This window comes from Asticcacaulis sp. P2_C5 (assembly GCF_056404555.1).
Genome location: NZ_JBFUDU010000001.1, coordinates 230687 through 461372 on the forward strand (window position 1 = coordinate 230687; position 230686 = coordinate 461372).

General features: G+C 61.5%; 188 protein-coding genes and 3 tRNA genes (2 of these 191 cut by a window edge). 112 read left to right on the forward strand and 79 right to left on the reverse strand.

Going from position 1 to position 230686, the window contains the following annotated elements; all coding sequences use genetic code 11:
• A protein-coding gene (locus AC1DXO_RS00930; RefSeq protein ID WP_476976200.1) for a papain-like cysteine protease family protein crosses the window boundary here: on the reverse strand, nucleotides 1-385 show its 5' end (the start). It extends 416 nt beyond the left edge of the window; only the first 385 of its 801 coding nucleotides appear in the window; its start codon is at nucleotides 383-385; its stop codon lies beyond the left edge, outside the window.
• Between the two features lie 176 nt (nucleotides 386-561).
• Between AC1DXO_RS00930 and AC1DXO_RS00935 the strand changes: the two genes are divergently transcribed.
• From AC1DXO_RS00935 to AC1DXO_RS00945, 3 genes are all read left to right on the forward strand, one after another.
• Nucleotides 562-1122, forward strand: a complete 561-nt coding sequence (locus AC1DXO_RS00935) for an ECF-type sigma factor (protein WP_476976201.1) — start codon at nucleotides 562-564, stop codon at nucleotides 1120-1122.
• Nucleotides 1115-3508: a serine/threonine-protein kinase gene (locus AC1DXO_RS00940; protein ID WP_476976202.1), complete on the forward strand. Its 2394-nt coding sequence runs from the start codon at nucleotides 1115-1117 to the stop codon at nucleotides 3506-3508. Before AC1DXO_RS00935 ends, AC1DXO_RS00940 begins: the two co-directional genes overlap by 8 nt.
• Before the next feature lie 147 nt (nucleotides 3509-3655).
• Entirely contained in the window at nucleotides 3656-5386 is a 1731-nt protein-coding gene (locus tag AC1DXO_RS00945) for a tannase/feruloyl esterase family alpha/beta hydrolase (RefSeq protein WP_476976203.1), read from the forward strand.
• Between the two features lie 48 nt (nucleotides 5387-5434).
• On the opposite strand, the gene AC1DXO_RS00950 is transcribed toward AC1DXO_RS00945, so the two are convergent.
• Nucleotides 5435-5896 (reverse strand): hypothetical protein, encoded by a 462-nt coding sequence (locus AC1DXO_RS00950; RefSeq protein WP_476976204.1) that lies wholly within the window; start codon nucleotides 5894-5896, stop codon nucleotides 5435-5437.
• 269 nt (nucleotides 5897-6165) lie between these two features.
• Here AC1DXO_RS00950 and AC1DXO_RS00955 point away from each other — a divergent pair, with 269 nt between their 5' ends.
• The 10 genes from AC1DXO_RS00955 (at nucleotide 6166) to AC1DXO_RS01000 (ending at nucleotide 23481) form a co-directional block, all read left to right on the forward strand.
• Nucleotides 6166-6666: a response regulator gene (locus AC1DXO_RS00955; protein WP_476976205.1), complete on the forward strand. Its 501-nt coding sequence runs from the start codon at nucleotides 6166-6168 to the stop codon at nucleotides 6664-6666.
• A gap of 195 nt (nucleotides 6667-6861) precedes the next feature.
• Nucleotides 6862-7341, forward strand: coding sequence for an RNA polymerase sigma factor (locus AC1DXO_RS00960; RefSeq protein WP_476976206.1), 480 nt, complete (start codon nucleotides 6862-6864; stop codon nucleotides 7339-7341).
• Nucleotides 7335-8321, forward strand: coding sequence for a FecR family protein (locus AC1DXO_RS00965; protein WP_476976207.1), 987 nt, complete (start codon nucleotides 7335-7337; stop codon nucleotides 8319-8321). Before AC1DXO_RS00960 ends, AC1DXO_RS00965 begins: the two co-directional genes overlap by 7 nt.
• A 102-nt stretch (nucleotides 8322-8423) precedes the next feature.
• Nucleotides 8424-11543, forward strand: a complete 3120-nt coding sequence (locus AC1DXO_RS00970) for a TonB-dependent receptor (protein ID WP_476976208.1) — start codon at nucleotides 8424-8426, stop codon at nucleotides 11541-11543.
• 403 nt (nucleotides 11544-11946) lie between these two features.
• Complete coding sequence (locus AC1DXO_RS00975; protein ID WP_476976209.1) at nucleotides 11947-15336, forward strand: TonB-dependent receptor; 3390 nt, start codon at nucleotides 11947-11949, stop codon at nucleotides 15334-15336.
• A gap of 236 nt (nucleotides 15337-15572) precedes the next feature.
• A complete protein-coding gene (locus AC1DXO_RS00980; RefSeq protein ID WP_476976210.1) occupies nucleotides 15573-16898 on the forward strand; it encodes a pectate lyase in 1326 nt (441 codons plus the stop codon).
• A 48-nt stretch (nucleotides 16899-16946) separates the two neighbouring features.
• Nucleotides 16947-18566, forward strand: coding sequence for a family 43 glycosylhydrolase (locus AC1DXO_RS00985; protein WP_476976211.1), 1620 nt, complete (start codon nucleotides 16947-16949; stop codon nucleotides 18564-18566).
• Between the two features lie 2 nt (nucleotides 18567-18568).
• Nucleotides 18569-19567 carry a pectinesterase family protein gene (locus AC1DXO_RS00990; protein ID WP_476976212.1) on the forward strand — a complete coding sequence of 333 codons (999 nt, stop codon included), beginning with the start codon at nucleotides 18569-18571 and terminating at the stop codon, nucleotides 19565-19567.
• Complete coding sequence (locus tag AC1DXO_RS00995) at nucleotides 19564-20469, forward strand: rhamnogalacturonan acetylesterase (RefSeq protein WP_476976213.1); 906 nt, start codon at nucleotides 19564-19566, stop codon at nucleotides 20467-20469. Before AC1DXO_RS00990 ends, AC1DXO_RS00995 begins: the two co-directional genes overlap by 4 nt.
• A 15-nt stretch (nucleotides 20470-20484) precedes the next feature.
• On the forward strand, nucleotides 20485-23481 hold the full coding sequence (locus tag AC1DXO_RS01000; RefSeq protein WP_476976214.1) for a sugar-binding domain-containing protein: 2997 nt from the start codon (nucleotides 20485-20487) through the stop codon (nucleotides 23479-23481).
• Nucleotides 23482-23589: 108 nt separating this feature from the next.
• Here AC1DXO_RS01000 and AC1DXO_RS01005 read toward each other — a convergent pair whose 3' ends face one another.
• The gene (locus tag AC1DXO_RS01005; protein ID WP_476976215.1) at nucleotides 23590-24945 is read right to left on the reverse strand and encodes a GH1 family beta-glucosidase; all 1356 of its coding nucleotides are present in this window, start codon (nucleotides 24943-24945) and stop codon (nucleotides 23590-23592) included.
• Between the two features lie 203 nt (nucleotides 24946-25148).
• Here AC1DXO_RS01005 and AC1DXO_RS01010 point away from each other — a divergent pair, with 203 nt between their 5' ends.
• The 12 genes from AC1DXO_RS01010 (at nucleotide 25149) to AC1DXO_RS01065 (ending at nucleotide 41365) form a co-directional block, all read left to right on the forward strand.
• Nucleotides 25149-26198 (forward strand): LacI family DNA-binding transcriptional regulator, encoded by a 1050-nt coding sequence (locus tag AC1DXO_RS01010; protein WP_476976216.1) that lies wholly within the window; start codon nucleotides 25149-25151, stop codon nucleotides 26196-26198.
• Between the two features lie 149 nt (nucleotides 26199-26347).
• Nucleotides 26348-29215 (forward strand): TonB-dependent receptor plug domain-containing protein, encoded by a 2868-nt coding sequence (locus AC1DXO_RS01015; protein WP_476976217.1) that lies wholly within the window; start codon nucleotides 26348-26350, stop codon nucleotides 29213-29215.
• A 316-nt stretch (nucleotides 29216-29531) separates the two neighbouring features.
• On the forward strand, nucleotides 29532-31037 hold the full coding sequence (locus AC1DXO_RS01020) for a glucoamylase family protein (protein ID WP_476976218.1): 1506 nt from the start codon (nucleotides 29532-29534) through the stop codon (nucleotides 31035-31037).
• Entirely contained in the window at nucleotides 31034-32299 is a 1266-nt protein-coding gene (locus AC1DXO_RS01025) for a sugar ABC transporter substrate-binding protein (RefSeq protein ID WP_476976219.1), read from the forward strand. The genes AC1DXO_RS01020 and AC1DXO_RS01025 overlap by 4 nt, the downstream gene beginning before the upstream one ends.
• Nucleotides 32300-32516: 217 nt before the next feature.
• Nucleotides 32517-33410, forward strand: a complete 894-nt coding sequence (locus AC1DXO_RS01030; RefSeq protein ID WP_476976220.1) for a carbohydrate ABC transporter permease — start codon at nucleotides 32517-32519, stop codon at nucleotides 33408-33410.
• Nucleotides 33407-34237: a carbohydrate ABC transporter permease gene (locus AC1DXO_RS01035; RefSeq protein ID WP_476976221.1), complete on the forward strand. Its 831-nt coding sequence runs from the start codon at nucleotides 33407-33409 to the stop codon at nucleotides 34235-34237. The genes AC1DXO_RS01030 and AC1DXO_RS01035 overlap by 4 nt, the downstream gene beginning before the upstream one ends.
• Before the next feature lie 55 nt (nucleotides 34238-34292).
• On the forward strand, nucleotides 34293-36566 hold the full coding sequence (locus AC1DXO_RS01040; protein WP_476976222.1) for a glycoside hydrolase family 3 N-terminal domain-containing protein: 2274 nt from the start codon (nucleotides 34293-34295) through the stop codon (nucleotides 36564-36566).
• 115 nt (nucleotides 36567-36681) lie between these two features.
• Entirely contained in the window at nucleotides 36682-37404 is a 723-nt protein-coding gene (locus AC1DXO_RS01045; RefSeq protein ID WP_476976223.1) for a hypothetical protein, read from the forward strand.
• A 19-nt stretch (nucleotides 37405-37423) separates the two neighbouring features.
• The gene (locus AC1DXO_RS01050) at nucleotides 37424-38536 is read left to right on the forward strand and encodes a toxic anion resistance protein (protein WP_476976224.1); all 1113 of its coding nucleotides are present in this window, start codon (nucleotides 37424-37426) and stop codon (nucleotides 38534-38536) included.
• The gene (locus AC1DXO_RS01055) at nucleotides 38533-39501 is read left to right on the forward strand and encodes a hypothetical protein (RefSeq protein WP_476976225.1); all 969 of its coding nucleotides are present in this window, start codon (nucleotides 38533-38535) and stop codon (nucleotides 39499-39501) included. The genes AC1DXO_RS01050 and AC1DXO_RS01055 overlap by 4 nt, the downstream gene beginning before the upstream one ends.
• On the forward strand, nucleotides 39498-40454 hold the full coding sequence (locus AC1DXO_RS01060) for a hypothetical protein (RefSeq protein WP_476976226.1): 957 nt from the start codon (nucleotides 39498-39500) through the stop codon (nucleotides 40452-40454). The genes AC1DXO_RS01055 and AC1DXO_RS01060 overlap by 4 nt, the downstream gene beginning before the upstream one ends.
• Nucleotides 40451-41365, forward strand: a complete 915-nt coding sequence (locus tag AC1DXO_RS01065; protein WP_476976227.1) for a hypothetical protein — start codon at nucleotides 40451-40453, stop codon at nucleotides 41363-41365. Before AC1DXO_RS01060 ends, AC1DXO_RS01065 begins: the two co-directional genes overlap by 4 nt.
• Nucleotides 41366-41393: 28 nt before the next feature.
• On the opposite strand, the gene AC1DXO_RS01070 is transcribed toward AC1DXO_RS01065, so the two are convergent.
• Entirely contained in the window at nucleotides 41394-42332 is a 939-nt protein-coding gene (locus AC1DXO_RS01070) for a glucokinase (protein ID WP_476976228.1), read from the reverse strand.
• 154 nt (nucleotides 42333-42486) lie between these two features.
• On the opposite strand from AC1DXO_RS01070, the gene AC1DXO_RS01075 reads away from it, so the two are divergent.
• The gene (locus AC1DXO_RS01075; protein ID WP_476976229.1) at nucleotides 42487-43605 is read left to right on the forward strand and encodes an HPP family protein; all 1119 of its coding nucleotides are present in this window, start codon (nucleotides 42487-42489) and stop codon (nucleotides 43603-43605) included.
• Nucleotides 43606-43611: 6 nt separating this feature from the next.
• Here AC1DXO_RS01075 and AC1DXO_RS01080 read toward each other — a convergent pair whose 3' ends face one another.
• Nucleotides 43612-43950, reverse strand: coding sequence for a hypothetical protein (locus tag AC1DXO_RS01080; protein WP_476976230.1), 339 nt, complete (start codon nucleotides 43948-43950; stop codon nucleotides 43612-43614).
• Between the two features lie 113 nt (nucleotides 43951-44063).
• Nucleotides 44064-44666, reverse strand: coding sequence for a DUF1579 domain-containing protein (locus tag AC1DXO_RS01085; protein ID WP_476976231.1), 603 nt, complete (start codon nucleotides 44664-44666; stop codon nucleotides 44064-44066).
• Nucleotides 44667-44769: 103 nt separating this feature from the next.
• Here AC1DXO_RS01085 and AC1DXO_RS01090 point away from each other — a divergent pair, with 103 nt between their 5' ends.
• Both AC1DXO_RS01090 and agaR read left to right on the forward strand, forming a co-directional pair.
• Nucleotides 44770-45627, forward strand: coding sequence for a LysR family transcriptional regulator (locus AC1DXO_RS01090; protein ID WP_476976232.1), 858 nt, complete (start codon nucleotides 44770-44772; stop codon nucleotides 45625-45627).
• 97 nt (nucleotides 45628-45724) lie between these two features.
• On the forward strand, nucleotides 45725-46519 hold the full coding sequence (gene agaR, locus AC1DXO_RS01095; protein ID WP_476976233.1) for a transcriptional repressor AgaR: 795 nt from the start codon (nucleotides 45725-45727) through the stop codon (nucleotides 46517-46519).
• Nucleotides 46520-46867: 348 nt separating this feature from the next.
• Here the strand turns inward: agaR and AC1DXO_RS01100 are convergent, their stop codons facing one another.
• Nucleotides 46868-47959, reverse strand: a complete 1092-nt coding sequence (locus tag AC1DXO_RS01100) for an amidohydrolase family protein (RefSeq protein WP_476976234.1) — start codon at nucleotides 47957-47959, stop codon at nucleotides 46868-46870.
• Nucleotides 47960-48088: 129 nt separating this feature from the next.
• Between AC1DXO_RS01100 and AC1DXO_RS01105 the strand changes: the two genes are divergently transcribed.
• The 10 genes from AC1DXO_RS01105 to dgt all read left to right on the forward strand — a co-directional run bounded on the left by AC1DXO_RS01105 (nucleotide 48089) and on the right by dgt (nucleotide 65420).
• The gene (locus tag AC1DXO_RS01105) at nucleotides 48089-50155 is read left to right on the forward strand and encodes a glycoside hydrolase family 36 protein (RefSeq protein WP_476976235.1); all 2067 of its coding nucleotides are present in this window, start codon (nucleotides 48089-48091) and stop codon (nucleotides 50153-50155) included.
• 9 nt (nucleotides 50156-50164) lie between these two features.
• On the forward strand, nucleotides 50165-51094 hold the full coding sequence (locus AC1DXO_RS01110; protein WP_476976236.1) for a DMT family transporter: 930 nt from the start codon (nucleotides 50165-50167) through the stop codon (nucleotides 51092-51094).
• A 491-nt stretch (nucleotides 51095-51585) separates the two neighbouring features.
• Complete coding sequence (locus AC1DXO_RS01115) at nucleotides 51586-52896, forward strand: D-tagatose-bisphosphate aldolase, class II, non-catalytic subunit (protein ID WP_476976237.1); 1311 nt, start codon at nucleotides 51586-51588, stop codon at nucleotides 52894-52896.
• Nucleotides 52889-54067 carry an SIS domain-containing protein gene (locus AC1DXO_RS01120; protein WP_476976238.1) on the forward strand — a complete coding sequence of 393 codons (1179 nt, stop codon included), beginning with the start codon at nucleotides 52889-52891 and terminating at the stop codon, nucleotides 54065-54067. Before AC1DXO_RS01115 ends, AC1DXO_RS01120 begins: the two co-directional genes overlap by 8 nt.
• A 116-nt stretch (nucleotides 54068-54183) precedes the next feature.
• Entirely contained in the window at nucleotides 54184-55152 is a 969-nt protein-coding gene (locus AC1DXO_RS01125) for an N-acetylglucosamine kinase (protein WP_476976239.1), read from the forward strand.
• A gap of 687 nt (nucleotides 55153-55839) precedes the next feature.
• The gene (locus tag AC1DXO_RS01130) at nucleotides 55840-59223 is read left to right on the forward strand and encodes a TonB-dependent receptor (RefSeq protein WP_476976240.1); all 3384 of its coding nucleotides are present in this window, start codon (nucleotides 55840-55842) and stop codon (nucleotides 59221-59223) included.
• A gap of 204 nt (nucleotides 59224-59427) precedes the next feature.
• Entirely contained in the window at nucleotides 59428-60930 is a 1503-nt protein-coding gene (locus AC1DXO_RS01135) for a tryptophan halogenase family protein (RefSeq protein ID WP_476976241.1), read from the forward strand.
• A 1-nt stretch (nucleotide 60931) separates the two neighbouring features.
• Nucleotides 60932-61762, forward strand: coding sequence for a spherulation-specific family 4 protein (locus AC1DXO_RS01140; protein ID WP_476976242.1), 831 nt, complete (start codon nucleotides 60932-60934; stop codon nucleotides 61760-61762).
• Nucleotides 61763-61774: 12 nt separating this feature from the next.
• Nucleotides 61775-63697 carry an NPCBM/NEW2 domain-containing protein gene (locus AC1DXO_RS01145; RefSeq protein WP_476976243.1) on the forward strand — a complete coding sequence of 641 codons (1923 nt, stop codon included), beginning with the start codon at nucleotides 61775-61777 and terminating at the stop codon, nucleotides 63695-63697.
• Nucleotides 63698-64091: 394 nt separating this feature from the next.
• The gene (gene dgt / locus AC1DXO_RS01150; RefSeq protein WP_476976244.1) at nucleotides 64092-65420 is read left to right on the forward strand and encodes a dGTP triphosphohydrolase; all 1329 of its coding nucleotides are present in this window, start codon (nucleotides 64092-64094) and stop codon (nucleotides 65418-65420) included.
• A gap of 24 nt (nucleotides 65421-65444) precedes the next feature.
• Here dgt and AC1DXO_RS01155 read toward each other — a convergent pair whose 3' ends face one another.
• The 4 genes from AC1DXO_RS01155 to AC1DXO_RS01170 all read right to left on the reverse strand — a co-directional run bounded on the left by AC1DXO_RS01155 (nucleotide 65445) and on the right by AC1DXO_RS01170 (nucleotide 74224).
• Nucleotides 65445-67559 carry an alpha-N-arabinofuranosidase gene (locus AC1DXO_RS01155; RefSeq protein WP_476976245.1) on the reverse strand — a complete coding sequence of 705 codons (2115 nt, stop codon included), beginning with the start codon at nucleotides 67557-67559 and terminating at the stop codon, nucleotides 65445-65447.
• A 110-nt stretch (nucleotides 67560-67669) separates the two neighbouring features.
• Nucleotides 67670-70807, reverse strand: coding sequence for a TonB-dependent receptor domain-containing protein (locus tag AC1DXO_RS01160; protein WP_476976246.1), 3138 nt, complete (start codon nucleotides 70805-70807; stop codon nucleotides 67670-67672).
• Between the two features lie 526 nt (nucleotides 70808-71333).
• Entirely contained in the window at nucleotides 71334-72962 is a 1629-nt protein-coding gene (locus AC1DXO_RS01165) for a glycoside hydrolase family 43 protein (RefSeq protein WP_476976247.1), read from the reverse strand.
• Nucleotides 72959-74224, reverse strand: coding sequence for an MFS transporter (locus AC1DXO_RS01170; protein ID WP_476976248.1), 1266 nt, complete (start codon nucleotides 74222-74224; stop codon nucleotides 72959-72961). The genes AC1DXO_RS01165 and AC1DXO_RS01170 overlap by 4 nt, the downstream gene beginning before the upstream one ends.
• A 577-nt stretch (nucleotides 74225-74801) precedes the next feature.
• On the opposite strand from AC1DXO_RS01170, the gene AC1DXO_RS01175 reads away from it, so the two are divergent.
• Both AC1DXO_RS01175 and AC1DXO_RS01180 read left to right on the forward strand, forming a co-directional pair.
• The gene (locus AC1DXO_RS01175) at nucleotides 74802-75635 is read left to right on the forward strand and encodes a FadR/GntR family transcriptional regulator (protein WP_476976249.1); all 834 of its coding nucleotides are present in this window, start codon (nucleotides 74802-74804) and stop codon (nucleotides 75633-75635) included.
• A 116-nt stretch (nucleotides 75636-75751) separates the two neighbouring features.
• Nucleotides 75752-76663, forward strand: a complete 912-nt coding sequence (locus tag AC1DXO_RS01180) for a class I SAM-dependent methyltransferase (RefSeq protein ID WP_476976250.1) — start codon at nucleotides 75752-75754, stop codon at nucleotides 76661-76663.
• 304 nt (nucleotides 76664-76967) lie between these two features.
• On the opposite strand, the gene AC1DXO_RS01185 is transcribed toward AC1DXO_RS01180, so the two are convergent.
• Nucleotides 76968-78980: a rhamnosyltransferase WsaF family glycosyltransferase gene (locus AC1DXO_RS01185; RefSeq protein WP_476976251.1), complete on the reverse strand. Its 2013-nt coding sequence runs from the start codon at nucleotides 78978-78980 to the stop codon at nucleotides 76968-76970.
• A gap of 544 nt (nucleotides 78981-79524) precedes the next feature.
• Entirely contained in the window at nucleotides 79525-80700 is a 1176-nt protein-coding gene (locus tag AC1DXO_RS01190) for a sensor histidine kinase (RefSeq protein WP_476976252.1), read from the reverse strand.
• 278 nt (nucleotides 80701-80978) lie between these two features.
• Between AC1DXO_RS01190 and AC1DXO_RS01195 the strand changes: the two genes are divergently transcribed.
• From AC1DXO_RS01195 to AC1DXO_RS01205, 3 genes are all read left to right on the forward strand, one after another.
• Entirely contained in the window at nucleotides 80979-85349 is a 4371-nt protein-coding gene (locus AC1DXO_RS01195) for a chemotaxis protein CheB (RefSeq protein ID WP_476976253.1), read from the forward strand.
• A gap of 427 nt (nucleotides 85350-85776) precedes the next feature.
• The gene (locus tag AC1DXO_RS01200; RefSeq protein WP_476976254.1) at nucleotides 85777-86562 is read left to right on the forward strand and encodes a glucose 1-dehydrogenase; all 786 of its coding nucleotides are present in this window, start codon (nucleotides 85777-85779) and stop codon (nucleotides 86560-86562) included.
• 337 nt (nucleotides 86563-86899) lie between these two features.
• Complete coding sequence (locus AC1DXO_RS01205) at nucleotides 86900-91327, forward strand: PAS domain-containing hybrid sensor histidine kinase/response regulator (RefSeq protein ID WP_476976255.1); 4428 nt, start codon at nucleotides 86900-86902, stop codon at nucleotides 91325-91327.
• 37 nt (nucleotides 91328-91364) lie between these two features.
• On the opposite strand, the gene AC1DXO_RS01210 is transcribed toward AC1DXO_RS01205, so the two are convergent.
• Nucleotides 91365-93053: a methyl-accepting chemotaxis protein gene (locus AC1DXO_RS01210; protein ID WP_476976256.1), complete on the reverse strand. Its 1689-nt coding sequence runs from the start codon at nucleotides 93051-93053 to the stop codon at nucleotides 91365-91367.
• Between the two features lie 494 nt (nucleotides 93054-93547).
• Between AC1DXO_RS01210 and AC1DXO_RS01215 the strand changes: the two genes are divergently transcribed.
• A complete protein-coding gene (locus tag AC1DXO_RS01215) occupies nucleotides 93548-95515 on the forward strand; it encodes a PAS domain-containing hybrid sensor histidine kinase/response regulator (protein ID WP_476976257.1) in 1968 nt (655 codons plus the stop codon).
• A gap of 6 nt (nucleotides 95516-95521) precedes the next feature.
• Here the strand turns inward: AC1DXO_RS01215 and AC1DXO_RS01220 are convergent, their stop codons facing one another.
• Together AC1DXO_RS01220 and AC1DXO_RS01225 are read right to left on the reverse strand one after the other, a co-directional pair.
• Entirely contained in the window at nucleotides 95522-96799 is a 1278-nt protein-coding gene (locus AC1DXO_RS01220) for a cation:proton antiporter (RefSeq protein ID WP_476976258.1), read from the reverse strand.
• 100 nt (nucleotides 96800-96899) lie between these two features.
• On the reverse strand, nucleotides 96900-97784 hold the full coding sequence (locus AC1DXO_RS01225; RefSeq protein ID WP_476976259.1) for a DMT family transporter: 885 nt from the start codon (nucleotides 97782-97784) through the stop codon (nucleotides 96900-96902).
• Between the two features lie 135 nt (nucleotides 97785-97919).
• Between AC1DXO_RS01225 and AC1DXO_RS01230 the strand changes: the two genes are divergently transcribed.
• Together AC1DXO_RS01230 and AC1DXO_RS01235 are read left to right on the forward strand one after the other, a co-directional pair.
• The gene (locus AC1DXO_RS01230; RefSeq protein WP_476976260.1) at nucleotides 97920-98513 is read left to right on the forward strand and encodes a dihydrofolate reductase family protein; all 594 of its coding nucleotides are present in this window, start codon (nucleotides 97920-97922) and stop codon (nucleotides 98511-98513) included.
• Nucleotide 98514: 1 nt separating this feature from the next.
• Nucleotides 98515-98826, forward strand: a complete 312-nt coding sequence (locus tag AC1DXO_RS01235) for a helix-turn-helix domain-containing protein (RefSeq protein ID WP_476976727.1) — start codon at nucleotides 98515-98517, stop codon at nucleotides 98824-98826.
• A 13-nt stretch (nucleotides 98827-98839) separates the two neighbouring features.
• Here AC1DXO_RS01235 and AC1DXO_RS01240 read toward each other — a convergent pair whose 3' ends face one another.
• Both AC1DXO_RS01240 and AC1DXO_RS01245 read right to left on the reverse strand, forming a co-directional pair.
• A complete protein-coding gene (locus tag AC1DXO_RS01240; protein WP_476976261.1) occupies nucleotides 98840-99523 on the reverse strand; it encodes a DUF2306 domain-containing protein in 684 nt (227 codons plus the stop codon).
• Nucleotides 99520-100200, reverse strand: coding sequence for a DUF4386 domain-containing protein (locus AC1DXO_RS01245; protein ID WP_476976262.1), 681 nt, complete (start codon nucleotides 100198-100200; stop codon nucleotides 99520-99522). The genes AC1DXO_RS01240 and AC1DXO_RS01245 overlap by 4 nt, the downstream gene beginning before the upstream one ends.
• Before the next feature lie 192 nt (nucleotides 100201-100392).
• Here AC1DXO_RS01245 and AC1DXO_RS01250 point away from each other — a divergent pair, with 192 nt between their 5' ends.
• The gene (locus AC1DXO_RS01250; protein WP_476976263.1) at nucleotides 100393-101691 is read left to right on the forward strand and encodes a helix-turn-helix domain-containing protein; all 1299 of its coding nucleotides are present in this window, start codon (nucleotides 100393-100395) and stop codon (nucleotides 101689-101691) included.
• A 263-nt stretch (nucleotides 101692-101954) separates the two neighbouring features.
• Nucleotides 101955-102338 (forward strand): hypothetical protein, encoded by a 384-nt coding sequence (locus tag AC1DXO_RS01255; RefSeq protein WP_476976264.1) that lies wholly within the window; start codon nucleotides 101955-101957, stop codon nucleotides 102336-102338.
• A 205-nt stretch (nucleotides 102339-102543) separates the two neighbouring features.
• On the opposite strand, the gene AC1DXO_RS01260 is transcribed toward AC1DXO_RS01255, so the two are convergent.
• From AC1DXO_RS01260 to AC1DXO_RS01275, 4 genes are all read right to left on the reverse strand, one after another.
• The gene (locus tag AC1DXO_RS01260; protein WP_476976265.1) at nucleotides 102544-103005 is read right to left on the reverse strand and encodes a response regulator; all 462 of its coding nucleotides are present in this window, start codon (nucleotides 103003-103005) and stop codon (nucleotides 102544-102546) included.
• A gap of 67 nt (nucleotides 103006-103072) precedes the next feature.
• A tRNA-Gly gene (locus tag AC1DXO_RS01265) sits at nucleotides 103073-103146 on the reverse strand.
• Between the two features lie 195 nt (nucleotides 103147-103341).
• Nucleotides 103342-108840 carry an AAA domain-containing protein gene (locus tag AC1DXO_RS01270; protein WP_476976266.1) on the reverse strand — a complete coding sequence of 1833 codons (5499 nt, stop codon included), beginning with the start codon at nucleotides 108838-108840 and terminating at the stop codon, nucleotides 103342-103344.
• Nucleotides 108841-108842: 2 nt separating this feature from the next.
• On the reverse strand, nucleotides 108843-110030 hold the full coding sequence (locus AC1DXO_RS01275) for a M48 family metalloprotease (protein ID WP_476976267.1): 1188 nt from the start codon (nucleotides 110028-110030) through the stop codon (nucleotides 108843-108845).
• Between the two features lie 389 nt (nucleotides 110031-110419).
• Here AC1DXO_RS01275 and AC1DXO_RS01280 point away from each other — a divergent pair, with 389 nt between their 5' ends.
• Nucleotides 110420-111898 carry a serine hydrolase domain-containing protein gene (locus tag AC1DXO_RS01280; RefSeq protein ID WP_476976268.1) on the forward strand — a complete coding sequence of 493 codons (1479 nt, stop codon included), beginning with the start codon at nucleotides 110420-110422 and terminating at the stop codon, nucleotides 111896-111898.
• 46 nt (nucleotides 111899-111944) lie between these two features.
• Here the strand turns inward: AC1DXO_RS01280 and AC1DXO_RS01285 are convergent.
• From AC1DXO_RS01285 to AC1DXO_RS01310, 6 genes are all read right to left on the reverse strand, one after another.
• Nucleotides 111945-112018, reverse strand: a tRNA-Gly gene (locus AC1DXO_RS01285).
• Between the two features lie 178 nt (nucleotides 112019-112196).
• Nucleotides 112197-113066 carry a sulfotransferase domain-containing protein gene (locus AC1DXO_RS01290; RefSeq protein WP_476976269.1) on the reverse strand — a complete coding sequence of 290 codons (870 nt, stop codon included), beginning with the start codon at nucleotides 113064-113066 and terminating at the stop codon, nucleotides 112197-112199.
• A 20-nt stretch (nucleotides 113067-113086) separates the two neighbouring features.
• A complete protein-coding gene (locus tag AC1DXO_RS01295; RefSeq protein WP_476976270.1) occupies nucleotides 113087-113599 on the reverse strand; it encodes a hypothetical protein in 513 nt (170 codons plus the stop codon).
• Between the two features lie 195 nt (nucleotides 113600-113794).
• Nucleotides 113795-114220 (reverse strand): hypothetical protein, encoded by a 426-nt coding sequence (locus AC1DXO_RS01300; protein ID WP_476976271.1) that lies wholly within the window; start codon nucleotides 114218-114220, stop codon nucleotides 113795-113797.
• Nucleotides 114221-114245: 25 nt separating this feature from the next.
• A complete protein-coding gene (locus AC1DXO_RS01305) occupies nucleotides 114246-115058 on the reverse strand; it encodes a tetratricopeptide repeat protein (RefSeq protein ID WP_476976272.1) in 813 nt (270 codons plus the stop codon).
• Between the two features lie 20 nt (nucleotides 115059-115078).
• The gene (locus AC1DXO_RS01310) at nucleotides 115079-115789 is read right to left on the reverse strand and encodes a S24 family peptidase (protein ID WP_476976273.1); all 711 of its coding nucleotides are present in this window, start codon (nucleotides 115787-115789) and stop codon (nucleotides 115079-115081) included.
• Nucleotides 115790-116017: 228 nt separating this feature from the next.
• Between AC1DXO_RS01310 and AC1DXO_RS01315 the strand changes: the two genes are divergently transcribed.
• From AC1DXO_RS01315 to gcrA, 9 genes are all read left to right on the forward strand, one after another.
• Nucleotides 116018-116416, forward strand: coding sequence for a hypothetical protein (locus AC1DXO_RS01315; RefSeq protein ID WP_476976274.1), 399 nt, complete (start codon nucleotides 116018-116020; stop codon nucleotides 116414-116416).
• Nucleotides 116417-116980 carry a YdaU family protein gene (locus AC1DXO_RS01320; RefSeq protein WP_476976275.1) on the forward strand — a complete coding sequence of 188 codons (564 nt, stop codon included), beginning with the start codon at nucleotides 116417-116419 and terminating at the stop codon, nucleotides 116978-116980.
• The gene (locus tag AC1DXO_RS01325; protein WP_476976276.1) at nucleotides 116913-117308 is read left to right on the forward strand and encodes a hypothetical protein; all 396 of its coding nucleotides are present in this window, start codon (nucleotides 116913-116915) and stop codon (nucleotides 117306-117308) included. The genes AC1DXO_RS01320 and AC1DXO_RS01325 overlap by 68 nt, the downstream gene beginning before the upstream one ends.
• Nucleotides 117309-117331: 23 nt before the next feature.
• Nucleotides 117332-117784: a transcription termination/antitermination NusG family protein gene (locus tag AC1DXO_RS01330; RefSeq protein ID WP_476976277.1), complete on the forward strand. Its 453-nt coding sequence runs from the start codon at nucleotides 117332-117334 to the stop codon at nucleotides 117782-117784.
• On the forward strand, nucleotides 117781-118002 hold the full coding sequence (locus tag AC1DXO_RS01335; RefSeq protein WP_476976278.1) for a hypothetical protein: 222 nt from the start codon (nucleotides 117781-117783) through the stop codon (nucleotides 118000-118002). The genes AC1DXO_RS01330 and AC1DXO_RS01335 overlap by 4 nt, the downstream gene beginning before the upstream one ends.
• Nucleotides 118003-118004: 2 nt before the next feature.
• Complete coding sequence (locus AC1DXO_RS01340) at nucleotides 118005-118277, forward strand: hypothetical protein (RefSeq protein WP_476976279.1); 273 nt, start codon at nucleotides 118005-118007, stop codon at nucleotides 118275-118277.
• Between the two features lie 212 nt (nucleotides 118278-118489).
• Complete coding sequence (locus AC1DXO_RS01345) at nucleotides 118490-119023, forward strand: hypothetical protein (protein WP_476976280.1); 534 nt, start codon at nucleotides 118490-118492, stop codon at nucleotides 119021-119023.
• 93 nt (nucleotides 119024-119116) lie between these two features.
• Entirely contained in the window at nucleotides 119117-119407 is a 291-nt protein-coding gene (locus tag AC1DXO_RS01350; protein WP_476976281.1) for a Dabb family protein, read from the forward strand.
• Nucleotides 119408-120100: 693 nt separating this feature from the next.
• Nucleotides 120101-120661 (forward strand): cell cycle sigma 70 cofactor GcrA, encoded by a 561-nt coding sequence (gene gcrA, locus AC1DXO_RS01355; RefSeq protein WP_476976282.1) that lies wholly within the window; start codon nucleotides 120101-120103, stop codon nucleotides 120659-120661.
• Nucleotides 120662-120663: 2 nt separating this feature from the next.
• On the opposite strand, the gene apaG is transcribed toward gcrA, so the two are convergent.
• The gene (gene apaG / locus AC1DXO_RS01360; protein WP_476976283.1) at nucleotides 120664-121059 is read right to left on the reverse strand and encodes a Co2+/Mg2+ efflux protein ApaG; all 396 of its coding nucleotides are present in this window, start codon (nucleotides 121057-121059) and stop codon (nucleotides 120664-120666) included.
• An 86-nt stretch (nucleotides 121060-121145) separates the two neighbouring features.
• On the opposite strand from apaG, the gene AC1DXO_RS01365 reads away from it, so the two are divergent.
• The 3 genes from AC1DXO_RS01365 to AC1DXO_RS01375 are packed head-to-tail and all read left to right on the forward strand — an operon-like array spanning nucleotide 121146 to nucleotide 123603.
• Nucleotides 121146-122180: a 2'-deoxycytidine 5'-triphosphate deaminase gene (locus AC1DXO_RS01365; RefSeq protein WP_476976284.1), complete on the forward strand. Its 1035-nt coding sequence runs from the start codon at nucleotides 121146-121148 to the stop codon at nucleotides 122178-122180.
• Nucleotides 122181-122225: 45 nt separating this feature from the next.
• Nucleotides 122226-122774: a hypothetical protein gene (locus AC1DXO_RS01370; protein ID WP_476976285.1), complete on the forward strand. Its 549-nt coding sequence runs from the start codon at nucleotides 122226-122228 to the stop codon at nucleotides 122772-122774.
• A 10-nt stretch (nucleotides 122775-122784) separates the two neighbouring features.
• On the forward strand, nucleotides 122785-123603 hold the full coding sequence (locus AC1DXO_RS01375) for an arginase family protein (RefSeq protein WP_476976286.1): 819 nt from the start codon (nucleotides 122785-122787) through the stop codon (nucleotides 123601-123603).
• A 146-nt stretch (nucleotides 123604-123749) separates the two neighbouring features.
• Here the strand turns inward: AC1DXO_RS01375 and AC1DXO_RS01380 are convergent, their stop codons facing one another.
• The 3 genes from AC1DXO_RS01380 to AC1DXO_RS01390 are packed head-to-tail and all read right to left on the reverse strand — an operon-like array spanning nucleotide 123750 to nucleotide 126899.
• Nucleotides 123750-124796, reverse strand: a complete 1047-nt coding sequence (locus AC1DXO_RS01380; RefSeq protein ID WP_476976287.1) for a hypothetical protein — start codon at nucleotides 124794-124796, stop codon at nucleotides 123750-123752.
• The gene (locus AC1DXO_RS01385) at nucleotides 124793-125758 is read right to left on the reverse strand and encodes a glycosyltransferase (RefSeq protein ID WP_476976288.1); all 966 of its coding nucleotides are present in this window, start codon (nucleotides 125756-125758) and stop codon (nucleotides 124793-124795) included. Before AC1DXO_RS01385 ends, AC1DXO_RS01380 begins: the two co-directional genes overlap by 4 nt.
• Entirely contained in the window at nucleotides 125751-126899 is a 1149-nt protein-coding gene (locus AC1DXO_RS01390; protein WP_476976289.1) for a GNAT family N-acetyltransferase, read from the reverse strand. Before AC1DXO_RS01390 ends, AC1DXO_RS01385 begins: the two co-directional genes overlap by 8 nt.
• Nucleotides 126900-127134: 235 nt before the next feature.
• Here AC1DXO_RS01390 and AC1DXO_RS01395 point away from each other — a divergent pair, with 235 nt between their 5' ends.
• From AC1DXO_RS01395 to AC1DXO_RS01420, 6 genes are all read left to right on the forward strand, one after another.
• Nucleotides 127135-127566 (forward strand): hypothetical protein, encoded by a 432-nt coding sequence (locus tag AC1DXO_RS01395; protein WP_476976290.1) that lies wholly within the window; start codon nucleotides 127135-127137, stop codon nucleotides 127564-127566.
• A gap of 11 nt (nucleotides 127567-127577) precedes the next feature.
• Entirely contained in the window at nucleotides 127578-127997 is a 420-nt protein-coding gene (locus AC1DXO_RS01400) for a hypothetical protein (protein WP_476976291.1), read from the forward strand.
• Nucleotides 127998-128292: 295 nt separating this feature from the next.
• Nucleotides 128293-128484 carry a helix-turn-helix transcriptional regulator gene (locus tag AC1DXO_RS01405; protein ID WP_476976292.1) on the forward strand — a complete coding sequence of 64 codons (192 nt, stop codon included), beginning with the start codon at nucleotides 128293-128295 and terminating at the stop codon, nucleotides 128482-128484.
• Between the two features lie 19 nt (nucleotides 128485-128503).
• Nucleotides 128504-129439, forward strand: coding sequence for a TraB/GumN family protein (locus AC1DXO_RS01410; protein WP_476976293.1), 936 nt, complete (start codon nucleotides 128504-128506; stop codon nucleotides 129437-129439).
• Between the two features lie 56 nt (nucleotides 129440-129495).
• A complete protein-coding gene (locus tag AC1DXO_RS01415) occupies nucleotides 129496-130536 on the forward strand; it encodes a TraB/GumN family protein (protein ID WP_476976294.1) in 1041 nt (346 codons plus the stop codon).
• Between the two features lie 92 nt (nucleotides 130537-130628).
• Complete coding sequence (locus tag AC1DXO_RS01420) at nucleotides 130629-131435, forward strand: TraB/GumN family protein (protein WP_476976295.1); 807 nt, start codon at nucleotides 130629-130631, stop codon at nucleotides 131433-131435.
• A 7-nt stretch (nucleotides 131436-131442) separates the two neighbouring features.
• Here AC1DXO_RS01420 and AC1DXO_RS01425 read toward each other — a convergent pair whose 3' ends face one another.
• The gene (locus AC1DXO_RS01425; RefSeq protein ID WP_476976296.1) at nucleotides 131443-131727 is read right to left on the reverse strand and encodes a hypothetical protein; all 285 of its coding nucleotides are present in this window, start codon (nucleotides 131725-131727) and stop codon (nucleotides 131443-131445) included.
• 243 nt (nucleotides 131728-131970) lie between these two features.
• On the opposite strand from AC1DXO_RS01425, the gene AC1DXO_RS01430 reads away from it, so the two are divergent.
• Entirely contained in the window at nucleotides 131971-133173 is a 1203-nt protein-coding gene (locus AC1DXO_RS01430) for an acetylornithine transaminase (protein ID WP_476976297.1), read from the forward strand.
• Nucleotides 133170-134108, forward strand: coding sequence for an ornithine carbamoyltransferase (gene argF / locus AC1DXO_RS01435; protein WP_476976298.1), 939 nt, complete (start codon nucleotides 133170-133172; stop codon nucleotides 134106-134108). Before AC1DXO_RS01430 ends, argF begins: the two co-directional genes overlap by 4 nt.
• 214 nt (nucleotides 134109-134322) lie before the next feature.
• On the opposite strand, the gene AC1DXO_RS01440 is transcribed toward argF, so the two are convergent.
• The gene (locus tag AC1DXO_RS01440; protein ID WP_476976299.1) at nucleotides 134323-134556 is read right to left on the reverse strand and encodes a hypothetical protein; all 234 of its coding nucleotides are present in this window, start codon (nucleotides 134554-134556) and stop codon (nucleotides 134323-134325) included.
• A gap of 192 nt (nucleotides 134557-134748) precedes the next feature.
• On the opposite strand from AC1DXO_RS01440, the gene AC1DXO_RS01445 reads away from it, so the two are divergent.
• The 8 genes from AC1DXO_RS01445 to AC1DXO_RS01480 all read left to right on the forward strand — a co-directional run bounded on the left by AC1DXO_RS01445 (nucleotide 134749) and on the right by AC1DXO_RS01480 (nucleotide 147523).
• Nucleotides 134749-138282: an SEL1-like repeat protein gene (locus tag AC1DXO_RS01445; RefSeq protein WP_476976300.1), complete on the forward strand. Its 3534-nt coding sequence runs from the start codon at nucleotides 134749-134751 to the stop codon at nucleotides 138280-138282.
• Nucleotides 138283-138415: 133 nt separating this feature from the next.
• Nucleotides 138416-141298: an ATP-dependent DNA helicase gene (locus AC1DXO_RS01450; protein WP_476976728.1), complete on the forward strand. Its 2883-nt coding sequence runs from the start codon at nucleotides 138416-138418 to the stop codon at nucleotides 141296-141298.
• 19 nt (nucleotides 141299-141317) lie between these two features.
• Nucleotides 141318-141701, forward strand: a complete 384-nt coding sequence (locus tag AC1DXO_RS01455; protein WP_476976301.1) for a hypothetical protein — start codon at nucleotides 141318-141320, stop codon at nucleotides 141699-141701.
• An 84-nt stretch (nucleotides 141702-141785) separates the two neighbouring features.
• Nucleotides 141786-142838, forward strand: a complete 1053-nt coding sequence (locus AC1DXO_RS01460; RefSeq protein WP_476976302.1) for a DUF2125 domain-containing protein — start codon at nucleotides 141786-141788, stop codon at nucleotides 142836-142838.
• 140 nt (nucleotides 142839-142978) lie between these two features.
• Nucleotides 142979-143782: a chorismate mutase gene (locus tag AC1DXO_RS01465; protein ID WP_476976303.1), complete on the forward strand. Its 804-nt coding sequence runs from the start codon at nucleotides 142979-142981 to the stop codon at nucleotides 143780-143782.
• Nucleotides 143783-143958: 176 nt separating this feature from the next.
• Complete coding sequence (gene hisC / locus AC1DXO_RS01470; RefSeq protein WP_476976304.1) at nucleotides 143959-145071, forward strand: histidinol-phosphate transaminase; 1113 nt, start codon at nucleotides 143959-143961, stop codon at nucleotides 145069-145071.
• Nucleotides 145072-145132: 61 nt separating this feature from the next.
• Entirely contained in the window at nucleotides 145133-146230 is a 1098-nt protein-coding gene (locus AC1DXO_RS01475) for a Rieske 2Fe-2S domain-containing protein (protein WP_476976305.1), read from the forward strand.
• A gap of 159 nt (nucleotides 146231-146389) precedes the next feature.
• Nucleotides 146390-147523, forward strand: a complete 1134-nt coding sequence (locus AC1DXO_RS01480; RefSeq protein WP_476976306.1) for an acyltransferase family protein — start codon at nucleotides 146390-146392, stop codon at nucleotides 147521-147523.
• A gap of 1 nt (nucleotide 147524) precedes the next feature.
• Here the strand turns inward: AC1DXO_RS01480 and AC1DXO_RS01485 are convergent, their stop codons facing one another.
• Complete coding sequence (locus AC1DXO_RS01485; protein WP_476976307.1) at nucleotides 147525-148214, reverse strand: hypothetical protein; 690 nt, start codon at nucleotides 148212-148214, stop codon at nucleotides 147525-147527.
• A 27-nt stretch (nucleotides 148215-148241) separates the two neighbouring features.
• The gene (locus tag AC1DXO_RS01490) at nucleotides 148242-149966 is read right to left on the reverse strand and encodes a tetratricopeptide repeat protein (protein ID WP_476976308.1); all 1725 of its coding nucleotides are present in this window, start codon (nucleotides 149964-149966) and stop codon (nucleotides 148242-148244) included.
• A 174-nt stretch (nucleotides 149967-150140) separates the two neighbouring features.
• Between AC1DXO_RS01490 and ruvC the strand changes: the two genes are divergently transcribed.
• The 3 genes from ruvC to ruvB are packed head-to-tail and all read left to right on the forward strand — an operon-like array spanning nucleotide 150141 to nucleotide 152358.
• Complete coding sequence (gene ruvC / locus AC1DXO_RS01495) at nucleotides 150141-150707, forward strand: crossover junction endodeoxyribonuclease RuvC (protein ID WP_476976309.1); 567 nt, start codon at nucleotides 150141-150143, stop codon at nucleotides 150705-150707.
• Entirely contained in the window at nucleotides 150704-151321 is a 618-nt protein-coding gene (gene ruvA / locus AC1DXO_RS01500; protein ID WP_476976310.1) for a Holliday junction branch migration protein RuvA, read from the forward strand. Before ruvC ends, ruvA begins: the two co-directional genes overlap by 4 nt.
• 2 nt (nucleotides 151322-151323) lie before the next feature.
• Complete coding sequence (gene ruvB / locus AC1DXO_RS01505; RefSeq protein ID WP_476976311.1) at nucleotides 151324-152358, forward strand: Holliday junction branch migration DNA helicase RuvB; 1035 nt, start codon at nucleotides 151324-151326, stop codon at nucleotides 152356-152358.
• On the opposite strand, the gene AC1DXO_RS01510 is transcribed toward ruvB, so the two are convergent.
• From AC1DXO_RS01510 to AC1DXO_RS01525, 4 genes are all read right to left on the reverse strand, one after another.
• Entirely contained in the window at nucleotides 152355-152819 is a 465-nt protein-coding gene (locus tag AC1DXO_RS01510; RefSeq protein WP_476976312.1) for a DoxX family protein, read from the reverse strand. The two genes, ruvB and AC1DXO_RS01510, sit on opposite strands and share 4 nt — an antisense overlap.
• Before the next feature lie 9 nt (nucleotides 152820-152828).
• A complete protein-coding gene (locus AC1DXO_RS01515; protein WP_476976313.1) occupies nucleotides 152829-153551 on the reverse strand; it encodes an HvfC/BufC family peptide modification chaperone in 723 nt (240 codons plus the stop codon).
• Complete coding sequence (bufB, locus tag AC1DXO_RS01520; RefSeq protein WP_476976314.1) at nucleotides 153544-154383, reverse strand: MNIO family bufferin maturase; 840 nt, start codon at nucleotides 154381-154383, stop codon at nucleotides 153544-153546. Before bufB ends, AC1DXO_RS01515 begins: the two co-directional genes overlap by 8 nt.
• A gap of 141 nt (nucleotides 154384-154524) precedes the next feature.
• Nucleotides 154525-154788 (reverse strand): BufA1 family periplasmic bufferin-type metallophore, encoded by a 264-nt coding sequence (locus AC1DXO_RS01525; protein ID WP_476976315.1) that lies wholly within the window; start codon nucleotides 154786-154788, stop codon nucleotides 154525-154527.
• 210 nt (nucleotides 154789-154998) lie between these two features.
• On the opposite strand from AC1DXO_RS01525, the gene AC1DXO_RS01530 reads away from it, so the two are divergent.
• Nucleotides 154999-155541 carry a sigma-70 family RNA polymerase sigma factor gene (locus AC1DXO_RS01530; protein WP_476976316.1) on the forward strand — a complete coding sequence of 181 codons (543 nt, stop codon included), beginning with the start codon at nucleotides 154999-155001 and terminating at the stop codon, nucleotides 155539-155541.
• A complete protein-coding gene (locus tag AC1DXO_RS01535) occupies nucleotides 155534-156187 on the forward strand; it encodes an NrsF family protein (protein ID WP_476976317.1) in 654 nt (217 codons plus the stop codon). Before AC1DXO_RS01530 ends, AC1DXO_RS01535 begins: the two co-directional genes overlap by 8 nt.
• Nucleotides 156188-156196: 9 nt before the next feature.
• Here AC1DXO_RS01535 and AC1DXO_RS01540 read toward each other — a convergent pair whose 3' ends face one another.
• The 7 genes from AC1DXO_RS01540 to AC1DXO_RS01570 form a co-directional block, all read right to left on the reverse strand.
• Nucleotides 156197-156715 carry an RES family NAD+ phosphorylase gene (locus tag AC1DXO_RS01540; RefSeq protein WP_476976318.1) on the reverse strand — a complete coding sequence of 173 codons (519 nt, stop codon included), beginning with the start codon at nucleotides 156713-156715 and terminating at the stop codon, nucleotides 156197-156199.
• Nucleotides 156712-157194 carry a type II RES/Xre toxin-antitoxin system antitoxin gene (gene parS / locus AC1DXO_RS01545; protein WP_476976319.1) on the reverse strand — a complete coding sequence of 161 codons (483 nt, stop codon included), beginning with the start codon at nucleotides 157192-157194 and terminating at the stop codon, nucleotides 156712-156714. Before parS ends, AC1DXO_RS01540 begins: the two co-directional genes overlap by 4 nt.
• A 91-nt stretch (nucleotides 157195-157285) precedes the next feature.
• A complete protein-coding gene (locus tag AC1DXO_RS01550) occupies nucleotides 157286-158524 on the reverse strand; it encodes an ROK family transcriptional regulator (protein WP_476976320.1) in 1239 nt (412 codons plus the stop codon).
• A 235-nt stretch (nucleotides 158525-158759) separates the two neighbouring features.
• Nucleotides 158760-160259 (reverse strand): TolB family protein, encoded by a 1500-nt coding sequence (locus AC1DXO_RS01555; RefSeq protein WP_476976321.1) that lies wholly within the window; start codon nucleotides 160257-160259, stop codon nucleotides 158760-158762.
• Nucleotides 160260-160596: 337 nt separating this feature from the next.
• Nucleotides 160597-161535: an alpha-E domain-containing protein gene (locus AC1DXO_RS01560; RefSeq protein ID WP_476976322.1), complete on the reverse strand. Its 939-nt coding sequence runs from the start codon at nucleotides 161533-161535 to the stop codon at nucleotides 160597-160599.
• The gene (locus tag AC1DXO_RS01565) at nucleotides 161532-162992 is read right to left on the reverse strand and encodes a circularly permuted type 2 ATP-grasp protein (protein ID WP_476976323.1); all 1461 of its coding nucleotides are present in this window, start codon (nucleotides 162990-162992) and stop codon (nucleotides 161532-161534) included. Before AC1DXO_RS01565 ends, AC1DXO_RS01560 begins: the two co-directional genes overlap by 4 nt.
• 139 nt (nucleotides 162993-163131) lie before the next feature.
• Nucleotides 163132-165072 (reverse strand): class II glutamine amidotransferase, encoded by a 1941-nt coding sequence (locus tag AC1DXO_RS01570; RefSeq protein ID WP_476976324.1) that lies wholly within the window; start codon nucleotides 165070-165072, stop codon nucleotides 163132-163134.
• Between the two features lie 157 nt (nucleotides 165073-165229).
• Between AC1DXO_RS01570 and AC1DXO_RS01575 the strand changes: the two genes are divergently transcribed.
• Nucleotides 165230-168529 (forward strand): transglutaminase family protein, encoded by a 3300-nt coding sequence (locus tag AC1DXO_RS01575; protein ID WP_476976325.1) that lies wholly within the window; start codon nucleotides 165230-165232, stop codon nucleotides 168527-168529.
• A 66-nt stretch (nucleotides 168530-168595) separates the two neighbouring features.
• On the forward strand, nucleotides 168596-169510 hold the full coding sequence (locus AC1DXO_RS01580) for a tetratricopeptide repeat protein (RefSeq protein ID WP_476976326.1): 915 nt from the start codon (nucleotides 168596-168598) through the stop codon (nucleotides 169508-169510).
• A gap of 78 nt (nucleotides 169511-169588) precedes the next feature.
• On the opposite strand, the gene AC1DXO_RS01585 is transcribed toward AC1DXO_RS01580, so the two are convergent.
• A complete protein-coding gene (locus AC1DXO_RS01585; RefSeq protein WP_476976327.1) occupies nucleotides 169589-170044 on the reverse strand; it encodes a hypothetical protein in 456 nt (151 codons plus the stop codon).
• Nucleotides 170045-170723: 679 nt separating this feature from the next.
• Between AC1DXO_RS01585 and AC1DXO_RS01590 the strand changes: the two genes are divergently transcribed.
• From AC1DXO_RS01590 to AC1DXO_RS01620, 7 genes are all read left to right on the forward strand, one after another.
• Nucleotides 170724-171233: a hypothetical protein gene (locus tag AC1DXO_RS01590; protein WP_476976328.1), complete on the forward strand. Its 510-nt coding sequence runs from the start codon at nucleotides 170724-170726 to the stop codon at nucleotides 171231-171233.
• 24 nt (nucleotides 171234-171257) lie between these two features.
• Complete coding sequence (locus tag AC1DXO_RS01595) at nucleotides 171258-172142, forward strand: SIMPL domain-containing protein (protein ID WP_476976329.1); 885 nt, start codon at nucleotides 171258-171260, stop codon at nucleotides 172140-172142.
• Between the two features lie 10 nt (nucleotides 172143-172152).
• Nucleotides 172153-173016: an SIMPL domain-containing protein gene (locus tag AC1DXO_RS01600; RefSeq protein WP_476976330.1), complete on the forward strand. Its 864-nt coding sequence runs from the start codon at nucleotides 172153-172155 to the stop codon at nucleotides 173014-173016.
• Between the two features lie 58 nt (nucleotides 173017-173074).
• Nucleotides 173075-173956: an SIMPL domain-containing protein gene (locus AC1DXO_RS01605; RefSeq protein WP_476976331.1), complete on the forward strand. Its 882-nt coding sequence runs from the start codon at nucleotides 173075-173077 to the stop codon at nucleotides 173954-173956.
• Nucleotides 173956-174927, forward strand: a complete 972-nt coding sequence (locus tag AC1DXO_RS01610) for an SIMPL domain-containing protein (protein ID WP_476976332.1) — start codon at nucleotides 173956-173958, stop codon at nucleotides 174925-174927. The genes AC1DXO_RS01605 and AC1DXO_RS01610 overlap by 1 nt, the downstream gene beginning before the upstream one ends.
• A 20-nt stretch (nucleotides 174928-174947) precedes the next feature.
• Nucleotides 174948-175847 carry an SIMPL domain-containing protein gene (locus AC1DXO_RS01615; protein ID WP_476976333.1) on the forward strand — a complete coding sequence of 300 codons (900 nt, stop codon included), beginning with the start codon at nucleotides 174948-174950 and terminating at the stop codon, nucleotides 175845-175847.
• 455 nt (nucleotides 175848-176302) lie between these two features.
• Nucleotides 176303-178012, forward strand: coding sequence for a hypothetical protein (locus AC1DXO_RS01620; protein ID WP_476976334.1), 1710 nt, complete (start codon nucleotides 176303-176305; stop codon nucleotides 178010-178012).
• Here AC1DXO_RS01620 and AC1DXO_RS01625 read toward each other — a convergent pair whose 3' ends face one another.
• A complete protein-coding gene (locus AC1DXO_RS01625) occupies nucleotides 178013-178567 on the reverse strand; it encodes an alpha/beta hydrolase (RefSeq protein ID WP_476976335.1) in 555 nt (184 codons plus the stop codon).
• A 173-nt stretch (nucleotides 178568-178740) separates the two neighbouring features.
• On the opposite strand from AC1DXO_RS01625, the gene AC1DXO_RS01630 reads away from it, so the two are divergent.
• On the forward strand, nucleotides 178741-179676 hold the full coding sequence (locus tag AC1DXO_RS01630; protein ID WP_476976336.1) for an alpha/beta fold hydrolase: 936 nt from the start codon (nucleotides 178741-178743) through the stop codon (nucleotides 179674-179676).
• A gap of 10 nt (nucleotides 179677-179686) precedes the next feature.
• Here the strand turns inward: AC1DXO_RS01630 and AC1DXO_RS01635 are convergent, their stop codons facing one another.
• Together AC1DXO_RS01635 and AC1DXO_RS01640 are read right to left on the reverse strand one after the other, a co-directional pair.
• The gene (locus AC1DXO_RS01635) at nucleotides 179687-181660 is read right to left on the reverse strand and encodes a sialate O-acetylesterase (RefSeq protein ID WP_476976337.1); all 1974 of its coding nucleotides are present in this window, start codon (nucleotides 181658-181660) and stop codon (nucleotides 179687-179689) included.
• Between the two features lie 135 nt (nucleotides 181661-181795).
• Nucleotides 181796-185617, reverse strand: coding sequence for a hypothetical protein (locus AC1DXO_RS01640; protein WP_476976338.1), 3822 nt, complete (start codon nucleotides 185615-185617; stop codon nucleotides 181796-181798).
• 189 nt (nucleotides 185618-185806) lie between these two features.
• Between AC1DXO_RS01640 and AC1DXO_RS01645 the strand changes: the two genes are divergently transcribed.
• The 6 genes from AC1DXO_RS01645 (at nucleotide 185807) to AC1DXO_RS01670 (ending at nucleotide 190673) form a co-directional block, all read left to right on the forward strand.
• Nucleotides 185807-187000, forward strand: coding sequence for a patatin-like phospholipase family protein (locus AC1DXO_RS01645; protein ID WP_476976339.1), 1194 nt, complete (start codon nucleotides 185807-185809; stop codon nucleotides 186998-187000).
• 211 nt (nucleotides 187001-187211) lie between these two features.
• A complete protein-coding gene (locus AC1DXO_RS01650; RefSeq protein WP_476976340.1) occupies nucleotides 187212-187910 on the forward strand; it encodes a tetratricopeptide repeat protein in 699 nt (232 codons plus the stop codon).
• 133 nt (nucleotides 187911-188043) lie between these two features.
• A complete protein-coding gene (locus AC1DXO_RS01655) occupies nucleotides 188044-188967 on the forward strand; it encodes a tetratricopeptide repeat protein (protein WP_476976341.1) in 924 nt (307 codons plus the stop codon).
• 166 nt (nucleotides 188968-189133) lie between these two features.
• A complete protein-coding gene (aqpZ, locus tag AC1DXO_RS01660) occupies nucleotides 189134-189826 on the forward strand; it encodes an aquaporin Z (protein WP_476976342.1) in 693 nt (230 codons plus the stop codon).
• A 76-nt stretch (nucleotides 189827-189902) separates the two neighbouring features.
• A complete protein-coding gene (locus AC1DXO_RS01665; protein WP_476976343.1) occupies nucleotides 189903-190052 on the forward strand; it encodes a hypothetical protein in 150 nt (49 codons plus the stop codon).
• A 546-nt stretch (nucleotides 190053-190598) separates the two neighbouring features.
• Nucleotides 190599-190673 (forward strand) — tRNA-Val (locus tag AC1DXO_RS01670).
• Nucleotides 190674-190951: 278 nt separating this feature from the next.
• Here the strand turns inward: AC1DXO_RS01670 and cpdR are convergent.
• Nucleotides 190952-191308, reverse strand: a complete 357-nt coding sequence (cpdR, locus tag AC1DXO_RS01675; RefSeq protein WP_476976344.1) for a cell cycle two-component system response regulator CpdR — start codon at nucleotides 191306-191308, stop codon at nucleotides 190952-190954.
• A 136-nt stretch (nucleotides 191309-191444) separates the two neighbouring features.
• Between cpdR and AC1DXO_RS01680 the strand changes: the two genes are divergently transcribed.
• Nucleotides 191445-192311 carry an N-formylglutamate amidohydrolase gene (locus AC1DXO_RS01680; RefSeq protein ID WP_476976345.1) on the forward strand — a complete coding sequence of 289 codons (867 nt, stop codon included), beginning with the start codon at nucleotides 191445-191447 and terminating at the stop codon, nucleotides 192309-192311.
• Between the two features lie 286 nt (nucleotides 192312-192597).
• Here the strand turns inward: AC1DXO_RS01680 and AC1DXO_RS01685 are convergent, their stop codons facing one another.
• Entirely contained in the window at nucleotides 192598-193404 is an 807-nt protein-coding gene (locus AC1DXO_RS01685; protein WP_476976346.1) for a DUF599 domain-containing protein, read from the reverse strand.
• Between the two features lie 213 nt (nucleotides 193405-193617).
• On the opposite strand from AC1DXO_RS01685, the gene ppa reads away from it, so the two are divergent.
• The gene (gene ppa, locus AC1DXO_RS01690) at nucleotides 193618-194154 is read left to right on the forward strand and encodes an inorganic diphosphatase (RefSeq protein WP_476976347.1); all 537 of its coding nucleotides are present in this window, start codon (nucleotides 193618-193620) and stop codon (nucleotides 194152-194154) included.
• 68 nt (nucleotides 194155-194222) lie between these two features.
• Here the strand turns inward: ppa and AC1DXO_RS01695 are convergent, their stop codons facing one another.
• The gene (locus AC1DXO_RS01695) at nucleotides 194223-194990 is read right to left on the reverse strand and encodes a prephenate dehydrogenase/arogenate dehydrogenase family protein (protein WP_476976348.1); all 768 of its coding nucleotides are present in this window, start codon (nucleotides 194988-194990) and stop codon (nucleotides 194223-194225) included.
• A 158-nt stretch (nucleotides 194991-195148) separates the two neighbouring features.
• A complete protein-coding gene (locus tag AC1DXO_RS01700) occupies nucleotides 195149-195868 on the reverse strand; it encodes an EF-hand domain-containing protein (protein ID WP_476976349.1) in 720 nt (239 codons plus the stop codon).
• Nucleotides 195869-196249: 381 nt separating this feature from the next.
• On the opposite strand from AC1DXO_RS01700, the gene AC1DXO_RS01705 reads away from it, so the two are divergent.
• Together AC1DXO_RS01705 and AC1DXO_RS01710 are read left to right on the forward strand one after the other, a co-directional pair.
• Complete coding sequence (locus tag AC1DXO_RS01705; RefSeq protein WP_476976350.1) at nucleotides 196250-196828, forward strand: EF-hand domain-containing protein; 579 nt, start codon at nucleotides 196250-196252, stop codon at nucleotides 196826-196828.
• An 84-nt stretch (nucleotides 196829-196912) separates the two neighbouring features.
• Nucleotides 196913-197392 carry an EF-hand domain-containing protein gene (locus AC1DXO_RS01710; protein ID WP_476976351.1) on the forward strand — a complete coding sequence of 160 codons (480 nt, stop codon included), beginning with the start codon at nucleotides 196913-196915 and terminating at the stop codon, nucleotides 197390-197392.
• Between the two features lie 11 nt (nucleotides 197393-197403).
• Here the strand turns inward: AC1DXO_RS01710 and AC1DXO_RS01715 are convergent, their stop codons facing one another.
• A complete protein-coding gene (locus tag AC1DXO_RS01715; protein WP_476976352.1) occupies nucleotides 197404-197847 on the reverse strand; it encodes a DUF805 domain-containing protein in 444 nt (147 codons plus the stop codon).
• 100 nt (nucleotides 197848-197947) lie between these two features.
• Nucleotides 197948-198151, reverse strand: a complete 204-nt coding sequence (locus AC1DXO_RS01720; RefSeq protein WP_476976353.1) for a hypothetical protein — start codon at nucleotides 198149-198151, stop codon at nucleotides 197948-197950.
• A gap of 117 nt (nucleotides 198152-198268) precedes the next feature.
• Here AC1DXO_RS01720 and AC1DXO_RS01725 point away from each other — a divergent pair, with 117 nt between their 5' ends.
• On the forward strand, nucleotides 198269-198613 hold the full coding sequence (locus AC1DXO_RS01725) for an MmcQ/YjbR family DNA-binding protein (RefSeq protein WP_476976354.1): 345 nt from the start codon (nucleotides 198269-198271) through the stop codon (nucleotides 198611-198613).
• Here the strand turns inward: AC1DXO_RS01725 and AC1DXO_RS01730 are convergent.
• The 3 genes from AC1DXO_RS01730 to AC1DXO_RS01740 form a co-directional block, all read right to left on the reverse strand.
• Nucleotides 198603-199517, reverse strand: a complete 915-nt coding sequence (locus AC1DXO_RS01730) for a VOC family protein (protein WP_476976355.1) — start codon at nucleotides 199515-199517, stop codon at nucleotides 198603-198605. The genes AC1DXO_RS01725 and AC1DXO_RS01730 overlap by 11 nt on opposite strands.
• Before the next feature lie 8 nt (nucleotides 199518-199525).
• On the reverse strand, nucleotides 199526-200677 hold the full coding sequence (locus AC1DXO_RS01735) for a Gfo/Idh/MocA family protein (protein WP_476976356.1): 1152 nt from the start codon (nucleotides 200675-200677) through the stop codon (nucleotides 199526-199528).
• A gap of 243 nt (nucleotides 200678-200920) precedes the next feature.
• Nucleotides 200921-202090 (reverse strand): SGNH/GDSL hydrolase family protein, encoded by a 1170-nt coding sequence (locus AC1DXO_RS01740; protein WP_476976357.1) that lies wholly within the window; start codon nucleotides 202088-202090, stop codon nucleotides 200921-200923.
• Between the two features lie 164 nt (nucleotides 202091-202254).
• Here AC1DXO_RS01740 and AC1DXO_RS01745 point away from each other — a divergent pair, with 164 nt between their 5' ends.
• Nucleotides 202255-202698, forward strand: a complete 444-nt coding sequence (locus AC1DXO_RS01745; RefSeq protein WP_476976358.1) for a response regulator — start codon at nucleotides 202255-202257, stop codon at nucleotides 202696-202698.
• Here AC1DXO_RS01745 and AC1DXO_RS01750 read toward each other — a convergent pair.
• From AC1DXO_RS01750 to AC1DXO_RS01780, 7 genes are all read right to left on the reverse strand, one after another.
• Nucleotides 202695-203606 carry a surface lipoprotein assembly modifier gene (locus AC1DXO_RS01750; RefSeq protein ID WP_476976359.1) on the reverse strand — a complete coding sequence of 304 codons (912 nt, stop codon included), beginning with the start codon at nucleotides 203604-203606 and terminating at the stop codon, nucleotides 202695-202697. The two genes, AC1DXO_RS01745 and AC1DXO_RS01750, sit on opposite strands and share 4 nt — an antisense overlap.
• Nucleotides 203607-203665: 59 nt before the next feature.
• On the reverse strand, nucleotides 203666-205144 hold the full coding sequence (locus tag AC1DXO_RS01755) for a tryptophan halogenase family protein (protein WP_476976360.1): 1479 nt from the start codon (nucleotides 205142-205144) through the stop codon (nucleotides 203666-203668).
• Nucleotides 205145-205163: 19 nt separating this feature from the next.
• Nucleotides 205164-206195 carry a cupin-like domain-containing protein gene (locus AC1DXO_RS01760; protein WP_476976361.1) on the reverse strand — a complete coding sequence of 344 codons (1032 nt, stop codon included), beginning with the start codon at nucleotides 206193-206195 and terminating at the stop codon, nucleotides 205164-205166.
• Nucleotides 206195-206923 carry a SapC family protein gene (locus AC1DXO_RS01765; protein ID WP_476976362.1) on the reverse strand — a complete coding sequence of 243 codons (729 nt, stop codon included), beginning with the start codon at nucleotides 206921-206923 and terminating at the stop codon, nucleotides 206195-206197. Before AC1DXO_RS01765 ends, AC1DXO_RS01760 begins: the two co-directional genes overlap by 1 nt.
• Before the next feature lie 88 nt (nucleotides 206924-207011).
• Complete coding sequence (locus AC1DXO_RS01770) at nucleotides 207012-210125, reverse strand: TonB-dependent receptor (protein ID WP_476976363.1); 3114 nt, start codon at nucleotides 210123-210125, stop codon at nucleotides 207012-207014.
• A 642-nt stretch (nucleotides 210126-210767) separates the two neighbouring features.
• Nucleotides 210768-211544, reverse strand: a complete 777-nt coding sequence (locus AC1DXO_RS01775) for a LytR/AlgR family response regulator transcription factor (RefSeq protein WP_476976364.1) — start codon at nucleotides 211542-211544, stop codon at nucleotides 210768-210770.
• Entirely contained in the window at nucleotides 211541-212761 is a 1221-nt protein-coding gene (locus AC1DXO_RS01780; RefSeq protein WP_476976365.1) for a sensor histidine kinase, read from the reverse strand. The genes AC1DXO_RS01775 and AC1DXO_RS01780 overlap by 4 nt, the downstream gene beginning before the upstream one ends.
• A 151-nt stretch (nucleotides 212762-212912) precedes the next feature.
• Between AC1DXO_RS01780 and AC1DXO_RS01785 the strand changes: the two genes are divergently transcribed.
• From AC1DXO_RS01785 to AC1DXO_RS01805, 5 genes are read left to right on the forward strand one after another with little or no spacing between them, the layout of a single operon-like run.
• Nucleotides 212913-213794 (forward strand): sulfurtransferase, encoded by an 882-nt coding sequence (locus AC1DXO_RS01785; protein ID WP_476976366.1) that lies wholly within the window; start codon nucleotides 212913-212915, stop codon nucleotides 213792-213794.
• A 1-nt stretch (nucleotide 213795) separates the two neighbouring features.
• Nucleotides 213796-214308: a YeeE/YedE thiosulfate transporter family protein gene (locus tag AC1DXO_RS01790; protein ID WP_476976367.1), complete on the forward strand. Its 513-nt coding sequence runs from the start codon at nucleotides 213796-213798 to the stop codon at nucleotides 214306-214308.
• A complete protein-coding gene (locus AC1DXO_RS01795; protein ID WP_476976368.1) occupies nucleotides 214305-214856 on the forward strand; it encodes a YeeE/YedE thiosulfate transporter family protein in 552 nt (183 codons plus the stop codon). The genes AC1DXO_RS01790 and AC1DXO_RS01795 overlap by 4 nt, the downstream gene beginning before the upstream one ends.
• The gene (locus AC1DXO_RS01800) at nucleotides 214853-215431 is read left to right on the forward strand and encodes a rhodanese-like domain-containing protein (RefSeq protein WP_476976369.1); all 579 of its coding nucleotides are present in this window, start codon (nucleotides 214853-214855) and stop codon (nucleotides 215429-215431) included. The genes AC1DXO_RS01795 and AC1DXO_RS01800 overlap by 4 nt, the downstream gene beginning before the upstream one ends.
• Nucleotides 215425-216801 (forward strand): aminotransferase class V-fold PLP-dependent enzyme, encoded by a 1377-nt coding sequence (locus tag AC1DXO_RS01805; RefSeq protein WP_476976370.1) that lies wholly within the window; start codon nucleotides 215425-215427, stop codon nucleotides 216799-216801. The genes AC1DXO_RS01800 and AC1DXO_RS01805 overlap by 7 nt, the downstream gene beginning before the upstream one ends.
• A gap of 3 nt (nucleotides 216802-216804) precedes the next feature.
• Here AC1DXO_RS01805 and AC1DXO_RS01810 read toward each other — a convergent pair whose 3' ends face one another.
• From AC1DXO_RS01810 to AC1DXO_RS01820, 3 genes are all read right to left on the reverse strand, one after another.
• Nucleotides 216805-217287, reverse strand: a complete 483-nt coding sequence (locus tag AC1DXO_RS01810; RefSeq protein WP_476976371.1) for a polyhydroxyalkanoate granule-associated phasin — start codon at nucleotides 217285-217287, stop codon at nucleotides 216805-216807.
• A 69-nt stretch (nucleotides 217288-217356) separates the two neighbouring features.
• Nucleotides 217357-219882: a polynucleotide kinase-phosphatase gene (locus AC1DXO_RS01815; protein WP_476976372.1), complete on the reverse strand. Its 2526-nt coding sequence runs from the start codon at nucleotides 219880-219882 to the stop codon at nucleotides 217357-217359.
• A complete protein-coding gene (locus AC1DXO_RS01820) occupies nucleotides 219879-221279 on the reverse strand; it encodes a 3' terminal RNA ribose 2'-O-methyltransferase Hen1 (protein ID WP_476976373.1) in 1401 nt (466 codons plus the stop codon). The genes AC1DXO_RS01815 and AC1DXO_RS01820 overlap by 4 nt, the downstream gene beginning before the upstream one ends.
• On the opposite strand from AC1DXO_RS01820, the gene AC1DXO_RS01825 reads away from it, so the two are divergent.
• Nucleotides 221260-221553: a hypothetical protein gene (locus AC1DXO_RS01825; RefSeq protein ID WP_476976374.1), complete on the forward strand. Its 294-nt coding sequence runs from the start codon at nucleotides 221260-221262 to the stop codon at nucleotides 221551-221553. The two genes, AC1DXO_RS01820 and AC1DXO_RS01825, sit on opposite strands and share 20 nt — an antisense overlap.
• Nucleotides 221554-221696: 143 nt before the next feature.
• On the opposite strand, the gene AC1DXO_RS01830 is transcribed toward AC1DXO_RS01825, so the two are convergent.
• Entirely contained in the window at nucleotides 221697-222083 is a 387-nt protein-coding gene (locus tag AC1DXO_RS01830; RefSeq protein ID WP_476976375.1) for a hypothetical protein, read from the reverse strand.
• Nucleotides 222084-222085: 2 nt separating this feature from the next.
• Nucleotides 222086-223765, reverse strand: a complete 1680-nt coding sequence (locus AC1DXO_RS01835; protein ID WP_476976376.1) for a methyl-accepting chemotaxis protein — start codon at nucleotides 223763-223765, stop codon at nucleotides 222086-222088.
• A 325-nt stretch (nucleotides 223766-224090) separates the two neighbouring features.
• Between AC1DXO_RS01835 and AC1DXO_RS01840 the strand changes: the two genes are divergently transcribed.
• The gene (locus tag AC1DXO_RS01840) at nucleotides 224091-225509 is read left to right on the forward strand and encodes a hypothetical protein (protein WP_476976377.1); all 1419 of its coding nucleotides are present in this window, start codon (nucleotides 224091-224093) and stop codon (nucleotides 225507-225509) included.
• Nucleotides 225510-225512: 3 nt separating this feature from the next.
• On the opposite strand, the gene AC1DXO_RS01845 is transcribed toward AC1DXO_RS01840, so the two are convergent.
• From AC1DXO_RS01845 to AC1DXO_RS01870, 6 genes are all read right to left on the reverse strand, one after another.
• Nucleotides 225513-226217, reverse strand: a complete 705-nt coding sequence (locus AC1DXO_RS01845; RefSeq protein WP_476976378.1) for a peptidylprolyl isomerase — start codon at nucleotides 226215-226217, stop codon at nucleotides 225513-225515.
• A 196-nt stretch (nucleotides 226218-226413) separates the two neighbouring features.
• Nucleotides 226414-228063 (reverse strand): chaperonin GroEL, encoded by a 1650-nt coding sequence (groL, locus tag AC1DXO_RS01850; RefSeq protein ID WP_476976379.1) that lies wholly within the window; start codon nucleotides 228061-228063, stop codon nucleotides 226414-226416.
• A 93-nt stretch (nucleotides 228064-228156) separates the two neighbouring features.
• On the reverse strand, nucleotides 228157-228447 hold the full coding sequence (gene groES, locus AC1DXO_RS01855) for a co-chaperone GroES (RefSeq protein WP_476976380.1): 291 nt from the start codon (nucleotides 228445-228447) through the stop codon (nucleotides 228157-228159).
• A 119-nt stretch (nucleotides 228448-228566) separates the two neighbouring features.
• Nucleotides 228567-228800 carry a helix-turn-helix domain-containing protein gene (locus AC1DXO_RS01860; protein ID WP_476976381.1) on the reverse strand — a complete coding sequence of 78 codons (234 nt, stop codon included), beginning with the start codon at nucleotides 228798-228800 and terminating at the stop codon, nucleotides 228567-228569.
• On the reverse strand, nucleotides 228800-229300 hold the full coding sequence (locus AC1DXO_RS01865; RefSeq protein ID WP_476976382.1) for a hypothetical protein: 501 nt from the start codon (nucleotides 229298-229300) through the stop codon (nucleotides 228800-228802). The genes AC1DXO_RS01860 and AC1DXO_RS01865 overlap by 1 nt, the downstream gene beginning before the upstream one ends.
• Before the next feature lie 11 nt (nucleotides 229301-229311).
• Nucleotides 229312-229803 (reverse strand): DUF2975 domain-containing protein, encoded by a 492-nt coding sequence (locus AC1DXO_RS01870; RefSeq protein ID WP_476976383.1) that lies wholly within the window; start codon nucleotides 229801-229803, stop codon nucleotides 229312-229314.
• A 132-nt stretch (nucleotides 229804-229935) separates the two neighbouring features.
• Between AC1DXO_RS01870 and AC1DXO_RS01875 the strand changes: the two genes are divergently transcribed.
• Nucleotides 229936-230304 carry a hypothetical protein gene (locus AC1DXO_RS01875; protein WP_476976384.1) on the forward strand — a complete coding sequence of 123 codons (369 nt, stop codon included), beginning with the start codon at nucleotides 229936-229938 and terminating at the stop codon, nucleotides 230302-230304.
• A 339-nt stretch (nucleotides 230305-230643) separates the two neighbouring features.
• Here the strand turns inward: AC1DXO_RS01875 and AC1DXO_RS01880 are convergent, their stop codons facing one another.
• Nucleotides 230644-230686, reverse strand: partial view of an exonuclease domain-containing protein gene (locus tag AC1DXO_RS01880; protein ID WP_476976385.1) — the 3' end only. The gene runs 2090 nt beyond the window's last position; 43 of the gene's 2133 nt are visible here — the last part of the coding sequence; its start codon lies beyond the right edge, outside the window — the gene reads right to left on this strand; its stop codon occupies nucleotides 230644-230646.

Sequence of the window (230686 nt, forward strand, 5' to 3'; positions counted from 1 at the left end):
CGATGATCTGCTGCGACACGGCGGCCCAGCACCACACCTTGGTCTCCTGGCTGATATTCTCGATCGGCAGGTCGACCGGGGCCATGCCGTAGGGAATGCCGCCGTCGGTCTGGGCGAACTGGGTTTCAGGGTCTTGCGGCGTCAGGCGCGACTCCGGATCCGTCATTTCGGGCGTCATCATCTGCTGCATCGGCTGCATGATCTGGTCGCGCATGTCCTCCATCTGGGCATTGAACGCGGCCTGTTGCGCCAAGGACAGGCACAGGGGCAGGGCAGCGATCACCAGATAACGCCATGGCCCAAGCGCGGGGTGACCGCCCATGAGGCTGAAACCGGATTTGGGAAATATGGACATATCGACCCCGCCGTAGCTGCGGTCGGACATAACCGCTTCAACAGGATCAGCGTGGCGGTGGCGCAAAACGGATCATGGGCAGATCAAATTTCTTTTGATGGATGCGCGACAGACCGAGTGAGGCTCGCTTTTTCTTCGACAAAAGCGGGGAAACGTGATGTAAATCAATACGCAACGACAGAGTTCGACGCCGCAGGGACGGTGACATGCCGGAAGAACCGCAGACGCTCGTATTGATGGGACGGTGGCGCGAAGGCCAGCCGCAGGCCCGCGACCAGCTGCTGAGCCGTCTCTATCCCGAACTCAGCCAGATCGCCGCCGCCCGCCTGCGCAAGGAATATGCCTCGTCCCTGTCGACCGGTGACCTGATCAACGATGTGGTTCTGCGCCTGATGCAGGTCGAACGGATCGACGTCACCGACCGCGCCCACCTGATCGCCCTGGCCTCGCGCATGATGCGCAACATCCTGATCGACTATGCCCGCCAGAAACAAAGCGACAAACGCCACCACCACAAGGTCGAACTGACCACCCGCATCGAAGGCGAACAACGCCTTGACCTGAATTCGCTCGAAACCGCGCTAATACGTCTGAAGGGCATAGATCCCGCCCTGATGGAACTGGTGGAAATGCGATATTTCGGCGGAATGACGATAGAAGACATAGCGGTGGTAAGCGGCCTTTCGGAAGCCACGGTCAAGCGGCGCTGGGCCACGGCGCGCGCCTGGCTGACCGACGCGCTGATGAATCCGGTGGACCATGCCTGAGCCCTCGTCCCTGGAGGTCGAGCGCGAAGCCCTGGTACTTTTTGAACAGCTGCTCGATATCGAAGACACGGAGCGTGCCGCCTGGATCGAAGCCCAGACCCTTGACCGGCCGCGCCTGCGCGACCGCCTGCTGGCCCTGGCCCAGGCGGATTCGCTGATCAGCCTGAAAACCGGGGCGGCCGTCGAAAGCGTAGAACCCGAGGACGAGCCCGACCATATCGGCGCCTATCGCCTGACCGGCCTGATCGGGCGCGGCGGCATGGGTTCGGTCTATCGCGGCGAACGCATGACCGGCGACTTCACCCACGTCGTCGCGGTCAAGATCGTCAAGCGGGGCCTGTTGTCGCAATCCCTGGTCGGGCGGTTCGAACGTGAACGCCAGATGCTGGCGCAACTGGCCCATCCCCACATCGCCCAGCTTTACGATGGCGGCGCCATGCCCGACGGCTCGCCCTTTATCGTCATGGAATATGTCGACGGTGTGCCGCTGTTGCAGTGGGTAGCCGAACACGCCGCACCGCTGGACCGCCGTCTGGGCGTGTTCGAGGACATGTGCCGCGCCGTCGCCTTTGCCCATGGTCACCTGATCGTCCATCGCGACCTGACGCCGTCCAATATCCTGGTCACCCGCGACGGCGTGGTCAAGTTGATCGACTTCGGTATTGCCCGCCCGGCCGACGAACTGGGCTCGGGCGGCCATTCCCGCGCCACGGCCAGCCTTAGCCTTACGCCAGGCTATGCGGCGCCGGAACGGCTGACCAGTACGGAAGTCACCACCGCGGCCGATATCTATTCCCTGGGCCGGCTGCTCGACAAGCTGATCGAGGATGCCGAAGACAAGCAACCCGAACTGGAAGCTATTGTGACCCGCGCCACCGCCCATGCGGCGGCCGAGCGCTACCCAACGGTCGACGCCCTGCGCAGCGACGTCGCGGCGTGGCGCGCCGGCCGGCCGGTGTCTGCCTTCGGCGGCGGTCGCGCCTATGTCTTCGCCAAATTCGTCCGCCGCAACCGCTATGCCGTCGGTGCGGCCTGCGCCGCGGGCGTCGCCGTCATCGTCGCCTTCGGCCTGGTCCTGATGGCCAATCATCGCGCGGAACTGGCGCGCGCCGAGGCGGAACGGCGCTTCACCGAGACGCGCGCCATCGCCACGACCCTGTTATTCGACGTCTATGACGAGGTCAGCAAGGTCCAGGGCGCGACAAAGGCGCGCGAAATCCTGGCCAGGACCGGCGTCGACTACCTCGAAAAACTGGCCGACGACCGCAAGGCGCCGGTCGATGTCCGCATCGAAGCCGGCAAGGGCTTTATCCGTTTGTCACAGGTGGTGGGCGGTGGCCAGGAGGGCACGCTGGGCCGGTACAAGGACGCCACGGCCCTGCTCAACCGCGGCGAGGCGGTGCTGAAGGCCGTCCATGACGAGAACCCGGGCAATGCCGATGCGGCCGCGGCCTATGCCGGGCTTCTGGTCGAACAGTCGGGCAATAATCTCTATAATGACAGCGATCCGGCCAAGGCCCGCGCCCAGGCGATTGCCGCCGAGGCGATCCTGAAGGACCGGGCGGCAACCCATCCGAAACTGGCCAATACCTATATCCAGGCGATCCAGGCCGAGGGCGATTCCTGGGCATGGGACGACGATTACGTCAAGGCGCGCGACGTGCTGCAGCGCGCCGACGCCTTCTACAAGAGCCTGAGGCCGGAACTGCAGTCGGACCTGACCGTGCTGGGCGGGCGCAGTTCATCGCTGCGGCTGCTGGGTGAGGCCTATCACAAGACGAAAAATGTCGAGTTGGCGCGTTCCACCCTGGCGCAGAATGTCGTGGTCAACCGCGAGCGCGTGCGGCGTGATCCCAACAACCCCAAGGCCTTGCGTGGCCTGATCCTGGGGCTGCGCTACAGTGGCATCGTCCACCGCACCAATATGCGCGACGCCGAGGCTCGAGCAGCCATTTCGGAGTCCTACAGCCTGGCCAGCCAATGGCATCAGCGCGACCCGGCCGATGTCGGCGCGCTCGAACTGGTTTCGGCGACGGGCGATGTCTATGCCCAGGTCCTGACCGACCTGAAGCAGTATGACGCAGCGGAGAAGGTCAGCGACGAAGTCATCGCTGTCCAGCGCCGCCGTGTTGAACTGGCCGGCGACGCGCCGTTTGCCCTGCGCAGCCTGGCGGCGACCCTGATGACACGTGGCGGCAATTTTTATAATGCCGGCCGCTATGACAAGGCGTGCGAGGCCTGGGTGCAGACGCGTGACAGCTATGCGCTGCTCGACAAACGCGGCCAGTTGACGAAGAGTGACCGCGACAACGGCTATGCCGAGGTAAAGGACTTCCTGGCCAGGGCATGCCACCCGCCGCATGACGGCTTGGGGGATGATGTGTGACGGTTCGAGCACGTCCAGCCTGGAACGGGTAAAGACTGAAATTGACAAGCGCATCAATCTGGGCTTTGATTATGTTTCATAACAAATATATTGCCAGGCCGACCGTGCATGTTCGGTTTATCGCGTCCAATAGGACAGGGAGACCTCATGAGACATCGACATCGCTACATCGCGGTCGCCGCCATCGGTTTGGCGACGAGCCTGGCCATCGCTACCGGGGCGCTCGCCCAGGCCTCTTCTTCGGCCATATGCGCGTCCTTTGCCGGCCAGGCGATCGCTTTCGAAGATCATAGTGTCCGCCTGGTTTCAAGCGTCGCGGTTGCGGAGGGTACACCTTTCAGCGTCGCAGCCGGGCCCGGTGTGAGCATACCCGTCAACCTGCCGGCGCACTGTGACGTGACCGGGGTCTTGCAGGAACGCAAGGGGATCGACGGTCAGGCCTATGCCATACATTTCCATATGCGCCTGCCGGTTAACTGGAACCATCGCTTCCTGTTCCAGGGCGGCGGCGGCACCGACGGTGACGTCGGCAATGCGCTTGGCGTGTTGCCGGGAGGACAGCCGGCCATTAACCTGGGTTTCGCCGTCGTCAGTCAGGATGCCGGACACGACAACGCGACCAACAGCGATCCCGCGAAAAACGGTCAGGCGGCCTTTGGTTTCGATCCCCAGGCGCGGCGGGATTACGGACGCACCTCCCTGAAGGCGGTCGCCGACGCGGCCAAAGACGTGATCAAAGCCTTCTACGGCCAGGCCGCGCAATACAGCTATTTCCTGGGCTGTTCCAAAGGCGGCCAGGAGGGCATGGTCTTCGCCCAGGACTATCCTGACGAATTTGACGGAATTGTCGCGGCGGCTCCGGGCTTTGCCCTGCCGCGCGCCGCCGTTGCAGAAGCCTGGGACGTTCAGGCCTTCGGCAAGCTGGTCAGGGTACCGGGTTCCGAAGGCTTCAGCTTCACGGCCCTGTCCGGCGCCTTCTCGTCTTCCGATCTCGATCTGGTCCGCAACGCCATTCTCGACGCCTGCGACGACAAGGACGGCCTGAAGGACGGCATCGTGGCGGACTATCCGGCCTGCACCGACGAAGCAGTCCTGCCCCGGTTGCAGGCGCTGGTATGCGACGACGTCAAGACCGCCACCTGTCTGTCGAAGGACCAGGTCACGGCCCTGATAGACTCGCATAAGGGCCCAAGGGACAGCGCCGGACATGCGCTTTATGCCGGCTGGTTCTGGCCGGCCGGCATCGCCGGCGAAGACTGGAGACTATGGAAAATCGGCTTGAGCAATGGCCAGTTGCCGGCCCTCAACCTCATTCTGGGCGGACCGGCCCTGGCCTCGATCTTCATGACACCACCGACAGCCCTGGGGCCCAACCCGCAGGCCATGGTCGACTATCTGACGCGGTTCGATTTCGACACCGACGCGCCGAAAGTCTATGCCATTGCGGCGCCTTACAGCCATTCCGCCTGGGATGACATCAGCGCGCGGTCACCGGATCTGTCGGCCTTTCGCAAGCGCGGCGGCAAGATGATCGTACCACACGGCGATTCCGACCCTGTCTTTTCGCTCAAGGATACGCTGGACTGGTATGGCCAGGTCGATGCGCTGAACAACGGCGCGGCCGCGAGCTTCGTCCGGGTATTCCCGGTCCCGGGCCTTTGCCATTGCGGCGGCGGGCAGGCGACGGACGGCTATGACGCTTTTAGCGCCTTGGTGGCCTGGGTCGAGCAGGGAACAGCGCCCGACTATCTCGTTGGAACCGCCTCACCTGCCATGCCATGGCCCGGGCGCCAGCGCCCGATCTGCGCCTATCCGAAGATTGCGCGCTACGACGGCAAGGGCGATGCGGAAAAACTCACCAGCTTCGTCTGCACCTGATTGGACACGGCGCCGCTTCGCAAGTTCAGCCGGTAGACCGTGTGGTGATCAGGCGGGGATGGTCAGGCGGGCTTCGAGGGCGGTGAAGTCGACGGCGCCTTCGCCGTCGCTGCAGCGCAGGAAGAGCTCGTGATCCGTCTCCGCGACGCGCATGCCGGCATTGCCCAGCCAGGCCTGGGTAACATCGGCGCCGGCGATCTGGCTGCGCCAGATGTTCCAGACCTTCAGGGTCAGCTTGCGGCGCGGTGCGGGCTTGAACCGGACCTGCACCGCCTCGGGGGCCGTGTCAGCCCAGATCAGCATCTGGGCGGCTTCGACGTCATTGATCACGAAAGTGCCGCCAAAGGTCTTAAGCGCCAGGCCCTGAACGGGTGACGAAGCGGACTTCAAAAGCTGCAGGGTCAGGGCGGCGGGGGCGGGGATTTCATAAAAAGCGTAAAGGGGTTCGTCTTCCCAATCGATGCGCCAGGCTTGCGCCGCCGCGAACATGTCGGCCAGTGTCGTTGTCATCGGGAATCCTGAAGGGGTGGCGCGGCCGGGAGCGGTGTGATCCCTGATGTCGGTGTGAAGCGCCCGGCCTGTCACCGTAGAAGGTGATGAGGTCGAAGGCAAGGACCGCATCGACGGGGCCGGGTGCGGGCGATGGCGAGATCGCATGCCGATCAGGTCCGAAGCCAACACATATCGACGCAATCGTATCGAATAAAGATTACTTTACCGCCATACACTTATCCATATTACGCAGTTGATGTACATTTTCGCGAACGGAGCGGATGCCGATGTCTACCATTGCCGAACGTACAAACCTCCCGCAGGTCCTCCTTGTCGAGGACAATTCGGGAGACGCGACCCTGATGAAACTGGCCTTCCGTCATGCCAGTATGCCCGCCCATATAACCGTCGAGTCATCCGCCGAACTGGGTCTTAAAATGTTGCGGCGGCAGGATGAGTTTGCCGGCAAGGCCTTGCCGGATATCATCCTGCTGGACCTCAACCTGCCGAAAATGCACGGGCTCGAGTTCCTGGCGCGGGTAAAGGCGGATGAGGCCTTGCGAAATATCCCGGTCGTTGTCCTGAGCAGCTCGAATGCCGAGCGTGATCTGGCGTCCGCCTACCAGGCCTATGCAAATGGTTTCGTTGTCAAACCCATCTCGCTCGATGATTACGACAATCTGGCCCAGGTCATCGAGGACTACTGGTTTGGGCTTATGCAGACACTGCCGAGGCCTGATGAGATGGATATGGCGAACGTCCCGGATCGCCGACGCAGCACGTTTTAGGCGGTATCGAAAAACGCGCAGAGACATTTCACAGGTCCTGTCCAAGGGCGCCCGATATTGAGCCTTTGATCCCTCCGAGGCGGGGCACCACATTGAGGCTGCGGGTGGGTTGTCATAATATTCACGCGATATTCAACCGAACCTGTCAGGTTTTGCCTTTGCGTACGTCTTATAGGCAGGACCGGGAACAGGCGGATGCCGACATTACAGGGAATGCTCGAAAAGGCTCGCCGCGCGTTGTTGCGGCGCGGCGTCCTTGTGCAGGATGCTGACGACCTGGTTCAGGACGCTTTCCTGCGCGTCGAGGCCTATGAGCGCAATCAGGCTGTACGTTCACGCGAGGCGTTGCTGGTCACGGCGGCGGTCAATCTGTCGCTGGATCGGGCCAGGCGGCGTCGGGACTCACCGTTCGTCGACATGGCCGACGGCGTGCTTGCCGTCGCCGACAACACGCCGCCGCCGGACGAGATCATCCGGGCCCAGGCGCGGCTACGGCGGGCGGCGGAGGGGCTGGACCAGCTGCCGGACAAGACGCGCCGCATTCTGCTCAGCCGGCGGCTGGACGGGACGAGTTTCAAGGCTATAGCGCATGCTGAGGGCATGACCGTCGCTGCCGTGGAAAAACAGGTGGCCCGGGCAACCCTCGAACTGATGAAGTGGATGGACGGATGGTGAGGCGTGAGACAGTTGAGCAGGTACGGGCCGAGGCGGAAGCTGCGGCGTGGCTGGCCCGACTTCAGGCGGATGAACGCTCGCCCGAGACCGAAGCCGCCTTCCGCGCCTGGCTGCAGACCGATGCCTCCCACGAGGCGGCGTTCGAACGGGCCACTGATATCTGGGAAATGCTCCCTGGCGCTGCCGCTGTCCGAGTCGCGACAGCGGCGAATGATGATCGGTCAGCCCGCATGGATCGGGCCGGCCGTCCGCAAGGGCGTCGCGCCTTTGCCGCCGTCGCTGCCATGTCTGTCGCCGCCATCATGGCGGCCGGCGCCCTGTGGGTTACGCGGCCAACAGTCTACGAGACCTTGCCGGGTGAACAGCAGGTGACCACCCTGCGTGACGGCACCCGCGTCTCGCTGAACACTGACAGCCGGATTACGGTTGCCTATGACCGGAAGACGCGCCGTGTGGCGCTGGACCGTGGCGAAGCACTATTCGACGTCAAACATGATCCGGCTCACCCCTTTATCGTCACGGTGGGCAAGGATCAGGTCCGGGCCCTGGGCACGTCCTTCCTGGTGCGGCGCAATCCCAACCAGGTCGCTGTCACCCTTATCCGTGGCAAGGTCGAGGTGTCGCGCAAAATGGAAGATGGCGCGGGCGGCCACCTGGTCAGCCTGGCCATCCTGTCGCCCGGCGAGCGCCTGACCCTGGGGGAGGACGGCCAGCCCGCCCTGGACCGTCCGGTCGTCGATGCCGTCACGGCCTGGCGGCATGGCGAGGTCATATTCTCCAACATTACCCTTCGCGAGGCTGCAGGCGAATTGAATCGCTATGGACAGGTCAAGATCGTCGTCGCGGATCCTGAGGTGGCGGCCTTGCGTGTGTCGGGCGTTTTCGAAACCAACGACGCGGCGGAATTCGCTGTCGCCGTCGCGCAGATGAACCGGTTGCATGCCCGCCGTTCGGGTGGAACCATTGTCCTGTCGCGGTGAGGCTTTGGTGGCGTTTGAGCTAAAATTATTGTCGGATTTGGGAGGCTGATCCGTCTCATTTTCAAGGGGCCCGTTCCAAGATGGCTCCATAACAGGCAGGATATGGGAAGCTACGCTCTGATCATGAGCTTGAATGCCGCACTGGCCTTGGCCCTGATGACCGCACCGGCGGCGCAGGCCCAGGTCGTGTTCGACATTGACCTGCCATCCCAGCCACTGGCCCAGTCCCTGACCGCGTTGGGATCCAAGACCCACGCCAATGTCATTTTCCCGCCCGAAGCGGTGGCGGCCCTCCAGGCGCAGGCCATACGCGGCGCCTATACGCCCCTAGGCGCCCTTCAGGTCCTGCTGGCTGGGACGAATTTGGACGTGACCGTGACGCGTGGCGGTTCCTATATTGTGGCCGTGCGGCCCGCGGCCAATGCGCCGGCGGTCGTGACGCCTTCAACCGAAACCCAGACGTGGAATGACGCGCCGCCACTTACGGTGATCGTCAAAGGCTACCGCCAGAGCCTGGCCCAGGCCCTGCGCTTTAAACGCGCCGCAACCGGCGTCGTGGATGTGGTCGTCGCCGAGGACATGACCAAGTTTCCCGATAACAACCTGGCCGAAGCCATCCAGCGCATGCCCGGCGTTGCCATTACCCGGGACCAGGGTGAGGGCCGCAGCATCACCGTTCGTGGCCTGGGCCCCGACTTCACCCGTGTCGAGATCAACGGCCTGGAGGCCCAGGCCGCAACCGATGGCCTGGCCGAGGGTGTCAACCGGGGCCGTGGTTTCGACTTCAATGTCTTTCCGTCGGAACTGTTCAGCCGTGTCGATGTCATAAAAACCTCGAGCGCCGACCAGCCGGAAGGTTCCCTGGGCGCCACGGTCAATCTGACGACGCCGCATCCCTTCGACAAAAAAGGCTTCCGGTTGGCAGCTTCGGCCCAGGGCAGCTATCATGACCTGGCCGACCGCTGGGGCAGCCGTTCGACCGCCCTGGTCAGCAATACCTTTGCCGGCGACCGCGTGGGTGTGCTGATCTCGGCTGCCTCGTCCTACGCGCCGCTCGAAATTCAGGGCGTCAATAGCGGCGGCTGGAACCAGGGTACGGCCGACGGCGGTTTCTGCCGGCCGACATCGGGGACGGGTGGCCTCTGTGATGTGCCGACCCAGGACCTGGCGGGCGCGACGGCGGCCTTTGCCGCGGTAAACAGGCCCACGACCTATGTGCCGCGCTTCTATCGCTATACCAACCTGACCGGCCACACGGAACGCTTCGGCCTGACCGGCAGCATCCAGTGGCAGCCGTCGCCGCGAACCCTGGTGACCGCCGACCTGCTGTATTCCCAGTTCCGTACCGAACGCAGCGATCATTTCCTCGAGGCAATAGGCTTCAGTCGTGGCGCTTCCCAGGGCGGGAAGCCCGAAACCGTGCCGCTCGAAGCGGTGGTGGATGGCGACAACACCCTGGTCTATGGCCGCTTCGACAATGTTGACGTCCGTTCGGAGGTCGCGGTTGAGAACTTCACCACCATATTCAAGCAGGGGTCGCTCAGCCTGCACCATGACATCAGCGACCGGATCCATTTTGACGGCATGGTCGGCGCCTCCTATTCGAAGTTCGCCAATCTCGAAGTGTCGGCCCAGATCGACCGTTTCAATGTCGATGGTTACAGTTTCGATATCCGGCCAGGGGGGCAGGATCGTCCGGTCATCAACTACAATTTCGACGTCGCGGACGTAGCGAACTGGTATTTTGGCCCGCGCGTCACCCAACCTGGCGGTACGGGCGCGACAGGTCCGGAACTGCGGCTGCGGCCTAATTTCCTGCATAATGGTTTCAGGATCGCCCAGGCCCGGTTCAGCTATGATCTGGCGCCAGGATGGCGGGCGGTGGTGGGCGGCGAGGGCAAGGACTATAGCTTCCGCAGCATTGTCTATCGCCTCGATCAAGGGGAAGCGAATTTCCCCGCCCCTGCCGGTGGGCTCGCCGGCCTCACGACCCAGGTGTGCGGCCTGTCCGACATCCTCCCCGCCGGTTATGGGCCGCCGTGCTGGACCCTGCCGGACATCGATGCCTTTGTCGATCGCTACGACCTGTACGCCAATACGGGGCGTAGTTCTGTGTCGACGACCAATGCGGCGGCGCGCGGTTTCAACCAGGCGGTCTTCGAGAGCGACCGGTCTGTGTATGCCGTTGTCGAATTCCGCGCCACCGCGTGGGGTTTGCCGGTGCGCGGTAATGCCGGGTTGCGCCAGGTGCGGACGAAGCAGGTGTCGGAATTCTTTGCCAACGTGCCGGTTACCGTCGATCCCTCCGGCTACCGCCTGACCCAGGTGCGCCGGAGATATACGGACAATCTGCCGTCGTTCAACCTCGCCGTCGATACGTCGCGCGATACGGTCCTGCGCTTCAGCGCCGCCGAAGTCATTGCCCGGCCGCCCCTGGCCAGCCTCGCGGCGGAAACCAGCGTCCAGGTCAATGGCGGCGCACGCCGGATCACAACGGGCAATCCGTATCTGGAACCGTATCGCGCGACCAGCGTCGACCTGTCGTGGGAATGGTACCCTTCGTCCGGGGCCGCGGCGGCGGTCGGTTTGTTTCACAAGGACATATCGACCTATGTCCAGACCCTGACCCATGTCGCGCCCTACGCCTCGACTGGTCTGCCGGACTCGCTGCTGGCCAATACGGGCGCGATGGTCAGCGACGACTTCGTCATCCAGAGCACGGTCAATACGCCCGGCGGCCCCCTGTCCGGTATCGAAATCAGCTACCAGCAACCATTCCGCCGCCTGCCGGGTCTTTGGTCCGGCCTGGGGGTTCGGCTCAACTACACCTATGTCAACAGCCGCATCAACTACTACACGACCTCGGCCCTGGGCGGCGTCACGGTAACCGCTGACCTGATCTATCTGTCGCGCAACTCATGCAATGCGACCCTGTATTACAGCAAGGGACGTTTCGAGGCGCGCCTGTCGATGAACTACCGCGATGAGTTCCTGACCTCTGTGCCAGGGACCTACAATACCGACGCTTCGGGCGTCGATGCCGCCACCTATTGGGATTTTTCGTCGAGCTATCGGGTGAGTGACCGGGTCACGGTCACCCTCGAAGCCATGAACATCGCCGACCAGCCGCACGTCAACTGGAACGATTCCACCGTGCGCCGCGTCGGCGATTACCGCCTCAGCGGGCGCCGGGCCTATGCCGGGCTCCGCTACAGTTTTTAATCATGACACGAATGAAAGCCGACACATATCCATGACGACAAACCATCCGATCTAGACCCTCGAACCGGCGCCAAGTCGATCGAGAAATTTGCAAGTACAATTAAAAATGACGGCGCGGTCATTTCAGTAACCTTTGCGAATTGTCGCAAGGGTCGCTTGTCGTGCCGAAATTACTGAGTATAAAATGTTGTATTAAAGTACATATAAAAGCAATAGTGTGTCTAAAAAATCATATATGTCTAAATTTGAGCAATGAAGGCTCAAATGGTCGCCATTTTTGCTTATGCACTATTTTATATTGCTAAAAATATGATAATGAAATATCAATGACACCGGTGTCCACCAGGCGTCATGCACAGCAAGTGGCAGTTATCGCCACGTCGGGAAAAACAGGAACATCATCATGACAACGACAGTTCGACGCCTGGGGAGCAGGGGCAATCTTTTCGGCGCTTCCATGTTGGCGCTATCGGTCTGCGGGCTGCTGCCCGTGACCGCGCAGGCGCAAGATGCAACACCGGCTGCGCCCGCGGCGGCCGACGACACTACGGTGGTGGTCGTCACCGGCTATCGTGCCTCATTGCAGACGGCCATCAACAAGAAGCGCCGTGCCGACGTCATGCTCGACGCCATCAATGCCGAGGACATTGCCGACTTTCCCGACGCCAACCTGGCCGAATCCTTGCAGCGCATCCCGGGGATATCGATCGACCGTGACAATGGCGAAGGCCGTCAGATCAGTGTGCGCGGCTTAGGCGGCGACTTCACCCGCGTCCGTATCAACAATCTGGAAGCCCTTTCGACGGCAGGCGCCAATGACGCCGGCTCCACGCCCAACCGGTCGCGCGCCTTCGACTTCAACACCTTCGCGTCAGAGCTTTTCAACTCTTTGACGGTACGCAAGACAGCCTCGGCCGAAACCGACGAAGGCAGTCTTGGCGCCACGGTCGACCTGCAGACCGGCCGGCCATTCGACTACAAGGGGCAGCAGTTCGCCTTCTCGCTCGAAAACGCCTATAACGATAATGGTGGCACCAACAGCCCGCGCATCACCGGGCTTTATTCCAACCGCTGGCTGGGCGGCAAGCTGGGCTTCCTCGGTTCGGTAGCCTATTCGTCCAAGGTATCGGAAAACGACCAATATCGTCGTGGCGGCGGCTCGGCCGACTATACCTATCGCGGCTCGACCTGGGCCGGCAACGAAATCCCCGGTCGCGCCGGCTTCTCGGCCCCGGTCGGGACGACCTTCGGAAGCGTTATCACCAATCCGGCCGTTATCGCTGCCCAGACGGGGTCTGACCCGGCCGCCTATGCCGTCATGTATCCCAACTGTCCACCGCCCGCGTCACCCGCGCCGACAGCAACGACCGGCGGCTGCAATGATTCCCTGGTCAAGTTCCCCGCCCTGCCGTCAGTCGAACAGCAGAATCTCGAACAGAACCGCCTGGGCCTGACCGCCTCGCTGCAATATCAGTTTTCGCCGCATACGCGCCTGACCGTTGACGGCCTGTATTCGCGTTTCGAAAACATGTCGACCATCTACCAGATTTCTTCGGTCGGCCTGAACCGCAACAATACCAATGCCGCCTACAACACGGCCTCGGCAACCACCAGCATCGCCAACAAGCGCAACCTGTATCCCAGCCTGTGCACCTCACGGGCCGAAGACGCCTTCAACCACGCCGTCGATTGCGGCGAGCAGCTCAATGGCTCGACACCGGCCTTCGCCACGGGCTCCAACGGCGCCCCAGCCGTCCTGGGCACCAATATCTTCTCGGTCAATCGCTACAACCTCGATACCTACGACTACTACAACAACCCCAATTCGGTCGGCTATGTCGCAAGCCCCGACGGAATTGGCTTCCGCAGCGCGCTGATCGGCCGGCCCGCGGTCGACCTGCTGGCCGCCCATGTCACCAACGGCAATGCCGACTACCTGCAGATGCGCAATGTCGACTGGCGCTCAGCCGCCGACCGGGGGCATTACACGACCGAGTTCAACCAGGTCTCGGTCAACCTGACACATGATTTCACCGAGTCCTTCCGCGGTGATTTCACCATCGGCACGTCACGTTCGTTCAACCATTACCAAGGTCTGCTGGTCGAGTTCAATTCGATGGATGCCCCCGAAACCTTCACCTATGACGAACGCGCCGGCGGTGACATGCCGGTCTTCGATCCCGGATTCAATACCGCCGATCCCAGTCGCTGGACGATCGTCAAGGGCTTTTCGGGCATGCGCAACTATATCCGCGATACCGAAAACACCTATGATGGCGTCAAGGCCGACTTCACCTGGAACCTGGACGAACACCTGACCCTCAAATTCGGTGGGGTGACGCGCAGCTACGGCTTCTCGACCAATCAGTTTGAACGGCAGACCGACACGCTGAACCCGACGGAAAAGGAAGCCGGGTTGACGGCGGCCACGCTGGGCAACGTCTTCCAGTTCGGGCAGGGTCTCGATGTACCCGAAGGCACCCTGACGTCCTTCTTCGCGCCGTCGATCGAAAAGTTCTCCGACGCCTTCGGCTTCGATTGCAACTGTATCAACAAGTTCGGCGACTTCACCATTACCGACAAGCGCAATCGCACCGCGACCTTCAGCGTCGACGAAAAGACCAAGGGCGTCTACGGCCAGTTGAACTTCAACTACGACGTCCTTGGCCGTCACATGTTCGGCAATATCGGCGTCCGCCAGGTCAGGACCGATATCAGCTCGAGTGGCCAGACGACGATCGGTGCGCCGATCTACGGCACAAACAGCTATAGCGACACCCTTCCGTCCTTCAACCTGGCCTGGGAAGTCGCCCCCGACTTCATGCTGCGCTTCGGCGCGTCCAAGGTCATGGCGCGGCCGCAACTGGTCAATATGTCGCCGGCGGTCTCGGCTATCAGCATCCCGTCGGCCGGTGAAACCTCCGGGGCCACCCTGACCGTCGGCAATCCGAAACTGAAGCCTTTCCGCGCCAATGCCTATGATTTCAGCGCCGAATGGTATTTTGCCAAGAACGGCCTGTTGTCTGTCGCCCTGTTCAAGAAGGACGTCGGTTCCTATCCGCAGACGGTCCTGTACTCGGCGCCGCTGTCGACCTTCCTGGACCAGAACGCCATCGACGCTCTGATCCTGCAGTACAGCACCAATACGCCGGCGGACAATAACCGCATCGCCTATATCAATGCCGACCACGAGGCCACGGCCCGCCAGTATCGCGATGCCCCCGGCGGCGGTCTGTCCGGTTGGGAACTGAGCTACCAACAGGATTTCAAGTTCCTGCCCTGGTATTTCAAGAACACCGGCGTGCAGTTCAACATGACGCATATCGACTCGAAGCTGACCTATATTCTCGATCCGGGCACCGTCAACGCCTCGACCGGTGTGGTCACCAAGGCGCCGGTCTACGGCACAGGGCCCTGGCTCAATGCCTCGCCCGATGGCATTAACTTCACGGTCTATTATGAAACCCAAAAGTTCAGCGCCCGGGTCTCGGCCGCCCAGCGCAAGGGCTATTACACCACCTATCCCGTCGCCTCAGGCGCCTGCGATCCCGGCCTGCAGGCCAATGGCACACCGTGCGACGGACCGTTGATGAACGAATTCGGTGGGTCCGAGGATACGCTGAATGTCGATTTCGCTATGTCCTACCACGTCAATGATCACCTGACGGCCAGCCTCGAAGGCCTGAACCTGACCAATCAGACGACCAACCGGTATTCGTTTAACCAGCCGGTCGTGCTGCAGTACGGTTCGACCGGCCGGACCATCACCTTCGGCCTGCGTTACAAGTATTAGGCGCGACATCCGCAGGCGTCGCTCCTCTCCCGCGCCGTCTGTGGCCCACCTGGCGGGGGTTTCCGAAAGCCCCCGCCATCTTCTCGCCTGTCTCCGATCCAGCTCCCCGTTGTTCGAATGCCAATTCCTACACAGGCTGGCCAACTGGAGCAGGCCGTGGTTCCCTGTACATGCTGCAGGAAACCCGGCCTGCTCCGTTTTTTCTTCGCGCGTCGTATGACTGTATGATTTCGCCCATGGTCCGTCCCGATCGCCGTCGTCTCCTGTGTGCCGCCGCTGCCCTGGTGACGCCGGGCGCTGTCCTGGCCGCGCCAGCGCCCCGGATCATTCGCGTCACCACGCTTGATCGGGCCGGGCCGGGATCGTTGCAGGCGGCCCTGGATGACAGCGGACCGCGCATTGTCGTCTTCGAAGTCGGTGGCGTTATCGACCTCGAACGTCAAAGCCTGAAAATCACCCAACCCTTCCTCACCATCGCCGGCGAGACCGCGCCGGATCCCGGCATTACCCTGATCCGCGGCGGCCTGCAGGTGGCGACCCACGATATCGTCGTGCGGCATATCGCCGTCCGCCCGGGCAGCGCCGGCATGGCGCCGGGCAGCGGCTTCGAGCCCGACGGCCTGACCACATGGGCGGCAAGCCGTGTCACCATCGACCATTGCAGCTTCACCTGGGCGGTCGACGAGGCCCTGTCGGCATCCGGTCCGCGCTTTGAAGGCGCCGCGGTCGACGACTGGCGGCGCAACACGTCGCACGACATCGTCTTCTCGAACAACCTGATCGCCCACAGCCTGCGCAATGCCAGCCACGCCAAGGGGGCGCATTCCATGGGCTCGCTGATCCACGACAATGTCACCGGCGTGGTGATCCGCGGCAACCTCTACGCCCATAACAACGAGCGTCATCCCCTCGTCAAGGGTGGCGGCCAGGCGGTCGTCGCCAATAATGTCTTCGTCAATCCCGGCCACACCTGCGCGCAATACACCCTGGTCGAAGACCAGTGGGCCGGGCACGATCCGGTCGTCGGGCGCATGGTGCTGCGCGGCAATGTCATGCGCGGCGGACGCGATACGCGACCCGGCCTGGCTATGCTGACCTTCGGCGGCGCGGGCGACCTGGATCTCCACGCTGCCGACAATCTGGCGACCTATTCCGATGCCGCACCTGCGCCAATTATCGGCTATTACCAGGCGCGGTCCGACGGCTATGACGACGGTGGGACGTATAAGCCGAAAGCCTTTATCCGCGCCATGCCGCGCGAAAGCCTGTGGCCGCCCGGCCTGACCTTAATGCAAGCGGAGGAAACCGAACGCCGCGTCTATGCCAATGCCGGCGCGCGGCCGTGGTCGCGCGACCCCATTGATGCCCATATCGTTGGCGAGGCCAGGGCAGGAGCGGGCGGCCTTATCGACAATGAAGACCAGGCTGGCGGCTATCCGGTCAGGCCTTCCACGCGCCGGCCCTTCGACGCATTTTTTGAGCTCAAACGCCGCCGCACGGGCGGCCCCGATGGCTCCTCGCATAAGCTCGGGCGGGCGGTCGCCCTTGCCAAGTTGCAATGAGTTAGCGTCATTGCAACTTGGAATAAACTGTTTTTATAGGAACGCCTGATGTCTGACACCAATCGCCGCGACGCGCTCAAATCCGTTGGCCTGGGCGCCCTGCTGTTCGGCGCGCCTGCCGTGGCCGAGGCGGCGACACAAAAACCGACTGTCGCTACCTGGGCAAAAGGCGTCGAAGGCCAGCGCAGGGCCGATCTGGGTGATGGCCGCTACCTCAATCCGATCATGGCCGGCGACCATCCCGACCCGTCGATCCTGAAGGACGGGTCAAAGGATTCGCCCGACTATTATATGACGTTTTCGACCTTTGACGCCTATCCGGGCCTGGTCATCTGGCATTCGAAGGACTTGGTCAACTGGCAGCCGGTCGGCCCGGCTCTGATGCGCAATATCGGCTCAGTGTGGGCGCCGGAACTGACGAAGCATAACGGGCGCTATTTCCTCTATATCCCAACGAAACAGACGGCAGCGCCGGGCAGCAAGACCACCTCCTGGGTCGTCTGGGCCGACGATATCGGCGGGCCGTGGTCGGATCCGATCGACCTCGACCTGCCCAGCCATATCGATCCCGGCCATGCCGTCGGCGAAGACGGCTCGCGCTGGCTTTTCCTGTCAGGCGGCGACCGCGTCAGGCTGGCCGATGACGGACTGTCGCGGATGGGCGAGCCCGAACACGTCTACGATCCCTGGCACTACCCCGCGGAATGGGACGTTGAAGGCTTCGCGCCCGAAGGTCCCAAGGTTACGCGCCATGGCGACTGGTTCTACCTGATCCTGGCGGTTGGCGGTACGGCCGGTCCTCCTACCGGCCATATGGTCATCGCCGCGCGATCGAGGTCGATTCACGGACCGTGGGAACAGCATCCGCGCAATCCCCTAGTCCGTACTACGTCGCTGGATGAGAAATGGTGGTCGCGTGGCCATGCCACCCTGGTCGAAGGGCCATCTGGAGACTGGTGGGGCGTCTATCACGGCTATGAAAACGGCTTTTGGACCCTGGGCCGCCAAACCCTGCTGGCGCCGGTGACGTGGTCGGCCGATGGGTGGTTCGATTTCGGCGGCGGCGACCTGTCGCAGCCGATCGCCAAGCCGAAGGGCGGTATCGCCCAGGCGCACGGCTTCGCCCTGTCGGACGATTTTACGCGCGACCGCTATGGTATCCAATGGACCTTCTTCAACCCGTCGCCCAACGAGGGCCGGCGTATCAGGCGCGACGGCGGTGTGCTGCATCTGACCGCCACGGGTGAGGCGCCGTCATCCTCATCGCCGCTGGTCATGGTGGTCGGCGATCCCGCCTATGAGATCGAGATGGAGATCGAGATCGACGCCGGTGCGCGGGCCGGTCTGCTGCTGTTCTACGACCAAAAGCTCTATTGTGGCCTGGGCTTCGACGCCGATCGTTTCATCACGCATCAGTACGGCATCGAGCGTGGCCGACCGGCCAATCCGCACGGCCGGCGGATGATGATGCGTGTTCGCAACCAGCACCATATTGTCAGCTTCCATACCTCCGCCGACGGTGTTGCCTGGCAGCGCTTCGACCGCGGCATGGAGGTCTCGGGCTATCACCACAATGTCCGCGGCGGCTTCCTGATGCTGAAACCCGGATTCTACGCCGCCGGAACGGGCGAGGCGCGGTTCAGCAAGTTCAGCTACCGGGCACTGTAGGCATGGCCATGGCCTTGACGCGACGTTTCGTTCTGGCGGGTTCGGCCGCCTTCGTGGCGCAACCGCTGCCCGCCCTGGCGCAGGTGCGGGTTACGCTGCGCGTGCCGGCCGATCATGCGACCGTGTCCGAAGCCGTCGCCGCGCTGCCGGCGGACGGTGGCACGGTCGAAGTCGCTCCGGGCGTCTACCGCGAAAAATGGAGCCTGGCCAAGCCGAATGTCCAACTGACCGGCACGGGTGAACGACCGGACGATGTCGTCCTGGTCTGGGGTGACAGCGCCAGGATGGCCGGAGGCACGGGAAAGTCGGCGTCGCTGACTGTCACCGGCGACGGCTTTGGCGCGCACAACCTGACGATTCAGAACGACTACCATCTTGGCAATACAGAGCCTTCGCAGGCGGTTGCCTTGTCGATCAATGCCGATCGCGCCGTATTGACCCGTGTGCGCCTGCTCGGCGCCCAGGACACGCTTTATGCGGCCAGCCGCAAGCCCGGTGTGCCGTCGCGGCAGTATTTTCACGACTGCTATGTCGAGGGCCATGTCGACTTTATTTTTGGCAATGCCCTGGCCCTGTTCGACCGCTGCCGGGTGCATATCCTGGCGCGTGAACAGGCCTTTATCACCGCCCATAGCCGCACGGCGGCGACCGAGACCACAGCCTATGTCTTTGACCACTGTACTGTAACGACGGCCGGGGCAGTCGATTACTATCTGGGGCGCGCCTGGCGGCCCTTTGCCCAGGTCGTCTTTCTCGATACCGATATCCAGGGCCGCATTCACCCCGAGGGGTGGCGCGAATGGACGCCCGGCAAGACCGAAACCTACACCACGGCGCATTTTGCCGAATACGGCTCGACCGGGCCGGGCGCAAACCCCGCGATGCGTGCCTTCTGGGCCGATGCCCTCGATGCGACCCGGGCGCTGGCCTGGCGTCGCGACAACCTGTTCGCTGGCGACCTTACCTGGCTGCCTGCTCCTCCGGAAAGCAAACGCTCATGAAAGCCTTGTCAATACTCGCGTTTCTGCCCGCGCTGGCCTTTCCGGCGACCGCCGCCGACATCACCATACTGCCCCCGCCACCGCCGACGGAGCAGCCGCCCACCGTCACGGATGCCGCCGCCCGAGCCGCCATCAAGCACATCCACACCAAAAAGATCATCCTGGTCGGCGATTCTACGACCCAGGTCGGCAGCGGCTGGGGCGGCGCCTTTTGCGCCAATCATCTGACGTCCTTCGTTGCCTGTATCAATCTCGGGCGCGGCGGACGCGGCACCTTCGACTATCGCGCCGAGGGCTCGTGGGATCTGGCGCTGTCGGAAATGCACGCGACGGGCTACGATCAGATCTATGTCCTGATCCAGTTCGGCCACAATGACCAGCCAGGCAAACCCGGGCGCTCGACCGACTTTTACAATGAATATCCCGCCAATCTGCGCGCCTATGTCACCGAGGTGCGTGCCGCCGGAGCCATTCCTGTTCTTGTCACGCCCCTGACGCGCCGGACCTTCATCAATGGTTCGCTGCAGGACGACCTGGCACCCTGGGCCACCGTCGTCCGACAGGTGGCGCATGAGATGAATGTGCCCCTGGTCGACCTGCATGCCCGCAGCGCCGCTGCGGTCCAGGCCATGGGCGCACGCGCTGCCATAGACCTGGCCGAGACCCCGCCTGCGCCGGACATTTTGGCTGCCGCCGAAACGGGAACGACGATGAGTGCGCCCAAGCTGCCTGCGTCCTCGCCTGCGGCGACGACCGAAGGGCTGGAAACGCCACAGGGCCATCCGACTGTTGTCTTCGACTACACGCACCTGGGTCCCAAAGGGGCGGCGCTGTTTTCGCAGATGGTCACTTTCGAACTGGCACGGGTCGTACCCGACCTGCGCCTCGACCTGGTGCCCTGACCTGCGGTGAACATCGTGAACCCTATCGACATTCCCGACGACGGTTGGCACATCTGGATCGACCGGCAGGCGACCTGGCGGGACGACCTTATCTGGCTGCCGTCGCAGGTCGACCTGGGCCGTCTGCCGATCAATGCCCCGACCGGCGGCTGGGGCGCCCTGCAGCAACCCGACGCGACAGTCAGCCTTCCGGCCACGGCCGAACAGCATTTCTGGGGTCATTTCGGCCTGCGCCCCTATACCGGGGACGAATATCGCTATGCCCAGGATGACGATGTACCGCAGAACGGCGCGTGGCGCGGCGTGTCATGGTGGTACCGCGACATCGAGATTCCCTCTTCGGCACGGGGACAGCGCGTTCTCCTGCATATTCGCGGGGCGCGCCTGCGCGCCGAAGTCTTTCTCAACGAGCAACTGGTCGGCTATTCGATCATGTCCGAACTGCCGATCGACTGTGATGTGACGGCGGCCATGGTGCCGGGTGCGCTTAATCGCCTGGCCATCCGGATCACCAATCCGGGCGGGCGCTACGACTGGCGCGACTCGACCACCATGATGTGGGGGCAGCTGAAGTTGTTCGCGTCGCACGGCTTTGGCGGCCTCGATCGCGGCCTGTCCCTGACCGTGCATCCCTTGGAAGCCCATATTCGCGAAGCCTGGGTTTTGAACACCGCCGATCCGCACCGCGTCACAGCCCATATGGAGGTCGTGCTGACGGGGGCGCGGCGCCATGTCCCGACCGCTGTCCTGTTCGCTTCAGCGATGAAGGTCCAGCCGGCCGATATAGGGCTGGACGTCGTCGATGTTCGTGACGGAGTCGCCCAGGTCCGTTTTACGGTGTCGGCGCCGCTGGCCGAGCTGTGGGACCTCGACAGCCGCAACCTGTATCATCTGCGCCTCGACTGGGGCGCCGACAGCCGCGTCGTCCGTTTCGGCTTTCGATCGTTTGTCGTCGATGGCCTGGGAAGCAATGCCGTGCTGCGGCTCAACGGCCGCCGCATCAAGCTCTATTCGGCCATTTCGTGGGGCTACTGGGGCTATAACGGCCTGTGGCCGACCCAAACCCTGGCACGGCGCGAGGTCGACGCCGCGAAGGCGCTGGGTCTCAACACCCTGCACGCCCACCGCAATGTCGGCAAGACCGATGTTTTTGCCGCCCAGGACGAAGGCGGCCTGTTGCGCGTGATGGAACCGGGCGGTGGCCGGCACGCGGTGGCGCGCGACCTGAAGCCGGGGGAAAGCCTGTCCGAGGCCGATGTTTTCAGTCGCGCCTATATGGTCGAAAAATGCGTCGCCATGGCCCGGACCTTTCGCTCGCATCCGTCGCTGGTCCAGTACACCCTGCAGAACGAGATCAGCGCCAAACTCAACAATCCCGACGTCCAGGCGGTCCTGAAAGCCATCCACGACACCGATCCCAGCCGGCCGGTCGTGCTCAATGACGGCTTCGTGGCACGCGGCGTCGCCCAGGCCATGTACCTGCCGTATGACGACCACTATTACCGTTCCGATCACGAGACCTGGGGCGGCTGGTGGGTCAATCACCAGGGCGCCGGCGACCAGTGGTACGATAAATTTTACCGGTCGAAGGACGACTACATCCATCGCCAGACAGGGCGCGAATTTATTGTTGAATTCGGCGAGATGCAGGGCTGCGCCGTGGCCGACAACCACGTCAAGATCGTCGCCGATATCATGGCTCATGGCGGAAAGTCCTACGATCTCGCTGACCACCGGGCCATTGTCGAAACCACCTCGGACTTTCTCGACAGATGGGGGTTTCGCAGCGCCTTTCCGACGACGGAATCGCTGTTTCTGTCGATCGGCCGCAAAGCCTACGACGCCTGGCAGCATTATGGCGAAAACATCCGTATCGGCGATACGGTCGATATCGCCGCCATATCGGGTTGGGAGACAACGGCGATCGAGAACCATTCCGGCATTGTCGACAACCTGCGCTATTTCAAGGCCAATCCCGACCTGGTCAAATCGAGCCTGCGGCCCGTCCGTCCGGTGGCCAAGACACGCAAGCTGGCCTTCGAACTGGGCGAAGTGGTCGAACTCGACATCTGGCTGCTTAACGATACCGACACGCAATTGACCGGCACCCTGGCCCTGAGCGTGATTGCGCCCGATGGCCAGGCGACGGCGATCGCCACCTGGCCTGTACCGACGCACGTTCGCGACCAGTACAGTTACCTGCTGGCCGAAAAGGTCGTCACACCGGCCCTGACCCAACCGGGCCTGCACAAGATCCAGCTTGAACTACCGGGCCACTGGACCTCGACCTTTGTGCGCGAGATCTGGGTGACCGATACGCGGCCGACCTTCCCGCGACCGTTACGCATCGGTCTGTCGGGCATTGCCAGGTCATTTCGCGACCAACTGCTCCAGATCGGCGGCGTCAGCTTCGAAGACATGCGACCGGGAGGGCACTATGACGGCATCATAGCCTCGGGTCTAAAAGCCGATGAGATCGAGCGGCGCCAGATCGCCGAGCAGACCGGACTGGAAGCCCAGCCTCAGAAGGGGGAAAAGCCCGCGGTCACGCCCGGCGAACTGCCGCAGGATGTGCTCGATGCCGTGCGCCGCGGCATACCGCTGCTGGCAATGGTGCCCGAAGACGGTCTAGCCGACGGAGTGGCGCGGCAGTTGGCCGGACTGGGGCTCTTTACCTATTCCGGCCAGGTCGGCAATCTGCGCGCGCCGTGGATGGGTAACTGGAACTATGTTCGCGCGCATCCGCTGTTTGCCGGTATTCCCGCTGACCAGGCGCTGAGCGTGCTCCATCAGGTGCCCGGAGAGGCGTCGAACGGCCTTATTGTCGAAGGTGAGGGGATACAGGTGGTTGGCGCCTACAGCCGCGATCATGATCGCCGTAACGGGGCAGCGTGTTTCACGGTCGTGAAGAATGGTATGCGCATTCTTTTCCACCGCATGCCCGACATGGCTGCTCCGTTACAAAGGCGTTTTCTTAGCAACGCGATGATGTGGATGAGCACCCGGCCATAGGGAGGAGCGCAACTGCGGACTCCCACGCATTACAGGTTTTGTGTGTAGCCAGATACCGCCACCGAACGCCGGCCAGTACCGCCAGGCGCATTAAGAAGCACTCGACCCCTAAAGCGCCTCGGCCAGGACCGCACCGTGGCTGGCGATCACCCGGGCATAATAGGCCCCACTATCCTTGGGTGTGCGTTCCAGGGTCTCGAAATTGACGTGGACAATGCCGAAGCGCTTGCAATAGCCGAGCGACCATTCAAGATTATCCATGAACGACCACACCATATAGCCGCGTATATCGACGCCGGCCTGGATCGCCTCGTGCACGGCCAGCAGGTGGCTGCGCAGATAGCCAGTCCGCAAGGGATCGCGCACCCGGCCGTCCTCGGCCACCGGCGGATCATAGAAGGCGGCGCCGTTCTCGGTGATGTAGACCGCGATATCGCCATAACGCTCACGCACCCACATCAGCGTATCGGTCAGGCCCTGCGGATAGACTTCCCAGCCCGTCTCTGTATAGGTCGACTGTGTCTGGCGCACTGCCGACGCTTTCAGAGGATAGGCCGTCTCGTCGGCCTGGGTAACCGAGCGCGTATAGTAGTTGATGCCGACGAAATCGATCGGTTGGCGGATCAGATCGAAATCAGCGGCGTCCCACGCCGGCCAGGCGCCGTTGAAGACCTCGCGCAGTTCTGTGGGATAGCTGCCCTTCAGCGCCGGATCGAGATAGTGCTCGTTCATATAGGCCGCCGCCCGCCGCGTCGCCGCGACATCGGCATTGGACTGCGAGGCCGGATATTTCGGCTCGATATTGACCACCAGCCCAATCTCGTGCCGGCCGATCTCGCGATAGACCCTGACCGCCGCGCCGTGTGCCCGCATCAGGTTGTGCGAGGCTATGGGCGCTTCGAAGCGGTTGCGATGTCCGGGCGCGATGGTACCGTGCAGATAACCGCCGTCGCTGACCACCCATGGTTCGTTGAGCGTCGCCCACTTTTTCACCCGGCCGTCGAATGCCGTGAAGACTATCCGGGCATAGTCGGCGAACCAGTCCGCCGATTCGCGGTTCAGCCAGCCGCCGCGATCGTCCAGCGCCGCCGGCAGGTCCCAGTGAAACAAGGTTACGATCGGCTCGATACCGTGGGCGAGGAGTTCGTCGATCAGGCCGGAATAGAAGGCGAGGCCGGCGGTGTTCACGGCGCCTGTGCCTTGTGGCAGGATGCGCGCCCACGACAGGCTGAAGCGATAGGCTTGCATGCCTAAGCGCTTCATCAGGGCGGCGTCTTCGCGGAAACGGTGATAGTGGTCGCACGCAACATCACCCGTATCGCCATTCGGCATATTGCCGGGTGTGTGGCAGAATCGATCCCATATGCTGGGTCCCTTGCCGTCAGCAGACGGTGCGCCCTCGATCTGATAGGCGGCTGTGGCGCACCCCCACAAAAAACCGTCCGGAAACGCGATTTTCCCCATGTTTCGTCCCTTGACGCCACTGATCGGCCGTGCAGGGAAATCCTTAATGAATCCAGAAACACCGCTGTTGGTGTTAGTGATGCATTAAGGTTTCAGCCCTGCACCATCTTCATGTAAACGCTTACAGGGGCGTTGACAAGATTTTTGTAAACGCTTACAGGGCCTGTGTAAGCGTTTGCGAAGATAGACGTAGGGACGGAAGAATGAAGGGTGCGACCCTCAAGGACGTTGCGCGGGAAGCGGATGTATCGATCGCCTCGGCGTCGCGGGCCATCAATGGCCTGGACAATGTCGCGGAAGAAGTGCGCCGCCGCGTCCTCGAAGCGGCCGGCAAGCTGCGCTACGTCCCGCATGGCGGCGCCCGGTCACTGGTGACCTCGCGGACCAATACGATCGGCGTCCTGCTGCCCGATATCTACGGCGAATTCTTCTCTGAAATCATCCGTGGCGTCGACGTCGCCGCGCGGGCCCGGGGCTTGCACATCCTGGTGTCCGGCTCGCACGGCGATCTCGGCGAGGCCGTGACCGCCGTGCGCGCCATGGGCGGCCGCGTCGATGGCCTGCTGGTCATGTCGCCTTTCGTCGATTCACAGGATCTGGCGGCGGTTCTGCCGCTGAACCTGCCGCTGGTCACCATCGCCAGCCGCATCGGCCGCGTCGAGCAGGGCTCGATCAGCGTCGATAATTTCGGTGGCGGCGTGACGGCGGCCGAACACCTGATTGAACAGGGCTGCCGCACGGTGGCGCACATTTCCGGTCCGTCCAGCAATTTCGAGGCCCAGGAACGCCATCGCGGCTTTATGCATGTCGCCGGCGAGGCCGAGCTCGACCGTGCGCCGCAGGTCTTCGAAGGCGATTTCACCGAAGAGTCCGGCTATCGCGGCGCCAAGGCCTTCCTGGCGGAATGCGCCCAGTCGGGCGAAGCCATGCCGGAAGGCATCTTCGTCGCCAACGACATGATGGCGGTCGGCTGCCTGCTGGCCCTGCGCGAAGCCGGCAAATCGGTACCCGGCGACGTTGCCCTGGTCGGCTTCGACGACATCCCCATCGCCCGCTTTGTCTCACCGCCGCTGACCACATTGCGCGTCGGTATCTTCGACCTCGGCCGGCGAGGGCTCGAGCTTCTGGTTGCGGCCATGGAGCGCGAGGATCACCTGACTTCGATCGAGGAGCGCGGGGAGGGCGAAGGCGTCATCGTCTCGCCCGAACTGGTGTTCCGCGACAGTTCACGCCGGCAAAAACCGGCCACTTAGTTCCAATCACAGCAAGGCGGCATCAGTCCGTCGCATAATGTCACAAGTTTAGGGATAGTCCGCGCTCTCAGGTAAACGTTTACATGGGGCGCCTTGGTTTAGAAAATGGCTCAAGCCCATCAAGGGCAAGCCAACCGGGAGGAGAAGAGATGATTAAGTACCCCACGCGCCGAACCCTCAGAAACGGTGCTTCGGCCCTGGCCGTTCTCGCCGTGCTGACCTTCGGCGTCATGGCCGGCAGCGCACTGGCGGCCGACACGGCCACGCTTCAGGGTCATGCCGCGCCTGGCGCGACCGTGACCGCGACCGATACGGTCACTGGTCAGAACGTCACCGTAACGGCCTCGGCCGACGGCAGCTACATCATTGTCGGTTTGCGTCCCAGCACCTATCACGTCACCAGCGGTGCGGCCGCCGATGACATCATGCTGGCGGTCGGTGAAACCGGCACGCTGGAACTGACGGCTGCGGAAGCCACCACGGTCGTGACGGTCAAGGGCCGCCGCAACAAGGAAGTCCGAACGTCTGAAATCGCCACCAGCGTGTCGCAGAAGCAGATGGAAAACCTGCCGCAGAATGACCGCAACTTCATGAATTTTGCTGCCCTGGCGCCGGGTGTCAGCGTTTCGACCAGCACAACGCAAAAGCAGTTCCAGGGTGGCGGTGTCGGTCCAGACCAGGTCAACGTCTTCATCGACGGCCAGAGCTTCAAGAACTTCTCCGGCCATGGTGGCGTGTCAGGTCAGGCCTTCTCGCGCGGCAACCCGTTCCCGCAGCTGGCCGTGCAGGAATTCAAGGTTTCGTCGCAGAACTTCAAGGCGGAAATCGAACAGGCCGGTTCGTCGGTCATTTCGGCCGTCACCAAGAGCGGCGGTACGGAATTCCACGGTGACTTCTTCTACGAAGCCCAGTCCAAGGACATGATCGGCCAGCCCTTCTTCGAGCGCGGCAATCCGAAGCCCGACTATAATCGCGAACAGTATGGCATCGACATCGGCGGTCCGATCATCCGCAACAAGCTGCACTTCTACCTGACCTATGAAGGCACCAAGCAGAAGAACCCGGGCGTCACCGTCACCGTGCCGGGCAGCGCGGCCAATGTCGCCGGCTCATTCGCCGATCCGTTTACGCAGGATCTCGTTTTCGGCAAGCTGACCTGGTACGTCAATGACGATGACAAGGTCGATTTCTCGATCTTCAAACGCGACGAATCCGATGTTCGTGACTACGGCGGCAACCGGGCCCGCGAAAGCGCGCGCGACATCCGCAGCACGTCCGAACAGTATTCAGTCGAATGGACGCACCGCGGCGAGGGCTGGCTGAACGAAGCGAGCTTCGCCTATCGTGACGACGCCACCGGCACGCCGCAGATCACCAAGTCGGGTCCGCAGATCACCCTGTCCGATGGCACCAACGGTGGCGAAGTGGCCATTCTCGGCCGTCACTTCTTCGCCCAGGATTCGACGCAGAAGCTGGCCACTTTCAAGGACGACCTGACCTTCACGGATTTCGAATGGAATGGCCGTCACACGATAAAGATGGGCGTCAAGGTCGCTGCCACCGAGCTGGCGCGCAATGAAGACGTCTATACCCAGGGCGGCTATTGGGTCGATATTTCGGGCGGCTACACCTACACCAACCTCGCCGCCGCCGCGACAGCCGGCCGGGTCTATAAGGGACAGGTCTCCCTGCAACCCACCGGCCTGGTTACCGCCAAGGACACCATGTTCGGCCTCTACGCCCAGGACGACTGGGCTGTCGACGATCACCTGACCGTCAATCTCGGCCTGCGCTGGGACTACGAAACCAACATGATGAACAACAAGTATGTGACACCGGCCCGGATCGTCACCGCCCTGGCCGGCTACACGAACTGGACGGCCGCCGGCATCAACTATCATGACTACGTTTCGACCGGTAATAACCGCAAGTCTTTCGCGGGTGAATTCCAGCCGCGCTTCGGCCTGTCGTACGACGTCAACGGCGACCGTGACCTGGTCTTCTACGGCGGCTGGGGTCGTTACTACGACCGTAACGCCTATCTGTCGGCCTCGCTGGAAACCATCGTCAACACCCGTCAAACCCCACAAAAGGTGGCGACCCTGACGGTAGCCGAGACCGATCCGGCGAATTTGCGTGCGGAACTGGCGGCCTCGGGCACGCTGGGTGACGTCTGGCTGCTCAACAACAAGACCCGCGTCCCCTACAGCGACCAGATGAACATCGGCGTGCGCAAGCGCTTCGGCCAGATCCAGACCTCGCTGTCGTTTGCCCATAACCGTTCGTACGACGCCTTCCAGTATGTCCGCGGCAACCGCATGCTGAACGGCACCTTCTCGCCGCTCGGCGACGGCTACGTCATCGACAACTTCCCCGCAGAGGGCCAGCTTCCGGGCTACAGCGGCAAGCTGAACATCGGCGCCAATGGTGGCAAGGCCAAGTACAATGCCGTCTTCGTCACGGTCGACAAGCCCTACAACACGGCCGACCATTACGGCTTCTCGGCGACCCTGACCCTGGCCGACGCCAAGAATACCGGCTCCGAGCATGGCTCCGACGAATTCTTCGCCGGCCCGCGCCAGGACGTCTTTGGCTACAGCTACACCCTGGGCGTCGACAAGATGCGCTTCGTGGCTTCGGGTATCGCCGACGGTCCGTGGGGCACCAGCATCTCGGCCCTGCTGACCCTGGCTTCGGGTTCGCCTTTCGGCTCTATCGACGGCCGCGGCCCGAACCCGCCCAATGCCTGCTGTATCGCCAACCTGTCGGGCGTCTATTTCCCGGAAGACAAGCTGGCCTATCAGAATCTCGACGTCCGTATCGCCAAGGACTTCGAACTGCCGAACGGCAATGTCATTACCCTGGATGGCCAGGTCTACAACCTGTTCGACCACGTCAACCGGGCCTATTCGGCCTGGGGCGCCGGCTCGAACTGGGGCGGTGGCCCGGCTATGAAGGAAAATGGCACGGTCGGCCAGGCGCGGTCGTTCCAGGTCGGCCTGAAGTACAAGTGGTAACTACGTAAATCTGATCCCCGTTGAGCCTGGGGGAAGTGATGAGCTTCCCCCTTTTTTCACGGAGTTTAAGACAGCAAGAAACCCCACCACCATCCCTTCGGGATGGTCCCCCTCCCCACGCTTCGCAAGTGCTACGCGCAGGGAGATATAAGAAAAAATAGCGCCGTTCTTTCTTATATCTCCCTGCGCGTAGCGTGGGGAGGGGGACCGCGCGCCCCTTGGCGCGTGGTGGTGGGGTTTCTTGCTTCCTTACTTCGATGCTTCCATAATCTCGCCACCGCAACAAGCGACCCTGCCTTTACCGAGACCCTCAGTTATGACGATCCCATCGCAGTCCCGTCCCGGCACCTCACGCCGCGCCCTTCTCATGGGCGTTGCGGCGCTTTCGCTGGCCGGCTGCATGCCCGCTGCGCGACCGGCCACCCAGCCCGCCATTTGGGACGATACCCTGGCCGACCTGCACAAACGGACCTTCCAGTGGTTCTGGGACACCACCGACGCCACCACCGGCCTGACGCCCGACAACTGGCCCGATCCCGATTTCTGCTCCGTCGCCGCCGTCGGTTTCGCGCTCACCGCCTACGCCATCGGCGTCAGGTCCGGGTACGTCTCACGCACCGAAGCGGCCACACGCACGCTCAACACCTTACGTACCTTCTGGAACGGCCCCCAAGGCGCGCAGACGTCCGGTGTCATGGGCTATAAGGGCTTTTTCTACCATTTCCTCAATATGTCGACCGGTCTGCGCTATGAGACGACCGAACTGTCGAGCATCGATACCGCCCTGTTCCTGGCCGGCGCCCTGACGGCGGCCGGCTTTTTCGACGGCGATAACGACGCCGAAAAAGAGATCCGCCGACTTGCCGTCGCCATCTATGAAAGGGTCGACTGGACCTTCATGGAGCGCCCCAATGGCCTGGTCAGCATGGGCTGGCACCCCGAATCCGGCCTCAAAGATCACGATGCCCAGGGCCTGATTATCCGCAGCTGGGACCGCTATAACGAAGGTATGATGGTCTATCTGCTGGCCCTGGGCTCACCGACCCACGCCATCAAATCGGAAGCCTGGACGTCATGGACAGCGACCATCGGCGGCACCTGGGGAGATAATTTCGGTGAGCCGCATCTGGGTTTTGCGCCGATGTTCGGCCATCAGTATTCGCACGTCTGGTACGATTTCCGCGGCATTGCCGATAGCTATATGCGCGGCAAGGGCATCGACTATTTCATCAATTCGCAGCGGGCCACGGCGGCCCAGCGCAACTACGCCATCAAGAATCCCGGTGGCTTCAAGGACTATAGCGCCGATGTCTGGGGCCTCACCGCCTGCCGCGGCCCGGGCTATGTCAAGGCAAACTATAACGGCCGTCAGGTCCAGTTCCACGAATACGGCGCGCGCGGTCCGCAGACCGGCGACGGTGAGGGGCTCGACGACGGCACGATCGCGCCGACCGCCGCCATCGGCTCGGTCGCCTTTGCGCCGGACATCTGCGTACCGTTGATCCACGCCCTGCGCGATAAATACGGCGCCGATCTCTATGGCGACTACGGCTTCCTCGACGCCTTTAACCCGTCTTTTCCGAAGACCCTGCCATCGCGCACCGGTCATCAGACCGCAAAGGCCGGCTGGGTTGCCTACGAATATCTCGCCATCGACCAGGGCCCCATCCTGGCCATGCTGGAAAACTTCCGTTCCGGCTTCGTGTGGGACACCTTCTGCCGCAGCGCCGTGACCGGTCCGATCGTCAGGCGGGCCTTCACGGCTGCCGGGTTCCAGACCGTCGCCGCCTCGGGGGACTGGCTGAAGGCAGACGCAAAATGACCCTGACGCGGCGTTCCTTCTCCCGTCTTGCCGCATCAGGCGCTTTCGCGTCGGGTGTGGTAGCGTGTGACCGGCGTGCGCCGCTGCGGGTGTGGGCCATGGGCGTTGAAGGCGAGGGGCTGAGCCGCTTCGCCGAGGCCTTTATGCGCGACCATCCGGGTGCGGCCGTGCGCGTCCAGGTCCTGCCGTGGAGCGCCGCTCACGAAAAACTGCTGACCGCCTTTGCCGCCGACGACCTGCCCGACATCATTGCGCTCGGCAATACCTGGGTGGCCGAGTTCGCCGCTCTGAACGCGCTTGAACCGCTGGACGAGCGCCTTAAGTCAAGCGCCATCCGCTTCGACCGCTTCTTCGACGGCGCCCGCAGCGCCGTGACCATCGGCAACCGCGTGCTGGGCGTGCCGTGGTACGTCGATACGCGCCTGCTGTTCTATCGCCGCGACCTGTTGCAGGCCGCCGGATTCGACGCGCCGGCCGTGACCTGGGGTGAATGGGATGAGCAACTGGCCGCCCTGTCGGGTGCGAGACGCGATGGCAAGTACGGTCTGTTGCTGCCGATCAACGAGTACGAGCCCCTGGTTGCCCTGTGCCTGCAGAGCGACGCATCCCTGCTGCTCGACAACGGCACGCGCGGCGGGTTTGCGCAGGCGCCGATCCGCGAGGCCTTCGCCTATGCCGCCTCGCTGTACGAACGCGGCTATGCGGCGCGCCTGATGCATTCGGAGGTCACCGACTACTACTCGGCCTTCGCGCGCGGCGACTTCGCGTTCATGATCACCGGCCCGTGGAACCTGGCCGAATTCGCCCGTCGTCTGCCGGTCGAGGCGCGCGCCAACTGGGCAACGGCCCTGCTGCCGGGACCGTCCGGACCGGGCGCTGCATCGGCAGGTGGGGTATCGATGTGCCTGACCCGCGCTTCGCGCAACAAGGACCTGGCCTTTCGCTTCATCGAACATATGTGCGCGCCCGCCCGCCAGGCCGAGTTCTACCGCGCCGCAGGCGACCTGCCGCCTGACCGCGCCGCCTGGCCGATGGCCGGCTTGATGGATGACGCCCGTGCGCGGCCGTTTTTCGTGCAGATGAATCTGGCCAAGCCTGTGCCCCGGGTGCCGGAATGGGAGCGCATTGCCAATGAGATGACGGCCGCCCTGGAACGCGTTATCCGCGGACAGGCAACTCTGGACGCCGCGCTGAAGGGGCTCGACGAATTCGCCTGGACGACCCTGGCCAAGCGCCGCGCCATGCTGGAGCGTGCGGCATGAGACAGGTTTTTTCGTGGTCAGGTAAGGTGCCCCCTCCGTCGCTTCGCGACATCTCCCCCGCAAGCGGTGGAGGACTGAGTATTTATGGGTTTCTCGCTTGTACCGGAAAAGCAATTACGCGAGTCCTCCACCGTAGCGAAGCGTCACGGGGGAGGACTCGCCGCCTGTCGGCGACGGAGGGGGCATCCTGTCTTCATCCAGGCAAAGGGTGGCGCTCATGAGGCCCATCCGTGATTTTCTCCGCGAACTGTCGCCCGGCCACGTCTTCGTGGCGCCGGCCCTGCTGATCCTGTTCGTCTTCTTTCTGGCGCCGGTCGCCGGGGCCTTTGTGATGAGCTTCACCGACTTCGACATCTACGCCCTGGCCGACCTCAAAAACCTGCGCTTTATCGGCCTGCACAACTATGTCGACCTGCTGACCACGCCCGTCTTCTGGAAAGCCTTCGGCAATACCTGCTATTTCGCCCTGGTCGCCGCACCCCTGTCGATTGCGGTTTCACTCGGTATGGCCCTGGCGCTCAACACCCCCGGCGTCGGGTTGCGACCGGTGTTCCGTACGGCGCTGTTCGGCCCCTATGTCGCTACCCTGGTCGCCGCCGCCGTCATCTGGCGCTACATGCTCGACTTCCACTTCGGCTGGGTCAATCGCGGCCTCGGCATGGTCGGCATTCCCGCCGTCGACTGGCTGGGTGATCCGCACTGGTCGATGCCGGCCATCATCCTGTTCGCCGTGTGGAAGAACTTTGGCTACAACATGCTGATCCTGCTGGCCGCCCTGCAGAAGATCCCCGACGACCTGTACGAATCCGCCCGTGTCGACGGCGCCGGCGCCTGGTCGCGCTTTGTCCACGTCACCCTGCCGGGCGTCGCCCCCAGCCTGTGGATGGTCGCCCTGCTGACGGTTGCCGGCTATTTCCAACTTTTCGCCGAGCCCTATGTCATGACCCAGGGCGGGCCGGCGCAATCGACCTTCAGCCTGTTGTATTTCATGTACCAGGACGGGTTTAAATACTGGAATCTCGGCCATGCCTCGGCCACGGCCTTCATCCTGTTCGCCATCCTGATCGGCATCTCCTTTATCCGTACGCGGTCACAGGAGGCTTTGGCATGAAGTTGCTGCGCCTGACTGCGCCGAGCCTTGTCGCGACCACGGTCCTGACCCTGGCCTCGCTGATCGCCGCCTTTCCGCTGTTATGGATGCTGTCCATGTCCTTCATGCCGGAGGCCGAGGCCAATGCCTTTCCGGCTCGGCTGCTGCCACGCGATCCGACGCTTGCCAACTATGCCGAGCTGTTCGCCTACCAGCATATGGGACGCTATATCCTGAACAGCCTTCTGGTCGCCTGCCTGGCAACCGTCCTGTCGCTGGCCTTCAATGTCACGGCCGGTTATGCCTTCGCCAAGCTGCATTTCCGCGGGCGTGACAAGCTGTTCCAGACCCTGTTGGCCGCCTTGGTCATTCCGGGCCAGCTGACCATGCTGCCCCTGTTTTTCCTGCTGAAAACCCTGCACCTGCTCAACTCCTATGTCGGGGTGGTGGTGCCGTTGGTTGCCTCGCTGTTCGGCATCTTCCTGGTGCGCCAGTACGCCCAGAGCCTGCCCGACGAGATGCTGCAGGCCGCCCGCGTCGATGGCGCTTCGGAATGGCAGGTCTTTCGCCGCATCGTTTTGCCCAATCTGCGCCCGATCATGGTGACGCTCGGGGTATTTACCTTCCTGGCGGCGTGGAATGACTTTCTGTGGCCGCTGATCGTGCTGTCGGACGACAGCTACTACACACTGCCCCTGGCCGTCGCCTCGCTGTCGCAGGAACATCTGCAAGACCAGGGGATGATGATGGCCGGCGCCACGGTTACCATCGTCCCGGTCCTCGCCCTCTTTGTCTTCATGCAACGCCATTACGTCCGCGGTCTCTTGTCCGGGAGCGTGAAAGGCTAAGCATGACCCATATTTTGTATCCCAAATCCCAGTACCGTCAGCAGGAACTACGCCCATGACCGCTTTTCAACCGTCCCGCCGCTTCCTCCTGAAGGGCGCCGTCGCCACGGCCGCCATGACCGCCGTCGCAGCCCCCGCCCTGGCCAAGGTCAGGCCAGCCGCCGACCCCTTCATCGAAAACCTCATCGCCAAGATGAGCATCGCTGAAAAGGCCGGCCAGCTCAGCATCTATGGCGACTCGGTGCGTTTTGATGGCGCGCCGATCAATCCGACGCCGGCCCAGAGCTCGAACAAGCAGCAGGTCCTGGCCGACATCGCCGCCGGCCGCCTGACCGGCGTGTTCAACGGTATCGGCGTCGAGGTTGGCCGCGAGATGCAGAAGACCGCGATCGAACAATCGCCGCACAAGATCCCGATGATCTTCGCCGGCGACGTCATCCACGGCCTGAAGACCCACTTCCCCATCCCGTTGGGTGAAGCCTCCAGCTTCGACACCGATCTGGCCATGCGCACCGCCCGCGCCGCCGCCGTCGAAGCCACCGCGAAGGGCATCCACTGGACCTTCGCGCCCATGGTCGATATCGCCCGCGACCAGCGCTGGGGCCGCGTTGCCGAAGGGGCGGGCGAGGACCCCTATCTCGGCTGCCAGCTGGCGGTCGCCCGCGTCAAAGGCTTCCAGGGGCCGGACCTGAAGGCCGACGATTCCATGCTGGCCTGTCCGAAACACTTTGCCGCCTATGGCGCCGTCCAGGGCGGGATGGAGTACAACACCGCCGATATCCCCGAAACCACCCTGCGCGGCACCCACCTGCCGCCGTTCAAGGCCGCCTTCGACGCCGGCGCCCTGTCGACCATGTCGAGCTTCAACGACATCGCCGGCATCCCGTCCAGCGGCAATCACCACCTGCTGACCGATATCCTGCGCAGCGAGTGGGGCTTCAAGGGCATGGTCGTTTCCGACTATACCTCTGAAGAAGAGATGATCCTGCACGGCTATGCCGCTGACGGTCCCGACGCTGTGGTCAAGGCGCTCAATGCCGGCTGCGACATGTCGATGCAATCAGGCCTATACATGAAACATATCCCGGAACTGGTTGCTTCAGGCCGCCTGACCATGGCCGTGGTCGACGAGGCCGTCCGCCGCGTCCTGCGCGTCAAGAAGGCCTTGGGCCTGTTCGACAATCCCTACCGTTCGCTCAGCCTGGCGCGCGAGGCCAGCGATATCCGCAAGCCCGAGGCTGTCGCCCTATCGCGCGAGGCCGGCCGCAAGTCGTGCGTCCTGCTGAAGAACGATGGCCACCTGCTGCCCCTGCCCAAGACCGGCAAAAAGATCGCCCTGATCGGTCCGTTCGCATCGGATCGCGACAACCTGCCCGGGCCGTGGACGGTCTTCCCGGACTATGCCAACTGCGTCACCCTGGAAGACGGCTTCCGTGCCGTGGTGGGTAATAATCTCACCGTCGCCAAGGGCTCCGACGTCGAAGCGGCCATCTCCGGCGGGATCGATGAAGCCGTCAAGGCAGCTAAAGCCGCCGACATCGTCGTGCTGGCGATCGGCGAGGGCGCCAACATGTCGGGCGAGGCACAGTCGCGCGTTGACATCTCGATCCCCGATCCGCAACTGGCCCTGGCCGAAGCGATCGCCGCCACCGGTAAGCCGGTTGTGATCCTGCTGAAGCACGGCCGCGCCCTGGAACTGGAAGGGGCGGTGAAGAACGCCCAGGCCATCCTGTGCACATGGTTCCTCGGCTCCGAAACCGGCAATGCCGTGGCCGACCTGGTGTTCGGCGATCATGCGCCGCAGGGCCGTTTGCCGGTCTCCTTTCCGCAGGCCTCTGGCCAAGAGCCGTTCTACTATAACCGCCGCGTCACCGGCCGGCCGCAACTGACCGACGACAAGAACTTCAAGACGCGTTATCGCGAAGTCACCAACGACGCCCTGTATCCGTTCGGTCATGGCCTGACCTATGGCGAGGTGGCCTATGGCGCGACCTCGGTCTCGGCGTCGAAGCTGGCGTGGAGCGGCACCCAAACCGTGACGGCGACGGTGACCAATAAGGGAACCCGCGAGGTGCACGAGGTGGTGCAGCTCTATATCCACGACAAGGTAGCGTCGATTACCCAGCCGATGCGCGAGTTGAAAGGCTTCCGCCATGTCGATCTGGCGCCGGGCGAGAGCTTGGCGGTGTCTTTCACCCTGACCCGCGCCGACCTGCTGCTGATGACCGAGACGCTGAAATGGGCGGCCGAACCGGGCCTGTTCGACGTCTGGATCGCGCCTTCCGCTACCACTGGCACAGGGGCGGTGTTTGAGCTGCTGAAGGGGTAGATATTGCCTGCCGATGCAGCATGTGGCTCGCAAAAAATACCTTAAAATCCTCCTCTTGCTAAACCGGGCGTTAAGCGCGTTGCCTTAAGCTACAGGGGAACGAGGGGATATTCCTGTGCTAGAAGCCAGCCAGACCGACACCCAGGCCGGGCCGCCGAAGCGGCGCCAACTGGGTATAGACGACGCGTCGATCGATTTCATGGGCCGCGCCGCCCGCAGCGCGCCGATGCCGGAAGACAGCCTGACGCAAAGTCCAGTGCGCGACATCACCACCGCCGTCCATGCCCTGGTCGGCCGCCTGCGCCAGGTCAATATGGAAAGCCTGTTCCGCACCCAGGGCGTGCTCAGCCAACTGACTGGGGCCGATATCGAAGCCAAGCTGCGCTTCGAACTGGACGTCCGCCAGGTCAGCGCCGACGTCACGGCCCTGCAAGGCCAGTGCTACCAGGCCAAGCGCCTGCGCCACGACCTGCGTCTGACACGGCGCCAGATCGTCGCCGAACAGGAACGCCTTACCCGCATTATTGCCGCTGCCCGCAACGCGGTCTCTGCGGCCGACGACCCCGACCCCGATCTTCTGGTGCGCTTTGAACGCCGGCTGGGCAATCTGATCGCCCTGTCGGCGTCGAATGACGTCACCTGCGCCCAGATCGCCCTGGCTGACAGCAATATAACCCAACTTATCGATCGCGTCGAAGACGTCTGCACCACCCTGTTCGCCCTGTGGCAGCGCGACGCCCTGGCGGTCGCGCAGTCGGCGGTTCCGGTCAAAAAGGCCTCACCCCTGGCCACTGCCTTCCTGCACACCCACGATCAACTCCTCGCCAAGCTGTTTTGAAAGATCTCCGGATATGAACATGCCCCTGCAAACCCGCTCCCTGAGCGAGCCGTCTGAGACTGTGGTCGTTTCCGGCGGCACCGTGGCCGATCCCGCCGAGGTGTCGCGCCTGCTGGGTACGCTGGATATCGCTGCCCCCCTGTCGATCATGACCTTCGGCCGCGACGTCGCCGACCGCACGGCGGCCTATACCGATACCCTGCTGAGCGCGGCGCGGACCAGCGATCTCGACGATGTCGGCGGCCAGCTCAATGCCATCGTCGTCATGGCCAAGGACTTCAACCTGTCCTCGCTCGACGCCAAATGGTCACGCACGCCGATCGTCGGTGGCCTGCTCAAGAAAATCGCCCTGACCAAGGAAAAAATGCTGTCGCGCTTCGAGACCGTCAAGGGCCAGGTCGACGACCTGGTCGACAATGTCGAACGCACCACAAAGACACTGGAAAAGCGCGCCGGCGACTTTCAGGCCATGTATGACGGCGTTCGCGCTGAACATGCCAGCCTGACCGCCCATGTCGTGGCGCTCGAGACCTTCCTGACCCGGGTCGATGCCGATCTGGATGGCATGGCGGATACCACGGACGACCTCGACGCCTCCGAACGCGCCGCCGTTCTGAAGTCTTCGCGCAACGCTCTGGCCAAGCGCGCTGCCGACCTGAAGGTGCTGCAACACAGCGCTCTGCAAACCCTGCCGATGGTTCGCGTCATGCAGGCCAACAATGTCGCCCTGATCGACAAGTTCCACGTCGTGCGCAACCTGACCCTGCCGGCGTGGAAGCGCGCCTTCCTCATGGCCCTGACCCTGGAAGAACAGAAGGGCGCGGTCGGCCTGGCCAATGCCATCGACGACGCCACCAACGCCTTCATGAAGCGCAATGCCGACCTGCTGCACCAGAACTCCGTCGCCACGGCCAAGGCCAACCAGCGCCTGGTGATCGATGTCGAAACCCTGCGCCACGTCCATGACAAGGTCCTGGAGACCCTGATGGACGTCAAGGCGGCCCATGAAGCCGGCGCCAAGCGCCGTGAAGCCCTGACCGGGGAACTGGAAGGCCTGCGCAACGAAATGGCCCAGGGCTATCAGCGTCTGGCCGGCCGCGGTCCGGCGGTTCCGGTTGCGATGGCGCGATGAGCAGCGCCGTCGATGTGCTGAAGGCACGCTGGGAACGCCTGTGCCTGGCCAATGAGGCCGGCTGGCTGGTCTGGCTGCTGCTCGGCCTGGGCACCGGCGCCTTCGGTATCATCTATCCCCTGCGCAATGAAAGCCTGGGGCAGCTGGTCGAGATTCCGCCCAGCCTTGCGGCCTATCTGAACGGCAGGGATATCGACCTTAACATGGGGGCGGCCTATCTCGGCGGCGACCATATCGGCCCGTCGAGCTACCAGCTATTCAACATCATGATCTGCTGCAGCGTCTGTATCGCCGCCCTGCGCGGCCGCTGGTACCTGTATTTTGCCTGCCTGGCGGCCATGCTGATTCCGGCCTCGTGGCTCGGCACTGTCCGTGGCGACCTGGGCGCCATAGCGATTTTCGCCGGCATACTGGCGGCGGGGCGCAGCCTGTTTACCCGGCAATACAAGCCCATTCTTATCCGTTCCGGCGTTGCCGTCGCGATCGCCATACTGTGCGGCGTCACGGTGCTGCCCAGCCGCGGTGGCAACCTGGTGATTCATCGCAAACCCGAGGCCGCCGAACGGGCGTCGGATCAGCGTCTGTTCGGTGCGCTTGACGCCTTGCCGGCGGAATTCCAGCCGCAGGCGCGCTATGTCCGCGCCCAGCTTGCCTATATCCGGCGCGATTGGACGACCCTGAAAGCGATCGGCCCGCTCGATGCCCGCAAGATCGAGCACACACCCTTTACCGCCAGGCGGCTGCAGGTTCTGCGCCAGACCGTCCTTGATCTGGCCCATCCCGACTATACCAACCCCGTCGGCGCGATCACCTGGTGGGTGCATATCGCCCTGCTGGTCCCTTTGATCGTGTTCAGTGTCGTGGTCAGCCGCCTGCGCAGGCGCATCGGCAAGATCACCCGCATGCAGACCGATATGGACGCCTTGCCACCGCTGCGGCACGCCTTGCGAGAGCTTCAGGCGTGAGCGCTCCGGCCCAAACCCTCCCGGCGCTTGCCGTCCTGAAGCGGCGGGCGAATGCCTATGGCTGGGCCTGTGCCTGGCTGGTTCTGCTGGGGCTGTATCTGTTGGTATCAGGCCTGATCAATGGCCTGCCGGACGCCACCAGCCATACCGCCTTCACCTCCATACAGGTTCATTCCAGCCTCCTGGGCTACTGGCAGGCCATGCACCTGCCGCAGAGCGAGCTAGACCTGCGCCAGATCGCCGGTCTTCCCGGCATGTTGTTTGAAGTCGGGCCTGGCGTGCTCGATATGCTGCTATGCCTTCCCATCGTGGCTTGCCTGATTTGGCGCAAATATCTTTTCATGGTGCCGCTGCTCCTCATCGGCCACCTGTCTTTCCAGGCCCAGGCCGTGTGCGCCCACCGCATCGCCTACCACGCTGCGCCGGTTCAGGCCCTGACCCCGGCCGTGACTGCACGCCTTGCGGCGGACGCCTCTGCCGCCGATGCGCCGCCCGCCTTGCTGCTGAAAGGCGGTGGCATGGTTCCCAGTTGCGACCGGGTGATTGCCGGCAAGGACGGCGCGCCAGCGACAATTGCCTCCGACTGTTCGCTGCCCTTCGCCCAGGCCATGCTGCACCATATCCTGATGCAGCGCGCCTATCTGGCGGGCGACGCCACTACCGCGCGGGCGCAATACGACGCCATCGATCCCAACTACATGCTGGAAACCTGGGGCATAGGGTGGCGCGCGGCCATCGTCCGCGAATGGTTGATCGCCGTGGGCCAGCCGCCGAAGACCCACGTCCCGGCCAATGTCATGGCGATTGGTGATGTTCGCAGGCTCAGTCGTCTTTGCCTGGCGGCCGGTGCGCTGGCTCTGAGCCTCGCCGTCCTGGTCCTTGCCCTGGCCGTGACCATCCGGCGCCGCACCCTGCGACTGGCCGACCTGATACCGGCCACGGGGACGGCATGACGCAAACCTATCTCGACCGGCTGGAGACACGCGGCCGTCGCTACGCCGCCGTGGCGCGCTGGACCGGCTGCGTGGCGGTCTTCCTGCTGGGCCTGTCGCCCCTGTATGCCCAGCCGCCGGCCGGCGATCACGCCACTTTCCGGACGATCGAAATCAATCCGTCGCTTGCCGATTACTGGCCGCAGGTCGGGCTCCAGGTCGTCGATCTCGATCGGCGGTGGTTCGGCCCTGCGCCCGGCTGGCTGGTCGAAATCCTGCCGTGGGTACTGTTGGCCGGTTGCGTCGCGGCCGCCGTGGTCTTTGTCATCCGGCGGCGGGTGTGGCCGCTGGTCGCCTTGGCCCTGGCCGGCGACCTGTGCCTAGAGGCCGCAACGGCGACCCGCAGCACCTTCGGAGTCATGACCCTGGACCCAGCGATCATGACGCCCGTGGCGCGGTCGTGGGCTGATGCTGATGCCTTTGGCCGCACTTCCGACCTCGACCGACGGTTGCTACCCAAGGGCATTGTCATCACCAGCATGAACGGTGTCGTCCAGGTTACCGGCAGCTTCAAACACGAGCAGGTCCGGGCGGAACTGCATTATGAACTGATGCAGGACGCCTATCTGCGCGGTGACGCCGCCACCGCCGCCCGGCATCTCGAAGCGCTGCAGCGCGACGACCTGCCGTTTCGCCGCGCGGCCGACTGGCGCCTGTCCGTCATGCGCGAGTGGCTGGAAAGCACTGAGCACCGGCCGAGCCTGGGCACTTATCGTCCACACACCGCGCCACCCCAGTCCGAGCGCACCATATCGTTTATCAGCTTGGTTGCGGGCCTGATCCTGGCCGCCGTGGCCCTACCGGCCTGGCTGCTGGGTCTGACGATCCGCCGCCGCGCTCCGCGGCTGACGCAGTTGGTCGCCCAGCTTTAGTCGTACCCAACTCTAATCATACCCAACCTTAATCGTACAATGTGGCCAGGCCGGTGATTTCCATCTCGGCCGCCTGGGTGCGGAACACAGGAATGTCGCGGACATATTGCGTGAGCGGACCCTTGTCGAGATAACGCCGGGTAAAGACGTCGAGATTGAACAGGTCGCCGGTCATGTCGAGCAATGCGCCGGTCAGATAGACTCCGCCGCTGGCCCCCATGATCAGGGCAATATCCGACGCCATGGCGCCCAGCCATGCCGTCATGGTGTCGATGGCCTCAATGGCGCGCGTATCACCGGCGTGGGCGGCTGTGATGATCTCGGCCGGGGTCAGGCTCGTCTCGGACTCCTCGTCCAGGGCATGCCAGATGTCGCTTAAGCCTTTGACCGAAATGCAGGATTCGCGCGACACGTAGCCGTTCCTGCGACGGATCGCTTCGATCAGTCGCCATTCGCGCTCGGTCTTGACCGGCATGTCCGAATGACCGCCTTCGCCGTGCAGGGCCGTCCAGCCCCCGACCCCGTCGGAGACCAGCGAGGCCAGGCCAAGGCCATGATGGGGCCCCAGCACGGCGATGGCATGGTCGTCATTGACCTCGCCGCCGCAGATCTGGACCTTTTCATTGCGCCGAAGCTGCGGCACAGCCAGGGCGCGGGCGACGAAATTATTGACGAAATTGACGCGTTGAACGCCCAGCAGGCTGCGGATATCGTCGCGGTCGAGGCTGAAGTCGAGACCCTTCAGATGCAATTCGTTGCTCTGTTCCCAACCGCGCGCCGACATTGCCGCCCCCATCAGGGCGGGTTCCTGCCGCTCGGCCAGGAAGGCTCTTACGTTGTCGTCGAAATGCGCCTTGGTGGCGCAGGTGAAACGCGACACCTGATCAGGCCTGTGTCCCGGTGTTGCCAGGCTGACCCCGATCTGGGGCGCCAGCGACAGATCGCACAACAAAACCTGATCACTCATAGACCTACTCCCGACGCAGCTTATTTATAGTCGCCGCTTGGGAATGAATATGGCCCAACTGTCATAACAAAACGCAAACAGGCTTACCTGTACAGTTGGCGTAAAATCCGCTAGGGCAGGGGCAAGACACGGCAAAACCTCCAGGGAAAACGCCTTGAATATCCTTAACTTTATGGCCGGATTCCGGCCGCGTCCGATGGCGGTCAATCTGCAGGAACGCGTGCGCAGTGCGGTCGGTGCTACCCTCGGCATCGGCTTTACCGCGGCGGTCAGCCTGTGGATCGCGCAAGCTATGCACCTGTCGCCATGGCTGGTGGCGCCGCTGGGCGCTTCGGCCGTCCTTGTTTATGCCGTGCCGTCCAGTCCGCTGGCCCAGCCGTGGTCAGTGGTCGGCGGCAATACGATTTCAGCCCTCGCCGGCCTGATTATTTGCAATCTGGTCCCAAATCCAGTCCTGGCTGCGGCCCTGGCGGTCGGCCTGGCCATCGGCGCCATGTTCACGGCCCGCTGCCTGCATCCGCCGGGCGGCGCCATGGCCCTGCTGGTGGTGATGAGCCACACCACGGCGTTTGAATTCGCCGTCTTTCCCGCCCTGACCAATTCGTTGTTGCTGGCCGGTTTCGGCGTGCTGTACAACAATCTGACACGCAAGCCCTATCCCCATCCGCAACTGGCCGTGGCCGCCCAGCCGTCCGGCCTGATGCGCATCACGCCAGGCGACTTCGCCGAGGCCTTGTCGCACCATAACGAGGTCATGGATATCGATGTCGACGACCTGAACCTGCTGCTGCGGACCAGCGAGATGATCGCCTATAAACGCATGGCCGGTGGCCTGACCTGCGGCGCCATCATGACCGCGAAGCCGGTGACGGCGCAGTTCGGCACCGGCCTGCGTGAAGCCTGGTTGATGATGAAGCAGAACGATATCAAGGCCTTGCCGGTAGTTGATCGGGCAGGGCGGATATTGGGGCTGCTGTCGGAGGAGGATTTTCGCCGCGAAAGCGCTGTGCTTGACGCTGCCGATCCGGCGCGCGGTCTGGCGCGGCTGCTGGAACCGGCGGGCACGGTCCATAGCGACAAACCGGAACACGCCGGCCAGATCATGTCGCTGGTCTATGCCCACGTCCTGGCGACCGAACTGGTGGCCGAGGTCATGCCGCGCTTTTCGGAGGGCGACCACCGCCACGTCCTGGTGCTGGACGAGCGCAAGCGGCTACTGGGCGTGATCAGCGCGTCGGACATGATGCGCGCCCTGTTCCATAAGGCGGCGTGAGCGTCTTTACTTGTTACAAACGCGACGGGCATTTTCCTTGGCGATGTCGATCTTCTCCTGCAGCATATCAGCATAAGCCTTGATACCGTCGCGCTCTTCCTGGGTCTGCATGGACTGCCCCATCAGGGCATAGATGGCGCTTTCAAAGCGGTCGGCGGCGTCCCGGTAACTGATGCAGGCATCCGCATAATTACCGGCGTTTTCAGCGTCGATACCGGCGTTATAGGCCGTGATCGCACGATCGGCGATGGCACCCGGGTCCTCCGCCAGGGCAGGGAAGGCCGCGGTGGACAGCATAAGGGCAGCAAGGAGAATATTGCGGCTGTTGCGGAAAACGTGATTCATGATGTGCCTCGAGGCTTCGGGTGGCGGCTTACCCGCCGCATCATGGAAGCCTATCCGCGGTGGAGCGCGCCCGCATCCCCGGAACGGGTGAGGCGGGCGCAGTTGTTCAAAACTTATGGACGGCGTGGGCGGCCCTGGTCGCAGGTTGTCGCAGTATCGGCCCGGGTAAAATCGGCGACCCAGTTGGTCTCCCAGGTTTTGTCGTCATAGGAGAAGGCCTGTTGCCACTGGGCGTGATCGGCATCGATCTTGTCCCACATGTAGCGTACCTTGATCGGCCGCTCAACGTCGTGGTCTTCGGCATAAAACTCACCGTGATTTCCGGTAAAGCCGCCGACCGTCGGGATCGGGTCCAGCCGGCCCGTGGCGCTGCTGACCCAGTAGATCGACCACTGTTTCTTCGCGACGTCGAATGCTCGCAAGGTCAGGCCCGCCCGGTTATGGGTCGGCATATACAGCTCATCGATCGTGGCCAGCCCGCCGAGATAGGGTGTCGCACATAGGGTTGCTGGAAAGGTCTCCCAGTCGGAACTGCCGGCGCCGCGAACCTTCAAACGCTTTTGCACCGTATTCCAGCCGCCGGCAAAATAGTCGAAATCATGCGCGTCACCCGTTACGTTCATTGAGTAGCCGGGCGCAAGATCCGCCGTGTGGCCGGTGGCGGCCGTCAAGGCCAGGACAAGAATGGTCATGGCGGCGGGCAGATATCTGGACATGTGTGGCTCCTGTGATGGGTTGTTGGCGGAAGCTAAATCACGGTCGCACGACGCCATAACGATAAGTCTTGACCTTCATTTGAATCCCAGCTTCAAATGAATCATGCGAAAACCTCAACCGCCGCTGGAATCCCTGCGCGTTCTGGCGGCCTGCGTCCGGCATGGCAATTTTTCGGCTGCGGCTGCCGAAATCGGCATTACGCCCACGGCCGTCAGCCAGCGCATGCGCGCCCTGGAAGCGCAGCTCGGTGTTACGTTGTTCAGCCGTCACGGTCCACGGCTGTCCACAACCGACCGAGCGAGATTATTGGGTGGCGAGATCGAGCGCGCCCTGGCCATACTGCACACCGCGGTCGACGCCTGCCGCGATGCCCCGCCCCCATTGCGCGTCACCTGTGCACCGACCTTTGCGGCGCGCTGGCTGGTGCCGCGGCTGGCCGTTTATCACAGCCGGCCGGGCGCCGAAGCCATCCAGCTGGACGTCACCCAGACTATCTTGCCGCCGGACCGCTATGATGTCGCGATCCGCAGTGGCCCCGTTCCGCCCGGGGAAGGCGCAGCGATACGACTGATGCCGGAGCAAGGCACGCCGATGCTGAGCCCGGCCCTGGCGCCGCCGGACCGCCCGATGACCGTGGCGGATCTGCTGGACCTGCCCTTGATTCCTGACCCACGCTGGGCGGCGTGGTTTCGCCTGGCCGGTCTTGACGATGCCAAACCGAACTTCATCGCTACCCGCTTTCCTGACTATCTGCTGGAAGCTCAGGCGGCGGTTCAGGGGCAGGGCGTCGCCCTGCTGTCGCCGGCCCTCTTCGGCGGGCTGTGTGATGACGGCAGCTTGGTGGCACCGTTCGCACAGGTGGTCGAAGGTCCGGCCAGCTATTGGCTGCTGTGGTCGCAGGCGGCGCCGGAGCCGGACTTTGTGCTCTGGATGAAATCCCTGTTCTCCCCGGGCGCGTGATCCGGCCGTTCAGCCGGTGAAAAGGTGGTGGAATCGGTTGAAGTCGGCCAAGATGTGGTAGATAACGAAACCTGAAACGAAACTATTGGGGATGGACATGGCCGCAACGCCTGGCAAGATTACGCGTGACACGTCTGAGCGCCGGCGGGAGATCACGGCAATGCTGAAGACACGCGGCAGCGTCCAGGTGGTCACCCTGTCCGAGCAGTTTTCGGTGTCCATGCAGACGATCCGCAAGGACCTGCATTATCTGGAAGAATATGGTGTCGCCAAGCGGGCCTATGGCGGGGCAATTTCCGCCGACATGGTGTCGGGCACGGTCGAGCCGCCGATCGAGGCCAAGCAGACCAGCCACATCGCCCAGAAGGAGCGGATCGGCAAGCTGGCCGCTTCGATGATCCAGCCGGGGGATTCGATCATGCTCGATTCGGGTACCACGGCGTTGCAGATCGCGCGTTTCCTGCCCGATGAAGAGGATATTACCGTCGTCACCAACGACTTCGGCGTGCTGAACGCGCTGACCCACAAGCAGAAGATCAAGATCGTCATGCTGGGGGGAGAACTGCGGCGCAAGAACATGGCGTTTTATGGCGCCCAGACGGTGTCGGCCATGGATGAACTGCTGCTCGACAAGCTGTTTCTGGGGGTCGACGGGTTCGATATCGAGCGCGGCATCACCACCCACCACGAGCCGGAAGCCCAGCTTAATCGCAAGATGGTCGCCGCCGCGCGTCAGGTCATCGCTGTGACGGACTCTTCCAAGTTCGGCCGGGTGTGTTTGCACCGGATCATCGACATCAGCGACATCGACGCCCTGGTCACCGATGCCGAGGCGCCCGACTTTTTGAAGGAGGCCGCTGAACGGCTGGATTTCAAGCTGATCGTTGCCTGATATCGACTCCTTGGGCATCGAGCAGGTTTCCATCTGTGCTCGGCTACGTCTGCATTGAAAGTGCCTAATTTTACAGCAATTTTCAACGCGGAAAGCGCGGAAAAGACGGACAAGACGCGGAAAAGGAGCTTGCGGATCGGCTTGTGCCCGAAGGGCCTTTTATGCAACGCGTGTGGTAACGTTCATGAAAAGAAGGCGTTGCGCGCGGTAAAAAACAACACCCTGAATTTCTGCGTCTTTCCGTCTCTTCTGCGCTTTCCGCGTTGAAGATTACTGTAATTTCAATATATTGCGCCGTTGTCCAATGCCGCCCATAAAGATCGCTGGCCAAGACAATGAGTCAGGAGCCTAATCGCCGAAATATTCACGGCGGGCATTGGCGTAGTAGATCTTGTCGATGACGCTTTTTGGCAGGGCCAGGCCTTTCGGATCGCCGCTGATATCGGCGACGTGCTGGGTCTCAGGGGTCGCCAGATAGGTCCAGTCGGACAGCCAGTAATTATGGGCGACCTGCCTGAAGCTGGCGGTATCCTCGCCGGGATTGAGCGTCAGGTCGGTGCCGTACATGATGCGATCCTGGTACTCGATAAAGAAGTTCCGCACCTTGTCGTAGTCGCGGACCGACTGGTACTGGATCTGGCTGATACGCGCCGCCAGTTCGATACTGGCATTGGGGTGAGCATCAAGGAACTTCGCCGCCTCATCGACGCTCCATTCCAGGCTGGCGAAGTGAGCGCCGACGAACTTCAGCTCCGGATGCCGCGTCACGAAGCGGTCGCGCACGGCCATCAGGTCTTCGTAGCGCGGCTGGTCCGGATGGACGTACATGTAGTATTCCGGATGCTCGCTGAAATAGGCGCGGTCGTTGTTGCTGGTCATCTGGTCCATGGCCAGCCAGCAGTTGCGCGGCTCACCCTGGTGGTTGATCAGCACCTTCTTCGCCGAAGCAATGTGCGCGATTACCGGGTCGAGGCCGGGATCGTCGAGCGAGATGTAGTTCCCGGCCGCGTCCTTTTCGACCATGCCGACATTCTTCCAGATCTTCACTGCCACGGCGCCACGGCCGAATTCCTCGTCGAGATGAGCATTGGTCGCAGCCGCCCAGTCCGGCTTGCCAAAGCCCGCCATGCTAAAGGTGGTGGCGACGTGAAAATGCGCCGGGTCTGCGTCGTGGAATGTGTGCGCCACCGCCGCCTGGTCGGCGAGGGACGGAAAGGCCGGATAGTCGACATTGATGCTCAGCAGCTCGAAGCCGTCCGCCTTAGCCGCATCGACAAAGGCGGGGTCGCTGACATTCACATGGACGTGGGAATCGAACTTCTTCACCCGGGCAAAATCCGCCACCGTATAGCCGCTCTGCCCCGGCAAGGTCGCGCAGCCCGTCATCGTGCCCAGGATCGCGGCGGCGGACAGGCTCATAAGCAGGTGGCGTCGGGTCATGTTCAGGCTCCCATAGACACGAAAGGAAAGAAAACGAAATTTAAAAACAATGTTTGACGTCTTTTTGTTTGCCTTTTTAATATGACTTATGCAAGATCAAAAATGAGTTTGGATAATGGAGGGCGGCCGATGATGACGCAATCGATGACCAGCCGGCGCGGACTGGTTGGCCTGCTGTCGGGCACCGCCATTGCTGCCAGTTTGCCGGCAGGCGCCGCCCGCAGCCAGAACGCCGCTGTCGCCACGATCAGTGATTCCGCGATCTCGATCGATTTCGACCTGGGCCTCAACAGCCGTATCCTGGCCCGCCGTGACGGCAAGACGGTGGCGCTGAGCGATTTCGCGCCGTCGGAAACCGTCACCCTGGCCGACGGCCGCACCATCGAGCGTTTCAGCTTTGCCGGTAAGCGCCAGGCACCGCTCAACGATATCCACGGTAAGGGTGTCGCCTATACTGTGCGCGGCGTGTCGGCCGAAGGTCTCGAAAAGACCGTCGTTGTTGCGCTGTACGACCGTTATCCCGGCTTTGCCATCACCCGCGTCACCTATCGCAATACGGGCGCAGCGCCGCTCGCCGTCGCCGCCTGGACGTCGCACAGCCATATGCTGAAGGGCACGTCCTTCTGGTCGTTTTCGGGGTCGTCGCATGGCGATCGCCGCGACTGGGTGCAGCCGGTCGCTGCCGGTTTCGACCAGCCCAACTATATGGGTATGAATGCCTCCGACTATGGCGGCGGCACGCCCATCGTCGATGTCTGGCGCGCCGATGCCGGACTGGCGGTCGGCCATATCGAGACGACTCCCAAGCTGATCTCGCTGCCGCTCATCGCCGCGGCGGCCGGCGCCGGGGTCGGAATCCGCTACGATCATGCCGTGACCCTGGCGCCGGGCGAAGGCTTTGCGACACTCGACACCTTTGTCAGCGTCCATCGCCGCGACCACTTCGCCACACTCGACACCTATCGCAGGGTGATGGCCGACCGCGGCCTGGCGACGCCGAAGCCGCCGGCCGAATCCTATGAGCCGGTGTGGTGCGCCTGGGGTTATCAGCGCAACTTCACCGTCGACGAAATCGAAGGCACGCTCGCCAAGGCCAAGGATGTCGGGCTCAGCTGGGCGGTGCTCGACGACGGCTGGCAGAGCTCGGAAGGCGACTGGTTCCTCGATACGAAGAAGTTCCCGCGCAAGGACGCGGACATGATCGCCTTCGTCAAGTCGATCAAGGCGGCGGGGCTGCGGCCGCGCCTGTGGCTGGCCCCGCTGGCGGTCGATCCGGGCACTGATCTCTTGCACGACCACACCGACATGCTGTTGCTCGACGCCAATGGCGCTGTGCAGGACATTACCTGGTGGAATTCCTTTTACCTGTGTCCGGCCTATGAGCCGACGCGCGACTATTATCGCCGCCTGATCACCAGGATCATCGGCGAGTGGGGCTTCGAGGGGCTGAAGCTGGACGGCCAGCACATGAATGGTGTGGCGCCCTGCTATAACCCGGCACACAACCACGCCAAGCCGGAAGACTCGGTCGAGCACCTGCAGGACTTCTGGAAACTCATCTACTACACGGCGCGCGCCGCCAATCCGAATGCGGTAGTCGAATTCTGTCCGTGCGGCACGTCCTACGCCTTCCATAATCTGCCCTATGTCAATCACGTGCCGGCGTCCGACCCGCTTAATTCGTGGCAGGTTCGCCTGAAGGGCAAGTCGTTGAAAGGGCTCATGGGGGGCGATGCGGCCTTTGCCGGCGACCATGTCGAGCTGTCGGACGGCGGCGATGATTTCGCCTCGACCGTCGGTATCGGCGGCATTGTCTCGACCAAGTTTGCCTGGCCCGGACCAGGCCACGAAAAGGGCCAGAACTACCAGTTGACGGCCGAGCGCGAGGTGCTGTGGCGCAAGTGGATCGGTCTGTATAACGAAAAGCGCCTGTCGACCGGCCAGTACCGCGGCGAACTCTATGATATTGGTTTCGACAAGCCCGAGGCCCATGCGGTCGAGAAGGACGGCAAGCTCTACTACGCCTTCTATGCGCCGACCTGGGAAGGGGCTGTGGAGCTACGCGGCCTGACGCACAAGCGCTATCGCCTGACCGACTACTACAACGGTGTCGCGCTGGGTGAAGTGACGCCGGCAGCCAATCGTATTCCCGCTACGTTCACACGCTTCCTGCTGATCGAAGCCGTACCTGTTTAGGAATTCCTGATGCCAGAATCTCAGCCTACACCCATGCCCGAGCCGGCTTCCGGCCTTGTTACTCCCGCTGCCGGCAAACGCTGGCTGGCCTATGCCCTGGGCGTGGTCGGGCTGTGGGGCCTGTGGGGCGCCCTTACCGGTATCTCGGCCCAAAAAGGCTTTCCCGAAACCCTGACCTATTGCGTCTGGGCCCTGACCATGATCCTGCCGGCGATCTACGTGTTGTGGAAGGCGGGCTGGAAACTCGATCATAATCCGCGCGCCATCATCTACGGCCTGATCATCGGTCTGCTTGGCGCCGGCGGGCAGATGGTGCTGTTCTATGCCGTCAATACCGGTCCAGCCTATCTGATTTTTCCGGTGATCTCTCTGTCACCGCTGGTGACGATTCTGATGTCGGCGGTGTTTCTAAAAGAACGGACAACGAAACTTGGCCTGCTGGGTGTGGTGCTGGCTCTGGTTGCCTTGCCAATGTTCGACTTCTCGCCGGACAAGGGCTTTTCGTTCATGAACGGCGGGGTGTGGTTCCCGCTGGCCTTGATCATCATGGCGTGCTGGGGTGTCCAGGCCTATTTCATGAAGCTGGCCAATAGCTCCATGACGGGAGAGAGCATCTTCTTCTACATGATGATCACGGGCCTGATGCTGATTCCGGTGGCGCTGCTGATGACCAATTTTTCGGCGCCGATCAATTTCGGGTTGGACGGGCCGTGGCTGGCGGCGGGCATCCAGATTTTGAATGCCATAGGCGCGTTATGTTTGGTTTTTGCCTTTCGTTATGGCAAGGCGATCGTCGTCGCTCCCTTGACCAATGCCGGTGGGCCTTTGGTCACGGCTGCGATCTCGCTGGTCGTCGCCCATGTTATTCCAGGTGAATTCAAGATCATCGGGTTGATCCTGGCCTTGATTGCCTCGGCCTTGCTGGCTCTGGCGGCCTGACACTCAGAAAATCGTTCGTGCAACGCGGTGACGGCACGTCTTTTTACAGTGGAATTTTGGATCACGAAAAGCACGAAAAGCAGAAAAGCACGAAGGAAGCGCGCTGAAAAATCTGGCCCGAAGGGCATTTAATAGAGTTCGTGGCCTCAGGCGCGGAATAAAGGCGCTTCGCGCGGGAGAATTTCCACCCTGAGATTCGTGCTTTTCTGCTTTTCGAGCTTTTCGTGATCCAAGATTCCACCATCGAAGACGTGCCGTCACCGCGTTGCACGAACGAAAAATTTCTGCGCGGCAAAAAATGTAGCCGTTCAAACGCTACAGCGGCCATTTTTACCCGTAGTTTCATTATGTGATAATTTTTACGACAAAAACACACTTACAGCACAAATTGTCATTTTTATATGTTTCGTTTTCATTGTTTTAGTTGCGCTGTTGGTTTCGTTGCGCTAGGTTGCCTTTAGAAACACGCACACGATGACAAAGGACGCGTCATGAAGGCCATGCTCGATCTGATCGCCCGCCACAAGGCAGGGCAGGCCACCGGGATTACCTCGGTCTGTTCGGCGCATCCCCTGGTCGTCGAAGCCACTTTCCGTCACGCGCTCAAGGTCGGTTCGGACGTCACCCTGATCGAAGCCACCTGCAACCAGGTCAATCAGGACGGCGGCTATACCGGCATGCAGCCGGCCGATTTCGTCGCCTTCGTTCACGCCATTGCCGATCGCGTCGGGCTGGATCGCCGGCGTATCTTGCTGGGCGGCGACCATCTGGGGCCCAATCCGTGGACGCATCTGAACGCCGACGAGGCGATGCAAAAGGCCGAGGTACTGATCGCGAAATATGTGGCCGCCGGTTTCCGCAAGATCCACGCCGACTGCTCGATGTCGTGCGCCGACGACCCCGTGCCCCTGCCCGAAGACACCATTGCCCGCCGCGCCGCCCGCCTGATCGCCATTGCCGAACAGACCCATGCCCAGGTTGGCGGCGAACCGCCCGTCTACGTCATCGGCACCGAAGTGCCTGTGCCCGGCGGTGCTCACGAAGATCTGCCCGAACTGGAGGTCACCACGCCGGCCGCGGCGCTGGCCACCATCGAAACGCACAAGGCGATCTTTGCCGGACTGGGTTTGTCGGCGGCCTGGCCGCGCGTCGTCGCCACCGTCGTCCAGCCGGGCGTCGAATTCGACCATCACAAGGTGATCGACTACGACCGGCCCAAGGCCCTGTCGCTGAGCCATGCCGTCGACCGCCTGCCGACCCTGGTTTTCGAGGCTCATTCGACCGATTACCAGACGCCGAAGGCGCTGAAGGCCCTGGTCGAGGACCACTTCGCCATATTGAAGGTCGGCCCAGGCGTCACCTTTGCCTTGCGCGAAGCCCTGTGGGCGCTGGACGCCATCGAACGTGAATGGATCGCGGCGGACGCCCGTTCGGGCTTTCGTGACGTGGTGATCGAACGCATGAAGGCCGAGCCGAAGAACTGGGCGAAATATTACCACGCCACCGGCGCCGACCTGCAGTTCGACCTGCAATACAGCCTGTCGGACCGCATCCGCTACTATTGGCCCGACCGCAACATAGCGAAAGCGCAGGACGTGTTGTTCGGCAATCTGACGCAATCACCGCCACCCCTGGCCCTGATCAGCCAGTACCTGCCCGACGCCTATGCCGTCGTGCGCGACGGCGGTATCGCGCCCAGTCCCGAAAACCTCGTCATGGCCCATATAGGCGCCACGCTCGATGCCTATCACGCTGCCTGTAATCCTGTTAAAATGCGTACCCCGGAGTTGATTGATGCCTGACTCGAAGCCCGAAACTGCAACCTTTCTCGGCTTTGACGAAGCCACACTGGAGCGGCTCGGCGGCCTGTGGACGGCGCGCGAGATCGTCCAACAACCCGAGATGCTGCGCCAGACCCAGGCCCTGCTTATGTCGCGCAAGGTCGAGATCGAAGCCTTCCTGGCGCCGCTGCTGGCGCGTAAGGTCCGCGTCATCCTGACCGGCGCCGGCACTTCCGCCTTTATCGGCGCCTGCCTGGCGCCGGCCCTGGCGGCACAGTTGAAGCTGCGTGTCGAAGCCGTCCCGACCACCGACCTGAGCTGCGCCCCGCAGCTCTATTTCGAGGCCGATACACCGACCTTGCTGGTCTCGTTCGGCCGCTCCGGCAACAGCCCGGAAAGCGTCGCCGCCGTCGAACTGGCCGACCGTTTCGTCGCTGACCTGCATCACCTGGTGGTGACCTGCAATGACGACGGCGCCCTGGCGCGCTATGCCTCGGCTTCATCGCGCGGCTTTACGCTGTTGTTGCCCGAAGCGACCCACGATCGCAGCTTCGCCATGACGTCGAGCTTCTCGTGCATGACCTACGCGGCTCTGTCCATTTTCTCCGGCATCGCCGCCATGCAGGACCGTATTGGCGCAATCGCCGAGGCGACCCAGGGCGTGATCGCCGGCTATACGGCGGCCATGAAACAGGCAGCCGGTGAGGGCTATGAGCGTATCGTCTATCTCGGCAGTCATATCTTCCAGGGGTTGGCGCGCGAAGCCGGGCTGAAGCTGCTGGAACTGACCAATGGCGGCCTGGTGACGATGTTCGACTCCCCGCTCGGCTTTCGCCACGGGCCCAAGACCATCGTCAACAACCGCACCCTGGTCGTCGTCTTTTTCTCCAACAATGCCTATACACGCGGCTATGACGGCGACCTGCTCGACGAACTGCTGCGCGACAATGACGCCGCCCGGGTCATCGCTATCACCGCCCAGGACGGGGTCGGGGTCGAGGCCGCCGATACGGTCCGCGTCACCGGGCTGGAAAAGGCCTGGGACGTCGACCTGCTGTTTCCCTACATAATCTGCCCGCAGATCTTCGCCTTTTATGAATCGTTGCGCCACAACCTGACGCCGGACAAACCTAATGCCTCGGGCACGGTCAATCGCGTCGTCCAGGGCGTGCGCATCCACGAGCTGGGTTAGTCTTTTTTAGAGCTCAAGCGCCGCATGGCTCGCGCAAACGTGCGCGGCGGGCGGTCGCCCTTGCCAAGCTGCGATAAGTTATCGCAGCTTGGAGTTACATTTCTGGGATTGTGCTTATGGGGTATCTACTCGGCGTCGACGGCGGCGGCACCAAGACCGAATTCGTCCTGGTCGACAGCGGCGGACGGGTCGTGGCCAGCCATCAGGGTGGGTCATGCTACTACATCCAGATCGGTTTCAACGGCCTGCACGAGCTAATGGCCGAGGGCATAACCGCCGTCCTGGCACAGGTCTCGGCCAGGCCCGACGACATCGACTTCGCCTTTTTCGGCCTGCCGGCCTATGGCGAGGATTCGGTCGCCGAAGCCATGCTCGACGTTGTGCCGGAAGCCGTTCTGGGCCACAGGCGTTATGTCTGCGGCAATGACATGATCTGCGGCTGGGCGGGATCGCTGGGTGGCGCCGACGGGATCAATATCGTCGCTGGCACGGGCTCCATCGGTTACGGCGAACACGCCGGCCGTTCGGCGCGTGGAGGAGGCTGGGGGGAGATATTTTCCGACGAAGGTTCGGCGCACTGGATCGCCATTTCCGGTCTAAATGCCTTTTCGCGTATGGGCGACGGGCGCCTGGCCAAGGGGCCGCTGTATGACATCTTCATGCAGGCCATGGAGTTGAAGATCGATCTCGACATCTGCGGTCATGTCTTCGGCCGCGAGACTCCGACGCGCGACAAGATTGCCGCCATGTCGAAACTGGTCGCCCAGGCGGCAGGGCAGGGCGATGTGGCGGCGTTGCGTATTTTCGATACCGCGGCGTTCGAACTGGCGGCGATCGTCGACGCCATCCGCCATCGCCTGCATTATGCGCCGGGTGAACAGATCGCGCTGTCCTATTCGGGGGGCGTGTTCAACTGCGGGGCCTTGATCCTGGAACCCTTCCGGCGCCATCTGGGCGCCTTGCGAGCGCTGTTCGACCTGCGCCGGCCGCTGTATGCGCCCAGCGTCGGCTCGGCGATCTATGCTGCCCGGGTGCTTGGCCGGCCGTTTGGTACTCAGGCGTTGGCGCAACTGCCGAAGTTGTAAGCTGTTTGCGGACGGCATTGTCGTTCGTGTAATATATTGAAATAACAGCTATTTTCAACGCGGAAAGCGCCGAAAAGTCGGAAAGACGCAGAAAAAGTAAGTAGGCCGAGGTCTTGCCCGAAGGGCTATCATTCCAGAATGTTGGCAACCGAAGCATCCGTAATGCGCTTCGCGCGGTAAAAGCAGCCGCCAAATTGACCTTACCGAACCTCTTTTCCGCGTTCTGTCCGACTTTTCGGCGCTTTCCGCGTTGAAAATATCTGTAAAATCAGAAATTTAGTCGAATAATGTTGCCGAACGCTGACGGCAACACTCCACCCGGCCAAGCGGAAGAGCCCAGGAACAGCATCACTGGCATTAAGTTGTTTTTTGTGCGACGAATTCGCTAAAAGCAATGATAACGCAACCATATATCGCGCGAAAGCGTCAAATACGGCCCTAAATGGCTTGGTATGTGTCAATTATATTACTTTTTTCCGCTAATCGCCATTAATTTCGAAAGATAATGTAGACATATTTCGCAAAAGGCATATTAATCGCAACTCAAGGCACTTCATCGCATGAAAACGAAACAAGTGGGGCCTGGGAATTGCGGGGGCGCTCGTGCCGCAAAATTCCGACTCTGAATTAAATGCCAGCTAATGAGATAGGGACATCACTATGACAGGAACAAGGAACAGCGGGACAATGAACAGGCGGCTCATCAACAGGCAGGCGTCGTATCTCGCCCTGGCCGCCGCCGCGTCTCTCGCCACGCTCTGGGCCGCACAAGGCTACGCCCAGGACGTGCCCAGCGATAATACTGCCGACGAACCGGAAGTCGTCGTGGTCGTCGGCTCGCGCAAGGCGCTGCAGACGGCGCAGGACCTGAAGAAGAACGCCGACACCCACGTCGATTCGATCACCGCGACCGATATCGGCGCCTTCCCCGACAAGTCGATCGCCGAAGCCCTGCAACGCGTGCCCGGTGTGACCGTGGTGCGTTCGGTCAAGGGTGGCGACGTCATGCACTATCCGGCCGAGCCCTCGGGCGTCCTGGTGCGCGGCCTGACCCAGGTCAAGTCCGAGTTCAACGGCCGCGACACCTTCAGCGCCGGTTCGAGCTATGGGCTGAGCTGGGAAGACATCTCACCGGAAATGATGTCCGGCGTCGACACCTACAAGAACTCGACCGCCGAAATGATCGAAGGCGGCATCGCCGGCACGGTCAATCTGCGTACCCGCCTGCCCTTCGACCAGAAGGGCCATCTGTTCTCGGCCACGATCGAGGGTGACTATGGCGACCTGAGCGGCAAGATCACGCCCAGCGCCTCAGCCGTGTGGTCCGATCGCTGGCGCACCGATCTGGGCGATTTCGGCCTGCTCGGTAACCTGGCCTATTCCAATATCCAGACGGTCAGCCAGGGCGCGACGATACCGCGCATGATGCCGTTCGCCGCCGGTACCTATACCAGCCAGATGAACTACATCCCGTCGGGCGTCAGCTACAACAACACCGTCTACGACCGGACCCGCAAGGGCGTGTCCCTGGCGGCCCAATGGGCCAGTCCCGATGCCACCATGAAGGCGACACTGCAATATAACCGCTCGCAATACGACAACGAATGGAACGAAGACCAGCTGCTCAGCTTCTGGGCCTGGGTTGATCCGGCGACGACGACCCATTCGACGGTATGGACCGATGCCAGCCTGTTGCAACCGCCCGACGCGCCGGGCCTCGGTATCAACGAAGCCGGCGGCGGCACGCCCTTTACCTTCGGCAGCGACGGCCTGTTCCAGACGGGTGTCATCACGGCCTCGGCCGGCGGCTGGGGTTACGGCGGCATCGCTGACTGGGGTGTCAGCCCCGTCTCCTATGCGCCCGGCTCGACCGACCAATACGGCACCTATGCCCAGTACGGCATCAACCTGCCGGCCTATAAGCCGTGCCTCAATTCGGGTGTCACCCACGCCAACCAGCCGTGCCGCCTGGCGCCGCAGCTCAACCTGGCCACCCGCTACAGCAATGAAACGCGCGTCGTCGATGACGTGTCGCTGAACTTCGTCTGGTCGCCGACCGAGCGCCTGCGCTTCAATGTCGACCTGCAGCACGTCGTGGCGTCCAACGTCCATTACGACATCACCTATCGCAACAAGACCTGGGCCGATCTCGGCCTCGACCTGACCGGCGAATATCCGAAGCTCTCCTTCCATTCGCCGTCGGGTTACAATGTCGTCGGCGCCAATCCGCTGACCGATTACCGCAACTATTCCAACGAATCCCTGATGGACCACCTCGAGGACAGCAAGGGCACGATGAACGCCCTGAAGATCGACGGCGCCTATCGCTTCGAAGGCAAGTGGCTGGACGAACTGCGCGTCGGTATCCGCAGCGCTGAGCGCAAGCAGCTCAACAAGTGGTCGGCCTACAACTGGGCCAGTATCTCGAGCGACTGGGGCGTCAATCCGGCAGATTCGCTGCATCTCGATGCACCGACCACCTATAATCCGGACGGTTCGGTCAAATTCCAGGGCTATCCCGGCACCTATTGGGAAACCCGGTCTTTCGGCACCGACACGCTGGACGGCGGCCTGCTGGCCCAGAACGACTTCGTCATGCTGAAGCGCGATTATCTCAAGGATATCGCCCTGATGGACCAGACCTTCAGCGCCAAGGCGCAGACGGCCCATGGCGGTACCGCGTCCTCGACCTGGAACTCGATCTGCAACCGTCCGGGCAATACGGCCGGCACCTGCTACACGCCGGGTGAGATACTCGATATCGATCTGAAGACTGACTCCGTCTATGCCATGCTCAAGTTCGGCGGCAAGGACACGGAAATCTTCGGCGGCATCACGCTGAGCGGCAATATCGGCCTGCGCGTCGTCCGCACCCAGCTCGACAGCGCCGGCGCGGTCAACTACGCCGTTCCGTTCACCGCCGGCGACCTGCTGTGTCAGCCCCTGACGCCGGAACAGATCGCCGCCCTCGGGCCGAACCAGTATCCCGTCTCGCCGGGCTGCCTGGCCCTGGCCTCGACCGACGATCAGCACTTCTCCAGCGGCACCAGTACGCCGATGGACGTAAAGACCGAGCACAGCTACAGCCTGCCGAGCCTGAACCTGAAGTTCGGCCTGCCCGACAACTGGATCATCCGCCTGGCGGCATCGCGCGCCATGTCGATGCCCGATATCGGCCTGCTCAAGAACTACATGACCCTGCAACGCAGCTTCCTGCCGCAGTCGGCCATTGCGGTGGGCAATCCGAACCTGGTGCTCAACAGCGCGGGCCAGCCGGTCAGCTACAAGTTCGGCTATGTCGGCAGCACGGGTAATCCGCGGCTGAAGGCGATCCAGGCCGATCAGTTCGACCTGTCGGCCGAGCACTACTTCGCCACCGTCGGGTCGTTCACCTTCGACCTGTTCTACAAGAAGTTCTACGACTACATCCAGAACGGCACCTATGTCGTCCCGATGACCAATGCCGGCGTCACCCGCGACGTCGTCGTCACCGGACCGACCAATGGTGAAGGCGCCAGCATCAAGGGCTTCGAAGTCGCCTATCAGCGCTACTTCACCTTCCTGCCCGCCCCGTTCAACGGTCTTGGCGTCCAGGCCAACTACACGCACCTGCATAACGAAGGCGTCAAGAACAGCCAGTTGATCCTCGACTCGTCGGACGGCAGCACCAATGCCCGCTCGTCACAGTCCGGCATGATCAATCCGGGCCGTCTGGAACAGTTGTCCGACGACTCGTACAACCTGATCCTGATGTACGACAAGGGTCCGATCGGCGCCCGCCTGGCCTATAACTGGCGGTCGAAATACCTCAACTCGGTCAATGACTGCTGTATCGGCTTCCCGGTGTGGCAGGAGGCCGAAGGCTTCCTCGACGGCTCGATCCGCTATGCCATCACGCCGCATATGGAAATCGACCTGCAAGGCAGCAACCTGCTGGGGGCGCGTCCGGTGATCCTGCAACAGGTCAGTGGGCCGACGGATCTCAATCCGAACCAGGAGGTCAAGTTCATGCCGGCCGGCTGGTTCAACTACGATCGCCGTGTTCAACTGAGCCTGCGTATCAAGTATTAAAGCGCAATCCGATAAAGTGGACGCCACTTTTCGGTTAAATTGCGCGACAAAACAAAAGGTTAGAGCGAAATGACGATTCAACATAAAGTCATTTCGCTCTAATACGAACCGTGGCGCCCGCCTCTTTCTCCCTGTTTTTGGGCGGGCTACTTCGGGCGCACGGTGCGAAAACACCGTGCGCCCACTTTTGCGACAGGACATGACATGCAGCCGGGCCATATAAGAAACGTTGTGATCCTGGGTGGCGGGACCGCCGGCTGGATGACGGCCGCCTGCCTGGCCAAGGTTTTCGGACCGACCCATCTCAACATCCGGCTGGTCGAATCTCAGGACATCGGCACGGTCGGGGTCGGTGAAGCCACCATCCCGATGATCAACCTGTTCAACGCCATACTGGGGATTTCGGACGCGGACCTGATCCGCGAAACCGAGGCGACCTTCAAGCTGGGCATCGAATTCGCCGACTGGCGCAAGCTCGGTCACAGCTATTTCCATCCTTTCGGAACCTACGGCGCCAATATGGAGGGGCTGAGCTTCCTGCATTACTGGCTGCGTTTGTCGGCCGCGACCGGTGCGAAGGACTACGGCCAGTTCAACATGGAAAGCCTGGCCGCGCGGCTAGGCAAATGCGGCCATGTCAGCCTGCCCGATGCGCCGCAACTGAAGCTCAACAAGGCCTTTCACTTCGATGCGAAGCTCTACGCCCTGTTTTTGCGCCGTTATTCCGGGGCGCGCGGCGTCGAACGCATCGAAGGCACGGTCACAACCGTCGGCCAGAACGCCGAAAGTGGCTTTGTCGAAACTCTGGACCTGTCCGATGGCCGCCAGGTTTCCGGCGACCTGTTTATCGACTGTTCCGGTTTTGCCGCGCGGCTGATTTCCGGCGCCCTGGGGGTCGCCTTTGATGACTGGAGCCACTGGCTGCCGTGCAATCGCGCCCTGGCCGTGCCGTCGGAACGGGTAGCCGCACCCATCCCCTATACCAGGGCGACGGCGCGCGAAGCCGGCTGGCAATGGCGGATTCCGCTGCAGCACCGCACCGGCAATGGCTATGTCTTCTGCGACGGCTTTATCAGCGAGGACGCGGCGAGGGCGAAACTGCTCGCCAATCTCGATGGTCCGGCCCTTGCGGAACTGCGTCTGCTGAAATTCACCACCGGCCATCGCCGCAGGATGTGGGAGAAGAACGTCGTCGCTATCGGCCTGACTTCGGGATTTCTCGAACCTTTGGAATCGACCTCGATCTTCCTGGTCCAGAGCGCCCTGGCGCGGCTGGTCTCGCTGTTCCCACGCGACGGCATCGACCCGGCCGTGTGCGACAAGTTCAATCACGACATGCTGGCCGAATATGCCTCGATCCGTGATTTCCTGATCGCCCACTACAAGCTGACCGAACGTGACGACAGCGACTTCTGGAACACCTGCCGCACAATGCCCATCCCCGACAGCTTGGCGGCCCGGTTGGGCATTTTCGAGCGCCACGGGATACTGATCGAACAGCCGTTCGACCTGTTCAAGGAAACGAGTTGGTTCGCCGTGCTGATGGGGCAGGGGCTCAACCCGCAGGGTTACCATCCGGCGGCGGATGTCCTGCCCGAGACGGATTTCATGGAGCGCATGAAACACCTGCGCAAGATCATCAACCAGGGCGCTTCGTCCCTGCCCCTGCACGACACCTATCTGACCCAGATCAAGACAGCGAGTTGAGATGAAAGTGTTTCTGTTGACGGCACTGGTTGCCCTGTTGCTGGCCTCACCGACCTATGCCGAAACGCGCCTTGGCGTGGTCAGCTACTGGGGCGGCGAGGTTATCGACTATGACCGCATACCGGACGGCAGCCTGGCCATCCTCAACCCGAGCAACGGCATTTTCGTTTCCGACGGCCAGGGCATGAACGTCGTGCCGTTCGCCGATAACTACAAGGCCGTGGCGCGGCGGGCGACGAAGCACGATGTGGCTATGCTGGGCTATGTCCCGACCGGCTATTTTCATCATGACTGCAATGTCGTCGGCAAGTGCCAGACCTGGACGCGGATCGAAGGCCAGGTAAAGGCCTATTTCGCCGAGATTCCCGGTTTGGCCGGCATCTTTTTCGACGAGGCGGCGCCGGCGGACTGGTCGTGCGAAGCCTATGTCGCGGAGTATCAGAAACTGCGCGACATCGTGCAAACCTACCGGCCGGGAGCTGTGATCGCCTTCAATCCCGGCATGGCCGACCTGTGCGCCGTCACGGCCGCCGCCGCCGGCGAGTTCGTGGTGCTGTTCGAAAGCGACGGCGATACCTTCCGGCTGCAGGACGCCAAGATCCGGGCGGCAACCGAGGCCGCCCGAGCGCGCGGCGTGCGGTCGTGGCTCGTGATCAACACGGTGGCGAAGAAGGCCGAAATGCGGACTGTCGTCGAAGCGGCCAAGATCTATGATCCGGATTTTCTCTATGTCGTCGACGTGAGCGGCGACTGGCAGGCCGGCTACAACACCTATGGCGCGCTGCCGCTCTATTGGCGCGATGAAATCCTGGCCGTTACGGGCAAAAAATAAGAGGAAACAGGGATGATCAAAACCTTCAAACCCGCACTCTGGCTCGGCCTGTTGCTGGTCACCAGCGCCTTGTCTCCCTCGGCCTTTGCCGCCACGGACAGCCTGGCGCCGACCGGCCAGTGGACGGGCAACACCCAGGGCGCGGCGCGCACCCCGCCCATGGGGTGGAACAGCTGGAACGCCTTTCGCACCGAGGTCGACGAGGGCAAGGTGGTCGGCGCGGCCACGGTCCTGGTCGACAGCGGGCTTTCGAAGCTGGGCTACACCTATGTCAATCTCGACGACGGCTGGTGGCTGAAACGCCGCGCCTCTGACGGGCGGATGATTATCCGCACCAAAATCTTTCCATCGGCCGCGACCGGTGGGCCCGACGAGACCAGTTTCAAGCCCTTTACCGACCGGCTGCACAGCATGGGGCTGAAGGTCGGCATCTACACCGATATTGGCCGCAATGCCTGTTCTCAGGCCTACGACCTGCACTCGCCCAACCTGCCGGAAGGGACCGCTGCCGAGCGCGAAGTCGGGCTCGATGGCCACGTCGATCAGGATGTCGACCTCTATTTCCGCCAGTGGGGCTTCGACTATCTCAAGGTCGATGCCTGCGGCGCCGCCAATTTTGCGCCGGGCAGCGACCTGGTCGTCAAGCAGGGCTATAACGGCTTTCCGCCGATCCTTGATGCCCAGTCGATCAACCGCACGGATGTGCCGGCGATCCGCGAGCGTTACCGTCATATCGGCGCTGCCTTGAAGGCGGCGCGACCGTCGGGCGACTTCGTCCTGTCGATCTGCAATTGGGGCACGGCCGACGTCCGTACCTGGGGCAAGGAGGTCGGCAATAGCTGGCGGACCAGCGGCGATATCACGCCCAGTTGGACGCGCATGCTGCATAATTTCGACAGCACGGCCAACCGCGCCCTCTATGCCGGCCCCGGTACATGGAACGACCCCGACATCCTCGATATCGGCCACGGCGAGTTCGACGAGAACCACCTGACCGAGGCGCGCAGTCATTTTTCACTGTGGGCCGTCATGGCCTCGCCCCTGCTGATCAGCTACGACCTGCGGCACGCACCCAAGCCGCTGATGGACATCTGGAGCAATGCCGACGTCATCGCCATCGACCAGGACCCGGCCGGCAACCAGGGCGTCCTGGCCTACGATTCCGACGACGTCCAGATCATCGTCAAGACGATGAGCGACCCTTCGCAAAAGGCTGTGGTGCTGTTCAATCGCGGCAATTCGCCGGAAGAGGTCAATCTGACGGCCGCCCATCTCAAGTTCGACGGCGCGCCGATCACCCTGCGCGATTTGTGGTCGAAGGAGACGTCTGCGATGACGGGGGAGGCGACCTTTACCCTGGCGCCGCATGAGACGCGGACCTTCATGGCCACGGGGCATCGGGCTCTGGCGGATGGTCTCTATCTGTCGGAAATGCCCGGCGCGATCCATGTGGCGGAGGACGGCACGACGATCAAGCAGATCGATCCGACCGTCCACCGCATGCCGGATCCGTGGGGCGGCACGCGTTCGTCCGGCTCGCGTCCGTCCTATACCGGCTGGGGCGGGGCGCGGATCGATGCGACACCGTATGGCCAGAACTTGGCGATCGGTGATACGGGGTTTGCGACCGGACTGGGCCTGTTGTCGAATTCGCGGCTCGAGGTCAGGAACAGCGGTAATTTTGCGCGCTTTGAAGCTAGGGTCGGGGTCGACAATTCGACGTCGAATCTCGATCGGCCGGTGCAGTTTTTTGTCTATGGCGACGGAAAGCTGCTGGCCAAGACGGGTGCGATGAAGTTCGGCGATGCAGCCAGGGTGATCGATGTCGATGTGCGTGGTGTCAAGATCGTCGAGCTGGTGGCGCGCGACGGGCATGCAAAGAACGAACTGCCGGTTGTCATCACCTGGGGCGAGGCGGCGCTGCGGGGGCGGTGAGAGAAGAACGGCTATCGCGTATGGCTTCGAAATCCCCCTCTTCCCGTCTCTTTACGGGGAGAGGGTGGTCCGGAGGACCGGGTGAGGGGCAATCCACGACAGTTGCAATGGTCTGGTTAGCGGTCGATTGACATCGCATATGACAAACAGGCCCTGTCGATCAATTAGACATTAGAAAAGCTCGAATTTGAACTGGCGTGGATGCTATTTCGACCGTGGAATGCCCCTCACCCGGCGCTTCGCGCCGGCCTCTCCCCGTAAAGAGACGGGAAGAGGCGGATTTTAGGAAAGGCCTCGAGCGATAGGTCGTCTCTGGTTAGGCAGCGGGCTCTTCCCTGAGGCGGCGTAAGCGGCAATATGCGCACCTGAACAGCGATTCTGCCGGGAGAGTGACGTGAACTGGAAAGACCTGCTCAATACGACGCGCCTGATGTCGCCCGACTATCCCGAGCGTCCCGGGCGGCCGATGTATATGCAGGACATCGACCGCATCACCTTTTCGGCGCCGTTCCGCCGCCTGGCCAACAAGACCCAGGTCCATCCGCTCTATGACAACGACCATATACACCACCGTCTGATCCACAGCCTGGAGGTGTCCAGCGTCGGCCGTTCGCTGGGCGTCGAGGTCGGACAATGGCTGGTCGACGGCGGCGTTTTGAGCGAAGCCGAACGCGACAAGGTCTCGGGTATCGTCCAGGCGGCCTGCCTGGCGCACGATATCGGCAATCCGCCTTTCGGACATTCCGGAGAAGCGGCGATCGGGGGCTGGTTCGAGGAACGCTGCGACACGCCGCGCGGCATTTTCGCCGAGCTCGACCCGAAATACATGCAGGAATTCCGCAAGTTCGAGGGCAATGCTCAGGGCTTCCGCATCCTGGTGCGCAACGAAATGTACGTCAATGAAGGCGGCATGCGGCTGAGCCTGGGCGTACTGGGCGCCTTCACCAAATATCCGGCGACGGCCAATATCAGCGCCCGCCGTGCCGACGCCTATTGCGGGCTCAAGAAATACGGCCTGTTCGAAAACGACGTCGAGCTGTTCGCCCAGGCAGCCGGCGCCCTGGGATTGCCTAAAGCGGCTTCGTCGCAAGGAACGTGGTGGCGCCGCCATCCGCTGGTCTTCCTGATGGAGGCGGCCGACGACATCTGCTACAACATCATGGACCTGGAAGACGCCTTTATCAGCGGTGACATTACGTTCGAGCAGGCGGACGCCCTGCTGTCGCCCCTGTTCCAGTCCAACCGCGAAAGCACCTACCGATCGAAAGCGGCGCAGATTTCCGCCATGCGTGCCCGGGCGGTCACCGGCGCCATTGCCGCCTGTGTCGAGGCATTCAAAGCGAATTACGATGGCCTGATGAGTGGTGCCTTTTCGTCGTCCCTGATCGAGGTGTCGTCCAAGGCCGAGGCATTCGCCAGGATCCGCGACATCGCACGCGAACGTATATTCAAGGCGACGCGAAAGACGGAACTGGAGGTCTTCGGCCGCAACGCCCTGTACAAGACCCTGGACGGCCTCGTTCCGCTGTTTGACGAGCTGTGCCGGCTGTCGTGGAACGTCGACGCCCTGTCGTCCTATCACAGGCAACTGGCCCGCGCGCTCGACCTGGACCTCCATGGCGTCGACAATGCCTATGACGCCCTGCATGTCTTGACGGACTTTGTCTCGGGCATGACCGATCGTTACGCCGTCAAGGTCGCCGAGATGCTGTACAGCCGATAGACCGATCGATAAGGCCGTGCGACGTCAAGGTTGCTTTGGATCAGACAGGCGATATTCAAATATGACCGTCGAGATTGGCGGGACCGTAAGGGTTTTTCCAAGGTCCAGCCCGACGTCCATTGTGGCGACGATGTGATCGGAGCTTGTCGCACTATTTTGGACATCGGCCGCGTTTCCGGTGATCATCCACCTTTGACCCTCGCCCGTGATTTTTAAATTCCGGAGATCCAGGACCAGGGTTTGCGGGGACAGGGTAGCGTTGACGACGCCAAGGCGCAAACTCTGGCCATCCGGCGCCAGGGCGGCGATGACGTCGAGCGGCCAGGTCGGGCTGCCGGCATTGACTTGCGGATGATTGAAACCAACGACGTACTTGGGATCGGGCTGAGGTGCATTTCCCGACACCATGAGCGGAATAACGCCCTCGCCAAATTGATTGCCATAGAGCTTGAAGACGGTCCCGAGCGAATTCAGTTTGGCCGAGGTGGGCGTGATATCCATGGTGGACGTGCCGGTCGTATGCGCCGTCATGGTCAGGAAATCCGTGTGGCGCAGCATTTCCTGGAAAATCATGCTGTAGGCGAGTGTCGTCCGCAATCCGTTGCGATTGAACCTCGGCCCCATATAGGCATACTCGTCCATCGACATGAAAATGTGGTTCCTGTCGATCTCAGGAAATGTCTTGCGATAATGTTCCCACTCCACGGCCTTCATGCGAACATGATTGGACGGGGAGCGCACATATTCGAGCAATTCATCGGCGGCCGGCGCGTCAGGCCGCTGTTCGCCGGTATCGTACCAATGCTCGGTAATGCCCTGGAATGTGCCGGGTGCGCCGGCCAGCAGGCCGCCTGTCCAATCTTCCTCGGTGCCATAGCGTGTTTCCGCGATGGCGGGCGTCATGTTTATTTTTTCACCATGGCCCTTGCCCTGGTCGGGCATGGCGCCTGACGCGATGATCGTAATACTTGGATCGACCTTGCGCATGGCGGCGGCAAAGTCCTTGTGTTTGATGACGTAGTATTTGAGCTGGGTTACGCCGATCTGCCACATGCCGTAGGGCTCGTTGCCGATGTTCCAAAGCTTGACGCCATAGGGCTCAGGGTGTCCGTTGGCAGCGCGCTTGGCGCCCCATTCCGACGAGGCCGGGCCATTGACATACTCGACCTCTTCGGCGGCGGAATTGGCATCGCCCAGGCCGGCGTTCACGGTGATATAGGGCTCTGTTCCGACGAGTTTTGCGAGATTGAGCCATTCGTCTATGCCGATATCGTTTGTCTGCATGGCATCCCAGGCGTAGTCAAACATCGGGGTGCGCAGGTCGCGCGGTCCGAGCGCCGTATGCCAATCCCAATCCGACAGAAAATTACCGCCTGGCATCCGCCAAAAGCCGGAGTGCAATGAGCGCGCGATCGAAGTCGAGTCCGCACGCCAGCCATCGATATTGTCAGCCGGCATCAATGACACGGTGCCGACATGCAATGTCCCGGTGCCCTTGGCGGTCAGCTCGAAGCGCCCGTTGAGGCTGTCTGCATGGGCTGTGAAATTGAAGGGCAGGCTTTGCCAGCCTGTGGCCGTAGTGGTCAGGTTCACTTCCTGACGATCCGCACTTCCTTCGCCACTTACCAGGGCGATGCGAATAATGGTTCCCACGGGGGCGTCGACCACAACATGACCTGTGTAGGCCCGGTTGCTTTCCAGGCCCAGTCCGGACTGAATGATGCCGGAAGGGTTTGACGAATCGAGATTAAGCTTGACCGATTGCGCACCGACATAGGGATGGCCCGTGTCCATCGTAACGTCGTCTGTCCCGCCGATCCGGTCCCAGTAACGAAGTTGCGAAAAAGGCCGCGCCGGTTTGGCGGGGTCCACTGCAGCCTTGGGGGCGCCGAGCGGAAATACAAATTTCCGGTCATCGAGCATTTCCGACCAGAGCGTGCGCGCAACCAATTGGCCGATGGGCTCAATAAACATGCCGTATTCGTAGCGGCTCACAGCCGGGCTTCGCTGATTGCCGTCGATCGTGACGCTGATCGGCCCTTCCGCCGCCTGGAGCGACGGTGGCAGGGCAAGACCTGCGGACAGACATGCGCCGATGAGAAATACGCGTAGTTGGCAGGCTGCGGGACGTATCGTCATTTGGACTTCCTTCGAGAACCAAAAAGTCGCCCCGCACGAATGCGGGGCGATCAAGTCGTTGGGTAGGCCAGGGGCCTGACTCTGGCAGACGCGGTCAGGCGGCGCGCGGTTTAGAATCTGCCTTTAACGCCGACGGTAAAGTAGCGTCCCATATCATCATGGAAGCCGGCAGTCGGATAGGTGAGGCCTGGGACACCAGCGCCTGGCAATAGTGGTGCGCGTGCATCGCCAATATTGCTGATGTTGAGATAGGCTTCGCTCTTGCCTGACATGAAGTCGAACGACTTGCTGATGGTCAGGTCGATCACATTCATAGATGGCAGGTAAGGGATGACAAAGTTTTGATTATTGCTGGCCACCGAAGGGTCACTGGTCGCCTTTCTTGCCTTGCCAATATATTGATCCTGAATGGCCACTGTCCAGGCGCCGTTGACATAGGACAAGAAGGTCGTTTGCCTGTATTTAGGTTGGAATGCCCATTGCTCAGCGGTTCCAGGAATATTGACCGTCGTATTGGTGGGTTGGACGCTTATCAAGGTTCGCGCAGTAAAGCGACCTGGCAACCAAGACACGACATCTTCCATGGTCCAGCTATAGTTTGACTCGATATCATAGCCACTGATCGTTGAGCTCGCCGCATTGAGAGGTGAACTGAAGATTTTCGTCGGGAAGTTCGCCGCAGTCTTGTAGTTCGGATCCGATGGATTGGTAATCGGGCGCACAGCCAGGGAACAGAAGTTTGACGAGTAGGTCGGCGCGCTGGCAAGACACAGGTTTTGAATAGCCGCATTATTGTAGCTGATATTCGTGATGGCGTCTGTCATATCGGTTTTGTAGTAGTCAACCGACAGGTTAAAGTTATGGATAAAGCTTGGCGTAAAGACGACACCAAGCGTTGTCGTGCGTGCAATTTCAGGCGTCAGGTTTGCATTACCCGAGACTTGAAACTGTGTATTTTGATTCACGCCCGTCAAGAAATCCGAGAAAGTCGACGCCGAAATACCAGCCGGTTGGTAAAGATCGTTCAGGTTGGGCGCCCGAATGTCAACCGACTGGGTGCCCCGCACGTGGAACATCGAGTTAAGATGCCAATCCAGACCAAGCTTCCAGGAATGAACGGCATCAAAGGTTGAATACTTGGTATAACGACCCGCGGCATCCAAGGTCAGGTCGTCAACAAGGGGCAAGTCCTTCAACAAAGGAATGTTGAACTCAAGAGCGGCTTCGTAAACGTTGTTCTTCGCATCAACCGGGTTGTTGACGTTTTGAATCCACAATGCCGGTGCTGCACCCACGCCTGCAGAATTCCCGGTAGCCAAGCACAAACGAAGACCGGTACAATTGACGAAATCCGTCGCCAACGCATTGGTGGTCATCTTGTAGGTCTGGTAACGGATATCTGCCGAAGCCGCGGCTTTGATCTCACCCGCCGGTAGTCCGAAACCCAGACCGCCGCTGATGGAGGCCCCCCAGTCTTGCATGGTCTGTTTCAGGGTCCAGTGAGTTTCCTGAACAAGATAATCATATGACGCCGCCGATGGGCCGTTCGGATCCACAATGTTGGTGGGCACGCAACCCGGATAGAGCGCAGAATAGGCAGCCTGGGTCGAAACCCAGCAGACGACTGTGCCGCTGACATTTACGCCGTTAACAATCGTGCCTGGCGGCGCGATAACCGCATCTAGCGAAGCCAAATACCTGTCGTTGCGTTGGTTGTTTGGGTTCGAGACCGTCAACTCGCTGGAGCTGTTGCTATAGTGGAGATCCCAGTCAAAATTACCCAGCGTCCCCCTGAGACCGGTTTCAAAGTTGACACTTTTTTGATTCGATAGGGTCTTGTAGACGCGGCCTTGTGGACCCGCGTCCTGACCATCGATCTTGTTCCAGATATAGGAGGGGACAGAAAGGTAAGGTGTCGAAGGCGGCGCTGGCGTGGTCGCACCTGGCATCACCGTGCCATCGTAGCTAATCCTGTCCTGGGCTGTCAGCGGGGGGTTTGGCAAGCAGCGATAGCCGGTTGCCGCAGGCGTGCCGCAGGTTATACCGGCACCCAGGGCCGCTTGAGATGTGGGTGACAGATACGGATTGTTGGCAAAGATCGTGCTTGGACGTCCCGAGCCGGACGAGCTCACAACCGTATTGACCCAATCCGACGAGACGTCGGCTTCGGCCAGGCTGATCTGAGCATAACCATGCACATTATCAGAAAAATCATAATCAAACCGGCTGAAGGATTCCTTCATCTCAAGACCTGAGCGGAAGGTGCCGAATTTGACGTAACCACCGTTGCCGCCGCTATCAATGGTGCCGCTTCCCGTAGGTGTACCGCGCGTCAGCGGGCCAAAATTGCCGGGCGAAGTGACGGTGTAGCCATTGAGCGCACAGGCTGAGCCGCAGTTTACAATGCCGGTCATTGGCTGGTTGTTAACGCGGGCAAAGGGCGTATTGGTAAATGGATTCGAGACCGATCCGTTACCTGTCAGAAACCAAACCTGTCCATCCTTGGCGTAAGGACGATCCGTATTGAGGATCTTGTCCTGGTGGCGGTAGCGGAAGGAGGTTTCAAAGTGGCCGCGGCCGTCAAAAAGATCGGTGCCCCACGCCGCGGAGGCCGAATGCTCTTGGCCGTCACCATAGTTGGAAATGCCGGCATCGACCTTATATTTGAAGCCGGTAAAGTTCTCGTCGATGACAAAGTTGACCACACCAGAGACGGCATCCGAACCATAGACGGCCGAGGCGCCGCCGGTGACGATGTCCACACGCTTCATCAGGATTTGCGGCAAAACGTCGATATTGACCGTGCCGTCCTGATTGTTGGGCGCGACGCGGTGACCGTTGAAAAGCACAAGCGTGCGTGAAGGGCCGAAATTGCGCAGGGCGAGCACGTTACCGCCGTTGTTGTTGGCGCCGTTGCCCTGAGTACGCGGGGTGCGGCCACCGACAATTTGCGGCAGCTTGTTCAACGCATCGGGAACGTCGCTGGGCGTGGTTTGTGCCAATTGGTCCGTCGTTATGGCCGTGATCGGTGTCGGTGATTTTTCGTTCGTCTTGATCAGACGCGAGCCCGTCACCGTAACCACCACGACGTCGGCTGGGTCCGTCTGGGCCGCAGCCGAATCAGTAGTGGTTTGAAGCGGTTCGGCAGCGGCGACCGTGCCGGCCATCGTAAGAAGTGCCGCCAGCGACACCGTGCAGGCCAATATCGACCTTTGAGTCCACGTAGTATGTGGATTACCCTTTTTCATCTGAGCTTCCTTCCCGTTGCCCCTGAGGCATTTATTATTGCGGCGCCTTGCCTGTTGTTCAGGCTCTGATGGCGTTTTCGCATCCGGCAAAACGACATTGCCAGCCGATAAGTCAGACCATATGTGCGTGGTCGCAGAGATGCAACAATCAATATGACAGACAAATAAAATCCATACATTCCGTGGCGCATATGTCACGGGGGCGTCCCAATAGGTGTGCTTTATCGCGCCTTCAGGTGGCGAAATTGGAGATTATTTTCGTAAAAATACATTAAATCAATGTTTTATATATGGCTTTTAGTTTCCTTTTGTCGATAATGTAAGAGGGGTTTGGCAAGTTGATTGGCCTGCGCGTCGCCTGCGCAGAGGGTGCGCACGATTTAGTCTGCTTTAATTGACGTTATAAGGTAGGACCTAATTGCCGAATTCAGCCCGGTGGCCGCCCGCCGCGAGGTTTTCGGACCATGGGTGAATATGTCGCCTGACCGATACCCGGGTCATGGCGTGAGCTCTGCCGGCCCTGGCGTTACTCAGGGATATCGGTTTCCTGGTAGCAGAACCCGTCAAAATCAGCGGCGAGACGCGCTCCGGACATGTCCTGACACGCCATACCGACAAAGGTTCCGGTAAAATTCGGTACGATTTGCGGTCCGGCCTCGTCGGACAACTGACTCATGTCCAGGACCGTGCTGAACCAGGTCCAGTCGTCGCCGGCGCGCTGCCGGTAGCCAAAGCGAAGTTCGCCATAGATGACCTCGGCCCTTATCTCGACCGGCCCTTCGGCCAGGGTGCATACCATCGAGGTGGCGATGGAGTCGGCATCCGGAACGTCGGAGATGATGCGCAAATGCCGCCCCGACGTCGCGTCATGGGTAATGCAGCAATAGTGATACTTGCTGGCATTGTAGTAACAGACCAGGCCGGCAGACTGCTGGAAATTCCGTGGCGAATAGTCCACCGTCGTCGTGGCTGTGAAGCAATAGGCCTGCTGACGCCGGGCGACCAGCGCCTGTTCGAATTGGCTTCCCAGGCTTTCGCGCCCGTAAAGGCGCAGAAAACCCGGTCGATCGGTCAGGCTAAACAGTCGCTCCGGCTGCGGCGATCTCAGCCACTGAAACTCGGCCGGTAGTTCCGCATCGTCAAAGTCCCGGTGTATGGCCTCAGGCGGAGGGGGCAGCGTCTCGGATTCTGTCTCAGGCACCGGACCCTGTGCCGTGAGGACGGGCAATCCGCTGCCATCCGCCGTCTCCAGCCAGCCCTCGGCATTCCAGCGCAGGGGCGCAAGCGAGGTTTCGCGGCCCATGACGCAGCGGTGACGGCCCGGCAGGGGCCGGCCGCACAGGTAGGCGATCCACCAGCTTCCATCCGCGGCCTGCACCAGGTCTCCGTGGCCGGCGCGCTGCAGCGCATGGTCCGGGTGTCCGCGCGTTGTCAGAACCGGTCCGGTCGGACAGGCCTCATAGGGTCCGTCGATGTGACGGGACCTGGCCACGGTTACGGCGTGTCCCCATCCGGTGCCCCCTTCGGCAACGATGAGGTAGTACCAGCCTTCACGCCGCAGCAGATGGGGGCCTTCGGTAAAGCCGAGATCCGTTCCGGCAAAGATCACGCGGCGTTCGCCGATCAGCGCTTTTTCGGCAAGGCTGTATTCCTGCAGCACGATGCCGCCGAAATGCTGTTGCTCGGGACGATGGTCCCACAGCATGTTGAGCAGATAGGTCTTGCCGTCGTCGTCATGAAACAGCGACGGATCAAATCCGCTGCTGTTCATCAGGACGGGGTCGGACCATGGCCCCTCGACCGAAGGGGCTGTGACGAGGAAGTTGTGAAAGTCGCGCAAGGCAAGTCCGTTGGCGCCACTGACGGTCGTTCGCCCGTATCTCAGCACGACGGAATAGACGAGATGAAAGAGTCCGTCCTTATAGGTCAGGCACGGCGCCCAGACCCCGCAGCCGTCGGGCACGCCGCGTAAATCCAGCTGGCTGGGTCGCTGCAGCGGCCGATTGACCAGGCGCCAGTGGACGAGATCGCGCGAGTGGTGGATCTGGAGTCCGGGGAACCATTCAAACGTCGAGGTGGCTATGAAGTAGTCATCGCCGACTCGCACGATCGAGGGATCGGGGTTGAAGCCCTTCAGGACAGGGTTACGAATCACGAAAGAGTCTCCACCTTGGCCGACTTCGGTTTGATCAACAGCCAGAGCAAGGCTGCGCCTACCAGATCAAGGCCGCCGATAAGAATGAAAAAGGGTCCGTAGCCGGTCTTTGCGACCAGGAGGCCAATGGCCAGGGATATGAGCAGGGCGCCCAGATTGGCTGCCGTGCCGACCATGCCGGCGACGGTTGCGACTTCACCGCGGGGGAACAGGTCGGACGCCATGGTAATCACATTGACCGACAGGGTCTGGTGGGCAAAGGCGCCGACGCAGAGCAGGGCGATCGCCACATAGGGGCTGGCCACATAGCCGACAAAGGGAACGCAGACCATCATGCAGGCGCCGATCGTAAAGGCCCAGCGGCGCGAATTGACCAGGCTGACGCCGCGGTTTTGAATCCACAGGGCAAGGGCCGGGCCGAACAGGCAGCCGAGGTCCGCGGCGGCAAACGGCAGCCAGGCAAACAGGGCGATATGTTTCAGATCGAAACCGCGCACCGTGCTCAGATATAACGGCACCCAGAAGACCAGCGTGCCCCAGGTGGGATCGGCAAGAAAGCGCGCGATCGCCATGCCCCAGAAATTTCGCTGGGTCAGTATGCGCAAGGGGGAGGGTCTCGGCGCTACGGACTCAAGGTGACTTTCCTGGCCGGCCTTTATGTAGTCATGTTCCGGCTTGGAGAGCTTCTTGTGGCGGTCCGGTGACTGGTAGCAGACATACCACAGCACGGCCCACACCAGGGCGAGGCCACCGGAGATGATAAAGGCGGCCTGCCAATTGTAGCTGAGAATGGCCCAGGCCACCAGCGGCGGCGCCAGCATGGAGCCGACGGACGCACCGATATTGTAAATCCCGCTGGCGAAGCCCCGCTCTTTCGCAGGGAACCATTCCGCCACGACCTTCAGCCCGCCCGGTTGCGCTATGCCTTCCGCGAAACCCTGCAGGCCGCGCAAAAAGGCCAGGCCCTGCCAGTTTGTGGCCAGGGCATGGGCCATGGTTATCACGCCCCAGGCCACGGCGAACAGCGCCAGGCCCAGTTTCAGCTTGACGAGATCCAGGATGTAGCCGGCGATCGGCTGCAGCATGATGCCGAACTGAAAGATGCTGGTAATGACGCCGTAGTTCTTTTCGGTCATGTGCAGCGACGTCATCATGGTCGGTGCCGCGACGCTGAGCGCGCTTCGGGTCAGGTAGTTGATAATGGTCCCGAGCATGACGAGGAAGATTATCCCCCACCTTGTCATTCCTGTGTTCTTAGGCATTCCGCCCTCCCATAGCCGTCAGGCGAAGATCGCTCGAAAAACAGTTCGTGACCAGCTTAACCGCATGCCAGGCAAGATATCTGCGTTGGCTTCAGGGACTTTTTTGCCCGGAGCCAGGTTTGCATCGTCTATCGCTATCACATTATGTCTGATTTTATCAAGCGCTGACAGGCCCAGAAACAAGACAATTTACGACGCGTCAGTCTGCGCTTCAGCCTGTATGCGCTTCAACGCGCCGCGTTTCGGTTGCGGCGGGCGCGGCATAAATCCAAAAATTGTAATTAATTATACATATTTATCAATGCTATGCAGGTTCTGTTTCGAATGCGAGAAAGCTGCGCCCTGCCGGAGGGGCTTGATGGGCCGAACTGGGGCTGGGTCTTTTTCGTTCTCTTACGGCGCGCAATGTTCGCCAAAAAGGTCTTACATATTGAGGTGGATGTTGTTGATGTCAGGCTTATGGGCTATTTCAATATCCGCCAATCAAATATAGCTTTTGACTTACAGTATGCCGAGAGAATCACTATGGCCAAGAGAACCACTATGCCAAGAGAACCACTATGCCAAGAGAACCACTATGAGTGAATCTGGCAGCAAGCGGCTGGCAGCGGACTGGAATGACGAAGCTCTGGGATCGGGAAAACTGGGCGAGCTGCATACGCAGCTGGCGCAAAAACTGGGCATCGATATTCTCGGACGGAGATGGCTGCCGGGCGAGATCTTGCCCAGCGAAGTCGACATGGCCAACATCTATGCAATTTCACGCTCGGCCGTGAGAGAGGCCATCCGGACGCTCGCTGCCAAGGGGATGGTTGAGCCGCGGCGCCGGCGCGGCACGTGCGTTACCGAGCGCACGAAGTGGAACATGCTGGATCCGGATGTCCTCAGCTGGATGTTTGCGTCCAGGCCCGATGACTTGCTCGTCAAGAACCTCTTCGAGATGCGCCTGATCCTCGAACCGGCCGCCGCGCGGCTGGCCGCCCAAAGACGGACCGACGCCCATTTGGCGGCTATGTCGAACGCCTTGAAAATCATGGGGCGGGAGACACTTCTGACTGACAAAGGGCTTCAGGCCGATATCGACTTTCACGCCGCACTGATGGCGGCGGCCGGGAACGAGCAGTTGTCGGCCCTGAACGCGTCGATCGGCGCGACGGTGGCGCTGTCGAACCGCTACAAGATCAAGCACAATATTCTGGGCCGCGATCCCGTCCCGGCGCACATGGCGGTCTATGAGGCCATTGAACGTCGCGACGCCGAGGAGGCCCATTGGTGCATGCAATATCTTGTCAGACTGGCCGTGAAAGACCTGTTGCATATGGATGCGATCGAGGACCTGCCGTCAAAGGCGTTTGAGGACCTACCGTCAAAAGCGTTTGAGGACCTGCCGTCAAAGGCGATCGAGGACTAGAGCGCAAACACCGAATTTATGGCCTCTTTATTTCCGGGCCTAGCCAAAGCCGCCTAATTTTATGTTTGGCGCCCTATGATCGACCTGGTGGAATTTCTGTTGAAAGCCAGGTTGCTATGCCCGACACATCGGTAAGCCATAAGTTTGTCAGAAATCTGTGGCTACAGCAGGGACTCGACCGCGATATGGTCGGCATCGAGATTGGTCCGTGGTTTAGCCCGGTCGTGCCGCGTTCGGACAACTGGGACACCGTCGTCATCGATTTTTCCAGTACGGGGGAATTGCGTGAACGTGCCCGCACCCACAGCTCGGCGGAAATACAGTCCCTGGCTGGAAAAATCGAAACCGTCGATATCGTGTGGAGCGGTCAGTCGCTTGAACGCGAGTTGCTGGCGCTGAACCCCCAGGGTTACGACTACCTGATCGCCAGCCATGTCCTGGAGCACCTGCCGGATCTGATCGCCTTCCTGCAGCAGCTTGAGCATGTCATGAAGCCTGGCGGCATCCTGTCGATCGCTCTGCCCGACCGGCGCATCTGCTTCGACTATTTCAAGCCGCTCAGCATGACCAACGACCTGCTGGCCGCCCACAGACAGCGCCGCACGCGCCATACGCCCGAGACCATTTTCCAGGCGGAAGCCTATCAGAGCTGGCTCGACGGCAGCGCTGCCTGGTCACGCAAGGCCGTTCCCGACGTCAGGCTGGTCAGCACCCTGCGCGCGGCTTATGAGGTGTACCTGGCTGATGTCGCCCTGTCGGAGCAGCCGGACCCGCCCTATGTCGACGCTCACACCTGGATCTTCGTGCCGTCCAATTTCAGCCTGATCATCCTTGAGCTCAACGCCCTGGGGATTATCGATTTTCGCATACGGCGCATCGAAGACAGTCCGGAATGGTCGGAATTCCTCATCCAGCTCGAACGCGGTCCGTGTCTGCTCAACGAAGCCGAGCTCGAAGCCGAACGCCGGCGGTTGTTGGGACAGATGATGAAGGACCAGCAGGGGATACCGGTACAGGTTGTTCGTTAGCCGCAATCAGGATGACGATTTTGGACGGCATCGATTGTCGCGTAATACTATGAAACTACACCAATTTTCAACGCGGAAAGCGCGGAAAAGTCGGAAAGGCGCAGAAATTCAGGATTTAGCTTTACCGCGCGAAGCGCCTACCTGCAGAGTAGGTTGCTAATATCTTGAAATGGCAGCCCCTTCGGGCGCAACCTTTGCCGCTGGCTCCCTTTCAGTGTCTTTCCGACTTTTCCGTGCTTTCCGCGTTGAAAATTGCTGTAAGATCAGTAATTTTCGCGAAAGGTGTAGCCGAACACAATCTGTCCTAGGCCACCGCTGCCCTCAGCTTGTGCTCCACAACGGCCGCAGGGGCGTCGGGCAGCCGGAACGCCTCCTTGATAAAGCGCACATGTTCAGGCCCGAAGGTCTGGCCCCAGTCATCCGGATAGCGCATCCCCAACGCGTTGTTTAAGCGCGTCTCACGGTCGTCGATCCGCTGGATCGCCGCCGCGATTCCGTTGACAAGATCGTCCAGATTAGGCTCCGTCGCGATGACGTTCTTGCACAGCTTGTTGAAATAGGCCTGGTTCTTCACCCCGAAAGTATTGGTGACCACCAAGGCCCCTGAGCCGCCAAGGTCGAAGGGCAGGAGGCTCGGATGGGGCGACGCCATCAGGCACAGCCCCAGATCGAACTGGCCGATCGCCACCTGATAATCCGCCAGGTTCATCCGCTTCATCTGCCGCAATTCGACATTGCGGGCGATGCGGATGGTTGCCTCGCCCAGGCCGACCCCATAGAATTCCCAGCGGTTGCGGGCAAAAATCCCCCGCCGATAGGCTTCGCACAGCGCCAGGGCGCCAAGCTCGAACATGTTGCGATTGACCACCGGCCGCGAATAAAAGGCCAGTTTGTACATGTGTGAATCGTGCGCCAGGAAGGTCTCGGGATCCGGCAGGTATCGTGCGCAGGCATTGTTGAAATAGGTGTGTTTGACCTCACCCGAAGCAAACCGGCCGATCTTGTTTTTGACGAAGGACTTCTGCAGGGCCTGAGACGAAAACAGGGCGTTGAAATTGAACCTGTAGGTTTCGTCGGCGACGCAGAAGGACGACCCACCAGCGTAGAAGTTGGTCTCATAGTCCTGGATCAGGTACAGGAACGGTCGCCTGCCGATCTCGTCCATGATCTTGCGGGCAAAATGGGCGCTGTACCACACGGTCGCCACGCAGTTGTCGTCCGGCGACACCCGAAGCGGCGCCTTGCGTTCGCCGATATAGAGCACCTCCACCTCGTCGAACAGATTGACCATGTCCGGATAGCCCTTCAGCTTCTCGCGGAACTCGGCCTCGTTGTAGTAAAAATTGTCGAACATGACGAGGCGCACATTGAACCCGCAACGCGCGATGAAGCGCGCCACCTGGAATACGCCGAAGAAGCCGGCCGACATCGATTTGAACTCGAACGCCGGCACCAGCACATTGATGCGCGTCTTTTCGTTCGGATCGACCACCACATCGGGCAGGTCGTAGATCCGGTTCAGCATCAGGTGCAGGCGATGACTGTCGTAGGGTTCCTTGAAATTGGCTCTTAGCCCCTCGGCGCGGCCGAATTGCAGGTAGTGGACGATGGCGCCACCGCGATAGGGATAGACTTCGCCCACACTGCTGTAGTTTTCGAGATAGGCGTCCTCATCGAAATTGGTCGGCAGCGCCCCATAACGCTTTTCCAGCGCCGCGATCGCGACGTCGACATTGCCGTAGCGCCCCTGGACCAGCCCCGTCGTCCGGTAGTGATCCAGCGCCTCGTCCGGGCTCAGCTTGGCCGTATCGGCGTAATAGGCCTGGTAGAAGACCGGATCGAAGACGACCGGCGCTTCGTCGGGCTCGCCGCCAAGTTCCTGCTGATAGACACCCTCTGCATCGACATAGGACCGAGCCTGGTGGAAATGCGTCTTCACCTGGTCGAGGAATTGCCGCAGCAAAATCTCGCTGCCCTCTGTCTTGTCGCCCCCATGACCTGATAACGATTCCGCATAGGCGGCGGCGTCGAAGATCGGACCGGGCCGGCGATTTTCCGCCGCCCCGTAGCGGATATAGTGGACCAGGGGATTCAACTGCGTCAGCGCGACGTCGCGATAGGTCTCGATATACCAGGCGCCATCGAAATAGGGATTGGGATTGAAGCCCATACGATGACCGGTTTCGAGATAATGCACCACGGCATCGTCTTGCGGCGAACATTCGGCGCCCGCGGTCAGCCGGTACCATGTTTCGTCGAACAGCCCGGACTCACGGACCAGGGCGACGAACTTATCCTTGAAGAGGACGTTGGACACCAGATTTTTTGCAAAATTGAGTCCGATAAGTGCCTGATGTGCCATACTGATTTTTTGCCATCTCTACTACATGCCGAAGTTTTTTTGATTGTTTCAGGAGTGGCTCGGGACGTTGCCAAAGCCGCTTACAAAGTCCGCCGTTCGCGCTTGGCGTGGTCGGCAGTTGGCAGATCAGGCTCACCTGCCAATGCAATCCGGCGCCGCCGGTCAGACTCGTTCCCCTCATTGGTAGGCCTTAGACTTGCACTGAAAAACTGGCTCGCACCCTCAAACGATCACAATCCGGGTCAAATTTTGGATGCGAGAGGCAGTGTAGTTTACTGGTTTCACGTGAAATCAACTTCCGGGCGTAGCTCTGGCAAGGTTCACGAACGTTAACTGTGTTCAATATGTAGTAAATATTCGATGCCGATGAGTGCCGAAATTAATCACATTTCGGATTTCCAGATTTAATCTTTACAGATTTTTTATCAATCGCAATTTCGGGCCAGTGGGGGTGGATATACTAAAGCAGGCTAAGTACTTCGTAATTTGGCTAGAACGATCACACGCTTTTCAACGCTCTTGGCTGCCTGACGGCATCTGACGGCGCATCCTGCCGCGGCAGGTTGGCGGTAAAGGTTGTCCCGTCCTTCTCCGATGACGTGACATGGATCTGGCCACCGTGGGCGACGATGATCTCCTTGGCGATGTAAAGCCCCAGGCCCAGATTGACGCCGGTGACAACCAATTCGCCCTCGGTTGCGGACTCGGCTCGCGTCAGGGCGTCGAATATGCCGGGCAGCGCGGCAGGATCGATGGGCACGCCGTCATTATGTACGGATATGGTCACGTCCTTATCCGTCCCGCGAACGGTAACCGCAACGGGCGCGCCCTTGAAGCCATACTGGACAGCATTGCCGATCAGGTTCGAAAAGACCTGGCCCATGCGCGCCTTGTCCCACGCTCCATCCAACTCTCCCGAGGCGTGATATTCGAACGTCTGTGCCGGATGCAGGGCACGCATTTCATCGACCAGCAGATTACTGACAAAGCCCATGTCCATGGGCTCGGGGCAGATCGGCAGGCCTGATCCAAGGCGCGCCTTGGTTATGTCGAGCAGGTGAGTGACGATCTCGCTGGCGCGGCCGGCGCTGTCGATGATCTGGGCCTGAAGCATGGCCTGGCGTTCGGACAGCTGTCCGATGCTGGTCGTCAATTGCGCCGACATCAGGACGGCGCCGAGCGGATTGCGCAGATCGTGGCTCAGTATTCCGAGGAACAGATTCCGCGACATATCCAGCTTGGCGGAGTAATCCTGTATGGATTCGATCAGGATCTGGTCGATCGACTCGTTGAAGCGCGTTTGCTCGTGGATATCCTTGCGGGATACATCCTTCAATGACGCGTCCCAGAGATTGATCACACTGGCGCGCAAGGCCCGATATTCCGAGACCATCTGATCGAGGTTAAAGCCGCCGGCATGGCGCAGCGAGGCGTGGACCTCCGCCGCTGTCGGCTTTGGGCTTTTCGGCTTTTCACCGTGTGATTTCTCGATCTGTTCGGATTGCGTCTGAGCGCTTTCAATGTCGTCGGCAATGAAGGCCAGAATTTCCTTGATATGATCGCGCAAGGCGAGCGGCGTTTGTGCGCTGCCGGACGCGATAAGCGTCTTGGCAAAGGCTTCCCATTCCCGAATAATCGCCGTGTTGTTTTCGCGAATAAATATTGCAAGTGCCATCGGTTAGTCCCCGAGACGTGAAGCGACACAAATTATGTTTAAGGCTCCAGATTTTTTTGATCTGTTCGGATCATGACGCCTGAAATCATAGATATGGGCTTATTATATCTTTTCAATCTGGGGTGGGAGGTTCGGAATATACTCAGTTGGGGTATTATGGCTCCCTGTCCTACAGTGTCTATGTTAGACAGAGTCGCGCTACTCCACGCGCGAAATCGGAATAATCGAGACAATTCATGGCAGGCCGTTCGACCAGGAAAAGTGCGGCGATGGCGTCCGTGAGCGACGCCTCTGCCAGGCGACTGCAATTCGTCGTGGTGGGCATAGGCGCCTCAGCAGGCGGCCTTGAGGCGGTGAGCGCCCTGCTGGATGTCTTGCCCGCGAAAAGCGGCATGGCGTTTGTCCTGGTGCAGCACCTGGACCCGACACATGACAGTCTGCTGGTCGAGATACTGAGCCGGCGCACAAAACTGAAGGTTATGGAAGCGCGGGACGGTCTGCGCGTGGCGGGCGATCATCTCTACATCATCCCGCCCGGCGCCTATCTGTCGCTGTCTGCCGGCACCTTGCGGCTGTCCGAGCCGACGGAACGGCACGGCACGCGCCTTCCGTTTGATTATACGCTTCATTCCCTCGCCGAAGCCTACGGACCAAACGCGGTTTGCGTTATCCTGTCAGGCAATGGTGTGGACGGAAGTCTTGGCTTGAAATCCGTCGTCGACAAGGGCGGCATGGTTATTGCGCAGGACCCGAACGAGGCCGGCTACGCCGGCATGCCGCAAAGTGCGATTGCGACGGGCCGCGTCGATCTCATCCTGCCGGTCGCGCAAATCGCTGAGGCGCTGGTCAAATACCAGGTTCAGATGGCAGAGACCGATGCGCCCCAGTACATAGCTGCGGCGAAGAACCCGCCCGAATGCCTGCCGCAGATCGTAGAGCTGCTGCGCGAAAAGACGGCGCAGGACTATTCCCTGTACAAACCCGGCACCCTGTTGCGCCGCATTGAACGCCGGATGACCCTGGCCTCGATGAAGCCCGACAATATGATGGGTTATCTCGACCGGTTGCGCGTCGACGACGGCGAGGCCGTTCAACTGGCCAAGGACCTGTTGATTCACGTCACGGGTTTCTTTCGCGACCCGGCGGCGTTCAAACTGCTGGCCGACAAGATCATTCCGGACCTGATCAAGGCGCATCCGCGCGACATGCCCATTCGCGTGTGGAGCGTCGGTTGCAGCACCGGAGAAGAGGCCTATAGCCTGGCGATGCTGTTTCGCGAGGCTCTGAGTGCGGCCGGGCGGGATAACAGGTTGCAGATCTTCGCCTCGGACGCCGACCCGGACGCGATCGCCACGGCGCGCAACGGGCTCTATTCGACCGAGGTCGAAGCCGATATTTCACCGGTGCGGCTCAAACAGTACTTTTCGAGGGAAGCCGACGGGTATCGGGTCCTGCCGCAACTGCGCCTGTGCGTCGTTTTTACCGTGCAGGACGTCCTGACGGATCCGCCGTTTTCCCGGCTGGATTTTGTGTCCTGCCGCAATCTGCTGATTTATCTTGGTCCGGAAGCGCAGGCCCGGGCCATATCGCTGTTCCACTTTGCCCTGCGCCAGGGCGGGCTGCTGCTGCTGGGCGCTTCCGAAACGCCGGGGTCTGTCGGCGGCCGATTTGAGGTTGTATCGAAGGCGGAGCGCATTTTTCGCCAGGTGGGCCGAAGCCGCCCAGGCGATTTTGGCTTCTCGCGCAACGCCTGGACCGGCATCCGGACCCAGGAGATCAACGAGCCGGCAGCCGCGGCGCCCAACCGGCCGACTGTTGCCGACTTCTGCCGTCAGTGGACGATCGAGACATCGGCGCCGGCAACCGTACTGGTGAACGCAAACCATGACTGCCTCTTCAAGCTGGGGCCCGTAAGCCGCTTTTTAACGGTGCCGGAAGGCGATCCGACAACCAATATCCTCGCCATGGCGCCGTCAGGGCTACAGTCCGCGCTGCGCGCCTGCCTGATGCTGGCCGGCCGCAGTCCTTTAGCGGACCCGGCCAAAGAACCGCCGGCAGGCCCGAATTCTGCACCGGTCACCATGTCCGCCAGCTATGTCAACGCCCAGGGTGACAGGCTGGCTGTAAATATCGAAGTCAGAACCTGTCTGCGGGAAGGTGAGCCGCTTTTCCTGGTCAATTTTGTCGAGCGGCGTCACAGCGTGGATGCATCCAGCCGGCGCGACAAGGGCGCCCCCGACTTGAGTGACGACGACTCCCGTATCCGCGCCCTGGAAATCGAGCTCGAGCGCACCTATACCGAACTGGAAGCCTTGGCCAGGACCTTCGAAATCGCCGGCGAAGAGCAAAAGGCGATCAATGAAGAGGCGTCGTCGGTCAATGAAGAATACCAGTCGGCCAATGAAGAGCTGTTGACCTCGAAGGAGGAGCTGCAGTCGCTGAATGAGGAACTGACGGCCCTGAACAGCCAGCTTCAGGAGACCCTGGACCGGCAGAGGACAACCGCCAATGACCTGCAGAATGTCCTCTACAGTACGAATGTCGCGACGCTGTTTCTCGATCTCGATCTCAATATCCGCTTTTTTACGCCCACGACGCGGTCCCTGTTCAACATCATCGCAACCGATATCGGCCGGCCGCTGTCGGATCTGCATTCCCTTGCCTCCGATACGGCCCTGGCCTCCGACGCGCGGGAGGTCCTGCGGCATCGGGCGCCGGTAGAGCGGGCCATCGAAACATCGCAGGGCCTGTGGTTCCTGCGCCGGGTCATGCCTTATCTGAGCGACGAAAGCAGTGTCGATGGTGTTGTCATAACCTTCACCGACATTACCGAACGCAATCGCATCGCGCGCGACCTGCAAGCCGCCAAACAGGCGGCCGATCTGGCCAATATCGCCAAGACGCGCTTTCTTGCGGCGGCCAGTCACGACCTGCGGCAGCCCCTGCAATCCCTGGCCCTGATCCAGGGTCTTCTGGCCAAGGCGGTCGTTGGCGAGAAGGCGGAACAGTTGGTCGTCCGGCTGGACGATACGATCGAGACCATGTCGGGCATGCTGAACACACTGCTCGACATCAACCAGTTCGAAAGCGGCATGATGCGGGCGAACAAGATCAACGTCCCCGTCAACGAGATCTTCGACCGGCTCAGACACGAGTTCCTTTACCACGCCCAGGCGCGCGGCCTGACCTTCGAGGTGGTGCGGACCTCGCTGATCGTCGTTAGCGATCCGGTTCTGCTGGAGCAACTGATCCGCAACCTGTTGTCGAACGCGATGAAGTATACGCCGGCCGGCGGCGTCGTCCTGGGGTGCCGCCGTCATAAGCACTGCGTCAAGATCGAGGTCTGGGACAGCGGCATCGGCATCAGCGAGACGGACCAGGAGACGATCTTCGAGGAATATTATCAGGTCAACAATGCGGCCCGGGAACGCAGCCGCGGCCTGGGCCTTGGCCTGTCCATCGTCAAGCGCCTGGGCGATGTCCTGGACCATCAGATTTCGGTCCACTCCCAGCCCGGCAAGGGCTCGGTATTTACCATCGAGGTGCGCAGGCTGGAGGTTGCACGCACAGGGGGGAAGGCGGATGGCTCCGGGGCAACGGACAGGCCTGCGCGGGTGAAGACCCTGACGGGCACCATCCTGGTCATCGAAGACGATCCGGAAGTGCGCGGCCTGCTGCAGATTCTGCTGGAAACCGACGGCCACCGCGTGGCTGCGGTGGGGGATGGGCCCGCCGCCCTGCTTTTGCTGCGCCAGGCCGGCCTCGTGCCCGACCTGATCGTGGCGGATTATAATCTGCCCAATGGCATGACCGGCGTCGAGGTCGCTGCACAGTGCACGACCATCCTGAACCACAAGGTTCCGGTCATCATCCTGACCGGCGACGTTTCAACAGCGACCCACGATGCTATCGAGGTGTCAAACGCCGTTCAGATGAACAAACCGGTTACGCCCAGGACCTTGAGCCAGGCGATCCAGTCGCTTCTTGCAACTTCGCGGTCCGTGCCAGTTGGCTCCGTTTCCGGCTCTGCTTCGGGGGGAGTGCCGGCCCTGATCTATGTCGTCGACGACGACCGGGCTATTCGCGACGGCGTAAAATCCATACTGGACGACGAAGGTTTCAGCGTGTCCTGCTTTGCCAGCGCCGAAGCGTTTCTGGCCTCGTATGAGCCCGATCGGCAAGCCAGCATAGTGATCGATGCCGGGCTTCCCGGCATGAGCGGGCTTGAGCTGTTGAAGACATTGCGGGCCGGCGGACATCATCTTCCCGCCCTGATGATAACCGGCAGCAGTGATGTAGCCATGGCGGTTGAGGCCATGAAGGCGGGGGCGACGGACTTTCTTGAAAAGCCCGTCCGGCCGGCAGATCTGATCCGTGGTGTCAGGCGCGCGCTGGCCCAATCGATGGATATCCGTTCGCGTCATGGCTGGCAGGCTTCGGCGGCGCGGCATTTAAGTGATCTTACCGCCCGGCAGCGGCAGATCATGCACATGGTCCTGGCGGGACATCCCAGCAAGAATATTGCGACCGACCTGAAGATCAGCCAGCGCACGGTCGAAAACCATCGCGCCGCCATCATGGCGAAGACCGGCGCGAAATCGCTTCCCGCCCTGGCGCGCATTGTGATGGATGCCGGGGACCCAATATGACGCACATTTTTTGTAACTGCCCAGCCGGGTTAACGCCTTGAGCTTTCCAAGCTGTGGGCGCTCTTCAACTTGAAAAGCAATGAAATTACGGATTATTTCCTTCTCCCCACCTGAGGGGAGAAGGTGGGCCAGAGGCTCGGATGAGGGGTTCTTCTGACCGGGAAGCTGTTCTGAATGTGGAATTTAACCCCTCACCCTGCGCTTCGCGCTTCCCTCTCCCCTCAAGCGGGTAGAGGGGAAATATCTACGATTTTGCTGTTTATGCGACCACTCCTGGCCACTTGGGAGTTACCATTTTTTTCAGCTCAAGCGCCGCATGGCTCGCCGCATAGGCGGCGGGCATGAAGCGTCTTTGGCGCCCTTGCCAAGCTGCGATGACGCTAAGTCATCGCAGCTTGGAATAGGTTTCAATCGGAGGATTTTCGCCATGGCTCAACGTCTGCAGGGCAAGATATGTGTCGTCACCGGCGGCGCCAGCGGTATCGGTGCCGCCATAGCCACCAGCTTTGTCCATGAGGGCGGGCAGGTCGTGGTGACCGACATAGACGCGGAAACGGGCCTCGCCCTGGCCCAGTCCCTGGGCCCGACCGCGCATTTCAAGCGTCTTGACGTCACCCGGGAAGACCAGTGGATCGCCGTGCTTGACGAGGTCGCCGCGGAATTCGGAGGCGTGGACGTCCTGGTCAATAATGCCGGCGTTACCGGCACGGGCGACCGGCCCCATGATCCCGAAACAACGAGCCTGAGCGACTGGCAAAGGGTGCTGCATATCAATCTGGACAGCGTGTTTCTCGGCTGCAAGCATGCTATCCGGGTCATGCGCGCGACCGGCAGGGCGGGCTCGATCATCAACATGTCGTCGCGCTCGGGCCTGGTCGGTATTCCCCATGCCGCAGCCTATGCCGCCAGCAAGGCCGCCATCCGCAACCACAGCAAGACGGTGGCCCTGTACTGTGCGGAGCAGAATTCAGGTATTCGCTGTAATACGATCTTTCCTGCCTCGATCCGCACCCCGATGTGGGAAGCGATGATCCACGGCAAGGCGGAGGAAGCGGCCCTGATAGCCGGCATGCCGTTGCATCGTTTTGGCCGGCCCGAAGAGGTGGCGGCGGTGGCGGTACTTCTGGCGTCTGACGAAGCCACCTATATTACCGGCTCGGAATTCAACGTCGATGGCGGCATCATGGCGGGGACCGCCACGTCACCCAAGTAGCGTGTCGCGACCTGTGCTACACCCGACCGAGATATGCTCGCGCCAGCTGCTCTTTGAGGCGCGACAGCCTTAAGAATATAATAGGCGCTGGGCGAGAATTAAAAAAGAAATACCAAATCACCACATAGAAAACTTATAATAATTATTGCCAAGCTTAAAGCGAGTTTACTTTTTTATAGTCATCGATTGTTAGTATAATGACGACCTGTAAATCTCTGAAAATTGGATGTTTCGTGAATGACCCCAAACCTGTTTGGGGTCATTTGTTATGCTGCCTCCCTTGAGTCCGCAACATCTGATCGCTGAATGAATATGTGGAAGTGATCGGAGCTGTTCCATGACGACGAATTGGCCGGAAGCGGGTCATCAGACCGGCGCTTCCGACACGGCGGAGAGCACGGAGCGCAAGCGCGCCGATGAGGTCCTGCTGCAGACCGGAGCGTTGCAGAACGCCATATTTAACAGTGCGAACTTTTCCAGTATCGCTACCGACGCCAAGGGCGTCATTCAGATCTTCAATGTCGGCGCCGAACGCATGCTGGGCTATACGGCTGCCGAAGTCCTGAATAAAATTACGCCGGCCGATATTTCCGATCCCCTGGAATTGGTGGCACGCGCGAGCGAACTCAGTATCGAACTGGACACCGCTATCTCGCCGGGCTTCGAGGCGTTGGTGTTCAAGGCTTCCCGCGGCATCGAAGATATTTATGAGCTGACCTATATCCGCAAGGATGGCAGCCGGTTCCCGGCGGTGGTGTCCGTGACGGCCCTGCGCGACGCCGACGGGACTGTCATTGGCTATCTCCTTATCGGCACTGACAATACCGCCCGCGAACGGGTCGAAAAGGAACGGCAGCTCTTACTGGAGGCGCAGGAGGCAACCAATGTCACCTTGCGTAACAGCGAAGAAAAGCTGGCCGTTACGCTGAATTCCATCGGTGACGCGGTGATCGCCACCGACGGCCAGGAGCGCGTGACCTTCCTGAACGTTGTCGCCGAACAGCTTACGAACTGGACTCTGGCGGAGGCATTGGGCCGGCCGGTGTCAGAGATATTTTGTATCATCAGCAAGGAAACCCGCCAAGCCGCGACGATCCCGGTGAGGGATACCCTGGCGATGGGCAGGATACACGGTCTTGCCAACCATACCGTCCTGCTGGCGCGGGACGGTCGCGAGTTCGATATCGCCGATAGTTGTGCCCCTATTCGCGACCGCGACGACAAGGTCATTGGCGCTGTGCTGGTGTTTCGTGACGTGACCGCTGAATATGCCGTGCAACAGGCCATGCGCGACAGTACGGCGATGATTCAGACGGTTCTCAACACGGTCGCCGATGGAATCGTCACCCTGCACGCCGATGGCGGCATCGTGGAGAGTGTCAACCGCGCCGCCGAACGCATGTTCGGTTACTCGGCTGACGAATTGATCGGTAAAGACTTCAGCCTGATCATTCCGGAACTTGACCGTGAACAACGCAAAGGTTCGCTCGACTATTACAAGCCGAGCGAAGAGGCGCAGGCTTCGGGCATAGGCCGTGAGGTCATGGGCCGGCGCAAGGACAACAGCTACTTTCCGATTGAGATGGCCGTCAATGAAATGACATTGGGCGGGCAGCGCTATTTCACGGGCATCCTGCGCGACACGACGGCGCGCAAACTGGCCGATCAGGCGCGTCAGGCAAGCGAGGCGCGGTTGGACGGCATTATCGCGTCGGCCCTGGACGCCATTATTGCCGTTGATTCCTCGCAGCGGATCACGCTTTTCAATTCATCCGCTGAAAAGATATTCGGACTGACGTCCGAAGAGGTATTGGGTTCGAGTCTCGACCGCCTTATTCCGCAGCGCTTTCGCGTCGCACACCGGAGTCAGGTAAAGGGCTTTGGCGCAACGAAACTCAGTAACCGGACCATGGGCATATCCGGCGAGATATTTGGCCTTCATGCGGATGGCCACGAGTTTCCGGCCGAGGCTTCCATCTCGCAGCTTGTGGTGAATGGAGAAAAAATCTTCACGGTGATGCTGCGCGACATTACCGAGAAAATTAAGGCGGAAGAGGCCTTGCTCAAGGCGGGTGCGCTGCAAAGTGCCATCTTCAATAGCGCCAACTTCTCCAGCATCGCCACTGACGCCCGCGGCGTTATCCAGATATTCAATGTCGGCGCCGAGCGCATGCTGGGCTATGCAGCGGCCGAAGTGATGAACAAGATCACGCCGGCCGACATTTCCGATCCACTGGAGCTGGTGGCGCGTGCCACGGCTTTGAGCACCGAGCTGGGCACAGCTATCATGCCGGGGTTCGAAGCCCTGGTGTTCAAGGCGTCGCGCGGCATTGAGGACATTTATGAGCTGACCTATATCCGCAAGGATGGCAGCCGGTTTCCGGCCGTCGTGTCCGTGACCGCTCTGCGCGATGCCGACGAAACCATCATCGGCTATCTGCTGATCGGAACGGAGATCAAGGCCGGAGCCCTGCAGAGCGCCATCTTCAATAGCGCCAACTTTTCCAGCATCGCCACCGATGCCCGGGGCGTCATCCAGATATTCAATGTCGGCGCCGAACGGATGCTGGGCTACACGGCCGCCGAGGTCATGAACAAGATCACACCGGCGGATATTTCCGATCCGGAGGAGGTGATCGCGCGTGCCCGCGCCCTGAGCGTCGAGCTTGAAACGCCGATAACGCCGGGCTTTGAAGCCCTTGTTTTCAAGGCTTCGCGCGGCATTGAAGACATCTATGAGCTGACCTATATCCGTAAGGATGGCAGCCGGTTCCCCGCCCTGGTGTCGGTGACGGCCTTGCGGGATGCGCCAGGCACGATCATCGGCTACCTGTTGATCGGCACCGACAATACGGTGCGTAAACGGGTTGAAGAAGAGCAAAAAAAGTCTGACCAGCGGTTGCGCGACCAGCAATTTTACACCCGCTCCCTGATCGAATCCAATATCGACGCCCTCATAACCACCGACCCTTTGGGCATTATCACCGACGTCAACAAGCAGATGGAAGCCCTGACCGGGTGCACCCGCGATGAGTTGATCGGCGCACCTTTCAAGACCTACTTCACCGACCCGGATCGGGCGGAAGCTGCCATCAGCCTTGTGTTGCGGGAAAAGTCCGTCACCGACTACGAGCTGACCGCCCGTGCCCGCGATGGGACCAGGACCGTTGTATCCTATAATGCAACCACGTTTTACGATCGGCATCGCACGCTTCAGGGCGTCTTCGCGGCTGCGCGTGATGTCACGGAACGCAAGCGGGTCGAATCGGAGTTGCGGCATGCCAAGGCCGCTGCGGAAAGCGCCAGCCTGACCAAGTCTGACTTTCTGGCCAGCATGAGCCACGAGATCAGAACCCCGATGAACGCGATCATGGGCATTGCCGACCTCCTGGCCAAGACGCCGCTCAATGAGGAGCAGGACAAATATGTGCAGATCTTCCGCCGTGCCGGCGACAATCTGCTGAATCTGATCAATGACATTCTCGACCTGTCCAAGGTTGAAGCCTCGCAGCTCGAACTCGAGCGGTCAGGTTTTTCGCTGATCGGTCATCTGGAAAAAATAATGGAGATGGTGGCCGCCAAGGCCCAGGAAAAAGGCCTGGTACTGGTATGCACCATCGCACCGAACGTTCCTGCCAATATCGTCGGCGACGCCATGCGCCTGAGGCAGGTCCTGCTCAACCTGATCGGCAATGCCATCAAGTTCACCCAGGCCGGGCAGGTTTCCCTTTATGTCGACCTGGATGAAGGCGCTGCCACGCCGGCGGTCCTGCGCTTCGCGATCACCGATACCGGCATCGGCATTGCCAGCCAGAAGCTTGGGCCGGTGTTCGAACGTTTCACGCAGGCCGACTCATCCACGACCCGGCGCTTCGGCGGCTCGGGGCTCGGGCTGACAATCTGCAAGCGACTGGTCGAACTGATGGGCGGGCGTATCTGGGTCGAAAGCGAAATCGGACAGGGGAGCATGTTTGCTTTCACCATGCCCCTGGACATCTGGGATGAAACGGCGCGCCCCCTGGCTACACTGATCGAGGCGGGTCTTCATCTGAACCTGCGGCCTTTGCGTATCCTGCTGGCCGAGGACTCGCCCGACAACTGCGTCATCACCGTGGCCTATCTTGAGGATACGCCCTACCAGGTGGATGTCGCCGAAACCGGTGCCATTGCGTGCCGGATGTTTGAGAGTGGTCATTATGACCTGGTACTGATGGATCGCCAGATGCCCGTTATGGATGGTTTAACGGCAACCCGGACCATCCGGGCTTGGGAACGCGACCACGGTTTCAAGCCGATACCGATCATAGCCCTCACCGCCTCGGCCCTGAAGGGGGACAGGGAAATGTGCCTGGCTGCCGGATGCACGGACTTCCTGACCAAGCCCATCAAGCAGGAGATCCTGCTAAGCGCGATCAAGAAAAACACCCTGGCCGATCGGCATGGTTCACCTGGCGAACGCGGTCTGGAGCCTATCGTTCCGTTCAAACTGAACCCGAAATTGCTCGCCCTGGTTCCGGCCTATCTGCTGGATTGCGGCAAGACGGTCACCGCCATGCACAGTGCCCTGGACAAGGTCGACTTCGTCACAGTGATGTTTCTCGCGCACAATATGAGCGGTTCCGGGGGCGGCTATGGACATCCGGTCATAACCGACATCGGTGTTGCGCTGGAAGGCACGGCGAAGCGCGCCGATCTCGATGCATCGCGCATATGGGTGGGCGAATTGTCGAACTATCTGTTGTCGGTTGACGAACGGGCGATTTGAATATTTCCGCAAGGCGGAAGACATGGCAGGTCCGCGGTTAGCCCGCGCGAAGCTGTTGAACGAAGGACTTTACCTCGCGCTGAAGGTCTGCCGCCTGACCGGAAAGATTGCCCGACAGCGACATGAGTTGCGTCGAGGCCGCACCCGTCATTTCCGCGGCGCGTCCGACCCCGAAGATATTCTCCGTCACCTGCAGCGTTCCGTCGGCGGCCCGGGCGGTATTGGCGGCAATTTCATTGGTGGCTGCCCCCTGCTGTTCAACAGCAGACGCCACGTTGGAAGAGATGTGTCGAATATCTGCAATCGTGGCAACAATCTTTTCGATCGACTCGACGGTGCGCTGGGTGGCGTTCTGGATCTCGGCCACCTTCTTGCCGATGTCCCTGGTCGCGAGCGCGGTCTGGGTCGCGAGTTGCTTTACCTCGGAAGCAACGACGGCGAATCCCTTGCCTGACTCCCCGGCGCGCGCGGCTTCGATGGTCGCGTTGAGCGCCAGAAGATTGGTTTGCGACGCGATGTCATTGATCAGGTTGACGACTTCGCCAATGCTGTTGGCGGCGCCGGCCAGGGCCCGGATCTCTGTTTCGGTGTTGTTGGCCTCATCGGAAGCTTCAGCCGCAACTGCGGCGGCCCTGCATACCTGAGCATTAATTTCACGAACCGACGCATCCATCTCTTCCGTCGCGGCGGCTACGGTCTGCACGTTGGTCGAGGCCTCTTCAGCGGCGCCCGTAACGACCTGTGCCTGACGTGCCGTCTCTTCCGCCGTCGCTGACAGGCTGTGGGCCGCGTCGGAGACCTCGCCTGAAGACCTTACAAAGGAATCCGCCAGGGCGCCCATCCGGCCCTGAAAGTCGTCGGCTATGGCGTGGCGGGCCATGCGCATGCGTTCGGCATTTTGTGTTTCACTCTCAACCGCCTGGGCGCGCAGGCGTTCCGCCTCCTCAAGCCCCTGCCGGAACAGCTCGGTCGTTCTGGCCATGGCGCCCAGTTCGTCCCGGCGATCCTGTCCGGGGACAGTGAGGGAGAGCTCTCCGTGTGACATGGCCGTCATGGAAACGGTCAAGGCCTTGACGGGCGCGACGATGCCGGATCTCGTCAGCCAGAAGGAAAGGCCCATGATAAGGAAAAGGCCTCCCAATACAGACACATAGGTTACCATAACAGCCTTATTGGCGTCGGATTGGAGCCTGGCTCCGAGCGCGTTATTCTCCTGAACCGTTGCATCCACCATCTTCGAGATGCCACTATTAACCACCAGTATGGGCGGATTACAGCTTTGCGTCATGGCTGCGATCGCCGCTTCACGCTGCCCGGACCTGGCCAGGGAAATGGTTTCCGCGCACGTGTTGGTGAGGGCTGAGTTAAAGTCTTCTTTGAAAGCCTTAAGCGCCTCGGCTTTGCCGGGCATACCGACTATGGCCGTATCGATGCCCTGGTTAAAGGCTGCCTTACCCTTGGCAATATCATCAGACGCCTTGCTGAGTTCCGCGTCGTTGCGGGCTGTGATCAATTTCAGGATCGATCGAACCGTCCAGACACCCTGCCGGCCCGACTGAGACAAGGCGACAGCTGAGCTGGCCGGTCCGGTCAAGGCCTGATCGTAGGCCCTGGAAATGTGCGTCATCTGTGACGAAGAAAAAACAACGGCGCCCACCGCAACGACAGCCATCAGCGCCAATAATGCCAGAACCTTGCCGAGCATGGGTATGTTTTTGAATGACATGAGAATTCCTCAACCTCTATGACCAAAACCCATTCCACTACGTCTGAACAGGATACTGAATGTTCGGATCGTGTTGCTCGCGATCTGATTATTTTTGAGTGTCTTGCGCACGCCTCGAATTCGTTTCGGCATTCACGCAAGGGCCGGTTTCAACAGGCAATATTCTGAGCGTGGTCTGGCTATCCTATTTTTTGGAGTATCATTCTTAATTCCAGATTAAATTTACAGCCGTACGCGCTTATTCGCCGCTGGCCGGGCCTTAATGGACGGCTTGTAGGCGCTGGATCTACGATGGGTTGCAATAATTCATGGGGGGTTGCAATAATTCATGGCCGCGTCGCATGTTTTCGGCCGCTATTGAAGCTATAGATTTACAGCTTCCTTATAATAAATCCGGGCAAACTTATTAGCTTTTCTTAGGGCCTTGATGCTATATTTGGTGACGTCGGCATACTTCAACACTGTTGGTCGATGTCATCTGACCATGGTGTATTATGACGGATAAAGAGTTGCCTCAGGCGGCGGACGCGAAGAATTGGCTTGCCGCCATCGTCAGTTCTTCTGACGACGTGATTATATCCAAAAACCTCGACGGCATTATTCTGACGTGGAACCGGGCGGCGCAGAAGGTTTTCGGTTATACCGGCGACGAAGCGATCGGAAAACACATCAGCCTGATTATTCCGAACGATCGGATCGACGAGGAATATCTGATCCTCGGCAAGGTTCGTAACGGCGAGAGCATCGACCATTTCGAAACCGTGCGCCGTACCAAGGATGGGCGCCTGCTCGATATCAGCCTGACCGTCTCGCCGATCATCGACGACGAAGGCAGGATCGTCGGTGTCTCGAAGATCGCCAGGGACATATCCGCCGCAAAGGCGGCGCAGCGCGCGGCCGCTCACCTGGCCGCTATCGTCGATTCATCCGATGACGCCATCATCAGCAAGGCACTGGATGGCACGATCACCTCATGGAACCAGGCGGCGGAACGTTTGTTCGGCTATACGGCCGACGAGGCCATTGGCCAGCATATCAGCCTGCTGATTCCACCTAACTGCCTGTCGGAAGAGGCGTCGATCATCGGCAAGATCAGGGCCAATGAGCGGCTCGAGCATTACGAAACGGTCCGCCGCACCAAGTCCGGGGACATCGTCGACGTCTCCCTGACCGTGTCGCCCATTCTGGACCAGAATGGCAATGTGGCAGGCGCGTCCAAGATCGCGCGCAATATCAGCGAGCAAAAGCGCACCCAGGTGCTTTTGGCCGAAGCCGGCCGGCGGCGGGAAGAGTTCATGGCCAATATGAGCCATGAGCTTCGCACGCCGATGAATGCGATTATCGGGCTTGGGCACGTTGTCAGCATGTCGGAAGGCTTGCGCCCGCGCGATCGCGAAGCCATGGCCATGCTGCGCAGCAGCGCCGACAGCCTGCTGAAGCTGATCAACGACCTGCTGGACTTTTCCAAGATTGACCGGGGCCAGATCGATATCGAGGAACAGGAGTTTGACCTGTGCGAAACGGCCAACTCCGTGGTCAAGCTGCTCGATGTCAAGGCGAGGGAGAAGGCTCTCTCCCTTGACTACCATTATGAGCCGGAACTGGGTGATCTGTATCGCGGCGACGCGTTTCGCATCCAGCAGATACTGACCAACCTGATCGGCAATGCCATCAAGTTCACGGAACTCGGCCGTGTCCGTGTGCGTGTCATGCGCGGGGCCGCGGTATCGGACGTCGTCTTCGAAGTGAGCGACACGGGGATCGGCATTCCCCTGGCCAAGCAGACGACGATTTTCGACAAGTTCACCCAGGCCGACTCGTCCATGACCCGCCGCTATGGCGGTACCGGTCTCGGTCTTTCCATTACCCAGGCCCTGGTTGACCGCCTTGGGGGGCGCATCGAGCTTATCAGCACGCCGGGCATGGGTTCGACATTTACCGTAACCCTTCCGCTTGTACGGGCGCCGGCCAACCCCGCCAGCGCCGCGCCGTCGGTGCAACGCAACACCAGAAATATACTGGTCGTCGACGACTATCCGGCCAATGCGGTGGTGATGGGCAGTATTGCCGAGCACCTGGGCTATGGCTATGACGTCGCCGTCAACGGGATGGAAGCGATAAAGCGTGTCGGGGAAACGGCTTATGACATTGTCCTGATGGACGTGCAGATGCCGGGCATGGATGGATTTGAAGCGACGCGGCGCATACGGCAGCTCGAGCTCGAGAAGGGTTTTCCCGCCGTGGCGATCGTCGCCGTCACGGCGCATGTCCGATCGTCCGACCGGCAACAGTGCCTGGACGCCGGCATGGTCGATTTCATTCCCAAGCCCTTCCATCCGGAGCAGATGGGGGCCTTCCTCAAGCAATTTGTCCCGGCGGGTTCAAGGTCGGCTGAAGCGGACGGCACGGGCGCTCCGATCATTCACTTCAGCGATCATCACGTGCCAAGATCACGGGCGTAGAGCGGGTCACGCCCCGGTCTGCGCCTGGTCTTCGGCCTGTTTCGTCCACCTGATGATCAGCTTGCCGATCGTGCCGCCCTGCACCAGCACAGCGAACAGCACAACGACATAGGTCGCCGCCAGTATCATAGTCTGGCCGCCACCCAAAGACAGGGCCAGGGCGATCGAGATGCCGCCGCGCAGGCCGCCCCAGACAAGCGTCGGCATGGCCAGCCTGCCCAGGCGCTGGAACGGATGCAGCACGATCAAGGGACCGGCGACGGACAGGGCGCGCGCGACCAGGACCAGGGGAATCGCCGCCAGGCCGATCAGGAGCAGGCGCCAGTCCGCCGAAATCGCGATAACTTCGAGACCGATCAGCAGGAACAGGACGGCATTGAGGATTTCATCAATCAGCGCCCAGAATTTCATGACATAGTCGCGCGTCGCGTCGCTCATGGCCTCGGCCACGGCGGCATTGCCGACGATCAGGCCCGCCACCGCCATGGCCACAGGACCGCTGACGTGCAGCACGCTGGCCAGGCTGTAGCCCCCCATGACGAGAGCCAGGGTGATCATGACCTCGATATTGTAGTCGTCGATGCTGCGCATCGCGACATAGGCAATGGCGCCCGTGACGAGTCCCAGGACGATGCCGCCGCCTGTTTCCTTCAGGAAGGCCAGACCGGCATGGGCGAGAGAAAAATCGCCGCCGCCCGCCGCGGCCGCCAGGACGATACCGAACACGACCACGCCGATGCCGTCATTGAACAGGCTCTCACCCGCCACCGTCGCCTGCAGGGTCGGCGGGACGCAGGCGTGTTTCATGACGGCCATGACCGCCACGGGGTCGGTCGGGCTGATCAGGGCGCCGAAGACCAGGCACCACAGGAACGATACCGGCAGGCCGATGAGCTGGGTAATGACATAAAAGCCCGCGCCGACCATGGCGGTCGACAACAGGGTTCCGATCGTCGACAACAGCAGGATATGCCAGAAGCCGGCCTTCATGTCGGTCCAGTTGATGTGCAGGGCGCCGGCGAACAGCAGGAAGGACAGCATGCCGTTCATCAGGGTCGTGTGAAAATCGATGCGGCTCAGGAAGCCGGTGACGAGCGGCGACAGGCCGAGATCCGGCACCAGGCGATCGGCGGCGACGACAAGCAGCGACGCGACGGCACCCATAAAGGTCAGGCCGACCGACGCCGGCAGCTTGAAGGTCCGGTGATTGATGTAGCCCAGGACGGCCGCCAGCACGATCAGGACGGCGGCGGCATCGAACGGGCTCAAATGGGATATTGTCATGTCACAAGGACTTTCACGGACGCCCGTTCGACTATAGGACGACCGGCGCGCCGTTTTCAGCCAAAATCGGCATGGACCTGCCGATTTTCGCCGGCCTCCATTATGGCTGGGCCGGCTCGGTCAGGTGCAGCCACACGCCGAAAGCCATGAGGGCCCCGGCAACCAGCAGTCCCAGGGTCCATGGCTCGTGCAGGAAGGCCAGACCGATGACGGCCCCGATGAAGGGCGCGGTCGAAAAGTAGGCGCCGGTGCGCGCGGCGCCGATTTCGCGCAGGGCGAAGACAAACAGGACCAGGCTGGCGCCATAGCCCAGCAGGCCGATGACCAGGGCGAGGCCTGTTGTCCCCGGCGAGGGCAGGTGCGCGCCGATGATCAGGGCCAGTGTGACATTGGCGACGCCGGCGATGACGCCCTTGATACTGGCCAGGGTCGGCGCATCGACATGCGAGATTTTCGATGTGCAGTTGTTGTCGATCGCCCAGCACAGGCAGGCACCGGCAACCGCCAGTGCGCCGGTGACGCCGGCATGGCCGCCGAGTCCGCGCAGGGCTAGGATGACGGCGCCCAGGAATATGGCCAGCATGCCCCAGCCGATCCGCCGGTTGAAAGGCTCGCGGAAAACCAGCCACGCTATGACGGCCGTGAACACGCCTTCGAGGGTCAGCAACAGCGATGCCGCGGCGCCGGAGGTGCGCGTGAGGCCGGACATCAGCAGGGCGGGGCCCAGGGCGCCACCGAACAGCACCGTCGCTGCCAGCCACGGCAGGTCGGTCCGTCTCAGCGTCGCCCCGGCGTTTTTAAGGCTCGTGAAGCGGACGATGGCGACGCCGCAACCCGAGCCGAGATACAGCAGACCGGCCAGCATCAGGGGGTCGACGCCGCCAATGATGGCCTTGGCGGCCGGTGTCGAGGCGCCGAAGAGCAGGGCGGACAGCAGCGCAAAGATGCCGCCGCGTTTTACGTCACCCAGTTTAAACTGAACCATCGCTGTTCCTTAAACGCCACGACCAGATCCGTCGAGGCTCATGATCGAACAGGTTCGACCGATGACTCTTTTTCGTCATTCGCAGCGTTAATTTGGGGCAGCATCTATCTTTGAAGACACATCGTGAGGCATTCCATGCATAAACTCATTCTGCAGATGCAGGTTTCCGTCGACGGCTATGTTTCGGCGGCGGCGCCCGGGACGAACTGGCAGGTGTGGAACTGGAGCGATGACTGGACGTGGGACGCAGCCCTGCGCCGCGAATTCAACGCCACGCTCGCCAGGGCCGGAGGGGTCCTGCTCAGCCGCCCCATGATCGAGGAGGGCTATCTCGACCATTGGACCGGCGTGGCGTCGAGGCACCCCGATGACGACGATTTCGCCTTTGCGCGGCGGATTGTCGCCGTGCCGAAAATCGTCGTGACCAACAAACTTGATCGTCCGCACTGGCCCGCTACGCGTATCGCGCATGGCGACCTCATCGACGCCGTGAACGCCGCCAAGGCATCATCCGAGGGCGATCTGGTGACGTTCGGCGGAACCGGGTTCGCACGCGCCCTGCTGCGCAACGGACTGGTCGACGAGTTGCAGCTGTATGTCAATCCGGCGGCGATCGGCGCCGGGTCGAAACTGTTCGACGATGCCGGGCTGATGCGTTTTACGCCGCTTGAGGCAACGGTCTATGAATGCGGCATCGTTGTCGTCAAATACCGTCCGCTGTCCGCCTGAGATGGCGAGCGCGGGCCGACGTCAAAGGGTAGACGCCAGGACGCCCGGTCGGGTCAGACGTCGCCGAGGATGTTTTCCATGCGCGTTTCACCCTTTATCGGTACGCCCATCTGATGTTCGTAATCAAGCGCCGCCCGGCGAATATGTGCGCAGGGCGAGACTGGACGAATCGCGACGCTGTCTCGAAACGTCCAGTCTTGAATGGAAGGCGATCGCCGCGCGTTGCGGGATTGAAGCGGAAACGTTTCGTCGCGCTTTCGTACGGGAATACGGGATTTCACCGCAACACTATGCCGCGAGAAACAAGGCGTGACGGCACGTCTTTTTTATCCCGGCGCCTTGCTATGCGCCCTGTTCACCAGCACACGAAACAACCAGAACAGCATTGCGCCGACCACCAGTACGGCCGGAACGGACAGCACGCCGCTGGTGCGAATGGCCTGCGGGAAGACCTGGGTCTGACCCTCAAAGAAGGACGAGGCGGCAATATACAGCGCCAGGCACATGCGCCACAGGTGGCGCGCAATGCGATGGCGGCCGGTGGCGCCCCGTCGCACAATAACGCTTATGTCGAGCATGACCGCCAAAAGCGCCACGCCTCCCCAGAAAAAATACACGCCGGCGGGAATGGCGTAGTCCTTGGCATATTCCTGCAGATGGCCGGTTGCCACCTTCTGTCCGATCGCCAGGGCGGAAAAAGCGACACCTGCGCCGACCACCGCGGCGATCACATCGAGACGGCTGACAAGGGGCGTCCTGGGCTTTACGGCGAACCAGGCGGTAAGGACCAGGTAGGCGGTCAGGACGCCGACAATGACGGTCATCAGGTTCGGCATGTACCAGGCCATGCACGTCCCGCTGGCCGCCATGCCCAGCATGGCGATGACGAAGGCGGCGCCGGCGGCCCTGTGTCCCGGGCTGCCCTTGCGCAGCACGAGTGCCGCAGTACCGCCGATCAGGCCGATGCCGCCTGAGGCTATGTGAAACAGGAGAAGGGGGGACGGGCTCATGACTTCACCTGTGCGCGGGTATTGATCCCCAGTATCAGAAGCCACAATCCCATGATCAGTTCATAGGCAAGCGCCAGCGCATAGCTCAGCTGTATCTGGGCGGCGTATTGGGGCAGGAAGAGGGTGGCAAGGCCGCCGGCCAGCAGGATGGCATAGGCCAGCAGGCCAAACGCCGACAGTCCCTGTGGAACCAGGTTCGATTTGAAAAACAGATAGCTGAATACCAGCGAGCCCAGGCTGATAAAGACGACGACCAGGACATAGGCCGACTCGCGCGCCATCAGGAAGAGCGCGCCGAGTGCAGGGGCAGCGTCACCGCCGACGACGTCCAGGGCGATAAAGGCCATCAGGACAGCGACTGTGCCGAGCGTAATGGCGCCCGATCGCCAGAGGAGGCCCAGCAAGGCCAGATTGTTGTCGACGGACCTGACCGTTATGTACAGGCTGACAATCAGCAGGACATCGGCGGCGAACATGACCAGGTCACCCACCAGTCCGGCGCGAAACAGGTCCTGGTGGCTGGCGATGTTGAGAACGGACTGCCGCACGCTGTCGGGGTCGAGGAGGACGCTGTCGACCAGTATCCAGGTGAGGAGGGCGGCGGTGGTGGTCAGCAGATAGGCAAGGCCTGCGACCCTGTCGTAAGGTTTTGCCGGGTGGCGAACGGGGATGGTCACATAAGGTCTCCGCAGTGATGTGGGCCGGTCGGGGGAATCGCGGTAAACCGCTGCACCGTCCTTGCCCTGTCACGTCACGTCCATCGTCCTGACCTGTAGGTTCGGACGCTTTTTTTGGCTATGGAAGCTAGGGTAGGCTGAAATGTCTTTGCTTTACTGAACCAGGAAGGCGCCAGAGTGATCGCTGCGCATATGACGTCTCTCATCAACTACGGCCTGCCCGCGCTGGGTATCGGTGTCGGCATGACCGTGCTGGCCCAGCTCGGCCTGCGCTGCAAAAGCGCTGCCCGGCAGGACCGGCGGCCCATCCTGGCCATGGCTGTGTTCGTGACCGTCGTCATGATCGACCTGTATCTCGGCACCGCCGATATCAATGCCCCGAGCGCCGAGGTGGCGTGGCGCCTCAGCCTCGGCCTGGCCCTCATGCCCGCCCTGCCGTTAAGTCTTTGGGTCTATGTGCGCAGCCTCACCGAGATGACCCTGGCGCAGGATGGCCCAGATTCAGACCCAGGCCCAGACCCGCGCCCAGACCTGAGACGCCACCTGGTGGCGCCGTTGATCGCCGCCATAAGCGTGCTGCCCCTGTTCGCCTTGTCGGCGCACGCCAAGGCCGCCCTGGTCGCAGGCGTGTTCGTCAGGGAAGAACTGGTTCTCGAAATCATCGCCCTGGTCGGGACCCTGGTCAGCTGGGGGATCTGGATCGTGATGCTGGTCGTCTACGGGATCGCCATTGTGCGCCGGCTGGTTAGTCATCGCCGTCGTATCCGCGACCTCTACTCCAATCTCGCGCCCGTCGACCTGCGCTGGGTTCACGTCCTGATCGCCTGTATCTCAATCGCTATTGTGCTGACGCTGGCCGACCAGGTCTCGTCCTTTGTCCTGCAGCGCTCGCTGGCCACGCCGGCGACTGGCGTCCTGTTCGGTATCGCGATCCTGTTCGTTTTCGGTATCTTCGGCCTGCATCAGGACGCTTCCATGCCCCATTGGCGCGGTCGTGATGGCGACGGGTCGGACAGAGATGCGCCGGAAAGGGATGGGCAAGCGCCGGACGAACCAGCGCCGGATAGACTAATCCCGGGTGGGCCTGGGGCCTGCGCGGCCGGTCCATCCTATGCGCGCTCAGGCCTGGACGAAGACGATTGCCGCCGGGTCGTCGGGCGGCTAGATGCGCGCATGCAGCAGGATCGGCTGTGGCGTGATCCGTTCCTCAATCTGTCGGGCCTGGCGCACAAGGCCGGCGTCAAGCCCAATGCCATCAGCCAGGCGCTCAACACCCATCTCAGCCGCAACTTTTTCGATTACGTCAACGGTTGGCGCATCAACGAGGCCTGCGAGCGGTTGCGCGACAGCGACGACAGCGTGATTGGGGTCAGTGAAACTGTCGGCTTCAATTCCAAGTCGACCTTTAACGCGGCCTTTAAAAAAGCGACCGGCCAGACGCCGACACAGTATCGGGCAGGCTCCGCGGCCAGACGCCCTGACAAGCCGTAATTTGTAAGACATGGATTGGCGGGATCTGGTGGAGCCCCGGCGTCGTTTTCCCCTGTTTTCTCTCGGCGATGGTCGCTTCAGGTTTGACACTGCCGCGATGAAAATATATGCAGTGTACTGATGAATTTCCAGCTCATGTTTTGTTACTGGGTATAGCCGGGAGCGTGCCCAGGAAGGCCTGACGGGCAACGGTCGAGCCTTCGTTATACCCTGGTCCAGCAATAGGGGAGGCGGAACGGCCGTAAGCGTCCGGTGACTGCGTTTTGTCTCGCCGTCGAACTGGGCGAAGGTCTGGACATAATTCCGCAGATATCATTGACAAAAAAGCTGAAAATAAGATTCTGCGCATCCTTAGCAAAGGTGCCAGCCAAATGGGGCGCGGAAAACGCCAGATGATAATGGGAACCATGGGCGCAGTCGCATCCATGGGAGGCTTCTTTTGGTACGGTATCACTTACCATGTCTTCGGCGGCCAATTCAGAAGTGACGCGAAAACTTTCATATTCTTTGGCTGGATATTGCTTGCATTCTTCTGTTTTGGCTTCGCCGGAGACGGAATAAAAGGTGGTTTAAGGACTGCTGGATATTTTGCGGGGCTGGCGCTGGCGGCGCTTTGCGTCGGCGTATTGCTGGGCCACTATCGATAGCGCGCCTTTGAACCGCCCGCCGGTAATGGCCGGCCGCTGCGAATTGCCTATGGTTAATCGGGATTCGGGGCACCACAGCTAGTGGTGAACAAAGCCGGAACCGGTGCGAATATCTGATTCTTACACGTTTTGTTTTCGCGCCGTTCCGTGACTCGGGCCGATGTCGTTAAGGTTCGCCGGCCTTGGCGGGGATGTAGGGTAGCCATCAATAGAAGATGGTTATGCCGTCGTCGCCGCGCTGTATTTCACCGTCGCCGAACCAGCAGCTGTTGATGAAGGTTCCGATCTTACGGTAACCGGTCAAGTCGGATGGCTTCAGGATATAGCCATCGGCCCTGAGTGTCCTGGCATTGCCGATATCGTCGGGCAGACGGGAACTGGTCAGCACGATGACGGCAATGTCGTGCAGCCAGGCTTCGGCCCTCAGATCGGCGAGCAAGCTCAGGCCGCTCTTTCTGGGCAGGTTCAAATCCAGAAGGACAAGGCCATAATAGTCCGGAGGCGATTTGGAGATCATCTCGGCCGCGGTTTCCGCGTCGTGCGCCGCCTCGACCTCGATGGCCGGATTGGCCTCCATCAGGCCGCGTTTCAAAAGCAGAATCTCGGCGGCGTTGTCTTCGACAATGAGAACGCGCAGGCAATCGTTTTGAGGCGTGTCAAGTTGCATGGACGACCATTTCAGACCCTGGCAAAACGCATTTACGACGGGGTTGGTTGCACGGCCAAACGAATATTGGAGCGGGTGAAGGGAATCGAACCCTCGTATTCAGCTTGGGAAGCTGCTGCTCTACCATTGAGCTACACCCGCAATCACAAGGCTTTGCGTTAGAGTTTTTCCTAGTGCCACAACGATGGCTGCGCCGTCAACACAAAGGCGGTGGATTTCAAGGTCATCTGGTCTGCGGGCGTCAGTCGATGTCATAGCCGCAGAGCGACAAAGCTTTATAAGCTGTGGATACTGGGTCTGCAATGGTTTGCGATGGCCCGGCAAATGGCATTTGATTCATGTTTCCTGATAGCCCTTGCGCGTTTTTTCCAGTGTCAGTTTTACAGCTTCACGCCGGGCGCGGTCCTCGTCATCAAAGGTCTTGAGCACGCGCTGGCCGTTGGTGCCGATCCGGCCGAACTCGACGATGAGGTCGCAGCCGTTGACGCCGACACGCCAGAACTTACTCGACGTGCCTTCGACAAACTGGAACTCCTTCATGCTGGCTGCGACCGCGCCAGCCGGCGCAGGCGGCAACGCGTCCATCGGCAGATCGGGAAGGCGTGGTTCGGGTGCCGCTGCCGGCGGGCGGGCCTCGGCGGCCAGGGTGACGCCGCTGAACGGATCCTTGTCGGCCAGGTCCCAGCTGGAGCGGGTCAGTTCCTGCTCGATCCGATCGATTATCGCAGACCGCCCGCGCCGCCACGAGGCCACCGGAACATCGAGCACGCGCCAGCCGAAGGCACGAAGTATGGCCGGGCGGAAGACGAAGCGTTCCTCGACCGAGCGTGACTCAGGATCGTCGCGGTCCAGCAACAGGCCAAGGGCATAGCCATCGCCGGCGGGGTTGACGATTGCCAGGTCGCAGCGGAAGCTGGCGCCGCCGACGTGTTCGTGCACCACGTAGCCGCGGTCGCGCAAGGCCGTCGCAATGGCTTCACGGACGGAATCGTCAGGCAGGTCGCCGCCAAAGGTGCGCGCCGCGTCGGGGTTCAGCGTGCTGAGCACAGCCTGGGCATGATCGTGCGCCCCGTTCGATTGCGCTTCGGCAAAGGCCAGGAAGCTGCGCAGGGCCCGGGCGCCGTCGTTGTGAACATTGGTGATCGCCTCGGGCGCGATGGTCGAGATGATCGCCATGTGGCGGCGCGCCCGGCTGAAAATGACGTTGAGGCGCTTTTCGCCGCCGCGTTGGTTGATCGGACCAAAGTTCATCACCATGCGGCCGTCGCGACCCGGCGCGTAGCAGACGCTCATCAGGATGATGTCGCGCTCGTCGCCCTGGACGTTTTCCAGGTTCTTGACGAACAGGCCATTGAACTGCCCGTCGTCCTCGCGAACATATTCCCGCTCGAGCGCTGCCGCAAAGGCGCTGTCCTCGGCAGCAAGCCGGTCCAGCGCCGTTTCGATCTCATTCTGCTGGGCTTCGGAAAAGGCGACGATGCCCAGGCTTTCCCCGGTCGCCCGCAGCAGCAGTTCGCGGACCAGACCGGCGATATAGCGCGCCTCGGGCACATTGCTCCGGCCTTCGTAGAGGCCGTCGGCGATGCGGTGCGCGGAAATGGGCATGGCCAGCAGGCGGGTAACGGCGGCGCGCCAGCCGGCTTCGTCGTCAGACTGGGCCGCCACCGGCACCTCCACCACGGCGCGCAAGGTGCGATCGGGGATGGTGACCAGTTGCCCGCTGTAGAAGGCGGCGTTGGAGAAGCTGATCAGGGCTTCGAAACGGCTGCGATAGTGCCAGGCCAGGAGTGTGGCCGGCAGGTTGCGCGCCGCCTGGTTAAGCAGGCTGTCCGCATCGAGCAGGATGGAGATGGTTTCGCCGTCTTCCCAGGCCTGGACCTGCATGTCGTCCTCGTCGAGTGAGGTCGAAAAGAAGCTGGTCGGCGGCAGCTGCATCTCGTCGCCGACGATGATCACCTGGTTGGACCGGCACAGGGCGGGAACCGCCTCTTCGGTCGGAATCTGACTCGCTTCGTCGAAGATCACCACGTCGAACAGGTCGGGACTGAGCGGCAAGGTGTCCGAAACCGACAGCGGACTCATCAGCCAGATCGGCTTCAGGTCATTGACTACCGCGCCGGGATCGCCACTGGCCAGGTCGCGGATCGAGCGATAGCGCATCGACTTGCCGAACTCGTGCTCGAGCTCGCGGCGACCGGTGGCATAGGCCTTTTTCAAGGCGCGTCCGGCATTGTCGAGCTGGGTCACCGACTGTTCCGAGACCTTGACGTGATCGCGGAACTGGCGATGCAGGGTCGCCTTGATCGCCTCTGCATTCTCGTCGCGCAGTAGGGCGCGGGCGGCGTCGGCGCGGCGTGAGACGGACACCAGGCGTTCGATATCGAAGCGCCGCACGTCGGGGCGTTCGCGTTCGAGCCGCGCAATGGCTTCGTCGACGACCAGGGCTTCGATGTCGAGCAGCGGCAAGGCCAGGGCGCGCAGAGCGGTGGTGACGCCGGGGTGCGCCTGATGCAGTTCGGCCAGGGCGGGCAGGAGATCAGGCAGGTCGTCCAGGGCTTCGCGCAGGTCGCGAAGTGCTTCTTCGAGCTGGTCGAGGGTAAAGCGCGCGACACCGTCTAGCCCTTCGGAGAGGCAAGTGGCCAACTGGCGCAGGACATCGGCGAACTGCGCCTCACCGGCCAGGACGTCGCGCGGGCGGCCCGATTGCTGCGCGCCTTCGATCAGCCGGCGGCGGGAGGTATCCAGGCGATCGAGGCCGGACAGCTCAGCCCGCAGCGCCATCAGCCCGGGCACATCGTCCGAGTGCAGGCGCTCGCCCAGTTCGACCTGGGCCTGGGCCAGTTCAGCGGAGGCCGCCTGGTGCGTGGCGAGCTTTTCGAGCACGGACGACACGCTCGGGGTAACCGCGTGGGCGGAGAAATCGTAACGAGCGTGCACGGTTTTGTGCAGGCTCCGCCAGGCGCCGCTGAACAGCCGCAGGAAGGAGCCTTCCTTGGCCCGCGCCAGGTCGAGAGCGGCCTCGGTATCGCCGGGGTCCAGCGGATCGCGCCAGTTGGCTGCCTCGGCCGCGGCGGCGTCGCAACGCGCTTTCAGCCGCTCGATGCGCGCGACATCGGCCTGGACGCGCTCCGACGCCTGCGATGCCGGATCGAGCAGGTCCAGGGACCGGGCGAGGCCGGTTTCGACCAAGCGCTGGGCCAGGCCCGCGATCGCCGTCGCTTCGTCCAGCGGTGTCGCGCCATTGACCACCAGGCTACCACCTTCACGCCAGCGATCGAGCCGTTGCAGCAGCCGCTCCGCCGTGTCGATCATCGTCTCGGCCCGGGCAAAGGGGCGCGCGTCGGCGATCGTCGTGGCATTGATCCGGGCAAAGGGATGGGCGGCCAGGCTGGTCTGGCCGGACAGGTCGCGTACCGCGCGGAAGGTGCGTTCGGCCATGGGTCGTGCCGCATCCCACGCCGCAAGCGGCGGAAGCTGTTCGCGCAAGCCGTGCGCGATACCGGCCGGCGCCGCGGGCAGCCGGGCTGCGCGGCGGACAATTGCGCGAAGGCTTATCGCGCCCGTCCCGGCGCCGACCGCGGTATCGTACTGGGCGATGGCGGCGAGATGCTGTTCCAGGGCGGACACCGTCCGCCCGCGGGTCTTGCGCCTTTGGTCGAGCCCGTCGGCTGTCTTGCCCCAGGCCTCGTAATGCCCTTTGAGGTCGGCGATAAAGGTCTTCTTGTCTTCCTGGGAGTCGTGGATGATGCAGGCCAGCCCGTCGAGCCCGGCCTGTCCGAGGCGGTGGAAGACGACGTCAAGCGCGGCCCGTTTTTCGCAGACGAACAGCACGCGTTTCCCGCGCCCGGCATAGTCGGCGATGAGGTTGGTGATGGTCTGGGACTTGCCGGTTCCCGGCGGCCCCTGGATGATAAAGCTGCGGCCGGTGCGGGCGAGGCCGACCGCCGCGTCCTGGGTCGCGTCGGCGGCAACGACGTTCCACTGCTCTGCGACCGGCAACAGCGGCGGCATCTCCTGCGCAAAGGGGCGCGGCTCGATCGAAAAGACCTGGTCGAAGGCCGGCAGGGCCTCGGGCCGGTCGATAAGTTCGGCATAGTCGCGGACCAGCGACATCTTCTTGTAGTTCAGGTTGGCCAGGGTCACCTGGGTCAGGTCCAGCTCCCAGGCAAATTTGTGGCCGTCACTGCCCCCCCGGGCGTAGCTCAGCGCCTCGGTTTCGGCATGATCGGGCGCTGCGTGATCGGGTCTGGGGCGCAAAGATCCGCCTGAGGCGATGCGCTGGGGCAGAGGCGAGGGCCTGACGAACTTTTCAAACAGGGCATGGCCCAGCGGCCGGAAATCGTCGCGGGCATAGCTGAAATCCGTCCGGGTGCTGACCGCCTGGCGACCGGTATTGCGGCGCTTGTTGAAGCGATTGACGCGCTGGACGGCCTTGCGATGGATGAGCTGGATCTGCGGCTTTTCTTGCAGGTCGAGGCGCACGCCCGGCTCGCTGGCGTGGATCTGGCGCAGGATATCGGCATGGACCTCGCCCAGGCTGACCTTCGCCAGGTCGATCTCTTCGGGGAGCTCGATCGCGTAGAGCTGGCGCAACATGTGACGCAGGGCCGGATTGAATTCGGCGACCGTGTCGGCGCAGCGGACAACATACTGGTCGCGCACGCCCTTGGCCTTGCTGACCTCAGCCGGCAGCCACAACAACGGCGAGGTGATGCGCTCGTTCGGCGCTTCCTTCAGGTTATGCCAGTGCAGGAAGGCGACGACCAGCCGGAGGTGGCTGAAGCCGTATTCGGCGCGATCACGGCGGGTTTCCTGAATGAGTCGGTCGAAGGCGCTCGACAACTGCGGCTGATCCTCGAAGCGAAGCCATGGATTGAGCGGCGTCGGCTTGCCCGACAGGACGGTGTCGACGAAGCGGCCGGTCCAGGTACAGAGCTGCTCGGGCCGGATCGATTCGATGCGCATGACGATCGGCATGCTGGCTTCGGTCAGGTTGACGTTGGACTGGGTCGAGCGGAAATGGATCAGCTTGTTGCGGCGCGACAGGTCGAACAGGCGGTCGCGCAGATGGGCCAAGACTGCACCGCGCCGGTTGGCCACGCCGTGATTGGCGGCCAGCACCTTTTCGACGTCGAGCGCGACCGGCTGATCGCGATAGGTTTCCAGCCGGCGCGCCAGCTCGCCCATGTCGGTCGCGCGTTCGTGGCGGTTGAGCGTCGTCGCTTCGAGGATGATCGAGGCCAGGACCGGATGGAGCCGCGGCGCTATGGCGAACAGGTTCGACCGGTGCATGGCGAACCGTTCGACGTCGCCGGCATCGCTGAGGTCGATACCGCAGGCGAAGGCGGCCATGATCATGCCGACCAGGAAGACGTCGGTGATTTCGTCGTGGTGGCCCAGTTCGATTTCCCAACTGCGCAGGCCGGTCAGGTAGACCGGCTTGGAAATCGTTGTGTCTTCACCGCCCGGTGCGCTTAGATCGTCGACCTGTGTGCCGCTGGCTTCGTCGTTGGTGACGCGGTATTCGCCGATGATCTTGAGCGCGGTCGACACCTTGGGCTGGACGCGGTCGATGGCCGCCAGATGGCTGGAACGCGCCTGGCCCGACGGATTGACCAGTTCGAGCCTTCCGTCGGCTGTCTCACGGATTGTGCCCAGGGTCAGGTCGGCAACCGCGCCCTGTTCGTGCAGGGCCGCCACCTGGCGCATCAATCCGGACATCAGGTGGATGATGTCCTCCGGCGGCAGGACATGGTCCAGTCCGGCCAGGGCTTCGCTTAGCTTGCGTGGTGCGGCGGGGGTAGGGGCGGAGGTGTCGGGTTCGTCTTCGCGCATGGTCAAACCGCCTTCGCCGCGCGGACCACCAGGCCGTCGGTCGCCCTTTTGGTCCATTTGAGATCGCGTTTGAGGGCGGCCTTCAGCTGGTCGACGGCGCCGATCGATTGGGCGGTCTTGGCGGCCAGGATCATCAGGTCATCGGTAAGTTCGGGGTCGCACATGGCGCAATCGAACATCAGGGCGATGAAATAGTCGCGGGTGGGATCATCGATGCGGTCCGGCCCGATCCGCGCCAGATCCAACGGCGCTTCGCCCGGGCGGAATTGCGGAAAATAGCGCCGCACCTGGGTCAGCACCGCGTCGTCGGCATCACCGTCGGGACGGACGAAGCGGGCCAGAAAGCCGCGCGTCATGTCTTCGAGCTGGCGCTGGCGCAGCAGGTCGAGGGCCTCGATCGACACCGGCCCTCTCAGCCTCTGCTCGATCCACGACTCGGTCTCCTCCGCACCCTGCCACCACAGCTCGAGCGCCCGTGCGCGCAGGAACGATTCCGGGTGGGAATAGCCGGCCGACTTCGGGTTGCCGGCTTCGAGTTCACGGGCCTGGCGCAGATAGGCGGCCGGATCGACCGAGGTCAGGCCGGTCATGACCTTGACCAGCATCGACACCGCCGGCGCCACATCGCCGACGGCGAGGGCGGCGCCGCGATCGGCATACAGTTCGGTGTGCAGGCTGAGCAGCCGCGCGGTTTCGCGGTGCGACGGCGTGGCGTCGGGGAAGGACAGGGCGAGGTCGAGGACGCGGCTGGCGATGTAGTAGGCGCCGTTATCGGCCGACCAGAGCTTGTAATGGGCCAGTTCGTGACCGAGCAAGGCAAGCAGCTCGTCCGGCGCCAGCCGTTCCAGCGTCGGGCCGGAGAAGACGAGGTGGACTTCGCCGGGAATGTAGTAGAGTGCTGCGTTCATCGTGCCGTCGCCGGCCTGGTAGAGCGTGACGGGCGCCTCGACGCCCAGCTTTTGCATGGCGGTGGCGCAGGCGGCGAAGACGGCGGGGTGGCTGTCGGGTTCAAGCCGATAGGTTTCGCGCAGCATGCCTTCGCGCACCTCCTGCGACTGCTGCAGCCGGACATTGGCCGAATTCGCCCAGTCCCAGACCTGGGGTTCGTCACGCCTGAGATAGGCGACGAGGTCGCTGTGATAGCTGAGCGGCGTCAATGCGTGCTGCGCTGCCGAATCTGCCGCTTCCATATCTTGCCCCCCTGCGTGCCGCGAATCCGGGAATCCTAATGAAAGGAATCGATACCTGCCAGCCCTTAATCATCGGTTGCGGTGGGAAACCAATTGAGGGGAACGCGTCGGGACCCGCACTCCGGTACAATCCGCGTGTCGTTAGTCATTTGTGTAGACAGAATTAAGGGTGTAAGTCACGGTTGAGTTCCACGTATCCACTGCATCTTGAGATTATTTGGCTACATAAGCGGCCAGAAATGTCCGAACACGCGGAACAGATTGAACGGCCGGAGGCCCCTGAGAGTCCAGAGCAACCCGAGCGGCCGGAAATAGCCCTGCCTAGGATTCATTTAAACGGCCGACGGATCGCCGACGGTACCCGTTATGTTCAAGCGGAAAGACAACGCATGCGGAATTTAGGTCTATCCCTGGCGATCATGGTCGCCATTTCCTTGGCGGCCCTCGGCTCTCCAGCGGGCAGCCAGACGGCAACCAATCCCGCCGCTGAGGCGGCGCAGACGGCTCAGCTTCCACCGCTCAGCGACTTTGTCGGGACCTACGCTTACCAGGGCGGCACCATCGAGATCGTCGCGCCTGATGGGCTGGTCGCGGTGCTGGACGGCGGCAAATACCCGCTGCGCCGCAAGACGGCGGATGTGTTCGTCAACGGTGGCGGCGCGGATGTCACCTTCCATCGCGGCCCCGATGGCGTCGTGACCACCTTTGAGGACAATACGGGCCTCAACCGGCGTCTGTCCGCCCAGGTCTCGGCGAGGACTAAAGCGGGGTTCCAACCCCGGCCTCCAGGCTCGCCGCCCTATCGCTACCGGTCGCCGCGTAACCTGCGCGACGGAATACCCGTAGGCGATGTAGCCAAGTCCGGCCTGGGCGCCGAGGCGGCCGGTCGCATCGTCGCCGGCATCCTCGATAAGACCTGGGGGGACGTTGACAGCGTGCTGATCTTCCAGGGGGGCAAGCTCGTGTTGGAGGAATATTTCTACGGCTATGATCGCGATACGCCGCACCAGCTGCGCTCGGCGACCAAGTCGGTGGTCGGCGCCGTTGTGGGCGCGGCGGTCGCCAACGGGGCCGTCACTTTGGACGAGCCGGTCTTGCCCCGACTCGGCTATGCGAACCTCGCCAATCCTGACCCGCGCAAGTCCGCCATCACCCTGCGCCATTTGCTTACCATGCAGTCGGGCCTCGATTGTGACGACCATGTGGCCGGCTCTCCCGGCGGCGAGAATCAGCTCTACGACACCCCCGACTGGATCCGCGTGATGGTTGACCTGAAAATGGTCGAGACCCCCGGCACGGTGGGCCATTATTGCACCGGCGCTGTCTTTCTCGCCGGTCGCGCGGTAGAAAAGGCGACTGGCCGCGCTCTGCCCGACTATGCGCAGGAGCACCTCTTCAGCCCCTTGGGCATCCGCCGGGCCGACTGGACCTGGAACCACGACCTGACCAGCGCTGACAAGCAATTCGGCATGATGTCCATGCGTCCGCGCGACATGCTGAAGTTCGGCATGCTCTACGCGAATGAGGGGCGATGGGGTAAGAAACAGGTCCTGCCCGCCGCCTGGGTGAAGGACTCTCTGGCATCGCTCAGCACGGTCGAGAACACCGCCTACGGCTACTACTGGTGGCGCATGTCTGTGCAGGTCGCGACACCGGACGGCCCCCGTCGCGTCTACATGAGCGCCGCGCAAGGCAACGGCGGCCAGAAAATTTACCTCGTACCCGAGCTCGACCTGATCGCCGTCTTCACGGGCTCGCGCTACAATACCGGCGACGCGCCTCCGAACAAGATCATGGCCGGTGTGGTGCTGCCCGCCCTGCTGCAGGCGCGCGGTGTAAAGGGAGATGTAGGTGCGCCAGCCCATTGATGCCGCCTCGGCCTCGAAGCTATCCTTATCCGTCGGCCGACAAGTTTGGAGCGGGTGAAGGGAATCGAACCCTCGTATTCAGCTTGGGAAGCTGCTGCTCTACCATTGAGCTACACCCGCAATCACAAGGCTTTGCGGCGGCAGTTTTCCTAGAGCAAAATGACTTTAGAAAGAATCGTCATTTTGCTCTAACTCTTTGCTTGGTCGCGCAATTTAGCCGAAAAGTGGTATCCACTTTATCGGATTGCGCTCTAGTGCGACAGGGATGGCGGCATCGTCAACATCAACGTGGCGGATTTCAGTCGATGTCATAGCCTGAGAGCGACAAGGCTTTATAGGTCTGTGGATATTGGGTCTGCAGCGTGTGGCGGTCGGCGAGATCGGGCCGCGTTTCGCGGAAACCACCGACGGCGCCCTTGCGGACCTTGAGGTCGTTGATATCGCCATTCCAGTTGTCGATACCGATACGCTGAAATTCCCTGGTGCGGCCGGTACGGCTGACCTCGACCTCGAACGCCTGCATCTGTTCGAAAGACGAGGCCTCCAGCGCGCCTTCGAGGGCCGTGCGGTCAATCGGCTGGTCGCCGAGAAACTGCAGCAGCTTCGTGAATTCGGCCTGCGGCTCGCGGCGCAGTTTCGCATATTCCAGAAGAATCTTGCGCCCGCTGTGGCGGTCGAACAGGTCCAGGTACAGCTGGTGCACCGTGCTGATACGTTCGATGCCGTAGATGGGCGAGGCAATGAAGTCGTCCAGGGTGCCGCTGGGGACGCATTCCATAAACCTGTCAGGGTTCAGCCGCTTGATGAAGTAGTAGTAGGAAATGACGATGTCACGCGGGTCGCGGATCAGCAGGATCAAGGGTTTTTCAAGGAGCAGGTCCTCGTATTCGACAAAAGGCGTGCCTTCACGGCCTTCGAACAGGTCGAACCAGCCGGCCGTGAAACAGATTTCCGGCGTTGCGTCCGTCGGCGGGATGGTGCGTGATTTCAGGCTGAATTCGTTGCCGAAGGCCTTGGTCAGATAGGTCTGCAGAAACCAGCGGACCCAGGTGCGCCCGGCCTTCGGGATCGACAGGAACAGGACATCGCTGGCCGCCAGCCAGGGCGTTATCTTGTTCCTCCGGGCCGTGACGGCGGGATCTTCATCCGTCAGACTTGCCTCATTCATCCTGGTCTCCGTTCGACTGGCTATGTGCTTACCACCTTGGACGCGCCTGTACATAAAATCAATCGGGCGGCCCTGGCGGGGAAGCGCCACGCAGCGACGGCGTGCGGGGCGTAAAAAGCGTGGAGATAGGTCGTCTTGCACGCCCCCGACAGGCAGCCGGTTATCTGCGCGCCGGCTGCGCCGAAATCGCCAAACGTGATGATGCCGGCAATGAAGCGGTTGATCTCACCCGGTTTACCGAAGCCCGGCTGGCCCGCCATGTCGAACACCACAATGTCGCCGAGTTTGGCGGCGGAAGGCGTGATTGGGTTCAGTGGAAGTGCTGTGCCGTCACGGCTCCAGAGCGCGTCGATGGTGATGGGGGCGCCGATGCCGGCTGCCACAGCCATGATATGACCGGCGCAATCCAAAGTGCCCGAGCCGGCGCGGCCGCCGAATGCGCCCGTCGTGCCACGACAGGCCAGGGCCCAGGCGGCGATCTCGGCGCCACTGATAGATGGGGTGAAGGTGGAAGCGGGGGAATAGGCGTTCATGGTCATCTCCGGCGCTGGAAATGACCATAAAGGCGGAAGTGTCCGCCGTCAAGAAAAAGCGGAAATAAACGCGTATATTTCCGCTTTTAGCGGAAAAAAGCGTAGTCCCGTTCTCTGCGCTTCACTTAGTATTCGCTTGCCCTCGGGCGGTCGGCACGTGCCGCCCCGCCCCGCGTGGCAGTGAGGTATAAGTCATTACGGTTTCGGGCCGCCCGGCGGGGCATCGCCGCCGTCTTCGCCGTCATCCGCGTCACCGTCTTCGTCGTCGCTGATCTCGAAATCTGCGTCGGATGGTGGCGGGAAGGGATAGGGCCACACCACCGGGGCTGCGGCCGGGGCCGGGACGTTCTCAACGTCACGACTGCAGAAGCGGCAAACCTTGGCTTCGCGCTTGATCCATTCGGCGCAGTGTGGGCATTTCAGATTGCCGGCGGCGATCGCCTTGTTGTCAAGTGCCGCGCCGGTGGGCTGGAGGACCAGGCTGTGGATTAGGGCCACGATCCACAGCGCCATGCCATAAAGCCACCAGGTCACGAAATCGCGGCCTTTGCTGCTGGCAATAGCGGCAGGAATCAAGCCTATTACGGCAAGAATGCCAAGCCAGAGTAAAAGAACTTCCATATTCAAACCCCACTTATAGTTGGCATCATTCGTGCATTTCGAGCCAGGCCACGGCCAGGTCGCGGCCTTGCTTTTGCTGAGCGGGCGTCAGTCCGGGTTCGATGATTTCAAGGGTACCAGGAGGACCGCCGAGACTATCCGAGATAACCGCCCATTTTTCAGCCTGAATGCTATTCCTGGCAACGCCATCTCCAAGAGCATAGGCGCTGGCGACGAAGTAGGCGCCTGTCGGGTCACCAGCTTCCGCCGCTTTGACATACCAGGAAAAGGCAAGCTTGTGACCGGGATCCGGCCGGACACCTCCGTCATAGAAGTTGCCGAGAAGTACCATCTTTTTGGTCTCGCCGTGCTCGGCCTGGAATGCGGTCAGGCCAAAGAACGACTTCTTACCCGACGACGACTGATAGGCATCTTTGGTGATAAAGGCGGCAAGCGTGGGCTGGGTATACAATTGGTCACAGGCCGTTTGCAGCGCCGCAAATCTTGCTTCCATCCTGTTAAAAACCGCCGGCGTGTTTTTGGAAAACGGTTCAAATGTAAACCTGACCACATTGGCTTCACTGGCGGCCACCGACTGCTGCAAGATGTCTTGTATAGCCGCGCCGCTATAACCAGACGCCCTTAACCGATCCATAGCCTCATCGATGCCCTGCTGAACAACCTCAGGATCAACATCGAAGCCGATGGCCACGCACGCCCCTAACTGATGGACATGGGACGCGAGTGCGCGGAGGTCGGCTTCGTACCGGCTGGCCTTCGTTGTAAGCGGGCCAGCCCAGGCACTGGACGCCGCGGCGGAGAGCAGGGCTATAAGCCCCGCGGTCATGATACGCTTCATCGATACCCCCTCTGATCATGTTAAAGCCGTCTGGCCACCCAAACCACCCGACCTACGATATTCACCACATCGGCATTGACCGTATACTGGTTGTGCGCCTTGTTTTCCGAAATAAGCACAACCTTTGGAGGCTGGCTATAGGGGATCATCTCGAGCCGTTTAACCACGGTGGCCGAGCCGTCCCAGATGACGAATATGCCGCCCGACGCCGGATTGTTGTCGCCGTGGTCGACAACGACGCGGTCGCCCGTGCGCAGCAAGGGCTCCATGCTGTCGCCGCGGACCTCGACCATGGACAGCGCGCCCGGTGACAGGCGCAGTTCGTTCTCGATATAGGCCCGGTTGAACGGCCACTCGGCCTTCAGCGCTTCGCGGTCGATGACATAGCCGCCGCCGGCCGACACCTTGATGTCGTATTCGGGCACGGTCAGAAAGGCCGAGGCATCGCCCTTGCGCACCGTTGGGCGGTCGTCGAAGTCGGGAAAATGCGCATTGGACTCGTCTTCCATGCTGCGGGCCAGCCAGTCGGTCGTGACGTCCAGGACCTGGGCCAGCTTTTCCAGGTTTTCGCCATACACGCTGCGTTTCTTGCCGATCAGGATGTCGCGAATGAAGTCCTTGCCCAGGCCGGCCTCGATCGAGGTCGGATTGGGACGCTTGTTCAGGTCCTGAAGGCGCTGGCGCACCCGGGCGGCGAACGGCGTGTCGACGATTTCTGTAATCAGGTTCATGACGGAACCATCCGCTTCCGTGTTTCGGAGGTCAAGGCGTATTTTTCCGCTTGTAAACGCGTAAAAATCCGCTTATTATCCGCTTAAGGCCAAAATATACGGATATTTTCGCGAAATAGCGCGGAAGTACGGCCGCAATGTCCCTTCTCAATAATCATGGAAGCGAAAATGCCCCCTTTTGATCCCATACCGTCAGGAACAAAACATGAACACAAGTGCGTGATCGAGATGGATAACAGTCTCATGACGCCTGTCCTGTCGCGCTGCATCGACGCGCGGCAGTGGCAACACGTCTCCGCCATGACCGGGCTGAGCGAACATGCGGTCCGCCTGGCCTTTGATCCCGGCTATGGCGAGCCGAAACGCAAGGCGCCGCTTTTCTCGTCACCGGCAAAAAAGCCAATCCCGAGGCGGCGCAAGGTCGGGCGCAACACGTCGGCGACGGCGGAATGGACGGCAGGCGTACGTGCGCGCGCAAAAGGCCTGGGGTGGTCGATGGCCGATCTCGCCCGGGCCGCCGGGATGGAACATCAGTCGCTGCGCACCATGATGGCGCCGTCCGGCCACATGACGGCGGTCAACCAGGCGCTCGTCATCTCGGTCCTGGCCCGGGCTGAAAATACTTAGATGCGCGCGCCCTACATCCCCTTTTATGTCGATGACTTCGACGGCGCGACGGCCCACCTGTCGCCGGCCGAGGAGGGCATCTACATGCGGCTGATCAAGCTGGCCTGGCGCTCGCCGGGCTGCGGGTTCGCCAACGACCTGGCCCTGATTGCGCGCAAATGCCGGGTGACGGTGGTCGAGGTCGAGCCCGTGCTGAACGAGTTTTTCAAGCTGTCGCGCGGCCGTTGGTTTCAGCCGCGGCTAAAGCGCGAACATGACAAGTTGGCCAACACAAAACGGGAACTCTCGGAGGCCGGTCGGCGCGGTGGTTTTTCCAAAGCTTTGAAACAGAAGGGGAAAAACTCTGGCCAGGCCACGAATTTTTTGAAGCAACCAGAACCAGAAGCAAAACCAGAAGCAGAGGAGGTGGGGACACCCCATGGCCGCACTTACCGCACATCGGCCCAACGCAACGAGGCCAGCACAGTCGATGCTTTCCGCCAGGTGTTTGGCGGACTTGCCTCTGGCGCGCCTCAGCCTGACGCAACTGCTGGCACAACCGAACCGGCCGGCCCTGGTGGCTGAGGCCGAACGCGTCCTGGCGGCCAATGCCCCCGCCGGCGAGGCCGAGGTCGGGCGCGTCATCTTCAATCTGCTGATCATGTACGAAAGCTTCGATCGCCGCGCCGCGCCGTCGAAGACCCTGGTGGTCGAGCAGTGGCGGCGCAGCCTGACCGGCTGGCCGCTCGATGTCCTGGAAAAGGCCGCCCAGAGCTGGATCAACGGCGAGAAAGCCTCCTTCACACCCCAGCCCGGCGACGTCGTGACGGCCTGCGAACGGATCGGCGGATTCCGCCGTTCCCTGGCCCGCAAGGCGTCGAACTTCCTGCAGATCCAGCAGGCGCAACCGTGAAAATTCATAGGAAAGAAACCGACATGAGCAAGCCAGAGCACAGCTTCATCACCGACCGAACCGTTATCCGCAGCCAGGGCGTTGATCCGTCCGTCTGGCCAAGCGCGTGGTATGTCCTGCGTCACAGGACGGACCCGCGGGCGATCGCCCTGATGCTGGCCGACATGGCCGCCGAGGGCTTCGACGCCTACCTGCCCCAGCTGTTGGTGAAACGCCGGGTGATGCGTAATCGCGTTCTGTCGTCGCGCAAGGAATGGCTGTCGGAGCCGCTGTTCCACGGCTATCTGTTCGCGCGGCCGAACGGCAAGCCGGCGCGCCTCGGCAAGAGCCTGACCCAGGTCTATGCCATCGAAGGCTGCCGGCCTGTCGGACGGGCAGCCCTTTGTCATCACGCTGAACCTTTACTTCACGACCGGCCTGACCTGCGTGACGTCGGCCGTGATGGATGTAACCTTCGGATACAGGTAAAATCATGAAACTCGATCTTAAAACCTTCGTTGTCTGGTCGCTGGTCGGCATGTCCGTCATGGTGCTGCTCATGACCTATGCGGCGGGCTGGCGCACCGGGGACTTCGCCGTCTTTTACGAAATGGCCAAGCAAATCATCGTTTCCGGTCTGGTCGGTGCGGTCATCGCCAACATCCTGGTCGGATCGCATCGCGCGCCGGCCGAACCGCCCAGGGAGGACGCCTAAACATGAACGCGACAATTCTCCTGTCGATCGTCAGCGTCGCTGCCGGGTGGTTCTGTACGGTTGCCCTGGTCATCGTCTGGGCGGTCAGGCTTGAGGACAGGGTCAACCTGATCCAGGCCAGATGCGACGCGCTGAAAGAGGGCGACATCAATCTCCAGCGCCAGGTCGAAGACTACCGCAGCCATACGGATGGCAAGATCGACAAGCTGGGCGACGATATCAAGGCACAACTGGCCAGGATCTATGACCGCCTGGACAAGAAGGTCGACAAATAGGCACCTACGTTTCAGCCCCGCTGGTATCCAGCGGGGCTTTTTCGTTGGCTGGATCATTCCGGACCTTGGATTGTGAGAATGCTTGGTTGTCATTTGGTCGCGGCGCCTATCCAAACTATTGGATATAGTCGCTGGTCCAAACACGTATGATAAGTCTAAATTGAACAATCGTCTTGTCCGCAAAGCCCAACCTAATGTCCAGGATGTTGCAAATGAAGCTTGCTGTGGCTTTTGCCGTTTTTGCCCTGCCGTTTCTTCTCCCGAACCCTGCCGCTGCGGCACCGCCGGTTCAACCTACATTTTGTAGCGAACTAATTTGTGCGGATATCGCAACGCGCGTGACGGTTGGGGACAAGATTCTGTCTTCGCCGACGCTTTCGCTTGATCATGACAGCCGGTACGATGACGGTTTTCGTGTGAACTATGGCGATGGTCTTGCTTACGAAATAGATGTCGTGAAGACGGATTTGAAGGCGTGTGATGCTCCCGATGCAAAGACGGTCGCCGATGGCAATACCCACTACGTCGTGCGACGCAAATCCGATCGGGCCTTCCTGGAATATGAAGGTCTAAAGTGTTTTGAAATTCACATAACCACGGCGAATAGCTGTTCCATCTGCTTGGAACAGTCTCTGCAGCTGGTTTGGATATTGTCCGGTCGGCGCATGTATTTCGAGAGCGGCCAAAGCATTACGACACCGTTCGATTTGAAGCTGAACATGCGTGGCCTGCTGCCCGCTGGCTAGGTCGCTTTCCGTACACATGATCGACGTTTTCCTACCTGTTCAAACGGCGCGGGCTATGGCACATCTGCGCGAACTTGCGCAGGAGCTGTCTTCATGATCCGTCACATCGTTCCGTTTCGTCTGAAGCACGCTAAGGGTTCGCCGGAAGAGGCCAGTTTCCTCGCCGCCAATCGCGCCCTGGCTGACATTCCGGGTGTGCTGGATTTCGACCTGACGCGCCAGGTCAGCCCGAAGAACAGCTTCGATTACGTCGTCTCGATGGCCTTTGCCGACCAGGCTGCCTATCAGGCCTATAATATTCATCCCGCGCATGTCGACTTTGTCCAGACGCGGTGGATACCCGAGGCCGTCGAGTTTCTCGAGATCGATACGGTCGCGTTGTAGGGCGGGGTTGGGTTGATGCCGGGAAGGCCATTAATCTCACCTAAATAATTCGCGTCCATTCGCGTTCATTCGCGGTTCCAACTATTGCATAGGCGACGTCGCTAACGACCGAGTGGGTTTGTCGTGGAGTCGACGCATTGCCCCTCAGGCTCGCCGCCCCGCGCCGATCGCCGTCGCTACGCTTGGCTCTCGTCCTCTCTCCGTAAGAAGAAACGGGAAGAGGTGGATTAAGAACGCCTCGAAGTTACATGCGATAGTGCTGCGCGCCCGCATGTAGGGCTTTTTCTCCATCCTCGACGCGAAATATAACGCTTGGTTCACGCATATTATCGCGTGGACGGAGAAATTTTTTGCGCACCATCGATAGCGTAAATGCCCATTGCGCAGCCTGTGGCACGGTCCAGGCGTTCTAAAAACCTATTGAAAATCAATAAAATAATCGGCTTTGTTGAGGCAATTAAGCGTCTCGCGCAGTTTATCCACATATGTGGATTGTCCGGACACCACATATAGAAATTTGTGGACAGTCTTAATTCCATCCACACCATATGTTGCGGTTTTTAACCATTGGTTTACTATACCTAGACGGCTGGGGAGAAAATCCCTACGGGCATGTCTATATATTGTGGTGTGTAAGCTTGCGAAACGCAAGTCGTATGGGTCTCAACATATGGACCAACGGGAGAGTGAAGCATGAGTTGGACCGACGAACGCGTGGAAACGCTGAAGAAACTGTGGCAGGAAGGTCATTCCGCCAGCCAGATCGCCAAACAATTAGGCGGGGTCACCCGCAACGCTGTCATCGGCAAGGTGCACCGTCTGGGCCTGTCCGGTCGTGCGGCGCCGTCGCAGCCGACCCGTCCGCTCTACAAGCCGGCGCGCCCCGCGCGTCCCGTCGCTTCGCACAGTCATAATACTGGCCATGGTTCCGGACACAGCGCAGGTCACGGTACCGGACACGCCCCGCTGCCGCGTCGCACCGAACCTGTCATTTCGCGTCCGGTGATCTCGACGCCGGTCGTGCCCTATGTCGAAACGCCCGGCACGGCGACCGTGCTGACACTCGGCGCCAAGATGTGCAAATGGCCGATCGGCGATCCATCGTCGGACAGCTTCTCGTTCTGCGGCCGCCGCGCCGATGACGGCACGCCCTATTGCGTCGAACACGCTCGCGTCGCTTACCAGCCGTCGCAAAAGACCAAGAAGCGCGACACCGGAACGGATTTGTCGCGCAGCCTCAGAAGATACCTGTAGGATTAGTTCAGCACCCGGCGCGCGTCGGGCAGGTCGAGCGAAAAGGCCGGGATAACGATCTTCACCGGCAATCCGTCTTCGCGCGTGAACATATAGTGCCCGCTCATCGATCCCGAACTGGTCGATAGCGGGCATCCTGACGAATAGGTGTAGCTGGCGCCGGGTTTCAGAACCGGCGTTTCGCCCACAACGCCCGGTCCGTCGACCTTTTGTACACGGCCGCGCGCGTCCATGATGGTCCAGTGCCGTGTCTTCAGCTGCATGGTGTCGGCCGAACCATTGATCATGGTGATGTGATAGGCCCACAGATAGCGTTCATCGCCCTCGTGGTCTTCCTGCGGGACATAGTTGACCTCGACGCGGACGGTAACGCCATGACTGGTGTGCTGGTAGGGCATGCTTATCCGTCTGCTAATCCACTTGCTGATGTGCGCATCCTCTCTTAAAGATTGATCCACATAAAGAAAAGAGACAAGCCTATTCCATGACTTCAAAGCCCGCTCTCGTCGATATCCCCCTGCCGCAAGGCATACTGCCGATGCAGCACCTGGCGGAGCTGGTCGATGCCGGCGTGGTGACCAGCGACAATCCCTTCGATGCCGACCAGATCCAGCCGGCCAGTATCGATCTGCGTCTTGGCGCCCGGGCGTGGCGGGTGCGCGCCTCGTACCTGCCGCGCGGACGCAAGGTGTCCGATCGCCTGCCCGATGTGGTAATGCACGAAATGGACCTGGGCCGCGGCGCGGTGTTCGAATCCGGCTGCGTCTATATCGCCGAGCTCCAGGAAGGGCTGAACCTGCCGCGCGGCATCTCGGCCCGGGCCAATCCGAAAAGCTCGACCGGCCGCGTCGACGTCTTTGTCCGCCTGCTGTCCGACTATGGCTCGCTGTTCGACGACGTCACCGAAGGCTATTGCGGCCCGATCTATGTCGAGATCGCCCCCCAGACCTTTTCCGTCCTGGCGCGCACCGGCACGCGGCTGAACCAGTTGCGCCTGAAGCGCGGCCTGTCGCCCAAGCTCTATACCTTCGACTGTGGCGTCGACCTGACCGGCGACCTGGTCGGATTCCGTGCCCGCCGCCACGCCGGGATCATCGATCTCGACCATATCGGCGGCCACGATCCGCGCAAATACTGGGAGCCGCTGTACCAGAACGCCGGCCAGCTACTGCTCGATCCGGGTGAGTTCTATATCCTGGCTTCGAAGGCCAATGTCGAGATTCCCGTGCTGGAAGCCGCCGAGATGCTGCCGATCGACCCGAGTGTCGGTGAGTTCCGCGTCCACTATGCCGGCTTTTTCGATCCCGGCTTCGGCACGAAAGAAGCCGACGCCCTGGGCTCGAAAGGTGTGCTGGAGGTGCGCTGTCACGAGACGCCATTTCTGCTGGAAGACGGCCAGACCGTGGCGCGGCTGGTCTATGAGCCGCTGACCGAACGCCCGACCAAACTGTATGGCGAGATGGGGTCGAACTATCAGCGCCAAGGACTGAAGCTATCCAAACACTTCAAAGAGTGGTGAAATCGCAGGGGGGATAAGGTGGGGCTAGTACCCAGGTTTTTGCGTGTGATCGTACGCTCCACCCTGGCGGTGGTTATCGTGCTCGTCGCTGTGATTGTGGGAAGGTGGCTGGTGCCCCACGCTCCGCCCGTGGCGGCCGTCGAAAAGTCGCACTGGAAGACCTTTACCAGCCGCGGCGGCTGGTCGATCCGCTATCCGGAAAACTGGCAGGTTCTCAGTTGCCACACCTGTACCGACCCGACCGAAGCCGGCCTGTTCGTGATCTTCTACGATCCCGAGGACACCAAACACGGTTTGATGGTCGATCCCATTGTCGACAGGGCCGCCGGCCAGAACGAAAAGGCCTGGTTCGACAGCGTGAAGACGACTGCGAACCTGAATCCGATCGTGGAGGAGGCATCGATGAAGGTGGATGGTCGACCCGCCCGGCGAGTCCTCTACCAGCATAAGGATGGATCGCAGGCGGACGATATCTACGTCCTGAACGGCAGCCACGGTTACCAGATCGGCGACATGGACCGCGTGCAGCCGGCCTATCCGGTCTATCAGCAGATGCTGGCCAGTTTTCACTTCACCGACGGAGCCGAAAAATGAATTGGGCAGCATGGTAGCGCGCATTATCGCCTTTGCTGGGGCGGTCGCCGACCGCAATCCTCGCGGCCTGACGGGGGGCGCTGTCGTGGCGCAGGCCTTGGCGCAACACACAGGCCAAGGCGTCGAAACGCTCGACGGTTCGGGCTTTACGGGTAAAGCCACCTGGCCCGAAGCGCTCGAAGTCGCGACCGATAACTTTCGCATACTCCAGGCCACGTATGAAGACCTGTTGTGCGCCGGCGATCGGCCGATCCTGGCCATGTCACGTTGCGCGGTGGGTCTGGCCAGCGTGCCCGTCGTAGCGCGCCACCGCCCGGATGCCTGCCTGGTCTGGTTCGATGCCCATGGCGATTCCAACACGCCGGAAACGTCACCGACCGGATACCTCGGTGGCATGGTGATCAGCGCCGCCACGGGTCTGTGGGACAGCGGTTTCGGCGCAGGTTTCGACCTTGGCCAGGTCGTGCTGGTGGGCGCACGCGATCTCGACCCGGCCGAGCAGGCCCTGATCGATAGTGGCCGGCTGAAACATGTGGCGGCAGGCGAGGGGGTTGCGACACGATTGGCCGACGCGGTTGCGGGCCGGCCGGTCTATATCCATCTTGACTGCGATGTCATGGAGCCTGGTCTGGTCCCGACCGAATATGACGCGCCCGACGGCCTCAGCTTTGCGGATTTGTACGGCTGCGCTGTAGTGCTGGCTCGCAGCGAGGTCATCGGCATCGAGATCGCCGAATTCGAATCCGAGTGGCCCGATGGCCGCCCAGGTTCACCGGACGGGCTTGTTGCAGCACTTGCGCCCGTTCTGGCGCGTCTGGCCGAAACGTAAGAATTTCCCCACAGATTAGCACAGATTTTCACAGATTTAGAAAGGCGCTTCGCGCCAACAGATTCCTGTGGCCAGCGGGAAGGTCCTTCGGTAGTGCATTGAAAAATCTGTGAAAATCTGTGCTAATCTGTGGGAAAATCTCTTCCTTAATTCACCTTTGCCGCGCCCGCCGACTTTGTCCGCTTGCGCGCCGCCGCAACCGGCACTTCGACCTCATCATTGGCCGGTACCGACACCGCGAATGGATGCGGCCAGTTGGCCGGCGGCGTGAAAGCGCGCACGCCCTCATCGTGGATCAGCACGCCCGGACGCGCCGGGTCCAGCGAGAAGCGCTCGACCAGGGGCGTCTTGTTGCCCTTGAACCCGCCCATCATCTTGGCGATCCGCGCCAGCACGATCTTGAACGGCTCCAGTATTTTCGGCGATTTCGCCACCGACGGATTGAGCCCGAACCAGCGTCGCAGCAGGCCGTTGGCATACAGAACATTGGCGTGCCACAGCGACTTCGGCGTCATGAACTCGATCGACAGCGAGACATTGACCATGTCGCCATTGACGATGCGGTGCGGGGCATTCTGCGGCCAGGTCAGCATTTCACCGGGCTTCAGATCGTGGATCAGCGCCTTATCATCGAAGGCCGCCGTATAGGGCAGGTTCTCGTCGCTCTCGCGCAGGGCAATGCCTTCGATCTGGGCGTCGGTGAAGAAGCCGGCGTCGACCGGATAGAGATAGACCTTCTTCACGCCGCGGATCTGCCACAGCATGACCATTGGGATATCCAGGTGATAGACGACGTGGGCATTGGGCGACGAGATCAGCAGGCCCAGGTCGTTTTTCAGGTTGGTCTGGCCGGTCTGCGCCTTGACCTCGGCGAAGACGCGGTCGCACAGTTCGCGCACGGCGGCGTCGGCGTGGTTGACGCGGCGCAGGTTCAGCCACAGGCGTCCGGCCTTCACGGCGTCCATCAGGGCGCGGCCGTCGAGATTGTCGCTTCGGCCCAGATACCATTCGCCGAAAACCGTCGGATCGTAGCCCATGGTGAAGACCTCCAGGCTCTCGCGCGGATAGCGGTCGATCAGGGCGATCAGGGCCTCTTCGCTGAACAGCTCGCTGTCGCTAAGCTCATGATTGAACAGCATATTTTGCTTGCCGAAATCGCGGCGATTGTCGTCTGTCCAGGTCAACAGGGTCATTGTGAAACTTTCTTCTTTAACAGCGCTTGTCCGTAAAACTTGATTTTGAAGGGCGGAAACCACAGGACCTTGCCCAGGCCGCGCGCCGCCTTGTCGATCAGGAACGCGGTTCGCGGCGAGCGGATCAGCCAGGCGCCGGCGGCGATGGCGCCGAAGACAGCGGCCTGGACCACGCCCTGGGCCATCCACAGGCCGCAGCGCAGCCAGCGGCCATTGGTGCCGGTCGAATGGCTGGGGCCCTGGCCGTAGGCAAAGCCGCGGCGCAGGGTGTAGTTGAAGGTGGCGCGGTGCGGCGGCACGTCCTCGAAGACCGGCGCATCGGCGGCCCAGGCCATGATCTTGCCCTGGGCCTTCATGGCGGTGAACAGGATATCGTCCTCGCCGCCCATATCGTTCTGCAGGGCCGAGAAGGGCGCGCGGTTGCCGTCCAATACACCGGTGCGGATCAAGGAATTGCCGCAGCCGTAATAGTGGCTGAGGATCTGGGACGTTTCTGGGCCGTAGCGCGAAAAGAAGCCTTCGTAATAGGGCCGATAGCGTTCGACGCCGGCCGGAATCCGCGCCGTGACGGGACCGAAGACGACATCGGCGGCATATAGCGCCTGGGTGGCCAGCATGCGCGCCAGCCAGCCGTCGGGCGCCTCTTCGTCGTCGTCCAGGAAAGCGATGAAGGCCGCGTCGCACAGGGCGACCGCCGCATTGCGCGCATTGGCGACGCCGGTGCGTGGTTCATGGACGAAGACGACCGGGAAGGGCGCGGTCAGGGCGAAGGCCTCGACCTGCGACCGTGCTGAGGCTTCCGGGCTATTGTCGCAGACGATCAGATTGAGCGCCACGTCCTTGATCCCCGTCTGCGCGGCGATCGAGCGCATGGCCGTGGCCAGTCCCTCAGGCCGGCGGAAGGTCGGGATGATGGCGCTGACGGTTTTCAACATAGGGCGAATTTGTGCACTGTCAGGCATGTTCCGCCCCCTTCAGGCGCTGCGGGGCCTTGCTCAAGGCGTAGCCGAAGCCGCGCAGACGGGTCATGGCGTCCAGCTCCAGGCTGGCGATCACATCCATGCGGCGGTCGACGCGCGTCAGCAGGCCGTCGAGCGGACCCAGAACGCCCTGGACGGCCTTGGCGGCATGCAGGAAGCTGCGTTTCAGATGGCCCTGGGGCGAGGCGGCGAACACGGTCGCATTGTGGACAATGCTGTGGCTGTTGCAGAAGGCCGGCTTGTAATGCTGCTGGCCGGTCGACAGGTCGTACCAGGTGATGCCGGCATCTTTCAGTGGCATGCGGCAATCATTGAGGAATATCTGACCGGGCGACAGGGCGCCATAGGCCGGATCGTAGCTCGAGACCCAGGGATGGGCGCGGTCGTGCAGGCGCGGTCCGAACTGATACATCAGGGGCGTATCGCCGGCCATCAGCGTGACCAGGCAACCGTGCAGCTGGTCGCGCGGCGCGTCACGCAGATTGATCATCAGGCGCCTGACCCAGCCGGCAGAGAGAAAGTCGTGCAGGCCGGTTTCACGGACCTGGGTGCGCTTCAGCTTCAGCATGGCGTCGAAATGGGCGCGGCTGGTGTCGTCGATAATGAAACGGGGCTCACCCAGCTCTTCGGCCATGTGGCGGCGCAGGCGGTTGATATTCTTGGTGTGCTTCTTGGGCACATTGTTGACGGGGTCGTCGGCGCTGAGATCCATGGCGTAGGCGTCGTCGGCCACTGCGGTATTATGCACCCGATTGCCAAAGACCATGTACGGATCGACCAGGCCCGCGACCTGAAGGCGGTCGATCCCTGCCAGTCTCAGGGCGTCACTAATATGCATCTGCGGATTGGGAAAGGTCAGCAGGGCACTGTAGTCGGCAAAGGGTGCGCCGGCGGGCCGGGCGAACGCGCCTGGACGTCGATGGTGGGCCAGAAAGCCGACGATTTCGGCGCCGCGGCGATAGACGGCGACATGGACATCGTTGCGCACGCGCGCCACCGCCTGGGCAAATTCGGGTGACAGGATGGGCGAGGCGAAGCTGTCGGTGGCCGTCATCATGGCACGCCAGCAGGCCAGGTCGCGCGGGGACAGGTCTTTGACCTTGTGCACGGTACAGGTGAGCATGAACGTCTCCGAGACAGAACCGGTGAATACGCCTGTCGCGTGCAAGGTCCGTGCCGCCAGAATTATCAAAATCCAGTAAATATAAGGTTTTGAAGCGTGCTTAAGGGCGGCTTAACAAACAGGGTTAAGGGCCTTAAATGACAAGCGACACTGTCATTATGACAAGGGTGCTTGACATGAAGCGGGGCTGAATGTAAAGGAAGCTTGTCATTTGTTGTCAGGGGTGGTTATCATTATGAAACAGACCAAAATACCGTTTATCGGCGCAATTCTCCTCCTGGGGATGACTGCAGGCATACTGGCCGGATTTAACCGCCATTGGGGTGGCCTGCCGAACTTTCCGCTGTATGGCATACTGATCGACATCTGCGCCGTGCCGGTGTTGATCTACATGTTCATCTTTGCCCGGCGCATGGCCAAGGCTTCGATGGACGAGTTTTCCATAACCAAGAAGCGCATGGGGGCGCAGGTCGGCTTTGTGATCGGCTTTGCGCTGTTTGCCATCACCGGTGTGGTGCCGCTGATCTTTCCGCATGCCTACAACGCCTTTATCGCGACCCTGGACGGCGCGAACGAAGGCTTCATCATGGGCAGGGTGTTCGGCATGGCGCCGTTCGTCATCGGCCTGTTGATCGGTCAGGTCACGGCCTGGCTGCGCTATCGGTAAGGGCGGGATTCATGAAACGGATCAACTATATCCTGGCGGCCGCTGTGATCATTGGTGTGGTCGCCGTGCTCGGCTACAATTTGTCGAGTTCCGGCGTGGGGCTGCATGGTTTGGCCGCCAAACCTCTGACGGTGACGGTCTGCGTCGCGCTGTTGCTCGCCGTCCTGCTGCCCTTCAGCCTCGCCAACTGGCGCAGGCTGGATGAAGGCCAGCAGGAGGCGCAGAAATGGGGCTGGTTCTGGGGCGCGGGCTTTGGTTTGCTGCTGCCCTTGCCGGTGGTGTTGATGTGCAATTTTGCGGCGCCGGGGACGGTGTTCGGCGCCGGGCTCAGCGGTGAGCAGGGCTTTGTCCTGGCCTATGGCACGATCGCCTTCAGCATAAGCCTGTGCTACGGCGTGGCCTGGCTGATCTGGTGGCTCAGGCACAGATGATGGAATTTGGAAAGCAAGAAACCCCACCACCACCCTTCGCCAAGGTTTCGGGTGGCAGGCCACCCATCACCTTGTCTTGGGCGGTCCCCCTCCCCGTCGCTACGCGCCAGGGATGTATGCGGAGGTTCCTTTTTTTCTTACATCTCCCTGCGCGAAGCCCTTGCGAAGCGTGGGGAGGGGGACCGCACGAAGCCAAACGAAACGAAGTGGAGCGAAGGCTGCGTGGGGTGGTGGGGTTTCTTGCTGCCTTAATAAGACGACCGACTCGACGCGTCATCGCTGCGGATACCAGATCATGAAAAACCGCATCAAGGTGCTGCGTGCCGAACGCAACTGGTCCCAGGCCGACCTGGCTGACCGGCTCAGTGTGTCGCGCCAGACCGTCAACGCCATCGAGACCGAAAAGTACGATCCGTCCCTGCCTCTGGCCTTTAAGATTGCCCAACTGTTTGCTTTGCGGATAGAAGACATCTTTACGCCCGAATGAATCTGCATCCTGGGGGAAGATGTATAAGGTAAAATGCAGCCTGATCGCCTTGGTCGCCCTGGCCTTGACCTGCGTGCCGGTGGTTGGCAAGGCAAAAACGAGAGCCCTGGCCATCCCCGCGCGTCAGGTGGCGGCCATGTCGCCCCATCCGCTGATGTGGGTCATTCGCGACAAGGATTCAACGCTTTATCTGTTCGGCAGTATCCACGCCATGCGCGAAGACGCCGACTGGCTGACCCCGGCCATCCGCCAGCGCTTCGACGCCAGTGGAGAGGTTTGGCTGGAGATCGCCAATATCGGCGATACGGCCCAGATCCATCAAGTCGCGCGCAAATATATGCTCAATCCGGCCAATGATATGACCGCGGGGCTGAGCGAAGACGAGGTGCACGATCTCGACCGGCGCCTGGCGGCCTACGGCATGAGCAGCCAGGGGATGATGGGCTGGCACAAATGGGCGATTGGCCTGATCCTCATGCAGCGGCAACTGGTGGATATGGGGCTGGAACCCGACAACGGCATAGATGTGACGTTTGACCGCCGGGCCAAGGCCATGTCCATGTCTGTCAAGGGGTTCGAGACCATGGACCAGCAGATGCAGGTCCTGTCACCGCGCAACGATGCCGAGGATATCGAGTCGCTGCGCATGACGCTGAAGGAGATGGACGAGACGCCGGAGATTATCGACAGCCTGATCACCGGCTGGCTGAACGGCGACGAGGCGACGCTTCGGCATTACCTGGTCGACAAGCTCAAGGCCGACGATCCGGACGGCTATCAGCGCTATCTGGTCGGCCGCAACGCTGCCTGGGTGCCGCAGATCGAACGGATCCTGGCCGGCAAGGGGACGGTGTTTATCGCGGTCGGCACAGCCCATCTGGTCGGCCCGGACAGCCTGATCGCCATGCTGAAAAAAGACGGCATCAAGGCGAAGGCGGTCAAGACGGGGCATTGAACCGTCCGTTAACGCAGATCGTGTAGGTTGAGTTCGCGTCGGGAACGGGGGCCAACATGGATGTCAGCCATATTCGCAGCGGTTTGACCGCCAAACGCCGCCTGAACTTCAGCCTGTCACGTCCGGTCCTGATCGCCATCGCGGCCGTGGCCGGGTTGGTCCTGCTCGGCCTGGTCATATGGATGATCCTGGCACCGGCGACTGGGCGCAGTTCCGCCGCGGCGACGACCCATCTGACGCCGGCCCAGCTCGATGCCCGCGACGCCCAGACGGGTGCAATCGGATCTCCGCTATTGTGGAAGGTGTCCGGCAAGGACGCAACCGTTTACCTGTTCGGCAGCCTGCACTATCTGCGCTCCAAGATGAACTGGATGGACCAGCGCCTGTTCCACGCCTTCGATTCCAGTTCGGAAGTATGGTTTGAGCTGGCCGAGGTCGACCATCCGCAGCCTTACGACCTGCGTCAGCCGGCCTATATGGCGGCGCGGCCGGTCCTGGTCCAGGGGCTGAGCGAGACGGAAAAGGGCCAGTTGGCGACCCTGTTGAACCGCTACAACTACACGCTGGACGACATGGCGCGCGTCAAGCCGGGTGTCATGGCGGCAGCCATCGAAGAACTGGACACACGGGCAGGTGGCTTCGACTTCGATCGTGGCGCCGACAGCACATTGTATAAGCGCGCCAAGGACATGAAGAAGCCGATCAAGGGCATGGAGACGTTTCGCGACCATTATGCCTATGTCAACCGGATGATGATGCGTGACAATGGCCGCGGAACGCAGGACCTGAAGGACGCTCTGGCGGCGCATTTCGGCACGGCGCCGGTCGAGGATATTCATGTCCTGGCGCGTTACTGGCGTGACGGTGATCAACGCGCCATTACGGCCAGTGTGGCGCGGCAAAGGGCCGGCGATCCGGAGCTGGACGCTGTCTTGTTGGACGAACGCAATACCAACTGGATGCCGAAACTCGAGACCCTGATTGCCGGGGACAAGACGGTCTTCGTTACGGTCGGCGCATTCCATCTGGTCGGCCCCGGCGGATTGGTGGCGCAACTGCGGGCCAAGGGCTACACGGTCGAGCGGGTAGATCCTTAACAACTGTTTCAAATTGATCCTTAACGAAGGGTTAAAACGCGGCCCGTGACTTGCATGGGGCAGGCATTCGTCCTGTCCAGCAAGGGGTCGTCATGACCAAGCTTACCAATATCCAGGAGTACCAAGGCGTTCCGGAAAAGACCGGGCAGTTGAGCTGGTTGCTCGACCTCGGCATTATCCTGACCGCGGCGGCGTGCGTTGTGGTGACGACCGTCGCGGCCGGCATATCGCTGCACGGCTCGCGCCAGGCGCCGGCGTCTATCATAGCCTTCAACGACCAGGGCGACGCGACCGCCATCGAGGCGCGGTCAGGCCCGATGGGTGCGCCCTTGCTGTGGGTGGCAAAGGACCGGGATTCGACCGTCTATCTGTTCGGCAGCGTTCATCTGATGCCGCAGGACACTGACTGGATGGATCAGCGCTTGTTCGCGGCTTTCGACAGCGCCGATCAGGTGTGGTTCGAAACGCCGAACCTGGATCGCCTGCCGCCGGTTGGCGACAGTCAGTTGAGCGCCGGGGCCGACCTGGCTCTGTTTCATCGCGCCCGGGTGCTGGACAAGCGCGTCGGCGGCTTCGAAGGCAATCGCCAGCCCGACGGCCGTCATGGCACCGGCTTTTCCGATGACGGTGTCAATGTCGACGTCAAGGCGTGGCTGAGCGGCGACCAGAAGGCGATGACCGAGCAGGTCGTCACGCGCGCCAAGTCCGATCCGGAGATCTACCGCCTGTTGCTGCGTGATCGCAATGCGGCGTGGTTGCCGCGGATTCAGGGCTTGGTCGATGAACCGGGCGTATCGTTCGTGACCCTGGGCGCAGCGCATATGGTCGGGCCCGATGGGATCGTGGCACAGCTTCGCAAGCGCGGCGTCAAGGTGACCCGGATGGACGTCGACAAATAAGAGAGGCTTATGGCAGGAAACGGCCAAAGCTGGCGCCGCCACCCATAAAGGCGGACTGCGCCTGATTGCCGAGCATTGCCCCATCATTGGACAGAATGTCCCTCTGGCGCGCCGCCGTCTGGGCTTGCAGGCTTTCGTCGCCCTTTTCGGCGTCATAGGTCTTGGCCGTCGCTTCCGACACGCCTGATAAGGCGTCGGCGACGGTGGCGCCAGTGCCCGAGACGCCGTTCATGGTGACGCGAACGCCGCCTGACGGTAGGAGATCGATGATCGGCGTGGGCATAGAGTCCATGAATATCCCCCGTGATTTATTCCAAGCGCGATAATGCTCGCTCAACGCGCTTGGCAAGGGCGACCGCCCGCCGCGCACGTTTGCGCGAGCCATGCGGCGCCTGAGCTGAAAAAAGCGCTTCCCTAACAATATTGACTTTTAGGCCATATGTCTACAAAAGGCGCGCCTAAGCCCCCCATAGCTTAGCTATCTTGTGTCCCTTGCGCTGTCGCCGGGGATATTTTGCCTTTTTGGAGGAGTCCAATGGCTGAAGCCAATGATCATCTGTTCGGTGTCTATGCACGCGCGCCCATCGAGGTCGAACGCGGCGAAGGCGTCCGACTGTATGACCGACAAGGCCGAAGCTGGCTGGACTTTGTCCAGGGGATCGCCGTCAACGGACTGGGTCACGCCGCCCCCGTGCTGATCGAGGCCATGACCGCCCAGGCGAAGAAGCTGTGGCACGTCTCCAACATCTTCTCGATCCCCGGCCAGGAAGAGCTGGCGGCGCGGCTGTGCGCCCACAGCTTTGCCGACAAGGTGTTTTTCACCAATTCCGGCACCGAAGCTGTCGAGTGCGCCCTGAAACTGGCGCGCAAGTACCACGCGTCGAAGGGCCATGACGAACGCATCGATGTCATCGGCTTCGAAGGCGCCTTCCACGGCCGCACCTACGCTGCCGTCACGGCTGCCGGCAATGAAACCTACCTGAAGGGTTTCGGGCCGAAACTGCCCGGCTTCGTCCATCTGTCGCTCGACGACCACGACGCCATCCGCGCTGCAGCCGAAGCTTCGACGGCGGCTGCCATCCTGGTCGAACCGGTCCAGGGTGAAGGCGGGGCGCGCGCGCTCAGCGACAACGAGCTGCGTTTCCTGCGCCAGCTGTGCGACGACAACGGCCTGCTGCTGATCTTCGACGAGATCCAGTGCGGCATGGGCCGTTCGGGCAAGCTGTGGGCCTATGAACATTCGGGCGTTGAACCCGATGTCATGTGCGTCGCCAAGGCTCTGGGCGGTGGCTTCCCGATCGGCGCCTGCCTGGCGACCGAAGAGGCGGCGTCCGGCATGGTCGTCGGTTCGCACGGCTCGACCTTTGGCGGCAATCCGTTGGCCATGGCCGTCGGTATCGCTGCGTTCGACGAGATTGCCAGCCCGGCCCTGCTCGACAATGTCGAGAGGCAGGCCGGCTATCTGAAACAGCAGCTGGAAGGCCTCAAGCAGGCTTGGCCGGACATGATCGACGAAGTCCGCGGCAAGGGACTTCTGGTTGGCATCAAGGTCAAGCCGAACAATCGCGAGCTTATGGCCCTGGCGCGCGACAACGGCCTGCTGATCGCCGGCGGCTCGGACAACTGCGTCCGCATGCTGCCGCCGCTCAATGTCACCGAAGCCGAATGCCGCGAGGCGATTCAGTTGCTGGAACAGACCTTCGCCGCCGCGCGGGCAGCCGCAAAGGAGACCGCATGATGAGGCATTTTCTCGATATCTGCGATCTGTCCGCGGCGGACCTGCGCGCCATTGTCGACGACGCCCACGCCCGCAAGGCGGCCCGCCAGGGCTGGACGCGCGGTCGCGCTGACGCTGATGCGCCGGCGAAGGACCGCGTCCTCGCCATGATCTTTGAAAAGAACTCGACGCGGACGCGCTTTTCGTTCGACGCCGCCATGCGTCAGCTGGGCGGCAGCGTCATCATCTCGACCGCTTCCGACATGCAGCTGGGACGCGGCGAGCCGATCGAGGACACGGCCAAGGTCCTGTCGCGCATGGTCGACGCCATCATGATCCGCGCCAACCGCCATGACGATGTGCTGCGCCTGGCGGCGGCCTCGACCATTCCGGTGGTCAACGGCCTGACCAATATGAGCCATCCGTGCCAGATTCTGGCCGATATCCAGACCATCGAGGAGCATCGCGGGCCCATAGCCGGTAAGGTCCTGGCCTGGGTCAGCGACGGCAACAATGTCTGCAACAGCCTGATCCATGCGGCGGCGCTGTTCGGCTTTAGCCTGCGCATCGCCTGTCCGGAGCTTTACACGCCGTCGGTCGAGGCCATGGCCTTTGCCGCGCAGCATGGCGCCGATGTCAAGGTGGGGCAGGATCCGGAGGCCGCCGTACGCGGGGCTGACGTGGTGCTGGCCGATACCTGGGTGTCGATGGGCGACCTCGACCACGACGAGCGCCTGAAAGCGTTTGAGTCATATCAGGTCAATAGTCAGCTGATGGCCCTGGCCAAGCCGGACGCCTTGTTCCTACATTGCCTGCCCGCCCATCGTGGCGAAGAGGTCAGCGATGCGGTGATCGACGGGCCGCAGTCGGTGATCTGGGACGAAGCCGAAAACCGGATACATGCGCAAAAGGCCGTCCTAACCTGGTGTTTTGGCACGTCATCCTTGGGCGACTAGTACGTCGGCGGCGCTGGCAGGTACCAAGTGTACCTGCGGCGCTTGCCTCCTGCTATTCGCCGCAAGGCTGCCGGCCAAAATCGGTGCTATACATCCCTGGCCCGAAGAGACGGGGAGGGGGACCGCACGAGCGCGAATTGGCGATAGCCAATGAGACGTGAGATGTGTGCCTGCCGGCGAGGCTGGTGGGGCTTCTTGTGTCCGAGCTAATCAGTTACCGTGGGAACTGGTACGGACTCGGCTGATCCGTCGCTAAACCCAGTCGGTGCATCAATACCGTAAACCAGAACAGGGTGAAGACCGCGGCCAGCAGCATCAGAAAGCGCCACGGCATCATCCGCGGGCCTTTCAGTATGTTCATCGGACGTGCGCCAAGCCACCCGAACAGGACGGTTAACAGGGCTCCCCCTGCCAAAAGAATCACATTAAGGATGAGTTCGGAATCCATGCCTCTCCATGCCGTAAAGGCGGAAAAGAGGCAAGAATATACGTCGGGCAGGGGTCTCGCGTGCCGCGCGCAGGGCATTTGTACATTTCCACAGGAACATGTGCGAACACCATATATTGCGGTTAACAATGTGTTTACACCCCAGATTATGCGGTCTAGGCTCGCGTACTGGACGTAAAGTAGGGAAGTCGCATGAGCGCGAGCGCACCTTGGAGTGTTAAGGGCATTGATGCCAAGGCCAGAGAGGTCGCCAAGGATTTGGCGCGCCGATCCGGCATGACGCTCGGTGAGTGGCTCAACCAGATGATTCTGCAGGGTGAGGACGTTGGCGCCCTGATTTCGCGTGAACGCGAACGCAGCGAACCGCCGCTCGCCGCCGCCCGTCCCGCAGGCCGGATTCCCGAAGCCGAGGTCTATGACGACGAGGACGAGGAAGCCTACGAGACGCGTTTTGTGCCGCGTACACGCCGGGCGCAGATTCAGCGTGAACCCCAATATCGTGATGATCCGTATCGTGACGAACGCTACCGTAACCAGGATGGCGAACCGCACCATCGTGAGCCGCGTTATGCGGATCCAGAACCTCGCCCCGAGCCCCGTGTCGAAGCGCGCCCCGCGCCCCGTGCAGCTTTGCGTCCCGAAGGCCGCCCGGCAGCCTTCTCGTCATCGGCTCGTACAGTAGGTTCGCGGGAACAGGCTCTCCGCGAACCGGCCCCCCGTCCGTTGTCGTCCAGCGATCTGCGCCGCGCTTCGATTTTTGACGATCGGCCGCGCATTGAAGCGTTCGAAGACCAGCAATATGCCGCAGCGTCCGACGACCTGTCGCGCGTCGCCCGCGCCATAGAAGGCTTGGGTTCGCGCATTGAAACCTCGGAGAGTCGTTCGGCCAATGCCGTGCGCAGCGTCTCCAGTGCCGTCGAATCCCTGCTCAGTCGGCTTGAGCGGTCCGAAGCGGCGCACGAACAGACGCGCGAGGAAATCCGCGGCCGGCTGGAAGAGCAGTCGCAGGAGGTCCTGACGACCTTCGAGCAACTGAACCGCCGAAATGAGGACGAGCGCCGGCGTCTGGAAGAGGAACGCCGCCGCGTCGAGGAGGACCACGGTCTGTTCGCCGATCGTCTGGAACAGGCGGAACGCCTGATCGACGCCCAGGCCGAACGTCTGGAAGGCCTGTCGGGCCACGTCCGCGAAGAGCGCGACCGGATGGCGAAGATCGAGGCCGGACTGAAGAGCAACCAGACCGTCGAGACCATCAAGGTGGTCGAAGGCGCCCTGGGTAAGCTGGCCAACCAGCTGTACGAAGGCGATATCCGCACCCGCGAAACCGTCAAGGACATCCGCGAGGACATGGTCGGGCTGTCGCACCGCCTGGCCCAGATGGAGGTGCGCGATCCCGAGCGCGCGGCCCAGGGCGCGATCGACAAGGTCGTGGCCAAGATGGCCCAGCGTCTGGAAACCGCCGAAGCCCACACGACAGGCGCCATCAAGACGCTGGAAGCGGCCTTCCGCAATCTCGAAGGCCGGCTCAGCCGCGCCGAGGAACGCGGTGATGTCTCCGATCCGGAAGCGGCGCGCTCGCTGACGGAGCTGGCGTCGGATCTGTCGCGCCGGGTTGAGGAAAATCGCCAGGAAATGCTGAATGCGCTTCAGGCAGGCAGCAAGGCCAATACGGAAGACGCGCTTACCGCGGTGGTCAGCCGTTTCGAAGCGCGCATGGAGCAGGCGGAACGCCGCTCGGCCGCCGCCATCGAACGCATGGGCCAGGAAGTCTTCCGCATGGCCGAAACACTAAACCGTCGCGTGGCGACAGTCGAGGAAGCCAATTCGTCCGGCCTGACGCGCCTGGGCACCGAAGTGACGCGCGTTGCTGAAACTATCGAAACGCGGGCCGGTCGCTTCGAAAGCGCCCATGCCCAGGCCCTGGAACGGCTGGGCGGCGAGATCGCCCGCATTTCCGAGCGGCTGAGCGTCAAGATGACGGAATCCGAGCGCCGCACGGCGCAGGTCCTGGGCGGTGTCAGCGAGCAACTGGAACAACAGCGCGAGCATAGCCGCAGTGATCTCGCCGAGCGTATTCGCCAAAGTGAAGAGCGCACCGCGAAGCTGCTCGAAGACGCCCGTACGCGCATCGACCAGAAACTGGCCCATGTCCAGACGCAAAGCCTGCTGTCGGAAGCCGGGGTCAAGCCGGCGCCCGCCCATGTGCGTGCGGAACCGGAACTGCCCAGCGCCTTCGCCCCAAATCCGTTCGCTTCCGGCCCTTTTGAGGCGCCGGCCGTAGAGCCGGCGACCGACCTTCAATCCAAGCCGTTCGGCCAGTTTTCCGGCGGCTTCGATGATGATGAAGCTGATGTCGAACCCGAGCCTGCGTCGCTGTCCCAGGCGCACGCCCAAGTCCAGACACGGCCCGGACGGACAAGCGATGACTCGGTCGATTTGACCGGGCGCCTGCTGAGCGCCGTGACCGACTTCAAGCCGGAGTTCGATCCGTTCGAGGACGGCGACGACGAGGACTTCAGCGCCGAGCTGATGAATGCGCCGCTGAATCCGCGCACAGCGCGCGGCCATGCCATGGCGCAACAGCAGAAGGCGGCAGCGGCGGAGCCGGCTGACGACGAAGACGACAGCGACCCGTTCGCCGATATCGATACAACGCGCAAGACCGCACCCCGGCCCGATCCCAGAAACGACCCCCGAGTCGATCCACGCACCCAGTCGGGCGTCTATGCGGCACGAACGGCTGAGCGCCAGACGGTAGCTCGCCAATCCGCTTCTCATCCCTTCCCGGACGATGATGACGAGGCCGGCGTATCGGTATCGACGCGCGACGCCCTGGCCGCGGCCCGCGCGGCCGTTCGCGCCAGCATCGAAGGCGACGACAAGTCGCTGGGTTCCTTGCGCCCCGGCGCTTCGCGGGCCAATGCGGCCCAGGCCAAGCCCACCAAGGGCAAGCCCGGCGAAAGCACGCTGATGAAGGCGCTGAAAGCGTCTTCCCTGGCGACGCTTTTGGTTGGCACTTTGATTGGCACGGGCGTCGTGGTGTATAGTCAGCACAAGGCCGATGGCGACAAGACCAGCACGAACGGTGGTGGCGATGCGACACCGATCGCCGCGGCCGTGCTTACGCCGGAACCGGCGGCCGACGACACGCAGAACCAAGCCAACCTGCAGGCGCGTCTCGACCTCGCCATGCAACAGATCAAGGCACGCAAGCCTGGCGCGGTCGACGTGCTGAAAGAGGTCGCCAACCAGGGCTATCCGCAGGCCCAGTATGAACTGAGCCGGATCTATGCCGGCGAAGGTAATCTGGTCAAGGAAGACAAGTTGGAATCACGGCGCTGGACACAGCGTGCAGCCCAAGGCGGCGTCACCAAGGCGATGTTCTATCTCGGTATGCAATATTACGGCGGTGACGCCGGGACGCAAGACCGCAGCATGGCGGCCATGTGGTTCCGCAAGGGCGCCGAGCGTGGCGACAAGGACTGCCAATTCAATCTCGGCCTGTTGTATCAGTCGGGTGAGGGCGTGCCAATCAATCCGACCGAGGCCTACAAATGGTTGAGCCTGGCGGGTAAAGCCGGCGACCCGGTGGCGGCCGCCCGGGCGATCAGGGCTCGTACACAACTGAACGAAGCGCAACTTCAGAAGGCCGATGACGCCATTGCGCGTTTCACGCCGATCAGCGACGGCGCACCGCCCATGGCTAGCTCCGCATCGCAAGGCTAGGGTTTTTCGAAATCCGTTGTCGCCAAAAAGCGTTGTGACCGGCCACGGCTTAACGTAGGTTAATGCCGTGACTGATATATCCGTACATATCGCCGGTGCCGAACCCTTGTGGTGGCACGGTCTGGCGCCAGGCATGGCGTTGGGCCTGACGCCTGTGCGCGCCTTTGTCAGTGACGCCGGCAGCGGACGTGACATCGGTCTGCCCGAAGCCCGCGAACTGTGGGGCCGCGAACCCCTGATCGTCGCCAATGCCACCCTGATGCGGTCGCGGCTGTTCGGCAACCGCCAGTCCCGGGAAGCCCGCCACTTCGACGTCCTTGAACTGTTCGCCTTTATCCGTCCCGCCCAGTTCTGCGCCCCCTCGGCGGCCGGCCTGGCCCTGACCTGCGGTTACGATGAACCTGAAACACCCCAGGCCCAGGCGCAGGTCCTGGCGTCCGTCGTGTCGGATCTGTGCGAAACCCTGAAGACCTCGCCGCTCGGATTCCGTCTCGCCGCGCAGTCGGGTGTCAAGCTGATGGCGAAACAGGGCTGGGTCTGGGCGCCGCTGGTTCAGGCCGTGCTGGATCGGACCGAATTGCCGGCCGACTATGTCCTGCCGCCGGCGCTCGATATCTGGCCGCTGCTCGAGGAATGGGAAGACCAGCCGCCGGAAGGTCAGGCGCGCGCCGTGGCCTTGTCCGAGGAAGAGGTCACCCAGCATCTCGGCCGCGACCTGCAACGCGCCGGGCTGGACGAACGCCGGCCCGAACAACTGGCCTTTGCCCTTAAGGCGCGCGAGATCTTCGCCCCGAAATGGATGAAGGACCAGCCCAATATGTGGCTGCTCGAGGCAGGGACCGGGGTCGGTAAGACACTGGGCTACCTGGCGCCGGCCCATGCCTGGGCCGAAAAGGCGCAAGGGCAGGTGTGGATATCGACCTATACCAAGGCGCTGCAGAAACAGATCCACCACGACACGCGCGCCCTGTTCGATAACCCGCACGAGCGCGCCGACAAGGTGGTGGTGCGCAAGGGGCGCGAAAACTATGTCTGCCTGCTGAACTTCCAGGAACGCCTGGCGGCCATGCACAGCGCGCCCGAACTGATCATGGCCGTTCTGGTGGCGCGGTGGGCACTGTACAGCCGCGACGGCGACATCATGAGCGGCGATTTCCCGACCTGGCTGCCGTCGCTATTGCCACCGGGCACACCGGCCCAGGTGTTCCAGACCCTGACGCCCGGGTCGCTGGTCGACCGGCGCGGTGAATGCACCTATGCCGCCTGTCCGCATTACCGTGTCTGTTTCATCGAGAAATCGGTGCGCAAGGCGCGCTCGGCGTCACTGGTCATCGCCAACCACGCCCTGGTCATGTCCCAGGCGACCTACGACCTGCGCGATCGGGCGCGCGCCGATATGCAGGCGCAGGCCGAAGGCGCCGACGTTCAGGAGGACGCCGACGGTCCGGCCCTGTCGCGCATCATTTTCGACGAAGGCCACCATGTTTTCGAAGCCGCCGACAGCGCCTTTGCGACGCGACTGTCGGGGCTGGAGGCCTACGAACTGCGGCGGTGGATCAGAGGCAACGAAGGCCGTTCGCGGCGTGGCCGGGGGCTGGAGGCGCGGCTGGGCGACCTGGTTGCCGGCTCGGACGACGCCAAGAATGCCATGAAGGAGCTGATCCGCGCGGCGCATGTCCTGCCGTCGGATGGGTTTTCGACCCGGCTGGGTGTGCGGACGCAGTCGGGCGGCGGGCTCGATCCGGTCGGCCCGATCGAGGCGCTGCTGGTCGAAGTTTATCAGCAGATCGATATCCGCCAGGGCGAGGCGCGGTTGCGTTCGCGCTTTTCGCCGGACAATGAGCAGGGCGGCGAGTGCGAAGCCCATCCGTGTATCGATGGCGTTGCGGCGGCGGCCAAGTTGGCGGCGCGGGCCCTGGCCGGGATCGAGGCGCCTTTGCTGGCCCTGGTCCGGGCACTGGAGGACCGGCTGAACAGCGGCGCCGAGCTGGAACCAGCCGACCGGATTCGCATCGAAGGCGCCTTGCGCGGGCTGGAACGGCGGGCGCGATTATTGCTGCCGGCGTGGCGGTCGCTGCTACAGAAATTGGCCGTGACCGAAGGCGAGGCCGTGGTCGACGAAGTCTCCGCCCAGACCATCGACTGGTTTTCGACCGAGGTGATCCGCGGCCGCATCGTCGATGTCTGCCTGAACCGCCACTATGTCGACCCCAGCCTGCCGCTCGCCGAATTTGTCCTGAAGCCGGCTCACGGCATATTGGTGGCGTCGGCGACCCTTAGTGACGGCACACGCATCGGCGAGGCGCCGAGCGAGGACGAGGAAAGCGACCGTTTCGCCTTGGCGCGGCAAAGGACGGGCGCCAATCACCTGGTCATGGGAGCGCGGACCGCGCGCATCGCCTCGCCGTTCGACTATGCCCATCAGGCGCGACTGTTCGTAGTGACGGATGTCAGCCGCGACGATCCGCGCGCCACGGGTGCCGCCATGGAGGCTTTGTTCAAGGCGGCCAAGGGCGGCAGCCTCGGGCTGTTTACTGCCATCCGCCGGCTGAAGGCGGTCTATGAGCAGATCAACCGACCCCTGGGCGAGGCCGGCCTGTCGCTCTATGCCCAGCATGTTGATCCGCTCGATGTGTCGGACCTGATCAGCGTGTTCCGCAGCGAGCACCATTCGTGCCTGTTGGGTACGGATGCCGTGCGTGACGGCATCGACGTGCCGGGCCAGGCCTTGCGGTTGATCGCCTTTGACCGGATTCCCTGGCCGCGGCCGGATACCCTGCATCGGGCACGACGCCAGCATTTCGGCAACAAGCTGTATGACGATGCTCTGACGCGCGCCAAGCTGGCCCAGGCCTTCGGGCGGCTGATCCGCAAGGCCGACGACCGGGGTGTGTTTGTCATGTTGGACTCGGCGGCGCCGACGCGGTTGTTCAGCGGCCTGCCCGAGGGCGTGGTGCTGCAACGCTGCACCCTGGCCGAAGCGCTGGAATCGATCGCAAAATTTCTGCACGGGTAGGTTTCGAAGGGCGCAAGAAATGAAGCTGACTTTTTTCTGGGAGTCGTTGCACGGCAGACTGGAGCCGTATTGCCGATCCGACACCGTAAACGACGCTGGCTTCGATATTCTCAGCGATTTCCTGTCCGACTATGAGGGCGTTAGACTCGTCCATACGATACCCTGGACGGCGGAATGGCTTGAACGACTTGAAGCGATCATGACGGGCCAAGTCGCTGTTGCCACGTGGTATAAGGGAGAAGGCTGGGCGGTAATAGGCGCCGAGGTATCGACCCTATTCTTTTTTGAGGAAGACAATTCTATGACTGTAGCTACCGTCATCTTGCGGCGGGTATTAACAGCCTGGCTCGAATTTATGCAGTCGACGCCAGATGCAAACGCAACAATGGAAATAGAGCTTTAACAGAATCGCATCGGCTTTTTATAGTCGCTGCTTCCCATCGCGCGCGCCGTCTGGCATGAGTAAAGGTTAACGAGGGAGCACACCGTGGCCTTAGACGACATCACCGTGACACCGAAGCCCCGCCGCCATCGCATCGGCCTGTTCGGGCCGTTCATCGTTGTGCTGGTCCTGATCGCCGGATGGAGCGCCTACTGGTTCTATGTCGCCCACGAAGTTGAAAAGCGCATCGCAGGGCATCAGTCGGTGCTGATCGAGCAGGGTTACCAGGTCTCCTACGATCCCTTCAAGGTCAAGGGCTATCCCTACCGAATGTTCGTCGAGCTGAAGAACCTGACCGTGGTGGCGCCGTCGGGCAAGGGCTTCACCACCCCCGACCTGCAGGCCGAGGCCAATGCCTATGCGCTCGACAAATGGGTCATGGTGACGCCCCAGGGCCTGACCCTGTTCCGCGGTCGAGTCGACGGCTATGATCTCGGCAAGGTCGTGGTATCGGGCAAGAGCCTGCGCGCCAGCGCGTCGGGACTGACCAAGCCCGTCTATAACCTGGCGGTCGAAGGCACCAACCTGACCCTGGTCCCGTCCGACACCGAACATCCCTTTGCCTTTACCTCCGCCGACAAGTTCGACGCTTATCTGCGTCCGACGGCCAATGTTGCCGACTCGGCAGATTTCCTGATGCGGGTCAGCGGCGCCCACGGCCAACCCAGGAGCTTTGTCGGCGACGTCTCGCCGGAAAAGCCGCTCAGCCTCAGCGTCGAAGGCGTTTTGAGCAAGTTTTCCGCCTTTAACGGCGAAGGCGGCGTCAAGGCGTGGGGTGCAGCGGGCGGCCTGGCCAATGGCGTCAAGGCGCAGATGACGGCCGGCGAGCTGAACCTGCTGTTCCACGGCGACGGCCTGACCTCGGACGATACCGGGCGTTTGAAAGGCCAGTTGATGTTCGAGATGTCCGGTACATTCAAGCCGCTGGACGTGCTGGGAGCGCTGCGCCTGATATCGCCGGAGAACATGACCCTGGCGAAGCCCTTGCTCAACATGACGCTGGCCACCCAGGGGACGCAGAAGTTCACCCTCGATTTTCACGATGGCGCAGCCTATATGGGCCCGCTAAAAGTTTCAGATGCGCCTATATTGCCCTAGTCGTTTCCATTGTCCGCAATTTCCTGCAATTCCGGCGAATCTTTTCCTGAATCGGGATTTTATACTGTCGCTCGACTTGTTCACGCCGGCGTGAAGGCATAGGGTAAGCGTTTTCAGCGCCTACTGAAAAGAGCCGTGTTTTGACCACCCTGACCGACCTTCGAAGCCAGATCGACGCCCTGGACAGTGAATTGCTGCGTCTTGTCGATGCCCGCGCGGCACTGGGCAAGGCGATCGGCGAGGCCAAGTCGCGCGAAGACGCCGCCGCAAGCCAGGCGTCACTGCTGCGCCCGGACCGTGAGGCCATGCTGATCCGCAAGCTGCTGGCCATGCCGCGCCAGGCGGCGTCGGACCAGGTGGTGGTGCGCATCTGGCGCGAACTGATCTCGGAAAACCTGCGCATCCAGGGTGAAGGTCGTATCGCAAAAGGGGGGGGCGGCCTGCACCTCAATCTGGTAGCGCGCGAGCATAATCAGGAAATCCTCGTCTGGGCGCGCGAGCGCTTCGGCTTCGCCCCCAGCTTCGGCTATGTCGATGACGCGGCGGCGGCGATCGCGGCGTCGCGTGACGTGCGCCATATCTCGGTGCTCAGCCTGGATCCGCGCGGTGGTGCGTGGTGGGCGCGGCTGCTGGCGGAAAAATCGGTACGGATTATTGCGGCCTTGCCTGAAATGTCTCGGGCAAGGCCGCATGCTGTTGCCCTGGCGGCCATCGCGCCGGAGCCTACCGGTGACGACATCACGTTCTGGGTCAGCGATTCCGCCGAGCGCGAAAACCGCATCATCGACGACCTGAGCCGGCGCGGCTTTGCGGCCGAATTCCTGTGCACGGCGCAGGGTTTGAAGCTGTTCTCGCTCGCGGGCTTTGTCCAGGAAACCGACGACCGGCTGCGCGGCGCCCTGGGCAGCCTGTCGGGCGTCATCGGCTCGGCGCCGCGGATTTAAGAATTTGGAACCGCGAATAAACGCCAATGAACGCTAATAGGGGGCAATTCATCCGCGATCGAAATCCGACACGTCGTTGAACCGCCATATATATTCGCGTTCATTGGCGTTCATTCGCGGTTTCCCTTCTCCAACACTGGCTTGTTCTTGCGGCGAGAGTTGGCTAAAGCCATCGCATGACCGAACAAAGCCCAATCTCCGCCGCATCACCGTCGCCGAAAGCCGGAATCCTCGATATCGCCCCCTATGTCGGCGGCAAGTCGAAGATCGACGGCGTCGCTGAGCCGATCAAGCTGTCGTCCAACGAAAACGCCCTGGGGTGCAGCGCCAAGGCCGCCGCGGCGTTTGCGGAGGCGCAGGCCAAGCTGTTCCGCTATCCCGATGGCCATGCCGGCCCGCTGCGCACGGCGGTTGCCGCCTATCACGGGCTGGAACCCGAGCGCCTGGTTTTCGGTAACGGTTCGGACGAGGTCTTCGCCCTGCTGAACCAGGTCTATCTCGAGGCCGGCGACAATATCGTCACGGGTGAACACGGCTTCCTGGCCTATCGCATCTCGGCCCTGGCCTGCCAGGCCCAGGTTCGCCTGGCGCCGGAGCCCGACATGCGCGTCGAGATCGACGGTATAGTCGACCTGGTCGATGCGCGGACCAAGATCGTCTATATCTCCAACCCGGCCAATCCGACGGGGACATGGAATACGCCGGAGGAAATCAACGATCTGCGTGCCCGCCTGGCGCCCGACGTGCTGCTGGTGATCGACGAGGCCTATGCCGAATTCGTCGACGAACCGACTTGGGAATCGGCGCTGGAAATGGCGCGCGGCCGCGACAATATGGTGGTGACACGGACCTTTTCGAAGATCCACGGCCTGGCGGGCCTGCGCGTCGGCTTCGGCTACTGTCCTGTACCGGTGATCGAAGCCATCGACCGCATCCGCCTGCCGTTCAATGTCAACCTGCCGGCGCAATATGCCGCTGTCGCCGCCCTGTCCGACCAGGCCCATATCGACGCCTCCAAGGCGCAGATCGTGTCGTGGCATCCGCGTATGGTCCAGGCGATCCGCAGCCTGGGCTTCGAGGTCGGCCGGTCGATCGGCAATTTCGTGCTGATCCGTTTCAAGGATCGTGACGAAGCCGTTCGGGCCAACGAATATCTGATGAGCCAGGGCCTGATCGTGCGTCATGTCGCCAATTACGGCCTGCCGGCCGCTCTGCGCGTCACCATCGGCAAGGACGAGGAAAACGCAGCGTTTCTGGAAGCTCTGGGCCGGTTTGCGGCGCTGCGGTAAAGGGTCGCGTCGAATGATTTTTCGCGATATGTTAGACGTGTAACGAGACATTCGAAGACTCATGCCTGACCAGACCACGACATCATCCGCTGCGACCCGCGTTGCCTTCGGCCAGGGCTTCCTGAAGGACTGCTGGTGGTTTGCCGCCCTCTCAGGCGACCTGAAGCCCGGCAAGCTGCAACGCTATGTCTTCCTGGGCGAGCCCGTTCTGCTGGGGCGCGATCTCGACGGCAAGGTCTATGGCATCCGCGACATCTGCCCGCATCGTGCAGCGCCCCTGTCGGCCGGCCAGATGTTGCGCGAAGGCTCGGGCTGCGTCGTGCAATGTCCCTATCACGGCTGGACTTTTGATACGTCAGGGACCTGCACCAAGGTGCCGTCCCTGACTGCCGACCAGCCGATGGAGGTCGACAAGATCCGCGTGCGTAACTACGACGTCCGCGAACAGCAGGGCATTGTATGGATCTATATCACCGCCGACCTGCGCCGCCCGGCCGAGCCCGATCACGCGCCGCCGATACTGCCCGGCGTCGTCGGCGGCAAACCGATTATCGTCGAAACCATGGATTTCGACAGCCATATCGATCATGCCGTGGTCGGCCTGATGGACCCGGCGCATGGCCCCTATGTCCACCAACAATGGTGGTGGCGGTCGGCCAAGTCGCAACTATCGAAGATCAAGGATTTCGAGCCGCGCGATTTAGGGTTCGCCATGGTCCGCCATGCACCTTCGAAGAACAGCCGCGCCTACAAGATCCTGGGCGGGGCGCCGGCGACCGAAATCACCTTCCGCCTGCCCGGCATACGCTACGAGCATATCGAGATCGGGACGCAGCAGGTGCTGGGCCTGACCTGCCTGACGCCGATCGACGAGACGACGACGCGCATCACCCAGATATTCTGGAGCGACCACGGCCTGTTCCGCCTTATCGCGCCGCTGTTCCGATTGGGCGCCAAGGCCTTCCTGAAACAGGACGGCGACATGGTCAATCTGCAGAATATGGGGCTGAAATACGATCCCAGCCTGTTGTGGATCGACGACGCCGATACACAGGCCAAGTGGTATCAGCAGCTCAAGAAGGAATGGCTGGCGTCACGCGCCGAGGGCCGCGCCTTCGGCAATCCGGTGAAGGCCAAGACCCTGAAATGGGTCAGCTGACCTCGCCGCCACGCGGCGCAGGTGAAGAACGGCCAGATGTTGTCCACCTTGATATGACACCATGAGAATAGGTATTCACGCGCCGTGAATTCGTATTCTCCGTGCGGCAGGCCGCGAACATGCTAGCCCTCATGTAAAATATAACGCCAGGGGGCAAGCATGAAACCATCCGTCGACTATATCGACTCTCTGACGCCGTTGCGCGGCCTGGCCGCCCTGTGGGTCATGCTGTTCCACATCGATGTCAGCCTGTTTTACCGCGACATGGGCGCCCTGGTATCGCGCGACGCCACCGGTATCGTGTCGCATGGCTATTTGTGGGTCGATTTCTTCTTCATCCTCAGCGGTTTCATTATGGCCCACGTCTTCGGCGCCGCCCTGAGCGGGCCGGGAAAGGCGGCGCAGACGCTGGACTATCTGTGGGCGCGGCTGGCGCGGATCTATCCCCTGCACCTGGTTTGTCTCGGCCTGGTCGTGGTGATCGCACTGGTCTACCCGCTGTTCGTACCTAACGTTAAGGACGGATCGTGGGAGACCTTTATGGCGTGGAAGGCCATTCCGTCGAACCTGCTGCTGACCCACGCGATGAACCAGCACGTCTATCTTTCCTGGGACATCGTCTCATGGTCGATTGGAGCCGAATGGTGGACCTATGTCCTGACGGTGCCGGCGATCGTCCTACTGCATAAGGCGCCGGCGTGGCTGGGCGGTCTGGCGGGGTGCGTAGCCTTTGCCGGCCTGGTAGCGCTGGTCTTCGCCCTGCCGGACCACAACCTCGATATCACTTTCAACTATGGCTTTGTGCGCTGCCTGTGCGAGTTCATCATCGGACTGGCCGTGTACCGCATCTATCGGGCCGGCGGAATGACCTGGGCCGGCGGGGATCTGATCCTGGTCATTTTGTTCGCCGCCGTCGTCGTGGTCTTTCATTTCAAGGTTCAGGACCTGGTCATCGTGCCCGTATTTGCGGTGATGGTCATGGCGGCGGCGCGCAATCGCGGCCTGTTCCGCAAGGTCTTGCAGACCGCACCCTTGCAGTATCTCGGACGCATATCCTATTCGCTGTACCTGGTGCATGGTGTGGTGTTCAGCGCGTGCTGGTTCCTGCTGCCGTGGATCAAGACCCTGTACGACATTGGAGAACTGAGCCCGGGCTGGAAGCTTGGCTATGCGGCCGGCTTTGCCGGGCTGACGATCGCGGGCGCCTCGCTGACCTATGCCCTGGTCGAAAAACCGGCGCGCCTGTGGCTGCTGGGCCTGCGCAAGGGTGCTGCCGCCGGCACGCATGTCTGATCTAAAGTTGCGGTGAAAACCAATTATGCTTTGGCGTGGATGGAGCGATTTTGTACGCCCGACCGACGATAACGCACCATAGGTAATAGGACCACAGGACGATTACGGAAAAGCCGGTCAGGTCACGCCAGTCCCCGGACATCGAGGTCATCTTGCCGACTGACCATAGGATTTCCCAGACGACCGATACCAGGACTAAGGCCAGAAGCAGCCACAAAAGCAGGTTGGTGTTGCGCAGGCGAAAGTCGTTCAGCGCAATGTCCGGTGCATATTTGCCGACGCTGAACAGCCAAAGAAGCAGGGCTGGCGGGACAAAGGCGCTGCTGATGAAAAAAGCAAGTAGGCTGTCATCATAGCGCAGTAAGCCGGATGCTGCGCTGGCAATGTCCGATACCACGCCTTCGGTGATGAACCATGCGGAACCCAGCAAAAAACCGAGCAACGGCAGGGTGATGAGAATGGCGCGAGGCGGTGTGCGCAGGCCGGACCGCAGGATCAAGGCCAGTATCCCGATAAACAAACTGACACCGGCCAGGTCGAGCGTAGCGAAATGGCTAAACCTGCGTGGCAGGTGGTCCGGGTCGCCTTCAAGATTTTCCGCGGCCACGCTGAGCAGACCATCGCTGCCCTGCATAAAATGCCAGTTCAACACAGCAAAAACGCTGATTCCCAGAACGGCCAGTGCTGTCAAAATCCACCTTAGCAAGCGGCTCACGGCTTAGGCGCCGAAGCGGCGAGCGTCCTTCAGGGCGTTTTCCGCCATGGCGCGCAGGCCCGGATGCTCAGGCTTCATCGCCGACAGATCGGAAAATACCTGATGCGCCTTCTTGTACAGCGGGCCGGCCTGGTCGAAGGCACCCTGCATTTCGCGTGCCTGGGCCAGCCGCGCCACGGTAATGGCGTGGGCCGAGCGGGCGGCGATATCGTCGGGGCGCAGATAGGCGGTCATTTCGTGCAGCCGGGTGAGTTCTTCGAGGGCGTCGCCGGCGGCCTGGACATTGCCGGCCTTCATCTGCAGGTCAGCGTATGGCGTCAGCAGTTCGGAGCGCACGGACGGGTCGCTGATCACCGCCAGGGCGCGGCCGATAACCGGCGGCAGTTTGGCAGTGTCGCCCGACATCTGGTAGCGGCGCGTCAGATAGAGGTGGATATTGGCGTCGCTGGGGTCGAGTTCCGAAACCTTTTCATAGGCGGCCAGAGCCTTGCTGTCGTCGCGGCCCATATGCAGGGCGCCACAGACGCGCCACAACTCGGCGGCCTCTGCAGTCCGCCCCTCGGTGGCCAGGACGTCGGACTGGGCCTGCAGCGCCGCCGAAGCCGCGCCCAGGTCGCCCGAAGCGATCAGCTTGAAGATCTGCGCGCTTTGCGGCGCAGGATCGTAATAGAGGTGCGAGATGCGGACGCTCAGTTCGTCGGCCGCAATGGCGCGGGTCGAATCCGGCCACACCGACAGGGCGGTCTGGACAGCCTGGCGAACCTCGGCCTCACCGTTGACGGACGGCTCGACTGAAGGGGTTTCCACAGTCTGAGCCATGACCGCTTCGACAGGAATCGCTTCAACGGGAATGGCTTCAACCGGAGCACTGTCGGACGGGGAGTCGATAAAGCGCATGGCCGAATTGATGACGGCGCTGATATCGCTTTGCGGCGCCGCGCGGGGGACAGTCATCGGCTCAGCCAACAGGGCGGCTTCCAGCGGATCGTGAACTGTGACGGTGGGCTCAGCTGCGGCTGCCTGAACCGGGGCAGCCTCAAGTGCTGCGACTGCGATATCCGGACGGATCGGAATGATCTGGGCGCTTTCGGGGCGCGCAATATTTAGGCCATGGGTTTCGGACAGGGCGGCGTCAGCATCAAATGTCGGCGCGGCGGCGGCTTCCGATATGGGCTCTTGGGCGTGGTCGCGGCTCAGAAAGGAATCCGAAGCGTTGTCATGGAAGATGGCGGGTTCCAGGGATGGCATTTCGACCGTCTCAACGGCCTCATCACGCGTCGCGCTGAGACGGCTGGCGTCGAACGCCAGGCTTCCGCGTTTTTCCGGTGCGCGTTGTGCAGCCATCGTCATGGTGTCGTCTGCCGACATGATGGGCGTTTCGACAGCGGCGGCCGGCACAACGGTCAGCGGAATGGCTTCCATGGTGGGGCGCGGCTTGGCGGGCTTCGCCTTCGGCTGTTGCGGGCGGCTCGGGATCAGGCCCCGAATAGTGCCGATAAAGCCGATAAGAAACAGGAAAACACCGCAGGCAAATACGCCTGCCCAGGTTCTTTCGGCACGGGCCTGATTGACCCAGTCGATCGGATGCGGGTCGAGAAAGGGCGCGTCGCCCTGAACCAGCGCCACGGCGCAGACAATCAGCGCCACGACAATCAGGGCGATAAACGGTGTCACTCTCAGTTTCGCCGGAGGGGCAAAATCCTCCAGGGTCGAATTTGTGCTGCTCATTCCGGCCCCCGGCCATGCTACCTTAACAAACCTTAACCCCAGCTTTGGCGTTATGGCAATCTTAACTTATCAATCCTGTATCAGATTGATGAACAAAGGTCACGTCCGCGACTGTTGTGCAACTTTCCGGCCAAGCCTTGCATCCCGCTCTACGCCTCTGTAATAGTCGAACATATGAAGAACACGATTCGGATTCTGGGTCTCGATCCCGGCCTGCGCAGGTTGGGCTGGGGGTTGATCGATGTCGAAGGAGCGCGCCTGTCATGGGTGGCGCATGGCGTCATCGAGCCCGCTCATGATCAGGATCTCGCTGTCAGATTGCTCAATCTTTTCGATGGCTTGACGGAAGTGATCGCCCAGTGGCAGCCCGACGAGGCGGCGATCGAGGAGACCTTCGTCAATATGAATCCGTCGTCGACCCTGAAGCTGGGCCACGCCCGGGCCGCGGCCATGCTGGCGCCGGCCAAGGCGGGATTGCCGGTGGCGGAATATGCGGCGCTCGATATCAAGAAGTCGGTGGTCGGCGCCGGACGGGCAGACAAGGAGCAGATCCTGTTCATGGTCAAACGCCTGCTGCCCATGGCGCAAAAGTCCGAAGACGGAATGAAGGCCGATGCGGCCGATGCCCTGGCCTGCGCCATCACCCATGCCCATAAGCGCAAAATGGCTACCTTAAAACGCGCCATACAGCAGCCCTCAAGGAGCATAGCGTTAGGGCAAACGAAAAAAGGTGCTGCATGATTGGACGTCTGCGTGGACCGCTGTTGGAAATCGGCGACGAGGAAGCCCTGATCGAAGCCGGTGGCGTTGGCTATGTCGTGAAATGCGGCGTGCGCACCCTGGCCGCCATGCCCAAGCCGGATACGGAAGTGATCCTGCATATCGATAGCCAGACGCGCGAAGACGGGACGCGGCTGTACGGCTTCCTCAACAAGGATGAGCGCCAGGCCTTTCAGGCGCTGCTGGGTGTCCAGGGCGTCGGCCCCAAGGCAGCGCTGAGCGTGCTCGACGTGCTGACGCCGGTGCAATTGGCCCAGGCCGTGGCGCAGGACGACAAGGCGTCGGTCGGCCGGGCCAATGGCGTCGGGCCCAAACTGGCCCTGCGCATTACGGTCGAACTGAAGGGCAAGGTCCTGACAACGGCGGTCTTCGAACCGATGGCCGCCCGCACCGCCGAGCCGCTAAAGGCGACGGTCAATGGCGAGAGCGTCGCGGCCCTGATCGGGCTGGGGATCAGCGAGATGCAGGCGCGGCTGGCGGTCGAGTCGGCCTTGCGCGATTTGGGTCCCGATCTGAACAATGGCGCGGCCTTGCCGCTCGTCATCCGTACCGCTTTGAAACATCTGGGTAAGTAGGCATGGCGCGTATCGTTTCCGGCGAATCCGACGGTGATTTCGATGAGCGGGTGCAGGACCGTGCGCTGCGGCCGCAGACCTTTGACGATTTTGTCGGCCAGGCGCCACTAAAGGCCAATCTGAAGGTCTTCGTCGCCGCCGCGGCCGGCCGGGCCGAGGCTTTGGATCACGTGCTGTTCTACGGCCCGCCGGGTCTGGGCAAGACCACCCTGGCGCAGATTGTGGCGCGCGAACTGGGCGTCGGGTTTCGCGCCACCTCGGGACCCGTCCTGGCCAAGGCCGGCGATCTGGCGGCGATCCTGTCGAATCTCGAGCCCAATGACGTGCTGTTTATCGACGAAATTCACCGGCTGAATCCGGCGGTCGAAGAAATCCTCTACCCGGCCATGGAAGACTATGTGCTGGACCTGATCATCGGCGACGGGCCGGCGGCGCGCACGGTGCGCATCGACCTGGCGCCCTTTACCCTGGTCGGTGCCACGACGCGGGCCGGCCTGCTATCGACGCCACTGCGCGATCGTTTCGGCATTCCCCTGCGTCTGGAATTCTACTCGCCCGAGGAACTTGTGCGCGTCGTCATGGGCACGTCGCGCAAGATGGGCGCCAACCTGTCGGAGGACGGCGCGTTCGAGATCGCTTCGCGATCACGCGGTACGCCGCGCGTGGCGGGGCGGCTGCTGCGCCGGGTGCGCGATTTTGCGGCGGCTGACGGCGTGGCCTTGATCGACAAGAAGGTCGCCTCAAAGGCCCTGGCGCGGCTGGAGGTCGATGCTGTCGGGCTTGACCATTCCGACCGGCGCTATCTGAAGGCGCTGATCGAAAACTATGGCGGCGGACCGGTGGGCTTGGAAACTCTGTCAGCGGCGATTGCCGAGGCGCGTGACGCTGTCGAGGACATGATCGAGCCCTATCTGCTGCAACAAGGCTTTATCCAACGCACCCAGCGCGGCCGGATGGCCTGTGCGCGCGCCTATCTGCATCTCGGTCTTACGCCGCCGGCGCAGCCGACGACCACGCCGGACATGTTCGAGGGTTAGGCCTTTTTCGAGAGCCAGTAATCGGCGCCGAACAGGCCCGAGCCATGGGCGATCAGGCCGAAGCTGAGCAGGAAGATGTAATAGTTTTCCGCCACGCCGGGATAGACGAAGGTCGCGATGACCAGGGTCATGCAGAAGAATCCTACGGCGGCAAGGCGGGTGAACAGGCCCAGCACCAGCAGGACCGGCAGGCTCAGTTCGGCGGCGGCCGACAACAGGGCGGCGATGTCGGGCGACAGGACGGGCACGTGGTATTCGTCCTGGAACAGGGCGATGGTCGTCGTCCAGCTGCGGATCTTAGTCAGGCCGGAAAAGAAGAAAAACTGCGCCAGATAGAGCCGGATGGCAAGCAGGGACAGGCCCTTCAGCCAGGTGATGGCGCCGAGGCGGGTTTCCAGTTGGCCATAGGCATGCGCCAGGCGGGCTAAGGGGGACGGGGCGGTCATGGTGTCGGTGGTCATGGCAGTTCCTCAGATGTTATCGGTTATGAGCAGGCCGTGCTGCACCAGTCCGGCGAGCAGGGACTGCAGCAGGGTCATGTCGTCGGCGGACGGATCGAGCCGATCCAGGGCGGTCACCAAAGAAGCTTCGCCGGCGACCAGGGTGATGAACTGCGACTCCAGCGGAGCCAGGCAAAGCTGAATGATAGCGTCGTGCGGATCGCGGGCGACAAGGATGTCGCAGGCAATAGGGCGGATGCGCGGCAACGGTTCGCCGAGCAAGGCGGCGGTATGGGCAGCCCGAATATCGTAGCCGAGTTGCAGGACCGTGGCGGAAGGATGCAAGCCGGTGCGTGCAGCCGGATCGAGCAGGGCCTCGAAACCGGAACCTATTGCGTCTTCGGCATGATGGGCGCGATGCAGGGCCTGTTCGTAACGTGCCAGATCCGGCAACCAGGTCAGGTCGCCGAGATGCGGATGCGAGGCGAGGCCTTCGCCAAAATCCCTGCCATAGGTCGTGACATCGCTCCGGGTCAGGGGATGGGCGCGAATATAGTCGCGGGCAAAGGCCTTGAAGGCCTCGTCGCCCAGCACTTTATGCGTTGCGGGGTAGATTTCGGCGAGGGCATCGATCAGGCCGAATAACCAGGTGTCGTGGTGGATGCGTAGCGCAGGATGTTGCGGCGGGGTTTCCGCTGTGATGGCCTGCAAAAAATCACGCTGAAAAGCGGCGAGGGTGCGGGTATCAAACATGAACCAGACTCCTGCCCAATGCCGCGTGACGGTAACGGTCGGCGGCGGCGGCCTCATCCAACAGGACGTCGACGGAAGGAATATCGCTGTCCCATTCGATCAGGGTCGGGCGGTGGCCGATGGTTTCCAGCGCCTGGGCATAGAGCGACCAGACCGGCGCCGGCACGCGCGCACCGTGGGTGTCGATCAGCAGGTCGCCCACCTTCGTGTGGCCGGCCAGATGATATTGCTGCACCTGGCGCGGCACCGTGAACCCGGCCAGATAGGCGCCAGGATCGCGGCCCAGATTATGGGCACTGACATAGATGTTGTTGATGTCCAGCAGGATGCCGCAGCCGGTGCGTTGCGCCAGTAAAGTCAGGAATTCGGGTTCGTCGAAATCGAGCCCGTCGAAAGCCAGATAGCTCGACGGGTTCTCGATCAGGATCGGCCGGCCGATGGCGCTCTGGAATTCGTCGATATGCCGGGTGAAAATGTCGAGGGCTTCGACGGTGAAGGGCAGGGGCAGAAGATCGGGGACAGCTGTATGGCTATAGGCCGACCAACTGAGGTGCTCTGACACGAGGCAAGGATCGAAACGCTCGATCAGGGCTTTGAGCTTGCGCAAATGGTCGCGGTCAAGACCGTCGGCCCGGCCCAGCGACAGGCCGACGCCGTGAAACGACAACGGGTAATCGGCGCGCAGGCCTTCGAGGATCTTCAGCTTTACGCCGCCGCCGAAGTAGTTCTCGCTATGAACTTCGAGAAAGCCCACATCCGGTTTCTGCGCAGCGATATCCGCAATGTGCGGGGCGCGCAGGCCGATACCGGTGGTGACGGGGGGGGCGGACATGGGGATTTTGCTTTGCGGGATGAGCAGTTGGAATTGCCCCCTCCGGCGAGACAAGCTCGCGACGCCACGGGGCGCCCACCTCCCCCGTAACGCCCTTTGGGCTACAGGGGAGGACTGAGTAAGGGAAATCCTCAGTAAAGCTTACGAAACGACCTTGCCGCCGGCCAGTTTGGAGCAGGTGCCGGAAGGCACATAGACCCATTCGTTCGGGTCGCGATCGGAGGCGGCCTGGCCGGCGCAGGTATGGGCCTTGGTGGCGCAGTCGTTCATATGCGCCTTGGCGACGCCGGCGCACTTTTCGAAGCCGTCCTTGGCTTCGGCGGCGTTGGAGATCAGGGCGGCGCCGCCGACGAGGGCGGCCAGGGCGGCAGTGACTTGCAGGGCGCGAACGGTGGTGTTGGACATGGGCGGGTTCCTCAGATGAAGTGACGAAAACGGGAGCAGCGTGTGCATCCTGACTGAGCATTACGCCGCCAGGTCAAGCGGGGTTACAGCCGTGTCGTGAAATTTTATCTGGCCTAATGGCGGTGCGGCGGCTTAGATGCGGGCTGGCCGGATTCGTCGCCCCAATGTTGTCAGGCCAAGTCGTCGGGCCAGGATGTAACCTTATTCGTTATGAACACGTATAATTCCGATGAGTGGCAGACGTGGATGCGTGCGGCGCAAGGCGGTGACGCACCAGCCTATCGCAAGCTTCTGGGCGCCCTGCGTCCCTGGCTGCTATCGTATTTTCGCCGCCGTCTGAAGGGCGGCGATGTTGAAGACCTGGTACAGATGACCTTGTTGAGTTTACATGAAAAGCGCCACACCTACGATGCCACAGCCCCCTTTATGCCGTGGATTGCCGCGGTCGCGCGTCACAAGCTGATCGACTATGTCCGCAAGCACGGCCGCCACGTCCATGTCGAACTGGACGAGGCCATGGGGATCGAGGACGGATTGAAGCACGACCTGGCGGCGCGTGACGTCAAGGTGTTGCTGGACCAGTTGCCGAAGGACCAGGCACACATCATCACCCTGCACAAGCTGCAGGAACTGAGCGTTGAGGAAACCTCTGCCGCGACGGGCAAGAGCACGTCCTCCGTCAAGGTCATCGTCCATCGCGGCCTGAAGAAGCTTCAGGCGCTGGTTGGGATAAAGGGGGTGGCCGATGAGTGATCCTCTCCTCGATCAACTGGCGAACGGCCTGAGACCTGTCAAACCCCTGCGCAGCGGTCCGCTATGGATCGGCGCTGGCCTGGCGCTTGCCTTTGCCATTATCTATATCCTGAAACTCTTCGGCCTGCGTTCTGAACTGGTCGGGCTGTTGCATGGCCTGTGGCCGGCCCATGGCATAGCGGTGATCAAGCCGCTGATCTTCCTGGTCACCGGTATTTGCGCGCTATGGGCGGTCAGCGGCCTGGCGCGCCCCGAGGGCCGGCTGAAACTGGTTCACATGGCGCCTGTCATTGTCCTGCTGGGCATTGTGGTCATCAGCTTTGTGATCGACATGCTGGGCACCGGGCGCGAAGACATAGCCGACGACCTGAACGGCGGCGTTATGGTCTGTTTCTCGACCATATTATGCGGCGGCATGGCCGGTCTGGTGATCATGTGGCGGCTGTGGCTTCGCCGCAGTGCGACCTCGCATCCGGTGCTGCTGGGCGCCATGGCCGGCCTGGCGTCAGCGTCGCTGATGGCCTGTGCCTACGCGCTTCACTGCACCATGGACGCGCCGGTCTATATCCTGCTGGTCTACAGCCTGGCTGTGGCGGTGTTTACGGGCTTTGCCGCGCTGCTGGGCGGGAAATTGCTGCGCTGGTAGGTTTGGAACTCAGGCTGTCTTCAATGATCCCGGCGGATGAAGCCGTGGGTCGAGCGCGAAGGGCATCTGCTGTTTGAGACGATATGCGCCTTTGGCCCTTTCAGCGTCGAAGATCAGATTCCAGCTTTGTGACGAAACGGCGCTTGGAATCAAAACGAACAGATGTTCCGACATGAGCTTGTCACCAAAAGCCTGCTGGCCTGCGCCCGGTGTACCGGGCACAAGCCAGTTCGGGTTGGGTACCATGTCCGGATTAACGACATGGATTGTCGTCGGATCGATTATTTCCAGGGCGGTAAGGACATGGGGCACGGTATCGAGGGTATCGAAACCCTTATGGACCGCGACCTCCAGAATGGCCGTCGATGGATCGAGCGCGCAGTAGACAGTACGCCTGCCTTTCGAATTCCAGCGCCCGCCGACCCGGTAGGCGCCTTCTCCACTGTCCCAGGTGGCCGCATAGATCCTGGTGTCGAGGCGCCAGGCAACCATCTCCCCGCCGCCAAGCGGTGACGGCAGTGGCGTCACGCGTAGACACCGTATTCAAGACGTTCGAGGTGATCTTCCACGATTTCCACGCCGGCGGTCGTCGATAGCAAATCAATAGGTCTGCGCTGGTTCAGGCCGAGCGCCGGCTTATTCAGCCATTCTTCCGCTGCCGACTGAGTGCCAAGGACGTGAATGGCCTTCGCCAGAATCTCAGCGAACTTCCACGTTCGGCCGCTTTGTTCCTGACTCAGTGGTTTGGTGTCGGTGTCCTTCTTACGGCGCTGGAAGGTCCGCAGGCTGATGCCGAGCGCTTTTTCCATGACATCCGACTGCTGCATGACGGGGACATTATGGACCAGATGTGTAAGCGCCGTGTTGGGAAATCCGGTAAGGATGGCTTCGTGGGCGTCCAGCCGAGAGCGCACACGGCGGAAAAAAGGACTATCGCCGCCCAGGAGATTTACGACGACCTGAAACTCCCCTTGGGCCGGAGCCTCAACCGCTTTTATCGCCACCATCTGCCTGTCCCCGTCACGTGTCGTAAAATAAATGACACATGGCGCAAAAAAAATCAAGAGGAGGCTGAGGCGCGAGGCTCAACGGCTGGAATCAGTTGGTCTTCATCAGGGCTTCGCGGATGGGCAGGAAGCGGTCGTTGAACGGCAGGATACCGGCGCCGCGGGCCGCGGCATCCGTTGCCAACTCGGCGCGCATGACCGGCGCAATCGCCTTGATGCGATCGCTGACCGTGTCCATCCGGTTGTTCAAACGCGTGCACAGCTGTTCTATGAACATGGCCGGCAGCCGTCCGCCGATGAAGTGGGCTTCGGGGTTTATAGCGCAGGTCATGACCAGAAAAGGTTCGAACATATAGTCGGCGGCGCGGTCCAGCCAGGCCTCGACACGCGCCAGGCCCAGTTGCGGCAGGTTTTCCAATTCATCTGGAGTCGACACCTGGAAGCCGGCCTTGCGCAGATAATCATACAGCGCGTACAGCGATACCTGGTCTTCCAGGGAACGGACCTGGCCGTTTTCGTCGCGCACCGGAAGAAAACCGATTTCGCCGGAACGTCCGTCGGCCCCGCGGTAATAGTGGCCATCGATCACCAGGCCGCCGCCCAGGCCGGCGCTGATGATGGTGTAGATAAAGCTGCGCATCTGCAGGCCGTGGCCGAACTGCATTTCGCCGATCGAAGCGGCGGCGGCATCGTTTTCGACATAGACCGGCACACTGACCGGCAGGATATCGGCGAACAGGGAAGCGACATCGACCGTCGACCAGATTTCGTAGGCGTCGGGGCGGTTGGAGACGGGCACGCGGCCCAGGTCGTCCGGGATGCCGATGCCGATGCCGATCAGGCGATCGATGTCGATGGCCTGCGAGCGGATAATCTTGTCGACCTCGGCCTTGAAGAAGGCAATGACGTCCTGCGGCATGGCGAAGTGGACTTCACGGCAGACGCGGGCCCGGACATTGCCGACGAAATCGAGCGCGACAATGGCGATATGGTCGCGGTCGATATTGAGGCCGATGGAAAAGGCGCCGTCCGGATTGACCACCAGCTTGGTCGCCGGCTGGCCACGGCCGCCGAGTTGGCGCCCAGCCTTCAGGATCATGCCGTCATTGAGCAGACGCTTGGTGATGTTGGCGATCGCCGGCGCAGTCAGGCCGGTCAGGTCGGCGATGTCGGCACGGGTAATGGGCGCTCCGGCCGCGCGGACGGCTTGCAGGGTGACGCGCTGATTGTGGTCGCCGGCCCGTTCCAGATTGGTGCCCGAAAGCGAATCGCCCAAGGAATGGACCCTGGGCTCCGAGCGCGTGGCGCCGGTCCGTTCATCTGCCGCCATTCAAGCCCCCTCCTGGGGAAGTCGCAGTCCATATCGTCGCTAACGAGACGGACTATTATCTTTTGAAACAAGTCTTTGCTTGTTATGTACGCCTTGATCCACTGTCAACGGTGGCCTTGCGGCGTTCTCACGTTCCGCAGGTCCGCTGATGTGACAAATCTATAGGTCTTATCGCTTCAAAAGGTAAGGGTTTTCTTGACGGACGCAAGCCGGCAGGTGCGGTCAGTTCTTGCGGTTATGGCGCCGGCCGATAGCTGACAAAGGCCAGATGCGTGCTGTCGGGCGACCAGGACGGCACATTCATCGTCCCCTGGCCACCGAACAGGCGCGCGACAACGACCGCCGGGCCACCCGTGGCCGGCATGATACGGATCGTCACATCCTTGTTGGCGGGGTGATCGCCGACCGTGACGTCGGTGCCGAACGACACGAAGGCAATCCATTTGCCGTCCGGCGACGGGTGCGGGAACCAGTCGCGGCTGTCGTCGCCAAAGGTCATCTGTTCGGCGCCGCTGCCGTCGGCATGCATGCGCCAGATCTTCATATTGCCGCTGCGCACCGAGTTGAACCAGATCCACTGGCCATCGGGGGAATAGTCGGAGCCGTCGTCGAGGCCGGGCGTGGTGGTCAGGCGGGTTTCCGGTCCTCCCGCGGCCGGTATTCCGTAGACATCGTAATCGCCGTTGCGGTTGGCGATAACGGCCAGGGTCTTACCGTCGGGCGACCAGCCGTGCCAGTAGGACGGCGCCTGTTCGGTGATCAGGCGCGGCTCGCCACCCGTCAGAGGCAAAACATAGACGCGCGATTGATGATCATCACGGGTCTGGTCGCTGATGGCCAGCCACCGCCCGTCCGGTGACAGGCCATGGTCGTTGTTCAGCATATTGCGTGTGCCGGTATCGAGCAGGGCGGGGGTATGGGTGTCGAGCGGCAGGGTGAAGAGATGGCCGGCGCTGTTAAACAGAAGCGTCTTGCCGTCGGGCAGCCAGTTGGGCGCCTCGATATGGTCGGTGGTATGATAGACGACCAGACGGAATCCCGTCGCGACCTCCAGCGTTTCCAGCGTGCTTTCGGTTTTGGTCTGCGGTGTGACGACCGGCAAGGGGGCGGTGGCGGCCAGCTGGACGTCCGAGAAGTCGACCGTCTTGGTGCCGGTGTCACTGTGGGCGCAGACCGCCAGGCCGATCAGATAGGGCCCGTCCAGCTTCAGTTTGAAGCCGCCGCCGGCATGACGCAGCACGCCATCGGGCCCAGCGACCGACATATAGACATAGTCGCCCTGGCGCTCCAGTTGCAGGCGGCCGGGGCCGGGCTGGATAGCCTGGATCTCGTAGGTCGGACCGCCGGTGACTTCGCGGATCTGGATGGCGACATGGCCGTTCTGATGGACGACGACATCGGCATAGGGCGAGTCGGCAGCCGCACTCTGGCGGATCATCACGCCGGCCTTGCTGTGCGGATCGGTATTGCCGGCGACCCAGGCCACGGTGGCGGCGATGGTCTGGTCGCCCTGGGCCCGTTGCGAGACGAGGTAGAAATCGTCGGCGCCGGCCCAGATGTCCTTGCCGCCGCCGGTGATGCGATAGGTGCCGGTCTTGGCGTCAAAGGTCGCCGAGCCCTTGGCTGGCGGCGCGCCGATATCGGTCTTTTGATTGAACTGGCCGAGTGCGTCGCCGGCCACGGCCGGGCTCGACAGGACCAGGGCGGCCAGGGCCGCGAATACCAGGCGTTTCATGACGTTGTCTCCCACACCGCGGTCTTGCGCCGCAAATTGTAATCGATTTCGATTAGCAGATCAGGCGCGAGGCGTACAGAGTCGTGCGAAAACGTCGGAGTTAGGTGTGTCCAGAGAAAGATATTTATCCACCGATTACACAGATTAAGAATTTAGAGGATTTTTTTCGGGCGCGTGTCTGAGCCGTCTTCATTAACCTCGATACTTCTTAAAGGCGCTTCGCGCCGATAAGACGCCGATCGAAACAATCTTCGTCAGAACAGGATGCTGAAAAGCCTCTTAATTGTTAATCTGTGTAATCGGTGTAATCGGTGGATTCAAAACCCTTCACTGCACCTCAGACCTTGAAGAATGAGTCGTAGACCGCCTCGTCGACCAGGTTCATATTATACTGCAGCATATCGATAAACTCATGCAGGCCCGTCGAGATGATGTGCATGGCTTCCGAGGTCGAGATCGTCTTGGTCAGTATGGCCATTTCGATCACCGCCTTGTTCGGCCGGTCGCTGGATTCGGCCAGGGTTGCCAGGACCTGTGACGCCGTGTCCAGGCAGAAGGCCACCGAACGCGGGAAGGTCTTGGCGAACAGCAGGAACTGCGTCACGTCCTTGTAATTGATGGTGTGAAACTGCTGGCGATACATTTCCAGGGCATTGACCGATTTCAGCACCGCGCCCCACTGGACTGCATCGTGCGGCGTGTCGACATAGTCGGCATTGGGCAACAGCAGGAAATATTTGACGTCGAGCAGGCGGGCCGTCTTGTCGGCCCGTTCCATCAACTGGCCAAGCCGGGCAAATTGCCAACCCTGGGCGCGGCTCATGGTGTTTTCCATCAGGCCGGTCATCATATGGCCGGTCAGCCGTACCTTGCGGTAATAGTCCATCAGGTCGGCGACCGAACGTTTGCGGCTGTGTTCCTGGGTCAGGTGGTACAGTTCGTTGATCTTTTCCCACACATCGACCGGAATGACTTCGCGCACCGTGCGGGCGTTTTCGCGCGCCCGGTAGATGCATTGCAGGATCGAGTTGGGATTCTTCTGGTCGAAGGTCAGGAACTTCAGGACGTTCTTTTCGTCGGCGATCCTGTAGCGCTTATTGAAGTCCTCATCGTCACCCGAGGTGGCGACTAGCGGGTACCACTGGGTGGCCTCGCGATCGAGGGTGAGATCGAGCATCAGGTGAGTATTGACGTCGATGAAGCGCGCGACATTGTCGGCGCGTTCCATGTAACGGCCCATCCAGTAGATCGAGCTGGCAACGCGGCTTAGCATCATGCTCCGCCCTCCCGCAGGTCGCTGTCTTCGCCCAGGACCCAGGTGTCCTTGGACCCGCCGCCCTGCGACGAGTTGACGACCAGGGAGCCCTTTTTCAGGGCCACCCGTGTCAGGCCGCCGGGCAGAGTGAAGATGCCGTCGGAGTAGAGCGAATAGGGCCGGAAATCGACGTGGCGGCCTTCGATACCGTTGCCGATCAAGGTCGGCGCCCGCGACAGGGCCAGGGTCGGCTGGGCGATATATTCGCGCGGCTTGGCGGCGATCTTGGCGGCGAATTCCTTCTGCTCGGCCTTGGTCGATTTCGGTCCGATCAGCATGCCGTAGCCGCCCGACAGGTTAACCGCCTTGACCACCAGCTTGTCGAGGTTCTCGAGCACATAGGCCCGCTCACTGTCGTCCTCGCAGATATAGGTTTTGACATTGTGCGAGATCGGCTCTTCGTTGAGGTAATATTTGATGATCTTGGGGACATAGGCATAGATCGCCTTGTCGTCGGCTATGCCGGTGCCGGGCGCATTGGCCAGGGCGACATTGCCCTTCTTGTAGGCCCGCATGATGCCGGGCACACCCAGAACCGAATCCTTGCGGAAGATTTCGGGGTCGATAAATTCGTCGTCGATGCGGCGATAGATGACGTCGACGCGCTCCAGGCCGTCGGTGGTGCGCATATAGACGATATCGTCCTGGACGATCAGGTCCGACCCTTGCGCCAGGGTGACGCCCATCTGCTGAGCCAGGTAGGCGTGTTCGAAATAGGCCGAGTTGAAGATGCCGGGCGTAAGCACGATGATATTGGGATCGTCGCGGCCTTCCGGAGCGATATATTTGAGGGCCCGGTACAGCTGGTCGCCATAGTTCGATACCGGCCGGACCTTCATGGTGTGGAAGGCCTGCGGCGTGATTTGCTTCAGGACGGCGCGATTTTCCAGCACGTAGGAAATACCCGACGGGCAACGCAAATTGTCTTCCAGGACGTAGAATTCGCCATCGGCGTCGCGCACGAAATCGGTGCCGGAAATATGCGTCCACACCCCCTTCGGCGGACTGAGACCCTCGCACGGCTTCAGATAACAGGACGAGCTGAAGATCAGTTCGGCCGGGATGACGCCGTCCTTGATGATCTTCTGGTCGTTATAGACGTCCTGGATGAACAGGTTCAGCGCCATGATACGCTGGGCGATGCCGCGTTCCAGCTTGTCCCAGTCGCGCGCCGAGACCAGGCGCGGGATGATGTCGAAGGGCAGGATCTTTTCGGTGCCCTTCTTGTCGCCATAGACGTTAAAGGTATTGCCGGACTGATACAGCGCGCTTTCGGCCATAACCTGGCGCCGGCGCAGTTCAGGCCGGCTGAGCGTGTCGATCCAGTCGACCAGCGGTTTGGCGGCGGCGTGCGGGACGCCATCCTGTTCGAACAGCTCGTCGTAGAAGCCGTGGGTCTGGTAAGTCTCGAGCGTCACGCGATTCTGATTCCTCTATAGGCTTCCTGGTACCCGATAAGATTGTGGAAGTCCCCCCTCCGGCTCGACAAGCTCGCCACCTCCCCCGCAAGCGGTGGAGGACTGATTTAAGGTAGACGATTGACCACGCATTCTCAGTTTAATTAAAGACCTCATTCATGGTTACTTGTACTCTAAGGGTTTCCTTGCCGCCGCCCCGGTAGATGGTGCCCTGGGTCGGTGTGGCGTCGCGGTAATTACGGCCCGCAGCGACGCGGATATGGTCCTGCGTCACCAGGCAGCCATTGGTCGGATCGAAACCGCGCCAGCCGAGATAGGGGATATAGATCTCGACCCAGGCGTGGCTGGCGTCGGACTGGATCTTATTTTCGTAATTGGCGCCGGTGAAGATATAGCCGACCCGGTAACGCGCCGGCAGGCCCAGCAGGCGCGCCAGGCAGATGAAGAGATTGGCGAAGTCCTGGCACACGCCTTCGCGCGACGCATAGACATCGAAGGGCGTCGTCTTCAGCGAGGTCGAGCCCGGCACGTAGCGGAAGTCGCGATAGATGGTCTGGTTGATGTCGTTGAGCGTGTCCATCAGGTGCTTGCCGTTACGTTCAGCAAAACTCATGGCGTAGATCAGCAGTTCGGAAATCTGGGTCTCGGGCAGTTCCGGCGGCAGAAGATAAGGCTCCATCATCGTCCGTTGCCACGGCATCATGGTCGTCGGGATGAAGGTTTGGCGGCGTTCGGGCGCCAGGTCGTCAGGCGCCAGGCCGAAGATCTTGACCAGGCTGCGGCACGACACCGTCAGCTTCTTGTACGGCTTGATGATGCTGTAGTGGATGGTCTGGTTGCCAAAGACGTCGTCGAAGCGGATATCCTCGCCTTCGGACGACAGGCTGAGCGTGCAACTCATCACTTCCTGCGTCGGATCTTCGACCGGCATCAGGCGGAAGATGTGGGTCGAATGCTCGACCTCATGCTCGTAGGAATATTCCGTCGAATGAACGACGTCATACAGCCGATAGGTCAGGGGCGAACCGTCCGGCGCGTGGGTCAGGGCACGGGCGTTCAGCACATTATGCTGGACGTGCTTCATCTGCTGCAGCGACTGGACGATGCTGAGTTGCTGGGCCTGGGCCTGCTGGTCGGTAAAGGGCCGCGAGGCCGGGCTGCGCGCCGCGCCGGGGCGGACAACGACGCCTTGAAGGTGGCCCTCTTTTTCGTGAAGGACCTTCTCCGGCACGATGGGTTGCGCCTGGGCCGGCTGGCCGTCCGACCTGTCGTCCTTCTTGTTGGTCCACTGGATGGCGCCGCGCCGCGAGATGATCAGTTGGCCGGGCTGCATCGGCTTCCAGTCGCCGCGCTCGAACGGTGTCGACGAGAAGACAAGGGCCGTACGGAAGGTGTCGCGCGGATTGCTGAGCGCGAACGAGGCGGACTCGGCGTGGTAGCCGGCTTCGCTGTGCGGCGGCTTGATGCGGCTGTAATAGAGCCGTGTTTCCGACTGCGAGCCATAGAAGGCAGCGACCGTCGTGCCGTCGGAAATGACCATGTCGGCCGAGCCGAGATCGTCGAGTTGCAGGAACCAGCTGAGCAGCACCTGATGATCGACATCGGCCAGGCTGCGCGCGCCGTAGTCCTGGACCTTACCCAGCAGGAAACAGAAGGCGGCTTCCGAATCGGTGCGGCCCATGGGCTCGAGGAAGATCGACTTGTTGAAATGCAGTTTCTTCAGCGCCGCCTTGTCGAGGTCGCCATTGTGCATATAGACCCAGTCCTGGCCAGCAAAGCTGCGCGAAAAGGGTTGGGTTTCGAGATGGGTATAGCCGGTGGCGGCGCCGCGGACCTTGCAGAAAAAGACGGTCGAACGGAAGGAATCCCAGTCGTGCATGGCGCCGCGCAGGGAGCCGGTGTCACGGGCGGACGGATCCTTGGCGACGACGGCGCCCTTGTTGTCGCCGGGATACCAGCTGAGACCCCACCCCAGGTTATGCTCACCCTTCTGCGGTCCCTTGCGGAACTTGAGGTCGATCGACGGCGAACTCAAACCGTCGAACGAAAAAGCCAGTATGTCACTCGAAATCGCACTCAAGGAAAATTGTCCTGTATGTTGCATTGCAACTAGACTTCGTTAGAAACCGGTTGTCTAGTGGCGTCGCGTTGAAGATGACACTTTTTTTGCGATTCCGTAAACGACTTGTTTCCAATGTCTTGTTTCCGGACAAGAAAATTTAGAGGTTTCAGGCGGCATGACCATATTGGCGGCGCAGCACCACGTCAGTGACTACCGTTACGATCGTCCGATCTCTCTCGGAGCCCAGGTCATCCGACTGCGGCCGGCACCGCACACAAAGGCCCACGTCCAGTCTTACAGCCTGAAGATCACGCCGGAAAACCACTTCATCAACTGGCAGCAGGACGCTTTCGGCAACTATCTGGCGCGGGTCGTCTTTCCGGAAAAGGTCAGCCAGTTCAAGGTCGAGGTCGACCTGGTGCTGGAAATCCGCGTGTTCAATCCGTTCGATTTCTTCCTCGAAGATTCGGCGATGAAATACCCGTTCAGCTATGATGCCAGCCTGCACGAGGAGCTGACGCCCTATCTCGAAATCAAGGAACGCGACCAGATCCTGCTCGACTATGTCGCCTCAGTCCCCGACCTGACACCGGGTGGCGATGTCTGGGGCACGGTCGATTTCCTGGTCGCCTTTAATCAAAAGCTCAATGTCGATCTCGGCTATACCCTGCGCATGGAGGCCGGCATCCAGACCTCGGCCCAGACCCTGAACCTGTTGCAGGGTTCGTGTCGCGACATGGCGTGGCTGGCCTGCCAGATACTGCGCCACAAGGGCCTGGCGACGCGCTTTGTGTCGGGCTATTCGATCCAGCTCAAGGCCGATGTCGAATCCCTGGACGGGCCTTCGGGCGTGTCCCAGGACATTACCGACCTGCACGCCTGGTACGAGGTCTATCTGCCGGGCGCCGGCTGGATCGGGCTGGACCCGACATCGGGCATGTTTACCGGCGAAGGCCATATTCCGCTGTGCTGCACGCCCAATCCGGGTTCGGCGGCGCCGATCAGCGGGGCGCACGAACCGTGCCAGGCGACGTTCAACCACGAAATGTCGGTGGAGCGCATCTACGAATCGCGCCGGGTCACCAAGCCCTATTCCGATGCCGAATGGCGCGATATCGACGCGCTCGGCCACAAGGTTGATATCGCCTTGGATAAGCAGGATGTGCGCCTGACCATGGGCGGCGAGCCGACCTTCGTCTCGCTGGACGACCGGCTGGGCGACGAATGGCACTTTACCGCCCTGTCCGACGCCAAGAAAAAGCTGGGCTATGACCTGTTCCAGCGGTTGTCCGGCAAGTTCGCAAATGGCGCCCTGGCCCAGCACGCCCAGGGCAAGTGGTATCCCGGCGAAATTCTGCCGCGCTGGGCGATGAACATGTTCTGGCGCCACGACGGCAAGCCTTTGTGGCTGGACGCCACACTGCTGGCCGATCCCGAGGCGAAGCCGGCGAAAAAGCTGAAGCCGGACATGGCTGGCAGCTTCCTGAAGAGCCTGGCCGATGTGCTGGGGGTCGGTGCCGGCTACGTCCTGCCGGCCCACGAGGATATTCCGTACCTGTTATGGAAGGAACAGCGCATCCCGCTGGAAGGCGAGATGCTGACCGCCGATATTTTTGAAGCGACCGAGCGCAAGCGGCTGCAGTCGCAACTCGACAATGACGTGGGCAAGCCGACGGGCTATGTCCTGCCGCTTGCCTTTTCGGCCAAGACCAATGGCTGGCTATCCAACGGCTGGAAATTCCGCACCGAGAAGATGCTGTTGCTGCCCGGCAATTCGCCGGTCGGTTTGCGTCTGCCTTTGAGCGCCCTGCCGATGGTCGAGCCGAAACTGGCGGAGGCGCACTTCTTCCCACCGCGTTCGCCGTTTGCGCCGACGGAGCCGCTGCCTGAAGCCGCCGGTGCGGTGGCCGTCTATGGCGCGAAAATCGGCGCCAAGGTCAAACCCGCCAAAGCCGGCCCCAACGGCCTGATCCGCAGTGCCATGTGTGCCGAGGTCCGCGCCGGCAAGCTGTATCTGTTCCTGCCGCCGCTTACCTATGCCGAGCACTATTTCGATCTGATTCACGCCATAGAAGCGGTGGCCACGCAGACACAGACGCCAGTGGTCATCGAAGGCTACGGGCCGCCGCGCGACCATCGCGTCGAAGGCATGTCGGTGACGCCCGATCCCGGCGTGATCGAGGTCAATATCCAGCCCGCCCGGTCGTGGGACGAACTGAAATTCATCGTCCAAACCGTCTATGAAGAGGCGCGTCATGCCCGTCTGGTCGCCGACAAGTTTATGATCGACGGCAAGCGTATCGGCACCGGTGGTGGCAACCATATCGTCATGGGGGCGAGCAAGCCCGATGACAGTCCCTTCCTGCGCCGGCCCGACGTCCTGGCGTCGATCATCGCCTTCTGGCAGAACCACCCCAGCCTGTCCTACCTGTTCTCCGGCCTCTATATCGGGGCGACCAGCCAGGCGCCCCGTATCGACGAAGCGCGCCATGAATCGCTGTATGAACTGGAGATTGCCCTCAAATCGATACCGGACGGTGGCGCTGACGTCTCGCCGTGGCTGGTCGACCGTCTGTTGCGCAACCTGCTGGTCGACCTGACCGGCAATACCCACCGCGCCGAATTCTGCATCGACAAGCTCTATTCACCGGATTCCGATCGCGGCCGTCTTGGCTTGCTGGAAATGCGCGGCTTTGAAATGTCGCCGCACCCGCAGATGAACCTGATCCAGTCGTTGCTGATCCGCGCCCTGGTGGCGACCTTCTGGAAGAAGCCCTATCGCGCGTCGCTGGTCCGCTGGGGAACGCAACTGCATGATCGCTACATGCTGGGCCATTTTGTCCACGAAGACCTGATGGAGGTACTGGACCTTCTGGCCGCCAACGGTTTCAAGTTCGGCCGCGACTGGTTCATTCCCTTCTTCGATTTCCGCTTTCCCAGTGTCGGCGAAGTGCAGATCGGCGGCGTCACCCTGGAACTGAAAAACGCGCTCGAGCCCTGGCCGGTCATGGGCGAGGAACAGAGTGGTGGCGGAACCTCGCGTGGCGTCGATTCCTCAGTCGAGCGCATGGAGGTTATCCTGTCGGGCGGGGTCACGTCGCAGCATGTCGTGACGTGCAACGGCCGCCGTCTGCCCCTCAGCGCCACGCGCGACGGCAATGTCCAGGTCGCCGGCGTGCGCTACAAGGCCTGGGCGCCATGGTCGAGCCTGCATCCCAACCTGCCGGTCAATACACCATTGATTTTTGACGTCCTGGATACACGGCTGGAACGGTCGCTGGGCGGCGCCAAGTACCACGTCATGCATCCGGGCGGGCGCAATTACGACACCCTGCCGCTTAATGCCAACGAGGCGGAGGGCCGCCGTCTGTCGCGGTTTGAAGCCCCGACCCACACGGTCGGCCGTGTGAAAATCCCGCCGGCGGAGCATAATCCGGACTATCCGCATACGCTGGACCTGCGCTGGAAGCCATAAACTGGCCGTGTTGCGGACTCCGTTAACCCCTGCTAACTTCGCATTAACTTTCAGGGAGGGGTTATCATGGCCAAGAAGAAACAGGGCGGCGGCATGGGCGTCGCCGTTGTCATCGCATTGGTGATCATTGGCGGCATCGCGGTCGCCGTCACGCAGGATTTCAAGACCGGCCACAACAGCCTGGTCGACTATTTCCAGGCGTCATCGGGCAGCCCCGAAGCGCAGTACCAGCAGGCGCTGAAGCTGCAAAGTTCCAAGGTACTGGGCGCCGGCGACAAGGCCCAGGAATGGTTCGAAAAGGCCGCCAACCAGGGGCATGTCAAGGCAATGCTGGCCCTGGGTGACCTGCACAATGCCTCGCAAAGCGAAGCCGATGGCGACATGGCCGTGTCATGGTACGAAAAGGCGGCCAAGGCCGGCAGCGTCGAGGCGATGCGCAAGCTGGGCATCTGTTACAGCATCGGCCGTGGCCGCGCCGAACCCAATCTCGAAAAGGCCAGGCTGCAGTTTGAAGCCGCCGCCAAGGCCGGCGACGCCGAGGCGGAGCAACAACTGGGCCGGATGCTGATTGGTGACGGGAAGAATGCCGCCAAGGTCGCCGAGGCAATGGTGTGGCTGCAAAAGGCCGCCGACCAGGGCAATATCGGCGCCTATGCCGCGCTGGGTGATATCTATTACAACCACCGCGGCGGTATGAAGGACGACACCAAGACCGTCCTGTGGCTGGGCAAGGCGGCGGAAGCCGGCGATATGGACTCGCAACTGACCTACAGCTACCTGTATTTCAGCGGGCGCGGCGTCGCCAAGGATCGCGCCGAGGCCTACAAATGGGTGGCGATCGCCTACGACACCAAGCTGCAAAAGGCGCGTTCGGCGCTGTCCTTCCTGGAAGGCAAGCTGACCGAGGCCGAGATTGCCGAGGGTAAGGTCCGAGCCGATGCCTGGCGCAAGACCCATCCACAGGCAAGGGCAGAAGGATAAAGATTGCCGGATTGCACGGTTCAAAACCCGGGTATGAAGGGTCGCATAAGGTGCAAGGGCCGGTCGTGAGGCTAGCCTCTATTGTGCCGGGGCGCCCGACAGATTGATGGTATTGGTCGCAATGCCGCCAAGTATCATGGCGCTGAATGACACAAAGAGCGTGGTGGCAACAATCAAGGCTACCTTGATAAGGGAGGCCTTTTCAAACATTGCGGAGACATTGGCCATGGCTTCCCCAAAGCCTATGCCGAGAATAACGCTGCCATTGCCAATCAGGGTCGTATAGACACTGACGCAGAAGAAGAAGCACCAAAATGCCGTTGCCAATATCGCAGCGCCTGTATTTTTTTTATATAGCTTCATTATTTCTGGTGTCAGAAGCAGAGAGCATGAAAATGCCAGCGCTGCAATACCGCAAAATATGTATTTGAAGAGATTATTGGCTTCAAATATATTCGATATTGCCAATGTAGTCGTAAACCACTCCCATATACATGCAATGGAGGTGAATGTAATAGTTATCGTTCTAACCATGTCGTCATTCCCACTATGATGGCGGCAAAGATCAATATTGTCGCTACTACTGGTACTAGTAACACAATGCTGTTATCGATGATTCTGTTTCCGGTTATCGTAATGATGCTTTTCTTTTTATATCTGTTGTTGAGGTATAAAATGGCTTCCTTCTTGCTGAGGTGACTAATGATGCATTCCGCATCGTCCTCGTTGCATGACGTTGATCTGATTTTCCGGTAAATTAATTCTAATCGCTTTTTTCTGCCATTTGCGGCTAGAGTAAAATATAAAAAAGCAAAAAAAACGACCAAAAAAAATAAGATGAAAACGATATTTCCTCTCATAATTTGGAGTAAATCCGCTATTTCTTGAGCGCCCATTTCGCAACTCTCTGGTGCTGAGTATGTGTGTTTAAGAAATTTATTTGAACAGTGGCGTCATTATTCTCAAAATTCTGATTTTTCCTTGCATTAAGTTGTCTGTGTGGTCTTTGACGGTCTAATTAATAATGAATTTTTAATATTGTCAAGTTTTTGTTCCCGTGTAACTTGGTGGTGGCTGTATTTACGCTCTATGGGCGCGAATGTGGCCCTGGGGCACGTTGGCCAGGTTCGTGCAGCGTCACAAATTTGCCCGTGTCGTGTCGCATCTGTGGTAAGAGGAACCCAAACACGGCTGGAAAAGGGGGGGGGAGAATATGATGCGGTTTTGGCAGGTTTTGGCGGGTTTTTGCGCGGTTTTGGGGCTTACCGGCTGTCTGACCGTACCGCCCGAGACCCAGCTGGCGTGGTCGAGCGATATCGACCTGGCGCTGCGCTCTTCACCTGACACGCTTCACAACCTGGCTGACCATGGCGACCGTCACGCCGCCATCGCCTATTCCGTGGTGCTGCGTTATGGCCTGCACGGCGTGCCGGTCGATACGGCAGGCGCCGACCACTATGTCGCCCGGGCGACGGCGCCCGTGCGTTTCCAGACCAGCTTTATCTGGATAGCCGCGACCAAAAAGACGCCCGGTCATATGATGCCGATCACCACCGCAATTTATGACTATAGTCCCGCCCAGGCGCGGGTTGTCGCCAACTGCGCCGCCATACTGGCGCCGGAGGACGATCCGGTTGACCTGGGCGCCAAAATGGAAAAGGGCGTATGTGGCGGTATCGACAATTACCGCCGGCTGAAACGGCAATGGCACGAGAGCCGATAAAATAATAACAGGACGGAGGACATCGTGAGACATCTGATCGGATGGATTCTGCTGAGCGGGCTGGCCTTGGCGCCGGCCGTTAATGCTCAGACCGGGGCCCAAACCGCGGTGCCGCCGTCGCCTTACGACAAGGCGCCGTGGTGGATGCGCGAAAGCGTCATCGCCCAGACCGGCTATGTCTATGCGGAGGTTCGCGCCAATCGTGCCAGCTTCTCGGCCACCTATCTTGCGGTCGATAGCGATCTGGGCCGCGCGCAGTCGGCGGCGACCGAAAGGACGCGCGCCCTGCAGCAGGCGCTGTCGCGACTGGGCGAGGACAAGGTGGCCGTATCGGTCGATTTTTCGCAGCGCGCTTTGTTCGAACAGTACAAGGACAAGAACGGCAACCGGGTCGAAGACAAGCGCGGCGACAAGATCAACGGCTATGAGGTGTCGATCACCCTCAATGTCGAGGTGCGCGACATCAGCCGGCTGGAAAACGCCTACGCCCTTGTCATGGCGGCATCGCCGACCTCGATCGATGAGGTCCGCTACGAATTGCAGGCCAGCGACGACGATATGGCATGGCTCTACGCCCAGGCCGTCAAGGACGCCAGCGAGCGTGTTACGGCCGAAGCAGCGGCCGCCGGTGCGGTGTTGGGCAAGGTTCAGACGGTCGATCCGCAGGGCAGGGCGTGCCGTGGCGACGTGCTGGCGCGCAAGCCTGTCGGCGGCGCCAGCATTACGGCCCAGCCTGTCGCGTGGTACAAGGATGAAATGCCCTCAGCAGCCACGCCGTCTGCGCCGGCAACAGCCGCGAGCGCGGAGGTCGTTGCGCTGGAGACCAGGGCAAACCAGACATCCTATGTCCAGACGCCGCCGCTGCGGCGTATCGAGGCGCGGACCTGCGTCGTTTACGGCCTGAATTGAGGAGATGGACATGACGCGCATTGCAATCGCCTCACTCGTCGCCGGCTTGGTGCTGACCCCCCTGGCGGCCTTGGCCCAGACGGTCGCTGATCCGGTGGAAAAAGCGCCGTGGTGGCTGAAGGCCGGGGTCATCACCCAGACAGGCTATGCTTCGAAACAGGTGCCGGCCAACCGCGCCATTTTCGGCGCCGGATTCCGCGCCGTCGACAAGACCGCGGAGGGCGCGCAAAGACAGGCGACGGCGCAGACGCAAGGGCTGCAATCCGCCCTGGCGGCGCTGGGGCGCGACAAGGTTCTGGTCACGACGGATGTGTCCATGCGGCCGTTGTATCAGGAATATCGCGACGCTAACGGCCAGAAGATCGAGGATCAGCGCGGTGACCGGATCACCGGCTACGAGGTCTTGCTGACCCTGAACCTGGAGGTGCGCGACATAAGCCAGCTTGGTCGTGCCTACAGCCTGGTCATGGCGGCCACGCCGGCGACGACGGACGACATATCGTTCGGCTTGGTGCCCGATCACGATTTGAATGCGTGGCTCTATACCGAGGCGACCAGGGATGCGCGGCGTCGCGCCACCGCTACCGCAGCGGCCACGGGCGGTGTCTTGGGCTCTGTGCGGTTGATCGACATGTCAGGCCAGACTTGTAACTCGGACACCATGGGGCGTGCGCCGGACGAGGTGGTGACGCGATATCGCGACGATAATGATTACGGCAACAGCGTCCAGTCGTCCTACAGTGCCAAAAGAAAATCCGATACGGTTGTCGATCAGGTAACGATTGAGATGGCGGCCATGCAGACACCGTTTGTGCAGTCGCCGCCTTTGTACAAGGCCGAAGCCAGTTCGTGTGTGGTTTATGAGTTGAAGTAACGCCGGCCGCGGAACGCGTTGCGCCGCAAAGATAAAACAGGATTTCAGGAGGATGCCTATGAACAAGCTTTTCGGTCTGGCCCTGGTGGGGCTGATGGCTCTGCCGGCCGTGACGGCCACCGCCCAAACTGCGCCGGCCCCTGCCTATGACAAGGCGCCGTGGTGGATGAAGGAAAGCGTCGTCACCCAGTCGGGCTATGTCTTCACCGAGATCCAGGCCAATCGCGCCAGGTTCGACGCGACCTTCCTGACGGTCGACGACAGCATCACCAAGGCCCAGTCCATGGCGATCGACAAGACGCGGGGCCTGCAGCAGGCCCTGGCCAAGCTTGGCAAGGACAAGGTCCGCGTCACCACCAACTTCACCATGCGGACGCTTTACGAACAGTACCGCGACAAGGACGGCAACAAGATCGAGGACCGCCGCGGCGACAAGGTCAATGGCTACGAGGTGTCGCTGGACATCGGTATCGAGGTCCGCGACATGAACCTGCTCGAAAAGGCCTATGCCCTGGTCCTGGCGGCGTCGCCCAGTTCGGCGAGTACCATCAATTTCAGCCTGCAACCCAGCAACGAAGACAATACCTGGCTGTACAACGAAGCCGTCAAGGATGCGCGCAAGCGGGCCGGCGAGTCGGCAGCCGCGGCCGGCGGCAATCTGGGCAAGATCAAGGTGATCGATCCGACGGGTCGGGCGTGCGAGACCGACATATTGGCGCGCGGCGGCCAGGGCGGTGACAATACCCGCGCCCAGGAAGTCAGCTATGCCAATGCGACGCCCTATGCGCCGGTGGCGACGACCGTGACACCGTCGGCCACCCCGCCCGTCGCCGGCAGCGCTGAGTATATCGAAGCCCAGGCGGCCAAGAATCCGTTCATCCAGACACCGCCGCTGCGCCGTCTGGAGGCCAAGGCCTGCGTCGTGTACGGAGTCAACTGATGGGCAGGTATAAGAAAGGATGGCTCTGCTGTCTGGCGCTTGGCCTGATCGCAGCGCCCCAGACAGGCGACGCCAAACCCCGTGCGCGGGCCGTGGTTACAGCTCCGGTTCAAACCGTGGCGCCTGCGCCCGCGCCTGCACCGGTCCCCGTCCCGGTCAGCCGCTACGATCCGGCGCCGTGGTGGATGAAGGCCAATGTCATAGCCCAGACCGGCTATGTCTTTTCCGAGACGGCGGCCAACCGGGCCAATTTCTCAGGCATCTTTCGCGCGACGGCGCCCACGGTTGCGGCGGCCCAGGCTGAAGCAATAGAAAAGACGCGCGGCTTGCAGCAGGCCCTGGCCAAGTTCGGCCGCGACAAGATGCGCGTGACGACCAATTTTTCCATGGCCCCGTTGTACAAGCAGTACCGCGATAGCGACGGCAATATGATCGATGATCAACGCGGCGACCGGATCACCGGCTATGAGGTATCGGTCGCTATCGAGGTCGAGGTGCGCGACCTGAGCCAGTTGGAGCGCGCCTACAGCCTGATGATGACGGCCGGGCCGAACGCCAGCGAAGAGATTGCCTTTTATCTGCAGCCGGGCAATGAGATGAATAGCTGGCTGTACAATGAAGCCGTCAAGAATGCTCGTGTGCGGGCCAGCGCAGCGGCCACGGCGGCGGGCGGAACGCTCGGGCCTGTCCGCCTGATCGATCCGACCGGACGGGCGTGTCAGTCCGACGGGTTGGGGCCTGCACCGGTGGTGAACAGGGGCTATGTCGATGGCATCGAGGCCCAGGATATCGGCGCCTTTCCTGACAAGAGTGTCACGGAGAGCCTTCAGCGGGTGAGCGGAGTCACGGTTTCCCGTTTTGCGCTGGGCGATGATCTGGAGGCCAGGGCGGCGAACAACGCCTTCGTCCAGACGCCGCCCTTGCAGCGCCTGACGGCCATGGCCTGCGTTATTTATGGATTGAACGGATGAGCGCCGCGCGGGAGAGTGCCATGACCTGGCTGAAATTAATGGCCGTAGCGGCCGCCGTGATTACGCCCGCCGTGATCGTGCCCGGCGTGCAGGCCCAGGATCTGGGCTTTGCAGCGGCGCCGTGGTGGATGCAGGACAATGTCGTCGCCCAGACGGGCTATGTCGTCACTGAAGTTCCGGCCAACCGGGCCAGCTTTACGGCGACCTTCGTCAATACGGACACGACGGTCGACAAGGCTCAGGCCGCGGCGATTGCCCGGACACGCGGCTTGCAGGAGGTGCTGGGAAGGCTGGGGCGCGATAAGGTCCGCATTACGACCAGCTTTTCGATGAGTCCGCTGTATCAGCAGTATCGCGATCACGATGGCAACAGAGTCGAGGACGAACGCGGTGACAAGATCAACGGCTACGAGGTGTCGCTGTTTATCACGGTCGAGGTGCGCGATCTCAGCCAGCTCGAGACGGCCTATAACCTGGTGATGGCGGCGGCGCCGACCAAATCCGGCGATGTTGCCTTCTCGCTGCAGCCGAGCAATGACATGGTCAGTTGGCTGTCGAACGAGGCCACCAAGGACGCCCGGACACGGGCGCAGGACGCGGTCTCGGCAGCAGGAGGCCATCTGGGTGCGATCCGCCTGGTTGATCCAAGCGGCCGTGCCTGCCGGTCGGATGTCCTGGCGCCGGCGCGTCCGCCGGTCGCGGTGAGCTACGCCGACGATGGCATGGGTGTCGGCTCCGACTTTGCAGTGACGGGTGTGCGCAAGTCCATGGCCATGGCACCTGCACCTCCACCGCCTCCGCCTCCGCCTCCGGGATCGGCCGCCTATCTGGAACAGCGCGCGCAGACGAACGCGTTTACGCAGACGCCACCCTTGCAAAGGATCACGGCGGAGTCGTGCGTGATTTACGGGCTGGAATAGGACGGCGCATCACACGCGTTGCGAAACGAGTTCGGAATGTTTGTGCGGTGGAACTGAGAGCAAGGTTTGAAACGCCAAACATTGTTCGGCGAAGCCAATGAACACGAATAAGGACGAATAAGTCGCGCTACTGCGCGCGGTGTTTGTTGCCGCTGTCTGAGTGAAATCCCCCTTCCGCCGACCCTGCGGTTGGCCCCTTTCACGGCCACCTCCACTTCCCTAAAGCTACGGCACGTGTCGTATCGGAGGATGTCGTGCTTCGCGAGCCACCAATACCCAAACGGGTTTTAGGGAGGAGGGCTATAATCCGGCCTTGCCAGGTGATCCGTGGGGCGAAAAATAGCGCGAGCCAAATAGTCGCTTCGGTACGAAGTGAATGCGATAGCCGCTTCAAACGGCCTTACAGCTTGGCCGAGATGTGTTAGTCAAAGAGGACGTATGCCAGGGGGAGCCGCTTGATCTTCAAATCCGTAACCGTGTTGTTATTCGTGGTGGCGCTGACGGCGGCAGGGCCGGGGTTGGCGCAAAGCGGACATATCACGTTGGCCGAACCGGTCACGCCAGATCAGGCGGCTGCCAGCCAGCATCTCGTCGCTGGGCCGGATGGGCAAGCCGCGCTGAACGCCAATGTGGCGCGCACGCTGGCGCCCGACTTCGAGCTGGCCGACGATGTCACGGTGGTCGACGGGCCGAACACGACAGGCGACGTCGTGAACCTGCCGATCCTGTTTCCGGATTTGAAGTCGCAGATCATGCTGAGCGTGCCCGTGCGCTTTCGCCGGACGGCGACGCTGGACAAGGCGTTTCGGTCTGGAGAGGTGTCCTTTGCCAAGGGAACGCGCCTGTACCGACAATTCCTGCCCCAGGCGCCGGGTGCGATGACCGGTTACGAGCAGTGGTGCGGCATGGGCACGCTCGACTATACCGGCAATCCGGAGCGGGACATTCTGTGTTTTGTGCGCACCGTAGGCGGCAAGACCCGGCTCTACCGGCCGCAGAACGCGTATTACGACGTGCCGTTCTACGCCAGTGCTGGCGATTTTGACGCCGCGGACTTTCCGGCCATCTCCAGCTACCCGGATTACCTATCGGCCTACGACGGGCCGTTTCCGGCGATGACACCTGAGGCCCGGGCGCCGGCGGACATGACGGTGGTGTTGATGGTCACGCATTGGCCGCATGACGGTGATGAATTCCAGTGGGTTCTCAAGAAGGGCAAGGACGAGTTGTCCCTGAAAGACAGCGGTGCTCCGCCCGACACGGCGACACGCTTCGAAGGCGATCGTCTTGTTTTTCGCGTGGGGTGGATGGATCTGGTCTTTACGACGTTGGACGGACGGCTGCGCTTTGATGGCCTGGTCGACCTGGTCGCTGAACAGCCCGAATTGGCAGTAAATGCCGCGGCGTTCGACCGTAAGATGGCCGGGGCGGGACCTGAGGTCATCGCTGCCTGGCGCCTGGGCACGCTGGATATCGACCCCGATAGTCTGAGCCTGAAGGTCGCCGGCGGGACGGGAACGCTGCATTTGAAGGGAAGTATCCACAGCAAGGTGCGCCTTCTGGAGGGTACGCCGCCGACACATCTGCCGATCCGGATGGGCGAGGCGGTGGGATTTTACCAGGCCGGGGACATATTCTATGCCACGGTGCTGGATGTCACCTACAGGAATGGCGAGCCCTATTTTGTTAACGGCTGGTGCGGCGCCGTGCACAAAATCCCGGGATGGGGCCGGGACATGAAGCCCAGCCGGCAGACCTGTTTTGCGCCGGAAGATGGCTTTACGGCCATCCTGTCCGATGACAGCGCGACGTGGGAAACGCGAGGCATGACGGAACGTTTCGGGTTCGGGTTTCGGTTTCCGGGCAGGCTGCCGCCGTACGAACTGGTTGCGCTCGGGCCTGAGGATGCGCGCGATATCGTCATGCGCATCTATCGCGACCGGGAGCGGGATCCGGATGGTGACTATGTATTTGTCACGCTGTCGATTAAGGACAAAGAGGGCGAACGCGAACAGCGGACGTGGTTCGGGGCGTTCGACGCCGGCGGCCGGGCGGTGTTCAATCTATGGGCCAGGCGCCTGGTGATCGGCCGCGACGGCCGGGACGGCGTGACGGCGGCGCTCGCGGATGGCGGCGACGGGCTGGGGGCGCGGTTCGTGGAGTAGCTATGTGGAAAATGCACGGACGTCGTGAGCCACTTCGCTGAGATCGTTGTTCAGTTGATGGTCGCGGTGCGGCAGGCGAACGACGGTCGCCTGCGGGATGGCCTTTTCGTAAAGCCGAATATGCGCGAAGGGGACGGTCTGGTCGTCGTTGCCGTGATAGAGGCAGACCGGAAGTCCGGCCGGCAGGCCTCGTGAAAAATCTGTGCGTGGCGTGATGTCGTCGCTCGGCCAGCCGCCGTCACCGATAAAGGGCGGCGCGATAAGCATGAGGGCGGCGGGCTTGAACTTCGGTTCTGTCTCGGCAAGAGTGTGGAGCAGCACGGTTGCACCGACGGAGTGGCCTATAAGAATGGCGCCATCTTCCAGGGTGTCAAACGCGTCCAACAACGCGGTTTTCCAGGCTGGATAGCGTGGATCGCCCTCGTTGGGCATGCGGGGGTAGCGGATGGTATAGCCTCGGCCGAGTTCGTGCCTGAGGCTGTCGACCAGCCTGCTGTCCCACTGGTCGTGGGTCGTCTCTCCACCGCCCTGGATGAAAAGGATCTGTCGCGGCATGCGGTGCTCTCCGATCTGCGTCATGATGATGCCGGCCAAGCGCCAGTGTGCCTTACGGATATGGCGCAGAAAGGGCCGGGGCTATAGCTGCAAGGTCGCAATGCGGCCTCAGTTCCCGCCTAACGATAGGGACAATTAAAGACGATCGTCAAAAAAATTCGGGAAACGTCACAATGGATCTATTACGCTACCTGCAGCGCGGGGCGCTGCTTTTCATCGCCATGATGGCCATGGGCGCAGGCCTGGCGCAGGCCGGGCCAGTCGTCGTCAGCGACCATACGGTCGTGGCAAACGCGATCAAGATTCATTACCTGCAGGCTGGCACGGGCGACAAGACCGTCATCCTGCTGCATGGCTGGCCGGAGAGCTCGCATGAGTTTCATAAGATCGTACCGGATCTGGCGCGGGACTATACGGTCATCGTGCCGGATCTGCGTGGTGTTGGCGGGACCCAGGCAGCGGCCGGCGGCTATGACAAGGCCACCATGGCCGAGGATATCTATCAACTGGTCCAGGTGCTGGGACTGAAGAACGTCTATCTGGTCGGGCATGATACGGGCGGCATGCTTGCCTATGCCTATCTGCGGCTGCATCCCGACGCGGTAAAGGGTATCGCCATTGTCGATGTGCCGGTGCCGGGGATCGCACCGTGGGACGCGATCGAAGCCAATCCGTGTTGCTGGCATTTCCGCATGCACCAGGCGCCAGGCTTTGCCGAGGCCATGGTCCAGGGGCGTGAGGACATCTATTTCCGCCATAGCTATACACGGTTTTCGGTCCAGCCGGGCGCGATCAGCGACGAGGATGTGGCGATCTACGTCAAGGCCTATAGCGCGCCGGAAAGCCTGCATGCCGGGTTCGAATATTTCCGAGCCTTCGCGGCCGATGCCGTGTTCAACCAGGCCCACAAGGATGCGATCGCGGTGCCGGTGTTGCTGGCCGGCGGCGACCATTCGATGGGGCCGGTGCAGGACGTCTTTGCCGATGCGCTGAGGGCGCTGGGTGTGGCGAAGGTCGAGGCTGTCACGATCGCTGGGAGTGGCCATTGGGTGCCGGAAGAGCAGCCGCAGGCCCTGGTCGCGGCGCTGCGAACCTTTATCGACGCTTGACGCTCTATCCCTATTTTACATCCATCTGGAACGGTCCGGCGGGCAGGTCGTCGGCGCTGTACAGGTTGACATAGGGGGCGTCGGCCCAGGCATAACGCACGCGCGTCACGCCCGGCGTATTGGCGCCTTTCAGCACGATGCTGTCGCCTGAGACCGTGCCGGCGGCATAACTGCACGCATCACCGGCGCAGACTTCAAAGCCGATCGCGACATTGGCCGAATAGGTGCGCAGGCCGCCATTGGTATTTTTGAAGGCGATAACGATGTCGTCGCCAGCGCGCGTCACGGTCGTCGCTTCCGGGCCGCCGGCGGTTATGGAATCGCCATAGGCGACCACTCGGGCGGCGCGCGCCAGGCGTTCGCCGACAATGGTCTTTTGGGTCGGGTGAATGTCGGACCGATCGCCGACATCGATTGTCACCGCCAGGCCGGCATGCGGGTCGTTCCGCACGGCCTGACCTTGCGCCGCTCGCAACTCCGCCCAGCCCGAGGCGCCGGGCTGTGTCGCCACCGAGCCGAACGAGGTTAGTTGCGCCACCACGAACGGCAGGTTCGGCTCGCCCAGGGACTTGCGCCAGTCGGTCATCATCATGTCGAGCAGTTGCGCATAGTCGCCTGCCGCGCCGGCATTGGCCTCGCCCTGGTACCAGGCCGCCAGCTTGAATTTATACCCGCTCAGCGGCGCGATCATGCCGTTGTACAGGGTGGTCAGGCTGGTCGGGACGTCCCATGCCGCCGCCGGCTCGCTCAGGCCCGTCAACCGGCTACCCAGCTTGTATTTCCAGGCCGGCGACAACGGAATCCACTGGCCGTCGCTGATCCGCACACCACGACTGGTCGGCTGGCCGGTCAAGCCGCCGCCCTGGCCACCGCTCAGGACCCGCAGCACGACGACATTGCGCCCGGCCTTGAACACACCGGCCGGCACGGCATATTCGCGCCACTGCCACGAAAAGCTGGCGCCGCCGACGCGCTCACCATTGACCCAGGCGGTGTCGTAGGAATCGATTGGTCCCAACGCCAGGCCGTTGGCCTTGGCGGCCTGGGCCTCGGTCAGGTCGACCGTCGTGCGGAACCAGGCTGCCCCGTCGAAATCCTTGAATTCAGCGATTCCGGCATCTTTCCATGAGCCCGTCGGCGTCATCTCCGGCCATTTGGAATCGTCGAAATCGGCGGCTTTCCAGGCACGCTGGGCCTTGGCGTTCTTGTCGTGGGCCTCCCACCAGATGTCCTGGCGCTTATCCTCGTTCTTCATCGCCTTCGCCGGGTCGGCGGCCAGTTCGGCTACGGCGTCGACGCCCGCCGCGTAGGCCGGCAAGGTGCGTAAAGTGGGCGCGTCGATCCAGCTCTGGATCGTGGTGCCGCCCCAGCTCGAATTGATGAAGCCGACCGGGACACCGTAGCGCGCCTGCAACGACCTGGCCATGTAGTAGCACACGGCCGAAGCGTCGCCGGTGGTGTCGGCGGCGGACACCTTCCACTGTACGGCATTTTTCAGATCGTCGAGCGGAGCGGGCTCCGAGTCCTTCTCGATGTTGGCGAAGCGGATATTGTCGTTGCCCCAGCCCCAAAAGCCCGACCAGGCGCCGGTCGCCACGCGGGCGGGGAACTCCATGTTCGACTGGCCGCTGCACAGGTAAACGTCGCCGACCTTGATATCTTTGAGCGTGACGGTGGCGCCGCCTGACGTGGCGGTCAGGACATATGGGCCGCCGGCCGGCATGGCCGGCAGGTTGAGACGCCACTTGCCGGCGGAGTCGGCGGTAATCGTGGCCGACTGGTTGTTGAAGGCGACGGTGACGGACTGGGATGGCGCCGTGGTGCCCCAGAAAGTCAGGGGCTGGTCACGCTGGACGACGGCGTGGTCGCTGAAGATGCGGGCGAAACGCAGGTCCGGCGCCTGGGCATGAGCGGTGGAACTGAAGGCGGTGGAGGTAAGTGCAGTCAGGGCCAGGGCCGCTGCAATCGTTGTTGAATTCTTCATGGGTAAGCTCCTTCCGGCGTGACATTTCAAGCCCGCGTTATCCGGTCGCGGTTCGTTGTTCCGGCGAACATAGTCGCGGACGCGTTAATAATAAACTCAATAAATTTAATCGTCGCGGACGGCCATTCTACGATGTCACAACAGGATATGACTGAGCAGGCCGGGATCCGTGGCGACGGTTTGCGGCAAGATGATCCGGTCGCCGCCCCCAAGGTCGATCCAGGTGGTCGTGCCGTGTTGCGACAGGACCGGGGCGCCGATACCGTGCCAGGCGCGCAGGTCCAGAACGTCGCCTTCCGAAGCGTGGAAGTCGCCCACCGTATCGATGCCGCTGCCCGGGCGGAAGATGAACAGGTCGGCGCCAGTGCCGCCGACCAGCCGGTCAGCGCCCGCGCCACCGTCCAGCTGGTCATTGCCGGCACCGCCCGTCAGGCGATTAACGCCGTCATTGCCGAGCAGGATATTGTCGAGGTCATTGCCCAGGCCGATCAAGGTCTCCGTGCCGGTGAAGGCGAGGTTTTCGACTCCCGCCGACAGGTTTACCGAAACCGAGGCCAGGACCGAGTCCATGCCGCCACTATCGACGCCGCCGGCGATTTCGACGGCGCTGTCGTCCGTCTCATCGACAACATAGATATCGTCGCCGGCGCCGCCATACATGCGGTCGCCACCCGCGCCGCCGTCGAGGCGGTCGTCGCCGTCGCCGCCCCTGAGCAGATCGCGCCCGTCGCCGCCATAGAGCCGGTTATTGCCGCTGGTGCCCGTCATGACGTTGTCGAGTCCGTTGCCCGTGCCGTCGATATTGTCCGCACCGCTCAGGGACAGGATTTCGATTCCGGCGGCCAGGGTAAAGGTTACAGTCGCGCGGACCTGGTCGTTGCCGCCGGCGTCGTGGCCGTTCAGGGTTTCATCGACCATGTCGCCGGTGTCGTCGACATAATAGGTGTCGTCGCCACCGCCGCCACGCAGGGTGTCGGCGCCGTGGCCGCCATCAATCTTGTTGGCCAGGCTGTTACCGGTGATCAGGTTGTCGGCGTCATTGCCCCGTGCGACCAGGGCATCGGGCGATTCGAGCAGGGTCAGGTTTTCGAAGCCGTTGGCGAGGCGATAGCTGATGGCGCTGCGCACTTCGTCAATGCCTTGTCCAGGGCGTTCGACGAGGCTGTCGCTGGCACTGTCGATGACGAAGGTGTCGTTGCCGGCGCCGCCGTACAGGCTGTCATTGCCACCGCGGCCATCGATCAGGTTGCCGGCGCTGTTGCCGATCAGCCGGTTGTCGAGCGCGTTGCCGATGGCGTTAATCGGCTGGGTGCCGGCGAGGGTCAGGTTTTCGAGATCGTCGCCCAGGGTGAAGGCGACGGACGAGACGACGGTATCGATGCCGCCGCCGTTGACTTCGCTGACCGTATCGCCTGGGTTGTCGACGCCATAGGTGTCATTGCCCAGCCCACCAGCCAGGCTGTCGGATTCGGTGCCGCCATCGAGCATATCGTCGCCGCTGCCGCCGGACATCTGGTCGTGGCCGTTGCCGCCGTAGAGCTTGTCATTGCCGCGTCCGCCGAGCAGGATGTCGTCTCCGCCAAGGCCACGCAGGGTGTCGTCGCCGTCGAAGCCGGCGAGGCGGTTGGGGCTGTTGCTTCCGGTCAGCCAGTCCGCGCCCATGGTGCCGGTCTGGGTGGCATAGACCGGGTCGTTCAGGTCCCAGGTAAGAAGCTGTTCCGTACCGCCGGGCGTGCCGTCGGTGGCGTAGAAGATGCGCAGGTCGAGATCGGTGACGACGAGCAGATCGCGCTCGGAACCCTGGTCTATAAGCCTGACCTCGTTAAAGGCCAGGTTGCTGGCCGTATAGGTGAACAGGACTTCGGTGCCGGCGACGCTGTGGCCGTCGGTGCCGTAGAGGACGTAGTGGCCTTCGACGCCGATCAGGATAAGTTCGCGGCCGTGGATCTGGGCCAGGGCGTTGAGGGCGGCGCTGTGTCCACGTCCGTTATAGGTGAGCAACTGTACCGTGCCGCCTTGGGTGGCGTCGCTGCCCCACAGCTGGAGGTAGCCTTCGTCATCGATCGCCAGCAGCATGCGGTTGTCGAGGAAGGCGACGACCGCTGCCGAACTGAATTCATCGGTGGCGTCGTAGGTGAACAGGGTTTCGGTTCCGGCCGCCGTACCATCCGTGCCGTAGAAGCTGTAATAGCCGTCCGACAGGATGACGAACATATCGCGGTCGCCGGCACCGACCGGAACCTGGCCCATGATATTGGCGACGCTGTTGTGGCCACGTTCATTGGCGACCAGCAGGGTTTCGGTGCCGGCGGGCGTGCCGTCGGTACTGTAAAGATTGTAGATGCCGTCATCATTGATCATGATGAGATCGCGGCCATTGAGATAGTGGAAGCGCGACAGGGTGGCATTGCTCGTGCTGGTATAGGTGATCAGCTCGGCCGAGCCGGCTCTTGTTCCATCCGAGCCGAAGACGTGGAAAACGCCGTCGACGTCGAAGACGATGAGCGCCTGGTTGCCGACACTGTCGAACAGGCCGCCGGTGCTGTTGTGGCCGCGGGCATCGAGGGTAAACAGGGTCTCGGTGCCGGCCTTCGTCGCGTCGCTGCCGTAAAAGGTGGTGAAACCGTCGTCGTTGAGCGCCAGTATGGCGCGGCCGCCCAGGGTGAGAAAGCGCGTCAGGACCGCTGTGTGGCCATGGGCGTCGTAGGTGATCAGTTCTTCGGATCCCTCCGCGGTGGCGTCGCTGCCGAAGACATGGAACACGCCGTCGATGTCGACGGTGATGAGGGCGCGGCCGTTGAAGGTGTCGAGGAGCTTTGCACTGGCCGTGTGGCCGCGGCCATCAACCGTGAACAGGATGTCGGTGCCCGGCTTTGTGGCGTCCGTACCGTAGAAGGTCAGGAAGCCGTTGTCGTTCATCGTCAGTATGTCGCGGCCGTTAAAGCTGTCGAACCGGGTGAGCGTCGCCGTATGGCCACGTGCATTGTAGCTGAACAGTTCGCGCGAGCCGGCGGCCGTGCCGTCACTGCCGAAAACATGATAAATGCCGTCGACGACGGCGACGATAAGAGCCCGGCCGGAAAACTGATCGAGGACGGTCGTGTTGGTGGTGTGGCCGCGGCTGTCGACGGTAAACAGGATGTCGCCGCTGCCGGTCGTGCCGTCCGTACCGAAGAAGGTGAAGAGGCTCTGGTCATTGATGACGATAATGTCGCGGCCGTTGACCTGGGCAAAATGCGAGGCGGTGAAACTGTGGCCGCGCGCATCGTAAGTGAACAGCAGCGCCGATCCGGCGGCGGTCGCGTCGCTGCCGTAGAAGCTGAGCATGCCGTCGATGTTGAACAGGATGATGTCGCGGCTGCCGGTATTGCGGATCAGGGTCGAACTGGTGCTGCTGTGACCGCGGGCGTCGACGTGGAAGATCTCCTCCGAGGTGGCGCCGTCCGTGGCATAGGCGGTGTAATAGTTGTCGACGCTGAAAACCAGGATGTCGCGACCATTGATCGTGTCGAAATAGGCGCCCCCTGCCGAGGTGTGGCCCGTGCCGTCGACCTTGAACAACAGTTTCGAGCCGCCGGGCGTGCCGTCGCTGCCGTAGATGAGGATCAGCTTGTCGCTCTGGATGGCCAGCAGGTCATAGCCGTTGACGACGTGCATCAGGGATTGGGTGTTGTTGTGACCGCGGGCGTCATAGCTGAACAGGGCCTTGCTGCCGGCTCGGGTGCCGTCCGTGGCGTAGTAGGTGATCAGGCCGGATTCGTTGACCAGCAGGATAGCGCGGTCATTGATGACGTTGACGCCGACAATCGTTGTGTTGTGGGCATGCGGATCGTAGCTGAACAGAAATTTCTGCGCCGCATCGCCGTCATGATAAGAATAGAAGCTGTACAGGCCGTTGGCAAAATCGACCAGTATATTGGTTTGACGTGAGCCTATACGCAATAAAAATGAAGACATTACTATTATACCTCCCCGCCCGGTGGTGGTCCAATAATGATAAGCAAATGTCACTTTAAGCTGTATTGACAGCACATAATGGTACGGCCGTCCATACGGTAATGACGAACAATCGTTACGCGAAAGGGCCGGGACGGCTTGATTTGGTCATATTGCAGTGCAATATCACGCGCCTGCGGAGTGATGTCCATGTCGTTCGAAAAAGATGACGCCGCGTCGGCCATGCCGAAGCTGAGCCTTCCCTACGATCAGACCGTGCTGGTGTTACAGGGCGGTGGTGCCTTGGGATCGTATCAGGCCGGCGCCTACCAGGTCCTGCATGAGAACGGCGTCGATCCGGACTGGATCGCCGGCATCTCCATCGGCGCCATCAACGCCGCCATCATCGCCGGCAACGCTCCCAAAGACCGTGTGGCGCATCTTCGCGCCTTCTGGGACGAGCTGAGCAGTGATATTCCGGGTGGCGATATTCTGGCCAACACTTTACTGGGCAGGGCCTTTGCCGGTGATCCGTCGGCGGCGGGGGTTCGCCAGGTCAGCGGTTTCCTTAGCCTGATGACCGGGGTCAGGGGCTTCTTCCGGCCGTGGTTCATGCTGCCGTGGTTCAACCGTCCGGGCACGCCGGAAGCAACCAGCTTCTATGACACGCGGCCCTTGCGGGAGACCTTGCTGCGCCATGTCGATTTCGAACGCATCAATAGGGGCCCGATGCGCCTCAGCCTGGGCGCGGTCAAGGTGCGCAACGGCAACTTCGCCTATTTCGACACGCAAGAGGTCGGCCGCGTCATCGGGCCGGAGCACGTCATGGCCTCAGCCGCCCTGCCGCCCGGTTTTCCGGCGGTCGAGATCGATGGCGAGGCTTATTGGGATGGCGGTCTGGTGTCCAACACACCCCTGAGCTACGTCCTGGATTCGGGCGTGGCAAAGGACACGCTGGTCTTCCAGGTCGATCTGTTCAGCGCCGAAGGGCCGGTGCCCATCACCATGGACGAGGTCCAGGAACGGATAAAGGACATCACCTATTCGTCGCGGACGCGGATGAATACCGACGCCTTCCTCGAAAAATACCGCCTGCGCCACGCCATTCGGGCCCTGGCCGAGCATGTGCCGGCGGAGATTCGGGCTGAGCTGTGCGGGGGCAAGTTACCGGCCGATGTCTATGACGGCCGTGTCAGTCTGGTACATATTATCAACCGCGCCAACCGTCATGAGATCCAGTCGAAGGATTTTGAATTCTGGCGCGTGTCGGTCGACAACCGCTGGCGCGACGGCATGGACGATACACGCGCCGCCATGCAGGCAACGGCCTGGCGCGGCTTTGCCGACCCGGAGACAGGGTTGGCCGTGTATGATTATATCCGTCCCGACAAGACGATGGCGTAGGCTCAGGACGACTGGCCTAGGTTTTGCCAGAAACCCGGCGTAGACTTACGGATTCCGTAAGTGAGGGACGCCGCATATGAGTCGGATTGTTACTTCAACCCTGTTGGGCGCGCTGGTCTGGGCCGGCGCGGTCGGGAGCGTTTCGGCCTGGGACATGGGCCAAACTTCAGGTCAAACTTCTTCTGGCCCAACTTCTGGCCCAACGTCTGGCATGTCTTCTGGTCGAACCCTGGCGCAGACCCAGGCCGCGGCCAATGCCGGCGACCTGCGGGCGCAGTATGAGATGGGCGTCGCTTATGACAATGGCAACGGCGTGCCGGTCGATCACCGCAAGGCCTTCGATTGGTTCCAGCGCGCGGCGTCGCAGGGTCTGGCCGACGCGCAATTCAATGTCGCCATCATGTATGACGAAGGTCAGGGCGTGCAGCAGAGCTATGTATTGGCCGCCAACTGGTACAATGCCGCGGCTAATCAGGGCCTGCCGGAAGCCCAATATAACCTGGCCATGCTGTACGCCCAGGGGCAGGGCGAGCCGCAGGACGACGCCAGCGCCGCCTTCTGGCTGTACAAGTCGGCCACGCAGGGCTATGCGCCGGCGCAATATAATCTGGGCCTGGCCTATCTGAACGGCGCCGGTGTCGGCACCGATCCTCTCAGCGCCTGTCACTGGTTCCTCAAGGGGGCGCAACAGGGTGACGGCGATTCCCAGTTGCAGATTGCCCAATGCTATGAAACCGGACGTGGCGGGGCGCGCGACATGGTCCGCGCCTATGCCTGGGCACTGGTCGCCGCCGGCCAGGGTGAGGCGGGCGCCGCCGATTATCTGGGCAAGCTCGACAGCACCATGAATGACACCCAGAAATCCTATGCCGCCGACCTGTCGGGTGGCCTGGTGACCTCGCCGTCCTGAGGATAGACGGTGTGGCTTTAGGGTTGCGGTGGGGAAGTAAACCGCAGCCGACCTTTACGATATGCCGCCGCACTACTGGCACATTCTGACCCCCGCCTTCATATACCTTGCAGTGAATGGCTGGAGCAGACGCATGCGAAGAACGCTGGCGGGGTTGGTTTTTGCGATGGGTCTGGCGGTAGCCGGCCTGCCCGGGCTTGTTGCCGCGCAGGCCATGGCCGGGATGGACGACGTCGGGCGCGCGGCCGAAACCATGGATATCGCGACGCTGACGGCCCGGGCCGAGGCCGGCGACGCTGGCATGCAGCTTCGCCTGGCGGATGACTATTTTTCGGGCAATGGCGTCGTTCAGGACTATGGCGCAGCATTGCAGTGGTACGAAAAAGCCGCCAGCCAGGGTAATCTCGAGGCCCAGACCGAGCTTGGCGTCATCTATTGCAAGGGATTGGGTGTCACGGTCGATTACGCCCGGGCGCTGAGCTGGACGCGCAAGGCTGCTGAAGCCGGCTATGTCGGGGCGCAGTACAATCTGGGTGTCGCCTACGACAATGCGCTTGGTGTCGAGCGCGATGTGACACAGGCCTTCGTCTGGTACAGCAAGGCGGCTAGCCAGGGTTATGACGTCGCGCAATTCAATGTCGGCACCATGTACGAGAACGGCGAGGGCGTGGCGCAGGATTTTGCTCAGGCGGTCGGCTGGTACGCCAAGGCGGCGGATCAGGCCTATGCGCCGGCGCGCTATAATCTCGGCAGCCTGTATCTTGCGGGCAAGGGTGTGCCCGCCGATGCAGCGCGCGGGCTCGACTTGATCGAACAGGCGGCGCGGCAGGGGCTGGCCCTGGCGCAAGGCCGGATGGCGACGATCTGTTACACAGGGCAAGGTGTTCCGGCCGACAAGGTGCGCGCCTATGCCTGGGCATTGCTGGCCTCGGCCGGCGGCGATCGCGACGCCGACACGCTGCTGGATCAGATGGACTACGGACAGGAACTGACGGACGCGCAGCACGTCGAGGCATCGAACCTGGCGGGCACGCTGCTGCCGACGATGGCGCCATAACCGCCGTCCGGATTGCGCAATTCTGCTTTGGCGACTCGCAAAATCGCGATATGACGGCTCCCGGGCGGTAATATGGGTTTGCGTTCAATCAACGGCGAAGCTTAATTTGTAAACAGACCTTCCCGTCCGCGTGCGCCGGAAAACCAAACTATTAGGGAGGACTATCGTGAAAAAAGCACTCGCCGAATTGGTCGGCACATTTACCCTTGTCTTTATCGGCTGCGGATCGGCGGTCTTCGCCGGCGACCAGTCCGGCATGCTGCCTCTGGGCATCGCCTTTGCCTTCGGCCTGGCCATTGTCGCCATGGCCTACGGGATCGGCCCTGTTTCGGGCTGTCATGTCAATCCAGCGGTGTCGCTGGGGGCACTGATTGCCGGACGCCTGCCGCTGAAGGACTTCATCTCCTACGTCATCGCCCAGTGCCTGGGCGCGATCCTGGGTGCAGGCGCCCTGTACCTGATCCTGTCAGGCAAGGCCGGCGGCTATGATGTACATGCGGCAGGCCTGGGCCAGAATGGCTGGGGCACAGGTTACCAGGGCGAATACGGCCTGATGTCGGCCTTCGTCTTCGAAGCCGTGGCCACCTTCCTGTTCCTGGTGGTGATACTGGGCTCGACGCATAAACTGGCGCCCGTCGGTTTTGCCGGCCTGGCGATCGGCCTGACCCTGACGGCAATCCATATTGTCGGGATCCGGATCACCGGCGTTTCGGTCAATCCGGCGCGCAGCTTAGGGCCAGCGCTGTTTGTCGGCGGTACGGCCCTGACGCAGTTGTGGCTGTTTGTGGCGGCACCTCTGCTGGGTGCGGCGGCAGCCGGCGTACTGTTCCGGCTGGGCATACTGGAAGACAAGGCTTAGGGACTGGCATGGCTCCCGATATTCATGGATAATATGAAGATCGGGAGTCAATTCTATGGCCAATTGGGAAGATATTGTGAGCGGGCGTCACGGTTCCGCCAGTGAAGTGGTGCGTGACGTTCTGCGCGCTCATCTGGCCGAAGGGGCCGAACAAGCCAGACAGGGGGAGTTTGTCGACGGCTATACTATCGAGGGGCTGATTGCGGAACTCGACGACGAGTCGTGACATTCTGCGGAGAAATGCCCCTTCTGTTCACCGCCGGCGGGTAGGACTGTCGTATATGGATGGCGGAGCTAATCTTAATCCCGCGTACGCACAAACACGCGATTGAATCAAACGTCTATCAAGCGATTGATTAGAAAGAATTTTGCCCACAGATTTTCACAGATTAGCACAGATTTTCAGCATCTGGATTGTCTCCGTCACGTAGAGGGCCCCATCTGTTGGAAGGCCGCTGCCGCGGCCCAGTATACCATTGAAAATCTGTGCTAATCTGTGAAAATCTGTGGGCAAACCTATCGAAACGTAACCGTGCAATGAACCGCCTGGGCACGTTCTTGAAAAGCCATACTCCCAGCATTTTCTGGAAATGCATGAATACGATGGCGTAAACGGGTAGGGTCGGATTTAAGAACGATCCGGCTACAATATACGATAGCCCCACCTTCAACGACAAGATTTGGGTCGCTGAAGCGCTTTCCCCGAAAAAATCGCATCGTGACGCTTGCCAAGCGGGGGAGGCCTAGTTATACAGCCGCTTCTTCCGGGAATGGGCGCTTAGCTCAGCGGGAGAGCACTACCTTGACATGGTAGGGGTCACAGGTTCAATCCCTGTAGCGCCCACCATTCCCGGAATAAAAAAACGCCTGGCTGTTTATACAGCGAGGCGTTTTTTATTGGCAGCAGGCGGCGATCAGTCGTTCGACCTCAGTCACGATTTCACGCACACGCGCTCAAGAAGCGAAAGCGTTAGCGCAACGAAAAAAGCATTTGCGGGGCTCGCTTTACCCTCTTCAGGCTGCGATCAGTTGTTCGACCTCAGCTCCGATTTCACGCACACGCGCTCAAGAAGCGAAAGCGTTAGCGCAACGAAAAAAGCATTTGCGGGGCTCGCTTTACCCTCTTCAGGCTGCGATCAGTCGTTCGACCTCAGTCACGATTTCCCGCAAATGCACGGGCTTTTCGAGAACCTTGGCGTCCGGTGACGCCTTTTGTGCGTTAAGCGCTACGGCCGCGAAGCCGGTAATGAACATGATCTTCACGCCGGGCTGAATCTGGGCCGCCTTCTTGGCGACCTCGATGCCATCGGCGCCGGGCATGACGATGTCGGTCAGCAGCAGGTCGTAGGGGCCCTGGTCCAGGGCCAGGATGGCGCTGTCGCCATCGGCGCAACTGACGACCTCGTAACCGGCGCGCTGCAGGGCGCGGGTCAGGAAGCTGCGAACGGAGTCTTCGTCTTCGGCGAGCAGTATCTTTTTCATGCGACCTTCAGGTGCCCTTGCATCAATTCTGAACCCGCGCCACTCTACAAGGAATTTGGCGGATTTCAGCAAGATTGCGCGGTGGATGTAAATTTGGGATGAAGACGTGACAGGAATGTCCTACTAGAGACTTAACATGCATGATGCTGTCCCCACGCCCTGGCACCTTGTACACAGCGCGGACAAGGCTGTGGATGTCGTGCGTCCGCGCGTGCCGGGGGCGGCCGTCGTTTACAGCGTACCGCACAGCGGCCGCTACTATCCGGAAAGTTTTGTCGCCGAATCCCAGCAAAAAGGCCAGGCCCTGCGCGCCAGCGAAGACGCCTTTGTCGACGATATGGTCGGGCTGACGCCGGATATGGGGGTCTATGGCCTGGTCTGCCGCTATGCCCGCGCCTTTTGCGACGTCAACCGCAACGCTCTGGAACTGGATGCGCGGCTGATCCGTGGCGAACTGCCCAAGGCCGCACTGGCGCTGAGCGCGCGCGTCAAGGCCGGGTTCGGAGTGATAGCCCGCCGTCTCAGTGCCGATCAGGACATCTATCGGGCATCGCTGGATATGGGCGAGGTCAATCGCCGGCTGGGCCTGATCCATCGTCCGTATCATGACGCCCTGCGCGGGCTGCTGGACGAGGCCGGGCAGTACGGTCGGCCAGTCATGCTGGTCGACTGGCACTCGATGCCGTCGACGGCGCTGAACCTGCTGAGCGGGGTCAAGCCGGACATCGTCCTGGGTAATCGTCACGGGGAAAGCTGCGGTGACGGGCTGGTGCGGCGGGTCAGGGGTGTGCTGGAAGGGGCCGGACTGCGGGTTGGCCTGAACCGGCCTTTTGCCGGCGGCTATATTGTCGAACGCTATGGCGATCCCAAGGCGGGTATCGAAGCCCTGCAGATCGAGATCAATCGCGCCATCTATATGAACGAAGCGACCCTGGAACCGCACGACGGACTGCGGAGATTGACGCAGGTTTTTGCGACCTTGACGCGGGTCATGGCGGGGTAGGGAGGGGAAAGAAGGGCATGGGCGCCCTGCTGAACCACCCCCTCCGGCTCGCTTCGCGAGCCACCTCCCCGCGAGCGGGGAGGTATAAAAAAAGGCCGCGCTCAACGGCGCGGCCAAGTCTACAGGGAGGAAACGCCCAGGAAGGGCATCAGTGCCAAAGCACCGAACACGACCAATTTAGTTTGCGTCGCAAAATAACGCAAGATGAAAAAAGAAATCATATGATCACGTATCGTTACAATTCGGCGAAAGAATAAGGCTTTTATGTGAAGCTTTGTGGCGCGACCTAGCCTTGTTCATTGTGCGATGCACCATTTTTGTCCAAATTTTGCGCAGGCGCGATATCAAGCGGCCGGGTGGGGGTTGGATAGGGGTGGGCTTCAAGCAGTTCGCGCAACCGGCGCAGACCACGTGCCGACTGCGAGCGCGACTGTCGCCAGCCAAGCAGGGCCACCGCCCCGAGCGACGCTATAATCAGGGGGATGGGGCCGAACAGCCAGGCCGCCGAAGCGAGCGAAAAATAATAACCGCGCACGCCCTGGGAAAAGCTAGACATGGCGGGTTCCAGAATATTGGTCAGCGCGCCGGCGAATTCATCCGCTGTACGCGCATCCATCAGTTCGGGCAGCGATCCCATGGCGGCGGCGCAATAGTTCATCTGGCGTGTCGCCCAGATGAAGTCGAGCAGGCCACGCGCCAGACAAACGACAATCAGGCCGAGCTTCATCTGGAACAGCAGGACGGTCTGCACGTCGATGCCAAAATTGCGAATGGTTGTAATGGGAAGCTGGCCGCTGAACAGGACACCGCCGACTGCCGCGATCAGCAGCAGGTTGGCGGAGGAGAAGTTGGCCGCTGAATTGACAGCATGGGCCATCAGGTTGGAATCGAACAGCTTCAGACCACGTATGGTCATCTCCTTCATCCAGGCGGCGCGCACGACGCTGAGGTCGCGCACGAGCAGGCCGGACTTCTTGGATATCTGGCGCAGGAAGGGCTCGTAGCCCAGCCAGCAGAAAGCAAAAAACAGCAGGGCCAGCGTATCGATCGGATTGTGGGTGGCGGCGCCGAGGACGGCGTTCAGGGCGTTCATGGCAATCATTCCGGCGTAAGATCAGGCAGATGGTAAACCTAGGCTGAGTCGGGCTGGTGAAGAGCGGCTTTGTAAGGCGCGCACGCCGCAATATGGAACAAACGCGCGATTCGTGTTTTCTTCGCTTGTGCGAAAGGCCGCAAACCCTTATGAAAGCGCAACTTTTCGCTTTCTACCCTCCAGTCCTTCGCTTTCTCCCCAAAAGTCGAGCACATGAATATAGACAAAATTTCCGTTGGGCCGAACGCCCCTTGGGACATCCATGCCGTCATCGAAATCCCGGCCGGCGGCATGCCGGTGAAATACGAGATGGACAAGGATTCCGGCGCCCTGTTCGTTGACCGCTTCCTCTATACGGCCATGTTTTATCCCGGGAACTACGGCTTCATCCCGCACACCCTGGCCGATGACGGCGATCCGTGTGATATTCTGGTCGTCGGTCCGACACCGGTCTATCCGGGCGTGGTCATCCGTTCGCGCCCGATCGGCGCCCTGGTCATGGAAGACGAGGCTGGTCGCGACGAGAAAATCCTCGCCGTTCCGGTCGACAAGCTGCACCCCTTCTACGCCAATGTCGCCAGCTACCGCCAGATGCCGCCGATCCTGATCGAGCAGATCACCCACTTCTTTGCTCACTACAAGGATCTGGAAAAGAATAAGTCGACCAAGGTTATCGGCTGGGTCGAGCCGGACGCCGCCGCGCAGTTGATCCGCGATGGCCAGGAACGCCTGGCCCAGAAGATCGGCTAGATCTGGTAGTTTTCACCTATGTCAGGCGCGATGGAGCTGTCTCATCGTGCCTGGCAAGGGCGCCGGGATTATTTCCCGGACCCGTTGCCATCATGCGCTTCCAGGCGATTGCGCAACGCATCGATCTCATGGAAGAACCGCTTGCGCACCTCGGCGGCGAACGGATTGTCGCGTTCGATGCTGAGGAACAGTTCGTCGGAATCGCCCGACACCAGCCCGACCCCCTGCATCATCAGATCGTACGACCGCGTCGTATGCACCGTCGGCAGGGGCTCCAGCCCGCTCAGCACCTTGGCAATCAGGTGGGTCAGGCCCTGCACGGCCGCCAGGGCCTTGTCGTGCTGTTCTGGCGACGCCACCGATACCTTCAGGTCCAGTGTATCGCGGAAAAAGCGGATGATCGGCGCCAGTCGTCGCACCCTGACCGGACAGACGACGATTTCCAGGTCGTGGATGCCCTTGCGCGCCGATTGCGGCCCGAACAAGGGATGGGTGCACAGGATATAGGCGCTCTTCGGCAGGGCGTCCTCCAGCCACCTGGCCGGCTTCATCTTGACCGAGCCGACGTCGATGACCAGGGCACGCGGATGAACGAAGGGCGCGATCCGCTCGGCCAGGGCCTTCATGGTGCGGATGGGCGTGGCCAGGACAACGATGCGGCAGGCGGCGGCTTCCTCGAAATCGACCAGAAAGACGTTGTTGCGCTTGGCGAAGGCCCGCGCCTGCGGGCTCGGATCGTGGGCATAGATATCGAAATAGGGCGACAGGTGTTTGACGATCAGGCGGCCAAATGCCCCCAATCCGAACAGACCCAGTTTATGAACCTTCTTGTACACCTGCGCGCCGCCCCAAGACCGAAACCGGTCAAAAAAAGAATTTGCGCCCTTAACACAGGGGGATGCTTATGGCGAGATAAAACACGCGTGGCTTGCCTAATTCCGGGGCGCTTTTTTGCAGGTTTATGCCGCGTCGGCGTAAACCTATGCCTTCAATCCTAATTGTTTCCGAAAAAATGTTTTTTCTTGTCCTTCTTGCCCGCTTCGGGCGGAGGCGCCTCGGAGGCCAGTTGCGCCGGCGTCTTGGGCAGTTCATCGGCGGTGATGGCGCCGTCGCCATTGACGTCGAGAATGGAAAAGCGCTGGACGCTGGCCGCGACCCATTCGTCAATCGATACGCGGAAATCGAGATTGGAATCGGCGGCGCGGATCGGCTGCGGTTCATCGATCAGGCCGTATTGCGAGGCGCCCTGGACCTTCTTGATGTAGCGGTTGTCATTCGGGCTCTGATTGGCGCCCATATCGGGATCGGGCTGGCGGGCACGATAGACAGGTTGCGCGATGCGCGGATCGATGCGGGTGATTTCCGGTGCGATCCGGGTCTCGTAGTTCGTATTCTCGGGGCTGTTGACAAAGTGGTCGCGATTAACGTCCAGCTTCTGGAAGAAGGCCGCACTGTCCTCGAGGAATTCCGTCTGGCTGATCTTGCCGTCCTTGTCCGCATCGGCCTGGGCAAACCACACGGCAACCGGATAGGGCTGGCCCGCGGCGGCTCGGAAAGGCTGGCCGGCGGGCGAGAAGAACACGGTCTGACCTACGCCCGTGCCGATATAACCGCCACCAGGGGGCGGGGCGGGTTGGGCCATGGCGCTGACGGCCCCGAACGTGAGGGTGCCGAACGCGAGGGACAGGCTGATGGCGAGGGCGGTTGTGCGCATGAGGCGGCTCATCTTCGGGCGGTTACGGAAGGACAAGAGGGTCGGGTGTGGCTTAGGCACGCTTTATGGTCAAATTCGGGCGCGGATTCGAGACTAACCAATCGGCCGCGCGTATGCAAGCGGAGCGGTGCACCGGCAAGACATGCCCGGCAAATATTGACCATGGAAAATGTGTACATATTTTGTGTTGTGTATGTAATGGACCCAGGCTAGTGTTGTTTAACGTGAGGTTGGATTGTGTTTAAGGTATTTCAGTATTGAAATATGCGTTAAAATAATATCTTGTTAATTGGGAAATTGTTTCCTTTGCTGTGCCGGTAAGTCTGCCGGCTTCATGTAGAGGAGAGCAAGATGACGATCGGATCTGTATCCGGATCTCAAATGAGCTGGTCTGTCGCCCAGACACGACCCTCCGGACCACTGCCCATGCCGCCGCAAAGCGCGTCCAGGGCTTCCGGCGGCTCAACAGGGGCGAGCGGAACCACCACGGAAAATGCCGGCTTCTTCCAGGGTGGCATGGCGCCCGACACCATGGCGGGCCTGCTGCAGGCCCAGGGCGCGGGCGGCGGCTTCACCCCGCCTTCGCTGTCGGACATGGACAGCGATGGTGACGGCAGCCTGACCCAGGCCGAGTTCGAATCCTACGGCACCTCGGTGCACGGCGATACGAACACCAGCAAGGCCGACGAACAGTTCAGCAAGATGGACACGGACGGCGACGGTACGGTTACCTCGGACGAAAAAGATACGTTCGACGCCATGATGAAATCCCAAGGGCCGGGTGGGCCACGCGGTCCTGGCAAGCCGGAGGAGGCCGCTGAGGCTTCGACCACGCAGACGACATCGTCCCAGGACCTGACGGCCCTGATGCAGGAGCTTCTGACGGCGCTGGACGCCTACAGATCGAGCACCGCGGCGACAGTCTCTGCGGCCACAACCACAACCTCGATCGCTGCGTGATAATAAACCGGTCCGGCAACCTATCCATGAACGAGACATTAAGGCTGACGATGTAAGACTGACCGTCTCGCATCCGGTGTCAGAATGACCAGCTCCATCTCGACCATATCTGCTACGAAAGGCGTCAGCGCCCAGCAGCTCATGCTTCAGCACAAGCTGTTCAAGCAACTCGACAGCAATGGCGACAAGGCGATTTCCCTGAAAGACCTCAAGGATTCGCAGATCCTGGGCAAGCTTGGCAAGACAAAGAACAACAGCGAGGTCGAAGGCGTTTTCGACAAGCTGGATGCCGATCAGAACGGTTCGCTCAGCGAAAATGAAAGCCGCAGCTATTTCACCGACGCCCTGAAGGCGTCGCCGGCTACTCAGGCCCTGGTGACCCTGATGGTCAGCCAGGAAAAAGAGGCGGCGGCGCCGACCTGGTCTTCATGGCTGTCGAATGTTTATGACAATCAGCGTCAGCTGAAATCCCTGCACAGCGACAGCGTGAAGGCGGCCGAAACCAAGCGCCATGCCGCGGTCAGCGCCTGGAAAACGGCCCACGGCCTCAATAAATGGGTCTGACGACACGCAGTTCAAGCAACCGGATCGCTGGTCCAGGTCGATCTTCCACGTCCCAGCTTGAGGGGACTGGGGCCGTACTTGTTGTCGAAGGGCAGGCCCGCCTGGCAAAAGAAGACCAGCAACACAATGCCGCCAAACGGCACAAAGGCAATCAACAGCCAGACCGCGGTATGGTTTGCGTCGTGCAGACGGCGGAATCTCATGGCCCAAAGCGGAATAAAGTAAGCCAGGAATCCCAAAGCCAAGACGATGGCGCCGATGCCGCTGACCAACGGAAACTGGCCCTCGACATGATTTGGACCTTCGATCGCAGCCCCGGCAAAGATGATTGCAAAAGAGGCGATTAAGAAAAGAATGAATGACAGATAGAACCACCAGAATTCCGAACGCGATGCCCGCCCTTCGAAATTGAAGTAGTTTTTGAACCCACTCTGGATCGCTTGCGTCATATTCATAGTTTGCCCCTTCACTATGGCGCCGGCACGCCGGCGCGAGATCCGCCTGATGCCGATCTTGTGAACGAAACTATGACATAGGGCAAAAGTGCTTGGAAGCCTAAAACCGGCCGCCCAGATACTCGCGCCGGAACGTCGTCCAGCAATAGTCGAGCAGCAGATAGAAGAACACGGTCTTCACATAGGGCACGGTCACAAACCCGGTGAAATACTGGACCGGAATGGCGATGGCCAGTGTTGCGATCATGATCCATCCGGCCAGGATGATCTTTTTCGGCAGCAGCAATTTATCAAGCAGGGACATGGTACGCGTCGCAAAAACATAAGGGGACGATAAAGATTAATATCATCCGGGAAGATTGCCAATAGGTTAATTTGGTAACCGGCTTTACGCCCGGCACGAGTATGTTACCGTGGGGGTATGAACCGGGATTTCGTCAATTCTGTCTGCGCCGCCCTGCCCGGGGCAGAAGTTTCCGACCCATGGGGCGGAGGCCATGACGCGTGGAAGGTCGGCGGCAAGATGTTCGCCGTCACTGGAGCAGTGTCGCCGGGTGTGTCGGTCAAGACCGCCGATGTCGAAACCGCCGAAATGCTGATCGAGGCCGGCATCGGCCAGCGCGCGGCCTATCTGCACCGTTCATGGATTCAAATGCCGTGGGGTGTCGACGCCGACGAGGTGCGGGGGCGGATTGTCGATTCCTACCGCCTGATCCGCGCCGCTCTGCCGAAGAAAGTCCAGGCCGCTTTGGGACCTATTCCTTAGGATCCTCCGCCGTAAACGGTGAGCAGCACGGCGTTCCTACTGCCTTCAGTTCCATGATCTCGGCCCGCGTCCCGTCCGGGTCATACAGGTTCAGCTGCCACTTGGCGTCGCGGCCGATTTTCGGCAGTTCGCTCTGACCTTCCAGCCGGCCGCCGTTCCACAACAGCGTATAGGCCGCCTCGATATTGGGCACGCCCAGCGAAAAATGGTTCAGCACCCCAGCCGTCTTCTGGCTCATACCCTCCGGAATGCCCTTCCCATCCACCGGACCGGCGATCATATATTCGATCCAGTCGGTGCCGTCGGGCACCTGCTGTGATATCCAGGTCGGCTTGTCCTCTTCGAAGCCGCCGAACCAGTAGGGTTTGAAGCCCAGTATCTCGCGGAAGAAGCCGTCCTCCTTCGCCCGGTCGTGGATGATATAACCGACATGAATGATCCGCCCGGCCAGCGGATTGACCGGCACCGCAGGCAAGACCGCAGGCGCCTGGACGAACTCGACGCGGTTGCCTTCCGGATCGCTGACCGAGAAATAACGGCTGCCATCGCTGGCCTTCGTCACTGCGGCCGGCACAGCCACTTTCTTCGCCGCCAGATACTGCCGCAACGCTTCCGCGTCAGCCGTCGCGAAGGCGACATGGTCGAGCCGGTTGCGGCCGGCATCGGCGGGCAGGGGCAGGACCTCGACATACTGGCTTGCCGACAGATAGTAACGCACACCAGCCGGATTTTCCGGATCGACGCCTTTCATGGCGCCCAGATTGTGCGTGTAAAAGACTTCGGTCTTTGCCGGATCGGCGCTGTAGACGGCGATATGCGACACGCCGGTGATCTGAGGCCGGACGGGTGCTGCGGCTGCAGCCGGAAGAGCCGCAAAGGCCAGCAGGGCGAATAACACTTTCATAACGGACCTCATAATTTGACGATCGCGCCGTCGGCATCCGCGCTGCGGTAGATGGCCTGGATCAGCCGGATATCGCGTAGTCCCATGTCGCCGCCGGTCAGGTGCGGCGTATTGCTCAAGGCTGCCTGCGAGAAGCCATCGATCTGGCCGACAAACTGGTTCGCCGCATTGCCGGCGCGGATCTGCTGCGACACGAAGTCCGCATGCTGCACCGTCATGCCGATATTGCCATAGTCCATCGATGGCGTCAGGCAGATATTGCCCTGCGCGCCAAACAACTGCTGGCGGCTGCTGTAGTGGTAACAATAGGATGACGAGCCTTGCGCCGAAATGCCCGATGGGAAACGCAGGCGCCACTCGACCCCGCCCTCGACCTCGGTAAAGCGTGGATCGCCCTTCGGCGTCGAATAAACAGCCGTCACCGAAGTCGGTTCTTCGCCCGCCGCCCACAGGCAGGCATTGAGGGCATAGATGCCGATGTCGTACATCGATCCGCCGCCGGCCAGGGCCTTCTGCAGCCGCCATTTGTGCGGCGGATAGTCCGGATTGGCCGAGAAACCGGCGTCGCCGGATACATGGCGCAAGGCGCCGATTTCGCCGGCCTTAAGGCGGCGGATGGCCTCGACATTGTTGGGTTCGAAATGGACACGGTAGGCGACGCCAAGCTGGCGGTTGGCAGCCTTAGCGGCGGCGATCATCGCCTCGCATTCGGCGACCGTCGCTGCCATCGGCTTTTCACATAACACGTGCTTGCCGGCCTTCAGCGCCCGGATGGCGTATTCCGCGTGCAGGGCGACGGGCAGGGCGATATAGACGACGTCGATCTCCTTGTCGTCGGCGATACGGTCGAAGTTGTTGTAATCATAGAACCGGCTGACCCCGTAATGGGCGCCCAGGTCGCGTGCTTTTTGTGGATTACCCGACACGAAGGCCGTCATGCGCGACTTCGCCGACGATCCGAAGACGGGCATGATCTGGCCGGTGGCGAAGGTGCCCAGGCCGACAATGGCCCAGCGGGCGCGGTTGGCGAAAGGTTCGGGCACGGGTGGATTGCCCAGCAAGGGCTGGCCTTCGGCCTTTCCGGTTGCAGCGGCGGCGGAATTGGCCAGCCAGGGCAGGGCCCCGGCCGCAAACAACAGGCCACGACGGTCAATGGTCATGATATCCTCCCAGATATTTTCCCGGGAGTTAACCACCTTGCCGGCATAGGGTCAAACCTATTAACGCCGATAAGTCTGACTTATACCAACCTGCACAGATACTGACACGTAAGGTGCAGGTTGGTATTCGCTTTTTTTCAGCTCAAGCGCCGTCGCACGGGCGCCCCCGATGGCTCCTCGCATAGCTCGGGCGGGCGGTCGCCCTTGCCAAGCTGCAATGAGTCAGCGTCATTGCAGCTTGTATTATTTAAACCATTTCAGCGGCACGGCGTCCGCAATAGCCTTGTTGCCCTCGGCGCTGGGGTGCAGATGATCACCACAATCGTACAGGGCCAGCATCTTGCCGGGCACGGCCGGGTCCTCCAGAGCCCTGTCGAAATCGGCGACGCCGTCAAATACCGTCTGGCTGCGAATCCACGCATTGACTGCCTGGCGGATCTTCTCCTTGTCCTCCGAAAAGTAATCCTTGATCGTCGTGTCGCGAAACGGCATCAGCGTCCCGACATAGATCTTCAGGCCGCGGTCGTGCGCCCGCTCGGCCAACTGGCTCAATCCGTCCTCGATCGCCTGGGCCGACTGGAACTGTTCCGGCGGCGCCCCGGCCCCGACCTGGCCGATATCGTTGATCCCCAGCGCTACAATGACGGCGCCGACATTGGGTTGCGCCAGCACATCGCTGTCGAAGCGGGCTAGGCCGGCGATGCCGAACGCGGCCCAGCCACCGTTATTGGCCAGGCGGTTGCCACTGATCGCGGCATTGGCGACGCCCATATCGATCTTCTTGTCCTTGAAGCGCTGTCCCAGATAATCCGGCCAGGTGGCGTTGATATCGTTCAAGGGGCCCACACCATCCGTGATCGAATCGCCGAACAGGACCACGGTCTTTTTTGCCTTCGAGCCGCTGACCTCGACCTCGCTGAGCCACAACCACGACTGGCCGCTGGGCGGATTGGCGGCAAGATTGCTTAGCGTCTCGGATGCGACCTGGTTGCCGGTAGCAAAATAGGCGGCGTTGCGCTGAACCACATGCATGGTGCCGGTCTTGACCGGCCCCGCGGCATAGAGGCTGACCGACAGGTCGCTATAGGGCGCGACCGTGAAGGCGATGGGATCGCTCAGGACCTGGGCGCCCGGCGCGATGGTGACGCCGGTCTGGCCCTGGAAGGTGACGCCTCGGCTGGCATCCGGCACGATGGCGCTGCCCGTCGCGCGCGGCGCCACAGAAATGGCGTCTATATGCAGGGGCGTCGTGCCATACATGTTCGACAGGCGCAGGCGCAGGCCGGTGCCGCCGGCACTGACATGGACGACCTGACGGACCGTGGTGTCCTTCAGTTCGACCGGGTCCCATCCGTTGGGCTCGGGAGCGGCGTACCAGGTCGGCACCCAGACGGCTGGCTTCGACTTGGCCAATGCTGGCCCCGACGGAGCCAGAACCAGTAAACAGCACGCCACGAGCGCGCCTAAGCCCTGTAACTTCATACCTAATCTCTCCCTTTGCCAGGCCAAAACCGTTGTTTAACGCTTTTGCTCTATCCTGTTTTGAAGCCATTCCTTATTGGCGCGAAAGAACGCTTATGTCGATACCGTTGAAGATTACAGAAAACGGCGGTGTTTCCGCCGAAGACGCTCGCCGTCGCCAGCGCCGCTCGATTGCCGGTTTGAAGATCCTCCTGGCCGAAGATCAGGAAATGGTCCGCGACCTGATAAGCGTGGTTTTATCAAGGGAATTGATCGATGTCACGGCCGTCAACGATGGCGTCGCCGCCGTTGAAGCGGCCTCCAGCCAGGTCTTTGATCTCATCCTGCTCGACATGCAGATGCCCATCATGGGCGGACTTGAAGCCACCAAGCGCCTGCGCGATGCCGGGGCCACGGTTCCGATCCTGGCCCTCACATCCAATGTCATGAAGCGTGACATCGCCAAATGTCATGCCGCCGGCATGGACGGCCATATCGCCAAGCCGTTTTCGCCGGAAAATCTTGTAAGCGCCATCAAGGCCGCCGTTTACGACGCTTAAAAAGCTGCGCCGATGCGCACCGTGGCGACCTGTTGGCCGTAGTCGGCCGACGGCAGGTTGGAGGCGTAATCGCCGGCGGCATAGTCGGTGCTCAGTGTCAGCCTATGTCCGATCGCCATTTCCAGATGCCCCAGAAGTCCGGTTCGCCGGTCATGCCGGGCCGCGCCGATCGATGCCGTCACGCCCTCGTAGCGCCGGTCCTCGTATTGCCACGTCAGTTGTCCGGTTACGACGTGCGCCTGCCAGCGGAATTTGCGACCGGCTTTTAATCGCAAAGCGTTGCTGTCGAAGCTGAACGGGCTGGCGTTCGCCGTTTCGTTGCTATGGCGCACGCCGGCGGACAGGTAGTTGGCGGCGCCTGACAGATAATAGTAGCCATCCAATGACAGGGTCTGGTTGACGGCATCGCGCTGCGGCCGGCCATCATAGGTGCGTTCGCTGCGGGCATAGGCGCCGCGCAACTGGTAGGTCGTGCCAAAGTTCCGGCTCAGGATCGCCGCCACCTGATGCGTGGACGAAAATCCGTTTCCGGCCAGAAAATTACGGACATAGCGCCCGTTCAGACTGGCCGTGACGCCGCCGAAATGGTGATCCAGTTGCGCCGATGCCGCATGACTTTGCAGATTGAACGCTGTAAAATCCTGGTGCCGTGTCTGGGTCAGGTCGTAATTAAAGCTCAGGTCCGTCGCCTGGCCGACCGGCGCTTTCCAGCCGATCTGGGCTTCCAGGACGGCGGCGATATCACCGACATGGCTGACCCGGTCGATCTCGTCGATCGTGACATTGCTGTCGTACTGCAGCCCGGCGCTGATCTCGCCGGAAAAGCGGTGGGGCGCCTCGGCCGCTGCAGTGCTACTCGCCGTAAGCCATGCGATCGTCAGTATCGGCGTGAAAAAGCGCGCGGACATGACGCCGAACCTCTCGAAAGTATTGTACGGACCGTCCATAGCATGATCGGCCCGCCAGGTCAGGCCAGATACTCGCGGATAAAGGTTCCATGGTCGGGCAGGTTGTCGACGGCGCGCGCAATGTGCGCCTTCAGTCCGCTCAAGGATTGCGCCATCTGGTCGCGCTTCGTCAACCGCCCGAGATGGTGCCAGGCCTGGGGTTCCAGGCCCTGGCCCAGCAGGACCTGCAGCCAGGAATCGAGGCGGAACAGGTCGTCCGGCGCCTGATAGGCAATGCCGTTCTCGACGAACAGCTCGATCCGTTCGGTCAGGCTGTCGGGAACGGGCATGGCGGCGCGATCCCGCCAGAAGGCGGTGTCGTCGCGCTGGTTGACCTTGTAATGCAGCACGACGAAATCGCGGACCCTTTCCAGTTCATTCCGCGCCATGTCGTTAAAACGCCGGACGACGGAGTCGGTGATGCCGGTAAACGGGAACAGCTGGATCAGACGGGTGACGCCGATCTGAAACAGATGGATGCTGGTCGATTCCAGCGGTTCGATAAAGCCACTCGACAGGCCCAGTGTGATGCAGTTCTTGTTCCAGCTCAGCAGCCGGCGGCCGGTCTGGTAGCGCACCTGGCGCGGTTCCGCCAAACGCGGCGCATCCAGCATGCCCAGCAGCCGGTCGTGAGCTTCGTCGTCCGAAAGATAGTGGCTGCAATAGACCAGACCATTGCCCACCCGGCTTTGCAGGGGAATGCGCCAACGCCAGCCCTCGCCATGGGCGACCGCGCGCGTGTAGGGCGTCAGTGGCCCGGCCGATTCCGTCGGCACAGCCAGGGCGCGATCGGTCGGCAGCCAGTGGCTCCAGTCCTCATAGCCGGTCTTCAGGGTCTGTTCGATCAGCAGGCCGCGGAAGCCCGTGCAGTCGATGAACAGGTCGCCCTCGACGCGCGTTCCGGACTCCAGCACCAGGGCGGTGATGTCGCCGGACTGCGGGTCCTGCTCGACTTGCGCGATCTTGCCCTCGACGCGTTTGACGCCTTCCGGCTCGACCAACTTGCGCAGATATTGCCCATAGAGTGACGCGTCGAAATGATAGGCGTAGTTGAGGCGCTCCTTGTCCGAGGTGCGGAATTTGTTGGCCTCTGCCGCCTGCAATTCGTAGCAATAATCGCCGATATCGCCGGCCACGCCATCGGCCCGGGCCTGCAGCCACAGGTGATGGAAGGGGACCAGCCAGGTCGACTTGCCGACTTCGCCGAAGGAGTGGATATAGCGGTCGCCGTCGCGCGCCCAGTTTTCGAAAGCGATGCCCAGCTTGAAGGTGGCGTTGGTGGCGCGCATGAAGTCGCGCTCATCCAGCCTGAGCAGGCGGTGAAACGCACCAATCGTCGGAATCGTCGCTTCACCGACACCGACTATGCCGATTTCTTCCGACTCGACCAGGGTGATGTCGAGCAGGGGGCCCAGCATCCGGCTGAGCGCCGCCGCGGCACACCATCCCGCGCTGCCGCCGCCGGCCACGACGACCTTCCTGATGACCTGTCCCTGCATGCTCGGTTTCCTATTCTCGTCAGCGATTCAGTTTGTTCAGCAGGGCCGCGCGCATGCGGCGTGCCTTCATCTCATCCATCGGCGCCAGATTGCCGCGCGCAGCCTCGGGCAGGTGGGCGGCCGGCCGTTCGGCGTCGCCGAAGATGTAATAGTCGAACACGGCGCGCCAGGCGTCCTTTTCCGGCTGTGGCCGATCACGCAGCGACATCAGGGCCAGCAGCAGGCTGTTCATCGGTGTATCCATGAAGGCCGGCGTCGTATTCCACCAGTAATTGACCAGGATATTGAAGGATGCCAGGGCTTCGACATGGTGCCACCACAGGGCGGGATAGAAGAGGACGTCGCCAGGCTCCATCTCGGCGACCTGGCCCTGCGCCATCGCATCGCGAAACCGCGGATAGCGCCCGAAATCCGGATCACGGAAATCGACCATGCTGACCACCTGGCCGCCTGGCGTCGGTTCCAGCGGGCCGGGATAGAGATTCTCGATCTGGGCCGGTGGGAACAGGGTGAAGCGACGACGGCCGGCGACGCAGACGGCGAGATTGTGCGACATGTCGTAATGGCAGGTCGCCGTGGTTCGGTTGCCGATCCAGATGCTGGCGAGCGGCGGGTTGCGCTCGAACATAGCGTGATTGAGCACGAGATCGTTCTGGTCGCGAAAGCCCGGCAGGTAGAGACTGAGATCGGTCGAACCGATGTAGAAGGAGGGCGGGGCTGCGTCGTCAAGGTGGCCGGAGATCTGGTCGAGAAAGGCGTCGAGTTGGATACGGGCGGCAGCGTAGTTCATGCCGCTGATGTCGGCATTGTAGAAAAAGCGCCCACCGATCTCCGGCGCGCCGGTATAGCCGGTAACCGGACGGCCCTGGTAGAAGGACTTGAGGTAGTCCATGGCGGTATTTGCCGAGTCCAGGCCTGCCCTGACCACGGGCCAGCCGACGGCCACGCCCTTCAGAATCACCGGTGTCTGGGCGGCCATCAATTCGTCATATGGAATGCGATCGGGCGCGATGCTGGTCAATTCCCGGGTTCGAACTGGGATATGTGCCATTAAACGCCCTTACGCCGGCGATTTTTCATCTCTATAAGGCGCTGAAAATTGTTCATGGACGTAAGAACATGAAATGCCGAAGCCAGGAAACCTGCTGAATTTAAACGTTCCAGAGTCGCGCCGTCGAGTTGACTAAGACCCTCCTGGCTGATCGAAAAGAAGTCCGGCAGGTGGTATCGCGTCTCTTCATCGAGGTTGATATCGATATTCAGCGGCGCCAAAAGGCCTGCCTCCAGGAAGGCTGAAAACATGGCATTGCCGATTTCAACGCCGGCATGCAGTACACGCAGGGTCTGCGTGACGCGCTCCAATACAGGGGCATTTCCGCCGTGGGGAAGGAACAGGGGTTCGCCTTCGCTGCGGCTAATGCGCGGATGATCAAGGTCGACCATGATCATCGGTTCCTTCTGCACCTGTCCATCTGCATCGTGATCACGGAAGCCGATCAGGAACGGGCCGCGAGCCTGGATGGCCGGCACATAGCGCGCCTGCCATTTGCCATCCTGAAGATAGAGATTTTCGTCCTTGTCCAGGCCGGTGAGGGCAAAGGCTTGAAATCCACCATTTGCCGACTGGCGAAACAGAATCGGATATTCGCGCTGGACCTCGGCAAACTCGGTTGGGACCACCAGGACCAGGTTTACATCGTCGGCGGCAGAAGCGGTCCCATCGATACTCAACCGTAAATCATGATGCTCTACGTTGTCGAGAAGAACCGGGTGGGCCATTGTGTCGAATTCCTGAAGCTTGATATCTATAAAAAATAAGGCCGCGGCGAGCCGCGGCCTTATCCGTGACAGCTAGGCTGCCAGCATATTAGAACTTGTAGCGCAAGCCAAGTTGATAGCGTGAGTCAAGTTCCTGAGCGAAGTAGATGTTGGAGGTGTCACGGCCATACTGACGGATGTGCGCCTTGTTGAGGTTCAGCCCCTCAAAGGTCACTTGTAAGGCCGATGTCAGCTGGTAGTTGACCGCGGCGTCAATCGTTCCGAACGCCTCGGTGTAGAGTGGATCGGTCTGTGAACCGATGTTCGAAGCCGCGATGAACTTGTCGCGCCAGTTGTACGAGATGCGGCCCGAGAGCGCGCCTTTGTCGTAGATGGCGGTTACGTTATACGTGTTCGACAGGCCGAGCAGCGGGAACTGCTGAGTACCCGGAGGCGCCGAGTTGTTGAAGCCGATGTCGCCATTGACGGTTGTCAAGCTGCCCGAAACGCCAAAGCCAGTGTCAGAGAAGAAGTGCTGGAAGGCAAATTCGAAGCCGTGCAGGTTAGCCGTCTTGTTGTTCACCGGAATGTTGGTGTCGAACTGGAACAGCGGATCGTTGGCGTCAGCGGAGATGTCATAGGCGGCAAGGGTCGAGTCAACGAAGGCCTGATCGAGATTGCCACCGACGAGGTGGGATTGATACTCAGTTGTGGCAGCGGCGACGTTACCGTTGTTCTTGACGATCAGAGCCGTCATGGTGAACAGGTTCACGTCGGTCGCGCTTTGGCTTATGCCGCTCAACGCTGTCCTGGCCGAGCCTGAGCGCGAACCGGCAGCACCCGAGGACGGGTCACGCAGACCGAACCAATTTTGGGTCACGCGGCCGGTGCCGACGAAGTTGGCGACGTCCTTGTTGTAGAAGCCGGCCGACACATAGCTGTCCTTGCCATAGTACCACTCGACCGAGAAGTCGACATTGCTCGATTCCAGCGGCAGCAGGGCAGGGTTGCCGGAGTTGGCTGTCGGGTTGGTCCCGTTGGCCGTCGGGCGCGGAGGCGTGCCGACTGCGGTCGTGGCGTACATGTTGCCGAAGGCCGGACGCGCGATGGTCTTCGAGAACGAAGCCCGGGCAACCATGTCACTGCGGAAATTCCACGAGATATCCAGGTTTGGCAGCCAGTTATCATAGTCTGCCGTGCTGAGCACTGTGGAAATGCCGGTTCCGAAGTCCGTCGTAAAGTCGTTATCCGCCGTCCAGCGAATGCCGGTCGGTACGCTTTGCAGCGCCGACGCGTGAACCTCGGTCTTTTCATAGCGCAGACCGGCGACGATGCTGGCCGGCTGACCCAGGAAGTCACCCTTCATTGAGAACTGGCCGTACGCGGCAGTAACCCGCTCTTCAATCTGGTTGGCCGTCACCGACGCGTTGGGGATCTGTGCATGATACAGAGCCGACCCCGCCAGAGCCTTGTATATGTCGAGCGCATTGCCGCGGAAGGCGATGTTCGACTGACCCGGCGAGAAGTCCTCGAACAGGCCGCCAAGGTCGTAGGTCGTCATCAAGCCCGGAGCATACTGAGCGACATCGCCCGGATGCGAGATGCCCCAGTCACCCAGCGCCTGATAGGTGCCGCCGGTGGTGGTTTTCATCGTGGTCTTGTACTTGTCGATACCGGCGTCGAAGCGGCTGTCGCCGTCGAAGTCGTAGCTGAAATCGACCTTGACCTCGAAGATTTCCTCTTCCTGGCTGTTGGTCGCCGTACGGCCAACCTGGGTGCCGAGGTCACCCACATCGAGCTTGCCGTTATTGTTGCCGCGCAAAGCGTCATTGACGGTGTAGGCCTGGACGGGAATTTCGCCGTTGAAATCGACCGAATGTTGCGACACGACCGGCGCGCCGATCGAGATCATCACCGAGCTGGTGCCGTTCGGGTTGTTGGGCGTAGCCTTTCCGAACGAATCGTGGACATCCGCGGTCAGGGTCATCTTGTCGTTGATGTTCCACTTGGCGTTGAAGCCCGTGGATTCCAGTGTGCTCTTCTGGCCCAGCAACTGCTGTTCGAAGCCGATGTCCTTCACGCCGTTTTCGTTTTCTTGCAGATAAAGGGCGTTATAGATGCCGGATTCACCCTTGACGAAGGTGATCTTGTCGAACGGACGGTTAAACCAGTTGGTCTGTTCAGCGCGTTGTTCAGAACCTTCGTTAACAACGTAAATATAGTCGGCCGTCAGCAGCAGGTCTTCCATCGGACGGTACTGGACCGTAGCGCCGATATTGGTGCGCTGATTGTGCGTCTGCGACAGGGCATAGCGGCTGTCGTTCGGATAGGCGACGTAGGAACCGGCCGGCGGCGCATTGGTGATCTGCGTCAGCAGGGTGGTTTGGTCTGCGGCGTAACGCAGGCGGCCGTTGCCGGGAGCGTAGAACTGGGCGACCGGGTCAAGATTCCAGGCGTTCTGGGTAGCCTGGCGGGTTGCGACGTCCTTTTCCGAATACTGGGCGAACAGGGCGACGCCAAAGGTCTTGGAGTCATCGGCCCAGCTGTAGGCGCCGGTGACTTCCGGAGTCCAATCCTTGCCGTCGACCATATTGTCGCCGTGCAGAGCCTTGACCGACAGCGAACCGGTCGAGCCGGACTTGTTGATCGGACGCAGAGTCTTGATGTTCAGCGTGGCGCCGATGCCGCCGGAGGCGATGTTGGCCTTGCCGGTCTTGTAGACTTCGAAGCCTGCGATGCTGTCCGAGGCGATGTTCGAGAAGTCGAAGTTACGCGAACCGCCGCCGGCGAAGGTGTTGCCGGTACCGATAAGGTCGATGCTGGCGGTCGGCATGACGCGGCCGTTCAGGGTCACCAGGTTGAAGCCCGGGCCAAAACCGCGGACAGTAACCTTCGAGCCTTCGCCGTTGACGCGGTCGATCGAGACGCCCGGAATACGCTGGACGGATTCGGCCAGGTTGGTGTCCGGATACTTGCCGATGTCTTCAGACGTAATCGCGTCGACGACGCCCGCGGAGTTCCGCTTGATGTTCATCGAACGCTGCAGCGAACCGCGGATACCCGTGACGACGACGACGGTTTCGTCGCCTGCCGGGGCAGCAGCCGGAGCGGCATCCTGAGCCATGGTTTGACCGGCCATGGCGGATAGGGCCAGGGTCGAAACCCCACCCAGGAAGGCAGCGCGGACGGCTCCCTTCAGTCTGTTACGCGATACTGTTCTCATGTGACTTCTCCCAATCTTCTCATTGATTTAAACTGGTGCGGCTGTCCGCCCGGACGCCTTGTTTTTGCATTTCCGAGGCGATAACCTGCCTGGAACAGACGCACCCTTCGATATCCGGTGTTGGTGTTCGCTACCGGTAGCGAAGTCTCTTCAAGACGCACGGACGCATAGCGTCCGCACGACGTGAATTCTGGTCATGGTCATGACTGATCGAGCCCCGGCGGTTATCGCGCGGCGCGGATGCAGCATGCCTTTGAAAACTCTGATAGATACGCTCCGGATTCGACCGGATAAGCTGCGCATCGCGCAACTGTGCAGGCTCTCGCCTTCCTGCAGTCCATATATCCTCCCAACAATTGTCGCCGTCCTGCAAGGAATACAGCCGGCGTTATTTTTTTTATTTCGATGATGTGCGTGATAACGGTACCATCGATAAGGAAGAAATAAAGGGATTTGGCAGCGCTGTCAATTAGGTTACATAACGCAATCGCGGGTTTGGTACAGTCCGCTGGCCCCTGTTACATAAGTGACGCACGGCAGTGCAATATCTGCCCTATAAATACTATAAATAAGTTGATTGATATTACAATTAAAAGGCTTGCCTATTGTCCGACAATTAACGATTATTGAGGCAAGGCTAGGCTACATCGGCTTGAAGCGCTCCTGAAGGCTGGCGCTGACCGGTACGGTTTCAGCGTGGCCGGCAACCTGCAGTCTAAGTCGTCCGTCGTCGTCGCGGCGAATCGCCCGGATGGCCGCTACCCGCACTATGACGCTGCGGTGGACCTGCCAGAAAGCGTCCGGATCAAGCTGGACCAAAAGGTCCTTCAACGGCGTGCGGATATGCGCCACGCCAGAGGCGGTGATCACGGCCGTATATTTGTCCTCGGCGCGGAACATCACGACATCGTCGATCGCGATCATCCGAATCGTGCCGCCGGAACTGGCCGAGATCCAGCTGATCCGCGAAGGCGTGGTCAGGCCTAGCCGATCCTGCAGATTTTTCAACAGGGCCTCGACGTCGCGCGGTTCGCCCTGGGCAAGCCGGTGGCGCAGCCTTTCGACCGTGACGGCCAGGCGTTCGCGTTTGACCGGCTTCAGCAGATAGTCGATGGCCCCCTTGTCGAAGGCTTCCAGCGCAAAGGCGTCGTAGGCGGTGATCAGCACCACCTGGGCATTGCCAGCGGCGGCCCGCGCTACCTCAAGCCCGCTCAGCCCCGGCATCCGGATGTCGAGAAAAACGACGTCCGGGCGATGCGCTGCGACGGCTTCCAGCGCCGCCAGCCCGTCCTCACACTCGGCGACGATCTCCAGCTCGGGCCACAGGTCGGCGAGGGTGGCGCGCAACTCGCGGCGCTGGGCCGTCTCGTCTTCGGCGATAATGGCCCTCGGGGCGGAGATTCGGGACGCCGCGCTCACGTGACGTCACCCGCAATCTCGATGGCGGCGCGCGTGCCGCCTTCAGTCCGGCCGGCGATGCTTAAGGTGCCGCGATCGCCGAAGCGGTCGCGCAATTGGGCGCGGATATTGCCCAGCCCCAGGCCATGGCTGGCGCCTTCGTGCAATCCGGCACCGTCGTCCTCGACCGCGATCTCCAGCCCGCCGTCGGGCCGCGCCGCAGCCCGGATCGCGATAATGCCCGGGCCAGGTTTCGGCTCGATGCCGTGTTTGACGGCGTTTTCCGCCAGGGACAGCAAGATAAGCGGCGGGAAGGGCAGGGCGCGCAGGGCCTCCGGCGCGACGATGACGATGCTCAGGCGGCCGTCCATGCGGACATTCATCAGTTCGAGATAACGCCGGCAGATGTCGATCTGCTTGCCCAGGGTGGCGTCCTCCAGCCCGTCTCCGCGCAGTTGCGGCAGGGTCGAGCGCAGATAATCGGCCAGGGCGTCGATGGTGGCGGCGGCGCGTCCGGGCTCGGTTGCCACCAGCGAACGCACCGAGGCCAGGGTGTTGAACAGGAAGTGCGGTTCGATCTGAGCCTGCAGGACAGCCAGGCGCAAATCGGCAGTGTCGCGCGCCCGGCGCACGGCCTTCAGTTCCTCGCGCGCCGCGTGGTCGCTTAGGCGCCGTGTCTCGCCCAGATACTGGAAGACGGCAAAGCCGCCGGCCACGAAGACGAGAACCAGGGTCGAGCCGTTCAGGCTGAAGCGCAGCAGGTTTGAAAGGGCCCTGGCGAACCACGGGACCTCCATCGCCATGCCCTTATATTTGGCCATCAATGCGTCGTGATACTGGCTGACCCACGAATCCGCAACCAGGGCCAGCGCGATGCCGGCGAGGATTGCCAGGATCACCAGGCTGCGTTCCACGAGTCGCGGCAGGCCAAGGCGGCGCACGCCCGTGGCCAGCAGCGGACCGGCGCTGACAATGACCAGCCCGGCTACGCAGCCGCGCAGCGCCAAGCCCGGCCAGTCGCCCCAGGCATTCATCCCGGACGCATGCCACGTGGCGACCGCGAAACCGTAAACAAGGCCCAGCGGCCAGAATATCCAGCCGCGGCGGACCCACCATGGCCAACTGAAGGTACGAAAGGCACGGTGACGGCTCCACCGGTCCCACATCGCGACCGCTTCGGATGGAATGGGCTGATCCAGATCGGATTGTGTCGGGTCGGATTGGGAAATCTCTGCCATGCCGCATGATAGCGGCTTTCTCGACGCTTGGCACGTCGCTCCATCCCACACCAGCGGCGCTTTATCCGCCAAAGCAGGGGGTTCGTCGCATGGCCGTCCCGCCAGCGCCAGCGCCGGCTAATCTCCTGGTACATGTCAACGGGAGGCCCAGATGAAAACCGCAACCCTGATCGCTCTCACCCTGGCGGGCATGCCGCTGTCTTCAACAGCTGCCCCGCCCGTCTATCCCGTCGTCACCCAGGCCTGGCTGGCCGGTCATCTCGCCGACCCGGGCCTGGTCATGCTGCATGTCGGCGACAAGGGCGACTACGGACGGCGCCACATCCCCGGCGCCCACTATGTCGACTTGTCCGATGTCTCGGTTGAACGTGATGGACTCAGCCTGGAACTGCCGGCTGCCGACGACCTGAAGCAACGACTGGAGCGCCTGGGCATTTCCGATACGTCGCGAGTCGTCGTCTATTATGACGACGACTGGGTGTCGCCGGCCACGCGTGTCGTCTTCACCCTGCAACAGGCCGGCCTGGGCGACCGCGTGTCCCTGCTCGACGGCAGCCTGAACGGCTGGCGTGGCGCCACCACGTCCGCCAAGCCGGTGGCCAAACCCGGCAAGCTGAGCGGGTTGCACATGCAGGCCATGGCGGTCGACGGCGATTTCGTCCGGGCCCATATGAAGGCGTCAGGCTATGTTATCGTCGATGCCCGCGCCGCCATGTTTTATGACGGGCTGCATCCGGCCGGCGCCCACGGCCACGAACGCAAGGGGCATATCCCGGGGGCGCGCAACATCCCCTTCACCGCCCTGACCCATGCCGACCTGACGCTAAAATCGCCGGCCGAGCTGCTGGCCCTGTTCCGCTCTGCCGGGGTCAAGCCGGACGACCACCTGATCGTCTATTGCCATATCGGCCAGCAGGGCACGGCCATCGTCTTCGCCGCCCGTGCCGCCGGGATCAACGCCGTCCTGTACGACGGCTCGTTCGAAGACTGGACCCTGCACGGCCAGGCCGTCGAACTGGCGGCGGGGCACTGACATGAGCGAGCCGGAACCCTACGCCAATCCCTACAGCGCTGGTGTTGTGCTGGGCCTGGTCCTCGTCGCCTGTTTCGTCCTGACCGGCCAGGGTCTTGGCGCGTCAGGCGCCGCGGCCAGCCTGGTCACCGCCGGGGTCGCCACGGCCGCACCCCAGGCCATATCCGGTAACGGATACTTCGCCAGCTATGCCCAGGCGGGCCTGCCGTGGTCGTCCTGGACCTTTATCGAAATTCTCGGCGTTCTGGCCGGCAGCGCGCTGTCCGCCGTCCTGGCCGGCCGCTTCCGGCCGCAGATTGTGCGTGGTCCGACGACGGGTGTCACACCGCGTCTGGTCTTCGCCTTTGGCGGCGGGGCGGTGATGGGTCTGGGCGCCGTCCTGGCGCGCGGCTGCACCAGCGGCCAGGGCCTGAGCGGCGGCGCGATGCTCAGCGCCGGCAGTTGGGCCTTCCTGCTGGCGCTTTTCGTGTCCGGCTTTGCCGTGGCGCCCTTGGTACGGAGGTTGTGGCAATGAGCGTTCCGTTTTCCGTCACCACTGCCTTATTGATTGGCGCGGCCTTCGGCTGGAGCCTGGAACAGGCGGGCTTCGGCGATGCCCGCAAGCTGGCCAGCCAGTTCTACCTGCGTGATTTCACCGTCGTAAAGGTGATGTTCAGCGCCGTGCTGACCGCCATGCTGGGCCTGTTCTGGCTTGCTCGCCTGGGTATCATCGACCTGTCAGCCCTCTACGTGCCGGAAACCTTCCTGGTGCCGCAGGTCGTTGGCGGCCTGATCTTCGGTGTCGGCTTTGTCACCTGCGGCCTGTGCCCGGGCACGGCCTGTGTCGCCGTCGCCAGTGGCCGTTTCGATGGGCTGGCGACGATCCTGGGCCTGCTCGTCGGCGTCCTGCTGACCGGTTTGGTATTTCCACTGATCGCCGGATTCTACAACAGCACGCCGTTCGGCGTCCTGACCCTGCCGCGCCTCCTGCACCTGCCCTATGGCGTCGTGGTCGCTGCAATCACCGTCCTTGGTTTGGGCGCCTTCTACCTGATCGAGCGCTTCGAACGGAGGCCGTCATGACCATGACGCGCCGCCTGGGCGCCGCTGCCCTACTGCTGGGCGTGACCGCGCCCCTGGTGGGCAGTCCCTACAACCACTCGCGCGGCCGGATCGATATAGCGGGAACGGTGCGCCGGATCGACGAGGGGGGCGACCACGTCTCGGCCCTGCAACTGGCGCAGTGGATTCGCGACCGCAAACCCGGGCTGCGCGTCATCGACGTCCGCGATGCGCTCGCCTTCACCAATGACGCCATACCGACTGCCGAGAACCTGCCGATTGAGCAATTGGTGCGCCAGACTTTCGCACCGCACGAAACCCTGGTCCTCTATTCTGAGGGCGGCGCCCATGCCGGCCAGGCCTGGGTCCTGTTGCAGGCTTTGGGTGTGGCCAACGCCTATTTTATCGCGGGTGGTCTGGCCGACTGGTACGATGAGGTCCTGGCGCCGGTCCTGGCCGTCGGCGCCACGCCCGATCAGGTCCGGGCATTCGAGACGGTGGCCGAGCTGTCGCGCTATTTCGGCGGTACGCCGCGCACGGGAGAGATGGCGACCGCGATAGCCGGTCCGGCACAGCCGAGGCGGCGCGGATGCTGATGCAATCGCTTGTTCCTACGTCGACCTTCGATTTCGCGGCCCTGCGCGCCAGGGAATTTTCCCGTCTCGATGACCAGGGTGTCGCTTATCTCGATTTCGCCGCCAGCGGCCTGTACGGCGCTTCGCAGGTCGCCGCCGAAGCCCGGCGGCTGCGCCACGGCATCTATGGCAATCCGCATTCCGAGCACGCGCCATCCCAGGCCGGCGCCCGTGATCTCGAGCGCGCCCGCGCCGCCGCCCTGGCCTTTTTTGACGCCGATCCCGATATCTATGAACTATGCCTGACGGCCAATACCAGCGCAGCCCTCAAACTGGTCGCCGAAAGCTATCCCTTCTCGTCACGTCGCGGTCTGATTCTGTCCGCCGACAACCACAATTCGGTCAATGGCGCCCGTCGATTCGCCCAAGGAAAGGGAGCGCCCGTCACCACCCTGCCGCTCGACGGCGACCTGCGACTGGACGACGCGCCGCAGTGCCTGCGTAACGCTGTAGACCGCCATGGACCGGGTCTGCTGGCCTTTCCGGTCCAGTCCAACTTCTCCGGCGTCCGCCACGACCTGGGCCTAGTCCATCTGGCCCGGTCACTGGGCTGCGACGTCCTGATCGATGCCGCCGGCTCCGGCGCCAGTGGCGGGATAAGCCTGCGTAACCATCCGGCCGATTTCCTGGCCTTTTCCTTTTACAAGCTGTTCGGCCTGCCCACTGGCCTGGGCGCGCTGATCGCCAGACGTGAAGCGCTGGAACGGCTGCAGCGGCCGTGGTTCGCCGGCGGTACGGTCGACTTCGTCTCGGTCGAGCATGGCCGTCATCAGCTCCGGCCCGGCCACGAAGGCTTCGAAGACGGCACGCCCAACTTCCTGGCGGCGGGTGCCATCGATACAGGTTTTCGCTTCCTCGGGCAGGTGCCGTCGGCAGCCTTTTCCACGCGTTTGCAGGCCCTGACCGCCTATGCGCTCGATCACATGGCCGCCTTAACCCATCCGAACGGCGCGCCGGGGGTGCGCATCTACGGGCCGTGCGGCCTTAAGGCTCGCGGTGGCACAATTGCCTTCAACCTGTTGGATACCGGCGGACGAGTCGTACCATATAGCGCTGTGGAAGCCCGGGCCCGCAATGCGCGCGTGGCGATTCGCGGTGGCTGCTTCTGCAATCCCGGTGCGGCAGAGAAGGCGTTCGGTTTCGCCCGCTATGATGTTGCGGCCTGCCTCGACGCGCTTGGCGACAGCTTTACCATTCCGCGCTTTCAGGAGAGTCTCGGCCCCGAAGCGACGGTGGGCGCTTTGCGCCTATCTGTGGGCCTGCCGACCAGCTTCGCCGACATCGACCGCGCCGTCGACATGATGGCGGAAGTGATCCGGCAGCCGTTGTAAGGTCTACCCCTTCAACCGCTCCGCCCGCAGCCGTTTGACATTGGCCTGGGCTCGCCCGTGATAAGGTTTCATAGCTTTATGCGTCAGGCTGATGGCGTCAAACGCCGAGGCGGGGTCGAGCATCGGCTTCATCATATGGTTCATCAGGTTCATCTGAGCACTGAAGGCCTGGGCCGGTGTGGTGCTGGTTGCCATGGCCATCATCATCGGCATGAAGCCAAAGGCGTGCGACCACATGTCGGTCGCCGAACGGCCCTGCGTCGTCAACCAGCTATTGGCCATGGCCTGGGCGGCTTCCTGTCCGGCCTCGACCTTTTCGTCCATCATCCGGCTGAATTCGCGCTGGTCCTTGCCACTGGGCGGCGTCGAAGCACGCGCCATGCGCAAGGACCGGTCGGCGATCACCTCCGCCGAGGCCACCATCATCTCGGTTGTGGTTGTCGTCAGGTCATTCCAGACCGCCCAGGGGTTTGCCGTCCGTGTCATGCCGTACTCCATTGCCAAAGGCCACTTATCTCGCACTTGCGATAAGAACACCATGTCTTTCTAAAACTATTACAGCCGCGGATCGACCGGCTCGCTTTCCAGCGCTAGGACCCCGAACACCGCCTCATGCACCCGGTACAAAGGCTCGCCGGCGACGAACCGCTTCAATGCCTCGTACCCAAGGGCGTATTCGCGTTGCGCCAGGGAACGCTTGGCGCCGACATTGCGCGCCTTCAGCCGCGCCAGATGCTCCGGCGCCAGATATTCCGAACCATAGATGATGCGCAGATAGTCGCGGCCGCGGCACTTGATGCCCGGCTGGACCAATCCCTTCTCGCCCTTGACGGTAAAGCCCAGTGGCTTGACCACCATGCCTTCCATGCCGGCAGCGGTCTGGGTCTCCCACCACTGCGTCGCCGCGGCCACTTGGGTGGCGTCTTCCAGGGTGATCACCTGCCGGACCGTCGCCTTGAAGAAGGGCGGATCGGCGGCCATCAGGCGATCGGCGATAGCCAGATGCCACAGATGGTCGCGATCCATGTTGCACGACCCCTGGTGGGCCAGGACATGGAATGGCGCGATCTGATAGCCGTCCAACCCATCGACATTCCAGCAATAGCGCCGCCAGGCATCGCGGTAGTCCGACGCCATGGTGGCGCGCGCCGTCATCTTTTCGGCCAGTTCCCCTTGTCCGGCCCGGGCCAGCAGCTCGGCAGCCATAGGCAACACGTGCATAGCCGCAGCGCCTACGGGCGCATATTGTTCCTTTAGCAGGGCCTGCGCCTTGGCCGACCACGGCAGGATCTCGGCATCGAGACAGACCCAGTCGCTGTCCAGGTCTTCCCATAGCCCGGCCGCGGCAAAGCCCGCCGCCACCCGTGCCAGAAACGCCTGTTCCAGCGCAGTGTCGTTGAAGAAGGCCCGCCCGGTACGTGTATAGACGGTGCCCAATCCGGCCTGATCGGTGCCGAAGCGCCGCGCCACGGCCTCCGCATCGCGCCCCAGCACGACCACAGCGCGTGAGCCCATATGCTTTTCCTCGGCGATCACGGTCGTGACGCCCTGTTTGGCAAAATAACCGAAGGCCTCGGCCGGATGTTCCAGCCACCCGTCCAGCGGCGAGGTTTCCGGCGGCGCCATGGTTGGCGGCAGATAGATCAGCAGGCGCGGGTCGACGGCGAAGCGGCTCATCACCTCCAGGGCCGCCACGGCATTCTCCTCGCGAATGATGATGTTGCGCACAAGTTCGGTCTCGACCACGCGCTTGCCGGCGACGTCGTCCATATCGAGCAGGTCCGCATCGCGCATATCCATGCCGGCGCCGATCGGCCGCGTCGGCTCGCACCAGATCTTCAGCGCCGGCACCGACACCAATTCCTTTTCCGGGTACCGCAGCGCCGTCAGCTTGCCGCCGAAAACGCAGCCCGTATCGATATTGATCGTCCGGTTCAGCCATTCGGGTTCGGGGATCGGCGTGTGACCATAGACCAGCATGGTCTGGCCGCGATAATCCCTGGCCCAGTTGTAGCGAATGGGCATGCCGAATTCGTCGGTTTCCCCGGTCGTCTCGCCGAACATGGCGAAGCTGCGGATGCGCGGCGATCCGCGTCCGATATAGTGCTCCTTCAGCCCCGCATGCGAGACGGCCAACTTGCCGCCGTCGAAAACATAATGACTGATCAGGCCGTCGAGGAATTCGACCACCTGGGCGCGGAACTCCGGTGTTTCCAGCGCCAACTGCTCCAGAGATTCGGCCAGGCCGTGACTGACCTTGACGTCGCGGCCCATCAACGCCTTTTTCAGCTTTTCGTCGTGGTTGCCGGCGACGCAGAAGGCGACGCCGTCGCTCACCATGTCCATGACGATGCGCAGCACCTGCGGCGTCTTCGGACCGCGATCGACCAGGTCACCGACAAAGATCAGCCGGCGCCCATCGGGGTGGCTTACCCGATACGGTCCGTCGCCGTCGATGACGTAGCCCAGCTTTTCCATCAGGCTGCGCAGTTCGTCGAAACAGCCGTGGATGTCGCCGATCAGGTCGAACGGCCCGGTTTCCGTCTTCTTGTCGGGCCACAGGGGCTGGCGTTCGATGCGCACGGTGTCGATCTGTTCCGGGCTGTCCAGCACCGTCACATGGCTGAAGCCCTCCTTGCGCAGGTGCTTCAGCGACCGGCGCAGGGCATCGCTCTGGCCCCACACGACGGACTTTCCGAAGGTGCGGTCGGGCCGTGCCCTGTTGCGCGCGACGCAGATATCGCGCGACAGGTTCAGTACGATAGCCACCGGAATGACGTGGTACTTGCGCGCCAGGTCGACCAGCGACCGGCGCGATTCCGGCTGGACATTGGTGGCATCGATGACGGTCAGCTTCCCAGCCGCCAGGCGCTTGCCGGCAATGAAGTTCAGCACCTCGAAGGCGTCCTTGGTTGCCGCCTGGTCGTTCTCGTCATCGCTGACCAGGCCGCGGCAATAGTCGGACGACAGGACTTCGGTGGCGAGAAAATGCTTGCGGGCAAAGGACGACTTGCCGGAGCCGGATGGGCCGACCAGCAGGACAAGCGACAGGTCGGGCAGGGTGATCAGGGTCTCGGTCATTGGACTCTCACAAAAATCGCAGCTTGGGTCGGTGCGCCCAGTGTCTCGTGCACGGCACCGACGGCGGCGAATTCGACGCCGTAGCCGTAGCGTTCCGCCATGGTCTGCGCCCAGGCGGTAAACTCAGCGCGCGTCCATTCGAAACGGTGGTCGGTATGGCGGAACTTGCCCGCCGGCAGGTTGTCGAACAGCACATTGTACTCGGCATTGGGCGTGGTCATGATAACCAGGCCCGGCTTGGCTTCGCCCAGCACGGCGCGTGCAAAGGCGTCGAGCCGCTCGGGCTCCAGATGTTCGATAACCTCGATGACGGTCGCCGCGTCGTAACCCTTCAACCGCTTGTCGCGATAGGTCAGGGCCGACTGCATCAGGGTGATGCGCTGCTGCTGAAATTCGGGCAGGCGGTCGAAGTTCAAACGCTCGCGCGCGATTTCCAGCGCCCGCATCGATACGTCGCAGCCCGTCACCTTGTCGAAGTCGAAATCCCTGGCCAGCAGGCCGATCAGCCTGCCTTCGCCGCAGCCGAGATCGGCCACGCTCTTGGCGCCGAGTGCCTTCAGTGTCGCCACAACCCAATCCAGGCGTTGCTGGTTGAGGTTGATGCGCTTTTCGAGACCTTCTTCGAGGCCATCGGCCTTCGCCGGCTCTTCGATGGTTTCGCCATCGCCGAGCCGTTGAAGTGCTTGGTTGGTCAGTCCCTTGAAACTCTTCAGATAACGCCGCGCAATCAGGTCGCGGTCGGGATGCGCCGCCAGCCAGCCTTCGCCCTGGCGCAGCAGCTTGTCGACCTCGTCGTCGCCGATCCAGTAATGCTTGTCGTGGTCGAGTACGGGGATCAGCACATAGAGGTGGCGCAGGACGTCGCTCAGTCGTCCCGATACCGTCAGGGTGACGTCGAGATAGACGCTGTCGCCCCAGGCCGGAAAGGTCTCATCCAACGCCAGGCGCGCGGCTTCGACGCTGTAGCCCAGCGGTTCGAACAACCGGCGCAGCACGGCCTCGCCGCCATGGCAGGGCAGGACCGGCAGGCGCAGGATGAGGGGCAGGGCGGAATCGGCCAGATCCTGGCGGTCCTTAGACCGGCCGGTCATGGCGGTACGGAACATCTGGCCGATAGCGACGCTGAGGAAGCTCGACGCGACATAGGGCCGGTCGTTGACATACTGCTCGAGCGCAAAGCCTTCGCCGCCCTTTTTGCGCACGAGGCCGATCGGATCGATATCGAGCAGCAGGGCGGCGGTGCACAGGTCGTCGCGGGCGTCGGGATAAAAGACGTGCGCCGTGCCGAACTTGAGGTCCTGGCTGTGCAGATGCTGCGGGTTCTTGTGCAGCAGGTAACCGAGGTCGGTGGCGGGGGCCAGATCGGATGAGCGGGTGGTGGAAATCGTCAGCAACATGGAAAAACCATACGAAAAAGCCCTTTTGAGCGTTTCAAAAGGGCCGGGCATAAAGGATTTTGTGAAGGAAAAAGGTCTTCGATCCTCAGGGCACAGCCAGGCGGGCGCGCGGCAACGGTCCGCCGATAGTGCGGGCGACCGGATTGACACGGAACTGTGCGGCTTTGAAAATCATGGCGCCTGTATGATGGAACCACGCTGCGCGGTCAAGGGTGACGGGCGAAATTGCAGTAAATCTCACGCGGCTGGCGGAACTGAATGGCTATTTAAATAATTGATTTTATTATCATTTATTTGATAAACGTCATGTGCGTGCAGCGTTGTGGTGATTAGCGGCCAGTCCTCCACCGCTTGCGGGGGAGGACTGGCTTTATTGGTTTCCCGCCAACGCGTTGAGAAGCATGAACAGCGTAGCCATCAAGGCCGCGCCGAGGCCAGCCAGTCGAGGGCTTCCTGGACCTGGCCGAACATGGCCAGGGTCCGCCCTGGAAATGTCTCGCGCGTCATGTTGAGGCGTGCGGCTAGCAAGGGATCGCCGGTGACAATGGCCGAGCGCCGACCGGCGTCGCGCCCCTGCGCCAGATCGCGCCAAACCTGCCCCAAAGCGTCGCTCTCGGCCACATGCAGATGGCCTTCGAAGCGCAGCAGATCGATGATCATGTCGTAGGTCCACGGCTCATCCATAATCTTCATCTGCGTAATCATACCGTCGACAATGTCGCGTCCGGGCATATCCCCGATCCAGCGGACGAAAAGAATCCGGGTCGCAGTATCCGCCTTGAAGGTGAGACGCGGACGCAGCATGATCAGCCTGCCCTGACCCGTGCCAGGAAGCCGTTGACCTGGCTGCGCAGATTTTCAGCCTGGACCGCCAGTTCCGACGAGGCACTCAGTACCTGGCCGGCGCCGGCGCCGGTTTCCTCGGCCATGCGTGCGACACCGGTGATATTCGACGTCACTTCGGCCGTGCCGACCGAAGCCTGGTTGACGGCGTGGACGATTTCGCGCGTGGCGCCGCCCTGCTGCTCGACGGCGGCGGCAATGGTGCTCGACGAATCGTTGATGTCGCGGATCGTGCCGGTAATGGTCTCGATGGCAGCCACGGCGCGTTGCGTGGTCGACTGGATGCTGGTCACCTGTTCGCCGATTTCCGATGTCGCGCGCGCCGTCTGCTGGGCGAGTGCCTTGACCTCTGAGGCTACGACCGCGAAGCCGCGACCGGCTTCTCCCGCCCGGGCCGACTCGATGGTGGCGTTGAGCGCCAGCAGGTTGGTCTGGGCGGCAATACCCGAAATGATCTCGACAATGCTGCTGATCCGGCCGGCTGCTTCGCTCAGCTGATAGACAATGGCGGCGGTGGCGTCTGCGTCATTGACGGCTTCGCGCGCCTTGGTCAGCGAATGCTCGACCTGGCGACCGATCTCCGAGACAGAAGCGCCCAGTTCCTCGGCGGCCCCGGCAACCGAGGTGACGTTGGTTCCGGCCTCTTCCGCGGCGGCGGACACCGTGGTCGCCTGGGCGGCCGATTCGTGCGCCGACGCGCTCAGTTGTGCCGCTGTCGCCTGCATTTCGGTCGCGGCGGACGAGACCATTTCGACCACGCCGCCGACAGCGTTCTCAAAGTCGTCGGCCATGCTGCGCAAGGCCTGACGGCGCTCGGTCTCGGCCATTTCACGTGCCTCGGCAGCCTCAGTCTCGAGCGCACGATTGCGGATCATACCCTGACGGAAGACGTCGACCGCGCCGGCCATGTCGCCGATCTCGTTGCGTTCGCCGGCATTGGGAATGACCACATCGGTATCGCCCCTGGCCAACAACTTCATGGCGTCCGACATGCGGCGGATCGGCCGCGAGATGGTGCCGATCATCAGCCAGCCCATGGCAATGCAGGCCAGGGTCGTCAGGACCAGCGCGATGACGATCAGATTCATGGCCGACCGGCCCAGTGCCGTACCCTTGGCGGCGACAATGCCGCCCTGCTCCAGTTGGAAGGTGCGGTCGGCACGGATCGCCTTGCGCGCCGAATCGGCACTCTCCTGCATGCTGCCGAAATAGATCTCGACCGCACCCGGGATATTGCCGGCATCGAGTTGGTCAAGCACCTCGTTGCCACCCTGGAGATAGTCGCCGACATGGTCCTCGATCGCGCCGGCAAAGGTCTCTTCGTCACCCTTGACGACCATGGGCTTATAGGTTTCGAGGTCTGTGCGGACCTTCTTGTTCGAGTCGGCGATCTTGCCCCGCAGGCCTTCGCGCAGCGATTCCGGCGCCAGCAGAATCTGGCCCTGGCGGGCGCGCAGCTGTTCGAAATCCTGCGACAGGTCGCCCAGCACATTGGCCGTTGGCAGCCAGTTGGTGGCGACATCGCGGGCCGCGGCATTGACCGTCACCAGTCGCTGGACGGCGAACAGACCCATGGCCACGGTACAGGTGACGACGATAGCGAAAGCCGCTATCACGCGCACCCGAACGGTTAGATTTCTCACGCTTTTACTCCCCGAAGTTGATTCCTTTAAGCCCGAATACTCCCCCAATGGTTTAAAAAATAGCTTAATTTTTGATTAGGCTTCCCGCAACACTGGGTTACAAAATCCGCAACACCGGGTATATTTGCGCAAACAGGCGGGAATAACAAATGGACCCCATCGAGTTCCTGATCGAGCGCTTCCAGAGCCGTGCAGTCTGACGCAGTCTTGTTGCCAGCCACGTCGGCCGCACATTGTTCCTTTACGGCAAAAGACGTCAAATGGACCTGTTTACGGGGCTCGCATTGGCGTTTGCGGAGAGCAGACGTTTATCAGGAAGCACCCCATGTCCATCACGACCCTCTATCGTTCGTCTGCCGTTATAGCGCTGGCTGCCATGCTGGCTGTAGGCGGTTGCCGTCCGGACACGTCGAGCCAGGCGGTGAATGACCAGGCCCTGCCTCTGGCCATCGGGGACGCCCAGCCCATCGCCTATGCTCCGTCGGTCGAGGCCCTGCCAGCAGCGCCGACCGTGCGGTATGTGCCGGTGGCGCAGCCGCAACAGGCCTACCAGTATATCGACGACGCCTATGAGGTGAACGACGCCTTCGGCGATGCGCCGCCCGATTACAGTTTCGATTATGGCGATACACGACCCTGGGTCTGGCAGGCGGCGGACGCCTGGCGAGTCGTCGAGCCGGCGCCGGACGGCGAGCGCTATTACTATTATCGGGCCGGCAGCGACGAGCCGTATCTGGTGCGTGACGCATCCTACAGCTACGCCTATTACGAAGGGCGCCTGGTCAATGTCTATGACCGCCGCGGCTATGTCCTCGACCGGGTTGATGCCGAGCGCCGCGCCGACTGGGCCGGGCGTTACCTGGCCCGGGCACGGGCTTTGCGGGCTGCCGCCGCACGAGACCATCGGGAACAGGTGATCGCCGCCAACTGGGCGCAGCGTCAGGCCCGCATCGAACGCGACAACGCGCAGTGGGCGCGCGATCAGGAACAGACCGGCGCCTGGCGTGCCTATCATGCCCATTACGGGACCGACCAGGCGCGTCGCCTGGCGCCGGAAAAGCAGCGCCGCCGTCAGGATGCGCTGGCCTACCAGACGTGGCACGACCACGGCTATGCCGGCCCGCCGCCGCAGGTCGTGGCGCGTCAGACAGCCCAGCGCAACTGGCCGTTCTGGAAACAGAAGCAGGAGGCCCGTCAACAAGCCCAGGCCGATCAGGACAGGATGCGGGCGCGTCAACAACAAATCCGGGATCAGCAAGCCAGCCAGCAACAGGCACGCCAACAGCAGGCCCGACAAGAACAGTTGCGTCAGGACCAGGTTCGCCAGAACCAAATGCGTAAGGCCCACGATAATCGCGTCCATGACAATCAGGTCCGTGCCCAAGCCCGGGCTCAGGCTCAGGCAACAGCCCAAGCGCGTCTGCAGTCCAGGGCCGACGCCCGTCATGATGCCCAGATACGCCAGTCGCAGCAGAACAAGGCGCAGGCAGCGGCGCATGCCGACCAGAAACGTCGTACGGCCATCGCACACGCGCAAAAAGCCCAGGCGGCGCAGTTACAGTCACGTGCGGATCATCGCGCCGCAGCCAAAGCTCATGCCAGGCCGCAGGTTAAGCCACAGGCCCATGCCAAGCCCAAGCCGCAGGTTCAGGCCCGGGCGCAGGTCGGAGCCGACACCCGTCATAAGGTGCACGGTCGTCATCATGACAACGACCGCCGCGCGCCCAGCCTGGCCGGCAACTGACGTCTACGAGTCGAGGCGTTTGGCCGAGATAATCTTCACCGGCCTGGCCAGCATCTGTCCGGCCCAACCGCCTTCGCGGGTATGTTTGTCGATCCGGCCGTCCATGATGCTGCGCACCACGCCCATACCCTTTATGACATGGCCGAACGCGGCATAACCCAGCTTGTCTTCCGAGCCTTCGCGCCCAGCGTCCATCGACGTATTGTCGCCGACGCACAATACGAAATCGGCTGTGGCGGTGCCGGGCTTAAAGCGCGACATGGAGATGGCGCCGTCAGTATGAGAAAGCCCGGTCTGGCTGGTCGGTTCGTGTTTGATCGGCGGGTAGGTCGGACCGCGCATGGTGGCCTGGATAAAGCCGTTGGGGCCGGAATGGGTGGCGCGCCAGAACTCGGATCCGGCCAGTTTCCCGGAATCGACATATTTCAGGAAGTTGTTGACGGTGATCGGCGCCGCCTTTCCGTTAAGCGACAGGACGATTTCGCCCTTGTCGGTGACCAGGCTGATCTTGACCTTGGCCGGTACGTTTTCCGGTGTATCGACCACATCCCAGTCGATATCTTCGGAAGTCGCGGCGGACGATGCCGGCGGCGGCGGCGGTGGCGGTGGAGCGGGCGGAGGCGCAGCCGGTTCCTCGGGTTTCTTCTCGCAGCCCACAAGGGTGGCCGCGGCCAGGGCCAGTGAAGCTTTGAGGAAATGGCGTCTCATACGGCAGAACTCCAGCGAAAGGTCGAAACGACTTTAACGCCGAAAATGCAAAAGAAAAGAGCGGGCCTTGCGACCCGCTCTTTCCATAGCTCTTGAGCAAAATGTATATTTTTTCGAAGAGCCGCCTCGAGAAAAAATTTTCCGTGCGACCCACCTAAAAGTACACTGAGCGAAGCGAAGGACTTTTAGGTGATTCCTAGAAGTCCATACCGCCCATGCCGCCCATACCACCGCCGCCGCCGCCCATTGCTTGAGGTGCGTCCTTCTTCGGTGCTTCCGCCACGGCCGCTTCGGTCGTGATCAGGATACCCGCGACCGAAGCCGCGTCCTGCAGGGCCGTACGCACAACCTTGGCCGGGTCGATGACGCCATCGGCAACCAGGTCGACATACTTTTCGGTCTGGGCGTTGAAGCCGTAGGTCGGGCTGGCGTTACGCAGTACGGAATTGACGACGACCGAGCCTTCGACGCCGGAGTTTTCGGCGATCTGGCGCAGCGGTGCCTGGATGGCGCGGCGAACGATGTTGATCCCGGCGGTCTGATCGGCATTGGTGCCCTTCAGCGTGGCCAGGGCCGTCGTGGCCTTCAGCAGAGCCGTACCACCGCCCGGAACGATGCCTTCTTCGACAGCGGCGCGGGTGGCGTTCAGGGCGTCGTCGACGCGATCCTTCTTTTCCTTGACTTCGACTTCGGTCGAACCGCCGACGCGGATGACCGCGACGCCGCCAGCCAGCTTGGCCAGACGTTCCTGCAGCTTTTCCTTGTCGTAGTCCGACGTGGTTTCTTCAATCTGCTTCTTGATCTGGCCGATACGCGACTCGATCTCGGACTTGTCACCGGCGCCATCGACGATGGTGGTGTTTTCCTTGGTGATCGTGACCTTCTTGGCGCGGCCCAGCATGTCGAGCGTAACCGTTTCGAGCTTGATACCCAGGTCTTCGCTGATGACCTGGCCGGCCGTCAGGACGGAGATGTCTTCCAGCATGGCCTTGCGGCGATCGCCGAAGCCAGGCGCCTTGACGGCGGCGACGCGCAGGCCGCCACGCAGGCGGTTGACGACGAGGGTCGCCAGGGCTTCGCCTTCAACGTCCTCGGCGATGATGAGCAGCGGGCGGCCCGACTGAACAACGGCTTCAAGGATCGGCAGCATGGGCTGCAGCGACGAGATCTTCTTGTCGAAGACCAGGATGAACGGGTCTTCGAGGACCACTTCCATCTTGTCGGGGTTGGTGATGAAGTAGGGCGACAGGTAGCCGCGGTCGAACTGCATGCCTTCGACGACATCGAGCTCGGTTTCGGCGGTCTTGGCTTCTTCGACGGTGATGACACCTTCGTTGCCGACCTTTTCCATGGCGCGGGCGATCATTTCACCGACTTCGGTGTCGCCATTGGCCGAGATGGTGCCGACCTGGGCGATTTCCGCATTGGTCGTGACCTTCTTCGACGAAGCCTTGATGTGCTCGACGACGACGGTAACCGCCTTGTCGATGCCGCGCTTCAGGTCCATCGGGTTCATGCCGGCGGCAACCGCCTTCATGCCTTCCTGGACGATGGCTTGCGCCAGGACGGTCGCGGTCGTGGTACCGTCACCGGCCTTGTCGTTGGTCTTGGACGCGACTTCGCGGATCATCTGCGCGCCCATGTTTTCGAACTTGTCTTCCAGTTCGATTTCCTTGGCGACCGAGACGCCGTCCTTTGTCGAGCGCGGGGCGCCGAAGGACTTGTCGAGCACGACGTGGCGGCCCTTAGGGCCCAGGGTGACCTTCACCGCATTGGCGAGGATGTTGACGCCGCGCAGCATTTTGTCGCGCGCTTCGGAGCCGAAGAGAACTTGTTTGGCAGCCATTATGTAAATTCCTTGATGGTTGCGTGAATGGGATAGCGGGTATCTGACAGGTAAGGCTCGGACCGGCGCACCAGCGGCGCCGATCAGCTCGGATTACTTGGTCAGGACGCCCAGGACGTCGGATTCTTTCAGGATCAGCAGGTCTTCGCCGTCGATCTTGACTTCGGTGCCGCCCCACTTGCCGAACAGGATGCGGTCGCCGGCCTTGACGTCCAGCGCGACCTGTTGGCCCTTTTCATTGCGGGCGCCGGGGCCGACGGAGATGACTTCGCCTTCCTGGGGCTTTTCCTTGGCGGTATCCGGAATGATGATGCCGCCCTTGGTCTTGGCTTCTTCTTCGACGCGCTTGACCAGAACACGGTCGCCTAATGGGCGAAAGCTCATGGTATATCCTCCATTTCAGGTTTGAAAACGCTGTTAGCACTCACTGACCGCGAGTGCTAACGACCGCCTGCAAATAGGCGTGGGCCTGGGAGGAGTCAAGGGGCCGGGCGCGGAGAAATTTAATCTTCATTCCGCGTCAGGTCGGTCTCGTCACGGTCATATTCCATGATATCGGCCGGTTGGCATTCCAGGATCAGGCACAGCTTGCTCAGGGTATCGAAGCGCATGCCCTTGACCTTGCCCGTGCGCAGCAGGGACATCTGGGTCTCGCTGAGACCGATCTGGGCGGCCAGATCCCGGGCGCGCATCTTGCGCCGGGCCAGCATAATATCGAGGGTAACGCGAATGGGCATCAGACGAACTGTTCCAGTTCAAGTCTAAGCTTGCGTGTCCAGTCTGCGATCAGGGTGAGCGCTATGCCGACGAGGCCGAGGGCGGCATCCTGATTATCAAGATGCCAGGCGAATCCGCCGATTTGACCGGCATCCACCTCCCGGAGCACCGGGACGATGACACACCCTGCGAAGCCCGCTGCGATGAAGGCGCCGCCGATCTGCTTCAGCCCGCCGACAACCGTATCGTCGAATCGTCCGCCATTGTGCAGGCGATTGAACACGTTGCCGGCCGCCAGCAGGGCCGAAATCAGGCAGGTGGGTACGAGCAGAGGAATCCAGAATTTCAGCGTCAAGGTGACGGCGAAAGCGGCGCCGAGCTTGGCGGAAGCAGGAAGGCCGGGATCGACATTCAGCAGGCCGGACATACTGTCGCGGATCAGGTTGATCACCAGCAGGCCGGCGATCAGACCGGTCAGCAGGGCCAGGGGGGAAAAGGTGCGAGTTGAGCGTTGCGACATGGCTTCCATCTTCAGACAAACTGTTCCAGTTCGGATTTCAGTGCCTGGCCGCGTTTGGCCAGGGCATATAGCGCCAGGCCGATCAGGCCGATCGTCAGGTTTTCGATATCGTTATCGTGCTTGATCCCCGCCAGGCTGCGAAATTCGTTGGCGAACAGAACCGACAGGGTTGGCGCCAGTATGATGGCGGTGAAAGCGCCATACATCAGGTTGCTGCCAACGCCTTTCAGGCCACGGATCATGTTGGGGCCAAAAGCGTCACCGCGATTCAACCGGCCGAAGACATCTGACAGGGCCCAAAGGGCGCACAGATAGAAGCCCGGTGCCAGGATGGTGATCCAGTAGGATGGAATGACCAGGAGATTGTGCATGAGATTACCGACTTCGAAGGGCAGGCCCTTGATGGTCTGCGAAGCGGTTGAAATGAGGGCCAGCGTCAGGCTAAGCACCACGATTTTGAGAATTATGCTGCCGGCATGCAGGGGCGGTGAAAATTTGGACATCGGGTGGACTCTCGGTAAGAGCTAAGTTTTTTAAGGCTAGAGCTATATAAATTTAAATAAGACTTAAAGTCAAGTCGTATTTCCAAGAGGGCTTTTCAAGCGCGGCATTTCGCCGTAAATTGGTCATAAAGCATGACTGTCATAAATCTGGAGGACGCGTTCATGACCTCACGGCTGCGTTGGGTACAGCTCTTGAGCCTGGGAGGCCTGTTGGCTGTCCTGGGGACGCAGGTCTGGCAGGGATTGAGCTCGCGGGTTCCGGCCTTGCCGGCAGTGCAACTGGTCGTCGTCGCCATGGGATTTGGCCTCACCCTGGCCAATCATCGCCGTCGCGGATTGATTAATGAAGCGGCCGGCTGGATCGTCCTGTGCAATGTCGCTTTGATCTACGCTTTCAACCACAGCCCCGGTGTCTTCGAATTCGCTGCAGCACTTGCGGCGGTCACCTTGTTGGGCGCCACGCTTTACAAGCCGGGCCGGGCTAAGACGGTCAAGTCCTGATAGCGTTGAGATTCAGGTAATAGCCTGCTGTAAGGTTAGATCGGCGTTCGGCTACACTTTCGTGAAAATCCTGATTTTACGGTCATTTTTATCGCGGAAAGCGCGGAAAAGACGGAAGACGCGGAAATTTAGGATGGTGCGTCTACCGCGCGTAGCGCCTTCTATACAAGAACGCTGCCACGAGCGTGGCATGAAGGCCCTTCGGGCAAGAATCTGTCCGCATATTTCTTTTTCCGCGTCTTTCCGTCTTTTCCGCGCTTTCCGCGTTGAAAATTACTGTAGTTTCAAAATACTACACCGCAGATCGCGCCGCCCACAACCGCAAAACCTGTTCGCCGTTTAAGCCGCCAATCGTCGCTCATTGACCAGATGCAGCAATTCG

Coding starts and splice junctions, on each gene's coding strand:
- AC1DXO_RS00935 (WP_476976201.1), top strand. CDS start 562: ATGCCGGAAGAACCGCAGACGCTCGTATTGATGGGACGGTGGCGCGAA.
- AC1DXO_RS00940 (WP_476976202.1), top strand. CDS start 1,115: ATGCCTGAGCCCTCGTCCCTGGAGGTCGAGCGCGAAGCCCTGGTACTT.
- AC1DXO_RS00945 (WP_476976203.1), top strand. CDS start 3,656: ATGAGACATCGACATCGCTACATCGCGGTCGCCGCCATCGGTTTGGCG.
- AC1DXO_RS00950 (WP_476976204.1), bottom strand. CDS start 5,896: ATGACAACGACACTGGCCGACATGTTCGCGGCGGCGCAAGCCTGGCGC.
- AC1DXO_RS00955 (WP_476976205.1), top strand. CDS start 6,166: ATGTCTACCATTGCCGAACGTACAAACCTCCCGCAGGTCCTCCTTGTC.
- AC1DXO_RS00960 (WP_476976206.1), top strand. CDS start 6,862: ATGCCGACATTACAGGGAATGCTCGAAAAGGCTCGCCGCGCGTTGTTG.
- AC1DXO_RS00965 (WP_476976207.1), top strand. CDS start 7,335: ATGGTGAGGCGTGAGACAGTTGAGCAGGTACGGGCCGAGGCGGAAGCT.
- AC1DXO_RS00970 (WP_476976208.1), top strand. CDS start 8,424: ATGGGAAGCTACGCTCTGATCATGAGCTTGAATGCCGCACTGGCCTTG.
- AC1DXO_RS00975 (WP_476976209.1), top strand. CDS start 11,947: ATGACAACGACAGTTCGACGCCTGGGGAGCAGGGGCAATCTTTTCGGC.
- AC1DXO_RS00980 (WP_476976210.1), top strand. CDS start 15,573: ATGGTCCGTCCCGATCGCCGTCGTCTCCTGTGTGCCGCCGCTGCCCTG.
- AC1DXO_RS00985 (WP_476976211.1), top strand. CDS start 16,947: ATGTCTGACACCAATCGCCGCGACGCGCTCAAATCCGTTGGCCTGGGC.
- AC1DXO_RS00990 (WP_476976212.1), top strand. CDS start 18,569: ATGGCCATGGCCTTGACGCGACGTTTCGTTCTGGCGGGTTCGGCCGCC.
- AC1DXO_RS00995 (WP_476976213.1), top strand. CDS start 19,564: ATGAAAGCCTTGTCAATACTCGCGTTTCTGCCCGCGCTGGCCTTTCCG.
- AC1DXO_RS01005 (WP_476976215.1), bottom strand. CDS start 24,945: ATGGGGAAAATCGCGTTTCCGGACGGTTTTTTGTGGGGGTGCGCCACA.
- AC1DXO_RS01010 (WP_476976216.1), top strand. CDS start 25,149: ATGAAGGGTGCGACCCTCAAGGACGTTGCGCGGGAAGCGGATGTATCG.
- AC1DXO_RS01015 (WP_476976217.1), top strand. CDS start 26,348: ATGATTAAGTACCCCACGCGCCGAACCCTCAGAAACGGTGCTTCGGCC.
- AC1DXO_RS01020 (WP_476976218.1), top strand. CDS start 29,532: ATGACGATCCCATCGCAGTCCCGTCCCGGCACCTCACGCCGCGCCCTT.
- AC1DXO_RS01025 (WP_476976219.1), top strand. CDS start 31,034: ATGACCCTGACGCGGCGTTCCTTCTCCCGTCTTGCCGCATCAGGCGCT.
- AC1DXO_RS01030 (WP_476976220.1), top strand. CDS start 32,517: ATGAGGCCCATCCGTGATTTTCTCCGCGAACTGTCGCCCGGCCACGTC.
- AC1DXO_RS01035 (WP_476976221.1), top strand. CDS start 33,407: ATGAAGTTGCTGCGCCTGACTGCGCCGAGCCTTGTCGCGACCACGGTC.
- AC1DXO_RS01040 (WP_476976222.1), top strand. CDS start 34,293: ATGACCGCTTTTCAACCGTCCCGCCGCTTCCTCCTGAAGGGCGCCGTC.
- AC1DXO_RS01050 (WP_476976224.1), top strand. CDS start 37,424: ATGCCCCTGCAAACCCGCTCCCTGAGCGAGCCGTCTGAGACTGTGGTC.
- AC1DXO_RS01055 (WP_476976225.1), top strand. CDS start 38,533: ATGAGCAGCGCCGTCGATGTGCTGAAGGCACGCTGGGAACGCCTGTGC.
- AC1DXO_RS01065 (WP_476976227.1), top strand. CDS start 40,451: ATGACGCAAACCTATCTCGACCGGCTGGAGACACGCGGCCGTCGCTAC.
- AC1DXO_RS01070 (WP_476976228.1), bottom strand. CDS start 42,332: ATGAGTGATCAGGTTTTGTTGTGCGATCTGTCGCTGGCGCCCCAGATC.
- AC1DXO_RS01080 (WP_476976230.1), bottom strand. CDS start 43,950: ATGAATCACGTTTTCCGCAACAGCCGCAATATTCTCCTTGCTGCCCTT.
- AC1DXO_RS01085 (WP_476976231.1), bottom strand. CDS start 44,666: ATGTCCAGATATCTGCCCGCCGCCATGACCATTCTTGTCCTGGCCTTG.
- AC1DXO_RS01090 (WP_476976232.1), top strand. CDS start 44,770: ATGCGAAAACCTCAACCGCCGCTGGAATCCCTGCGCGTTCTGGCGGCC.
- agaR (WP_476976233.1), top strand. CDS start 45,725: ATGGCCGCAACGCCTGGCAAGATTACGCGTGACACGTCTGAGCGCCGG.
- AC1DXO_RS01100 (WP_476976234.1), bottom strand. CDS start 47,959: ATGACCCGACGCCACCTGCTTATGAGCCTGTCCGCCGCCGCGATCCTG.
- AC1DXO_RS01105 (WP_476976235.1), top strand. CDS start 48,089: ATGATGACGCAATCGATGACCAGCCGGCGCGGACTGGTTGGCCTGCTG.
- AC1DXO_RS01110 (WP_476976236.1), top strand. CDS start 50,165: ATGCCAGAATCTCAGCCTACACCCATGCCCGAGCCGGCTTCCGGCCTT.
- AC1DXO_RS01115 (WP_476976237.1), top strand. CDS start 51,586: ATGAAGGCCATGCTCGATCTGATCGCCCGCCACAAGGCAGGGCAGGCC.
- AC1DXO_RS01120 (WP_476976238.1), top strand. CDS start 52,889: ATGCCTGACTCGAAGCCCGAAACTGCAACCTTTCTCGGCTTTGACGAA.
- AC1DXO_RS01125 (WP_476976239.1), top strand. CDS start 54,184: ATGGGGTATCTACTCGGCGTCGACGGCGGCGGCACCAAGACCGAATTC.
- AC1DXO_RS01130 (WP_476976240.1), top strand. CDS start 55,840: ATGAACAGGCGGCTCATCAACAGGCAGGCGTCGTATCTCGCCCTGGCC.
- AC1DXO_RS01135 (WP_476976241.1), top strand. CDS start 59,428: ATGCAGCCGGGCCATATAAGAAACGTTGTGATCCTGGGTGGCGGGACC.
- AC1DXO_RS01140 (WP_476976242.1), top strand. CDS start 60,932: ATGAAAGTGTTTCTGTTGACGGCACTGGTTGCCCTGTTGCTGGCCTCA.
- AC1DXO_RS01145 (WP_476976243.1), top strand. CDS start 61,775: ATGATCAAAACCTTCAAACCCGCACTCTGGCTCGGCCTGTTGCTGGTC.
- AC1DXO_RS01155 (WP_476976245.1), bottom strand. CDS start 67,559: ATGACGATACGTCCCGCAGCCTGCCAACTACGCGTATTTCTCATCGGC.
- AC1DXO_RS01160 (WP_476976246.1), bottom strand. CDS start 70,807: ATGAAAAAGGGTAATCCACATACTACGTGGACTCAAAGGTCGATATTG.
- AC1DXO_RS01170 (WP_476976248.1), bottom strand. CDS start 74,224: ATGCCTAAGAACACAGGAATGACAAGGTGGGGGATAATCTTCCTCGTC.
- AC1DXO_RS01175 (WP_476976249.1), top strand. CDS start 74,802: ATGAGTGAATCTGGCAGCAAGCGGCTGGCAGCGGACTGGAATGACGAA.
- AC1DXO_RS01180 (WP_476976250.1), top strand. CDS start 75,752: ATGCCCGACACATCGGTAAGCCATAAGTTTGTCAGAAATCTGTGGCTA.
- AC1DXO_RS01190 (WP_476976252.1), bottom strand. CDS start 80,700: ATGGCACTTGCAATATTTATTCGCGAAAACAACACGGCGATTATTCGG.
- AC1DXO_RS01200 (WP_476976254.1), top strand. CDS start 85,777: ATGGCTCAACGTCTGCAGGGCAAGATATGTGTCGTCACCGGCGGCGCC.
- AC1DXO_RS01205 (WP_476976255.1), top strand. CDS start 86,900: ATGACGACGAATTGGCCGGAAGCGGGTCATCAGACCGGCGCTTCCGAC.
- AC1DXO_RS01210 (WP_476976256.1), bottom strand. CDS start 93,053: ATGTCATTCAAAAACATACCCATGCTCGGCAAGGTTCTGGCATTATTG.
- AC1DXO_RS01215 (WP_476976257.1), top strand. CDS start 93,548: ATGACGGATAAAGAGTTGCCTCAGGCGGCGGACGCGAAGAATTGGCTT.
- AC1DXO_RS01220 (WP_476976258.1), bottom strand. CDS start 96,799: ATGACAATATCCCATTTGAGCCCGTTCGATGCCGCCGCCGTCCTGATC.
- AC1DXO_RS01225 (WP_476976259.1), bottom strand. CDS start 97,784: ATGGTTCAGTTTAAACTGGGTGACGTAAAACGCGGCGGCATCTTTGCG.
- AC1DXO_RS01230 (WP_476976260.1), top strand. CDS start 97,920: ATGCATAAACTCATTCTGCAGATGCAGGTTTCCGTCGACGGCTATGTT.
- AC1DXO_RS01235 (WP_476976727.1), top strand. CDS start 98,515: ATGGCGAGCGCGGGCCGACGTCAAAGGGTAGACGCCAGGACGCCCGGT.
- AC1DXO_RS01240 (WP_476976261.1), bottom strand. CDS start 99,523: ATGAGCCCGTCCCCCCTTCTCCTGTTTCACATAGCCTCAGGCGGCATC.
- AC1DXO_RS01250 (WP_476976263.1), top strand. CDS start 100,393: ATGACGTCTCTCATCAACTACGGCCTGCCCGCGCTGGGTATCGGTGTC.
- AC1DXO_RS01260 (WP_476976265.1), bottom strand. CDS start 103,005: ATGCAACTTGACACGCCTCAAAACGATTGCCTGCGCGTTCTCATTGTC.
- AC1DXO_RS01270 (WP_476976266.1), bottom strand. CDS start 108,840: ATGCGCGAAGACGAACCCGACACCTCCGCCCCTACCCCCGCCGCACCA.
- AC1DXO_RS01275 (WP_476976267.1), bottom strand. CDS start 110,030: ATGGAAGCGGCAGATTCGGCAGCGCAGCACGCATTGACGCCGCTCAGC.
- AC1DXO_RS01280 (WP_476976268.1), top strand. CDS start 110,420: ATGCGGAATTTAGGTCTATCCCTGGCGATCATGGTCGCCATTTCCTTG.
- AC1DXO_RS01290 (WP_476976269.1), bottom strand. CDS start 113,066: ATGAATGAGGCAAGTCTGACGGATGAAGATCCCGCCGTCACGGCCCGG.
- AC1DXO_RS01295 (WP_476976270.1), bottom strand. CDS start 113,599: ATGAACGCCTATTCCCCCGCTTCCACCTTCACCCCATCTATCAGTGGC.
- AC1DXO_RS01300 (WP_476976271.1), bottom strand. CDS start 114,220: ATGGAAGTTCTTTTACTCTGGCTTGGCATTCTTGCCGTAATAGGCTTG.
- AC1DXO_RS01305 (WP_476976272.1), bottom strand. CDS start 115,058: ATGAAGCGTATCATGACCGCGGGGCTTATAGCCCTGCTCTCCGCCGCG.
- AC1DXO_RS01310 (WP_476976273.1), bottom strand. CDS start 115,789: ATGAACCTGATTACAGAAATCGTCGACACGCCGTTCGCCGCCCGGGTG.
- AC1DXO_RS01315 (WP_476976274.1), top strand. CDS start 116,018: ATGGATAACAGTCTCATGACGCCTGTCCTGTCGCGCTGCATCGACGCG.
- AC1DXO_RS01320 (WP_476976275.1), top strand. CDS start 116,417: ATGCGCGCGCCCTACATCCCCTTTTATGTCGATGACTTCGACGGCGCG.
- AC1DXO_RS01330 (WP_476976277.1), top strand. CDS start 117,332: ATGAGCAAGCCAGAGCACAGCTTCATCACCGACCGAACCGTTATCCGC.
- AC1DXO_RS01335 (WP_476976278.1), top strand. CDS start 117,781: ATGAAACTCGATCTTAAAACCTTCGTTGTCTGGTCGCTGGTCGGCATG.
- AC1DXO_RS01340 (WP_476976279.1), top strand. CDS start 118,005: ATGAACGCGACAATTCTCCTGTCGATCGTCAGCGTCGCTGCCGGGTGG.
- AC1DXO_RS01345 (WP_476976280.1), top strand. CDS start 118,490: ATGAAGCTTGCTGTGGCTTTTGCCGTTTTTGCCCTGCCGTTTCTTCTC.
- AC1DXO_RS01350 (WP_476976281.1), top strand. CDS start 119,117: ATGATCCGTCACATCGTTCCGTTTCGTCTGAAGCACGCTAAGGGTTCG.
- gcrA (WP_476976282.1), top strand. CDS start 120,101: ATGAGTTGGACCGACGAACGCGTGGAAACGCTGAAGAAACTGTGGCAG.
- apaG (WP_476976283.1), bottom strand. CDS start 121,059: ATGCCCTACCAGCACACCAGTCATGGCGTTACCGTCCGCGTCGAGGTC.
- AC1DXO_RS01365 (WP_476976284.1), top strand. CDS start 121,146: ATGACTTCAAAGCCCGCTCTCGTCGATATCCCCCTGCCGCAAGGCATA.
- AC1DXO_RS01375 (WP_476976286.1), top strand. CDS start 122,785: ATGGTAGCGCGCATTATCGCCTTTGCTGGGGCGGTCGCCGACCGCAAT.
- AC1DXO_RS01380 (WP_476976287.1), bottom strand. CDS start 124,796: ATGACCCTGTTGACCTGGACAGACGACAATCGCCGCGATTTCGGCAAG.
- AC1DXO_RS01385 (WP_476976288.1), bottom strand. CDS start 125,758: ATGCCTGACAGTGCACAAATTCGCCCTATGTTGAAAACCGTCAGCGCC.
- AC1DXO_RS01390 (WP_476976289.1), bottom strand. CDS start 126,899: ATGCTCACCTGTACCGTGCACAAGGTCAAAGACCTGTCCCCGCGCGAC.
- AC1DXO_RS01395 (WP_476976290.1), top strand. CDS start 127,135: ATGAAACAGACCAAAATACCGTTTATCGGCGCAATTCTCCTCCTGGGG.
- AC1DXO_RS01400 (WP_476976291.1), top strand. CDS start 127,578: ATGAAACGGATCAACTATATCCTGGCGGCCGCTGTGATCATTGGTGTG.
- AC1DXO_RS01405 (WP_476976292.1), top strand. CDS start 128,293: ATGAAAAACCGCATCAAGGTGCTGCGTGCCGAACGCAACTGGTCCCAG.
- AC1DXO_RS01410 (WP_476976293.1), top strand. CDS start 128,504: ATGTATAAGGTAAAATGCAGCCTGATCGCCTTGGTCGCCCTGGCCTTG.
- AC1DXO_RS01415 (WP_476976294.1), top strand. CDS start 129,496: ATGGATGTCAGCCATATTCGCAGCGGTTTGACCGCCAAACGCCGCCTG.
- AC1DXO_RS01420 (WP_476976295.1), top strand. CDS start 130,629: ATGACCAAGCTTACCAATATCCAGGAGTACCAAGGCGTTCCGGAAAAG.
- AC1DXO_RS01425 (WP_476976296.1), bottom strand. CDS start 131,727: ATGGACTCTATGCCCACGCCGATCATCGATCTCCTACCGTCAGGCGGC.
- AC1DXO_RS01430 (WP_476976297.1), top strand. CDS start 131,971: ATGGCTGAAGCCAATGATCATCTGTTCGGTGTCTATGCACGCGCGCCC.
- argF (WP_476976298.1), top strand. CDS start 133,170: ATGATGAGGCATTTTCTCGATATCTGCGATCTGTCCGCGGCGGACCTG.
- AC1DXO_RS01440 (WP_476976299.1), bottom strand. CDS start 134,556: ATGGATTCCGAACTCATCCTTAATGTGATTCTTTTGGCAGGGGGAGCC.
- AC1DXO_RS01445 (WP_476976300.1), top strand. CDS start 134,749: ATGAGCGCGAGCGCACCTTGGAGTGTTAAGGGCATTGATGCCAAGGCC.
- AC1DXO_RS01450 (WP_476976728.1), top strand. CDS start 138,416: ATGGCGTTGGGCCTGACGCCTGTGCGCGCCTTTGTCAGTGACGCCGGC.
- AC1DXO_RS01455 (WP_476976301.1), top strand. CDS start 141,318: ATGAAGCTGACTTTTTTCTGGGAGTCGTTGCACGGCAGACTGGAGCCG.
- hisC (WP_476976304.1), top strand. CDS start 143,959: ATGACCGAACAAAGCCCAATCTCCGCCGCATCACCGTCGCCGAAAGCC.
- AC1DXO_RS01475 (WP_476976305.1), top strand. CDS start 145,133: ATGCCTGACCAGACCACGACATCATCCGCTGCGACCCGCGTTGCCTTC.
- AC1DXO_RS01480 (WP_476976306.1), top strand. CDS start 146,390: ATGAAACCATCCGTCGACTATATCGACTCTCTGACGCCGTTGCGCGGC.
- AC1DXO_RS01490 (WP_476976308.1), bottom strand. CDS start 149,966: ATGAGCAGCACAAATTCGACCCTGGAGGATTTTGCCCCTCCGGCGAAA.
- ruvC (WP_476976309.1), top strand. CDS start 150,141: ATGAAGAACACGATTCGGATTCTGGGTCTCGATCCCGGCCTGCGCAGG.
- ruvA (WP_476976310.1), top strand. CDS start 150,704: ATGATTGGACGTCTGCGTGGACCGCTGTTGGAAATCGGCGACGAGGAA.
- ruvB (WP_476976311.1), top strand. CDS start 151,324: ATGGCGCGTATCGTTTCCGGCGAATCCGACGGTGATTTCGATGAGCGG.
- AC1DXO_RS01510 (WP_476976312.1), bottom strand. CDS start 152,819: ATGACCACCGACACCATGACCGCCCCGTCCCCCTTAGCCCGCCTGGCG.
- AC1DXO_RS01515 (WP_476976313.1), bottom strand. CDS start 153,551: ATGTTTGATACCCGCACCCTCGCCGCTTTTCAGCGTGATTTTTTGCAG.
- bufB (WP_476976314.1), bottom strand. CDS start 154,383: ATGTCCGCCCCCCCCGTCACCACCGGTATCGGCCTGCGCGCCCCGCAC.
- AC1DXO_RS01525 (WP_476976315.1), bottom strand. CDS start 154,788: ATGTCCAACACCACCGTTCGCGCCCTGCAAGTCACTGCCGCCCTGGCC.
- AC1DXO_RS01530 (WP_476976316.1), top strand. CDS start 154,999: ATGAACACGTATAATTCCGATGAGTGGCAGACGTGGATGCGTGCGGCG.
- AC1DXO_RS01535 (WP_476976317.1), top strand. CDS start 155,534: ATGAGTGATCCTCTCCTCGATCAACTGGCGAACGGCCTGAGACCTGTC.
- parS (WP_476976319.1), bottom strand. CDS start 157,194: ATGGTGGCGATAAAAGCGGTTGAGGCTCCGGCCCAAGGGGAGTTTCAG.
- AC1DXO_RS01550 (WP_476976320.1), bottom strand. CDS start 158,524: ATGGCGGCAGATGAACGGACCGGCGCCACGCGCTCGGAGCCCAGGGTC.
- AC1DXO_RS01555 (WP_476976321.1), bottom strand. CDS start 160,259: ATGAAACGCCTGGTATTCGCGGCCCTGGCCGCCCTGGTCCTGTCGAGC.
- AC1DXO_RS01560 (WP_476976322.1), bottom strand. CDS start 161,535: ATGATGCTAAGCCGCGTTGCCAGCTCGATCTACTGGATGGGCCGTTAC.
- AC1DXO_RS01575 (WP_476976325.1), top strand. CDS start 165,230: ATGACCATATTGGCGGCGCAGCACCACGTCAGTGACTACCGTTACGAT.
- AC1DXO_RS01580 (WP_476976326.1), top strand. CDS start 168,596: ATGGCCAAGAAGAAACAGGGCGGCGGCATGGGCGTCGCCGTTGTCATC.
- AC1DXO_RS01585 (WP_476976327.1), bottom strand. CDS start 170,044: ATGGTTAGAACGATAACTATTACATTCACCTCCATTGCATGTATATGG.
- AC1DXO_RS01590 (WP_476976328.1), top strand. CDS start 170,724: ATGATGCGGTTTTGGCAGGTTTTGGCGGGTTTTTGCGCGGTTTTGGGG.
- AC1DXO_RS01600 (WP_476976330.1), top strand. CDS start 172,153: ATGACGCGCATTGCAATCGCCTCACTCGTCGCCGGCTTGGTGCTGACC.
- AC1DXO_RS01605 (WP_476976331.1), top strand. CDS start 173,075: ATGAACAAGCTTTTCGGTCTGGCCCTGGTGGGGCTGATGGCTCTGCCG.
- AC1DXO_RS01610 (WP_476976332.1), top strand. CDS start 173,956: ATGGGCAGGTATAAGAAAGGATGGCTCTGCTGTCTGGCGCTTGGCCTG.
- AC1DXO_RS01615 (WP_476976333.1), top strand. CDS start 174,948: ATGACCTGGCTGAAATTAATGGCCGTAGCGGCCGCCGTGATTACGCCC.
- AC1DXO_RS01625 (WP_476976335.1), bottom strand. CDS start 178,567: ATGCCGCGACAGATCCTTTTCATCCAGGGCGGTGGAGAGACGACCCAC.
- AC1DXO_RS01630 (WP_476976336.1), top strand. CDS start 178,741: ATGGATCTATTACGCTACCTGCAGCGCGGGGCGCTGCTTTTCATCGCC.
- AC1DXO_RS01635 (WP_476976337.1), bottom strand. CDS start 181,660: ATGAAGAATTCAACAACGATTGCAGCGGCCCTGGCCCTGACTGCACTT.
- AC1DXO_RS01640 (WP_476976338.1), bottom strand. CDS start 185,617: ATGTCTTCATTTTTATTGCGTATAGGCTCACGTCAAACCAATATACTG.
- AC1DXO_RS01645 (WP_476976339.1), top strand. CDS start 185,807: ATGTCGTTCGAAAAAGATGACGCCGCGTCGGCCATGCCGAAGCTGAGC.
- AC1DXO_RS01650 (WP_476976340.1), top strand. CDS start 187,212: ATGTCTTCTGGTCGAACCCTGGCGCAGACCCAGGCCGCGGCCAATGCC.
- AC1DXO_RS01655 (WP_476976341.1), top strand. CDS start 188,044: ATGCGAAGAACGCTGGCGGGGTTGGTTTTTGCGATGGGTCTGGCGGTA.
- cpdR (WP_476976344.1), bottom strand. CDS start 191,308: ATGAAAAAGATACTGCTCGCCGAAGACGAAGACTCCGTTCGCAGCTTC.
- AC1DXO_RS01680 (WP_476976345.1), top strand. CDS start 191,445: ATGCATGATGCTGTCCCCACGCCCTGGCACCTTGTACACAGCGCGGAC.
- AC1DXO_RS01685 (WP_476976346.1), bottom strand. CDS start 193,404: ATGAACGCCCTGAACGCCGTCCTCGGCGCCGCCACCCACAATCCGATC.
- ppa (WP_476976347.1), top strand. CDS start 193,618: ATGAATATAGACAAAATTTCCGTTGGGCCGAACGCCCCTTGGGACATC.
- AC1DXO_RS01700 (WP_476976349.1), bottom strand. CDS start 195,868: ATGCGCACAACCGCCCTCGCCATCAGCCTGTCCCTCGCGTTCGGCACC.
- AC1DXO_RS01705 (WP_476976350.1), top strand. CDS start 196,250: ATGAGCTGGTCTGTCGCCCAGACACGACCCTCCGGACCACTGCCCATG.
- AC1DXO_RS01710 (WP_476976351.1), top strand. CDS start 196,913: ATGACCAGCTCCATCTCGACCATATCTGCTACGAAAGGCGTCAGCGCC.
- AC1DXO_RS01715 (WP_476976352.1), bottom strand. CDS start 197,847: ATGAATATGACGCAAGCGATCCAGAGTGGGTTCAAAAACTACTTCAAT.
- AC1DXO_RS01720 (WP_476976353.1), bottom strand. CDS start 198,151: ATGTCCCTGCTTGATAAATTGCTGCTGCCGAAAAAGATCATCCTGGCC.
- AC1DXO_RS01725 (WP_476976354.1), top strand. CDS start 198,269: ATGAACCGGGATTTCGTCAATTCTGTCTGCGCCGCCCTGCCCGGGGCA.
- AC1DXO_RS01730 (WP_476976355.1), bottom strand. CDS start 199,517: ATGAAAGTGTTATTCGCCCTGCTGGCCTTTGCGGCTCTTCCGGCTGCA.
- AC1DXO_RS01735 (WP_476976356.1), bottom strand. CDS start 200,677: ATGACCATTGACCGTCGTGGCCTGTTGTTTGCGGCCGGGGCCCTGCCC.
- AC1DXO_RS01745 (WP_476976358.1), top strand. CDS start 202,255: ATGTCGATACCGTTGAAGATTACAGAAAACGGCGGTGTTTCCGCCGAA.
- AC1DXO_RS01750 (WP_476976359.1), bottom strand. CDS start 203,606: ATGTCCGCGCGCTTTTTCACGCCGATACTGACGATCGCATGGCTTACG.
- AC1DXO_RS01755 (WP_476976360.1), bottom strand. CDS start 205,144: ATGCAGGGACAGGTCATCAGGAAGGTCGTCGTGGCCGGCGGCGGCAGC.
- AC1DXO_RS01760 (WP_476976361.1), bottom strand. CDS start 206,195: ATGGCACATATCCCAGTTCGAACCCGGGAATTGACCAGCATCGCGCCC.
- AC1DXO_RS01765 (WP_476976362.1), bottom strand. CDS start 206,923: ATGGCCCACCCGGTTCTTCTCGACAACGTAGAGCATCATGATTTACGG.
- AC1DXO_RS01770 (WP_476976363.1), bottom strand. CDS start 210,125: ATGAGAACAGTATCGCGTAACAGACTGAAGGGAGCCGTCCGCGCTGCC.
- AC1DXO_RS01780 (WP_476976365.1), bottom strand. CDS start 212,761: ATGGCAGAGATTTCCCAATCCGACCCGACACAATCCGATCTGGATCAG.
- AC1DXO_RS01785 (WP_476976366.1), top strand. CDS start 212,913: ATGAAAACCGCAACCCTGATCGCTCTCACCCTGGCGGGCATGCCGCTG.
- AC1DXO_RS01790 (WP_476976367.1), top strand. CDS start 213,796: ATGAGCGAGCCGGAACCCTACGCCAATCCCTACAGCGCTGGTGTTGTG.
- AC1DXO_RS01795 (WP_476976368.1), top strand. CDS start 214,305: ATGAGCGTTCCGTTTTCCGTCACCACTGCCTTATTGATTGGCGCGGCC.
- AC1DXO_RS01800 (WP_476976369.1), top strand. CDS start 214,853: ATGACCATGACGCGCCGCCTGGGCGCCGCTGCCCTACTGCTGGGCGTG.
- AC1DXO_RS01805 (WP_476976370.1), top strand. CDS start 215,425: ATGCTGATGCAATCGCTTGTTCCTACGTCGACCTTCGATTTCGCGGCC.
- AC1DXO_RS01810 (WP_476976371.1), bottom strand. CDS start 217,287: ATGACACGGACGGCAAACCCCTGGGCGGTCTGGAATGACCTGACGACA.
- AC1DXO_RS01815 (WP_476976372.1), bottom strand. CDS start 219,882: ATGACCGAGACCCTGATCACCCTGCCCGACCTGTCGCTTGTCCTGCTG.
- AC1DXO_RS01820 (WP_476976373.1), bottom strand. CDS start 221,279: ATGTTGCTGACGATTTCCACCACCCGCTCATCCGATCTGGCCCCCGCC.
- AC1DXO_RS01830 (WP_476976375.1), bottom strand. CDS start 222,083: ATGCTGCGTCCGCGTCTCACCTTCAAGGCGGATACTGCGACCCGGATT.
- AC1DXO_RS01840 (WP_476976377.1), top strand. CDS start 224,091: ATGTCCATCACGACCCTCTATCGTTCGTCTGCCGTTATAGCGCTGGCT.
- AC1DXO_RS01845 (WP_476976378.1), bottom strand. CDS start 226,217: ATGAGACGCCATTTCCTCAAAGCTTCACTGGCCCTGGCCGCGGCCACC.
- groL (WP_476976379.1), bottom strand. CDS start 228,063: ATGGCTGCCAAACAAGTTCTCTTCGGCTCCGAAGCGCGCGACAAAATG.
- groES (WP_476976380.1), bottom strand. CDS start 228,447: ATGAGCTTTCGCCCATTAGGCGACCGTGTTCTGGTCAAGCGCGTCGAA.
- AC1DXO_RS01860 (WP_476976381.1), bottom strand. CDS start 228,800: ATGCCCATTCGCGTTACCCTCGATATTATGCTGGCCCGGCGCAAGATG.
- AC1DXO_RS01865 (WP_476976382.1), bottom strand. CDS start 229,300: ATGTCGCAACGCTCAACTCGCACCTTTTCCCCCCTGGCCCTGCTGACC.
- AC1DXO_RS01870 (WP_476976383.1), bottom strand. CDS start 229,803: ATGTCCAAATTTTCACCGCCCCTGCATGCCGGCAGCATAATTCTCAAA.
- AC1DXO_RS01875 (WP_476976384.1), top strand. CDS start 229,936: ATGACTGTCATAAATCTGGAGGACGCGTTCATGACCTCACGGCTGCGT.